Origin of the sequence: Paenibacillus macquariensis, assembly GCF_900156375.1 — a bacterium.
GTDB classification, from domain to species: Bacteria; Bacillota; Bacilli; order Paenibacillales; family Paenibacillaceae; genus Paenibacillus_AQ; species Paenibacillus_AQ macquariensis.
Genome location: NZ_FTNK01000003.1, coordinates 230,687 through 461,372, shown reverse-complemented (window position 1 = coordinate 461,372; position 230,686 = coordinate 230,687). Strand labels below are relative to the sequence as shown.

Here is a 230,686-nt window from a genome sequence, read left to right as displayed (position 1 = left end):
ACCGAGCGTTCTGCTAGAATATCAGATCGTACCGCCTGGGGACTCAACTGTTCGTAGCCTACCGATTGTTGTTCCAACTTTTCTGTTGTCACACTGCCATCGGCTAACTTAGACGTTGTTACAGACATTTCACTTAGTTTATCCGTGGATACACTTTCTGGAGATAACTTAAGCGATGTCACAATATGATCCCCTAAATGATGGGAAAGAACTGAGTTCGGTGAAATATGCTCATCTTTAACCGCTCCTGGGGCAATCTTAATGGATGTGATCGCTTGATTCTGAAGTAACGTTTGCCCAATACTCTTCTCTTGAACATGACGTGATGATACCGCGCCATCTGTCAGATGAAATGCCTGAATAGAGCCTTCTTGTAGTGCACGCCCACTAACACTGTCATCCGCTAGGTGTAATGCTTGTATTGCTCCTTGTGCAATGTTGTGGGAACGAACACCATCCCCCGCTATTTTCTCAGAAGTGACCGCAGCGTCTGCTAACTTGTCACTAGTGACACTACCTCGATCTAGCTTCCCTGTTGTGACACTCTTAGCACCCAAGGCTCGTTCTGACACGGCTTCATGCCCTAAATGAAATTCCTGAACTGAATCTGGCCTCATTTTGTCTGACGTCACTGCCGCAGCCTGAATATGTTGCTCCGTAATGGCGTGTTTTGCTATGTGCTCAGATAGTACCACATCAGAATTGAGATGGTTGGGCGTGATTGCATGAGGAGCAATCTGAGTACCCAGTATAGAGGACTTAGCAATATGACGTGTTTGAATCGCTTCATCAATGATTTTAGTTGAGATAATACTCTGATCAGCAATTTTGGAAGTTGTCACGGCCTGCTCGATGAGTTGCGTAGTTCCTATAGACTGATCCACTATTTTCTTCGAGCTTATACTATGATCAGCAATATGATAGGCGTCCACTACACCTTCAGCAATATGATTACTGCCAACAGCTTCTTTCTGTATATGCTTGCTTCGTATAGAATTTTGAGCTAACTGAAGTGATTCTACAGCACCTTCAGCAATGTGTCCTGATTGAACGGCTCCATGAGCCAATTGTTCGGAACCTACACTACGGCGTAGAAGCTGATCCCCCCCGATAGACTCTAATGCCAAATGATTCGCTGTAATCACGTTATCCTGTATATGCTTTCCTTCAATACTGGCATCCGCAATCTTGATTCCTGTAACTGCATTGTCACGAATTTTGGATGCAGTGATAGATAAATCAGCAATTTTAGAGTTATCAACGACATCATTTGCTAAATGTACGCTTTGAATTGCACTGTTCTGAACCTTATCTGCGGTTATAGAATGATCCTCTAACAATGCATTTGAAATAATCATATTGCTCAAGTGTCTACTTTGGATAGAAGCGTCTGCAATTTTGTGAGCATCTATGGTACGATCACTTAGCTTGTCGGAACTGATACTTCCATCCTTTAATTTCTCACCACTTATGGATTTATCGGAAATTTTATCAAATCCAATGGAGCCATCAACCACGTGTTCTGCATGGATCGAGCCCAAAGCAATTTTAGAAGAAATAACGGCTCCATCTGCGATATGGATACTCCCAACTGCATAATCCTGCAATTGCTCACTCTGTATGCTACCTTTTTTCATTTTAGATGCGTCAATAGCTCTAGGAGCGATTTTATCTGCTGTAACAGCACCATCTGTTAAATCATCCCCATAAATAAAAGCCACTTTTCGGTTGGGGTGTTGTTTGTCTATGAGCAGCTCTTCTACCACAATAACTGAAAGTACCTCTTCTTCTTCTTCTTCTTCTTGAGAGGTAGTTTCAATTTCAAGTTCCTCAACTTTATGATCTTCCAGAGATTGTTCTACCTCCGTCTGATCCTCTGAACTAACTTCAACTTCGATTTCAATTTTTGGAACTTCCTTAACCCTTTTAGCAATAATGGTTTCTAGCTCTTCAATACTCTGATCTCGAGCCGGAGCTGCTACAGCAAGAATGCTTACTTCCGTTTTGTTATGGGGCTGACTTAATTTGGGCTTGTCGAGAAAGCTTAGTTCCTGTTTATTCGGATCATCCACATAATAAAGTGGTGCCTTCTTACTTTTACTCGATTTATTCTTCGTGGGTTTATTCAAAGCAGTTCTCTCCTTCCTGCTGTCTTTCGTCATGGGCATCATATGCAAGAGAGTAGACCATTGTCACAGTAGCCTAAACTTTTACCTAATATTTGAAAAATAGGCCTTCACGTTCAGCATATTCGTCCATACCGTTTCCCTAAATAGAAAGTACACTGATGAGAACACATACTGGACCTGAACTGAACATCAGACAAGGAGGAACGGTCATGCAGCAATTAGTTGGTATCCTGCTTAATGCAAGCATGCACCGAGGCATACCTCGCTGCAAAACGGGTCAGGAATCACTAGCGAATTATGAAGAAGGAGCTCAGGTCTATGGCTTGATCCCTGTGTTTTTAAAGCTAGAAGACATCGATTTGGAGACGGGTAGATGTATTGCTTATATTAAGAATGATAACGATTATGTGTTAATCGATATCCCCATTCCGAAGGTCATTCATAATCGTGCGATTTACGTCAACAACAGTTCACATCTACGAATAAGTAGGTTACTCAATATAGGAATTATTGTCTTCAATGTCTGTAATCGTTATGGTAAAGATGAAATTCATCGTCGATTATCATCCAACCCATCGTTGAAGCCATTCCTTCCCAATACGGATACAGCTACACCTACAGTCATTCGTCGTATGATGAAGAAACATAACGATCTCATTCTGAAGCCTTGCCGTGGCAGTATTGGCCAAGGTATTATGCGGCTTCGTAAAGTCAATTCTAATTGGATGCTCACCTACTCAAACTCTCCTTCCATTGGAGGGTGGAAGACAATCACATTAAACAAAGAGCAACTGCCTCCCATTGTGCTGCGTAGAATATCTCGCCATCCCTTCCTCGTACAAGAGCGCATTCCACTCGCTGAATATCAAGGTAATGCATATGATATTCGCGTAACGATACAACGAGGGTTACAAGGACTATGGCAAATGACAGGTATGTATGCGAAGATCGCCCCATCTAACACCTTTGTAACTAACATTGCCCAAGGAGCGACTGCTGTCCCGGTTGAATCCATCCTTGCAACTAGTATTCCTTCCCAATCTCCCCTGTCCGTGATCCAATGCATTGAACAGGTCACCTTAGAAATGGCATGGAGTCTGAGCACACAACTACCATGGCTAGCAGACTTCGGTATGGATATTGGGATCACCTCCAAAGGTAAACCCTATTTCATAGAATGTAATGGTCGAGATCAACGTTATGGCTTCCGTAAAGCCAACATGACGTCCACTTGGAAAAAGACCTATGAGCATCCTATGGCTTACGCGCATCATTTGTTAGAGAGTGATGCATACCGTAGAAGCCTTCCTCCTTCATACCATTACTATTAAAACAATAAAGAATGAATAGTGACCTCAGACCCAACTCTGATTTCCTATCCATTCTTTATTCTATGTAGAGATAATAAACTTCCTTAGCACAAGCAGCTACTACCATTAGATATTGCTTCATTTTTGAGAAACCTTAATTTCTGGAATACAGTATAATAACAAGAAGGAATTGATTTAAAATCTAAACTATGTCAATATATTTCAGAGCGCTTACGTAACCTCTGAAGGGAGAAAAAACATGGCAAAAAAAATACTGCGATTGATGACCGAGCTCTCCTCAAGAAAATCGATTTCCCGAATAATGGGTCGTTTTTCTCACAGTAGTGTAAGCCGCTACGTCATCCCAACGTTTATACGAAACTATCAAATACCCGTATCTGAAGCGGAGAAAGATATACGTGAGTATCGTTCACTTAACGCGTTCTTTACACGAAGACTGAAACCAGGAATGAGACCTATCGATGCGTTTGAGCATTCGTTAACAAGCCCTGTTGACGCGCTCATTACAGCAATGGGTAAGATCTCAGCAGGAACTATTCTAAATGTAAAAGGTCAAGATTATTCGGTACAGGATCTCCTTCATCACTCTCCTCATCTAGAGCTCTATAAGAATGGTTATGTATTTGTACTTTACTTAAGTCCGACCGATTATCATCGCATCCATTCTCCTGTAACAGGAGTTCAGACGGAAAGTGAACATATCAAGGGTCGTGTTTATCCTGTAAATGATTTCGCAATGACTCATATGCGTTCTGTGCTATGCCGTAACGAAAGACTCATCACATATATTGCTCATTCATTTGGAGAAGTGGCCGTCGTAAAAGTTGGTGCGATGAATGTCAGCAGTATCCAATACACAGACGCCTCTGTGAACGAATGGACTAAAGGTGATGATCTTGCCTATTTCGAATTTGGATCGACCGTTGTTCTACTTATGGAGAACGATACCTTTACACCTCGAGAAGATATCAAAATCGGAGATGCTGTACGTATGGGGCAGCGTTTGGGTGATCTCCATGCTTCTTCACAAAGAACGAACCTTAACCCTTGCGATGTAACAGATTAAGAATGATGCGATGAAACCATCGATCTGGCAGCCATTGTTTGGCAAGCATCGTTACTGTGGTCCCACGAGGAAGAGCGTAACGAAATGCTGGAGAACGAACAGTAGCAATCTTTGCTATTAATTTAGCTACATCAAGTGGGTTACCGCTAGCTGCCGCACTTCGTTGAGAATACTGCAGGACGCGACCCAGTAAACCTTTATACGGAGAATGGGATGCTTGACTCATCTGAGAGAAACTCTTCCCCCAGATGGGTGTCCCATAGGCTCCTGGCTCAACGAGAACAACATCAATACCAAATGGCTTCACTTCCATGGCGAGACACTCACTGAAACCTTCTAATGCGAATTTAGAAGAAGCATAAGGTCCATACCCTGGAAACCCAACATTGCCACTAATACTACTCATCTGAATAATCAGTCCCCTTCCACCTTCTCTCATTAAAGGTAGAACAGCTTGCGTCACACACACCATCCCTAAGAAATTAATCTCCATTTGCTCCTTCCACATGGATAACGGAATTTCTTCAATCATCCCACCGACCGCTACACCCGCATTATTGATCAGAATATCTAGACGACCATAATTATTCTGAATCTGCATCACCACATCCTGTACTTGAACTTCATTTCGAACATCCATTTCTACCACTTGAATAGACGACTCCACACCCGCCATCTGTGCAGCTTTCATTAACGCTTCCTTGTCCTCTGGATTACGCATACCTGACACAACCATGAATCCCTCGCGCGCAAGCTCCACACTGGTAAGAAGACCAAAGCCGCTAGAACACCCTGTAATGAGTGCAATCTTACCCTTATTGTTCCGAATCATGACAATCGATCGCTCCCTTCCTTATCAAAACCTCATTTTATAATAAAAAAAGCAACTTCAGATCAATCACAGGCCCAAAGTTGCTTTTATTCCTATTCAAGTGTCTTTCAATGCATCTCAATCTAACGAATTTCTGACGGATTCTGACCTGTATATTGCTTAAATTGCCTACTGAAAAAAAAGATATCGCGGTACCCTAAAGTATCTGCTACTTCTGTGACATTCATGCCCGCATATAGCAGTAAATGTTGAGCTCTTTCAATACGCATCTTTATAATATAGGACTGAACAGGGGAACCTATTAAATCTTTGAATTTAATAGAGAAATAGCGTGGCGATAGTCCAGCACGTGCTGCCAAGTCTTCCACACGATGCTGGATTCCTGGATGTTGACGTATATAGTTGGCTATTTCATGTATGACCTCTGTCAATTGATTACTTACTATTTTGAGAACAGGCTGATGATTATCATGGTGATCCTCACGTAGCAAATGGATCATCAACTGCTTGAGAATGAGCTGACCTTCCTCTTTAGCAGCATAGGTGTTCACTAGAAATAACCGTACGTAACGAGCCAACATATATTCAAAATCAACTGTCTCTTGTATCTTTCGATAAGGAAGTGGTATCTCTGTTACGGGCTCTATCACATCAAAGTGAATATAACTCAGAACCAATGGTTTCTGTGGATTATGAACAGCACTTGTGTGATCTCCAGGTCGAAATAGAAAGCAGCTTCCTTTACCAATTTCATAAGATTCATCATTCCTTATGAGCGTACCCTCACCACTCCACACATAAAATAAATCATAATTTGGCAATGCCTTTTCTCTTTTTTGCCATTTCCAACTAGGTTCACACACAATTTTGGCTAATGAAGGTTTGATCTCAAAAGAGGACGGTGAAGCATGTAGCATATCGTAATCCCCCTCCTTTGTTATGTATTCTACTACAAGGTTTACGTTCATCTGCATCTAAATAATTGTTGCACATCCTGCCATGCTAGCGCAAGTCGGTTTACACCTTCAATAATCTGATCATCATGAAGGTGAGCAAATCCAAAACAAACGGCTTTTGGACCGGGTTTGATTCTATATGCTTGAGCATCCCTAAACTCCACACCTCTACGCTTTGAAGCCTCTTTAAAAGCTTCAAATTCCTCAGTAGATCGCTGCCATAGAGCATACACATGAAGTCCAGCATCCCCAGGAATAAACCGGAATATTTCACTAATATGAGCAGAGATCGAGGTGCAGAATCGATCGTGCCGCGTGCTGTATATTCGAGTCATTCGTCGTAGATGGCGCTTATAATGTCCATGGAACATGAAATGCGCTAACGCCCTTTGTTCTAATAATCCTGGTGATATTGGATCATAGAATGCTTTGGCTCGCTTCACTGGCTCAAGAAGTGAGTTCGGAATTAATGCATAACCTAATCGTAATCCAGCAAACATCGTTTTAGAGAATGAGCCTAGATAGATGACTCTACCGTCACGATCCAACGCCTTTAGAGGTTCAATCGGACGACCGCGAAATCTAAACTCACTATCATAATCATCTTCTATTATAATTCCCTCTCGCTCCTGTACCCACGCTAATATCCTCCTACGTCGTTCTAAGGAAAGTACCGCACCTGTAGGATAATGACGACTAGGCGTCACAAATAGTACCCTTGCATCCCAATCCCTAGGTATTAACCCTTCCTCATCTACGTCTCCTCTAACAATCGTGCCCCCACATGCTTGTACAGCTTTATGAATACCGAAATAACCTGGATCTTCCACGACGACACGTTCACCTTCGTTCACTAGAAGCTGTGAAAGAATCGCAATACCCTGCATAGATCCACTAAATAGAACGATGTTTGCGGCAGACACTGTGATTCCACGTGTAATCCGTAGATATCCTGCAATAGCCTCACGTAGCTGAATATCTCCCTCAGGAGGAGTAGGCAACTCTAAATCTCCTCCTCCTTTTCCACCTGCATAAGCTAACGCACTACGCCAGGCATCATAAGGGAAATATGCCATAGGTATCGATTCAGGTAAAAAGCTGATGACTCCCTCAAGTTTCAGATTACTGTAGGAAGTTCGCTGTTGACTCATCAGTCTTATTCCCCACGAAGAGAGCGTAATCTCAGCACTAGGTGTACTCTCTATAGAAGATACTGGAGATGGACCCGAATGAGTCACGAAAGTTCCCCTCCCGACCTCCATTTGTACGTACCCTTCCGCAAGTAGCATATCGTAACTCTGGGCAACTGAACCACGAGACATATCATAAAGATTCGCTAAATAACGAGTAGATGGAAGTTTGGAACCTCCTGCAAGTCTCCCATCTAGAATAGCGTCACGTAATGCATAATAAATGGCCAAATACTTGTAACGATATTCCTCTAAATAAGAGTCCAATGGCAAAGCGAGTTCCATACATACACCTTCTTCTATGTAAGATTATAAAGTGGACTATAAAATATAATCTTAATTGGATCTTTTTACTTGTCAATCAATATCATACGATAAATATATGTTTAGGAAGTGATTTAATCAATAGATTAGGAGACTGATGAGTGATGAGAAGACAAGAATTCAGCGTGGATGAAGAGATAGAACTGAACCAATTCTTATCAGAGATTACTTTTGGATTTCTGGGAACTGTCGATGATCAGGGTCGCCCACGAGTGACTCCGCTTAATTTTGTATATGATCAGGGATTCTTCTACTTTCATGGAAGTCGTGTTGGGGAAAAAATGAACCATATGCGTCTCAATGAACAGGTTAGTTTTACAGTAGCCGATGAATATGCATTGATTCCTTCCTACTTTAGTGATCCAGCATTAGCATGTCCTGCCACCTCCTATTTCAAGAGCGTCATGGTTAGCGGCACCGCTGAACTTGTTCTCGACCTATCCGAAAAAGGGAGAATATTCACATTGTTTATGCAAAAGCTACAGCCAGAAGGAGGATATGATCCCATTGACCCTGCTGATGCTCGTTATAATTCAAGATTACGGGGAGTTGCAGTCATGAAAATCATACCCGAACACCAATCTGCCAAATTTAAGTTCGGACAGAATTTATCTACAGTAGCCAGAGATAATGTTATAAGTGAGCTTGATCTTAGGGGAAGTAGCCGTGATCAAGAGACCATTGCACACATGAAAAAATACTGTCCTCATATGCCGTAGTAAAGTATTTGTCAGTGACGTTTCCAAGGCTAAGTGGTATAATATGATCCAGTTAAAGCGGTAATTTATAACCATTAAACAGACTTGGAAGGATGGAAAGCATGAACCCACTTGCTGGACAATTGAATGAGAGCATTAAAGCTGGAAATTCACACGTATATGACATGTTATCAACGCTTGGAAAAGAAATTTACTTCCCTAAAGAGGGCATTCTTAGCCAATCAGCAGAAGCTTCAGCCCATGCTAAGAAATACAATGCTACGATTGGAATAGCCACGGAAAATGGAATTCCTATGCATTTAAATGTGATTCAAGACAAGTTGTCAGCATTCCAACCCAAAGATCTGTACAGCTATGCTCCTCCTGCTGGTAAACCAGAACTTCGGACTGTGTGGAGAAGCAAAATGCTCCAAGAGAATCCATCTCTACAAGACAAGTCCTTTGGTAATCCGGTTGTAACAAATGCACTAACACATGGCCTTAGTATCATTGCAGATTTATTTGTAGATGAGGGCGATGCTGTTATTTATCCTGATAAGAATTGGGAGAATTATGAGCTTACATTTGGCATACGTCGCCATGGTAAGACCATTAACTATCCACTTTTCACGCAAGAGATGACTTTCAATAGCGCTGGGCTTAGAGAAGCTTTATTCGCGCAGCAAGATAAAGGTAAAGCCGTCGTTGTTCTTAATTTCCCTAACAATCCAACAGGATACACGCCAGGCCTTAAGGAAGGCGACGAAATTGTCGCAGTCATTAAAGAAGCGGCGGAAGCTGGAATTAATGTAGTTGTCGTATCAGATGATGCCTACTTTGGTCTTTTCTTTGAAGATTCACTTAAGGAATCCTTATTTGGGAAGCTAGCAGGACTTCATCCTCGTGTACTCGCAGTTAAAATAGATGGAGCTACCAAAGAAGAATTTGTATGGGGATTCCGCGTCGGATTCATTACCTTTGCTTCTGAGAATTCAGATGTACTTGCTGCTCTGGAAAATAAAGCAATCGGTATTATCCGTGCAACGGTTTCTAGCGGTGCACATCCTTCACAGACTTTTGTACTTGATGCGCTCAAAGCACCTGAGTTCACTGCTCAGAAAGAAGAGAAGTTCCAAATCATGAAGGGCCGTGCCAATGCTGTAAAAGCATTGCTAAACAATGATAAATACAATGAAGTATGGGATTACTATCCTTTCAACTCTGGGTATTTCATGTGTTTGAAATTGAAGACAGTAACGGCAGAAGCACTTCGTACTCATTTGATTCATCAATATGGTGTAGGAACGATAGCCTTAGGAGAAACTGATCTGAGAATCGCCTTCTCATGTATTGAAGAAGAACACCTTGAAGATTTGTTCAGTTTAATCTATCAGGGCATTCAGGATTTACATTCCATCTAACTATAATAACTTTAGGTAGGGCATTTTTACTGCTTATGGTTTAAGGCCCACGCACCTAGTCCACTCCATTCATACAATACGATGTAATAAAGAATACATCATGATTGTGAAAGGGGAATGAACATGAGTGGAGTAGTAGAAGAAGTTAGAGGCGGTTGTGGGTGTGGCGTTGGTGGCGGAATGTTTAATAACACCGGTGCGATCTTAGTCCTTTTCATCTTGTTGGTTATTATCACACGCGCTTTGTGGGTATAATGGATTATCGAGATTTCCTATAATCACTACAAAGAGGCCGGGGAGAACATCCCCGGCCTCTTTCATTATCATCTACTCGTCATCGTTATCTTCTTTATTTCCTTTACGTGAAAGTATGACACGAACAATACATGACATCACAATTCCAAGTGCAAGCGTACTGAATGTCAGACTGATATGTACCCATCCATCTCGAAGTAAAGGTAACCATAGAATCACAGCTACGATCAAGTGCACCTGAAATACAAAGGATGTAACATTACGCTGTCTGCTATTCGCAGGAATTGGATAAATACTCAGCCAGAAAGACTCCTTGTGGTACCGTTGAAGAGAAGATAGTTGTACACCTATTAAGAATAAAAAGAACAAATAAATGCCACTACCAAGCATAGTCCCACGTGTCCACCATACAAGTAAGAATCCTAATACCCCCGCACGTAACATAATCCCTAATATATCACTTCGCACAAAACTTTTCGTAAGAAGATACTTATAGGCGGCAATTGGTTTCCACACGATTCGATTCCCTGCCCTAGAGAATATTCGACGTGGATATACACGTTGCTGTTGCTCTGGGACATTAACAAACCATCCTAGCACCAACATGACTCGACCGACCTGAGATTCTTCTTTCGCAATCAATCGTTCCCAGGCTACTAAATGTTTCACGGGATAGGATAATGCGAACAAGTAGGTTGCAATCACAAGAAGTACATAAATTAGACTTTTCCCAACAGGCTCCCACAACCATGCACTTAGTGCTAGTGCCATAACTGCCCAGCGAAGCAAGTGATACCCCTTAGCAGCTCGAAGTGACACCATCGACAGCTCTTTCCAACCACCGTAGCTAGATATAATTTTCAGAATACAAAGTAGGAGGAGAAAGGTCCAGAATGACTTAGGTGCGGTATCACTTCGAACATACAGCGGCCATGCTGTCAGGAATACGAGTGCTAATCCTATGAATTTGTACAAGACACCGCTAACCCAACTACCTGACAAATACTCTTTCATTTTCGATTCCTGCGGTAGCAAGAATACAATATCAGGTGATCGTAGATAGGTTCGAACACTACTACGTACAATCAACGGTAACAGTAACACCAACATAATCCAACGAATAGGTAAGCCTTCAGGAATGTGTTGTACTAGAGATGTATACCAAGCTGAAAAAGCAATAAACATGAATAGGAGTAACACAGCCACGCCACTTTGCATGACATATCCTAAATAAGGGACAATTTCTCCCCAAAATTGACGACGACGTTGAATACGAAGACTCTTCAGGTCCATATTCAAATCCTACCCTGTACGAGCGTATAGAAAAGTTCCTCCAGCGGAGCACCCGGTTTACCTGCTTGTTCAGCAATCTGTTGAAGTGTACCATGAGCGATAATGATTCCCTGATGCATAACGATAAATCGATCGCAGTAATTCTCAATGGTCGATAAAATATGAGAGCTCAACAATATTGAGGCTCCTCCAGCTTTTAATTCCACCATGAAATCGAGCAGTGACCGAATCCCTAGAGGATCTAACCCTAGAAAAGGTTCATCAATAATATAAAGGGACGGTCGAGCCACAAAGGCGCACATAATCATGACCTTCTGTTTCATCCCTTTAGACAAATGTATCGACAAACTATCCATCTTATCTTCCATCCGGAATAATGCAGATAACTTTCCAGACCGTTCCTCAAAGTCTTCTTTAGATACTCCATATGCTCTTGCTGTAAATTCTAAATGCTCCCTAACGGTCATTTCCTCATAAAGTAACGGAGATTCTGGTACGAAAGCAAGAGCGCTGTGGTAAGTTTCTGAATCTTCTTCCCGCTTCTTACCTTTGACGCGAATATCTCCCTTTTGAGGTGTCATCAATCCCAAAATATGCTTCATTGTTGTACTTTTACCCGCACCATTCAGTCCAATGAGACCGATCATTTCCCCAGTACCGACTTGAAAGTTAACATCATGAAGTACAGGACGATTGAGACTATAACCCCCAGTAAGTCCTTGAATTTCTAATACAGGCGTATCGCTCATTATTTTCACCTCGATTTTGATAACTACCCTACTAACAACAGGTAAGTAGAAGCGGCCGCGCCATCTTATAAAAGAGTACGCGTGACGTATTCTACGAATGATACCTAATTTCAGAAACCTGTTACTCTTTTTGCTTATCTTTCAACCACTTCGGAGCACCTTTATTTTTACGTACACGTTCCCGCTCTCTTTTACTAGCTCCAGAAAGAGGTCTAGTTGATTTACGAGAAACTTCGGCTGTCTGACTAGGTGTATCGGAGGTTAGTTGCGTTGGTTGCGTCGGCTCCGCACGTCTAGCAATTACCGGACTATCAACGGACCGATTCCGTTCACTTGTGATTTCTTTACGTGGTATTACCTTGTCCCCATCAACTCGTTTACGACTCTCTTCACTTTTGCGGAAGGGAGCAGGAGTAGCTTCTTCTCTAGATGCGACAAAAGGCGCTCTAGTCGGTATAGGTTCTTCCCCTGGTTTAACGATCTTTCCTCCGAACATCGTCCGAAGACCAATTGGCGTTTTCAATTCTTGTGTAAACTTCTTCATGATAAACGTCTGTCTGTCTGTAACAATGGAGACTACTGTCCCACTTCGTCCCATTCTTCCAGTTCGACCTGCACGATGCACATAATGCTCAGAATCGATTGGGGGATCGTAGTTGACAACCATCGTTAAACCTTCAATATCCAGTCCGCGCGCGGCCAGATCACTAGCCACTAACACTTTGAATTTACCATTACGGAAACGTTCGAGAACACCACTACGTGCCATCTTGTCTGCATCTCCATAAAGTGCCTGCGTGCTAAGCCCTAAATGGTTCATCTTAGCTTCCACTTCTGCGATATCTTTAGTAGCGTTCACAAATACAATCACTTTGTTCGGATTGTAATGGCGAATAAGACGGCGAAGCGTATCCGGCTTATCACGTTCTTGAGATACGAAATAGAGATGTTCTAACCCTTTTGCGGTCATTTGCTCTGGTTCAATCCCTACCTCAATGGGGTGCCTCATTTCTTTCTTCACAAGTGCTGCTGTCGCTTTACTAACTGTAGCTGAGAGAAATACCAGTTGGCGATCGCGCGCCGCACTACGAATAATGCGTTCCACATCTCCTCCTGAACCAAGATCAAACACCTGATCTACCTCATCGACGACAATCGTTGTGACTGTATGCATCTTGATCTTACGCATTTCAACGAGTTCTTTTATTCGCCCTGGTGTACCAACAACTAATTGAGGATGAAGTTTTAGCTTCTCAACTTGACGTTTCATAGCTGCTCCACCAATGAGTCCTAACACACGAATTCCTTTATGTTCTCCATAACGCTCGCTTTCACGTACAATTTGCATAGCCAGCTCTTGTGTAGGTGCTAGAATCATCTTTTGTATCGTCTTAAGTTCAGGGTTAATCCCTTGCAACATTGGAAGCAAATAAGCAAGCGTCTTTCCCGTTCCAGTCTGTGAATGTGCAAGAATATCATTTCCTTGCAACGCAGCTGGAATCACCTCTGCTTGAACAGGTGAAGGTGCGATTATTTCAAATTCAGATAGCTTATTTACCAAATCAATTGTAATACCTAGTTCTTCAAAAGAAGTTAAATTCATGTATGTCCATCCTTTATGTTCAAATCATTCTTATTCATTATATGCTAAAACAGAATTCCCACCAAACTCTTGTCCAAATTATTATAGAAAGTTCTAATAACACATCGATTCCCACCAAAAAACCGACTCTCGTGAGCCGGTTCTCCCTTTATTTCTTATTCATCATTTTGTACGTTAGCTTGTCCGCAAATCGTGGAAATAATTGATAGAAGCGCATACCAATAGCAGCCAACCTTGGCAGGTTAATCTCCTCTTGTTTACGATCAATCAGTCTTAGCATCTTACGCGCAACAAGTTCAGGTTTCATCATAAACCAACCTATATTGGAGACATATGTCCCTGTTGGGTCGGCCAATTCAAAGAATGGGGTATCTATAGGCCCTGGATTGACCGTAGAAACCGTTATCCCGCTCCCCCTTAGTTCTTGCCGCAGACTATTACTAAATCCATACACAGCATGTTTAGTCGCCGTATATGATGTGGATCGAGCTGTACCTATCTTAGCCGCCATGGAGGCGACGTTCACGATATGCCCTTCCCCCCGTTCCAGCATAAAAGGAAGTACTGACTTCGTACATCGTACCGTTCCCATGTAATTCACATTCATCATTTCGCTGAATTCATCCTCAGACATTTCCAGGATCGATTCAAATTTACCATATCCCGCATTATTCAGAAGGACATCTATTCTACCGAATTCTTCAATCACTTGCTTCATTGCTTGATGCACTTGTTCCGTATTCGTCACGTCCATCACAATCAGCTTATGTGGACCGGAAATTCTTGCACCAATTGAATGAAGACGTTCAGCGGAACGGGCCATCAGTACTGGAATCGCACCCTGCTCAGCTAAAAAAATGGCGGCTAATGCACCAATTCCACTTGAGGCGCCGGTTATGACAACCACTTTGTCTTTCAACATTATTTCTTACATCTCCTAACTCCAACTTCGCTTGCAGCAAGATTTCTTACTACGAAGTTTGAACTCCTAAGAATGAGCTTATACTCTCTATTCTAAGAAATCATGACTTGAATATCCAGTTCACCAATTCCAGCCATCATTAACGGAATGCTAAGTGCCTTTTTAGAGAAGAACAGAGGATGCTCTTGAGGACTTACAATTTTGGGAGGTGTAATATCAACGTTCACTCCTTGATTGTAAAGAATCGTACTCGCATTACCACTGATCATATTACTAAGTTCAGATATAGCGCTTTTTCCCATTTCATCCATTTCGGTTATGACGAACCCCCCCATCATCGCCGAGACAATTTTTAAAGCAACCGTTTCTTTCAGCCCGAATACAACATTACCTGTTAACTGTCCGGTCATACCCACTTGGATCCATATATCGCCTTTAGCTATTTCAATGTTTTTAATCCCTAAATCACCAGTAGAAGGTGATATGCAAATAACTTGTTCAATAACGATCCTTGCGGACTCTAGAAAAGGATTAATTATTTCCGCTTTCATATCAAAATGCCCCTTTACACTAGTCTGTTGGTACTGCACCAAAAGTCCCGATTATCGTTAGAATAATTATACTTAAATCACAGCAATAATACATCAATTATTATACAAAATTTTACTTCAAGGTCCTAAGAACCAATTTCACATCATTTCATAGTTATCTTTTTTATTCATTTATACACTTTCACTTAGGAGAACAGAAATCTACTTCTTCTTTATCGGTCTCTAACTCCAGTTTTTGAATGGTATTGTACATATTATATAAAGAATATGTATTGACCTTCATTGCTCTAGCCAAGCGTATCATCTATAATTTTAAATAATAAGTATTTGAACGAGATCATAGAAATAGAAGAACTATCATGAGGAGGGATGGCGTGAACATCAGTCAGTTAGAAACACTTGTAACCATTTCAAAGACTATGAGTTTCCGAAAAGCAGGAGAATTACTCAATCTTACCCAGCCTGCTGTATCGGCTCAGATCAAAAGCCTCGAGGATGAGTTTAATACTGTGCTTGTGGACCGCAACCAGCCTGTGACGTTAACAGATCGTGGTGAAGTGTTCCTTGAACATTCTAAGCGTATGCTATCTATCGTAGAAGAACTAAAGCAACGCCTCTCAGATTTGAATCAAATACCTCAAGGTCATATCGTCCTTGGAACAACAACTTCTATAGCTATACAAATCTTACCTCGTGTATTATTTTATTTTCAAGATCAATTTCCACTCATCAAAACCACAATTCAATCTATGGCGTCCTCTCAGGTGTACAATAGCGTAGAAAATGGACAAATTGATGTAGGTATCGGATACCTCATTGAACGTAACCCCAACTTAATGACTTCCGTCCTTTACTATGACACTTTCGAACTCGTAGTTTCTCCTAAACACCCTTTAGCCCAAAATCCTGTCGCCTCTATGGACGCATTAAACGATCTACCACTTATTTTGCTCACACGTGATACAGTGGGCCGAAAGTTTGCTGATGAAATTTTCAAAAAGCATAAAATCACCCCGAACGTCGTTATGGAACTTTCAAGTAGTGAAGAAATAAAACGGATGGTAGAACTCAACCTCGGTGCTGCTATTATTTCTAAAATATCTGTCGGAAGAGAGCTTCGTCTGGGTACACTAAAAATAATTCCACTTTTCGAACTTGAAGTCACGCATCCCGTCGGTGTCATTTATAAATCAGGTAGATATCTAAACTCTGCCATGCAGCAATTTCTAAGTGATCTCAAAGGAATGCCCGAGACACAATTTATAAGTTCTGAATAATTGAATATAAGGAGTGCACTAACCATTGAAATTTGATATTCACACGCATCATTATCGTTGTGGACATGCTGATGGAAATATTCGTGATTACATCGAATCCGCCATTTCTGCCGGACTTCAAGTCATAGGCATCTCCGATCACATCCCGTACTTCGCTAGAGAAGAAAATCAGGCATTTCCTCTTATTTCAATGGGGAAATCTGAACTAGGGAGTTATGTAGAAGAGGTCCTTAAACTTCAGCAAGCATATGCAGGTACAATCGATGTATTGCTAGGTATAGAATCTGATTATTTTCCAAACCATGCTGAACTTTACAGACAGACGTTATCTAAGTACCCTTTTGACTACATTATTGGTTCTGTCCATCAAGTATATGACGTCAGCATTTTCAACAAGAATCGTTGGAAAGAACTACCCCCTGATCAACATATTTCCGTCAAAAAAGAATACTACCGTCTAATTCAGGCATCTGCTAAAAGTGGAGGTTTCCAAATTCTTGGGCATCTCGATGCCATGAAAGGCAATTATCCTGCCTTTTCTGATATTCCTGCGGTTGAAATCATTGATGAGACGATGCAGGTCATAGCTGAATGTGGGGTTGCAATCGAGATCAACACATCAGGTAAAACGAAGCTAAGTGGTGGATGGTATCCATCGGATAGTATGTTGGAAAGAGCACTCTATTATGGTGTGGATGTTACTTTTGGATCGGATGCCCATATTCCTAGTCGCGTAGGAGATGAATTATCCGAAGTAAGCACCAAACTCAGAGAAATCGGTTTTAAAGAATGGGTCTATTATAAACAGCAACAGAAAGTTATCGTTCCCTTAACCTGAGAATATCGGAAGACAAAAAAATGGACCCGTTATCAACGGGTCCTAATATATTATTCAAAAGGGGGGTTATAAAGTAAGTATACCCGCGCTCTGTTAGAGTTACGTAACGGCTATATTTCATTTGTGTAACAATAATTCTCACTTTGTATGATCTTGTCTATAGGACGTCTCGCTTAAACGGAATTCATTGATTTCACTAGCATTACCCACTGCTCCATACCTAGCTGGAAGCGTTCGTACCCATGTTAATCCATTGTTGGTCATGACTTTTTCTGAAGGAACATTATCCTTATAGCATCTTCCCTCGACTTGTTGTAACCCAAGCTCCTCAAAGCCGAATTTCAATAGAACCCTCAATGCCTCCGTCGCCAACCCCTGATTCCAGTACATACGATCAACCATGTATCCTAGTGTTGCCTTAGAATGAACTCTACTCCAATGTTGAAAAGATATTAATCCTATGAGTTCATTAACATTCCTTAACCAAATACCAAAATGAATAAAGTTCTCTAACTCACGACTAAGGATTTGGTTGAGCATCTTCTTAGAACCAAAATAAGAATGATCCATATCAAAATTCGCACAATTTATCGTTTGTAGATCAGAAAGAATAGCCCCTAAACGCTCTCCATCTATCTTCTCAATCTGTTTAAGTTGCACTCGCTCTCCTTCAAGTGTAGAAGAGTCCATAAACTCACGATTATCGAACATCCTTTTCCCTCATCACATACCCGACTTCTTGAACGTAAATACTGTAAGTTCTGGTCTACATAGGAATCTTATAGGTAGTTGTGTTACTCCGATACCTCGGTTCACATATAACTTCATGTCACTGGATTCTAGCTGATAGAGGCCCTGAATATATCGTTTAGATCCTATAGGCGTAGTAACCGCACCCAACAAGGGAAGCCGCACTTGCCCTCCATGGCTATGGCCGGATAGTTGAATATCAAAAGGATACAACGCCGCAGTATCTGCATAGTCTGGTTCATGCATCAGCAGTATGGAAAAGGTTCCTTCCGGAATCCCCTTTAATGCCTTGTCTGGATCTGGTGATCCTCTTAAAAGATCTTCCAATCCTACGATGGCAATCATACTTTCTTGTCTTCTCAAGATCACATTTGAATTCTGAAGCACGACAAACCCTGAAGCTTCCAGCATCCGAATCACTTCATCCGGTTGTCCCCAATGATCATGGTTCCCTAGGATCGCATACTTACCCATTGGCGCTTTAAGAGAAGTCAAATAGGGGACGGCTTGTGCCAGCGGCTCTACACTATTGTCTACGATATCCCCTGTGAGACAAATAACATCTGGTGATTGACTCATGATAGACTCCATAAGGTTCTTTAGATCTGACTCATAAGAATGAAATCCCAAATGAAGATCACTAAATTGGACAACCTTCAACCCATCAAAGACAGGTGGTAACCTCCTGAATTCAAGCTCAAGTGATTCAATCGAGAGGTGTCTGGGCTCCCATAGCCAGGCGTAACCACCTGAAATCAATCCTGCACCAATCACAGTTGACACACTAGAACGAAGAAATTGCCTTCTCGTCATCTTCAAATTTCCCCAAGACCCCCAGTATGATAAGATTTTAATTACCTTGACTGAATTCGAAAGGAATAATGTGTTTCTTCTGTATTATAATAAGCTTCCGTGATCCCCATCTTAACAATATCCATCTTGGGTACAATTCGACAGGTCAGTTCAACCGAGAATGCGCTATCAAAAGGAAACGGCGATAGTTCCACTGTCGTTGAATTCTTCCAATATGCTTGGATGATTTCACCCTCTGTACAATCGAAATTCTCAGACACGGTAAATCCATCACGCCACCATGGAAATTCATGTTCTTTATCAACTCCTGGTTCATTCAAACACAAATATAACGATAAATCATCACAGAACTTCAATACGTGAAGATCATAATTAAGTTCACTATTGTCTGTCAAATCGATTAAATCTAACTCTAGTTGTATTTGCTTTCTACGCTTCTGTTCCTGTTCCATATACTTCGTAAGTATTGGATGCTCGAAATTTGCTTGTACCAATAACCTTTCGAAGTGAAGGCTACATATGAGTGCGGCATAAGGACTATTTAACTGGATCTCGTCCAATCCTTTACTGTAGAAAGTCAGCTTAACTGCGACAGGGAAATCCATAAATGTATACGGTGTATCTTTCGTATCATTCCAGAATGGATTGTCATCCAAATAAATCCAACCCCTGTCATGGTCCTTCACTGCATACAAAGCTTCCTCAAAGCGCTTACTGCTCCGATACCTTTCCGAATGAAAAGCCTCCGCAAATTCCCCTGCTAGTAAACCATGTTTGTGCTGATCAAACATGACCCAGTCATCCTTACGTTCTCTGCATATCATATGTATTCCTCCTAAATATTAAGATAATCCACTTGCTCTATCTATTATAACTGCCCTATCAACGAACAACACCTCTACGAATCTCACACGTGTGATATTCGTAGAGGTGCCCATATTAATCGAATAATTAAAGTTATACGCCTAACCAACGCTTAAACATATGCTTGGTTGTGTCCTTATTCATTTCAGCAATAGAAGTTGTTAATGGTATTCCCTTTGGACAAGAACGGACACAGTTCTGTGAGTTACCACAGCCATCAATGCCACCGTCTTCCATTAACGCATCTAAACGTTCATCCGCATTCATTTCACCTGTAGGATGGGAATTAAAGAGCCTAACTTGAGAAATAGCTGCAGGACCTATGAAATCCGTCTTCTCATTCACGTTAGGACATGCTTCAAGGCATACACCACATGTCATACACTTCGACAATTCATATGCCCATTGACGTTTCTTCTCAGGCATACGAGGGCCAGGTCCCAAATCATACGTACCATCGATCGGAATCCATGCTTTCACCCGCTTAAGTGCTTTAAACATCCGAGTACGATCGATCACAAGATCACGTACTACAGGGAACGTACTCATCGGTTGTAATCGAATGGGTTGCTCTAAATTCTCAATCAGTGCTGCACAAGCCTGGCGAGGTTTGCCGTTGATAACCATCGAACAGGCACCACATACTTCTTCCAAGCAATTGGAATCCCAACATACGGGAGCAATATTCTTTCCATCACTAGTTACCGGATTACGTTGAATTTCCATAAGTGAGCTAATAACGTTCATATTAGGACGATATGGAATTTCAAACTCCTCTGTATAAGGCTTGGAATCCGGCGCATCCTGACGAGTAATAATAAACTTAACATTTTTCTTTGGTGCAGATGTTTCCGCCATATTTATTCCTCCCATAAGTTTTTGAGCACGCTTCATACACGATTAGATTACTTTTCTTTCGAATAGTCACGAATACGTGGCGGGATCAAACTTACATCAATCTCATCATATGAGATCTGTGGACCCTCAGGCGTCCACTTGGCTTTCGTTGTCTTCAGGAACCGTTCATCATTACGCTCTGGATAATCCGGTTTATAGTGTGCGCCGCGACTCTCGTCACGTAATAAAGCACCTACTGTCATTGCATGAGCTAGCTCCAACATGTTCCATAGTTGACGCGTAAACGCAATACTTGGATTGTTCCATCGAGATTTATCATTCATACTAATATTCTGGTAACGTTGCTTCAATTCTTTGATTTTCTCTATTGTCGCTTCAAGCTTGTCATTATAACGAACAACAGTCATATTATTCGTCATCCACTCACCCAACTCTTTATGAATAACATATGCATTTTCAGTTCCGTCCATAGCAAGAAGTTTCTCATATTTGTCTGTATGTTCTTTCTTATAACGATCAAATACAGATGTAGGAATATCCTCAGCCTTCTTCTTAAGAGCTTTGATATATTCGACCGCTTTAGGTCCAGAAATCATACCGCCATATATAGCAGATACGAGAGAGTTAGCGCCCAAACGGTTCGCGCCATGATATTGATATTCGCACTCACCAGCTGCAAATAGCCCCGGAATGTTCGTCATTTGATTGTAATCAACCCATATACCACCCATTGAATAGTGGACAGCCGGGAATATTTTCATTGGGATTTTCCGAGGATCATCACCCATGAACTTCTCATAAATCTCAATAATACCGCCTAACTTCACATCTAATTCTTTCGGATCCTTGTGAGAAAGGTCAAGATAGACCATGTTCTCTCCATTTACCCCGAGCCCCTGATTGACACACACATCGAATATTTCACGAGTAGCAATATCACGTGGCACTAGATTTCCATAAGCAGGATACTTCTCTTCGAGGAAATACCATGGCTTACCATCTTTATACGTCCAGATGCGTCCACCTTCCCCACGTGCAGATTCTGACATTAAGCGAAGCTTGTCATCCCCAGGGATTGCCGTTGGGTGAATTTGAATAAACTCACCATTCGCGTAAAAGGCACCTTGCTGATAAACTGCACTCGCCGCAGTACCTGTATTAATGACTGAGTTCGTTGTCTTCCCGAAGATAATACCTGGGCCCCCACTTGCTAATATAACTGCATCAGCTACAAAAGTGTGGATTTCCATGCTTTTAAGATCTTGTGCACAAATTCCCCGACATACACCTTCATCATCAATAATAGCGGATAGGAATTCCCAGTTCTCCCGCTTCGTTACTAATCCTTCAGCTTCATAACGTCGTACTTGCTCATCTAGTGCGTATAATAATTGTTGTCCTGTTGTCGCTCCAGCAAAAGCTGTTCTATGGTACTTTGTTCCACCAAAACGACGGAAATCAAGTAACCCTTCAGGTGTACGATTGAACATAACGCCCATCCGGTCCATCAAATGAATAATACCAGGTGCTGCATCACACATCGCTTTAACAGGTGGTTGATTCGCTAGGAAATCGCCACCATACACAGTGTCATCGAAATGCTCCCAAGGAGAATCGCCTTCGCCCTTCGTATTAACCGCTCCGTTAATTCCACCTTGTGCACATACGGAGTGAGATCTCTTTACTGGAACTAATGAGAATAAGTTAACATGCGTACCCGATTCCGCTGCTTTAATGGTCGCCATCAATCCAGCCAAACCGCCGCCTACAATAATAATATTTGTTGTCATTTAGGTCACCCCTTAGCTTAAGACTGTCTTTAATGAATCTATAGCGTTCAATGCTGTATCGAACTCAACACTACGGAAAGCAATAAGTGAAAGTACAAACAATACCGATACGATTGCGAATAATCCCATACACAAGACTGAAGATACACGTTGTGCACGAGGACCTACGGTAATTCCCCAGCTTACAAGGAAAGACCAGATACCATTGGAGAAATGATATGCCGTTGAAATAATACCTACTAAATATAATGTAAACGTTAGAGGGTTCATTACGACCGCATGTATAACGCCACCTAACTCTTCATGTGTTACATTTCCAAGGGCTACTTGTACGCGTGTCTCATAGACATGCCAAATAATGAACATGAATGTAATGACACCTGAAATACGCTGAAACAAGTACCTATAGTTGCGTTCATACTTGTATGAGCCCGCATTGGGTTGTGATTGATAGGCAATATACAGTCCAAACACACCATGATAAAGCAATGGTAACCAAATGAGTAACAACTCCATGAAGAAAACGAGTGGCAGGTTATTAAGAAATGCTACTCCTTCATTAAATTTGGCAAGCCCACCTTCAAATGCGCCAAAGTTCGTCACTAAATGCTCCAAAATAAAGAAGCTTAGTGGGATCACTCCAAGTAACGAGTGAATTTTTCTAGCATAATAACCCTTCATAAAATGACTATTCCCCTTTCCAATAACAGCGTTTTCAAGTTTTGTTGTAAATAAATCCTATTAGGAAGTGATAATTGCCGCAAAAATCGGCTAACTCATCCACATATTTCGACATTATGTGAACAACTTGTGGCACTTTCATGTTACTCCTTTTTATCTTATAATGGAATTGCAATATAATTATTATTTGTTATAACATAAACGCATATGTGGAATGATTTTAAAGAGAATAGCGAGGTGTACCATGTTTGAATCTTTAGATGTATTCGCAATCGTTGTGGAGCAATCAAGTCTTAATAAAGCTTCTAAACTGTTAAATCTTTCCCAACCTGCTTTATCACGAAAAATTGCCAAATTGGAGAGCGACTTAGGTGTTAGTCTATTCCATCGTCGTGGGAAGCGCTTAGAATTAACCTCCATCGGGCATTTAACATATACCTTTGCCTTGGAACAGAACAAACATCAGCAACAATTTCTACGGACGTTATCGCAACATAAGGATGGAAGTCAGATCTCAGTTACCTTGGGAGCGAGCCTTACTACACTACAAACAACCCTGCCTCCACTCATTAACACGTTCATGGAAAAACATCCTACTGCAGAAATCAAGCTTGTAACAGGCAGAACCCATGAGATCGTATCCGCACTCCGTGAGAAGAAGATTGATGTTGGAATCGTTGCTTCTTCTATCTATGAACGTGGCTTACACTGTATCCCATTATTTGAAGACCATTTGGAACTCGTGTTGCCTATACATCATCCACTTGCCGAATCCAAAGACGTCAATATGAAGCATTTGCATGGAATGCCGATGATTAGCTTCTCAAGTGGGACATGGTACCGCAAGCTAACGGATGAATTGTTTCAAAGCACGGGTATCATGCCTGACATTCGGATGGAAATTGACTCTTTCGAAGCCATTGTCCGCTTATTACCTACTTGTAAGGCTGTAACACTACTACCCAAATCTTATTTACATCAGCAACTCCTTGATGACAACGAACTAAAGGTTATCCATATTCCCGACCTCAAAGAAACGAGAAGAACGACTTCCTTAATCTACGGTGAATATACGGAGTTAAGCAAGGCTGCACGACAATGGATTGAAGAGACAGAAGCCTTATTCAACCGCTTAGATCTACAGTTATAATCCCCTACAAACCAGTATAGCCCAGAAAACCTACATTTAAGGTTTCCGGGCTATACTGGTCTGTTCTATATGCATTTAAATTATTAATTATCATGCATGACTTCATTCTCAAACTGTTCGATGTTCGCGTTAGAACCAATAATGACCATAATATCATCCGTTCGAACCTGATCCATCCCTGTAGGAGCTACTATAATTCCCTCTGCTCTGTGTAACGCTACGATACTACATCCAAATCTAGAACGCGTATTTATCTCTGTTAGCGTCTTGCCATTAAGACACATAGGCACTTTCAACTCTACTATGCTGTAGTCTTTAGAGAGCTCAATATAATCCAGAAGATTCGGCGTTACCAGTTGATGTGCAACTCGAATGCCCATATCTCTCTCAGGATACACCACCCGATCTACGCCTAGTTTCTCAAGTGCTCTTCCATGAAGAACAGAGATCGCCTTGGCAATGACTGTAGATACGCCTAAATCCTTTAGCAGTATAGCTGCAAGAATACTCGTCTGAATATCCTCTCCGATAGCCACAATGCCACAATCGAAATTACGAACACCAAGTGATTTCAACACTTCTTCATCTGAAGCATCTGCTACAACTGCATAGGTCAGCAAATCACTCATATCACTTACAATCTCTTCATTTCGATCAATACCCAGTACTTCATAATTCAGTGCCATGAGTTCTAGTGCTATCGACGATCCAAAACGCCCTAAGCCAATAACAACAAATTGCTGTTTCTTCATTCCTCTTCCAGTACTCCTTCATCTATCTCAATTTCCTTACTATCCTATAATAATTTTGCCTTCTGGATGTCGATATAACTCTTTACCTTTTTTCGGTCCAAGAGCATAAGCCATAGTTATTGGTCCGAGTCGACCCGCAAACATCGTAAGGCTGATGAGGATTTTACCTATAAGACTAAGCTTCGTCGTTAATCCCATAGTTAAACCTACCGTACCGAAAGCAGAAGTCGTCTCATATAATATCATTAAGAAAGGACTATCTTCTGTCGTCGACAAGACCATCGCTACACTTAATACGAGCAAGAGTGCAAGTAACGTAATCGTTAATGCTTTAAATATCCGTTCTTGCGCAAGACGATACCGGAATAATACGATATCTTCACGACCACGTAACATAGAGATAACGGCTCCAATAATTATTGTAAAGGTCGTCGTCTTAATACCACCACCGGTCGATCCTGGAGAAGCACCAATGAACATCAATATAATCATGAAGAATTGAGATGCCTGCCTCATACTTCCCAAATCGATCGTGTTCGCTCCAGCAGTCCTTGGTGTAACCGATTGGAATAAGGATCCCAGAATTTTCCCTCCCCAATTCAGTGACCCTAAAGTTCTTGGATTAGAATATTCGAATACAAATATAACAATCGCTCCGAACACGATCAGGAATGCCGTCATGGACAGTACCACTTTGGAGTGTAAGGATATTCTACGCGTTCTCTTGAAATCCACCAAATCAGACAGAACGATAAATCCTATCCCCCCTGATACAATCAAGAACATAACTACAAAATTCACTAGAGGATCATATACATAACCTGTGAGGCTACGGAAGTTACCGAATAGATCGAATCCAGCATTGTTGAACATTGATATCGCATGAAAAATACCAAAGTATAAAGCCTTTCCAAAAGGCATATCAACAGACCATCGTATGGTCAAAAGAATGGCTGCAGCACCTTCAATAATTAGTGAAAAAAGTAATACCTTTCGAATCAAACGCACGATGCCTTCCATGGTATTCTGGTTCATCGCTTCTTGAAGGAGTAACCGGTCACGAAGTGAAATTCTACGTTTCAGAATTAGAGCAAATAACGTAGCCATCGTCATAAAACCAAGTCCACCCACTTGAATGAGCATAATGATAACCACTTGTCCGAATGTAGTAAAGAATGTCCCCGTATCTTTTACGACCAAGCCTGTCACGCACGTTGCTGATGTCGCAGTAAATAATGCATCAATAAAGGCTAGAGGCTTACCCGTTGTATTAGAGATAGGTAACGTTAGTAATAGAGTTCCCAGCAATATAATGCTAGCAAACCCCATCACTAGAATCTGTGGAGGAGATAATTTGAACCAGCTAAACTTCCATTTCAATATGATCACCCCTTTTCAAAAATATACGAGCGTATGTCACTAACGCTTATATTTCAATGCTAAACGTCGCTTTGCCGCCAAAGGACGGCACATCCATTTAAATTTAGTCAACGAAAAAAGACACTGGAATTCCAATGCCTCTCGGGTTGGTTCCTGCTAGCATATCGCCTACGAGGTTAGCTGACGGATTCGGGTATGCACAGGTTACCCTATTCGTTGAATAAATAACGAAATTCACCCCATAAAAAATGGTTCCCCCATATTTCTTAATGAAAATTCGGCGCATTATTGAATTGCATTCCGATTATAATCTTTATACAGAAACAGTACAAAGTCATTTTTGGAACAAATGTGTCGATATCTATTGAAAAGTAGCTGAATAATGCTTATGAACAATGAATTCCTCTCTTTATATATTATTACCTTCATATTCATCTTGTTTTCGCGTTTTTCATTCCAGAATTGGTGGATTTAGCGTTGAAACCTATGTTATGTTAACTGTACTCAAGAAGAAAGACCATCTAAATCTAGGAGGGAATTCAATGAATGCTACAGGACAGCCTTTGAAACTCAAAACCAATTATAAGGTTCTAGGTTTACTCGGGGCTATCGGTCTTATTCTGTTTATGATTATCCAAGTGTTTCCTGGTACTGCATCGGATACATTGGAGCAGCAAAGTAACGAAATGATCAGTAAGGAACAAGCACGGGAAGTTGCAACGCAATATGCTGAGTCACAACTTCATATACATATTTTGAGTAATCCTGACACACTGGTTACGTATCAATCTCATTCCGATATCTACGGTTATTTGTCTAAAGAGAAACTAATGAAGAAATATAATACAACTTTTGAGAAGAAATATCCTTACGATGTATATCGTGTCCGTCTACAAGAGAGTGAACATGGACCTTTTCTCAATATTGATGTACATATGAATACAGGCGACATCGTAGCTTTCGCGCAAGAAAAAGAAAATAACTTTTCATTGACTGAACCTACGAACGAAGTCATGAGTACAACAAATAAGGAAAAGCTTGCTGAATTATGGCTTACGAAATTAGGCTATGATCCAAAGAAACTCACCATTGTGAAAAATGACAAGAACACTCTTACCTATTCAGATGACAACGCAACCATTGGTGAGGCGGTATTACAGCTTAAGTTCGCTTTTGGCTCTGAACGAATCGTGTCCTTTCAGCCTTCCTTTACAATTCCTGTAGAACATACTGCTTATGTTGAAAAAGAACACACCAAAGCAGTCTGGTTAACCCTGTTAGGATATGGCCTTCTAACTTTAGCACTTGGCGTTCTCGCTATTGTTTATAGTGCATTGACGAGACGATACACCTCTTTCTTGAGAGGTATATTCCTAAGTTCCTTTTACTTCATCGTATCTATGATAGGCACATTTAATATGTTACCTGCATTGGAAGCAGAAGGACTAAGCGGAACTCCCTTAATCATTGGAATGATCTTTCAAGGATTACTGACATTGGTCATGGCTGCGTTATTGTACTTCTCACTGATCGGTGGCGATGGCTTGTGGAGGAAGGAAGCTGGGCTTAATCCGTGGCCACGTGGCAAAGAATCTGGGTATGGATCGTATGTACTTCATAGTATGTTTGTCGGATATTTATGGGCACTTATATTGTTAGGAGCTCAATCGATTATCTATTTCATACTCGATCTAACGCTTCATAGTTGGTCTACAACCGATGCAAGTCAATCTCCAATTAACATGATATATCCATGGATGCTACCGCTATTAGCATGGGTTGCTGGAATATCAGAAGAAGCGGTTTATCGTTTATTCGGAATTAGAATGATGCAGAAGCTCGTCAAGAATACATTCCTAGCTTGCCTGATTCCGACCATCATTTGGGCTCTTGGTCATACGCTTTATCCTATATATCCCGTTATTTCACGGCCTATAGAACTTATCATCATCGGACTGCTATTCAGCTTCATCTTTCTACGTTATGGATTCATTGCTGCTATGTTCAGTCATGTTGTATTTGATAGCATTCTGATGGGATTCGGTTTATTCGTACTGAATGATCCTATTAACATTACAGCCGGAATCGTATCCATGATCATGCCGTTTATCGTAGCATCCCTAATATACCTGTTTTACGCTAGAAAAAAAGAGAAGCCGTATGTTACGACTCCTCCTGAAGTGCTGCAATAATTTGTGAGGCTAGTTTCTCACCAATAGAGAGAGGCCGGAAGTCTTCGACACTGGCCTCTCTTATTTTTTTGAGTGAACCGAAATGCTTCAGCATCAGCTTACGGCGTTTCTCTCCCACGCCAGGTATAGCATCGAGCTGGGATGTGACCATCGATTTACCACGCAGTTCACGATGGAAGGTGATTGCAAAGCGATGCACCTCGTCTTGAATACGTTGTAATAGATAGAACTCTTGACTATCCCGAGGTAGTGTTATGACCTCTGCTGGCTCACCGATCATTAGCTGTGACGTTTTATGTTTGATATCCTTAACGAGTCCACATACAGGAATAAACAACCCTAGCTCATTCTCCAGTACGTCCATCGCCGCAGCAATTTGTCCTTTCCCTCCATCAACTACAATCAGGTCTGGCATCTCCAAGTTTTCCTTCAATACTCGTTCATACCGTCTGCGAATGACTTCTCGCATCGTACTATAATCATCCGCTCCAACGACGGTTCGAATCTTGTACTTTCTATACTCTTTCTTATCCGGTTTACCATCTATAAATACAATCATTGCTGATACTGGATTAGTTCCTTGAATATTAGAATTATCAAAAGCCTCAATACGATGTAATGAATGAATACCTATGGCTTCACCTAAATTTGCAGCTGCTATGGATGTACGCTCTTCATCACGCTCAATTAGTCTGAACTTCTCATTAAGAGAAACGCTAGCATTCTCAGCAGCCATCCCTACCATCTGTTTCTTCAATCCTCGCTGCGGTACATATACTTTAATACCCAACCATTCCTGAAGTGCAGAAACAACGTTAACATCATCAGCACCAACTTCATCAACATTAACTTCTTCAACCGACAGCACAACTCCATCCTGCCCGTTGACGACGTTATCACCTTGTGATGTAACCTCAATTTCAGCCTCTGCCGTATTCAGTTCGGGTAATAAAATTTCTTGCGGTAGAGCTGGATTATCACTGTAATATTGCGTAACGAAAGTCATAAAGTCGCTATAGGCTTCCCCGTAAAATGGAAATACAGAAGCATGCCGCTGAACCATCTTCCCTTTACGCATATAGAGTATCTGAACACACATCCAGCCTTTATCGACTGCAAAGCCCAGAACATCCCGATCTCTTGTATCCGACGTCGTAATTTTCTGCTTCTCCATGATGGCATCAATGTTCATGATCTGATCACGAAGTTCTTTAGCTCGTTCGAAATAAAGTTCTTCGGAAGCCTCCAGCATCTTACGCTGAAGTTCCTTCTTTATGACCTCATGTCCTCCACTGAGAAAAGAGCTAATCTCTTGTATTATCTGATCGTAAGATTGTTGTACGACCTCTTTCTCACATGGAGCTAGACACTGTCCCATATGGAAATACAAGCATACTTCCTTCGGTAGTACACCACATTTACGTAATGGATACATGCGATCTAATAACTTCTTAGTCTGCTGCGCCGCATAAGCATTTGGATATGGACCGAAATATTTTGCCTTATCCTTCAGGACACGTCGTGTCACTTCTAGTCTTGGATGTAGCTCATTCGTAATTTTAATATAAGGGAATGTCTTATCGTCCTTCAGTAGAACATTGTATCGTGGTTGATGCCCTTTTATGAGATTGCACTCCAAAATAAGTGCCTCCATATTACTACCCGTTACAATATATTCGAAGTCTCGGATATCCGAGACGAGCATCTGGGTCTTACCATTATGACTCCCAGTGAAATAAGATCTAACCCGGTTCTTAAGAACTTTTGCCTTCCCAACATAAATAATGGTGCCTTCACCATTCTTCATCAAATAACAACCCGGGAGGTCTGGCAGAAGGGCTAGCTTATTGCGAATATGATCCTGTGCCTTCTCTTTCTCTTGTATATCCTTGGTCATATCATCCATTGTAATGTCATTACCTCCCCCAGTAAAATGACTATTTTATATATATAATTATCACATCATGTTATATTCGCACTTAACTTAGGGTATCCTTCATTCTAATAAAGCGCCCCCGAAAAACCGGAGGCGCTTAAAAATATTGCTCAATTCTTACTGGTGTTTAGAAAGCATGTTCTTCAGTGCATCTTTAGAGTTCAATCCAACTACTTTATCAACCGGTTGACCATCTTTAAAGACAATCAATGTTGGAATACTCATAACACCAAAGCGAGATGCTGTTTCAGGATTCTCATCCACATTCACTTTAGCGATCTTTACACTGTCACCTAGTTCGGAAGATAGTTCATCCAAGATAGGAGCGATCATCTTACAAGGACCACACCAAGGCGCCCAGAAATCAACCAAAACCGTTCCTTGTCCTTCCACTTCTGTGATAAAGGACTGATCGGATACATTAACAATTGCCATGATATTTCTCCTCCTTATTTAGGAAAGTTCCATGAATTTTAAACTGATACGTCTTTGTGGACAGTTATAAGTATAACACATTCTTATAAGCAATGGAAAATATCAAATCCAATATTATTCAGTAATTCTTTACAAGTTAATTTAGAATTGAGTATACTTGGGTTAACTCAGGTCTATTTGTATATGATTATTATCATGCGCAAAAATAAGATCTTTATGAGGAGGAATGAAGCATGGAAGCAAAAGTATACTTAAATGATCCTAGGGAACATGTAAACGAAGAACCCCGCGATGATTTTGGAGATTTAATGCTTGGATTTGGTGGAATGTTCTTATTCTTGGCCGTTCTATTCTTCGGAATGGTTATCATCAAGTTCATTGTCTCTGGTTAATCCTGGATCATTAATGGAACACCGAAAAGTCTGATCCCCTATTTACTAGGCGATCAGACTTTTTAAATTTGGATCATAGATTAGTGTTTACCGCGTTGATTTTCTCCGTGAAGGTTAACCACGTCCACAAATGGGGAGATTCGATCCATTAATCGTTGACCTTTATTTCCCTCTTCCCCATCCTTATTCGTGAAACTGAGATGCTTCTCAAGACCTTCAAGTGTGTAATTCGATGTATAAAATGTAGGTTTACGATTCATGCGATAATTCAAGATTGACCCCATAATATGATCACGTGCCCACGGATTTAAATTCTCTGCTCCAATATCGTCAAAAATAAGTAAATCACAATTCTTCATCATTTCTGTACTTTCCTTTAACTTCACACTGTCCATCATGAGTGATTTCAAATCCTCAACGAAGTCTGGCATGTAGACAATGACGCCAGTAAGCCCCGCGATCGCAAGCTCATGTAGCATATAACTCATAAGAAATGTCTTTCCCGTTCCGAAAGAACCATAAAGGTATAATCCACGCGTAGATAGCCCATTCTCTTTCGTCTCACGAATATAGCGAAACACTTGTTGGACTGCAGGAGCACGAAGACGGTCCTTACCCATAATTTCCACTTCTTTATATCCTTCATTCAAAGCACGTTCATCCACATAGAAGCTCCGAATACGCTTCTTCACCTGATCATCATGCTGTTTCGTCAAATGAAGAGAACAAGGTGCCTTCCGTTCGTAAAGTTCAGCATTTCCGTTCACGCTCTGCACACCTAGCTTACTGAAATGACCTTGAAAGTCATTAGGACAATTGGCAAGCCCAGGACAGTTATCACAATTACGCTTGTCCCCTACATACTGATATAAACGGCTTAAGTTGAGACGTAGCTTAGAATCATCCAATTCAGGATAAAGTGTACGTAACTCCTTAATCAGTGGATGGCTGAACAGTTCATCTTCTATCGCTTGTGACTGTCGCCGAAATGAAGGATTCTTCATCTGCTGAAGTAATTCTCCTAAAGATTCCACGTCTCATCCTCCTTTAAAAGATAATAAAGCGACTGTACATGCTTAACCTTGTTTCTTACTTGCTTGAATTTCAGCAGCCATCTTCATCATTTCTTCAAATTCTTCTTCAGATACCAAATCACCTTGACTGTTATCCTGAGCAATTGGAATTTCCGGCTTCGCTTTGGTCTGCTTGTTGCCGTAAGTTCGAGTACGTGCCCCGCTAGATGCGGCTGCCTGTTTCCCTTTTACCTTGGACTGATCTTTGATGTATTGTACTGCCTTCTCATAAGAATTAACCTGCTTCAATAGCATATTAGATGCAATAGCTTCCACAAAATTTCGGTTGATGCGTTGATCTCCACCCGAAGCCAAAAGCGACATCAAATAATGAATAAGTACATTGATGACTTCACCAGGCAATTTGTAGCTAAGATCAATCTTTTCAAATATATCAATTAAATTATCCGGTACAGCGCCCGGGAAAAAAGTTTTAAGTAATTTCGTATAAGGTTCGTTTCGAAGCATCATATTATACTGATGAACATCACATTTCGATTTAAACTGTATCGGTACCTCAACATAGTACTCCATTTGTACAGCGTGTTCCAATTGAAGGGATCCCTCTGGATTTTCTTCCCCTTGTCGAATGGATATTATTTTGCCAGCTAACACTTCACGTTGTTCCTGTCTTTTCTTTCCTTGACGGAAATGGAGGTTGGCCTGATGCTGTAATTCATCGAGAATGATATCTCCTTGCGGAGTAAATATACCATCTTCATCAAGCAGGCGACATAAGTCCTGAACATTCAGCTCATATTTATTGACAACATAATTCACAATGCCCATTTGTTCAAAATTAAACCGAAGCTTCTCGACGTATTCCCGATTGACAGATTCTCTTGGGAAACGAAGAATAATATCAGCGTAATTCAAGCCGTTACTTTCTTCCCCTGCTTGCAGCCCAGACTGTCTTGTTGTAGATACTTCTGAAAGGGCCTGCTCCAGCTCATAATCAATCACATGGGTGTTCAGTTCAAAAATTTCATAAAAAGGTACTGAAATATTCTCTTTGTTCTGCTTCGTACCTGACCATTCTTCAGGTTCCTTAATCCACAGTTCCTCTCGCAACGAGAGCACGGCAAATTTACCTATCTTATCTCGTAACAAGAGTGTTAAGTGCTGCGTATTAAAGAATTCCGTTGGAGATAAAGGTGCCGTTAATTCGTACTCGTACATATAATCGTCGTTCTCAGGTACATAGATACGACTTGTTTGTAAAAGACCCACCGCTTCAAGCTTGGAAGCTTGCTCGATTAGAAATTTCCGCCCAGTCTCACTAGGTTCCATACCAAGTGTTAAGAAAAGACGGCGTTGTTGTTCTATTCTTGAATAACCAATTTTCTCTATAGGAAGTTGTTGAAACAACAGATGATAGAAACTTATAGCGAATGCACCGACCATGGGTTGATAGATACTATGGAGCATTCTGTTATCAAGACTGCTTAAGCAGAACTCGCGATAAACACAGTATTGATGGTTCTCGGTATAATGTAGAAGACTCTTTATGCGCATCGTTTACCTCCCATCGTTTACATTGACTCCTTCTATTCTATCATAATTCTCACAGTTCGTTCGACGTATTTCGTGTTTATATCACATGAATTTATATCCAACCTACAAGGTTTAATCAAATATCACCACGAAACCTTGCACATTATATGAGGTCTTTGTAACAAACAACAAAGCAGCTCTTCCTAGGGAAGAGCTGCTCACAAATGGCTTTCATTAGAACATGGTGTACCCACCTTGACGCAATTTCTTAATCGCCCATCCACTAATAAAGGCACCAACTAATCCTGCTAAACCCGTAAGATAGTCAACGATATGAAACGAACCTAGATGCGTTCCAAGAGGCATACTATGATCCCACAAGGAATATATAACAATAGGTAAGATGACAATTACAAACAAATAACACGGAAACCACGTCGTTTTCATTAACATATTAAGAATAAAGCCAATGCCGAACATCATCACAAAAAACAGTACCATTAGTACAAGCACAGGGATAAATTGCATACGGGCTATTTCACCTCTTCTTCATATCGCGCCTATTCTATTATTCCAATAAAAAACGGCATTAATTAACATACGCTAGTAGATAGTTTACTAGAAAAATTGTCATGAAGCAACGAAGATTATGTAAAGATTGTGTCATCGTTTGCTCTTATACTTATTCATGGGATACAATGTTAGCATATCAATATGTAAGTTACCTATACTTAGGAGTGATTAAGCACATGAGTGAAGTCGCAACAACACTTGAAGGATGGTATTCTCTACACGATTTCCGTTCTATGAATTGGACCTCTTGGAAATCTGCTGATGATGAAGACCGTGCTATGGCACTGGATGAGCTTCAAGCATTTATGCAGGAATGGTCTACCGTCGAATCCACTCACCAAGGAAGTAGTACGGCGTATTCTATTGTTGGACAGAAAGCTGATTTTGTATTTATGCATCTACGGGAAACCTTAGAAGACCTTAATGCACTTGAAACAGCTTTTAACAAAACAATTTTTGCTCAATATACAACTAAAGAATATTCATATGTCAGTATTGTTGAACTTAGCAATTATATGGGTAGCGCAAATGGTGGAAATCCAATGGATAACCCCGAAGTTGTAGCACGTCTTAAGCCCATTCTTCCGAAGAATAGGTATATCTGTTTCTACCCAATGAATAAGAAACGTGAACTTTCGGATAATTGGTACATGCTTAGCATGGAAGAACGTCGGACTTTGATGCGTAGCCATGGCTTGATCGGTCGGAGTTATGCAGGTAAAGTAAAACAAATCATCACGGGTTCTGTTGGTCTAGATGATTGGGAATGGGGAGTAACTTTATTCTCTGAAGATGCACTTCAGTTCAAGAAGTTAGTATATGAAATGCGCTTTGATGAAGTTAGTGCCCGTTACGGCGAATTCGGTACATTTTATGTGGGTAGTTTACTCAGCGAACAAGCTTTCGAAGACATGCTTAAATTATAATTTTCCAACTTCAACATATATCTAATCAAAGGCCTTCTCCTAATCAACATTTGGAGACGGCCTTTATTAACGTAAAACAAAAAAAAGATTCATCACATTAGTCCTGTGACAAATCCTTTACGAACTTATGCTATTCTTCTTCTTCTTCTTCTGCTTGTTTCCTTGAATCAAGATACTCCGCCGTTGCAACATCCCGAGCACGGCCTTTTTCCTTCAACCTTTCAATCGCCGGAAGAATCAGTATATCTACTTCTTTCTGAATCGTATAAGCCAAATCATAAGCTTCTTGAGATTCTAAATGAGCTCCGACTTCCATTAGGGCATTGTAACGGTCTAATTCTTCTCTCGTCAGTAAACCACGAACTTGTACGCTACAGTGTCTCATATTATAGGAATCTTCCTTTTTTCAGTACGAGTGTGATGCCGCCAATCGTATACAGATACTTCATATCTACAACCTTTTTCAATTGCGCTGCACTCCAGCCCTTCATAAGCTTCTTACCTACAACCGCAATGCCTTCACCTTTACCAAGCGATGCAACGGTACCTTTATTGGAGTATTCGAATTTCCTAAGTTGTTGGTTACGGATACTAGCAACCACGTTCTGTGCACAACATACGCCTTGTTGCATAGCAATCTGCGCAGTTGGTGGATACGGGCGACCTTCTGGATTAAAGATAAGTGCATTGTCACCTATAATGAATACATTGTCATGACCTGGTACGTGTAGTTGATCATCTACTTTAACTCGGCCTCTCATCGTTTCAAAGCCGGCAGCTTCGATCATACGGTTCCCACGAATTCCACCAGTCCACACCACAGTAGCCGCTTTAATCTCTTCACCCGTTGCAAGAAGGACACCTTCAGTTGTACATTCTTTAATAGCAACACCCATTTTGAATGTAACACCTTTTCTAATAAGAACCTCCATTGCATATTCGACCAGTTCAGGTGCAAATCCAGGCAATGCCGTTGGCGCTGCTTCAATATTATAAATGTTAACAAGGTTAGGATCTACATCATATTCTTTGCAGAGTCTCGGAATACGATCAGCTAACTCAGCTACAAATTCAATACCACTGAATCCAGCTCCCCCAACCACGAAATTAATGCGCTCTTGAGCATTTCTTTCATTCTTATATTGAGCGAATTGATACTCGATATGTTTACGTATTAAGCGTACTGAGTTAATACTACGAATAGACATCGCATGTTCCGCAAGTCCAGGGATACCAAAGCTCTCAGGCTCTCCTCCTAAGGCAATGATAAGATAATCGTAAGACAGCGTACCATCTTCTAATATTATTTTTCTCTCTTGAGGTCGAATCTCTTGCACAGATGACTTCACCAAATCAATCTTGAATTCATCAATCAGATTTGAGATAGAAATACGAGTATTTTCTATACTATCTGTACCTGCAGCAGGCATGTGCAAATGAGTTGTCAGGTAATGATACTCATGACGATTTACTAATGTAACGTCTGCTTCATTATACTTTAATTCTTTTTGAAGCCGTTGTGCTGTTAGGATCCCTCCGTAACCCGCACCCAGTATTACTATTTTCGGAATATTACTCATAATCATTCCTACTCCTTCCAAATTCCTCTTTATATATAGTTTATATCCAATTTCCCTTATATTTGTGAAAATAAACACATCAATAAAAGGGATATTAACACCATATCCCACTCCTGAGACACCTATTACTCTCTACTTTAGTCGTTTTAATACTTATAATCAAACTCACCAAAAAGCAGTTATAAATTATATTACATACATCTGACATACTAGCTATAATAAGCATAAATATCAAGGTTTATTTCGAGGTAAAGTATGGCCATTTGACAGATTTATATGATAAAATTTCACATTCATACATTTTTCGCAATAAATCATATCTTTCAAACTTTTCATATCATAACGATCCGACTATAATGATTAAGATGTAATAAAAATCAATTCACTTTTTATATGGAGGTGCTTTACCTGATGACATCCCAACAACTTGGTGATGAAATGACTGACTTAATCATAATCGGGGGCGGCCCCGCTGGTATGTTTGCTGCATTTTATTGTGGAATGCGTCAAGCATCCGTAACTCTGATTGAGAGTATGCCGCAACTCGGTGGACAACTTGCTGCTCTTTACCCTGAGAAGTACATCTATGATGTTGCTGGATTCCCTAAAGTAACAGCACAAGAACTCGTAGATAACCTACTTGAACAATTGAAACTGTTCAATCCTAATGTTCGTCTTGAAGAAAAGGTAGTCTCTGTCGTAAAGATAGCTGAACGCCATTTCATCGTTAAGACGGATCAAAATGAATATCATTCCAAAGCAGTAATTATTACTGCTGGTGTAGGTGCATTCGAACCTCGCAGACTTGAGATTCCAGGAGCAGAACGTTTCGAGAAAGCCAACCTTCATTATTTCGTCAATGATCTAAATGCTTTTGCAGGTAAGAAAGTATTGATCAATGGTGGCGGGGATTCAGCAGTAGATTGGGCACTTATGTTAGAACCCATTGCTGAACAAGTCACGTTAATCCATCGTCGTGATAAATTCCGTGCACATGAACATAGTGTTGAGAATTTGATGAATTCGAAAGTAAATGTGGTCACTCCTACAGAAATTACTGAACTTCATGGGGATGATACCATTACAAAAGTAACACTTACAGATGTGAAATCAAAAGAAACACAAGAAATTGAAGTCGATGCTGTCATCGTTAACTTCGGATTCATATCTTCCCTAGGACCCATTGCAGAATGGGGTATCGCAATCGAAGGGAATTCAATTGTAGTCGACTCTCGTATGGAGACTAATATTCCAGGTCTATTTGCTGCAGGGGATATTACGACCTATCCTGGTAAGTTAAAACTTATCGCCGTAGGATTTGGTGAAGCGCCAACTGCTGTAAATAATGCTAAAGTATATATCGACCCGGAAGCACGTCTTTCCCCAGGTCACAGCAGTAACATGAAATTATAATTGTAATTTAAAAGGGTATCCATACTTGACGATTAATGTTTCAACGTCAACTGGATACCCTTTTTTAGTCTGTTATTCTCATGTATGTTAATGATGTACTCACACCTCCGGTAAATTGCGAACCACAATAATTCAACACCTGTCGACTCTATCATCACTATCTAACTTAATATGCGAGTTTCATTTGCTGAATTCCCAATTTACGTTTCTTTATTTCGGCTAATAGTAGCTTTATGAAATCACGTTCTAACTTTAACTCTACAGCCAGATGATAAGAATCTAGTAACATTTCATCTGATAATATAGCCATGAATCTCACATCCTTTCCTCTTTTTTCCTATAATCATCATATCAAACTATCAATACTAGAACAAGCGTTCCCGATATCCACAGGTAACTGTGGAGAACCTGTGCATATTTTGTTAGTAACTGTCATAAACCCTACTGAAACACAGGGGGTAATGTGGATAAATGTTATACACAGGGGAATTTCACTTTCATGTCTAAAAAATATATTTTTATTGAAAGCGAATTCATTGGAATTATTCTGGAAATCTATCCAATCACACCAAATTATTAGTACATTCTAATAGATTTCTCATCCCTATTACTGAGGACGAGTATTCACTTCAAAAATCCATATTCGCCCTTTCACATCTACTCCGTAATCGAATCCCAGTTGAGATATACCAGGGAATTTCCTTTCCATAATTGTTGTACATACTGTTGTTACTGTACTCATCTCTTTACGTTTTACATTTACTGATTGATAGGGTAACGACCGACGTAGTCCTTCCTTACAAGTAAGTTGTGTCCCTCCCCTACATAGGTTAGTGACAAATAACCCTGGCTTAGCAAGACGCCCTAACATAGAACGGAATATCCATCCCTTTCCTTCTTTAACTACTTTAACTCGGTAATCGATGGGACGACCATGAATCGTTGCAAGTTGAATCCCTTGTTGAATGAGATAAGTTCTTGGTTTTTTCATTTTAAGAAGCATACTGTACATTTCTGCAAACCTCGAATACCTAAAAGAACTTGAACCGTGTGTAATCTTATATCTTTCAGCGTTGTATTTAATTTGAATTACCCCGTGCCCTCCTGCTCCAACATCGGGCTTTACAACGACTACCCCATATTGACGGAGCATCGTCTGGAGATTAGTTATTGTTAAAGATTTAGTCTTTGGAATGTATCTTGCTACTCTCGGATCACTTAACAATACCTCTGTCTTTAGCCATTTACTCGCCAATTGTCGTCCTGCCATATCTGATCCTCTCCTATCTTGCCGGTATGCTAATAGCATACTCCCTGTCCATCACTCATTCTTGTATGATTGTCTCTGCTGGACACCTAATTATAATACTGTTAAATTTACACAATATTTGTCCTTCTAGATTATTGGCTTCCCTTAGAATATCGGATATACTCAATTGTAGTGATTTGTAAAAGGGGGTCTACGCGAGCGTGGCACAGGTATTTCAAATATTATATTGGATCGCAATTGTCGGTATGTCGGCAGTACTTGCTCTGACTACGTTAATGATCTTCGCTATTGGATTTAAATTTATTAAGAGTAAACGAAATGTGTTAGGCTTCAGTTGCATTGGCTTCTCCATTGCAATGGCTTCTATGATTATCTTCATGGTGAATTATACGTTTATATTACCTGCTTCGTAGAATTAGAATCGCTAAAAAGCCACTAGATTTAAGGAGATGTCTCTCCCTTAAATCCAGTGGCTTTTATTTTACAATCCTTGTGTTAATTTCAGATTAGGAATGATATCCTAACACTCGCCCTCAGGTGCTGGTTTCCCTGCATCCTTCGCTGTACGGAAACTCGCTCCACAACCACACGATGCCGATGCATTCGGATTATTGATCGTAAAGCCTCCAGACATACCTGATTCTTCGAAATCAATTTCCAATCCATCGAGGTAAGTCAGGCTTTCTTTATCAACCACAACTTTCATATCATGCACGTTCATATATATGTCATTCTCTGTTTCATCATCATCAAAACCCATCGCGTATGAAAAACCAGTGCATCCGCCGGGTTGTACACCAAGACGTAAGAACATATTCGGTGTCTCTTGTTCTGAAAGCATCTCTTTCAGCTTAACTGAAGCCGTATCGCTAATATTAATCATCGTTCAACCTCCTTATTGTGTCGTAGGTTAATTATACTCCAGAACCCTAGTACCCTCAAGTCAGTCAACCTATATCGGACAACCATTTCATTTTTTTAACTCATCGTCTTGTTGCGACCCAGTAATTGGAGGTCTATAATAAGAATGAATGTATAATATTTTTAATGGACAATCTGGAGGCTTTGCTACAAAAAATTATGCTTATGCTTCCGATGTAAGTTTTTTTACGATGAGTAAATTTGGAAGCTTGACTACAAAAAAATTTAGGAGGAACAATACTATATGTCAACACTCATTACCCCCAACATAGACAGTCAAATGGCTGCTATTATAGAAAAGGTGCAACTAGGAGAACGTTTAACCGTTGAAGATGGAACCTACCTTTATGAGAGTGATGATATATTGACAATGGGCCAATTGGCTAATCAAGTCAACTTACGCAAAAATGGAAAAAAAGTGTACTTCATTGAGAATATGAGTCTGTATTTCACCAATGTATGTGAATCTTATTGCGCCTTCTGTAACTTCCGTAAAGATCAAGGCGAAGAAGGATCTTATACGCTTTCTGGTGAAGAGATGGTCGAATATGTTAACCAACACATCCATCCAGGTATAAGAGAGTTTCATATCGTTGGAGGTCATAACGCTCATGTCCCCTTCCAATATTATGTTGACTCTTTACAAACATTAACAGATCATTATCCTGACGTGACATTAAAAGCTTATACTGCAGCTGAAATCGAATTTTTCACACGTATAAGTGGCCTTAGTACAACTGAAGTACTACAGAAATTACAACAAGCTGGATTGAAGTCATTAACAGGTGGTGGGGCTGAGATTCTATCCGATCAATATCGGGAAAAAATGAAGGTGGATAAAGCCAATGTCGAGCAATATTTAGACGTTCATCGTTCAGCTCATAAATTAGGGATGAAAACACATACTACGATGTTATACGGGTCCATTGAAAGTCATGAAGATCGTATACGTCACATGGTTCAGATTCGTGAACTTCAAGACGAAACACAAGGATTCATGGTATTCATACCTTTATCTATGCAACCAAAGAATAGAAACGCTGGTATTATGAGACGTAATTCAGCTTATGAAGATTTGAAAACCATTGCGATCAGTCGTTTAATGTTGGATAATATCGATCATATTAAGGCCTACTTCATTAATATCGGCGCTCAACTTACGCAAATGGCACTCAGCTTCGGAGCTTCTGACGTGCATGGTACGATTATCAAAGAACGCATCAGCCATGCAGCAGGTGCGCTTACGCCAGAAGGTTTAACACGCAAAGAATTAATATGGCTCATCAAGGGTGCTGGACGCATTCCAGTTGAACGGGATACCTTCTATAACGAGATCCAAATCTACGAGTAATACTATTTCTGAAGCGAAAGGAACCCATCCATGAGAAAACTAGTTATTCTCGGGGGCGGATACGGAGGGCTTGCAATTATTCAAGGCCTTCTGGATGACCACCTACCGGAAGATATTGAAATGGTATTAGTCGATCGTATGCCCTTCCAGGGTCTTAAAACGGAATATTACGCTTTAGCTGCAGGTACTGCAGCCGATTTAGAACTTCGTGTCGCGTTTCCCAAGCATCCTCAACTAACGATCAAGTACGGCGAAATTTCTTCAATCGATTTAGAAGGTAAAACGGTTCATATGGAGCTCGCTGAAGACATCAACTACGATTTTCTTATCATTGCTTTGGGTTGCACAGATAGTTATCACGGGATTGAAGGTGCTGAGCAATTCACAAGCAGTATTCAATCTTTCTCAAATACTCGTAAGACTTATCTACAACTTAATGATGCGAAACCTTATGGTCAAGTGAATATTATAGGTGGAGGACTCAGTGGCGTTGAGATGGCCGCGGAATTGAGAGAAAGCAGACCTGATCTGAATATCTCCATTCTCGATCGTCACAGCCGTGTACTCTCTTCCTTCCCATCCAAATTGTCCATTTATGTAGAACATTGGTTTCAATCTCATGACGTTAAGACTTGTGGTCATATATCGGTTGCACGAATAGAAGATGGGGCTATCTACAATGGACCTGAGATCATACAAAGTGACGTTACCGTATGGACTGCAGGTATTCAACCTGTCCGTGTCGTACAGGATCTTCAAGTTGCCAAAGACCAGGGTGGACGAATTATTCTAAATGCCTATTCCCAAATCGCTGAGCACCCAGATGTATATGTCATAGGAGATTGTGCCAGCCTTCCGCTCGCCCCAAGCGCACAAGCTGCTGGAGCCCAAGCGGAGCAAGTTGCAGAAGTCATACATTCCTTATGGCGTGGAGAGACGCCTAAGTTGCACCCCTTTCATCTAAAAGGAACACTAGGCGCTCTCGGTAAGAAAGCTGGATTTGGACTCATGGGCAAAACAGCTGTTATGGGTCGCGTTCCGCGCTTACTAAAAAGTGGTGTTCTTTGGATGTCTAGACGCCACTTGGGTTAATCTAGATCCAGATCATCCCATGCTTCTGCTTCCTTTATCTTGGCAATGATAACATCATATAATTCGTCTGCGCTCTCTGCGGTTACAATTTCACCATCAACCATGGCATATGGCATGAGGTAACATTGACCACAATTCGTCAGACATCCATATTCGACGACGTCGTAATCTGGGTTGGACTCTAACTTTTCCATCACGGTATCTGTATCAAAATGCATATTGTTCGTACAAAATTCTATGATTGGTCTCAATTCTAATGCACCTGCTTTACTTATCTATTTTATTTTTGTGTTCATTTGTAATATAATGATAATTAGGAAGGAGTTGAACACTTATGAGTGAAAACGTACAAAGCACCATGTATGATGAAGTATTAGACGTATTAGATAAACTTCGTCCATTCCTTCAACGCGATGGCGGTGACGTAGAATTGGTCGATGTCGAAGACGGTATCATAAAGTTAAGATTAATGGGTGCATGCGGCAGTTGCCCAAGCTCCACGATTACTTTGAAAGCCGGTATTGAACGTGCTCTTCTAGAAGAAGTTGAGGGCGTAGTAGAGGTTGTCCAAGTATTTTAATCTAAAACCTTAGAGAAATCTTCTTAATATTTTGAGAAAGTCTTGGACTTCGTGATTAACGACGCCAAGACTTTTTTTTATTATAAGAAAGTAAAAGTTTCACTTGATACTATATTCCTTATATTCCAACTGAAACGGGTGCCATCTTTGAAAAAGACGGTATTACCGTTGCTACTTTATAAGACTTATATCCATGGTCGAATGGGATCAAGTCCTCCCGTAATATCCATGATATTGCCCGTAATGAAATCTGAGTCTTCATGACACAAATATTGAATGACCCGTGCGATATCTTCTCCACTTCCTGGTCTTCCATTAGGTGTCTCTAGGTCTTCTATACCTTCAACTTCAGCGATGGACTTCTCCTTGTTCATTCCCCTAATATCTCCAGGGCACACCATATTAACCGTAATTCCATAAGGTGCTTCTTCTACGGCTAATGTCTTCGTGAAAGAAACAAGCCCTGTCTTCGCAGCTGCATACACTGCGCGATGCGGCCAAGCCCTCGCTTCTCCTGCATGTCCGAATCCGAAATGAATAATTCTTCCCCATTTCTTCTTCCTCATCGAAGGAATAACCAAGTGGTCAAGTAACATAGCGCCGATCAAATTCCCTTGCATAAGCGAGATGATCTCAGCATGTGTATATTCCGTAAACAAACGTCGTTCCCGTATAAAAGGCCCAGCATTATTCACGATAATATCTGTACCTCCAAATTGATCATTCACTTGATTTATTAACCCTTCAAGTTGTTGTGGATCAGAGATGTCAGCTTGAACAGCAATACATTGCACACCCTTAAGTTCAATCTTAGCTCGCAATTCCTCTGCCTCTATAGCACTATGGACATAGTTCAGAACGATATTACAACCTTGATCTGCCAATGTAAGTGCTGTTCTCTTGCCTAACCCCTTCGCACTTCCCGTAATCAGGGCTACTCTCCCATTCAAATCTTTTCCTCCTCCAATGAGTGGTCATACCTTAATTATAGAAGATTTAGTCTCCCTCTACAAATATAATCCCGCAAAACCAATAAGGCTTTTGCGGGATTATAGATAAGTTCATTCAGATAAGCTCATTCCAACATTGAGGTGAAAGTTCCCCCCCCTATTTAGAATGCTGGGATAACAGCGCCTTTATATTTATCCTCAATAAATTTCTTGACGTCAGCTGAAGTGAGTGCTTTTGCCAACTTTTGAATCGCTTCAGAATCTTTATTGTCTGGACGTGCAACTAGAATATTCGCATATGGGTTATCTTTACCCTCGATTAACAAAGCATCCTTAACCGGATCTAAACCAGAATCAAGAACAAAGTTGGTATTAATAATGGCCAAATCAACCTCATTCAATTGGCGAGGTAGAATCGCCGCATCATGTTCAGTAATCACAAAATTCTTAGGATTCTCTGTAATATCACTCAGTTTAGATTCCACTGCTTTCGGATCTTTAAGCTTGATTAAACCATTATTTGCTAGCAGACTAAGCGCACGTCCGCCATTTGTAGCGTCATTTGGAATAGCGATATGAGCACCATCTTGAAGATCATTTATCGATTTCAACTTGCTGGAATACGCGCCGAGTGGTTCAATATGAACTGCTACGACGGAGACAAGATCCATTTTACGTTTGCTATTTTCACTGTCAAGATACGGCTGATGTTGGAAGAAATTCGCATCCAATTGCTTCTCGAATAACTGTGTATTAGGTTGTACGTAATCACTGAACTCAATGATTTGGATCTTGACGCCTTCCTTTTCTAGTGCGGGCTGAATATGTTTCAGAATTTCAGCGTGAGGGACAGATGTTGCCCCAATTTTCAAGATGTCTGATGACGATTTACCACATGCGGATAGAACGACTACGAGTGAAAGACTTAGAAATGCGAGTGCCCATTTTTTCATTTTCCATTCCCCTTTTCTTCGATAAGAATAATGTGATATATATGCGACCGAATGTACTATTCGGGTACTACCATAATGGAAACATCTTTATTTTCTTGTGAAATGACGAACTAGTCGATCTCCTGCCATCTGAAGGAATTGTACCAATATAACTATTAACACAACCGCTATGATCATGACTTCCTTTTCATAACGGAAGTAACCATATCGAATCGCTAAGTCCCCAAGTCCCCCGCCACCTACTTGACCCGACATTGCAGTGTAGGATACGAGCGTAATAATCGTAATCGTCATGGCTGCAAATAGACCGGGTCTCGCTTCAGGAAGTAGAACGCGTAGAATGATTTGTTGTGTAGATGCGCCCATCCCTTCAGCCGCCTCGATAACACCCCGATCTACTTCACTAAGTGATGTCTCTACCAACCTTGCAAAGAAAGGTGCCGCTCCTACAACAAGCGGAGGAATCGTCCCCAGAACTCCAAATGATACGCCAACAATCTCTCTTGTTATTGGGATCATCGCCACAATAAGAATAATAAAAGGTACCGATCTTAATATGTTAACCATAAAAGAAAGGACAATGTATACAGAATTCACTCTACGAGAAGATGAACGGGATGCAAGATAAAGAATAATACCGAGTGGAAGGCCTAGGATAAAGGTGAATATAGCCGATGCGCCCAACATTTTTAGTGTATCTAATATGGCAGTCGCTATCTCTTTCCAATCAATTAACGAGAAATCTAATCCACCCATTAGCCCATCACCTCCACTTCAAGTCCTTGTTTAATAAGTCTATCTTTTGCTACTACAATATCCTCTGGATTACCCTCAAAACGGACAACCAATTGCCCATAAGGCGTATCTTTTATTGTGGAAATCGTTCCTTGTAATATCGCGAAATCGACCCCTGTCTCCCGGACAGTCTTTGAAAGAATCGATTCATAGGTCTTCCCACCCAAATACGTAATCTTCAGAACTTGTGAATTTAAAGGATCGGTCGCGTTCATAGCTTGCTTGAAAAGCTCACTATTGTCCGATTCCCCACGAATAAAGTCACGTGTAACGGTATGCCTCGGCTTGAGGAACACATCAGTTACTGCCCCTTGCTCTACAATGCCTCCTTGATGAATGACCGCAACCCGATCACAGATACTCTGGATGACATGCATTTCATGCGTAATGAGAACGATGGTTAAGTTAAATCGCTTATTAATGTCCAACAACAATTTCAGAATTGAGTCCGTTGTTTGTGGGTCTAAAGCGGAAGTAGCTTCATCGCACAATAATACTTCTGGTTCACTTGCCAATGCACGAGCAATACCTACGCGTTGCTTCTGGCCACCCGATAATTGAGCTGGATATTTATCACTATGATCTTGTAATCCCACAAGAGCCAATAGTTCATTCACCTTTTTCTCAATACTACTCTTAGATGTGTGAATAAGACGCAATGGGAAAGCAATATTATCATAGACTGTTGCAGAAGAGAGTAGATTGAAATGTTGAAAAATCATCCCTATTTTGCGCCGCTCCGCCTGCAATGACTTGGTGTTCAGTGAAGTTAAATTAACACCATCCACCCATACTTCACCTGATGTAGGCCGCTCTAATAAGTTAATACAACGGATGAGTGTACTCTTCCCTGCCCCAGAATGACCGATGACTCCAAATATTTCGCCCTTCTCGACTGACAAATCCAGTTCATTCAAAGCTGTAGTTATTTGTGTTCCTTTACCGTAGCTCTTTGTCAAACGCCTTAATTCAATCAAACCTAAGAACCTCCTCTATTAAAAATTACCCAAACAATATAAAAAGCCCATTTTTCGTCAATGAAAAAGGGCTCTCTTTGTGTAAAAGACAATGCCTTCTCATCTGCCAGAGTCGCTATTATACGCATCTGAAGGAATTAGCACCTTACATTGGAAGATGAGACTTTAAGTCTCGATTCTTCAAATATCGGTTGCCGGGCTTCATCGGGCCTATCCCTCCGCCTCTCTTGATAAGAAAAATACGATATGAAATTAAGTATTGTAAGTATAGAATGAATTATTACCTTTGTCAAAAAGAAATTATAACCAACCTTCAAGAGATCACGTCTGAATATCTTTGCGTATCCACCTTTCACTCGTATAAAGATATACCGTACTCAGTGTTCTACTCACCATATCGACTCCCAGCTTTAATTCAAGCAAATGCTTGTCGACATCTTCTAGTATGATTTTATCATGGAGTCCTTGATGACGTTGCCAAAGATCGTCTTCCATCTCCACGTTCATATAGTGAATTTCTGCATTTCGACGTTTCCTAATATCATTAATCGGCTGCCGATATTCTTCCCTAATGGCTTCAAGTTTGCGCCCAAGTGATTGATGTGTATGCTTATCTGAGAATTGACGTAACACTGTGAAATAGGAATATTGAGATTTAACTTTCGATGTTTCTAGATCATAGACTTCATTCAGGAAAGTTCCCAACTTGTCTAACACCGCAAATACACGGATAAATCCATTCTTATAAAAATACACATAACGGGCGTAGTCTAGCTGTTCTTTTGCAGACATATCATCCATAAATCCAGCAATCGTAATTGACTTTCTAAAAAATTCAGCCGCTGCATAGCTTTCATCAAGCTCCGTTAGTGAAGATACAAGGCCACGAGTCCAAATTTCCAGCTTACGCAGATCATGCGTCGGATCCTCATAACGATTCATTTCTTTCTGAAGTAACTGAATTGCCTGTCCCATCTCTTTAAAGGCGTTCTCCACTAAGGGATTATTATTCTCACGTGACAATTGTCCAAATAATTCACTTAACATGGCGTGGTCTCCCTGATCCATATTTAAAATTCGCACCTTCGTTACTTCTTCATAATAGTGTTCCCAGAAGTTGCTCTGCTACTATTAGACTTATTATATGGTCCAAATTCAAAATAAAAAGCCCGCGAATAAGTTCGTAAACTACTTATTCAGGACTTTTATCTAGATGTTTATTTATTTAACTGCCATACTCTCACACTAAGATAACATAGAACACCAAACAACGAAGATACGAGTATGTTATGAAGTAACGCGGCGAAAATATAAAGTTCCGGATTATTCAAAGTGGCAATAATTGCTGCACCACTGAGTACCTGCATAAGACAGAGGGTTACCGCAGTAATACCCAACATTTGCAATTCACGATTCCCACGGTTGCGTCGATAAGCAAAATGTGCAAGCGTCGCGATCATGATAAACAGTAAGAACGCAGCAACCCGGTGCATAAAGGCAATCCCAACACCACCCGACAGTTCCGGAATCCATTCCCCATTACAGAGCGGCCATCCTGAACATCCTCCCCGAGCGTCTGAATGACTGACATAAGCACCGATATAAACAACCACATAACAATAAATCGTTGTTATCCAAGTGAAATTCCTAAAAGAACGACTTACCCTTGGTGCACTAACAAATTTAAAGTCACCCTTCGCCTTATCAACCCTACGTATTCCCAGCGAGAGCATTAATGCACTTGCAAATGCGATCAAAGAAAATCCAAAATGTAAGGCTCTTACGTATGAAGACTGATCATAAATGACTGCAAGTGCCCCCATTGCTGCTTGAACCAAGACAAACACTAGCGTCATCACAGAGTACACTCTTAAATCACGACGTTTACTAAATAACCAAAAGGCAATAACAACAGCCAAAGAAGATAATCCCGCTAGTCCACTCACTAATCGATGTGAATATTCTATCAAAGATTCCACCGTATGGGCCGGAATAAACTTCCCGTTACATAGCGGAAATTCATGTCCACATCCTAGACCTGATCCCGTCTTAGATACAACGGTACCACCAAATGTGGCAAAAAACATGACGAAAAACGTTAAATAACTGAGCCATTTCAACTGCTTGGTACTCACAATATCTCACCTGCTGATCAAATTATATTTTCAATATTACCATTCCAATTATACCCGATAATTATTGCTCTTCCATACCCTTATGTGACAAATTATATAGAAAAATAAATCATCACCCCTATGTATATAGAAGTGATGTGACTTTTACTTATTAATCGAGTTGTATACATTTAACGCAGTGTTTAAAAAACCTTCAATTTCTTCACGAGACTTACGTAGTTTATTTACAAACCGAACAAGTTCTTTTCCATCAGTATAAGCCACGAAACTGGGTATCCCCAAAATGTTCTGCTCTTCACTCACTGTTCCAACTTGATCAACATCAACTTCCACGATTGTTAGTTGCTCCGAGAATTTCGCCTCTACTTCCGGCATAAACGGATCAATATATTTGCAATCAGAACACCAATCGGCTTTGAATACCGCTACGGTTAATTGGGATGATTGTATGGTCTTATCGAATTGCTCTTTTGAAGTTATCTTTTCCATCTAATTCAGTCCTCTCAGCTATTTTTATATAAGTGAACCAAAATAGGGAGTGGAAGTCAAATTTTTGAGACATACTGAGAATAGGACCCTATCCTTAGGAAGGACGTTGAAAATGTCTTACAAGCATTCGAATTCTCACTCTTTTGGCGATATGTTGCGTATTGTCAAGACTCTTCCGCTGCAAACTACTCAAGTGCTAAGAGGTAAGTATGCCTGTTGGAAGCTGTCCCGTCCATTTCATAAACATCGCAATCATTTGAGTTGGAATGAAACCGCTGCCCAAATAATTAGAGATCAAGTAGAAAGAACCGTGGATGACGCAAGTCGTTCCAAAGATATCAATATCTACAAAGAAGAAGTCAGTCAACCACCCTTAACGGAGATGGATGATTCCATATTGAAACAAATACAGATAGCTACCATATCTGCTAACAAAAGCAATATCACGCGTACCGAAGCCTACCTGCAATGCTATGAATCCTATCCCGAGCTTCACTGGGCCTTATTAGCCCATATGGTTTCTAGAAATGGAGGATGGAACATGAGTGATTTGAAAGGTGGATTGATGGCCGATCTAACGAACACCTCGCTTAAAGATGACATTTACCGAATGTTAGAGCGGTGCAATGCACTTATTTTTCAAGACGCCTATCCGCAACTTCAGCTTTACATACATAGTAAGCAACAAGGTTGTAGTTATTTCCACCTATTACCTAAACTTCATGTATCCTCATTCATGAGTTTCTTCTGGAATAACTTCTGGATTGATCGAAACAGTGCATTATTAGCTGTTGGATTAATTATTAACGAGCAGACCTATATTGAAGGCCGAGTCGTACAACATAGCTATTTCCAGAAAAATGTCTTTCAACAATCCGAATATAAACTCCATCATCTCGCACATATGAATCAAATCCTATTTCCGCTAGATAAGACATGCTCTACCGAAATTGATGACAATATACCTACACCCTCCCCGAGTTTAGTAGGCTTAGTCTTAGAAAACTTCGGAAATATTGAAGAGAGAATCAATCTTGAGAAATCTCTATACGGGCTTCTTTTCGGTTATCAGGACATTCTGGATCGTGTGGCTTCCTATGCAACAAATACGACATACCAGGGCTCAAGAAGTGAATACTGGCCCCATATATTCTCACCAGACAAAGAAACAGCGCTGAACTCTCCCTTAGAGAGTTCAGCGCTATTACAACACGAATGGTTACTACCCGGACAGAAGATTTACAGTCCTGTTCTTAATAACGTTTGGTTCGATATGCCATATGACCCTATTCCCCAATACGATTGGTTGAAGGACAAGAATGTTACTCAGTTCATATCTAAGCCCCCACGGCCTATATTAATAGAGATGAGTCATGACCATCGAGCTGCCATTCAAAAGACGCCGTTCGCTCACGATATCGTCCGGGGCTTCAAATAACACCTCCAACGATAAAAACTAACCTTTTTCATAGTTACGCAAGCGCTTTGGTTGTAGACTCATGAGTGGCTTAAATACTTTCTGTAGCATTCTTGGATAGCTGGCAAGTTCCTGTTCGCGCAGCACACCTAATACAATTAGCATGACCAAGTAAATAATGACAACGACAACTCCTACGATGAAACAAGTGATCAAATAAGCCAATCTTGCTGGCATAACATGTACAAGTTGGATACCTGCTTGGTTCAGACCATACCCCACGCCACCAGACACGATTACCGTGATTAGGAAGCTAATCCAACGTGTTCCCAGGATAGAGAATGGTACGATAACCTTAAGCAGTCTAACATTGAGCAGTGTAATGACCAAGAAACAAAGTCCAGTGGCTGCAATAATACCGTAGACTCCAAAGAATGGAGCTAATATGTAACTTGCAGCAAGTTTTACTAGAATCCCAACCATGACGTGAACCATCGATACCTTTGCCTTGCCCAGACCAAGCAAAATTGAATTTGATGTCATCATCGTTATTTGAAAGATCGTTCCTAGTGTAAGAAACATGATTATTCCGCTACCATCTAAGCTACTGAACAACAAACCATTTACAGAATAAGAAGCCGTGCAAAGCGCTATAACCATTGGCATACCTGTTAGAATGGCAATCCTCATAGCTAATGTGATTTGCTGCTTCAGATATACCTGATCACGTCTAGCAAAAGCTGCAGATATAATTGGAATAAGTGATGTACTGAGCGCGATAGCTAGAATAGGAGGAATACCCGCTACAGGCTGTGCTCTACTTCCCATAATACCTAGAACTTGTGTTGCATAGGCATCCCCCGATTGCCCAATTAACAACCCTTTTATTATGGTAGAGTCAATGAAGTTCACTGCTGGGACAGCCAATGAAGTTAATACAATCGGGATAGACAACGTGAAGATATCTTTATAAATTTGTAGCATCGGGAGTGGAGAACCTTGTCCCTCTTGAAGATAGTTCGCACGATCTTGCTTACGCATTTTAAGCGTGAAATACAACATAACCCCGAATGCACCAATACTACCGAGTACGCCGCCAAACGATGCTCCTGCTGCGATTGTACTATCATCAAAGCCCGTACGGAGTAATACGTAAGCCAGAACGATTGCCGTACCAACTCTCGCTATTTGTTCCACAATTTGCGAGATACCACCTGCCATCATATTGTTACGGCCTTGGAAATAACCACGCATCATTGCAATGGTAGGGAACAACAATAGTGCAGGTGCCAAAGTACGGATAGCAAACGCTGCTTCTGGTGTCTTCGTACTCCTAGCATAATACGGCGCCCATACGTAAAGTAATACCGTCATAATGACACCTATGACTGCCGAGAAGATTAAAGCAGCATGATATATCCTTTGTGCCTCATGAGGTTTCTCCAACGCATAACGTTCGGAGACCATCTTACTCAATGTACTTGGAATACCCGCGGTTGCTACTGTTAATAGCATCAGATAGATATTATTGGAAATCGTAAACGATGCATTCCCTACATCACCCAACATATGCTCCAAAGGTACCCGTTGAGCCAAACCCAACACACGTGCAATCAATGCTGCTGCTGCTAGAATAAGTGTGCCTTTGACAAACGATTCTTTCTTTACCAAAACCTTTTCCCTTCTTTCTCACGAAAAGACAGCGCTCATTTCCACCATTACGTAACATACATTTAATAGATGATGATCCATATAAAGAAAATCACAACCATAGCAATCTGCAGAATGATCTTCATAACCATACTGCTGAACAATCCCACTAGCGATCCAAAACCAACTTTTAATGATTTATTTACTGAAGAACCAGATAGCAATTCACCGATGACAGCGCCAAGGAATGGACCAATGATTAGACCAAAGGCTGGAATTACGAAGGGTCCAATAATAACACCTATAGTGCTATATATGACAGACTTACGAGAACCACCGAACTTCTTAGTGCCCCAAGCTCCCACGACGTAATCTGCTACAATCAGTACAACCACGATTAGTGTCTGGATAATCCAGAACATAACTCCAAACGAGTCAAAACTAAAGAACCAACCATATACAAAGAAGGCCAAATAAATCGCAAGTGCACCTGGAAGTATGGGATATACAGCCCCAGCAAGTCCCACTGCAAATAAAGCAATAATTAGAATCCATCCAAGTACGACCATTTAGTCAACTCCTTAAAAGTTTTTGAAGCGTTCCTTCATGTTACTACTACGTCAAAAACTTACTTCGAAAGCATATACTTAAAGTTTTTTTAGCGATTCTCCTTGATTAAGCATCGAAAAAACTTACTTCGAAAGCATATGCTTAGTTTTTGAAGCGTTACTTCTTAACCTATAACTCAAAAATGTACTTCTTAATTACTTCCACAATCCCATCATCATTGTTGCTTGCTACGACAATATCAGCGACATCTTGTACTTGCTGTTGCGCATTTCCCATTGCAACACCAAGTCCACACTGCTGAATAGCTGCAATATCATTCAAGCTGTCTCCTACTGCAATAACCTCCGACATCTCAATATGAAGCAACTTACATACCTCAGCAATACCAGTTGCCTTGTTACACCCTTGCGGATTAATCTCCAGATTAAATGGAGAGGAGTTTGTAATTTCAAGTCCGCCCATATCCTGTAGCTTCATCAAAATCTGATGCCGGATATCGTCATCCTCCGTATGGTAACCAAATTTCAACCATTCTTTGTCTTCTAACGGCTCATTAATCCAATTTTCTTTATTATAAACATCCTGAACTGAATAAGCCCAGAACCAAGTATCAAAAGATACAGCAATTTCATATAGCTCTTTGATCCGCTGTACATCAAATAAAGAACGACGATGAAGTTGATGGGGTGCCTTCCAAACTTCACTCCCATTCACCGTGACCATAGGTGTAGAAAGCCCTAATTGTTCGCCGAATGGCAATGCGCTTTCAAAAGAACGACCTGTAGAAAGGCATACATGCACCCCTCTATCGGTTGCGTTCTTAATCCATTTCATCGTTTCTGATGAAATCTGATGCTCATCATTTAGAAGCGTACCATCCATATCTAACGCTAAACACTTATATTTCATATTCACTGTAGCTTCCTTTCCAGTACATTCTCAACAACACACTTTGTACTTTGAGCAAAGATTTACTCCGTACTTCCTTCATCTGTAGTATCCTTATTGCCCTTAGGTATTCCATCCAGCCCATACACTTCATCATAAGCGTCAAAAATCTTACGTGCAATCGGAGCCGCACTTTGGGACCCAAAGCCACCTTCAGGAATCATAACAGCTACAGCCAATACAGGATTTTCCCGAGGGGCATAAGCAATAAATACACCGTTATCGACCAACTCCCTACCTACCTGCTGAGTTGAAGTTCCTGTCTTTCGAGCAAAATCATACGGGAAGTCTCCAAATGAAGATACCGCACTATTCATACCCTTCTTAATCACATTCCAATAGGATTTGTCGAAATTGACGACATTCAACACTTCTGGTTGGAACTGTTGAACCACATTACCTGCCTTATCAGTAATCTTACTCACAATCTGAGGCTTCATTCGTTTGCCTTCACTTGCAAGTGTAGCTGTATATTGTGCAAGTTGAAGTGTTGTATATTTCCCCTGCTGTCCGAATGATGCATACGCCATCCTAGACTGCACACTTTCATTGTCATTATTATACTCAGGTAATCCTTTCTGCTCTCCAGGTATACCACTTCCCGTAACAACACCGAGACCGAAATCTTTCATATAACCATCCCATATACCAATGGCTTCAGCTCCATATTTACTATTTAGGGGAATCCCTACTTTATCCACCATAAATGCATTGGATGAATGTTCAATCGCTGTAGCAGGATTCAAAGCACCATAGACATGTCCTCCCGAATTCTGAATTCGAGCCTGATGCCCTTCCTTACCAAAAAATGCCGCACCCTTGTCATAGTAAGTATAGTTTCTTGAGAAGAAGCCTTCCTTTAGTCCAATGAGAACACTAAGCGGTTTAATCGTTGATCCTAGAAGAACAACAGACTCTGGATGATATCCTTTTTTACCCGAATTAAAAGAACGAATGGTTCCATTCTGGTAAGTATACTCAATATTTTTCCAATTATCTGAAGATACGGCTCCCGATCCCCAAACATTGGTATCATAATCTGGCATACTAGCCATAGCTACGATCTTCCCCGTCTTCACTTCCATCGCAACCGCAAAGCCCGTAGTAGCATCCCGATGGAGTTTGCCAGACACAGGATTCTTATGTAACCAATCTAACTGGTCCATAATCGCTTGCTCTGTCTTCATTTGAACATCTTTGTTAATCGTTGACCACACATCATGTCCTTTTTCGGGAGGGATGATATTATCCACACCTTCAGGCATATTACGAGGGTCAACCGGTATTTCCATGTATCCGTTCTTTCCACGTAGTTCATCTTGGTACATCAATTCTAATCCATCAAACCCAACAAACTCGGATTCACTATACATTAGACCTGGATCTTTTTGAGTACCATTCTTCATTTCATCCGTAATTGTCTGATATTTATTTAATGTTTTAGACCTTTTGAAATCTTTAATATAACCAATGGTTTGAACAGCCACGGTGTCAGGATCATATTGTCTCTTATTTTCCTCAACAATCGTAATCCCTTGATATTCCGACTTATGTTCCATAAAGTAAGCTATCTCATTTTGCGTAAGATCCATCTTAATTCTTCTCGGTATATACCCAGAATACAATCTATAGTTCAAGTCCAACGCTTTCAAGATATCTTCTTTGGTTAAAATTTCACCTTTAGGATCACCATATTGTTTAAAAGCCGCTGCTAAATCCTCAGCCAACTTCTCCACTTCAGGATAGTTATCTCGCTTCTTACCACCTTCAAGTTCACTATAATTACTCTTCAAAGTAATATACATGGACTGTGTCGATGTAGAATACGCCAACTTTACACCCTTGTCATCATATATAATACCTCTTGCTGGGGAAATAGGTACGTTCTTAACATCTCTACTCGTTTCTTCCCCTTTTAGCATAGGGCCCTCTACAAACTGCAGTATAGCCAAACGTACGATAATAACACAAAATATAAGGAATGTACTGAAAAAAAACAGATTGATACGCAGATTAAAACTATCTTTATGTTTAGGTGATTCTTGCTGCGTTCGATCCGGCACGTAGTCGCTCACCGGTTGTCCTCCTTTAGATATAAAGCACTCTCGAAGTTCATTTTCATGAAAATGTCTTTCTCATTCTATCATAAAAAAACGGTACCTTCACCTTCACACATGATGGATCATATCTTATACGACACAAATATAAGAGGCTAAATTGTCATAGTTACAATTTAGCCTCTTATTCTCACTCATTGTTAAATAATTATTAGAAATCTAAATTGTTTTTATAACTTACAGCCATAACTTTTTCATAAGCGCTTTCAAATTCTTGGGGAAGGAGCGGCTTGATCTGTTCCATAATATTAGATAGTGAGGCAAAAGCATGCATCTCCTTCACCGTCCAGTCTAACGGATACAATGAGAAATCACCAATGAACTTATACCCCTTACCATATCCTTGGTGAAAGATAGGAATATGCATCGCGCTTAATACATCCATATCCCGATAGATGGTACGTTCAGTTGTTCCACATCGTTCAGCAAGCTCTCGAGCAAGAATTCCAGGCATGACTTGTACAAGAGTAATGATACGCATTAACCGAATTAATCTATCTGTCATAAATTCCCCTTGGATGTAGTTATTTGGACTCATATAAAATACTCTATAAGTAGTCCTTTCGACTATCGACCGGGAATATCCTTCTTTTACTCATTTAATCATGCAACTATTTTCCTAACCTATTTGTCAGTTAGTAACAAAAAAATCATTAAATCCAAAATAAGAGAAATAACAGTTATATATCTCCATATAGATCAATGACACGGTACATCTTTTCTGCCTCTTCCATCAAACTTAGATCGCCTGATTGAACAGCAGACAATAACAACTCATCCCCTTTCCTTCTTAATATAAATTCAGCATGTTCTACATCCCCTAATTTAAATATTTCAATCGCTTCTTTCATTATCGTAGACGTTTTAAACAGTTTTACCTGCTTCTCAACTTTAAAATTACCTGCTCTTCGAATGAGTCCCAAATTGTATGTGTAATTCATATAAATCTCCTCAACAGCTTGTTCTCTCATCCGTTCACTATTAGAACCCTTGTATCTCCATTGCGTAGATATCACTGGGCGTTTACAAGCTTCATGAGACTTGAAAGAACATTCAATAACTACACACTGCTTCATATCAGTATATAAATGCCCTAGTGGAACTATTAAAGACGATTGTTGTGATTCTATTTTCCCTTTACATCCGTATGTACGAACTACTTTGGTACCTGGCTCGAGCCATATCATTAATTCAACATCCCGAGCATAAAGTTTAGAAAGTGATTTCGTACTGCTTAAGTTTAGTTCTGAAGCATTCCACTCAATTAGTAGATATACGCTATCGGCTCCGGTAGCATATATGTATGAATGATTCCATGTATATGTAGCTTTAATATCTGCTGTATACACTCCACCACCTCCTGCTCTTACTAATATACCAATAGTAGGATGACATCATATTGTCAGGGAACGTATGTTCTCGTTAAGTAATTGGATTTTTTTAACGAATCTTTCTGTTAACAACCCAATTTAACAACTAATTACAAGGTATTCGAATAAAGTAAAATAAGGAATGCAACCTCATAATGAAGTGCGTCCCTTAGATAAGAAAGTGGAACCCCTTGTAACAAATGGTATGAGTCGAGGAAATACTTTGATATCCACACCCTATATTACAAAAAGATTAACTTACAATTTTCATAATAATTATTAAAGCAATCGTGTAAATCCCTACTGCACCTGCAGATATCTTCATTTGTTGACTAGCATTAGCATGATATAGTTGAAGCACTAATGTATTGGTACAGACTAGTGCTAGTAGGATAGCAATAACTAAAATGATGAAGGCAAGTTGCATTGAAATGAATGCTATGATGGCAGATAACATGAATACAACACCAAATATAAGGTGGAATGAACCTATTTTAGCCGTAAAATCTTTCACATCCAACTTCTTTTTAGTTACAAATTGAGCTACAAACCAATAAGAGGCCATAAGGGCTAGAATAGATAACAATCCTATCCATAAAGATCGAGCTCCAAGAGAAGCTTGAGCCATTAGTGCGCTTCCAAATCCGAACTCACCAAAGGAATTTGATATGATTCTATCAAGAGACAATGCAAACAAGAAGAACCCTAACACGCTTATTCCTATTCCGATAAGACCATAGATAAACCCGCCATTTGAGCTGTTAAGTTGGACACAATTCATTGGATCTCGTAGTATTCCTAGAATAACCTGAAAATCGACTTTTTTAAACGTAGCTCCCTCAGTTGACGAAGATGCACCCACAAACGCACATTCATGTACATTACCTTCTGTTAAAGATTGACCACAATCACTGCAAAATCCCATCGTATTTCGCTCCTTTCCTACATCAAATTTATTATTCTGACTTCTTTCGTTATGTAATTGTTACTAATCATATGTAGTATACTGAACTCACTTTTGAATTGATGTCGAATAATGTAATTACTAGAAATATTTATACACAAAATAATCAAGCCTCTCATCCAACGAGACTTGATTATTCATTTCTAATTATCATATCAGTCATCCTGATCCACCTTAGTTATCCGTTTTCTCAGTGATATTATGAGTTTCTCTTTCCGAATAAGATCCATTTAATATAGGTGCATAGGTAACCTTATCGATAAGAAGACCGTTACCAACGGGCTCTCCGTTAACAGTAACCAACATTTTTTTATAATTTTTTTCTTTATTTTGCATCCTTTTCGTGCTCCTTTAAGTATTGTATAGATATAATTACCCGAAACATGTCTAATCGAAACGATAATTACAAATTTCACAAGCCATCTCTTTGGTTATATAATATCAAATCACATTCCCGGGGGTGACCAAATGGTGATACCATCTTTCTTACTTAAATCCTGTATGACTAGCTTAATGATCTTGATTATTTGTATCTGTTTCTTTCAATCTACTAAAGCACATGCGAATTACTTCACAGATTTCTATAACGGATTAGAGCAATTCTCTGAACTTCCATCTGATATAAAGGAGTTAAAGAGCAGTTACGAACAGTCTCGTTCTGAGCTAAATGAAGCGAAAGAAAGTGTTCAAGCCTATGCAGAGCAAAACATTCAGCTCATGGAACAGAATCGTCAACTTACAGAGACCGTTCAATTTTTAAAAGAAGCAGAGACCTCTCGTCAAAATCGAGCACATCAAATAAAGAGTGTCGTCATTTGGGCGATAGCGCTAGCGCTGGGTTATTTTGTACTTACACGAACCATCCGATTCGTAATGAGACGCTCAAATAAGTGGTAGGTCCATATCACGTCTGTACTTGGAGGTTCTTTACATGAATATACAAATCAATAACGACAATAATGCCCCTATTGGACAAGCAGTCACCTTCTCTCTCATGAAAGGCGATCTCGTCCATATACTCCATCCTGAACAGATTGTTGCCTATCGCGGGCCTTCTAATGGACGGAACGATCGATTCATGAATATGAAACGGATGTATCGTAAGAGGAAGATGATTCAATCCGATATGTCTGGTCCTTCTCAATTCGTTGCTGCTCTGCCTCCTGGGTTTGCTATGAAATCAATAGACATTAATGACGGTAGTGATCTGCTTTACGATTTAAGAAGTCTATTCTATTTCAGCGATGGAATCTCGATGCAGACACGACTATTAAGTATGAAGAATATAATCGTGACTCACGATGTCATTAAAGTAAAGTTCTCAGGTACAGGGCAAATAGGTATCCTTACACAAGGACCGGTATGTCAAACTGAACTTCATCCTACAGAGCCCGTGTATATCGATGCTGGAAGTCTTATTGCCTATCCTGAGAATGCTACTCTAGAGTTGACCGTGTATGGAAATACCTTAGCCAGCCAGCGCATGAACTATCATTGGAAAATGACGGGAAAAGGTACCGTACTTTATCAAGCAGGCCGCCAGAATCGACAATTAGAGAAGGACATGGAGAATGATGGATTTATAAAACGAGTGCTCAGAGAGATCATTCCTTTTGGTAACATTTTTATTAAATGAGTAACCGATGACATCGTTATATTCGACATCATTAAACCACATTATTGAAATGTGATTATTTATGTTATAATAGTGCGGTTCCACGTTATCCGACTGGGACAATTGAAGATAATCCATGCGTTGCATGGAAGAGGTTCGCGAACTCCCTCTATAAAAAACTATTCACCTTATTTTGTTATGATAGAAATAAGGCTTGTTTTTGTGTTGGAATCAAGTTCATGAATCTCTTTTTCTTCTGTGAATCTAAAGAAGAATGAGAGGTTTTTTTGTAATGACTAACGACAAAGCGGTCGTCGTATTTAGCGGCGGTCAAGACAGCACGACCTGTTTATTTTGGGCTTTAAAAAATTTCAGTGAGGTTGAGACAATCACCTTCGACTACGGTCAGCGTCATAAATTAGAGATTGAATGTGCTGCTAGCATAGCATCTGATCTCGGTGTGAAGCAGACGATCCTCGATATGAGTCTTTTGAATCAGCTTGCCCCAAACGCACTTACCCGTCATGATGTTGACATTACTCACGATGAGGGGCAACTCCCTAATACCACTGTAGATGGACGTAACCTTTTATTCATGAGTTTTGCGGCCATTGTTGCCAAACAAGCAGGTGCTAGGCATTTAATTACAGGCGTATGTGAAACGGATTTCAGTGGATACCCTGATTGCCGAGATATATTCATTAAATCACTCAATGTCACACTCAATTTATCTATGGATTATGATTTTGTAATTCATACCCCCCTCATGTGGCTTAACAAGGCAGAAACATGGCACATGTCTGACGAATTAGGCGCATTCAACTATATCCAAGAACGCACACTTACGTGTTATAACGGGATCATCGGAGATGGATGTGGAGAATGCCCAGCATGTAAGCTTAGAAAAGCTGGTCTTGATCAGTATTTAGCTACCTCTATCCAAGGTGGTGCTTAAGCATGAATCATACACCTGGCGAATTCCGAATCATCGATAATCTTCAACGCTTTGGAGAAGATATTCAACGTGACGAGCTAAAGTATCACAACAAAAGGGTACTCGTCTGTAAAGAATTCACCTTCGACGCAGCTCACCATTTACATGCCTATGAAGGTAAATGCAAGAATCTTCATGGCCATACGTACAAAGCGGTCTTTGGAATCAGTGGTGTACCGAATGACATTGGAATCACCGTTGATTTCGGTGAAATAAAGGACATTTGGAAAGATCTTATCGAACCTTATCTCGATCACCGTTATCTTAACGAGACCTTACCTAAGATGAACACAACGGCAGAGAATATGGTTGCCTGGCTATTTGAACAAATGGAGCAAGCACTTCAAGGTTCTATTCACCTCAAACATGAGGATATTCCATGCTCGAATGATATCCGAACAGAGTTTGTAAGACTATATGAGACTCCTACCAGCTACGCTGAAGCTAGACGGGAGTGGATGTTAAGTGAGTAGTCAGAGTTATGATAAACGTAAGCCTGATGATCTTAAGCTTGGTCGTCCCCTCCCGGTTCTTGAAATATTTGGACCTACTGTCCAAGGTGAGGGAATGGTCATTGGGAGGAAGACAATGTTCGTTCGTACCGCTGGCTGTGACTATCATTGCTCTTGGTGTGATTCAAGCTTCACTTGGGATGGTAGTGGGAAAGATCTTATTAAGCTCCTGAGTCCTGAACAAATCTGTCATGAACTATATCAAGTAGGTGAAGATCGATTCTCACACGTAACGCTATCTGGAGGAAACCCAGCTTTACTTCCACAACTCGGTGAATTAATACAATTGTTACATGATCGGAACATCACCGTCGCAGTTGAGACCCAAGGATCTAGATGGCAAGATTGGCTTATAGCCGTCGACGAAGTGACCCTATCTCCTAAACCACCTAGTTCGGGTATGGAAACGGAGTGGAAGATGTTAGACATCATCGTAGATAAATTGAAGCAACGCCCTGCGAAGTATTCCCATAGCTTGAAAGTGGTTATTTTTGATGAAGCCGATCTAGACTATGCCGTTACAATCCATCTTCGTTATCCTGATACTCTACTATATCTACAGGTGGGGAACTCGGATGTCCACACGATGGATTCAACACAACTCACAATGACTTTATTACAGCGCTATGAATGGCTCATAGATAAGGTCATGGAATCCTCTACTTTAAATAATATTCGGGTATTGCCTCAGCTTCATACTTTAGTATGGGGTAATAAACGGGGCGTTTAATACGGAATAGCAATATAATAAATCGAACCAAAAAAAGGAGTATCATCATGCCTGGAAGACAACCTACTGAAATGGAAGACCTTACGCTACTAGGAAACCAAGGAACGAAATACCTTGTGGAATACGATCCATCCATTCTTGAAAGTTTTGATAACAAACATGCTTACCGCGATTATTTCGTCAAATTTAACTGCCCTGAATTCACAAGTCTTTGTCCTATCACTGGCCAACCTGATTTTGCCACAATCTATATTAGTTACATGCCAGATATTCGTATGGTAGAGAGTAAATCACTAAAGTTATACTTATTCAGCTTCCGTAATCATGGAGATTTCCACGAAGATTGCATGAACGTTATTATGAATGATCTCATTAAACTGATGGATCCCAAATACATTGAAGTCTGGGGTAAATTCACTCCACGCGGAGGAATCTCCATCGACCCATACTGTAATTATGGACGTCCAGACACAAAGTATGAAGAAATGGCACATCATCGCCTGATGAATCACGATATGTATCCCGAAACAATAGACAACAGATAATAGTAAATAAACGGGGGGATGTCCCTAACCATTTCATCAATGATTATTGGGCCATCCCCCCCAATATTTTTTTATATTTGTTTCAGGTCCTCGATCTTCCTTAGAATTCTTCGTTTCTTATACAACATTTTACCTGCCTCAGATACATCTTCAATCGTTGCCTTATTACTTATAGATCCGAAGACAATACCAGCAATCGGTACAAGTTGGAACAATTTCTTCCACCCGAAGCTATCCATGTAAGTCGTAACAACTTCTTGCCATCCTTTTAATTGAGAGAATACTTGTCCCTCGCGTTCTACATCATCAAATTGCGCTAATTCCTCAAGAATCGCCTTTTTCCCTACGACATCCGCAGAAGAGAACTGAAGGCACTTAACAATAAATATCCGTTCATGCTTGTCCGTAGGATCAAAACCATAACACAACGCTAGCTCTTGCAATACTTTGAGCGAAAGACCCAGAACAAGGGGAATATCCGCAGCGATGGTAAACACCCCACCAACACCTGTTGTCGCTCCTTGAGCAGCTGCAAATTTAACACGTCCGGATATCAAGTCATCTGCAACATGATCCAACAAAGCCAATGGTAAATTACCCACATCTTGAAGCGTCAGAGTCCCCTCTGCGGTATGATTAGTGCTAGTCTGTGATGCTTTTTCCAAACGTTTCATCATCGTTTTGTGGTGTACCAAATACTGCCCACCCGTCTGAATAAAACTTCCGATCTCATTGATCACTAATCCTAACTTTTCACGTATCGCTTTTGGTGTTATTTTATCTAAAAGTATAAATGGAATCCGTCCAATTTTCTCCCATATAAATACCTTCTTCTGTGTCTTCTCCCACTTTACAATGTTACGAAGTTCCTCCTGTAGCTGTTCCGATGTCTCTTGATCAACCAATGTTGCTAATCCCCCTTTACAAAATTACATCAATTAGGACTCTTCATTCATCATGATACGCAGCAGGAAAACGAATGATGGCCTCCGTTCCGACGCCCTTTTCGCTATTAAATATCACGTTCCCTTCCATTGCTTCAATGATGCGGAAAGTCACCATGAGTCCGAGTCCTGTACCTTTAGTCTTCTTTGAATAGTAAGGTTCCCCTAATCTCCTAATCTCTTCAGGATCCATTCCCTCTCCGTTATCACGGATATGAACGACAACCTGTCCCTCTTCTTGATAAGCCCAAATGCGAATATGCCCTTCTTGAACCAAAGCTTCTATACTATTCTTAATCATATTAATGAGTGCTTGTTTAAATTTCGAAGAATTACCATGAATCATCAGACCAGGGGGGATATTTGTATATACAGTCCCACCTTCAAAATTAGCTAACGGCAACAAAATCCCTTCTACATGCTTGAATTCCTCAGATATATCAAGTAATGTAATCTGTTCTAGTCCAGGTTTAGCAAATGTTAAAAAGTCGGTAATGATATTCGATGCTCTATCCAACTCCTCAAGGGCAAGTTGTAAATATCCCTTTTCTTTCTCTTGTGACTTCTCCTCTAATAATTGTAGAAACCCCCTTGTAACTTGTAGTGGATTTCTAACTTCATGAGCTACTGAAGCTGCTAACTCACTGATAATATCCATCTTCTCAGATCGTTGTAATTCATTATTAAAACGTTCGAGTTCCTTAGAATATTCAACAACTCGACGATGATTTAAGGCAAATTTCCTCCCAAGTAATACGATTAAGGCAATTACGAACCCTATCACTCCCCATTTCCATAGAAATATTTCATAATTGCCATGTTGTGAGTAGAACCATATGAATTCTGCTATAACTACCGATGAGAATATGGCAAATCCAGTAGCCATAATTATGGCATCTTTATTACCTTTGATTGCATAATAAGCAGCATGAACTAACAGGATAAACCCCTGGATAATAATCAATATACCTAAGATCGTTACCGAAACAACATAATAGACACTATATAGTGAGTTATTAAGAAGTATATTAATAACCATCACTGCAAGACAAAGAAGAGAGTACATCATTTGAAATTTACGGAACTTACTGATAAACCCACGATACCCGTTCCCAATCATAGTCTCAAAGATATAGGTCAACCCAGGAAAGAAAGTTAATAATGCGATATCAAATAATGTCGTATATACCTCCCCATATTCTCCATAATGAGTATATAAATAGGGCGAGTACGTTATGATTAATGTTCCAATCGATAGTAATACGATAGCCAGAGATAACCAATCTGACATCTGCTCTCTTCTCAAGAAAAATGTACAAATCAACATGACTACAGCAATAAATATGATTGAACTCCCGAAGATGATATCTATTAAGTTATCCTTGACGAACATGTTAAGTAGAGTGTGATAGTTCCCCACTATTATCTGCTCAGCCATCCCCATTCTGCCTCTCTCCGAATGCACTCTCATAACCAATTCTTTACCTGCATCCTGAGGTTTAACTGGCAGTAATATTCTATTCGCATCATACGTATGAGACCTATTATCCTCATAAATCTTCTCATTGTCTAAAAATATGGATATATCTTTCGCATAGATCTTATCGATGAGTATAGCTGAATCGGTGCTGTCTATAGGTGGTAATCTGAATTTAAGCCACACGGTGTCGGATTGATGATCAGTATCCTCTATCATTTGATTGGAGTCACACCAAGTCCACGTACCTAAAGGAGGAATCCCACTTATGTTCTTTGTTACCTCACCATGACTCTGATCCCACATAAATTGCCACCTTGTAATCTCGGTGGAATGATTTCTTTCCTCTATTGTATTAGATGCAAATACAATGTTAGTGGAAGCCATGAGGATTACGAAGAGTACGACAATCATTGTTCTAACCTTTCGATTCATAAACACACCTCAAAGAGTTACAATATAAGTTTACTTTCATAACTAAAATTCGACAAACTTCGTTACTTCCCTGCACTAAGAGTCATTAACTCCAAAAATAAATAAACACATACTTTAAAATTTTACAAATTATTGAATGCTTACATATGGGTATATATGTTAATATAATCAAAAAAAGGTGTGATTCCATGCAATGGTATAAAGACTTTGAGAACGAAATAGCACAAGTCTTTATTGAGTCACAACGAATAATAGCTACATTTCCACCGCCACTTAACCATAAAGGACTCTCCTACTTAAGTGCATTTGATGCCCACCAAGAAGAAAGCTCAAAGAATTATATTTGCTACCTCTTACCTTTCTGGTTGAAGGAATTGATTCCGCTAAAAGAAGAGGATTATGTCAAATTATCTGTAGGCAATGTATTTGCTATGTTATATTTCTTTATTCAAGATGACATCATGGATAGTAAATCTACGTTAGATCGAGATCAAATACCACTTGCCAATTTACTTCATATGCAGTTCCTCGAAATTTACAGATCATATTTCCCTTCCAATTCTTTATTCTGGGCTCACTTTAACCAATACATCATCGAATGGGCAGTCAGTGTATCCAATGAACATCAACAGGATTACTTTCAAACTAATTTAATCATGACGGCCCGTAAGGCCAGTCCTCTCAAACTCTCAAGCACAGGTGCTTTAGTCCTATCAGGTCAGTCTGACCTAATACCTATATTATCGGACTTTATCGATCATGTCCTCATTACATTACAAATGGCCGATGACTGGATTGATTGGCAGGATGACTGGGAGGATGGCAGTTATAACGGGTTATTATCTATGATTCAAGCAGAGAATGGTAGAGAAGGAGATCTCAGCTTAGACCACATTAAGAACGCTATTTTCATCCGAGGAGTTATGAAGCGTTATGCGGAGATTGCGAGTGCAAATCATACATATATTCAACAGTTAACTTTGAGCATTCCATACCTTGCCTCATTTCATGAAACACTTGTTGAGCACTTAATTAAAGATGCAAACCTTATCGAAGAAGATAAATTATTGCAAGAAAAAGGGGGACTCTATTATTGGTTGTCGAATAATACGATGTAATGATAGATTCACATAATAATACATGTTATTCTTAATAAGTAAATAATAACCATTTGAAAGGGTGATTCTATTGACGCATCAGGCTCTCCTTCAAACGCAAATCATTAATAAAGCATGGGAAGATCCAAGCTTCAAAGCACAACTCTTGGCTGATCCTAAAAAAGCTATCAAAGAAGCACTCGGGGTCATCATTCCCGAACACATTAAGCTCCAAATGGTAGAAGAAACAACCGATGTATTTTATTTAGTTCTCCCTTCTAACCCATCTGAGAATAACCCCAAAAACAATATAAGTAAGATAACCTGGTAGTTAGACCAATTATTAACTGCTTCAGTAATGACTACTAAAGAGGTTGGGACCAAGACAATAGCCGTCTTCGTCCCAACCCCTTTTCGCATTCCAAATCATTGTTTAGAATTAGCCACCGATACGTGACATTTCAATCTTAGTTCCGTCTTTAATATTCTTACCTCGATCTATAGAATATCGATCATTACGGTTATACCATATATCAACGAGATACGATGTAATCTCTTCATCAGAAACACCTGAGCGAAGTAATGGAAGTAATTCATACCCTTTTGTTGCAAATAGGCATGTATATAGTGTCCCCTCAGAGGACAATCTCGCTCTTGTACACGTAGAACAGAATGCATCACTTACGGATGAGATGATGCCAATCTCTCCTTTTCCATCAATAAAACGGAAGCGTGAAGCAACTTCTCCAGAATAATTAGGCTCTATCGGTTCTAATGGCCACTCTGAATGAATCCGTTCTAACATCTCTTTCTTACTCACCACTTGATTCCAATTCCAACCGTTTGTATTTCCAACATCCATATACTCAATCAAGCGCAGAATATGCCCTCGATCTCGGAAGTAACTTACCATAGGTAGAATGGATTCAACGTTCATACCTTTTTGTACTACCATGTTCACTTTGACCTTAAGCCCAGCTTCTGCGGCTGCCTCAATTCCATTTAGAACAGGTTGAACATGAGAACGACCACCATTCATATGCATAAAAATATGATCATCTAATGCATCCAAACTTACTGCCACTCTCATTAACCCGGAATTCTTCAATAATTGAGCATGTTTAGCCAAAAGACTACCATTGGTTGTAAGGGCAACATCCTCAATTTGTGAAATTTGAGACACTCGTTCAATAATTTCAGGCAAATCTTTACGAAGTAGTGGTTCTCCACCCGTAATACGTATTTTCTGTACACCAAGAGCCGTAAATAATTGAGCTAAGCGTATAATCTCGTCAACACTCATCATTTGTTCTTTGGGTAGAAAAGCATACTTACTATCAAATATCTCTTCTGGCATACAATATCTGCATCGAAAATTACAACGATCTGTTATTGAAATCCTTAAGTCTCTTAGGCTGCGATTGTATTGATCTTGTGTCTGCATGTCATCACTCCATTAAAGTCTTCTTCAATAGATCCAGCCTATCTATTTACATTATAAACGATTAATAGAGTAGTAAGGTCATCATGCTTCAATAAAATCTACACAAAAGAACAATCTCATTATTTCTATTCTGACAGAAAAAAATCCCAGAAGCTGTATATAAGCATCTGGAACTTCTTTGTTCTATATTTTATTTGTTCAATTCAGCTTCAATGGCAGGCTCTAAATCTAATGGATCGACAGGTGCCTCAAACCGACTAACCACTTCACCATCTCTATTAATCAAGAATTTGGTGAAATTCCATTTAATATCGTTACCTATTAATAACTCTGGAAGTCTATCATTCAACATGGCATTCAACATTTTGGCTGAAGAATTATTCAAAACAAATCCTTCAAATGGTGCCTGTTCAGTTAAATATGAGAATAATGGCGTCTTCTCTTCCCCACGTACATTCACTTTCTCAAACAATGGGAACGTAACGCCATAATTTAATTGACAGAAGGTATGTATTTCATCATTACTACCGGATTCTTGCTCAGCGAATTGGTTACATGGGAAGCCTAATACCACCAACCCTTGTTCCTGATATTTCTCATATAACTTCTGAATATCTGAGTATTGTGGAGTAAATCCGCATCCACTTGCCGTATTGACAATTAACACTACTTTCCCCTTGAATTGTTCAAGGCTCGTCTCGACCCCACGAATATTGTTAGCTGTAAATGAATAAATACTCATTATCTCATTCTCCTCTGTCGAACCCTTATGTTTCGTAGAAAGAATCTATCATTTCGAAAACTCAATGTCAAACCCAACTATCATTTCGGTATCACTATAAGCTTCTATGAAGAGAATACTGAACTCTTATTCTCATCCCTTGTGGTACTTCATTTGCTTTATTTCCTTTAAAATACCATAGTGAAGGCGTATCTTTCATACCCCTAACTTCAACATCAAAAGAAACTGTAGGCAAATGATTCTTCCGTGCCCATACACGATTCCCATCGAATTCAAGTCTCATATCCGTCACTATTTCTACCTCCGTCGTAGCTTCATTAGACCATGGATGAATGATAATAGTCACATTCGACTTAGGATCAATTCTTTTATTGAAAGATATCAGCAACTCCTCTTCTCCTGTACGTATGGCATACAATGGAATCGGCGGTTCCGCTGACATATAACCTCCCAAATGATATTCATATGCGCTCCACGTGTCATACCCCAAATCAAACACGGTATTCTGAAATTGGTTCAACCATCCTCTACTCCGAACCATTCCTGATAACGAGCCAATATCCGTCTGAATACCTAAGGGGAGGTTAGGGTATGCCGCTCTAATCTGTGCTGTAAAAACTTCATAACCCTTAACATAATCGGGTGTCAACAACCTTTGCACCCAGTCTGGCCAATGCGTTTGTAGGAAGTGAATATCTGGCTTCACAAGCCCTATCATAGATACCGCATCAACCCCTTGCCATTCCTTTACTTTCTCTAGCGCATTTGGTGCGTTCACAGAAAGAGACCAAGTGGCCACTAGAATATCTGGACGAACGGACCTTACGCCATCAACTCCATTGATCATCTCATCAACAAATTCATTTACCGCCCTTACTCGCAATGATATCCATTGTCTATATATTTCAAGAGTGTTCAGATAATAATTAGACGCTTGCTCATTTGTGAAATCTGGTATTTCCATACCACACTCATCATGGAAAGCTTCACTTGCGAAGTGCCCTACATCCCCATATATCCCTCTACGTATACCATCCCATTCAGGAAAATAAGGTTCTGCAATTTCAATTCCATCAAAAGGGTTCTCTTGCACCAGTTGAGATAATGCTGCTTTCTTCCAACCTATATAATCCGGAGCAAAAAGAGACAATCTCTCGAATCCATCCTTAGGATCTTTCAGCATACCCATACGCCAATCTTGCCAATGAATTGGTAAATGACGTGTATCGAATGTACCGTTCCCAATAACCATAGCCCATACTGAAATTCCGCGCTTATGAAAAGCATCAATTAAATCGCTTGCCACATTGTACTCATTCACAACAAAATAATGGACGATAAGATAACCCGCATTTTTAATTTCATCGGCTATACTCTCCGCTGTACGATTTAAGTAATAGGGAAACAAAGGATCAATCTGAATACTAGGTCCTTGCAATGTAGATTTTGTCGAATTCCCATTCATATTCTTATCAGCTCCTACATTACTGATCGTCGTTAGATGATCTTATTTTCTTGTGTAAAACCTTAGGGCACTAGTCTTGTAGTTATAATTACCTATAAAAATAACGAAAGACCAAGACCCTGGGCACGGGCTTTTTATGTCGAAATAATACTAAAATTATTCGACATAAATACCGATATTATATAGTAGGATTTTTTCAATTATCATCTATAGTTATCATTTTTATACGGATAACTAAATCATGAATCGATTTAAAGGGAGTTGTATTTTGTGGCCGATAACACTAATTCCACTACTAAAACCAGGGGATGGTTTAAAAATGTTCTAAGCGCTCGTACCGAGTCAGAAAGTAATCATATGATCATGCAAGAGAATGTTGAAATCGAACCTGTAGAGACAAGTAACGATTCTTCGAAACTCGACTATGAATTACTAAAACAGGATAAAACAGCTTTCGATTTAGTGGTTGCGGTTGAGAATTTATTAAATGACCGCCAATTGTTCCAATTTAAAAGTAAAGATACCGAAGATCAATTATTCAATGCAAATGAAAGTATTAATCGTCTTAAGATTGAGTTAAGTAAGAGGGATCATTTGATTCTTGAGAAGGAGAATGAATTCAGCCATCTTGAGGATAAATTGACCAGTAAACAAATGAGCTATGATCAACTCCTTGAGGATTATAAAGACTTTCAGAGCTCCTCCAATAGCGGAATCGAGAATTTGAAATATCAGCTTGAAAAAGAAAGAAATAAATATGTCCAGCTAAGCGAAGAGTTTACCAAACATCAATACGATAGTATGCAAAAGACTCAAGAACTAGAAGAGAAACTAAGAGATTCAGAAGCAGAGAACTTAAACATCTCAAGCCAACATCAAAAGATTCTGGAAGAAAAAGCTCAGCTATTACAGTCCGTCACAGATTTTACGACACGCATGTCTTTTTCATTCGCACCTCCAACTGAATGATAATCTTTGCTCACTTCTGAAAGGAGGGAAACCCTATCCACTCTTACACTGAGAAATGGCTGGAGCTTCTATCTGTGGATAAAGAAACCAACACCTATACCATTCATGTCAATTTTGCCTTCAAAGAAACTGTACTGCTTCAATGGGAACTTGATACTTATACGGCAGATCATATTATAGCTATTACCGATGTAACACAGCGGGTCAAATACAGACTATCTTTACAGTGTTTTTTCAATGCAACCCATAATCACCACTATAGCTACTTAACGAAATATGATCGTGGCGTTAGCGAAAAGATTATGTTTCCATGTTCTGAGTCCTATTCAACAAAGATCTCAACCTTGAGGGAAATTCAAAATCTGGATGCATGGAGTCTCGTATCCTTATATGCACCTCACCCCCTTGTTGAGGTAGGTCATCCGGAGCCCGTTGAGCCAAATCGAATTCCTTCTTTGAACTCAAGAAAATTGAAACCTGTATTATCCCGATTACTCGTATCCACCGTTATTATTGCGCTGTTATCCTTTCTCTACATTCCAGAGTATTCATATATAAGTGAGAAAGTATTTGCTAATGTCTTCACAGGATCTCCTAATGTACCAACGCGAGCTACACAAGCATCTGAGGAGAATCCTGAGAAATATGAATCCATTCCCACTGCTCCATTAGAGGAAAGAATCCTACCTGACGTAATAACGCCTTCGGAGGTTATCGAACCACCTACAACACCATCTAAGGTCACTTTGGTCAAGGAGGTCAGTTTCAATGTACCCTCTGGATCCGTCGCCTTAACCTTTGATGATGGTCCTTCCATTTACACGAAGGAAATCGTTAATACTCTGAATACATATAAGGTCGGGGGAACATTTTTTTTCGTTGGAACCCAAGTTCGTAAATTCCCTGAAGCTGTAAAGTACGTAGATGCTAACGGATATTCTATAGGAAATCATTCTTTGACTCATGCTAATATGTCTCAATTATCTGCTACCGATCAGCAATACGAACTACAACAAACCAATCAATTAATTCGGAATATCACATCCAACCCTGTTCTTCTGTTCAGACCTCCTTATGGTTCGCGAAATGACAATCTCAATTCACTTGTCGCAAACAACAACATGAGGATGGTATTGTGGAATAATGATCCTGAGGATTGGAATACACGTGATTCGCAGAAAATACTTCATTACATCATGAATAGTAAGTCAACTGGATCCATTATTCTCTTACATGAATCCAAAGAAACATTAAAAGCCCTCCCTTTAATTATTCAATTTCTACAAAAACAACAACTTGAAATTTCAAGTTTAATCTAAATTCATTTATTTCTACTAATCGTTTCGTTACATATCGTAAGACTGCTGATTGATAACAGCAGTCTTTTTGTTTATTCACACTTGTCTATCACATAACCCCTCACCCCGTGAATATACTTACTTAATAACAGACCACACTGTGCCGTATAAACCATTGGGAGGTGTCTACTATGTCATCGTCACCCCAGCCTTATTCGTTCATTGTTTCTCGCGAAGACTGGTCTCTTCACCGAAAAGGATACCAAGATCAAGTCCGCCATCAACAAAAAATACGTGATGTGATTAAGCAGAACTTACCAGACCTCATCACCGAAGAAAATATCATCATGTCTGATGGAAAACAGATTATAAAAGTGCCCATTCGAAGTCTGGACGAATATAGATTTGTTTATAATTTCCAGAAGCAGAAACATGTTGGGCAGGGCGATGGGGATAGCCAAGTTGGAGATGTTCTTGGTCGGGAACCCGCACAGAAACCGGGCAAAGGTGATAAGGCAGGCGATCAACCAGGCCAAGATACTGTAGATGCAGAAATCAGTATCGAAGAGTTAGAGAACATGCTTTTTGAAGAGTTGGAACTCCCCCACTTACAATCGAAAGACAAAGAACAGATCGAGACGCACAAGATCATCTTCAATGACGTTCGTAAAAAAGGGATGATGTCCAACCTAGATAAGAAAAGAACCATCCTAGAGAACTTACGTAGAAATGCTTCTGCTGGTAACCCAGGTATTCACGGCATCAATCCTGATGACCTAAGATACAAGACTTGGGATGACGTTGTGGTGCCCGATTCCAATGCTGTTATTATTGCAATGATGGATACTTCAGGCTCCATGGGTTCATTCGAGAAATATTGCGCACGTAGCTTCTTCTTCTGGATGAATCGTTTCTTACGCAAACAATACGAGAACGTTGATATTGTATTTATTGCCCATCATACCGAGGCTAAAGAAGTAACCGAGAATGAGTTCTTTACACGTGGGGAAAGTGGTGGCACCATCTGCTCATCTGCCTATCAGAAGGCACTTGAGATTATTGATCAACGTTATCCCCCTGCCAAATTCAATATTTATCCTTTCCACTTCTCCGATGGTGACAATTTAACATCAGACAATGAGCGTTGCGTGAAGCTGATTGGAGAATTACTCAAGGTCAGTAACATGTTCGGCTATGGAGAGATCAATCAATACAACCGGAGCAGCACCCTGATGTCTGCCTACCGCAACATTAAAATAGATCAATTCATGTATTACGTTATCAAAGAAAAAGGTGAAGTATATCAAGCACTGAAGACCTTTTTTCATAAGCGTGAAGGTGTACAGAGTTAAGTTGTATGGGTATCATTTCGCATTATGATACATGAACCAGGAAAAAAAACGCCCTTGCTACCTCCTCAATTTGGAAGGTAGCAAGGGCGTTTTTTCCACTCATACACGATCATTTAATTCCGTTCCAAGATACAAGAGCATCATGAACTTCGATTCACTTGAAGCAATGAGATCTTCTTAATCGTTATCGTATCTCTCACGGTTTCTTCTGAAATGACATTCAGCTTGATTAGACTAGCAATTTTGGTCGGATCGGCTTTTGAAATCAACTTCCACACACTCGGATCAGGTAAGGCATCATATAGTTTGTTATCGTCATATTCTTTTCTATCTTGAGACACAATCTTCACATGATAATGACCTGTCTGAAGTTCTGTTAGTTCTTCTTCAGAACAGTGGCTGATGATTTCATTGCGTAGATCGCCTAATTCCTGCTCTATTTCTTTTTGCTTCTTCTTTAGTTGAAAATAACGTTTCACTTTCGTCTCCATCATTTCACGCCTCTCCCTTTTTTAAATAGATATGCTGAGAGAGTCGCTTTTATACGAAGGTGACCTTGCGAGAAATCTTAAATATTAATCTAATTCATTATTACTCGGAGAATTGTTCTTGAAGATCCTTCCATACCTTTTTGTTACTATAATGTTTCTCTGCGCTTATATCTTTACCGAACCAATGTGGTGCTACGAAGGCATTCGCTTCCTCAAGGGAATCAAATTCGACCTCAACCACGATCAGCTCGACTTGGTCATAATAATCAATTTCAATAACCGTATCTTCCCATACTGCCGTAATTCGGTTCTTCGTTAAAGGAATGGCGTCAAATGCTTGCACAATTTGATCATATATCTCCTCTGAAATTGAATATTCAATTTCCTCGCGACTAAGTCCATTACCTTTCTTGAATGTATGGGTAAACGTCATTTCATTCGTATCTAAATCAATGATCCTCCGAACTCTCAATTCCTGATTACTATCCATGGCAAGGTACGTCTGTTCAATACGATGTTCCGTACGGAATTGTAGCTTGCCTTCTTCCTCTGCTGATAATACTGGCATTTCAGGTAAAAGAAACTTACGTTCAATTTCTAGAGGCATATATTATAGCTCCTTCTTCATGCGATAAATCGCTTTATTCTCTAATCCGCGGATGAATGGCGTCCATTCCTCTGTCTCTGGCGTCGTATCGAGCGCATCCTCAACCATCTGTAACTTCGCATCCATGGCATCAATGAAATGAAGAGCTACAGCCTCTGCCATTTGCGGTTGAACAGGACTACCCCACTCGCCCAAGTTATGATGAGATAGGACCATATGTTGTAAACAGATCACTTTTTCAGAATGAAGATCAATATCACATCTTATCGCAGCTTCCGTAATCCAATTCGATGCCATAGAAATATGCCCTAGGAGTTTACCTTGAACACTATATTCTTTAACGATTCCAAGCTCGGCTGTAAGTTCTTCCGTCTTAGCGATGTCATGAAGGATAATCCCTGCCTTAATAAGATCCGCATTTAAGAAAGGTCTCTGTTTGCAGATAAATTCACCAAGCTCCAACATGCGAACCATATGATAAGACAAGCCCGCGTAAAAAGCATGATGGTGCATTTTAGCAGCTGGATAATGCAGTAGCTTATCTTCTACTTTCGTAACACAGAAGTTAACGATCGTACGCATCTCTTCATCTTGAATACTGTCTAATGTCTGCTTAATGGTATACAACAGATCTATTGGTTTAACTGGCGCAGCACGAATAAAGTCTGTTATGTTCACACCATCTTCGTCTGTCACTTTACGCATCTTCGAAATCTTGACTTGTAGCCGTTCACGATAAGTATGTGCGATACCTTGCACCTTCACAAGATCCATAGGGAAAAATGTTTCCTTATCTGTTGCGCTTGCATCCCAGAACTTCGCTGAAAGTTGACCACTTGCATCCCCAAGGACAATATCAAAGTAATCCTTAGGTGGTGTCCCATTCGTCTGTTTCACTTCCAGCTCTTTCAATATATAAAAGCCAGTAAATTCATCTTGATTCGTTAACTTATTAATTAAAGTCATGTGTTTACCTCCAACATGAAATGAAAAACATTGTTTTTTTTATTTTGTTAATTCTACGCTTATCTTTATCATACAACATAACCCTAACATTAGGATACGCTAAGGAGATGAACGATCAATGTCGAATATCTCCGCACCTACTCACATATACATCATATGAACCTAAATTTTCTCCTTACAGAAAGGGGGAAGCTCATTAGCATGCATCAGGATGAAATAACCGCACTAGAGCGTTCCATAGCAGAAATTACCGAGATTGCCACGGGCTTCGGATTGGACTTTTACCCTATGCGATACGAAATATGTCCTGCGGACATTATCTACACCTTCGGAGCCTACGGTATGCCCATCCGATTCTCGCACTGGTCCTTCGGGAAGACTTTCCACAAAATGAAGACGCAGTATGATTTCGGGTTATCGAAAATTTATGAACTTGTTATCAATTCTAATCCCTGCTACGCTTTCTTGCTTGATGGAAATTCATTAATCCAGAACAAATTGATTGTGGCACACGTCCTTGCTCACTGCGACTTTTTTAAGAACAATGCCCGTTTCAGCAAAACAAATCCAAGCATGGTGGAGAGTATGTCCGCCACAGCAGAGCGAATCAGCCAGTACGAGATCAAGTATGGTCATAAACAAATCGAAGAATTCCTTGATGCGGTACTGGCGATCCAAGAACATGTCGATCCTGACCTCGTTAGTCCCTATCGTCGGAACCGATACGACCGCAATGGCGATGGAATAACTGACTCCGGCCATGAGAAATCAGACGCACCAGTCACAGGGTTCGAGGATTTATGGGCGTTAGATGGAGACAACAAGAATAATAATCGTAACATCAATCAACCTAAGAAGTTCCCTCCACATCCAGAGAAAGATCTCATTTGGTTCATCCAAGAATTCTCTCCTAATTTAGAACCTTGGCAACGTGACATCCTAACGATGCTAAGAGATGAGATGCTCTACTTTTGGCCGCAAATGGAGACTAAGATTATGAATGAGGGTTGGGCCAGCTATTGGCATCAACGCATCTTACGAGAGTTGGACCTTACTTCTGAAGAGACCATCGAATATGCCAAGCTTAACTCGGGGGTCGTACAGCCTTCAAAGAATAGCTTAAACCCATATTATCTTGGACTCAAAATATTTGAGGATATCGAGAAACGTTGGGATACTCCTACGGGTAATGATTCACTTATCACAGGATCTAAACCTGGATCAGGGAGGGCCAAAATATTTGAAGTGCGAGAATTAGACTCGGATACCTCTTTCATTCGTAATTATATGACGAAAAAGCTCGCGGATGACTTGGACTTATATGTTTTTGAGAAAAAAGGTCCCGAGTGGACCATAACCGATAAATCTTGGGAGAATATTCGGGATCAACTCGTCTACTCTCGCGTAAATGGCGGTTTCCCTTACTTGGTTGTGCAAGATGGTAACTATGATGATAATGGTGAGTTATTTTTAAAGCACATGTATGAAGGAACCGAGCTAGATCTCAAATATGTGGAGCGTACATTGCCTTACGTTCATAGGTTATGGGGTAGAACCATACATTTAGAAACGACGATGGAGAACAAAACGGTACTATTTACATTTGACGGAAAAAAGACCGCTAGAAAATTCATCTAATCTAGCAGCCAACAACGACGAAGATACTACTCATGGATACATAACAAAGGACACGCATATCTGTGTGTCCTTTGTTATGCGTCCATTTATTAGTTCAACTATTACAAATAAAAATAACCTTAGGTCCCCCACATTATGGAGTCGCCAGGTTATTTTTATATTCATCACTTTTCCATGACTATAGCTTAACGATTCAGTAAGCTTCCTACATATTTCAACAGCTCATTTGCACAGATTGGGCAGTATCCAATGTCTTCGATAAGACGTTTACTTACCTCATTAATGCGTTTCAGCTGATTCCCATCTGGTGTCTTCGTGGAAGTCGTGATCTTCACGATATCTTTCAGATCAACAAATAGCTTCTTCTCTATCGCTTCACGAAGTCGGTCATGATGATTGTATTCGAATTTCTTACCTTTTCTTGAATAGGCAGATATACGGATGAGAATTTCTTCACGGAACGCTTTCTTCGCATTCTCCGATACCCCGATCTGTTCTTCTATGGAACGCATCAGTCTTTCATCCGGATCCATTTCCTCATCCGTAAGCGGATCACGAATCTTGGACCAATTACAGAAAGCTTCTATGTTATCGAGATAATTCTCAAATAATGTTCTAGCTGATTCTTCAAAAGAATATACAAATGCCTTCTGAATTTCCTTCTTAGCAAGTTCATCATACTCTTTACGTGCGATAGCTACGAAATTAAGATACCGCTCACGTTCTTCTTTCGAAATGGACGCATGTTGATCCAACCCATCCTTGATAGCCCTTAGTACGTCGAGTGCATTGATACATTGGAGATCCTGCTTAATGAGCGCACTAGAAATTCGGTTAATGACATACCGTGGATCTACACCAGACATACCTTCATCTAGATATTCATTCTGCATTTCCTTCAGATCTGCCTCTTTATAACCCTCAACTTCCTCACCATCGTACATACGCATTTTCTTGACGAGGTCCATCCCTTGTTTCTTAGTCTCTTTAAGTCGAGTAAGAATCGAGAAGATGGCCGCGGCTTTGAGTGCATGTGGTGCAATATGAACATGCTTCATATCACTTTGCCCAATTAATTTGGCATAGATTTTCTCTTCCTCAGATACCTTCAAGTTGTATGGAATTGGCATGACGATCATACGTGATTGTAATGCTTCATTCTTCTTATTAGAGATAAAAGATTTATACTCGGTTTCATTCGTGTGGGCAATGATGAGTTCATCTGCTGAAATCAGCGCAAACCTTCCCGCTTTGAAATTCCCCTCCTGCGTCAAAGACAGTAGGTTCCATAGAAATTTCTCATCACATTTCAGCATTTCCTGAAATTCCATCAAACCACGATTCGCCTTATTTAATTCCCCATCAAAGCGATATGCGCGTGGATCCGATTCTGATCCAAATTCCGTAATCGTAGAGAAATCTATACTTCCTGTAAGGTCAGCAATATCTTGTGATTTCGGGTCCGACGGACTGAATGTTCCAATCCCTACACGTCCCTCTTCAGATATCAGCACCCGCTTCACATTCACTTTTTCAATATCTCCACCATATTCCGTCTTCAATCTCATTTGGCAAGAAGGACACAAGCTCCCTTCAATTCGAACACCCAGTTCTTTCTCCACTTCTGGACGCAGATCCATTGGAATTAAATGCAATGGTTCTTCATGCATCGGGCACCCATCAATCGCATATACCGCCCCTTTATCTGTCTTGGAGAATCTCTCCATTCCACGTTTCAACAGGGTTACGATCGTTGATTTCCCTCCACTAACAGGACCCATAAGCAGTAGTATCCGCTTACGAACATCCAGACGTCTTGCTGAGGAGTGAAAGTACTCTTCTACAAGCTTCTCAACAGAACGGTCCAATCCAAAGATATCCTGTTCAAAAAATTTATACCTCTTATGTCCATTGACCACTTCTGAGCCATATGAATCGATCATTTCGTACACACGAGCATGAGCAGTCATGGCGGGTGTGGGATCTTTTCGAAGTAATTCAATGTAGTCTTTAAATATGCCATTCCACTCCAACTGATTGCTCTCTGCACGATAAGCTGCTACGCGTTCGAAAATATCCATGATTGGTACCTCCTATGCTTATGTTTGGAACTGGCATCACCAAGTAAAAACAGTCTCGTCGTCCTTTTAGGGAGCATATGCTTTTCTTTGAAGCGTCACTTCGTATCGCTTTTAGGCTTATGATTCCGATGCAGGCGTTACTTCGTATCACTTTTAGCTTATGCTTCCGATGCGAGCGATACTTCGTATCGCTATTAGCTTATGCTTTCGATGCAAGCGATACTTCGTATCGCTATTAGGTCAACCCCTTATCGAATGAAAAAGTGTACTACATACCTATGCAAGAAAGTGGGTTTAGTTGACCTATTTTTATCAATATAGAGATTGTCTTTTTAGAAATGCTATAATTGATAACGAACAGCGCGTGGTTAAAGTCAATGAAGGAGATATCTACATGGCCATTCAACACGAAACCGAACTATATGAACCTTTAAAACATTTTTTTGAAGAACAAGGATATGTCATTAAGGGAGAAGTACGCCATTGTGACCTAGTAGGCATACAAGAGGAACACACTGAACCTTTAATTGTGGAAATGAAAAAGACGTTCAATCTCTCGCTGTTACTGCAAGGGATGGAACGCCTCAAAATGAGCTCAAACGTATATTTAGCAGTTGAACGTAGCCGCGCTAAACGAGGGGCTGTAAACCAACGTTGGGGCGAATTGTCAGCTCTTTGCCGACGGTTAGGCCTCGGGTTAATCACAATTACCTTTTACAAGACCAAGCGACCTTTTGTTGAGATCCTCACTCTGCCTACTGACACTTTGAAACCTCAGCCAAAGAATAAACGTCGTCAATCAAGGTTAGTGAATGAATTTCGTGAACGTAGTGGCGATTATAATATAGGTGGAAGCAATCGTGCGAAGCTGGTAACAGCTTACAAGGAAAAAGCACTTCGTATCGCCCTACCCCTTCACCATGCTGAATCTAGCGGCGTATCTCCAGCATCGCTACGCAACATAACCGGTATAGGAAATGCATCTTCCATACTACAGCATAATTATTATGGCTGGTTTGAGCGCGTATCTCGTGGCCGTTATATCCTTACCCCTGTAGGAGTTGCTGCCATAGAGCAGCATCGCAACGTCCTAGAGACGTCATCTTCGCTTCAGTTATTAGCCACCATCGAGGAATACCAAACAGGACAATCCGACTAACTCCTAGCTGTAAATTCACTTACAGCTTCCCCTATTAAATGCATACCTTGTATTAATTCATCTCTCCGGGGTTGGGTGAAATTAAGACGAATTCTGTCAGAACCTTCGCCCTTGTCCACACAACATAACCCTCCTGGACAGAAATCCACCCCTTTGCGAATGGAACATTTCAATAGAGCTTCGCTACGCAGACCTTCTGGCAGCTTGATCCATATAAACATTCCTCCTGAAGGAAGTTCATACCTAGCATCTCGCCATACAGGTTTCTTCAACATATTCTTCATTAGTTCCAGACGGATGTTATACTCATGTCTCACTAGAGCAATATGATTACGCCAATCAAAAGTCGTGGATACCAGTAATTGATACAACAGCCGTTGGTTCAAGGCATTTGATTGACAGTCTGCCATGGGCATCCCAGCACTCATCAATTCAATCAACTTACGATTTCCAACTACCCATCCCGTTCTGAGTTCAGGTGCCACCGTTTTATTGAATGATCCTAAATATAGCACTTGTCCACCCACTTCATGACCATCTAGTGTAAATAATGATGGATACCGCTTGCTAAATGACAACGGATCAGTGGCTTCGTCAAAATAAAGATCTCCATACGTATCATCTTCTACGATCAGAACGTGATGTCTCCGACATAGGTCAAGTACTTGTGCTCTTCGCTCAATACTCCAAATAACCCCTGTAGGATTCGTGAAATTAGGAGTAACAAATAGGAATTTCGGAGTTGTAGTCTTAATGGATTCTTCTAATGTATGAAGGAGTACCCCTTGTGCATCCCCATCAATTGGAATAATGGTTGCCCCTCGCATCCGTAATAGCTCCAGAATACTCGGTGACGTAGGATTCTCAACAAGCACAGTATCTCCCTGATCTACATAAACACGTGTTAGCCATTCCATCCCCTGCTCAGTTCCCGTTGTTAACAGAATCTGATTAACATCTACTTCTATTCCCTTATGTTGTTGCCACTCGGACTGAAGCCATGCTCGAAGTGGCATGTATCCTTGTGAATTCTCATTCTGAACCGCCAGGATATCGTCTGAGAGGTGTGTTGTATGTTCAGCTATTAACGGGAATAAATCTTGATCTGGGAGCTCCTCTGCTAGTGTTATCGATGAACCTTGCAAAGAATACGTCATAGACCGCCCTCCTCTATATGGCTACAAGCTAATATAATTATATGTATAAAGGGCGAATCGGAGACGAATATACGGCAAACTTTTCGATGGCTTGAGCTCGTGTGCTAACGCCCAACTTCACATATATTCTTTGTAAATAATTATCTATAGATCTTCGACTGAGTTCAATTTCTGTTGCTATTTTATCATATGTAATTCCTCGAACGACCCGCTGCATGATAAGTATTTCTGTCTCCGATAGCTGGAAGAAATCATGTGTATTCCGTGGGGAAGTCACCGGCCAAATCCCATTCTTCAACCATTCTAATGGAATAAAGGTATATCCTTCACGAAGACCCTCTATGAGAAGAAGCAATTGTGTTGGAGAAGCCTGTTGCGATAATATCCCGCTTGCTCCGAGATTAAGTAATGATTGGGCTCTGAGGAGCACTTCTTCATCCGATACAATAACAACATGGCTTTCTGGAGATTGCGACTTGATTTGCCCCAATACACCTTCCAATTTCCCTTGTGACCATAAATAATCAAGTAGAACTAAGTCCGGTTGCGTTTCTTTAACCATATGTATTCCTTCAGCAATACCTACTGCCATTCCTGTCACATTTAGATAAGCTTGTTCTTCTAGAATTAACTTCGTTCCTAACATACTCGTGGGCTGACCACCCAAGATAACGACGCGCCAAACTAACGACATGTATACGATCCTCCCAGTCATTGTAGACAGAATAACGAAATTGTATCTTACTAATTACAATAATCGGCATTTAATATCGATAATTGTGTGAATTTTTGTTTTTTTGCGAAATTGATAATGTAATGATAGAATGGGAACTTGTCAAAAATAATAGATTAAGATGAGGTGATGACTATGCCTACGTCAACGGATACTAACTATGAACGTTCCAAAACCAAACGTGGACCTTCTGTCAAAGCTTTCCTGCTACTATGGATAGTGCTAATTGGCAGCGGAATAACAGCCGCGTATATATATAGTAACGAGCTTAAACAGGACATGCTCCAACAACTACAAAAGGAAAACCAACAGCAGATGACTCTATTAAAAACGGAATACGAACTGAATCTCACAGAACTATCCGCTCAAGTCGAGGAACTGAATAGCAAGGTGCAATCATTTAATGAATTACTTACATTCACTAAGGATAATGCGACAACCAAAACCGATAACAGTAACAAATTGTACACACAACTAAGTGAGGTCAAGAAACAACTTGACACGCTACAGAAAAAAATGGACCTTCTCAAATGAGATTGCAAGTCAAACAGATCAATCGTTTTTTTCTACTAGCAACAGCACCTTTTATCGGGGTTTTATTCTGTCTCATATTCATCCATCCGTCAGTGAAATTAAATATGAATTCGAGTTCCTACCTACCTAGTGGTTCTATTCATGATACATCGAAAGACATTGTGCTCCAACTGAATGATGCAGAGGAAATTGTAAACAGTACCCTTTCAACGATACGTCATACATCAGAGTTATATCAAAAAACACTCGATACGACTAATAACATCGTAAAGATAACTATATCACAAGCACTTCAGCCTGAGTACATCTACAATAAGCGAATTACCTCTAAGCTTGGCACACCGTATCAAAAGGTAACGAGTGAACGTATCACGCTTGAACTCTTTAAAGTTAACCCAGGCGTCTATCAAGGTCACGCTATGAAGGTGAAACTTAAAGATCCCAAGGCTATGAAAATGAGTCTCGGTAGTGACGTTATCGGAGGGTCTGAGACGACTGCTGCTGCTGTACAACGTTATGGTGCTATTGCTGGCATCAATGCTGGAGGATTTGCTGATGGAAAAGGCAAACGTTATCCTCTAAGTACAACGATCATGAATGGACAATATCTGACGGGATTTGAATCGAGCTTTAAAGATCTCTTCTTTGTAGGCTTAGATAAATCAGGCAAACTTATTGGAGGCAAATTTCACAATAAGGAAGATCTCGATTATCTGAATCCTTCGTTTGGGGCAACCTTTGTACCCGTATTACTTCACAATGGTCAGAAAGTACCTATTCCAGTCCAATGGCAAACTTCGCCCACTCGAGCACCACGTACAGTTATAGGTAACTATAAAGATGACCAACTGTTGGTTATCGTTATTGATGGATATAATGAGAGTGGAGGATCAGGTGCGACTTTACTAGAACTTCAAGATAGATTACTTCAGCTAGGTGTACGTGACGCCTACAATCTAGATGGTGGTGGTTCGTCTTCCCTAATCTTTAACGGAAGAGTCATAAATAAGCCTTCAGATGGAAGTCTTCGTCCAGTACCCACTAATTTTTTGTTTTTTAAATAAAAATTAAATGGTATAATAAGTATAGCGAGGTAGTTTTACAGGAGGTGGCATGGTGTCTTTTTCATTAACTTTTTGGATTGTTGCATTGGTTCTAGCTCTATTCATGATCGGCATCCTCACATCATCTTACAATGATGATAAAACAAAAGGTCTCTAGGTTAAATCGCTATGCTGGCTTCCTCACGCTGAGGAAGCCTATTTTATTTGTTCATTCTATCTACATGAAGTAGAAAAAAAATCAAAAAAAAAAGCACCACGTTAAATCGCGATGCCCCTATTACATGCATTAGGCCCGAAGTAAATCCGACATCTCTGACTGACACTGTGCACAAATAAGACGTTCTTTGAATTCATTCACTTCTTCTACCGAACCACAGAACACACATTTGGGACGATATCTTTCCAAAATAATATGATCTCCCTGGACCAAAATCTCTACCGGGTCCCCTTCATTCATCTGATATCTTTTTCTCAATGATTTGGGTAAGACAATTCTCCCCAACTGATCCACCTTACGAACCACACCAGCAGGCTTCATAATGGTACTACACTCCCCTATCAAAAAATATACTAGTCCCACTACATCTAAAAATGGGTCTATCTTAATAGTTCGATATGATTATGTCGAATCCTGCTGTGTTCGACAATTTTTATCTTAAATCATTGAAATCTAATTGTCGCAATGCCTCATATACAACAATTGCCGCCGAATTGGAAAGATTTAATGATCTAACCTGTTCACCCATCGGTATCCGCATGCATGTTTCGGGGTTAGCTTCAAGTAATTCTAGTGGCAACCCCTTTGTCTCTTTACCAAATACAAAAAAGTCCCCATCCTGATATTCAAAGTCACTATACCTTAAATTAGCTTTTGTCGAAGCATAGAAAAACCGGCTGCCCGCATACTTCTCTTGCACCTCTGCAAAAGAATCATGATATTCAATATGAACGGCATGCCAATAGTCTAAGCCTGCTCTCTTTAATGTCTTGTCATCGGTAAGAAACCCAAGTGGGTGAACCAAATGTAAATGTACACCTGTCGCAGCGCATGTTCTTGAAATATTCCCTGTATTTGCCGGTATTTCCGGTTCCACAAGTACGATATGTAATGCCATGATGATATCCTCCATCTATCTATTTATAGTTAGTATAACCCCAATTGTTCCGAGGAACCTCAACAAAAACCCTCCACCAAAGGGTGGAAGGCTAAGAGTACTAGAAAGTGAATGACTAATCAACTTTCCTTACCCATGAGTCTTTTGAAAATGTGACATGAAATCAGCTAGTGCTTTACAACTCTCATAAGGAACCGCATTATAGATTGAGGCGCGTAAACCGCCTACACTACGATGGCCTTTGAGACCCACAAAGCCTTCCAATTCTGATTCTTTAATGAACTGATTCTCAAGTTCCTCAGAAGTCAGACGGAAAGTGATATTCATAATCGAACGGCTACCTGCTTCAACAGGTCCCCGATAAAAGCCACCACTGTTGTCTATTGTATCATAGATAAGCTGTGCTTTCTTGCGGTTAATCTTCTCAATTCCTTCAAGAGCACCTTGCTCTTCCACCCATTTCAATACTTCATTAACCATGTATACTGAAAAAGCAGGTGGTGTGTTATACAATGAATTGTTTGAAGAATGTGTATTATAACGTAACATCGTTGGGATATTCTTCGGTGAGTTATTAATTAACTCTTCCCGTGCAATAACAACTGTAACGCCAGAAGGACCTAGATTCTTCTGAGCACCTGCATAGATAAGTCCGAATTGATTCAGATCAAATTGACGGCTGAGAATATCACTCGACATATCGCCAATCAATGGAATATTGCCTGTATCAGGAAATTGTTGATATTGTGTACCTTCAATCGTTTCATTGGAAGTCACATGTAGATACGCTGTGTCATCAGACAATTGAATATTGCTAAGATCAGGTATAGACATAAACTTATTCGCTTCCGATGTAGCTACCACATTTGTTTGCCCAATCAGTTTGGCTTCTTTGATTGCTTTATCAGCCCAACTTCCCGAGTGAACATAGCTAGCAACTTTACCTTCTGATAGTAAGTTCATAGGAAGCATTGCAAATTGCGTACTTGCTCCGCCTTGTAAGAAAAGGACTTTATATCCCTTTCCGCCACCAAGCAATGACAGCAGACGACTTTCTGCTTCATTATGTACTTCTTCGTAAACTTTACCGCGATGAGACATCTCCATAATAGACATTCCTGAATTTCTGAAGTCCACAAATTCAGCTTGTGCACGTTCTAGAACTTGAAGCGGTAGTGCAGCAGGTCCTGCATTAAAATTATAGGCTCTCTTAGTCAAGTGTACTCCCCACCCTTTCTCTTTCTTCTTTTATGATACCGCAATGATAGCAGTATTCCTACCACCCATCAAGTACGATTTGCACTTTCGAACTTAAATCTAACATTAAAATTATTTATAGGTAAATACATTTTTATTTATCGGGTTAAAGCGACACAGTAGAAAGGCATTCTTCCTTATAATACATTCAACAAGGAAGATCCTTCGGGAAACCCGAAGGATCAAGATAAGTTATGATTTTATAATACCAATTCTAGCAATCGAAGTAGAGGCTATATTCATGTGGATGAACACGAACTGCTACTGCCTTAGCTTCATTACGCTTCATATTAATATAGTTATCGATGAAGGACTTCGTGAACACTTCACCTTCTGTTAAGAATTCAAAGTCTGCTTCCAAAGCATCCAACGCTTCATCCAAGGTACCTGGAACACTGCGGATTTTGAATTTATCTTCATCGGACATTTCATAGATATTCTTATCCATTGGACCATAACCCAATTCTTGAGGATCAATCTTTCTCTTAATACCATCAAGACCAGCCATCAACATTGCTGAGAACGCAAGATAAGGGTTAGCTGTGGAGTCTGGTGTACGGAACTCAATGCGACATCCTTTAGGCGTTACAGCGGCTACTGGAATACGTACGGCTGCGGAACGGTTACCTTTGGAGTACACAAGGTTTACTGGAGCTTCATAACCAGGAACCAGACGTTTGAATGAGTTCGTAGATGGGTTCGTCAATGCAATCAATGCTGGTGCATGATGCAGTATTCCACCGATGTAATGTAAAGCCATTTCACTCAGGTTAGCATATCCACCTTTTTCATAGAAAAGAGGCGTGTCGCCATTGAAAATGGATTGGTGGACGTGCATCCCGCTACCGTTATCACCGAAAATAGGTTTCGGCATAAATGTTGCAACTTTACCATATTGGCGTGCTGTATTGTGAACGATATATTTATAAACAAGCAAGTTATCTGCTGTTTTCTTCAAAGTATCAAAACGGAAGTTGATTTCAGCTTGACCTGCTGTTGCCACTTCATGGTGATGACGTTCTACGCGCAAGCCCGCTTCTGCAAGCAAACGGCACATTTCACTACGGATGTCTTGTTGCGTATCTACCGGTGCAACTGGAACATATCCACCTTTGACACCAATTTTAAAGCCCAGGTTACCGCCTTCTTCTTTACGATTCGTGTTCCATGCTGCTTCTTCCGAATCAACGAAGAACGAAGAACTATTCATGCCACTTTCGTAACGCACATCATCAAAGATGAAAAATTCTGATTCAGGTGCGAAGAATGCTGTCGTACCTACACCGCTCTTCTGCAAGAATTCTTCTGCTTTAGCAGCGATTCCGCGTGGGTCACGCTCGTAACGCTCGCCATCTGGCGTATGGATGTTACACATAATGTTCAAAGTAGGGTGTGCAGTGAAGGAGTCGATAAATACTGCTTCAGGGTCAGGCATCATAACCATATCTGATTCTTCTATGCCGCGAAAACCGGTAATTGAGGAACCATCAAACGCAACCCCGTTCACAAATGTTTCTGCGTCTACTTCTGAAGATGGTAATGAAATATGATGAGCACGTCCTTGTAGATCTACAAAACGAAAATCTATCCACTCAATATTATTATCCTCAATAATTTTCAATACGTTCTCAACTGACATTTCCTTTTCCCCCTAAATTCCGAACATTAACCATCCAATTGATTAAAAATGTTCATGATTTCTTTTATCTGATGTCGCAATTATAGAACGTATTTTTTTTAACGTCAATACGTATGTCAGGTATTTCTTTTTAATATGTCATATAATCTAACATAAGTGTAGAATTATCTAAATGACAAAAAAAACCACTTCCGATTTCATAACAAAGCCGGAAGTGGTTTGAATTTTTTAACGATTCATTTTGACAGGTATCATTATGCTCTTACACTCTAGAAAGAAATTTCTCTGCTGGAGCTTTCTCTGTATTGAAGGTTCTACCTACAATAGGAGCCAACTTCTCTAAATCTTTCAATAATTCTGCAAATTGATCCGGGAAGAGGGATTGTACACCATCACCCGTCATTGAATTATCAGGATCAGTATGCATTTCAACAATAAGACCGTTAGCACCCGCAGCTATAGAAGCTTTAGACATCGGAGCTACCAATTCACGGCGTCCTGTACCATGACTTGGATCAGATATCACTGGCAGGTGACTTAATTGTTGCAATACAGGGATTGCAGCTAAATCAAGCGTATTACGAGTATAGGACTCAAATGTTCTAATGCCTCGTTCACATAACATAACATTTGGATTTCCTCCAGCTAAAATGTACTCTGCAGCATTCAGTAACTCATCGTAGGTTGCACTGAACCCACGTTTAAGAAGAACTGGTTTGCCACAGGTTCCTAGTTTACGTAGTAAGTCGAAGTTCTGCATATTACGGGTTCCGATCTGTAAAATGTCCGCGTATTCAGCACAAATATCAACATATTCAGGGGTCATGACTTCAGTAATTGTTAACAATCCATGTTTCTTTCCTGCTTCTTGCATCATGATAAGTCCTTCTACACCAACACCTTGGAAGCTATAAGGCCCCGTCCGTGGTTTGAATGCCCCACCTCGCAACACCTGACCGCCCGCAGCTTTGACCAATGCAGCGATCTCATCAATCTGTTCTGCTGACTCTACAGCACAGGGTCCTCCCATAATAACAATCTCTTTCCCGCCTATCTTCACACCTTTAATATCAATAATCGTATCTTCCGGGTGGAAATCTCTGCTTGCAAGTTTATAAGATTTAGAGATCTTAACCACGTTCTCTACACCCTTCATTTGGCGTAAATGTTCGGATAACTTAGGATTCACACTACCAATCAAACCGATAACGGTTCGATCTGCTCCCCTAGATACATGAGCCTGTAACCCCTCCTTCTCAATCACTTTTACAATTTCCTCTATTTGTTCGTCCGGCGTTACATTCGAAGTTATTACGATCATAATTTATGTCATCCTTTCCTTATATTAATTTTACACTAACACACTTAGACGCTTGCACGCTTTTAAGCTTTTATGCTGTTATGCTTTTAATCACTAAAGTAAATATACCCGAAGTTATGTATCCCGTCAAGTCCAACAATATAGGTTGAACGCAAAAAAAGACTCGAAAGATGAGTACTCTTTTAAAAAAGAGTCTATCTTTCGAGTCGCATTTCTATCCATGATCATTAGCTAGTTCTTAGTTATACATGGGTTATATTATCGTATTACTTTTCACTTTAACAGATGGAAGTAACTTCTTCATATTAACCGTTCGTACCGTTTCCCACGTACCTGAATCATTAGGGTCATACTGTTCAAGATATCGTATAACTTCCTTCGTAATAGGTGTAGGAGTAGAGGCACCTGATGTAACGGCAACTTTAGAGATTCCTTCAAGCCACTCCCGCTTAATTTCAGTCACATCGCCGACCCGATAAGCTGTAACGTTAGCTATCTCCTCGGATACTTGTGCAAGACGATTCGAGTTATTACTCATTGGATCACCTACAACGATCACGAGGTCTGCTTGACCCGCTTGTTCTGCTACCGCTTCTTGACGTACTTGTGTTGCTAAGCAAATTTCATTATGCACTTCAGCAGAAGGGAATTTCTCTAATAATTTCTTCATAATATGCTTAATATCCCACTGACTCATCGTGGTTTGATTCGTAATAACAATCCGCGTGGAATCTAAATGAAGATCCTTTATTTCTTCTTCTTTTTCAATGAGATGAACATGCTCAGGTGCGATACCAATAGCCCCTTCAGGCTCTGGATGACCACCCTTACCAATGTAGATCACTTCATAACCATCGTTGACCTTTTCCTCAATCAGAACATGGGTCTTGGTTACATCTGGACAAGTCGCATCTACCGTGGTTAATCCTTTATCCCGAGCAATCTTACGCACTTCTGGAGAGACACCGTGAGCAGTAAATATAACAGTTCCACTCTCTACTTTATCTAGAATATCAAGACGGTTAGCACCATCCAATGTAATAATACCATCGTCTTCAAATGAATTCGTGACATGGCTATTATGGACAATCATACCCAATATATATATAGGCCGGGGAAGATCTAAATTCTGAGCCGCTTGGCGTGCAAGCACCATCGCATCAACGACTCCGTAACAATATCCCCGAGGAGAAATCTTAAGCACTTCCATGGTATCGACCTCTTTTCATAAGCTTAACTCTTATCCATTATACCTTATTCCAATGGGACAGGAAAGATCATTGGGAGCCAGATAATAAAGGTTGTCCCTTCGTCAACTCGTGTTACAACTTCTATAGAACCATCCATTTCTTCAATAATCCATTTCGCAATCGACAATCCTAAGCCAATACCTTCTGTGACCCCTCTTGACTGATCAGCACGATAGAAACGCTCGAAGATTAATGGGACATCCTCTTTTTCCATCCCAATGCCTGTATCCGCTATTCGTATCCCTATTTGATCTTGATATCTAAATGCATCTAGAGATACCTGACCTTCAGGTGTGTATTTGAACGCATTCTCAATAAATATAAACAGCATTTGTTGCAAATAATCCTTATTGCCGAACACATAGACACCATTTAGTGTGGATAAGTTACCTATGATCCATTCTGCTTGATGAGGCAGAAATTGAGCTCGACGAACAACTTCCTCAACCAAGGGCTCGAGTGGAACCGGTGATTTCATAAAAGTCTGTCCTGTATCTGCACGCGCCAACGAAAGCATGTCGCTTACAAGTTGACTCATTCGTTTGGCTTCATCGGAAATATCACCGAGTGCTTCTCTAGACACTATCTGCAATGTCTCCTCATCCATGTTAGGACGATCTCCCGATTCCTTATCCCACATTTTCTGTAGAAGATCAACATTCCCTCGAATCGTCGTAAGCGGCGTTCTCAGTTCATGGGAGGCATCTGACACGAATCTTCGCTGAGCTGCATAGGCGTCTTCTAATTCTTTGTAGAATCCATTCATCCGGCTAAGCATATTATTTACGGTTCCTATTAACTGACCAATTTCATCCTGAGGACCATTATACTCAATCCTTACGCTAAGATCAGCGCCCTTCTGTATTTGATTGGCTGCTTCAATCACTTTACCTATTGGTCGAATTGATTTATGTGCAAGGAATAATCCCAAGCTCGAAGCGATAATAATCATGATCGCCGAACCCAACACAAGAATATTTTGAAGTCCATCTAATAGATTTTGCTCTGATTTGGTATAGGCAGCAATTTGGAGAAGGCCTATGACAGGCCCTCCATCATAAGCAGTAAGGGGTGCTTGATATAAAAGAAACGGACTCCCATCAATTTGAATACGGCTGAGACTTGCCACCACTTTTTCAGGTGCAGTTGAGGGAATAGGGATCTCAATCAAGCTTAATCTTTTTAAATTCTGATCAGGTATATTTACACCTGTAGTATAATCGTGTATCTGTGCAATAATCTGTGTTTCCTCAAAGTTATTTAACGTTTTCGTAAATGTGAAACCCACTGTCCCTGTAAATCGATCAATAGTTATCAACGGATTAATTCGTTTTATCTGCTGATAAATTCGTTTCTCCACTTCATCATACGTATTATAATAAATAACGCCATATACAATCGAACCAAAGATAATCAATGTTACAGCTAGAATGGCTGAATACCATGCCGTTAATCGAAGTCGGATGGACATATTATGTATCCCCTCTTAGAATGTATCCTGCTCCACGGATCGTCTGAATGATTCGTTTCCCTCCATGCTCTTCCATCTTTTGACGCAACATCGCTATATATACTTCTAATACATTGGATTCTCCGCTATAGTCATAACCCCATATCTTGTCCATGATCAAATCGCGGGATAACACACGCTTTGGATTCTGCATAAATAAGTTCAGTAGTTCAAATTCTTTAGCCGTTAACTCTAATCGAACACCACCTCGCAGCACTTCTCTTGCATCCATATCGAGAATAATATCTTCGTAGCTGAGCTTTGGCTCTCCCGCCTCATTCAGGCCAGGTTTACGTCGAAGTAATGCACGTACACGAGCTAGCAACTCTTCAAGTGCAAAAGGTTTCACCAAATAATCGTCTGCTCCAATATCTAACCCTTTAACACGATGTTCAATCTCATCTTTGGCGGTTAGCATTAGAATAGGCACCATACTTCCGCCTTCTCGAAGTCTTCGGCACACTTCAAAGCCATCCACCTTAGGCATCATAATATCGAGTACAACCAGATCCGGCTCGCTATTAAGGATCATATTTAAACCCTCTGCACCATTTGCTGCTGTTGAAACATCGTATCCTTCAAAAGCAAGTCCTCTACGTAACATTGAAATAATCTTCTCATCATCATCAATCAGTAAGATCGTAGAACGCATACATCATAACCCCTTTAATAATAGCTATTTATAAACATGTTGAAGTTCCTTGTATCGTCTCTACTCTACGATAACATATAGCAATAGCGAAAGGAGAGAATCCCTTCCGCTATTACTTTTAAAAATTTCCGATTGTTGTTCTGTTATTACTTAGTCGTGATGTTAAAGTCATTCTTATTTCCAATCGTAACAGGAAGATTAACTTCTTTTCCATCCCGCACAATATTTAGAGTAATCTTGTCTCCCACTTGTTTCGACTGAATGAACACGATAAGATCCTGACTCGTAGGATACTTTGTATCATTAATCCCTACGATGATATCATACGGACGAACATCTGCAGCGTAAGCAGGAGATTTAAAGGTAACTTCAGAAACGACGGAACCTTCTTTCACCGTTGATCCCATTTGCTTGGCTACCTCATCGGTCATCGTTAACAAAGAAGCGCCAATGAATGGAACTGGTTTTTTGGGAATTTCTTGATTATTCTTAAGCTTATCCACAACTTCAGAGATTACATTCGTTGGGATAGCAAATCCAATGCCTTGTGCGTCAGCACTCACTGCAACATTCATTCCGATTACTTCACCTTTTAGGTTCAAGAGCGGTCCACCGGAGTTACCAGGATTAATAGAAGCATCCGTTTGTAATAAATGTTCGTACTTACGCGTACCACTACCGTCTTCTTCATTGATATCTATTGTTCGTTCCTTCGCACTAAGCACACCGGATGTAACCGTATGATCAAACCCTTGTGGATTACCAATTGCCACTACACCTTCACCTACCGATGTATTATCCGAATTACCAATCGGAACGATAGGGAAATTGTTGTCGCCTTCAATCTTAAGTACCGCTAAGTCAAGTTCTTTACTTGATCCAAGAAGCTTAGCTTCGTAAGGCTTATTATTACCTTCTATCGTCACTTGTATCACATCTGCACCATCAATGACATGATGGTTAGTCAGAATATAACCCGTTTTATCATAGATAAATCCAGATCCTATACCGTAGGGAACCAATTGTTGTGATTTAGAATCAGACGATGATCCATTATTCTCATTATTCTCACTATTACCGCTTTTCCCTTGATCGCCAAAGAAATAGCTAAAAGGGTCGTTAGAATATGGATTAGTCTGCTGCCCACTTCTAGTATTACCTGACTTAACCAACGTTGCAATCTTCACAACCGCAGGGCTTGCTTCCTTAAATACACTTGCCACATCTCCTGGCTTCGACAAAGGTAAAGATGTCGCAGTAGCAGAAGACGAACCTGACTTATTATCAGGTGTTGTTACGAGTGATCCATTTGACTCCACTGGAGCAATCGCCGCAAGCGATGTGTCCGGTGTGAACAAGTTCATACGATCCGCCGTAAACATGAGAGACGTAATGACCACCATCCCTGCTAAGAATGACACCAATATCGTTTTAACCGAGCTTTTCGGTTTTTTGCTATATTGCCAGTTACCATTCCCACCGTTTCCGCCATTTCCACCAGAATCATTTCCACCATAGTTGTTATTCCCTCCACCTTGGCCACCTTCTGAAGAACTGAATGCAGTTGCCACAGGTAAGTTCCGAAGAGGTCGAGGTGGCGTAACTTCCACTTTATCTCTATCATAAGAATTATCTTCATTCTGTATCACACTATCTTCACTTATCGATTTAAACGGTCCGTAGGAATAATAATAGGAAGAACCTGATTCTGAAGACTCTTTGCTTTTCGACATTTCTTGATCCAAATCTTCTTCCAATCGTCCAAACTTCTCATTTCGCTCATCCATCTTTAATTACCTCCTATACCCTTACCTCATTGTTGTAGGCGGGATATTATTTAACTGTTCTTATCATCGCCCATAAACCTTAATGGCACATTAAAAACAATTTAAAGAGAGATAAAACATCAAATAATAGATTCAGCTTATGTATCATTTATATCTATGCCCATCCTTTACGATGTGCAAAAATTGCGAGCTGAGTTCGATCATCTAATTCACATTTCATAAGCAAATTACTAACATGTGTTTTGACCGTTTTGATACTAATATGTAGCTCCTCACCAATATCCTTGTTACTTTTTCCTTCTGCAATAAGAAGGAGGACTTCCTTCTCACGTTCAGTAAGCCCAGATGCGTCCGCTTCGACCGTCCGTTGGCGAATGCCCCGCGTTAAAGCCTGAGAGACATCTCCAGTCATCACGGGCATACCCCTAAAAGCACCTTGAAGCGCATATATTAACTCTTCCGCCGATACCGTCTTAAGCACATAACTAACGGCTCCTGCTTCTATAGCATCTACTACTAGATTATCTTCAAGAAAACTAGTTAAGATAACAATTTTCATAAGGGGATGTTCCTTTAGAACTTCCTTAGTGGTCTCTGCACCATTCATGATTGGCATCATCAAATCCATGAGTATTAAATCCGGAGGACCTTCTGGAAATCCAAGTTTCAGCATATCCAATGCTTCTTGACCATGTCTTGCTTCCCCAATGACTTCGAACTTCGGTTCCAACATGAGATACGTTTTGAGCCCCATACGTACCATATCATGATCATCTACAAGTAAAATCTTTATATTACCTTCCATCGTTATACTTCCCCCTCTTGTGTAGAATTCAGAGAATCTTTCTCTCCTGGCGTAAATTTAGGAATATGCACTCGGATCGTCGTCCCTGCGCCTTCTTTACTAATGATTTCTACATGTCCGCCCAATTTCTCTGCTCTTTCTCTCATGGTAAGTAGTCCATACGATCCTTGTTTTTGTAATCCTTCATTAAAACCTTGACCATCATCACTCAAACTAAGAACCACCTGATGTTGCCCTTCTCGCAAAGACATACTCACCAAGCTCGCATGTGCATGCTTCACAATGTTAGCCATAGCCTCTTGAATAATAAGAAACAGTTGATGTTCTATCGCTTCAGCTAACTCTCCTTGCAACTCTAGTTCCTTCATCCCTTTAAGTCCATTTTGACGACAATAATCCGGAAACCATTTCTCTAGTGCCTCAGCCAAGCATGTACCTTCAAGTTCCACGGGTCGAAGCTGAGCAATGAGTGCACGCATTTGTTTCTGTGCTAGATGGGACATACTAATTAGCTGTTCCATGACCAGCTTCCCATGCTCCTCATTGTGTACCATCACCTTAGGAAGAGCCGATGCAGACATATGAATGGCAAAAAGCTGCTGACTGACTGTGTCATGCAGATCTCTTGCCATTCGTCGCCGTTCTTCAATTACTGCATTCTCCGCTGACTTCTCATGCTCCAATACTTCTTGGACGCCTAATCGTTGCAGTAACTTCATCTTTTTCTCTACCGTATCCATCATCGTATTGAACTCGTAGTATACACGTGCGAACGATTGATCTTCTGCTACAGGCATCCGAACAGATAGATTCCCTTTGGCTACCTGTAACATATTAAGATCTAGAACATCAATTCCACGCTGAATACGCTGACCTGCCATATAACCTATAACCACTGTGAATATGATAATACCTAGCGAGTAATACAACCACATCACATTGTCCTTCACTTCAATATAACCCATGTAAACGCCCATATATATAACGCCAGCCATAACGACTCCACTTAGTAGGAAATAAAACAGTAGCAACCATTTCGTATTTTTAAGAATTTTCACCATTCGCTTTAACCTACCGTATTGACTTTAATATCACCAATAAAGGCACTGACATTAATGACTATTTTCTTTTGAGATTCTCTGAAATAAGGCGTGGAAGTTTGAACAGAACTCATAAACCCACTTTTCGATTGAGATAATATGGACATATCACCAATAAAGGAACTTGAGTTCACCTTGATCCCCAAATCCATATCATCGGGAACATAGATCTTTATATCACCGATAAAAGCAGAAATATTAATCTTCGTTTTACCATAAGGAATTTGAGCTTTCGTTAGATCAAGAACTGTATCTCCAATAAATTGAGATATGTTGGTGGGCTTTAGTTCGAAATACTCTCGTCCCATATGAACGTCACCAATAAAAGCGGATTTATTTATTTTTTCCCTATTACCGGAGCTTTCGAAATTGTCGAATTCAACCTTGAATTTATGTTTTTTATGTCTTCTATCGTATTTGTGATGCGAATCTTCTTCCTCATACCCGTCGCTATCGTCAAATTCAAAATCGAATTTGTTGCGTTTCAATTCATTTTCTTTTCTATTGCCAAACGAAGTTCCGAACTTCTCTTCAAATTGCTTATCTAACGTCGACTGAGATCCTCCATCTAAATCAGACAAATTCGGTAATTCAGATGGTTCTGGTGGGAACCCAATAGGCTCAATCGGTGCCTTCATTTTCTTACTAGATGCAGGACGATTTGGCTTGAATATGACATGAAGTCCACATAAAATTAAAAATCCAGGCACTAAGTACTTAAAGAAATCACCAGGACTTATAATATCCCAATCTAATGCACGTGCTTGAAAATACCCTCCAATGGCAATAAGAATGAACGCACCTAAGAATGAACCACCTTGACCACGTGAGGTTAGCAAGTTTTTCAGACCAACATATATTAATATCAGCGGCCAGTATGTCGAAATAATAGAGCCTAAACTAATATCCACATACCCCATTTGTTGAAGCAAGAATATAACACCTACACCTATAAGCACAAATCCACCAAAGAAACGATCAGACCATCCTTTTCTCATGCTAAGCTCTCCTTATCCTCTTTCTTTATACTTAGTGTACAACAGACTTGTCATTTCGGAAACCGACCTCAGAATGATAAATACTCAGTCTAGAGGCGGAGACGTTAACAACATAAAGAATGCCCTCACCATATAGGTTAAGGGCATTCTTTGCTTGTCCGAAAGGTATGTTAGAGCTCACACTTGAATCACAAATTAGTCTTGAGATTCAAATTCTGAATTATACTTTTCATTTGGCGTTTTGTAATTTTCTTGCACTTTATTTGGTTTCTGAATTTGACCATTTTCCTCAGCAAATTCAGCGTTAAACTTTTCATCCGGAGTTTTAAAGTTATCTTGCACATTCTTTTGTCTTGAATTTTGATTCTGATTTTGATTATTTGCCATGAGATTTCCACCTCCTCTTAACTTGCATTTGCAAGCTTTAAGTAGGGCTACAACTCTTTTCCCCAGTCCATAGTATGTAACAAGGACAGAAATTTATGCAGCATGGGAAAAAATCAAATGTCTTCATAATCAAATCGATTTTTCAAGCACAAAACTTGGTAATGATTTATAGGTTTCGATCGCTTGACCTAGACTCCGTAACATCTTTTCTGTGCATTTCCCATTTCCTCGCCTAATCACTTGTACTTCCACACTTTTCTTGCCCCATTCTTTATACACTTGTTTTGTTGTAGCGAAATAGAGGTCTATCTTGCGTCCTTTGATGGCAGAACCAGTATCAGCGACAACACCGTATCCGTAGCCTGGAATATATAGAATGCTACCTAATGGAAATACTTTAGGGTCCGCAGCAATCGTCGATATCTTATTCTTATCACGTTTCACTTTAACTCCAGAATAGGTAACCCCATATTCCGGATGGCTTGGCTTTTTACCTGTAGATTCGTATCCGGCAGTATAACCTGTTGCGACAACTTTAACAGTTCGAATGACCTGTTCCTGATTTGGAGCTGAGACCGTAACGACCGGAGCCTTAACTTTACTTGTTGTTTGCGTTGTTACTTTATTCGCTGTTGGTTTCGTTACTTGCTTAGTCGGTTGCTTTACCGTCGATATCGTTGCAATATTCTTGGTATTAGTATTACGAGCATAATATTGCTGTTGTTGGTAACATATATTTGCTGGCATTCCAGCAAAGCTACACTCTGCATAACTCATGGAAGCAGCATAGGATTTATTATCCCCAATTACCACACCAATCAAGAAAACACATATCAAAATCCTTTGCCAAACACTAATTCTAATCATAAGAAAATCTCCCCCTTACTAGCGAGGGTTCCCATTACAACAGATATATATACATAAAGGATTGTCAGACCATGTATTCTTGGCCTGACAATCCTTCACTAAACAGATAACTATTATGAATCAAATATCGTTATAAATTATGAAATATGGTGATTTGAGATCTCGTCCTTCAGCATGGCAATGACCTCATCGAGAGGTTTAGCCCCGATATCTCCCTCGCCACGTTTACGGATCGCAACCGTACCACTATTCATTTCATTCTCACCTATTACGAACATGTAAGGTATTTTCTCAAGTTGACTTTCACGAATTTTGTAACCCAGCTTTTCATTACGTAAGTCAGCTTCAACTGAAATACCACTAAGTTTCAACTTGTCTACAACCTCGTTAGCGTAACTTTCAAAAGCACCCGATACTGGAATAACTTTAACTTGAACCGGAGACAACCACAGTGGAAGTGAACCTGCAAAGTTCTCAAGTAAGAATGCAGTCATACGTTCCATCGTTCCAAGAATACCTCGGTGGATAACAACAGGACGATGTTTCTGACCATCATCACCAACATATTCTAATTCAAATCTTTCAGGAAGCAGAACGTCAATTTGAGTTGTAGAAAGTGTCTCTTCCTTACCAAGTGCTGTCTTAACCTGAACGTCCAACTTAGGACCGTAGAATGCTGCTTCGCCTTCTGCTTCAAAGAATGGAAGCCCCATTTCTTCTACAACTTCACGAAGGATACGTTGTGTGGATTCCCACATTTCATCATCTGGCCAATACTTCTCAGTATCCAGAGGGTCTCTGTAAGACAATCTGAAGCGGTATTCCTTGATTCCAAAGTCTTCATACACTTTAGTAATCAGTGTAACAACACGTTTGAATTCTTCCTTGATCTGATCTGGACGGCAGAAGATATGCGCATCGTTCAGCGTCATTGCACGAACACGATGCAATCCTGTCAAAGCTCCTGACATTTCATAACGGTGCTGCATACCTAATTCCGCAATACGAATAGGTAGATCACGGTAACTGCGCATGTCACTCTTATACACCATCATATGGTGAGGACAGTTCATTGGACGTAACACGAGTTCCTCGTTATCAAGTTCCATTTTAGGGAACATATCTTCTTGGTAGTGCTCCCAGTGACCTGAAGTTTTGTAAAGTTCCACATTACCAAGCACTGGCGTATAAACATGTTGATACCCTAGATTTTCTTCCATATCTACGATATAACGTTCCAATGTACGACGTAATTTGGCACCTTTAGGCAACCACAACGGAAGACCTTGACCAACAAGTGGTGAGAAGGTGAACATCTTCAATTCTTTACCTAATTTACGATGATCGCGTTTCTTCGCTTCTTCTAAGAAATGCAAATGCTCGTCCAATTGTGCTTTTTTAGGGAAAACAGTTCCGTAAATACGTTGCAACATCTTGTTCTTACTGTCCCCGCGCCAGTACGCTCCCGCAACATTCATCAACTTAAACACTTTAATTTTTCCAGTTGAAGGTAGATGTGGTCCACGACAAAGATCGAAGAACTCACCCTGATCATATATCGAGATGATGCTATCTTCAGGAAGATTGTTAATTAATTCCATCTTATACGGATCTCCAAGATCACCGAATATTTGTAACGCTTCTTCACGACTAACTTCTTTACGAGTAATTGGCAAGTTCTCACCAATAATACGTTCCATTTCCTTCTCAATCTTCTGCAAATCCTCTGGGTTAAGGCCATGCTCAAGATCCATATCATAAAAGAACCCATCCTCAATCACAGGACCTATGCCAAGATGTACCTCTTTGTTCCCGAACAAACGCTTCACAGCTTGAGCCATAACATGAGCTGTACTATGACGCATCACCTCAATACCTTCAGGCGAATCCAGTGTCACAATTTCAATAAGTGCTCCTTCTTCTAATGTTGTGGATAGATCCACTACTGCTCCATTAAATTTACCTGCTACAGCACTCTTCTTCAGACCACTACTTATGGACGCTGCTACATCTTCAATACTGCTACCTTCTGCGTACTCACGAACGGAACCGTCCGGTAATTTAATACTAACTGCCACGTTAATTCCTCCTAATTATTTCTATTATTCAAAAAAAAGAAAACAAAAAAACACCCATCCCGGTCAAGGGACGAGTGTTATCACCCGTGGTTCCACCCTAATTTGACAATTGAATAACTACATTCCTTTAAACGTTGAATGCACAAACAATGTCCTTCATCAGCATTGTGTAACGGTAATGAACCGGCAATTCTTACTGTCCTCTAAGGTATATCCAATAGAAGAGTTCATAATTGCAACTACAAAGGGGTAAACCAACGTCGGTACTGAAGGGAATTACAGCCAATGTTCCCTCTCTCTAAACAGCCCTATTCTTCGTGGTCCATGTCTTCATCAATGCTTTTGGTCAATTTAACAGTTATTATAATTCTAGCTGACACTAAACGTCAAGTCATATCTTCTCTTTCTCCCTAAAGAAAACATCGCAGTTTGGGCAATAGTGGCATATTTCTACTCGTTTATCGAATATTTGTAACAACGTTTTGACCGCTGGCATTTGTGAATCACGTGTATGAAGTATTAATTTAGCTGGGGATACCGAAATAAGTGTACTAACAACGGCATCTTCCATCTCCATATCTTGTTGATCAATTCTTTCAACAAAAACACCTTCATTTAATTTGGTTTCCAATGGATTCATATTCTCATCAAATAATAACAGTTCCTGTCCGCCCTTATGAACGACATGAACTAATGGAATTTGTGGCTCCTGAAAATACACGAAGTACTTGAGTAGACCTACAAACTCTTCATACTGTCGATCAACTAAGAACTCGTCTACGGCGTATTCGATAATTTCCCGCAGTTCTATGCCATAATTTTGAAGTCGAAAAGAAATAAATCCATCTATATTTAACACAGAACTCTCCACTAAGCATTGTTGTAAGCTCTTAGAGAGCATCCGATAACGACGTTTCCATGGTTCGTTCGGAGTGCCTTTCCCTTTCTCTAACAAAGAGACGCAATGCTTAATAATTCGCTCAGACTCCTCTTTACCGGAGAAGTCAAACTCATCCCGAAGCAACGTTCTAATTATATGTTGTTCCTTTATTTCTAAGATGATTTCAGCTGCTGCCTCTGCAGCAAGCTCGTATAGAGCGGTCATTCCATCACCCAAGGAGATCTTTTGTTCATTCCCCATGCATTGCCATACTGAGGTGCCTTCACTTGAAATACATGAGAATTTCAATGTCTTGTATTTCTTATGTAGTTCTTTGTTTTTTCTCGAAACAATGTTTTCAAATGTTACTTTTTCTGCGGCCGCTGTCGTAGCTGATATGCTGAATAGTACCATGGAGAACACTCCTTTCATTATCCTTGTTAAGTATATGGTCCCTGAACAGAGGATATACGGAAGGGGTTAGTGGAAAACAAGCTAACATTTCTCAGTTACGTGTCCGTATGCTTTTTTCAAGTGAGAATCATACGATGAAACAAGTAGAAACGGCTGCGAAGTCCTTCTCAAAGGACGACACCGTTTCAGCGGAAATATAAAGAATAGAGTATTAATATAGATTGAACTAAAGACGAACCCTGAACTTGGGAGAGCAAACTTTAGTTCAATCTATCTAGTGAAACTTATACTTTCTTATATTTAAAAAAAGGGACTGATCCTAGAGGTCATATACAGACCTTTTAGGACAGCCCCTCAAATTGGGTAATATTTAATTTTGCATTACAAAATCACGATCAATCTTTGTTCCATCTTCAAACACTTTCAAGATATCATATTTGGTGTTTCGTTGAGCTGGAATTTTACCCGCATCACGGATCAATTGAACGATAGATTCTATATTCACCTTATGAACTGCTCCAGCAGAGGATACCACGTTTTCTTCCATCATCGTACTTCCGAAATCATTACATCCGTAGCTCAATGATAATTTACCAATTTCAGGTCCCATCGTTACCCATGAAGACTGTAAATGAGGCACATTATCAAGTAAGATACGACCAACAGCGACAGTCTTCAGATAAGCTTCCGGTGTCTCACGTTCACGTACAAAGTTCGTATTATCCGGTTGAAAAGTAAATGGGATGAATGCCAAGAACCCTTTGGAGTTATACTTATTCGTAATGCACTCATCTTGCGCGTCACGAATACGCAACATATGAAGTGCTCTCTCTTCCATTGTCTCGCCAAAACCAATAACCATCGTAGCACTAGTGTTCATGCCTTGCTTGTGCGCAATTTGCATAACGTCCATCCATTCGCGCCAAGTGCCTTTCAATCGGCTAATCTTTTTACGAATACGATCATCCAGAATTTCGGCGCCTCCGCCCGGAAGCGAATCAAGACCCGCTTCATGCAGCTCGCGAACGACTTCTTCTAGTGATAATCCTGAAACCTTATGCATCGTACGTATTTCAGCTGGTGAGAAGGAATGCATCGTAATGTTAGGGAAACGTTGTTTTATCCCTTTGAGCAGGTCCGTGTAATAATGAAATGGAAGATCAGGATTCGTTCCACCTTGCATCAAAATTTCGGTACCACCTACATCCTCCGTTTCTTTAATCTTCTGATAGATGGCTTCATTCGGTAACACATAACCTTCAGTTGAACCCGGTGCTCTGTAGAACGCACAGAAACGACAATATGTATCACAAATGTTAGTGTAGTTAACGTTGCGTCCAATAACGAAAGTCGTAATCGGCTCAGGGTGTATCCGTTTCATGAGAATATCTGCTGTATGTCCTAACTTCTCAATCTCGTTACTCTCCATAAGTCTAACGCCTTCTTCTAGATTAAGACGTTCTCCTCGAATTGCTTTTTCTAATATACGATCTACTGTATTCATAAAGGCAACCTCCCTTAATATGATAATAAATAATATGATAATAAGAATGACATTCCAACTATTCCATCTTAACATAATGGACTCACAAGAAAAACAGCACCGTATAAACGATGCTGTTTGTCATTCGTTCTTAGTCCTCTTGCAGTGCCTGATTGAGATCATTAATTAGATCCTCAATATCCTCTAAACCAACAGAGAAGCGAAGTAATCCGTCCGTAATACCTCGTTCAGCACGAACTTCGACTGGCATAGCAGCATGAGACATCATCGCAGGATAAGATAAAATACTCTCAACAGCCCCCAAGCTTACGGCAACCAAAGGGATCTGAACTTTATTGAGCACTTTCTTTGCACGTTCACCTGATCCAACATCGAAGGACACGACTGCGCCATACCCAGTGGACTGTTTCTCATGAATTTCTCTGCCCGGGTGGTCTTTCAATCCAGGATAGAACACAGAAGAAATATCTTTTCTTTCATTAAGCCAAGAAGCCAGCTTCCCAGCACTAATTTCACTTTGATTCATACGCACTTTCAGCGTCTTCATTCCACGAATAAGGAGCCACGAATCCTGCGGACCTAGAACGGTACCTAATCCATTCTGAAGCTGCTTTAACTGTTGTCCCAATGAAGCAGTGCGAGCTACAGTAAGTCCAGCTAGAACGTCACTGTGCCCTCCTAGAAATTTAGTCGCACTATGGATAACAATATCCACACCTTGTTCAATTGGACGTTGATAGTAAGGCGTCATAAACGTATTGTCCAACATGGTAATAAGATCATTCTCTTTAGCCCAGTTGGTGACAGCTGCTACGTCTGTAATTTTCAATGTAGGATTAGACGGTGTCTCCATATAAACAGCCTTTGTATTAGACTTAAGGGCTCCTTTTACCTGTTCTAAATCTGTCATGTCAACGAAGGTAGTCTCAATACCTAATCTGCTAAGGATACTTGTTAAGAGTCGATACGTTCCACCGTATACATCTTCCGTAACAATCACATGATCTCCTGAGGAAAACAACATAAATGTACTCGAGATTGCTGCCATTCCTGAAGCGAAGGCTAGCCCGCGCTCGCCACCTTCTAATAGAGCAATATAATCTTCTAACGCTTGACGCGTAGGATTTCCAGAACGGCTGTAATCATATTGAGGTGGATTAAATACATCTTCATGATGAAATGTTGATGCTTGATAGATTGGAACGCTAGATGCTCCAGTCGTACGGTCAATTTCCGATCCAAAATGGATTAGCTTCGTAGCAAAGTCTGCTTGAGAATGGTTTCCGGATTCTTGTTGATTACTCATCCTTGTTGTCCCCCTTCAATTTCTTCCCGAGCTGCATCTAGTGCCCCTCCAAGATCTGCGATTAAATCCTCCACATGTTCTATACCAACAGAGAAGCGAAGTAATCTATCGTCCACCCCAATCGCCTCACGAATCTCCAGAGGGATATCTGCATGGGTTTGAACTGCTGGATACGTCATCAATGATTCCACACCACCGAGACTTTCTGCAAAAGCAATCAATTTAATATGTCTAAGTAAGGGCTCTACGTAACGAGCATCTGTCACTTTAAAAGAGAAAATCCCCGTGTTACCACTACATTGCTTCTTCTGAATATCATGTCCTGGGTGATCCTTCAGTACGGGATGAAATACTTCCGCTACGGCAATATGCGTAGTTAAGAATTCAGCTAGCCGAATCGCATTACTCTCATGTCTCTCCATTCGCAGTGCCAATGTCTTCATTCCACGCATCAGTTGATAAGAATCTGTCGGTCCGAGTACAGATCCGATAGAATTATGAAGGAAGAACATCTCTTCTGATAATTCCTTACCTTTCGTTACAATGATTCCTGCCAATACATCGTTATGGCCACCCAGATACTTCGTTGCACTATGAACAACAATATCGGCTCCGAGTTCCAACGGACGCTGAAAGAACGGTGTCATTAATGTGTTATCTACAATCGTAAGCAATTGGTGTCTTTGTGCCCAAAGAGAGACTGCTTCAATATCCGTAATCATCATCAATGGATTCGTAGGTGTCTCAATAAAAACTGCCTTCGTGTTCGGGCGTCTGTTACTCTCTAATGCATCCAGATCATTCGTGTCCACGTAAGAGGCCGTTATTCCAAATCTGGAAAGAATTCGTTCGAATAGTCGATATGTACCACCGTATAAATCTAATGAGACAATGAGATGATCCCCTTGGCTGAACATCGCGAAGACAGTCTGTAATGCAGCCATTCCTGAGCTACATGCGAAGCCTGCATCGCCAGATTCTAGTTGAGCCGAAGCATCTTCTAACACTTTACGGGTTGGATTCTTCGTCCGTGAGTAATCGAATCCTGTACTTTTCCCTAGCTGAGGATGGCGAAAAGCTGTAGCTTGATAGATCGGGAAATTGATTGCTCCTGTCACTGGTTCCTCAATGGATCCAATCTGAGCCAACCTACTCTCTATTCGTAACCTTGTCTCCTTCATACTTCTTCTCCCCTTTTTTTGCCTTTATATTTGCGGCCATACTTCCAGCGTTTCTCCAATATCAAAAGGTGTCTCTTGGTATACATAATAATTCAGCCAATTTGCGAATAATAAACTTGCATGTGCACGCCATATTGCAGGAGGCATACGCGTAGGATCATTTTTAGGGTAATAATGTTTAGGTAAGTCTATTACTAAGCCTTTGGCTACATCACGTTCATATTCCCACTTCAACGAAAATGGATCATATTCGGAGTGACCCGTAACAAATATTTGCTTGCCATCTTTCGTAGCTACAATGTAAATACCTGCCTCTTCAGATTCTGACAAGATCTCAAGTTCAGGGATGCCTTCAATATCCTCACGACGAACTTCCGTATGACGGGAATGAGGCGCATGAAATACTTCATCAAACCCTCTCAATAACTTAACATTTGGTGAATTGACCGTATGTGGGAATACCCCAAATACTTTCTCGTCCAGTTCGTATTTCGGAACTCCAAAGTGATAGTAGAGCCCTGCTTGAGAAGCCCAACATATATGAAGTGTCGATGTTACATGGGTCTTACTCCATTCAAATATTTCTTGTAACTCATCCCAATAGTTAACATCTCTGAATTCCATTTGTTCCACAGGTGCTCCTGTAATAATCAGACCGTCAAACCGACTAAATTTTACTTCATCAAATGTTTTATAGAATGTTCTCAAATATTCCTCAGATGTATTCTTGGAAATATGTGAGCTTGGATGTAACAATACAATCTCTACCTGAAGGGGTGAGTTCCCAAGGAGACGGAGTAATTGTGTTTCCGTCGTTTCCTTCGTAGGCATTAAATTGAGAATCGCTATTCGCAGGGGACGTATATCTTGGTGATAAGCAAGACTTTCATCCATGACAAAAATGTTCTCCCCAGCAAGTATTTCCTTCGCGGGTAACGTATCTGGAATCTTAATCGGCATGCTGATTACACTCCTTTGGTTGACATCGGCGATAATCATGAGGAAAGGGTTCTATAAACAAAAACAACCTAAATCCATAGGAAATATCCATAGGAGAAAGGTCATCATCGTTAATCTATGCGCCTCTCTCATCTCTCAAGAAGGACTTGCCGACAATTCGACAAATCTTCCTGCAAGAATTAGCACCGTGCGTTATTAAACGCCGGTTGCCGGGTTTCATCGGGCCTGTCCCTCCACCTGCTCTTGATAAGATTTCGCTTTATTCATTTGTATTTTAATTAATTTTGGTAATATTTATACCTGAATTCACTTTAAATCATAACGTTACCTTCGTCAAGAAGCGAACTGCTTTTTTACAGAAATTTTTCAATCCGTTAACACCTAGATCACGAAATGATCATAAGCTATAGACTAGACGTAACAACCTTTTTTCTTCTTGAAAGGATGTTAGGAGGACGTTATACTAGACAAGTATTACATTCCTAAAACGAAGAAGAGGTGACATGGAAGATGGACGGCGACCCGAAACCCCAGCTGATGAATGATGTAACACAACCGCATAGGACTAGAACCAGCCTGTTGGAGGAAGGAGCTATTCAATTTCTCCGTGTGTAAGGATCATCTTACCTTACCTTTAACTTCACTCCAATAAAAAGACTGAGCTCTTTTCTATGCGCGTAACTTAGCGCTACCCATGGCAGATCATGGGGATGAAGGAGTGACTACTAATGAAAATTCGATTGGTTAATACAGGGGTATTTACCCCCATTGATGACATCCAAACTACACTAACACCACCTGAGGAAGGATTCTACTGGATCGACGCAGATGCAGAAGACCTCACTTTATTGCAACCTCTCTTCTCTTTACATGACTTAGCTGTTGAAGACTGTCTTAGTGAGGATGAACAACGTCCTAAGATTGAAATATATGAGAACCACTACTTCATCGTAGTAAACAGCATCCGGTTCGATGATGAAGAAATTTTCCTGCGCGCCCTCAGTGTATTCTTAGGGAGAAATTATATTATTACCGTTACGAATCAAAAAATAAATGAGCTCCGCTCATTGAAACCCATCCTTTGGGAGCAAGAGGTTAGTTCACCTGATCGATTCTTATATCTACTCATTGACTTAGTTGTCGATAACTATTTTACTGTTGGGGATCGAATCGAAGCCAAAATCGAGAAATTAGAAGAAGACATTCTAATGCATACTAAGAAATCTCATCTTATCGAAATTATTGGACTTCGAAGTGAAATATTATGGCTGAAGAAGGTACTCGGACCGCAAAAAGAAGTCATTAACATTCTCAATAAGAAAGATCTTCGACTAATCGACGACCAGCTTCAGAAATATTTCAGTGATATTTATGAAAATGCTGTAAAAATCACAGAAACATTCGAAACGTATCGTGATCTAATGGGTAACTTACGAGAAGCTTACCAGTCCAGTATCGCTAACCGAGCGAATGAAATTATGAGAGTATTTACAGCCATTACAACCATCTTCATTCCTTTAACACTGATTACCGGGATTTATGGAATGAACTTTGACAACATGCCTGAATTACACATGAAATACGGTTATTTCATGATCATCGGTATCATGGCTTCCTTAGGTTTCGGTATGTTCCTCATATTCAAGAAAAAGGATTGGCTCTAATCATAGCACAAGGACGAAAGACGCTCTGTCTACAGAGAATCTTTCGTCCTTGTGTCATATTTAACCGACGTTGCGTCTAGCTTCCTGATCCCGTCGAAACCGAATACGAATCATTCGTATACGTTCATATAATTGATCAATATTTCCTCTAGCCATCGAATCTTTACCTTCCCCATACACTTTCTGTAGTACTGGCTTCAAGAACATATCTCCGAGTTCTTCAAATGCCGACCATACAGCATCCTGCTCGACAATAGCCATTTCTTGCAGTTCAATCTGTATAAGATGCTCGGTGTCATAACCTTCTTTCTCCAGTTCCTCCAAAGCTTCAATGATTTCTTTCCGAGGCGAGTTACATGCCTGCTCTAACTGTTCAACGTTCTTACCTTCCGATATTCCCATCATAAGCGTACGACGCATCCTATACTGATCAAGTTCAAGCTTGTATTTCTGTTCCTTCTGCTTGAATACCCAAGTCATATACACCTCTTCGTTCAATTCAGTGTAAACCCAATTTAATGGGAAGATATGATTGCGTGTTACTTTAGCTGTGATCTCTAAAATATCAGTGCCATAGTCCCCCGCTTTGTGATCTCCCACTCCTGGCAGTTGCATTAGTTCATCCGCAGTGTGAGGGATAAAACTACTAATTAGTCTTAATAATTTATTACTTGCAATGAAATACGGAGCCTTACGTTCAGAGACAGCTCTCCTACGTCTCCATGCGCATAACTCGTTATATAATTCTTCTTCAGGATGAAATTCACTATAACAATATAATTTCTGCACACTTTGACCACGATAACGTTGTTCTTCCTCTTCATGAAATACGCCCTCTATGATAGGTCTGTAACCTTCTCCAAGCTTGATGGCGAGGCCGTGACGATAGATACACAGCAACTCATTCCATGAGACACCTTCGTACCATGAGGAATCAAGGTATTCTTCATTGATCTGGAAATCTCGCCATCCTAGATGCCAAATACCTTCCTCTTCACCAATCCATACTTGTGCTGCCGTTTCCTCATCACTTCTAGATCCTTTGACTAATCGATTCATGAAAACAATCTGCATATTACATCCCTCCCCCTCATTCAGTACAACACGCAAAAAAAGCCCCCCCCTTACAATAATGTAAGAGAGGTGCTTCCTCGGTCGAACCATGTTATACTGTTATCCCTATAATACCATATACTGTCATTTCGTCAACGAGAATTCATATCTACACGTATTCGAAATTAAGCTTCCTCAAGTGCTAACCGTGCAAGTGCTAATGCACCACATAGTCCTGCATTATCACCTAGTATTGGAGAGACAATATATTGCTCGATATCTTTATTAATCGATGAATGCTGTACATATCCATTCAGAAGAGTACGGAGCTCACGATGAATCAATGGAAATAGTTGACGCTGCTTCATAACGCCACCGCCCATAATGATCTTTTGCGGGGAGAGTATCAATATATAATTCATTAAAGCTTGTGCTAAATAGTACGCTTCCATCTCCCATGCCGGATGATCCACACCTAGTTCAACACCTTGTAATCCAGAACGCCCGCTAATTGCTGGACCTGCAGCTAATCCCTCTAAACAATCTGCATGATAAGGGCACGTTCCCTTATACGAATCTTCTGGATGGCGACGAACGATGATATGTCCCATTTCAGGATGAGATAATCCATGCAACATTTTCCCATTAACGACAGCTCCTGCTCCAATACCCGTACCCACTGTAATATACATACAGCTATCTAGACCTTGTCCAGCACCCCATAAATGTTCTCCAAGCGCTGCCCCATTCACATCTGTATCGAAACCTATCGGCATATCAAAATGTGATTTCATATGTCCAACGATATCATACTGGCTCCAATGAGGTTTTGGTGTGGTCGTAATATAACCATATGTATCGCTTTCTTTAATGGGATCAATGGGTCCGAAAGAACCAATACCGATTGCTTCGATGTCTTTTCCTTCAAAAAAAGCGACTACCTGAGCCATCGTCTCTTCTGGCGTTGTTGTTGGAAAACTAACTCTCTCTACAACTTCACCATCCTTCGTACCTATACCACAGACGAATTTAGTTCCGCCTGCTTCAATCGCTCCTAATAAACCCATGTGTCAACATTCCCTTCTGCTTAAGCTGAATTCCCCCTATTATATTATAGTATTCTTTTTGTAGATACAACGATAAGACACAATAAGTGACAACATCTTGATAATTACCAATGAATAACAAAACCACGCCTCATAAATAGGGCGTGGTCATGTTGATCATTTGTTATATTATTAATTCACGGATTTCTATTTAGGTTATTCCCAAATACTAACGTATTACTAAGTAGTCGTCCTGCTGAAGTCAGTACTTTCCCTCTACCATACAGCGCAGAGGACGCACCTCCATCCAAATTCATGGCTTGCTTTGCACCCAGTTTCTGCATTACTTCAGCCCACTGCTTCATCGTTGCGCCCGATATTGTTGCAATCATAACAGAGCCATCTGCCATGATCCCAATTCCACTACGTGCAGCAGCACTACTTAATATTTTCTGATCTTTAAATCCTTCAGCCGTAGGCGTTAATGCAACCTTACTGTCCTTCACAAGTCGCGGTCCAGCTCCAACTGCCGTAATGACTTCCTCCCAAGGAAGGGCTCGTCCCTGATCATCTTGATAAGTAACGTTCATCTCCACATCTGCTCCAAGTTCAAAGCGTTCAGCCATCGGCTTTTCTGTACCGTTACATACGAGAACATAACCATTCTTCGGAATCATAACATTATCATTCGGCACTTTCTTGGTAACTTTACCGTTCTCCATCACAACGGCAATTCCACCCTTAAATCCAACATTACTGCCACGCTTCTCTGTATATAAAATGCTAACATTAGCATTCGTCGAAGGTGTCCTGTTCACAAAGGTCGCATACCAACTCAAAGGGCTGCCTACAGTTCTAGATACTGTGCCCTTGAGACTTAATCTAAGTCTATCCATAAGTGCGGTTCCGTCAGCTTTAAAACCAATCGTCGTCCCATAGTGTCCCATATGCACAATCTTTCCGTCCACAATGAGATTGCCATAAGGATCAGGTGGGCCTCCATAAGCTTCGAAGAAAGCCCCATTTATCGCAGCTTCTCCGCGATATGCTTTTACGATAGCATTGAAGTCTTGCGTTAGCCCTACTTTCCCCTTTGCCAGCCCAACAGTAGTTGGGACTCCTTTAGGAATAGACATGGTCTGAACAGTAAAGCTTCGTCCACTAACTGTTACCTTTTTCACTTCATTTCTGATAGCAGAGGTGGAGGCTGCATAGGATGTATTCATATATCCAGGTAGTACAAAGGATAATGTCATAACTACAGATAGCATTCCAATACCTACTCTACTTATTCTCTTGGATTTGAACCATGATCTGCTCACCTAGACCGCTTCAACTCCAATCAATTGACATAGACTCTTCATTTCCAATTCTTCGAATTTCGACGATATCAGAACATCGTCTATTTCAAGCTGGCAACCATCCACGGCGCACTCTACGGGAACTTCACAATGAATTTCGGCGAGCCTACGTGATAAATGTAGCATATCTAGATCATTCTCAATCTTAGTACGTACACTCGAAGAGAGCTGATCAAGGTTCTCTAGAATCCCTTCAATAGAGTCATATTCCTGTATAAGTTTGATAGCCGTCTTTTCTCCTATCCCACGAACACCAGGGTAATTATCACTAGCATCCCCCATAAGTGCCTTCATATCAATGATTTGGCGAGGATGAAGTTGTCTTTCTTCATATAAAGATTCAGGTGTATATACTTTATAATTACCTTGACCTTTTTTCATAATAATGACACTCGTAGTTGGACTCACGAGTTGAAGTAAATCATGATCGCCCGTTAATATTGTGACATTCATTTCTTGACTGATTTGTGTTGCTAACGTACCAATGCAATCATCTGCCTCAAACCCTTGATAACTAACATTAGGAATTCCAAAACTCTCAATCACATCACGGATCAGCGAAAATTGAGGGATTAGATCTTCAGGTGCTTCCGAACGATTTCCTTTATAAGCTGAATATTCTTGCGCACGAAAAGTAGTCCCACCTAGATCCCAACAGCACACGACATGACTTGGCTCGAAGGTCTGTACAGCGTCCCAAAAATAACGTACAAATCCATAGATAGCATTGGTAGGAACGCCAGCCTTTGTACGACGAATATATCCACTAGAAGCCGATGCAAAATACGCTCTAAATAATAAAGCCATACCATCGACTAGCATTAACGATTGTTGTTTTTGACTTGTCACTCTTTTAACCGCTCCTTATATAACTCTTTCTTCCGCACAAAAGGCGGTGATAGGTATAGTATATCATACCTCTAACAGGGCATTGTCGAAATACTAGCTTCCCCAAATATTGGCATATTGCTCTTCTTTAAAGCCTAGCGTTACATGCTCCCCATTACTTACAATAGGTCGTTTGATTAACATTCCATTTGACGAGAGTAGCTCAATCTGCTCTTCGCGGGTCATGTTGCCAAGCTTATCCTTTAGACCTAAACTCTTATATACTTCACCACTCACATTGAAAAATTTCTTGAGTTCTAGCCCACTGTTATCAATTAATTCATTTAATTCAGAGACCGTTGGAGGCTCCTCAACGATATGACGAATTTCAAGGTCATGTCCATTAGAACGCAACCATTTCATAGCATTACGACATGTACTACACTTTGGATATTGAAAAATAACAAGGTTGCTCATATTTATTGTCCCTCCTGAATTGAATGGTCAAGTAATTGATTTCGTAGTGTTTCCATATCAGATGGAAGAGGTGCAGTAATGGTCATCCGTTCTTGCAGAATCGGATGAACAAAGGACAACTCCGATGCATGTAATGCTTGACGGAATATCAGTCGATCAATCCTAACCACTTCATTCTCATCCATCATTGTCTTTTGAGAGTCAGTGCTAGCGAGTTCATCTACTTGATCCATTTTCATTTCGGCATAAATAGGATGGCGATAATACGAGTCTCCTATCAAAGGACACCCTATTGACGTCATGTGTACACGGATCTGATGAGTTCTACCTGTCTCTAATTTTAGTTGTACCATACTCGTCTGATTGTATCGTTCAATAACCCAGTATCGTGTCAGTGAACTATACCCTGTTGGTGTCACAATTCTACGATGAGGATCCAATGGGTCTCTATCAATAGGACCATCTACCATTCCCTCAGTGGGACTCGGTAAGCCATGAACCAACGCGATATATTTCTTATCAACATCTCCATCAATCATCTGCTGCGAGATATGTTGATGGACATAGGGATTCTTCGCGATAACTAAGACACCTGTTGTCTCTTGATCAAGTCTGTGAACCGGTCGGAACCGATAAGATTTCCCTTGTTCAAGCCAATAATGAACGACTCCGTTTGCTAACGTATTGGTATAATGACCACTAGTAGGATGAACAATGATGCCAGCCTCTTTATTCACGATCAACAAATGGTCATCTTCAAATAAAATATCAAAAGGAATGGGCTGAGGTAAAATATCTTCAGAAGTCTCCTGCTCCATCCGTATTTCAACCCTATCTCCACTCCTTACATGAACGCTAATATACACTCTCTCGCCATTGAGCTTAATCCCTTCCTCGGTCTGTTTCAATCGTGTTAACAGTTTGCGAGAAATGTTCATTTTTTTATGCAAAATCGTCTTTAGTTTCCATCCCTCTTCTTCGTCGGAAACTACGTATGCTATCGGATTATAATATTGGCTCATTTCTCTGATTTAAACACCTTTTGACTACGTACATATTCGATGTCTGCTACTCCTTTACGTGCATTCACCGTTCTTGCAATCACGAAGAAATAATCAGACAGACGGTTTAAATATTTACGTACATCGGGATTGATATCCTTTTCCTTGCCTAAAGTAACGGTTCTACGCTCTGCTCTACGACACACTGTACGGCAAACATGAAGAGTCGAAGATATCATATCTCCACCAGGGAGAATAAATCGCTCGAGCGGTGGATTCTCTTTCTCACAGGTGTCTAGCCAAAGTTCCAATCGCTCTACCAATTCACTTGTCACTTTATATTTACTCTCACTAAGGTTAACAAACGCTAAATCAGAACCACAATCAAACAACTCATGTTGAATCATAAGCAACTGTTCCTTCAGATCAGCAAATAATTCTTCTTCCATAAGGCTAATGACTTGCCCTACGAAACAATTCAGTTCATCTATCGTTCCATAAGCTTCCACTTGATTATCATCTTTGATTACTCTACCTCCAATAACAGAGGTTTCACCCTTATCGCCTGTACGTGTGTATACTTTCATTGGAATCCTCCTAAAAGTTTTTGGAGAGCTAGGCTCCTCGATAATTCTACGTTCCAAAAACTCGCATCGGAAGCATGTTCTTAGTTTTTGGAGCGTTACTCCTTGATATTACTACGTCAAAAACTCGCTCCGGAAGCATATACTTAGTTCTTGGAGCGTTGCTTGTCCTATTATTCCCCAATCATAAGCTTCAACACTTTAACTGAATTCTCAACTGAATTAGAGGTGAATGGAATGGTAGCAAACAAACCTTCCGTTTTGAAGTTCATACCTTCAAATATTTTCATTTTTGAAAGAGGAATTGCAAAAAGATGCTTCTCAGTAACAATCTCATTTGTTGTTTCATCCGTTACGCCACCCTCAAACACGCCTTCGGGATATTTCTCAGCATCGAACTCCTCATCAAGAACCCTATGAGCCCCCTGCTGACTATATCGTTTCATAACATCTTCAGGCACAATCATAATCTCATGTTCCCCAGCCGCGTATTCTATCAATACTTTTTGCTCAACGTATAATGCCGCTGCCGAGATGCTCACCTTAAGATCTTCTCCAAGTTTCTCTTGTAATTTCTGTTCTAACGGCTCCCTAATGTCAGAAACATTTTGTGAAATATCTGTCATAAAAATAGAAACATCTGCATCATCTTTCCCACAACCTGCCAACATCAAGATACTCACACAAATCAGAAGCCATTGTCCAATACGTTTCAATGTCTGTTCCCCCAATCAATAATAAGACCAATATAGCATAAATAGTGAACAGATAAAAAGAAGGCTCATCGTTTCGAGCCTCCTTGTAATCTACATATTATTTTTTAGGGAGAAAGTTTTTCATATATTCATTTATCTTTAAGTCTAGTAAACTACTAATTTCAATAACGATATCAGAAGTAAATGACTGCTCTTGGACAAATATTTGTTCCATTTTGCTGCGGAGCATTCGAATCTCATCTTCCAACGTAAATTCTCTATTCGAAGATTCAATCGTTTTGCTTGGCCATTTACCAATCTTCCCTTCGGAGATATAACCCCCCCGATATTTGGGCATATCATAATCAGCACAAAACAAATCGATCCCTCCATTAGATAGTTTCTGCTCTTAAAGACAAATTATAACATAAAATACTAATAATAAAAGTGTACATATTGTTAATTTGAAAAAATATTCCGCTAGACTCAGCCTTTTTTCAGTTTTTCTACAAATCCGCCTATTCGCTCAAGTGCCTCAGTCAGTTGAGCAACCGAGGTCGCATATGAACAACGGAGGAAACCATCACCGCCGAGTCCAAAAACGTTACCTGGAACAGCTGCCACTCGAGCTTCCACAAGCAGTCTTTGCGCAAAATCATCGGATGATAACCCCGTACTTTGAATGCTCGGGAATGCGTAAAATGCCCCCTGAGGTTCATGACAATCAAGCCCGATATCACGCAACCCCTGAACAATCAATCGTCTACGCTGGTTATAGGATTCCATCATCCGATCTTTTTCCTCTAGGCCATTGGATGTTAGTGCCTCTAATGCAGCAACTTGGCCCATCACTGGAGCACACATTACCGTATACTGATGGATCTTTAACATCGCTGCAATGAGATCTTCATGTGCACATGCATAGCCCATACGCCATCCTGTCATAGCAAATGCTTTAGAGAATCCACTGACTAACACGGTTCGATCCATCATCCCAGGAATAGAGGCAAAGCTAACATGCTTCTCACCGTAAGTAAGTTCAGCATAAATTTCATCAGAAATAACAATGAGATCATGTTTCTCTATCACTTTAGCAATAGGTAGCCAATCCTCATATGTCATAATTGCCCCTGTGGGATTGCTTGGATAAGATAATATCACTACTTTGGATCTAGGTGTAATCTTTGCTTCCAAAGCCTCCGCAGTTAATTTAAAACCATTCGCAGACGTTGTTTCAATACCCACTGGTATGCCTCCACCAATAGCAGTAATCGGCGAATACGACACATAACATGGTTCAGGAATAAGGATTTCATCACCCGGAACGATCAATGCACGTAGTGCTAAATCGATCGCTTCGCTCCCCCCTACGGTAACCAGAATCTGCTTCGCAGGATCATATGTAATTTGGAAGTTCGTATCCAAATATTGACCAATAGCCTCACGAAGTTCAGGCATTCCTGCATTAGAGGTATATCCTGTACGTCCTCGTTCTAAAGAGTATACACACGCTTCACGTACGTGCCATGGTGTAACAAAATCTGGCTCACCTACACCAAGTGTAATAATATCTTTATTAGCAGATACTAGATCAAAAAATTTACGAATACCCGAAGGAGCGATCTCCCTGACGAGCGGTGCTAAATAGGATTCCATTGATTTTTTGTGCTCTGTTGCACGCCCTTCATTTAAGATCATCACATTTCCTCCTTCTTCATGGAGAGATCAAGAGTCGAGTATCTTCTACGTGATCCTCGAGAATAATCCCATCTTGTTTATATTTCTTCAGAATAAAATTGGTCTTCGTTGAAAGTACAGAATCGATTGGTGATAATTTCTCAGACACAAAGTTCGCTACTTCTCTTAAGTTTTGTCCTTCTACTTCTACAAGTAAATCATATGCACCTGACATCAGATATACGGATTTCACTTGAGGATATAAATAAATGCGTTCTGCAATCCCCTCAAATCCACGCCCACGTTCCGGTGTAATCTGAACCTCTATTAGGGCTGTTACTTTCTCATCTTCAATCTTGCTCCAATTCACCACGGCAGAGTATTTCACAATTACATGGTCACTTTCAAGTTCAGCTATGGCCGTTGTAACTTCATCTTCGCTAACACCAAGAAGAGTAGACAGTAAAGCCGGTGTCCTTCTGGCATCCTCTTTCAAAAGGTCCAATACCTTCATTTTAAGATCGTTTAGTTCCTTCATAAGTTATCCTCCAGTGCTTGCTTTTCGTGGGCACTGATAATAATAAATGTCATACCCGCGTAAAAGAGATTAATACATATACTACAATATTTTGAGGTCTATGCATAGAAAAAAACCGTCTCACTTGGCTCGAAGCCTCATGAGACAGTTAATTCATATAAAATATACGTATTCCAATCGATTACATATATTGTGTGCTTCCCGACTGCGATTGTTGCTGTTCCGTTTTAGGAATATATCCATTTTGTATATCATCTCCTGTTTTTTCACTCACGAATTGACGAGATTCTTGTTGCGTCTTTTTAGACGCTTGGACATGCTTGTCTAATTCCGATCGTGGTGCTTGGCTAGGTAGCGAATACTGAGTTTGCTGCTGCATCAAGGTAAACACTTCTCCCTGTAATCGCAACGTATCATTCGTCAAATCCGTAAACATCTGGCGTACAGACGAACAATTGGATTCTGTCGCTGCTGTCAAATATTCTCTAGAGGTTCTTTTCAAATCGGCCACAATCGTATATAACAGATCCTTCTCCGGCATAAATGAGGAATCATTCTGGGTTGTCACGTTAGCATCCTCCTCTATAATTGCTACATTCTTTCTATTGAATTTGTGCTGGTGCTAATTGTTGGTGCGCTTCTAAAGATTGTACAAGTTGGTCAAGATGACTATCCAAGCTTCGAATATAGGATAAACATGCTTGTTGAATGATCGTATTCTGTGTCGTTGCCGCCGTCGCTGCACATTGCTTGATCAATAAATTTTCATTGGTAATAGAATCAGAGATGTAGGCAAGCTCTTTGGTCGTTAAAGGTTGCATATGCGTGGATTGCATATCTTCTATCCCTCCTGGGTAAGGTTATTTTGACAATCATAGTATCTCCACACCGTTTATTTCTATGTGACAATCACTCATTGTTCTTATGACTGACAACATTCGTAGTACTTCTGTCTATCAAAATAAAAATACCCATACCCTTAGGCATTTCGCCAAAGGATATGGGTATTAGCTAGCTATTAACAATTAGTTCAAGTGCTAAGATTCTATATCGTAATCAATTATTTACTCAATCCTTGCACAAGTCTTAAACGATCTTCCTCAGAAAGTGTTGTCTGAACGTGGAAGCACCCTGTGCAAATGTACACATCCACTGTGAATGGCGTACTTAGAATTGGGGACTGTAGCGCTTTAACTACAGTAGGTTGGAACCCAGTATCGGTTACTTGTTGTCCTGCTAACAACATGTATTCATGACAATGAGGACATTCAGGAACTTCTTCCTGTTCATCCAATACTTTCTCAACCATTACTTCGTAATTCATCAAATCATGACTTGTTTCATACTTATCAAGCGCTCGAATGGTTGGAGTGGCACGAGTAACGTCCCTTTCCCAGAATGGAGTAATCGATAACTCATCTTCTTCATGAGATGTAATGACTTCAGGTTCAAGTTCTTCCTCGTCTTCCTCGAGCCCAATGTTGAGTGTACGATATTCATTTAGCTCATTCTGACAATGCGGGCATTCTTCTTCAGGACCTAGTTCTTCATCCCATACAATTTCTGTCTGACACCATGGGCATACTGTTGTTTCCATGAAACCTTCCTCCTAGCTATTCTTCAAATAAACAATCCCTGCCACTATAAACATAACTGCAGCAACAAATAATATACGTATCAAGTTTTTCATAGGGATGACACTCCTTACAACTGAACTTAAACGAACTTATACATACTTAATGCAATTCAGCGACGGTAACACCATTTCCACCTTCGCCATAATTACCCAACCGATAACTTTTAACATGTCTGTGCTTACGAAGGTACTCCTGCATTCCCGTTCGAAGAATCCCAGTTCCCTTACCGTGGATAATACTTACCTGACCTAAATTGCTCAAGAATGCTTCATCAATGAATCGATCAACTTCCATCAACGCTTCTTCGAGGTTCGCACCACGCAGATCTAGTTCACGACGAATATTGTCATCTCGCGTTCGTTTAACCATTGTAACACTCTTCGTCTTTTGAGGTTTATCTGATTGGTTCGCATTTAAGAGTTCCAAATCATCTAAGCTAACCTTCATTTTCATAATACCTAACTGTACCATCGCTTCTTTATTACCTGTAAGTTCTACAACATGACCTTTTTGGTTCAGACTGTATAATCTTACCTCATCGCCAGGTTCAATCGTACGAACTTTAACTTGATTCTTGGTCGGGGTTTTCTTACGTTGCTTCGGCTCAGCTTCTTCAAGTTGTTTACGTGCCGCAATTAACTTGTGTTCTTTCACCGATGCGCCTTCAGTCATTGCAAGATCGCGTAGTTCAGAAATAATTCGTTCTGCTTCAGCGCGAGCTTTGTTGATCACTTCTTGTGCGTTGAGCTCTGCTTTTTCCAAAAGCTTGTCACGTTGTTCATCCAACTTCTCTAACTCTCGTTGATGCTGAGTTCGTAGTGCCTCCATCTCCATACGGAGCTGTTCAGCTTGTTTACGCTCACTCTCAGCACGGAGGCGATTGTCCTCAAGAGAAGCTATCATATGCTCTACGCGCATATCTTCCTCTTTCACTTCACCACGAGCAAAATCTAATATACTTTTCTGTAATCCTAATCGCTCTCCGATAGCAAACGCATTACTTCTTCCCGGAACACCGATCAATAGACGATACGTAGGACTCAAAGTGTTCACATCAAATTCCATACTCGCATTTATAATACCTTGACGTTCATATGCATAAGCTTTTAACTCACTATAATGTGTCGTTGCCACCATGCGGCAGTTCGTACGGTGAATGTGCTCCAGAATAGATATCGCTAATGCAGACCCTTCCGCAGGATCTGTACCAGCCCCTACTTCATCCAGAAGGATAAGACTTTTAGGCGTCATTTGCTTTAATATTCGTATAATATTCGTCATATGACTCGAGAAAGTACTGAGGTTTTGTTCAATACTTTGTTCATCCCCGATATCCGCAAATATGGCGTCAAACACACTTAGTTCGCTACCCTCTTCAGCCGGAACGAAGAATCCTGACATCGCCATGAGACAAAGAAGTCCTATCGTCTTCAGCGTAACCGTCTTACCTCCCGTATTCGGACCAGTTACGATAATGGAAGTATGCGACTTGCCCAACTCCACATCAATGGGAACAACCTGTTCCAATGGAATTAGCGGATGCCGTCCTTTCTTCAGCTTTAGAAATCCAACATCATTTATTTGTGGCATTGATGCTTTCATCACATGTGCTAATCGCGCTTTCGCAAATATGAAATCAAGATCGCCGACCACACCAACATCTATAAGCAACATTTCTGCTTCATCACCAACAAGAGCCGTTAATTTCTGTAAAATAACTTCAATTTCACGTTCTTCTCTCATCCGTAATTCCCGCAATTTATTATTCATCGTTACGATGACCTCTGGTTCAATAAACAGTGTTGCACCAGAACCGGATTGATCATGAACGATACCACCGAAATAAGAACGATGTTCTGCCTTCACCGGGATAACGAAACGATCTCCACGAATAGTAACCAATTGATCCTGAAGCATCTTAGAGACGGTAGAAGAGCGAATCATTGAATCCAGCTTTTCGCGAATACGAACTTCCCCAGTTCTAAGTTCTCTGCGAACCTGTGCAAGTTCTGAACTTGCCGAATCCATAACCTCAGCAGTTTCATCTATACAAGATTTAATCGCATCCTCGAGAACCTTCTGTTCAGAAATCCCTTCACTTAACGTGAATAGAATCTTAACTTCTTCATCCTCATGAATGTTAGCAATGAATCGTTTGATGCGTCTAGATCCATAAATAGTATTACTTATAGCCAGCAATTCATGTGGATTTAATGTCCCACCGATCTGTGCTCTCTTTGTAGCTGCAGAGATATCTGTTATTCCTCCAAAAGGAGGCGTCCCCTTTAATCGATCTACTGTATAAGCCTCATTTGTAACATTCAATAGTTGTTTGACGGACTCTAAATCCGTAACCGGTTTAAGTTGTTCTGCTGCCTGTTTCCCCATACTTGTCTGGGTATAGCCGGAACATTTATTTAAAATCTTGCGATATTCTAAAGTATGCAAAATTTTGTCGTCCAAGATAATTCACTACTCCTTTCAACCTTGACTTTATTATAACGAAACCAACCCAAATTCGCTATTTTGAACTTCCATACATAGTTTCCTGATAATTGAATACAATAACTCTTGCATAACACATTATTCATGTGTAAAGGAGGCCAATTGCATGCACTTCCTGGGTCATGTCGTTAGATTCATTGTAGCAGCACTGGTGTTAATGGTTGTTGGTTGGATCGTGCCACAGTTTTCCGTCGGTGGATTCTGGAGCGCTCTTATACTCGCTCTAGTCATTGCCTTGATTAGTTGGGTTGTTGAGGGCATATTCGGTAAACGAATAAATCCTTTCGGTCGAGGCATTGTCGGCTTTTTAGTGAGCGCATTAGTGATTTACATTGCCCAGTTCATTGTCAGTGGGGTCAGCGTAACTATGCTTGGCGCTCTGCTAGCAGCACTGGTCATTGGAATTATTGACCTCTTCATACCGGTGGCAACACCCTATGATGCAGCTCGTGAACATCGTTAAATCGAGCTTGGACAGTAACACTTAGTACCCACTTCACAGACAAGCCCCTGTTCCATGGAACAGGGGCTTTCCTGTGGCCAATATTCATTGGAATTAGCGATTTATTTTACCTTAAACAAATCATATTTTGTTCACGAATATTTCAAATCATCATGTGCAAACACATTTTCTATAAGGTATGATATTACTATATTTGTCACATTATCATGCCAACGGGAGAGTGAAATATGAAAAAAGTACTTGTATTAATCATAAGTTGCATGCTAATAATGACCTTATCTGCATGTGGAGGAGACAATTCCTCAGCGAATTCTTCCAATAGTGGGGTTTCAGATACCGGAGTAGCTCCAAGCGAGGAAATCGTCATTAAAGCCTCAAACTATACGTTTGACCAAAAGGAGTACCACATTAAAAAAGGTGAAACCGTTAAGATTGTATTTGAGAATGTATCAGGCAATCACGGTGTTCTGATCCCTGGACTAGAGATTCAACTGGATAAGAAACATCCTTCCAAAGTCATTACGGCAGACAAACCGGGTGAATACGAAATCATGTGTTCTGTATTCTGTGGCGCTGGCCACTCGGGTATGATCTCCAAGATAATTGTAGAATAAAACACTTTGATCGCCTCACTTCCATAGAAGTGGGGCGATCATTCTTATGTTTAACCTTTATCTTGTTCGATTAGTTCAATCCACTCATTATATTCACTTTGTAACTTTCCGTATTCCTCGCTGAGCTTCCGATGTTCTTCCTTAAGTTCCTTCGTCTGTTCCAATTGCATGTCATGTTCCACCTGTAGAAGACGATATTGATGTGCTACAAGTTCGAAGGACTCTCCAATCTCAAGTAACTCTCGAGAGACAGTCTCCTTTTCACCACGTAACTCTTCACGTTGCTGTTCTGTCACCGCAATCTCCTGTTGCCAAATATCTAACTCTGCCTGAAGTTTCTGTTCCTCAATTCCCCATGAAGATTGCTTACTCTCAAGTTCATTATACCGCTCGGTCCATTCCTTCAATGAGTGTTCAAGAGTCTCTAGCAAGACCTGATTTTCGGATTCACGAGATGCCACTTCTACTAACTTATCTTGTAACTCGTTCAAGAGTCGTTCATTCTCTTCTTTCTCTTCTAGCAACAACAGATTCTCTACTCTTGCATCCTCATCACGTCTCACCGTTTCACGATAAACCACTTGTACCTCTTCGTACTGTTGCTGGATATTGAGTAAATCACTCTCAAGACTCTGGCGTATATTCATTTCCAGCTCAGCTTGCTCCTTCAGTACGCTTAGTTCATCATGAGTAGCTTCTAATAAGACCTGATTCTCGGATTCACGAGAAGAAATCTCTATTATCTTATCTTGTAACTCTTTCAATAATCGTTCATTCTCTTCTTTCTCTTCTAGCAACAATAGATTCTCTATTCTTGCATCCTCATCACGTCTCACCGTTTCACGATAAACCACTTGTACCTCTTCGTACTGTTTTTTTCTCTTCCAGCTCAGCTTGCTCCTTCAGTACGCTTAGTTCATCATGAAGAGACTTCATGCCAGATTCGAGTGTCTCATTCTGTTCAGTTCCTTCTAATATGGTTCGTTCCAAATCAGAAATTTCTTCCATTCTCTTGTCAGCAAGCATCTTCCAAGACTTCGTTTCTGCCAATAGCTTGTTCACTTCACCTTCAAGTTTGCGGGCAGTAGCATCGCTCTCTTCAAGAGACTTCTGTAACAATTGACGGGCCGTCTCGGACTTAGCTAGACTATCCTTGATTTGGTTCGATTCATTCTGTAATTTCGTAACCTGTGTGTGAAGAGATTGCAGTTCAGCCTTAGCCGTCTGTTCTCTTTGTACCGACTGCTTATATTGTTCATTCAATTGTGTGTGAGCTTCTTGTGCAGTCTTTAATTCCTTCTCAATTCCACGCAATTTCATCTGCCCTTGATTGTTACTATTTCGCAGATCAACAAGTTGTTTATCTAACTCTAGAACAGACTGTTTATGCTTCTGCTCTTGATCAGCTTGATTCTGCGTTACTTGCTTATTCTTGACAATTTCCTTATCAAGCAAAGATTGATTATTCTCTAATTGTTGTTGTAATTCAGCTTGTACTCGATGAAGTTCCGCTTGCAGTTCTTCTTTCTCTTTAACAACAACTGCAGATTCCTCTTGTTGCTTCAACAACTTCTCCGTCTGTTCCGTACGGTTGTCTATCAGCTTCAAGATCTCAGCTTTCAGTTCGCTACGTTCCCCGGTAAGCATCTTTAGTTCATTACGAACTTCCTGAGTCTGAATAGCTTCCTCAGCCATATGGACAGCAGCGAGAACCGCGATCTTGGGTGTATCGAGCCTAGTATGATTCTTAGATACGGCATTCATTCGTTCATCAACGTATTGAGCAATTTTTTTCATATAGTCAGAACTGCTTCCGACAAGTTTATAAGAAGTCCCGTAGATTTCCACGGTGACGCGATTACGATCGGGTATATTCACTGTTGTTCCCTCCTTCATATGTGTTAGCTCTTAGTTGTCTGATTCACAATCATCATATCCATAATTTAGATGTTGCTTATTCCTAAAAAGGTCACATCGAATCATTAAGTCTATGGATTCGATGTGACTATGTTCAATTCCTGCTATTTTCTTAATTCCGCTTCAAAAGTTTGTTCCAATGCCGTTACAACAGTTCCATGCACCGTCGTTATCTCTTCATCCGTTAATGTTCGTTCCTGATGACGGTATAAAAGTGATATAGCTACGCTCTTCTTATTGTCACCTAGTTTACTTCCCGTGTACACATCAAATACCTGTACGGTCTGTAACAATTCGCCCGCAACTTCACTAATCTTAGCAAGTAATGCTCCGGCTTCTGTGCTCTGGTCTACCACAACTGCAATATCACGTTCAACAGCTGGATAACGTGGTAAATCACGATATTTCAACTCATAATCCGTGTTATCAAATAATGGTTGTAGCAATAATTCCGCAACATAGACATCTTCCAGATCTCGATCAATTTGCAATTGAGGATGAACTTGACCAAGTGTACCCAATAACACTTTAATGCCTGATCCATTGTCTAAGTAAATAGAAGCCGAACGACCAGGATGGTATCCTTCTGGTTGATTCGCAACATAGGTTACTGAATCCTGTAAGCCAAGGTGATTGAACAATGACTCAAGCGTCCCTTTGAGATCAAAGAAATCAACTTGCACCGGAGTAACGTTCCACTGTTTCTGTCCCTTATTACCACTAAGCAATAATGACAAGACCGGTATTTCCTTCGGTTGTACAGTCAATTGTTCTTCTTCCGTAAAGAAGACATGACCTACTTCAAACAATGCTAGGTCAGGATGTTTGCGGTTCACGTTGTACGTTGCCGCATCCAACATCTGAGGAATAATACTGGTACGCAGTACACTACGTTCCTCACTCATTGGCATGGATAGCTTAACTGGCTTACTACCCATTGTTAATGATGGAAACACTGCTGCTTGATCGGGATGTGTAAATGAATAACTAATTAACTCCTGCCATCCTCCGTGAGTTAACAATCTCCGTAATTCACGACGTAAGGCTTGAGGTTTCGTATATGCCCCAGGAGTCGTTGGTCCTTCAATCGGAGTCGTTGGAATGTTATCGTACCCATATAGGCGAGCAATTTCTTCCATAAGATCAACGTCCGTTGTAATATCACCGCGACGCGTTGGAACTCTTACTTCGATAATTCCCTGAGCCGTATCCGCACAATCGAAATTCAAGCGAGCAAATATTGTTTTCACTTCAAGCATAGAGAGGTCCGTACCCAAGACACCATTCAACTTCTCAAGGCGCAATGCAATCGTTACCTCTTTAGCAGGTGCAACGATGGATTCAACAATACCATGATGTACACTGCCCTCTGCATGACTAGCGATCAAAGAAGCGGCTCTGTTCAATGCAGGAATAACTGCACCACGATCGACTTCTTTCTCAAATCGTAGACTCGCTTCAGAACGAAGACCTAACTGGCGAGACGTTTTACGTACAATTGCCCCGTCAAAATGAGCCGATTCCAATAGAATATTCACTGTTTGCTCTGTTACTTCTGAGTTAGCTCCACCCATCACACCAGCAAGGGCTACAGGTTTCACTCCGTCCGTAATAAGTAGCATATGAGGCTCCAGCTTACGCTCTTGCCCATCCAAAGTAATCAATGTCTCTCCATCTTTAGCAAAACGAACATCAATAGCACCCTTGTTCAGCTTATCCGCATCAAAAGCATGAAGAGGCTGACCATATTCCAACATCACATAGTTCGTGATATCTACGATGTTGTTGATCGGACGTACACCCGCTGCCATCAAGCGATTCTGCATCCATTGCGGAGACGATGTGATCGTAACTCCAGTAATATAACGAGCAGCATAATGGCTACAGTATTCCGGTGTACTAATCTGAACCGAAATATGTTCTGCAGCAGTATCACTTACTTCAATAAGTTGGTCTAGTGGATCTGGTATGTTCACTTCACGACCTAGGATTGCGCCAACTTCATATGCCGCACCGCGCATACTAAGACAATCGGAACGATTAGGTGTCAAATCGAAATCAAGCACTTTATCATTTAAACCAAGTACATGACTAATAGGTGTACCAATCTCTACGGATTCCGGAAGGACAAAGATACCTTCTTGTTGCGCTTTAGGAAGTAATTTCTCATTCAATCCTAGTTCTTTAGCAGAACAGATCATACCCTGAGATAATACGCCACGAAGTTTCGCTTTCTTAATCTGCATACCATCAGGCATTGTAGCACCAATAAGCGCTACTGGAACTTTCTGACCAGCATCCACATTCTTCGCTCCACAGACGATCTGCAATTCTTCTTCTAATCCTGCATTTACGATACAGATATTCAATTTGTCAGCGTCCGGGTGCTTCTCTTTACTGACAACATAACCAACAACGATCTTATCCACGCCTTTATTGCGGTTCTCAACCTCATCTATTTCAATACCTGCACGTGTAATTTGCTCCGCTAAATCCTCAGCAACTACGTTCTCTAATGTAACGTAATCCTTCAGCCATTCTGTTGATACCTTCATGACGATCCCCTTCCTCTTTTTCGAAATTTAAATCCGTGAGAACTGCTTCAAGAAAGCCATATCACTATTGTAGAAATGACGAATATCGTCAATACCATATTTAAGAATCGCAATACGTTCTACGCCCATACCAAATGCGAATCCTGTGAATTTCTCCGAATCATAACCGCCCGCTTCCAATACCTTCGGATGAACCATTCCGCAGCCTAGAATCTCTAGCCATCCCGTTTGTTTACACATACGGCACCCACTGCCTCCACACTTCACACACGTAACATCTACTTCTGCACTAGGCTCTGTGAACGGGAAGAAACTTGGGCGAAGACGAATTTGTGTATTGGCTCCGAACATTTCTTGAACGAACTGCTGTAACGTTCCCTTAAGATCGCTCATACGAATGTTCTCACCGATCACAAGACCTTCGATCTGATTGAACTGGAAGGAATGCGTCGCATCATCATCATCACGGCGGTATACTTTACCTGGGCAGATTATTTTGACAGGAGATTCACCATCCATGCTCTGCATCGTACGCATTTGCACGGGTGACGTCTGTGTGCGCATTAACAATTCTTCTGTAATATAAAAGGTATCCTGCATATCGCGAGCTGGATGATCCTTAGGTAAATTAAGTGCCTCAAAGTTATAATAATCCGTCTCCACTTCAGGACCTTCCGAGATGTTATATCCCATACCAATGAATACTTCTTCAATATCTTGAATGACCTTGTTTAAGGGATGAACGCCCCCTTGTGACATCGGACGTCCAGGCAATGTAACATCCACTTTCTCAGCTTGTAGACGTTTCTCAGTCTCTGCTTTTTGAAAAGCATTTTGTTTCACTTCGATCACACTCTCGATCGCTGCACGCACTTCATTTCCCACTTGACCTATGACTGGTCTTTCCTCAGCGCTCAATGAACCCATGCCACGTAGAATCTCAGTCAATGCGCCCTTCTTACCCAAATACTTCACACGTAGATCATTCAGCGTCTCCGGACTGTCCACCTCTTGCAACTGAGCCAGAGCCTCATTCTTCAATGCTTCCAATCTCTCTTTCATAGCCATTCAAGCCCCCTTAATCCATAAATGTACGTTAGATTTTAAACAAAAAAGGCCCTTCCTCCCGAAAAAAGGGACGAAAAGACCGTGGTACCACCCTTGTTAGAAATTATGTCACTTGAACACAACATTCTCACTTTAAACGATGTAACGGATCGTGAACCGGTACCCTCTACTGTCATCGCTATACATCCAGACTAGATCAGGATACGACAAGTTCAAGGAACTGCTCCGGAGGGAACTTCAACAGCCTATTTCTGTAGAAACGCTCTCAATCAAACATACGTTTCCTCCCTGTAAAGAGGCACTGCTTACTCTACTCCATCATGGCATTTCATTCATAACACTCTATACACCAATTATAGCATAATTGTGCCTACTGGCAAGAAGAGACGGATACACCATCCATCTAGAACAGGTATTCATCCCTTCGTAATATAAGAAGTAACGTATCAAGTGAAACTTATGGATTCTTATATTTGAAGTTACTGCCGCGCTAAGTAACAACAATTACGCTGAGTAATTTATCTTAACTTATTTAAAGACTCTTTAATTGCTTTTTGAAGCATTCGAATTTCTTGTAGACGTTCTATTTCCTCCATCTCCGTTCCGCCTTCATCACTAAGCAATCTTGTAAGTGTCCATTCTAACGCCATTCTTTGATTATCTTGTGATGAATCACCGCTTGTTCCCACTCTTTCCCGCCTCTGGATATACTCTTCTTCCTCCTCTACTGTTCCTTCGAACAGCCGAGGTTTATGCGCCTCTGAGAAGGTTAGCAAACGATTGGCCAACTTACGTACTAACATCCGATCATGTGAGACGACGACAAATGCACCGGAGTAAGACTGAAGTGCTTCTTCAATGACTTCCTGAGTAGCAATATCAAGATAATTGGTCGGTTCATCCAGAACAAGTAGATTGGCTCCGCTGAAATAGAGCTGTAGGAAAGCGGCTCTACATCTTTCTCCCATGCTCAGATCCCCAATTCTTTTGAATACATTCTCACGAGAAAACAGAAAACATCCAAGGATAGTTCGTGCGTAGGTCTCCGTCATATCAGGCAAACAAAGGAGGCTATCTAACAAGGTCTGCTCCATGTTCAGCCCTTCCAGCTCTTGAGAGAAATAACCAATCTTCAATCTTGGATGCGCTCGTACCTCACCCGCTTGAGGGATAAGCTTGTTCATCATCAGTTGTAACAACGTGGATTTCCCCATACCATTCGGTCCGCGAACCGCAAGGCGATCACCTCGTGAAATAACAAGGTCCAACTTATCAAATAAAGGCTTCTGTTCCGTAAACCCAAAAGTGACTTTCTTCAATTCCACCAGATTACGCGCTGCAAAACCCTCTGCCTCCAACTGCATTTTTACACCCGGTGCATTACGGGGCTTCTGTACACTCTGTGCATCCAATCTTTCCATTTCCTTTTGCTTCGCATGATAACGGGATATATTCTTCTTGGCCTTCGATTTATAGAAGCTCGTGGCACTTGGCATATCTTGCTTGGAAGCTGCTTGATCTGCTTTATTGAACCATTCCTGGTATCTGCGTATCGACTCTTCTAGCGCTTTCCTAGCCAGCTGTTGTTGCTTATACAACGACTCTTGTTCACGGATCTCTCGGTCTTTCTCCCGACGATAGTCAAGATAACCGCCGTTATATTTCTTCAGCCCTTGATTCGTAAGCTCGCACACCCCCGTAGCTACGTGATCTAGGAAGGTTCTATCATGAGAAACAAATAATACGGTCCCCTCATAGTGGGTCAACCAATTCTCTAACCATAATATACTGGACTCATCCAAATGATTAGTCGGTTCATCCAGTACTAGAAATTTAGGACGATGAACAAGTAAGGATGCGAGACGTACTCTTGTTTTCTGCCCACCACTTAATTGAGAGAATGGAATTCCCCATAACTCAGCACCAATGTGAAGTACATTTAGAATCTTCTCCACATCCACTTCCCATTTGAACCCATCCATTTGTTCATAACGTTCCAACCAATCGCCATACTCTTCTAACAAAGATTGATTAGAATCCATTCTATTCGCACGGTGACCAAGTTCCTCTTCTAATCGCTTCATATGACACTTGATCTGATATAACTCGGTGCTATCATACTGCGCCGCTTCCAGCGTAGTCATTCTTAATAAGCCCTCCGAGGTTTGTTTCATAAAACCCCATTGCGATCGAGGGAGTCCACGTTCAATTGTCCCTTCCGTGGGTTCTTCCTCACCTGCTAATATTTCAAGAAGTGTTGTTTTGCCAACACCGTTGCTCCCAAATAGCGCTAGTCGTTCTCCTTCATATATGTCAATGTCCACTTGTTCAAAACAGACTTTCCCCTGCCATTCTTTAGCCAAATTTCTACCACGTACGATATTCATCGTCTACCATCATCCTTTCTAAATGTACAAAAAAACCGCAGGCATAGGCCTACGGTGAAAGGTTATCGATAAGATGACTTAAACAGAGAGAAACCGTCAAAGAGGCCACTTAGCCCATTTGTAACGATACACCCTAATTTGGACACACCTATCCTCACCCCTACACACCGTAGAGACTGCCTGTTTCAGTTACATGCAGTTTATTGAGAGAAATAGATGGTTTACTTCATGGGCGTCGTGGTTACCTCATCATTCGTATTTGTGAATTACTGGTTACAGTATATCAGAAGTAATTTGGAAATGGAACTCGTAGTTATGTAAGATGCTGTAAACGCAAAAAAAGACCCCCTTGCCGATGCACGGGGGCTGAATAAAGACGCTCGTTGCTTATTTACTTCGATACAAATCGATTACTTCTTATCATTAGTCTTATTGTCTTTGCTATTATCTGAATTCACTATCGTATTACCAGTTCGTTTATTAAATGCTAACTCGAATAATCCTGTAGCTGATAACCCTGCCAGCCCTCCGCCCCACAACCTTTCTACTGTCTGCAAATCCGTAAATGGGTAAAAAGCTAATCCCAACAGTAAGCCAATGAGCACCCCAACTAAAGGAACAATATTCTTAGGTAGATTTATCGTGATTTTGACCAGTTGAACAACCGCCATTACAAATACGGATAACAGCGTAGCAAAAGATAAGACATCATTTAGATTCTGATTCACCATAAGTTATCACTACTCCTTTTCAAATCAGCAGAATGAAGTGATTTACAATACCTTTGAGGGCTTCATAACTTGCTTAACGGTCAAGACCCCCTTGAGAATAAATATGTTGCAATTGTGATAATAGTCCACGATAGGACAAATTGATTGCGTTGTTAATTTCCTATCCATTCTGTTTCATTTGTCCTGAAGCCACCCGTAATTCATCAGCCAGTCTACCAATCTCCTGTTTATCTGCTGGTGTCTTGGCATTCCCCCAAGCTGGCTTAAGATATTTATCAATGATGGCATTGGCGTCTTTTTTATTTAGGTTTGATATCTCCTCATTGGAATAAAAGTCTTGCAAGTATTTCGTAGGCTCAACCACACCAATTTCCGTCTCCGTATAACCATATGAGGGGGAGTAAGCTTTACGAATCTCATAATGAAGATGTGCACCTGTGGACACTCCTGTACTCCCTTGAAGACCCACCTTTTGTCCTCTTTTCACCATATCCCCTACCTTTACCAAAACAGCAGACAAATGAGCATAACAATGAAGATAACCTTTGTTATCCTTGATTGCGACCACGATACCGTAACCTCCGAATCCTGAACCTTTCATTCCCTCTTTCGCATGAATAACTTCACCAGCTACAAATGCATTGATCGGAGCCATAGAGGGTGTCCTTACAAGATCAACGCCTTTGTGGAACTTTAGAATTTGATATACAGGATGCATACGCATACCGAATGGACTTGTTAGTCTGTAAGATTCAAATGGATTCATGATTGATCGCCACCCTTTTGTTTGAGAATAGAAATAATATCTTTAATCTTATTCGGTAGGGGCAGTCCCATCCTTCCATAATTCTCAGTCACTGAAATCAGTTCATTCGTCAAATAAAAATAAATCGAACCCACCATAATGACATCGGTCCCAAATAACTCGTCTAATCGGTGTGCCAGAATCACAACAAGAATCATGAGGCCCTTTTTAGCCAATCCCCAAAACCCAACGTTGCTGCTAAGGCCGTTACCGACTTTCAGCGAAGCAACTATCCCTGTTAAATAATCGATTACAATCGCAAGTAGAAAAAATGAAATCAGTTCAGACCATTCTCCTACCAGGTAAGTGGCTGCTGATCCTAAAAGGGCGATGCCCCACTTTAACAGCAAATCTACTCTATCCATGTCCCATCTCCTCCTATTTTGATATAAAAAAATAGCCCCCGAGGGTTCGGGGGCAAAAAAAATACGCCTGTGTGGCGTTGTGATAGTGCACAATTGCGTAGTTTCGTCCTACTATTCAGCATCGATTAAAAATTCCAATCCACTATCTATTAGAACTTCACGAACTCCTGTTTGAAGTGAAGAAGGAATTTCACTAAATTTCGTTTTCCCTAGAATCACACGTTGTGCAAAAAAATTCGCCATCATAACATTACCTCCTCTTCACTTCGACATGACCCCAATTAATTTGTTGATTATCACCTATATACCATCATAGCCATTTCAGCTATAACCTCATCTATAAAATCAGCTCTTTCAGAAATGGCTTGATTTTGTGCTGTTAAAAGTGTATTCTCTTGTTCCAACAATTCTATTCTCAGTTGATCCTCCGTCTTAGGAATCGGCTCGGGTTCGACGTACTCCCCTGCGATTTCTTCCGGTGTTTTCTCTCGAATAGCTTCGCCGTCGAATTTATATAGATATGAGTTGCTAGAATATAACTGCCATTCTTCGATAGTAATAGGTAATGCTGCTTCGGGTATATTCTCACCATGAATAGTGTTGACGTAAAACCCTGTTATGTTTCCCGACTCGTTAAAATCTGCATAATATTGCGTGACTGGCGGCGTATATAGTGGTGGTTCTATCGGTGTCATTTTCACTTCGTCTTTTTCTGGCATGTTCTCCATTCCTCCCTTATGTTCCAATTGCTATCCATCTAACATTCAAAGCATTTCCACCGTTATGTTTCACTTGGAAATCGCTAATGATTGGATTAAAAACCGAGACGGATACAACGTCTTGACTTTCCACTGTGGCCGTGATAACACTGACCCCTGTCGCCCATGCAATCGGATATATCGACCTAGTTAGTGTGTTAGCTGGAACACCAAATATCACACCCCACTGAATAAGAAGGCCATTTGCTAATTTTTGGTATCCGCTAGTCCCTATGCTGGCAGGGCTATTTCTGTTATGCCACATCTCATGCCCATTAAATGTTATCTTTTCCCCTTCTTGCGTCCCGAACATTATGTCTCCAATGTCATTAGCGAGAGTTAACCTTTTGTCACCCGATCCGCCGAAACCGAGCCACATTCCGCGCTTGTCTGGATCTGCTGATCTCGGATACATTGACAAGTAAACATGATCCTCCACCGTTAATTGCCCTGCGCCTGCTTTTAAGGCGAAACTATTACCCCCATTGGTTATAATTTGAGACTTCGTAAATACATTTACCTGATCTGTGTTAGCTAATCGACTATCTATAAATGGCTCGATAGCCTTCTCTAAATCGGCAATTACCGTGTACATAGAATCTGCATATGTTAGGACACCCGGTATCATAGGAACTTTTGTAGATGACGCGATTACGTAGTTATCCCCCGGCTCTAGTACGATTGCACCGCTTGTCTGTACCTTCTCAACCACCTGATTTGCTAGTTGATATAATAGATTATAAGGAGTCCACGCATAGGGATTATTGGATGTAGGTAAAACACTTGCGCCCGAACCATTAACAAATTCGCCTACTTGCGAGGCTAATGGTGCTGGAGTTCCTACACCTATATAGCGCCGTACCCACCCCTTAGATCCGACCATACTATAAGGCTCCGGAGTAGTGTTCCAAGTTTCTTGACGCACCATAACCCATCCCATGAAGTACGCTTTTATTTCATCGGCTGTCGGTATATATAAGTCACCCCAACCACTATCCCGACTAGAGATATCCAAGTATACATGTGGAATTTTATCTATCTGATTGTCAGTAGACCACATAGTAATAGTGTTTGGGATTTTAGGTACGGTATCATAAGTTGTTCCTGTAACCATCAGTTCTCCACTATAATCAGTCGCCCACGTTTTTCCTTCTGTGAATGGTATACCCGGATATGGGATAGGAGCTCCGACTCGTGTGATACCCTTAGCAGAGTTGTTGTATCTCCATGCTAGAGAGGCATCTAATACAACACTCCCAAAACTCAGCGTCTTCTGCGGCCTACCACTCACATACTCCAAGGTGTCTTTTACGCTTCCATCAGGATTACTAAATAGTTTGGTGTAGGCGGTTAGAGATGTTCTGCTCTGAGGCTTGAACGGTAAGGGTGTGTCTCCTTCCATAAGTGTAGGATTAGTAAGTGTTTGGCTGTCTTTTCTGGCATCTACGGTAAAGAACACCTGAGCATAAAATGCGCCTTCTGGTGCTACGTGCGTACCTTTAAATTTACGCATTCCTTGGGTCTCTGTTGAGAAACGTACACTGTTACTATCAGCCCAATACATGAACAGACTATCCGGCACTCCTGCGGCTTTGTCGATAGTTCCACCTAATGTATAAGACTTTCCGGGAATTATTGGAATCGATATACCCGCCTGTGCATAATTGGATTCACCAAATGATATTACTTTTGCAGTATACGGGGAAATAATGTCCATTTTAGAATTACCTGCAATACTTATTTGCCAACCCCCAAAAGCTGGGAGCAAGTTGCCCTGTACACTTATGAACGTCGGATTCGTTACTCCGTGGATCCCCGCTCCGACGTATGGGTATTTCATCCCAAGTTGCTCACCAGTCATTCCGTCGAGTAGCTTATATTCTGCTTCTGTTACCTCATACACACGCATACCATCAACAAAGAAATACTCACCTACCTTTCCGGATCCAACAACTTCAGCGGAGCCTGCAAGGTCGACTGCTGTGGTAAACTTAGTAGCCGCCGTTTGGAAAGTTGTTGTATTGGAGTTGTTCCCAAAATTTAGCGCTACCATATCTGAAATATCAACTGATTGAATGGCTATACCCTGCGTACCACTTAAAGTGCCATTCTTGACATCGGCTAAAATTATATAGAATTTTCCCTTCGAGTACTTTATTGGTCGAAAACCAGTAGAACCCATTCCTGCGCTACTTATCATCGTAATTTTAAGACTGTTATTTCCATATTTCTTAATAGCTGAATCCAAGTTAACATCAACTAGATATCTCACTAAGGAACCATCAATTCTTTCAAACCCTCCCCTATTTCCTATCAGGTTAATCAGAGTTCGTCCTTCGACCTTCGGAAAAGCAATCGCCGGAGCCTTTCCACCTTGTATAACTTGTGTTCCGGCGTTGATCGTTGCTGTGCGTTCTGCGGATGTGGTGTTCTGCTCATATTCCACCAAATGCGCAGCAACAGTATCATTTACACTCTTAACCGCCTTCGGCGTAGCCGCCTGCGTCTCTGACGTACTATCTACTGCACTATTCAGTTGTGTGATACCTTTTACCGTTAACGATGCATCAGGAATATCTAAGTCAATCCCCGCAATCGCTTCAGCTATTTTCCCCTCCACATATGTCTTCTCTGCTGCCTTACTTTGCAACTCCTGAAGTGACTCAGCTGTCAAATTCATGAACCAGTTCAGCCACGCCGCAGGCGGGCGATCTTCTACTTCCCATCCTATATTCCTTTTGGACTCGGGAGGCTCAATTCCAATTGCTCCCCATTCTGGTGCTTGTTTATTAAATGCCACGATAACCCCTCCTATATCGGTAATTCGTAATCATTGCCTGGTACATATACTTCTCCGAGCGTGCCACCAACGGTCATATCTGGATCAGATAATCCAAAGATATCCTGTTGTAATCCATCATAAATGGATGACAACCGAAATGTACCTGCCAATTCAATTTGAGCAACATTAACGCCAGCGGCTACTGTCTTCTGAATGATCTTCGCAAATTGCAATGGTGACATTCCCACCTCATTCAGTCTTTTCATGGGCATTCGTATTAATGATAGAGATGCCGGTTCCGGATCATGCAGATCACTGAACTTTTCTTGAATCTGAATATCTTTATAATCACAATCCAAAGCCAAGGCAAGTACTCGTATAATCGTGTTAATGTCTGTTTTCGATAGATTTCTAGCGATCTTAGACTTTAACAGCACTCTGTACACTTCATCTGTCGCAGCACCACGTGGTTGAATAACATTCTGCCCGATACGATCCAATGTCGACCCTTGAGCTTTATCAATGTCCCGCCACTCACGAACCCTCTCAAGAGAAGTATTTAACTCATCCATCTGACCGTACAGAATACCGATTAATTTGCCGATATTACTGTTCGGGTTCTTGTTGAACACATCCGCGAACCGCGACATCATGTCCTTCACACTAAACATGACGATTCACCACAATGTCCTTGGCGTTAATCTGCGCGACTTGATACCGTTCTAAAGTAACGTTAGCCTCTTCCAGAACATCGTTTTTACCCACTTTTAACGTAAAATCCTCTATACCTTCAATCTGATCTACTGCACTGACCAACTTGTTGTATACAGCAGGTGCGCCCATCGATAGTCCATTGTAGTAACTACCGCCATCTTCTCCACCGATGTAACGAACAATAGCTGAACGGATCCGCTCATCCCCATCTGCGGGGTACTGTTCATTGGTCGTAAGAGTGACAACAACCTGTAAGACCACTTCTTGCGCTCGACTGAATTTCACCTCATGACCATACCCACCAATATCTAAGACCGTCTTCATAACATCTCCGTAAGACTCGATGCCACCCGCTCCGGTTGAAAATATAACTTGTGCAATCTCGTCATCATCTCCACCAAGCACATAACATTGATAGGTATGAGGAGGACGCCCCGCAGTGTCCAATTCATTAGTGAAATTCTGAATAACCGTTGCTGCTCTAACTGTACTAATTCTGAGTAAAGCACCAATTAGGGCGTCAATCGAAGCCGCACCTCCACCCGCAACCGACTGAGTAAATAAATCTCGAAATTCCGAGTCTGTCATTTTCTCTCGTCCACCTGTGGTTGGTACTGCATTGGTCACTCCCGTAACATCTGGGGTTGGATTCACAATGACGATAATCGAACCAACAGATACATTACCACCCTGACCTGGTTCTACAGCTTCAATAGGAACTGTTGCTATGCCGTTGCTATCAAGCGTTATATCTTGCGTTGTATCGAAGTAGACTTTCGCTTCTGTTGCGACACGAAATCCTTGTACCAACGTGTGACCCGCTGCTCCCATCAATTGAACAGAACCTCTAGCATATTGATCTAAGACCCGAGTGATGCCCACATGAGGTCCCAATCGATCCAAGCTACTGCCTTCTGCACTATTGATATAACTACTGTTGTATACATCCTCTGCTGTGACCCATAACTTTGAGAGAAACCATGCAAAGATACGTAGAATAATGCCTAACGGTGATCTTTCGGAAGTATTCACTTTATCCCCAAATGTCTCTTTAGCCTTATCATTCATTTCTGCAAAAAGGTCCTCGAACCGTCTGCGCTTAAACCCTGTTCTATCCAGCACCAATACTCACCTCTTTCGCTTGTATCCGTTCTCCCTCTGTACTTGTAGCATCAAACGTTACCAGTAGCGTCCTGGAGTTCTTCTCGACTGTGAAGTTGATTAAATCCACAGACTGAATTCGTTCTTCCTGCATCAGTCCCTGTGTTAGTTCTTCACGCATCTCTTCCTCATTTATCTGTTTGCCCAGAAATTTAGAGAATGTAATCCCCATGTCCGGGTTCAGAAACCATTCGGCCTTATTCGTTCCAATTCCAATGTGACAGCACTGAGAGATCTCCTCTGTACCTTCCACCATCAGTAAATTACCCGAGGTACTCATTAGAATATCTCCGGTCTCACTCAACTTTAAAGACTGCATGCAAACACCCCCACAATAACAGCGTCATTCACGTCATGTCTTCTTTCTGTATCTACGGATGCGACCTGCCCATTCAGAGCATTCTTGATTTCCCGATCAGCACACACAACATATACCGTATCTCCTGATTTAAGAGATGGTCTGTAGACCTGTTCTATCTCATTCACTTTGAATCTATGCCCAAGTGTTGGAACACTCTGAATCATCGCAGGTTCACTTTCTGCTGTTCGGACCAACGGCTGCACATCAGCCTTACATGTGACTTCATCAAATGAAATGACACGACATGGGAAGCCCACATGAACTGCACTCAATTGATGAACCATCATCTGAGCTATTACTTGGGACAATGTTGAAGCAGGATCATTTTTCACATGATCGCCTCCATTTCCGTAGTGAAGTCCCCAGTGCGACTCATATGATGCTTACCACTCCGAACATGTAAGCGGCCTTCAAATTGTGGAGTAACTAGCTCAATAACCGAAGCGGTTGTAATACGGTGCTGTAATTGTGATTTGAGATTATATCCTTTGAATCCACCCTCTTCAAATCGTTCTGGCTTCCCAATTAAGCCCGTCCCTTTGGATAATCGGAATACTTTGTCCCCTGCACGACGCAAACTTCGCACGTAGAGTTTTCCTTTGTTAATAAAAGCCGATGTGCCACAATCTTTCGCCACCTTAGCAAGGATCTCAATGACAATCCCCTTGGCTGTGTAACCCTCTTTATACTGGTAGTCCACATTCAACTCCATTTGAGCTATTGGTAGCTTAATAATTTCTGCCAATTGCTTGATGATATAGCTAGCCGATGTATTCTTAGCAAATGCCGTCTCGTTCATTTCTTTCTTAGCGTAATTCTTATCCTCACTGTCTAACACAAAGATAGATGTCACCTTATCCACACCATCCCATTGTGTCTCTACCTTTGAGATGTAGCCCTGAAGCATAAGACCTACGTCTCCACGATAACCACCATTCATTTGCAACAGGGCATCACACTTGATGTTGTTCAGCGTCTTATCCGATAAGTTCCAAATCTTAATCTCACTCTCATTGGGCAAACTATCATTATCAAAAGGAATGGTAGCTTCCATTGCAAAATCATCCATGCTGAATTTACGATTGGCGACAATCATTTCAGTCACTCGCCCAAAGTTAACCATCCTCTTCCTCCCCATTTTCAATGACATATAAAAAAACACTCTCAGAGAGTGTTTCCCATGTCACATCTATACTGTTCTCAGATTCATCGTATGGGATGATCGAGACTTTAGGGAAACGATGATCCATGACGTCATAAAAGAGGGACATCGCATAGATCAGCTTCTCTCCTACAATTAATATTTCCCCATCTCGTTCTAAATCGACTGTAAAGAAATCATAATCCTCGTTGTAATTCACTTCAAAGGAAAACACCTCGTCTGCAAGTGAAACATCAAACCGATATGGAATAAGATTCTTTTCAATATCAATATAATTCATACATCCTCACCCTCCCCTACATCGGCATTTCCCACTGAGTTCCCCTCTTATGTGTGGATTTCGGCACCTTTGGCTTTATCGTCTTCTTCGAAGGCGTCTTTACCGTATTCGAGTTACTATTACTCCCCTTAGTCGTACTATTCTTTTTGCTAAGAGGTTGCTTAACTCCAGCGTTCGCAGCCTTGGCGACTTGTGCTTTAATGGGTGCAGGAAGAGGAACCTTAACATAAGATGAACCGGCAATCCGAACTTCCTTCATGCTCAAAGTAAACGCGAAACCATTCATTATTGTATGATCATGCTTAGGAGAGAATCCTGAGATTAATCCTCTAAAAGTGGTTCGACCCGAAAACTGAACTATCTCACCTTGATCCTGAGCCTTCACAATCATCGCCCTTATACTGACCGCATTATCACCAACAATAACGCCGCTAATCGAAAGTGTCCTGGCTTTACGCTGAACATGGTCGCTAAGATCGATATCCCTATCCACGGGTTGATCCGTGATTTCTACTTCATAACTCGGGCTCTCATCTTCTACTAGAATGTAATGACCGTTGAGTAATGCCATTATCCCATCGCCCCCAATCCGTTACGACGTAGTACACTTTCCAATATTTTTTGAACTTCTTGGGCAACAACAACGCCCATATTCTGTGCACTTGGCAGCGTACCTGAGCCACCTTCTACGGTGACTGGGACAGTAACATTAATGGATACTCCACCATTACTTGATGCTACTCTAGCAGGAAAGTTTCTTGCTGGATCTGAGGATGAATAAGCTTTGTTCTCCGCAGCAGTCATGACTCTTTCACCCTTATGGAGTTCAGCAATATAACCATCAAAAGGGACGTTAGCTAAACCTAGAGCATGTCTACCATCAACAGCAGGACCACCAACTCCTCCTGTAATAGCACCTGTAGAAGCCGACCCTTTAGGAATAGTAGGAATTGTAGGGATGTTGATATTAAGAGGTCCTCCCAACCAATCCGGAAGATCAATACTCAGCGCACTATTGATTTTTTCAATCATGCTGTTTATTTTCCCAATAATCCAATTGATTCCTGTTACAAAACCTCCCTTTATCCCTTCCCACATCCCAACAATTCCTTCAGAAATATTAGTCCATAAATTAGATGATATGGTCGAAATTTGATCCCATATACCGGAAATAGTGTTAAAGATATTAGTTACAAACGTCGTCACACTGGTGACAATAGTAGTCCAAATTGTTGTTATTGTTGTCCAAATTGCCGTAAACACTACAGTTGTAGACAACCAGATCTGATTCCAATAGGTAGATACCAGTGTTACAATCCAACTAATTGAACCTGTGATCGCCCCCCATATTGCTAATCCCCACGTTACAAAAAAAGTAATAATCGAACTGAATATGGACATGGTGAACGCTACAAATGTCGTCCAAATTGCAGACAGCCAAGGTCCAATAGTTCCCCAATTTTTAAAAATCAGGATAACACCAGCCATTGCAGCACCTATGAGTAATGCTAATCCTATAATAGGAAGGAGTGGAGCTATCATTGCCCACCCAGCTACCGCTGAAGCCCACATAGCTGGAGCCATGGCCACCATAAGCACTAGTGCGACAGCGCCAAGAGCGGGTACCAGAACATCAAGATGATCAATAAAGAATCCCACAACTTCAGAAGCAAATTCTAACAGGGGTACAAGTAGCAATCCCAGAGGGATAAGAAACCCTGTCTCAATCTGCCTCCCTATCGTTTCGAGTGCTTCTCCGGGTGAATCAAAATTCGTATTATTCATCTTCTCCATCGTGTCCTTCGTCATATCAAACTGACTTCGAGCTGTCCCCATCGCAGCAATAATAGGTGCATCTAGGCTTTTGAATTGATCCCCCATCAGAGCCACACCTATTGAATTCCGTTTCACAGGATCTTCAATCTTTGAAAGCATCTGCATAATTCCTGAGAATGATTCCTTAGCCTTAGGCCCACCAGCAGTAAAAGTACTGATCATTTGATCTGCATTCAGACCGAGAGATTCGAATGCCTTTCTCGTTGCATCAGATCCATTCGTAGAAAGAGTACTGAATTGTCCAATAGCGGCACCCACCGTATCTAGACTAAGTGCACCATTATTCGACCCAGCGGCTAAAGTATCGAACATTTCATTAGCAGTGAATCCCAATTCCTGAAACGGCTTAGAGTATTGATTAGCCGTCTCCACAAGCTTGCCTGATCGATCCAGTCCACTTTGCGCTCCTTGTGCTAAAAGTCCCATGGATTGTTCTGAAGTAACGCCGAAAGTTTGCATCATCGTATCTGCTGTTTTAACAGATTCTGTGACACTATAACCAAAAGCGTCCTTTAATAACAAAGCATTCTTTGTTGTATTCTGTAAGTCGATCCCGGTCTGCTTCGTGATCTGCATCGTTGTTGATATAGCACTCCCTAGATCTTCCCACGACTTCCCAAAATTATCTTTGTACAAATTATTAGCAACAACCTCGGTGGCCTTCATCTGTTCGTTTGTAGCACCAGTTGCTTGTTGAATCGTCGTCATCGCATTCGAATATTCATCCGCTGCGGCTATTGCTTTCTTTCCTATGGATATAGCATTACCAACAACGTTTAGTTTTTTGACTAGATCCGTTAACTTCATCGTCTCTTTTTCAGCAGCTTCGATTCCAATATTAATAACTTTGATGTCTATCACATACGTACGATTACCGATGATTCCTTCACTCAAATAAACCACCTCACATGAAAGAAAGAGCACCCAAATTGGGCACTCATTTCTTATTCATTTCCTTTTTTTGATGCTCCATATAAATATCCAAGGCTGCATTGGCTTCTGCAAGATCGTCATTGTCCATCTTATCCAGATCACTGTACGAAATCTTCATGTCAGATAACATGAGCCGCCACATGAACCAATTTTCTTTAGCTTTCCTGCGAGCTTCCGCCTTGCTGATGGTCATCCGATTCACCATCCTCGTCTTGTCCGGAGATGAATGCATAGGCCGCATTGATGACTTCGGTGTATTCTTTATAGTTCGAGAAATCATCAATTTTCAATTTAGGATTAACAACGACATGCTTTAGCACTTCTTCGGCTAGACGTTCCTCCAGAACGACGCCGTGTTTGTTCATCGCTGCATCCTTGATTTTGGATACGGTACGCACTCCCGGATGCTGGAACATATATTCTTTCTCCAAAGCTTTGGATGTATAATTTTTTTGTTTAAACATGAATGATCGTCTCCTTTAATTTACTCGACCACATGGTCAAGACATTGAATTTCATACTGGCGGTCTTCTGCTTCATTACCATAGGTACGTGTTGCCGGCTTTTTAACAAACGCTTGCGTAACTGTGATGGTCTCTTTAGGTTCACCATTGAAAATAATGGAGATAGGCACAAGAGTACCCGTCCGTGCTAACTTGTCTAGGTATGCCACCTGCGGACTTGTTGGAAATAATGTCAAAGTGAGTGTCCCTAATGGGTTATTCACTTTCGTCATAACTACATCACCCTGAGACCCTACCTTAGCCGTCTGCGCATCTTCATCCTTCTCAAATTCCACCATATCTTCTGAGAATCCAGTAATATATATCCCACCAATGGTCACCGTCAGGTCCATCGGATCATAAGTTGTTGCCATATCTATCTCTCCTTACAGCTTAATTACGCCGCTTATTTTAGTTTTGTGAATAGCTCCTGCCAATTCGAATGAGAATGAACCGTCATTGTATTCCCGCTTCTCACGATCCGCTGGATCGACTTGAGAACGTGATTTGAAAGTAGTGCTATAGAGTGGTAAACCATCCTCATCTCGAGCAATCATGCCATTCATATCCGCACGCTTCAGAACCGTCTTCACTTCGCCCTCAATCTGAGAAATCCCTGTGTTGTCATAGCGAACCTTATCTTGTCGATTGAATAGCTTCTGTACAGCAAGTTCAATGCTCTGCGTGATATAGTCTTGGGAATGCATAATATCGATAAACTCCCCACTAACGGTCTTCCCTTCACTTGTAACGTCATCACCTGCTTTAGTGACATAGGTATTTGCACCAAGATCGTGAATACTCAGTAATTCCGTTGTATCCATATCTACAGGTATAATGCCTCGCAAAGTCAGGTTTTTCCACGTCAGACTCCCTGGAGCTGTTGATGCTGCTCTACCTACCCATGCAGCCTCAGGATAATTAGATACATCTTCATGATAGAACAGGGCCGTACGTGTGAATTTCTTCGCCTTCAATGTAGCAAGGTTCGCTTTATCACTACTATGAGCAATAAACATCCGTGTACCATTCTGCTCCACTGCTTCAGCAATGGTTGTAATGTCCGCAATCGCTGTAGATGTAGACAGAAGGAAATACCAATCCTTCGTAAATACCTTACCTACCAAATCCTCTAGTGTTTCTCCAACCGTCTTATGAAGCATGATGGCAATTTCAGCGGGAGAGTTATCTCCTTGATTCAAGAGCGCATAGGCCGCCTTGTACACTTCGGTATTCTCAGGAAAATCTTTCTTAACCGCTTCTAAATCTGCATACGTTGTATACTCCAACCCACTTACGCTTGCACCAATAATCATTGGTTTACCAAAACCAAGCTTAGGTGTCGGACGTTGAATATCAATCGTTACTGTTACATCACTTCTTACTGACACATTCCTCAACTCCTCTGAATTTTTGTTTGTTCAATCCATTCCAAATCTGACTCCAAGATATCTAGGGTTCGGAACTCTACGTCAAATCCATGTCGACGCTCCCATACCGTACCGTTCTGAATATCTCGATTCGTTACCGATCCTACTTTTGCTACCACCACATTAACCTTTTCTTTCAGATCTGCATGTCCCCTTGACTTAAACCAATCACGAGCTGTCCAAGCATTCTGTAATCGGACGACCGCATCGTCATCGAAAGATAGATAAGTCATTGTGAAATGTACCGTCTCACTCTTAACAAGCTTATCTCCTAATTGCATGACGACTGGAAATCCCCGACTACTATGGAACACATCTGAGAATTCGCAGGTGATCAATGCACCTTCTGGGTTGTCACCCGTTCCATTCGTTACAACAACTTCCTGACCGACATGTGCAGATAACCCCGCAATAATAATGGTACGAATATCCTCCAGTGCAAGCATAGGAACCTCCTTTCTTTGATGAATAAATCATAGAGTGGTCTTACCTCCGCTCCCCCGCACCGCACCCTTGACGATTCACGTCTAAGGTCAATGAACTGACCCACAGCACAGCCGAGTTCTGCAACGATAAGGGGTAGCAGATACACCCGAGAGTGTGTTCCTCTCTATGAACCTACTATATCGCGCAACCCCCGCCAGAACCCTGCCACGTTGCCGCCACTTTACCGTCACTGTTGTCAAATCACTCCCCAGAGCTTCAAGCTTTCGGTAATCATGCTTACACCCTTCTCGATCCTACGGTCTACGGTTCGCTCACTCATGATGCTGCGAAATTGTATAGATGTAAGTACATAACTACGCGACTTGAAGTATCGGTGTTCGATGATACGTTTCACTTCGTCATCTAATATAAGAGAGTGTGCTAGAAGTACGTGTTCAACCAAGTGCTTATAGGATGTATTCACTTGTTGCTCTTGTATGGTTAGATCTTGTTTATGCGATAAACCCATAACCATCTGGCACATCTTAGGATAATCTCTCAAAAGTGCTTTCGTAGCTTGTTTATCATGTTTAGTGACTGCGGATAATACAACGTTCATGATGTAGCCCCCTCAATCCATATGGTATAAATGCTCTGATTCAATAAACTAATAGTAAATCCCAATACTTACCTCATATAAATAATGTAAGGTAATCACGACAATTTGTAAAAGTTCATATTCCGTTAAATTTGCCCATTATGAATTGAAAACGTCCTATTTGTCGTTAATTCACGTCTCAAACCTCATCATTACGTGTATTTACGTCATTATTAAGTATTGTATGACCGTCTTTAAGGGGTTATAATAATATACACATGTCGGCAATACCGACAAAGGATGAGGGAGTGGACAAGGTGAATATCGGGGATCGAATCAAAGAACAACGCAAATCAAACAAACTTACACAAGCTGAGTTAGCAGAACAAGCGAACTTGTCCCGCTCATATCTAGCAGATATCGAACGAAATCGTTATAATCCAAGTGTAGATACTTTAAAATCAATAGCGAACGCACTTCATATTAATCTCTCTCTATTAATTGAAGAACAACCAGATGACAAAACCATAATACCCGAATGGGCAACCTCTAAGGACAAAAGAGACTTCAAGAAAATTCTTGAGGATGATGGAGAATTGATGTTTGATGGGATACCACTGAATGAGGAAGACAAACGCAAAATTAAAGATGTGCTCACGGGATTGTTCTGGGAGGCCAAACATATGAACAAAGAAGCACGCAGATTGGGTCAAGAACAGCGACAAAATAATAAAGACTAACGATAGGGTGAATGCTATGGATGAACTTGTTAACAAACTTATTCGTAAACACAAAACCAATGACCCTTTCGCTATTGCTCATAACATAAACATTTCCATTCGTTATGCTGATCTAGGCAATCATACGCGGGGCATTTATCATAGAACCCTGCGTCGCAGATTCATCATCTTACATAATCAGCTATCACCCGAATGGCAACGTTTTATCTGTGCACATGAACTAGGTCATGATCGCCTTCACAAAGGGATTAATCGATTCTTCATCGATGAGCATTCTTTCTTTCAAGCAGGGAAATATGAGCGACAAGCCAATCGATTTGCCGTACATCTGTTAACTGCATCTGATTCCCTAGATCCCAACGAATGCGTACAGCAGTTTTTACAACGAAACCACATTCCTGAAGAAGTGTATCCTTTTTATTATTAATATCTTTCGCACGCCTCAAAAACGAACATAAGTTCTCATTTAAATCTTCTTCATCTAAAAAAAGACAAATAAAAAAGCCCTTGATGACCAAGGGCTTTACATTTAAAACAATGAAGCGGGTGATGGGAATCGAACCCACGCTATCAGCTTGGAAGGCTGATATTTGTGTATTTCAAATACTATCACCATCATTCAAACTTAAGCTTTAAAAGAAATTAGAGATTTAACAACTATCAGAAGTAGTCAGAAACTATCAAAATATTTTTATTGTCTGCCCCATTTTTGCCCCATTGGATGATTATTAACAGTGTTTCATATTCGCTAGTTATTTTGCTTTAAGTAAGAGCCTCGGATTTTTCGGGGCTTTTCGTTCATTCTCATTGGTAACCAAATAATTCATTTGATAAACTAAGATCAATCAGCATATAATTACGAATGTATGTTCTCAATTTTAACTTTGGAGGAATAACAATGGCTCTGCCAAAAATGATTGTTGATGCTGATCTAGAACTTATAAAGTTTTACATCATACTTCCTCTTATTTTAACAACATTCGAGAGGGATCATAAGATTATTAAAGACTTTGACATATTGAAGACTCCTGACCCCTATTTAGAGGTAATAGAACGGGCTATGGATTCAGTTACGAAAGATTTGGCGGTGATTAGAAAGGGTTTTAAGGATCGTGGAATAAAGGTTTATGATGAACACCAGATGTCCAACGGTGTTCACGCAGAGTATCTGTGCAGGGGATATCACGGTAAGATGCATCTACAATGGGGTTTAATCAAAGCTGAGGTATTTGTTCTAATGAGAAAGCACTTAGGACTTGATGTGAGCAAATATAAAGATAATGGAGATATGCGAAGTAATTTCGGTGAAAAATGACCGCTGAGGTGAATACCTTGGCGGTTCTTTCTCATTACCCATAATCACTAATCAAGTTTGAAAAACCATCCATTTTCTATTGCAATGCGCATTGATGCGTGTTATAATATTATTAGGAGGTGAGGGGAACCAAATGAAGAGTTATTCTTCAAGAGAGGTATTACGGATACTGAAAGAAAACGGATGGTACAAAGTACACACCGTAGGCGATCACTTCCAATACAAACACCCGACCATTAAAGGAAAAGTTACTATAACTCATCCGGTCAAAGATGTTGCAATACATATCCTAAAGGATATTGAAAAGAAAACTGGGCTGAAATTTTAGCCCTTCCCTTTCTTTTTTTATATAAAGAATTGTTGAAAACGATGGAATTTATTCCAAAAAGAGAAAGGTCTGATCATATTGAAGAAAAACTATTCTTATCCAGCCATATTAAACTTCACTGATAAGCATATTGAAATATCGTTCCCTGATTTGGAAGAAGCCCTGTCCCAAGCAGATAACATTGAGGAAGCAGTACGACGTGCGAACGAGGTTTTAAAACTCACTATATTAAGCCGCATTGAGGACAAAGAAATAATACCAGCGGCAACGCCATTGAACGCTCTAAAGCTAGAAGAGAACCAACGGACTATCATTGCCTCTACAACCTTAGTTGAGAAGATCAATTATGTGAAGAAAAACCTCACAATTCCCGATGATCTCAATGAAGCTGCTGAGATAGCAGGATTGAACTTTTCACAGGTGCTTCAAAAGGCTTTAAGAGAAGAATTAAATCTAAAGTAAATAGTTAAATCAGATATCACCATGTTACCAGTCTATGCTATAGTCTGACTAACTGGACTACCTGAAATTCACCCGCCTGATGAGTCCGTAACAGTGAAGGACGAAACCTACCGACTTATGTCGGGATGGTCGCGGATAACCACTAATAGATAGCAGTGAAATTAAAGGAGTTGAAATCCATATGAAATTCGGAATGCGTAAGCCTAGCCTAAAGAAACGTATAGCAGCACGTACAAGCATTAAGAGGCAAATCGTCCATCGTGCTGGGCTAAAGATGCCAAGGGGCTATGGATGGCTGAGAAGTCCCAAGAAGGCTGTATATAACAAGGTATACAACAAAACCACGTTTGATATCTTCAAGGTGATCAAGAAACTATTCAAGTAGATTTGTGGATATATTTACCTAGTGCTGATAGAATGGTAAAGTCATTTATTATCAGATATTGGGGGAATTTAAGTTGAAAAAATCATTTAAACTTGCGATACTTGCTATCGCTGCTATTACCATGTTAGCTGGATGTAGTTCAGAAAAGACTGCAATTAAAAATGAAAACCCGGTCCAAGCTAAAGTAGAAGATCAAACTGCTACACCAGAGGCGGGAAAGGTGTCTGAAAAAGAACCGGTAGTGCCTGAGGAAAAGGTCGAGGACATTTGGACTTACTACAATGATACAACTTGGTCAGATGATTTTAATGGGATAATATCTACGATAGAAAAAGTCGTTGTTTCGGATAAAGTACCTAAGGATGGAAATAAAGATGATCCAACAGCCTCAGCAGTCGGCGTAGTAATGAAGATCGAAAATACGACAGAAAATATATATACTACCTATCCCGATCAAGCTGAACTCGTTACCTCTACTGGCGAGCAGATCAGTGCCGATATGTTTTATTCAGATCATCTTGGCGGCGAGTTGGAAGAAGGTGTAATTAAACAAGGAAACGTAATATTTTCCTTACAACGCGGTCATGCGGCAGATATCAAATGGATCAAAATGAAATGGTACGTCACAGAAGGTGATGGTATGCAGATGGATGCAAAACGGAAGGAATATTCAGTAAAGCTCGAACTTAAATAGAAACAAAAAAAGGCACCTCTTAGAAGCTATCGGATGACCATTGGGTCAAGAGACGAACTTCTAGAGGTGCCTTTTTCTATCTATCCAACAAGGCTTGTTATTCAAATTCCCAAGCGCTTACGAATTTGATTATCCGTTTTGTTTTGACTGTCCTGAAGCTATACGTAGCTCATCAGCCAACCGCCCAACATCTTTACGTTCCGCCGGTGTCTTAGCCACGGCATATGCGGGCTTTAGGTAAGTGTCAATAATTTTATTTGCATCTACTTTTTTCATCTTTGGTTCTTCCTTTCCTAATCCATCTAATTCAGCTTTGATCATGGGTAGAAAACTATTCTTAGCGGAAGCGATTGTATTTCCATCTCCCCAGAAGTTTGTACCTGGACATGATTTGCTTGATTTGCCATGTGTGTAATCATTAAGCCTTAACCCTTTACTTGTATACCAAGCGTGATAAACGATATGGTCCGTGTCGATGGGCATCTTAAACCTCTCAACTAAACATGCGTATAAGTGGATAACAGCTTGTTTCTGTGCCGCTGTAATCTTGTCCCCACCTTTATCAAAGTTGCCTATGATCTCAACACACAACATCCCTGTATTAGCTCCAGCCATACCAGCTGGAACCTTACTCAAGTCTCGATCCAAACTAATTGCAATCTTTCCGTCTTCAAATACTGTGATATTCTGACCGGTGGCAGACCACCCGTTAGTATTAATATGAAAGTCTCTCATGCCTTCCAAGCACTTAAAGTGATCCTGTTGAGCAATACCCATCACCATTTTTCTCGTAGTATAATTTGGACTGGCCGTATGATGGACTTGAAGCTTATTGATGGTTCTCGTGATTCTTTGATCGCTTAACCAATTACGAAATTCACCACACTCAAGTAATAGATAGTTACCTTTTTTGATCATTTCTGTTCGCCACCTTTTTGCTTAAAGATAGCTATAATCTCCCTGATCCAGTTAGGCATAGGTAATCCAAGCCGTCCATAATTCTCTGTTACAGATATAAGCTCATTAGCAAGATAAAAATAAATGGATCCTATCATGATCACATTAGTACCCATCAAGACATCTAGCCTGTGTGCCAATATCACAACTAGTAGCATAAGCCCCTTTTTAGCAATCCCCCAAAATCCAACATTGCTACTAAGGCCCTTACCTTCTTTTAATGAAGCAAAAATTCCGGTCACATAATCGATCACAATCGCAAAAAGAAAAAATGATATCAATTCAGACCACCCACCTAATAGATAAGTTCCTGCAGATCCTACAAGTGCTATTCCCCACTTTAAAAACAAATCCAATCTCTCCATTTCATTTCCCCCTGTTCAAAATAAATAGCCCCCATATAGTTATGAGGGCAAAATAAAAACACCTTGATGGGTGCTGTTGATGTTGCGTATAATCATCCGTTTGCTCATTAAGTGGTTAGAATTTCAATAACAGTTACTCGCAAATTGCCTACGTTTGGAACTTCATCAATTGTATATTTCTCCGCAAGAATTAATAGTGCGTATGATTTAACAATTGAACTATTTACTGTGAATGTCATTTTTAAAAACTCCTTTGTTTGTAGTATGAATAGCTTAATCAGTGAGAACATTTGAAACGACCTCACGCAAGTTTTGGAAGTTTGGCACATCGTTAATCGTTTTCAAACCATTTTGAATAAGCAACGCATAATCCTTTACTAACTTGCTATTTTCGGTAAACATTATGCCACACCTCCCGTCAATAACAGCACCATTTCAAATAGTTCGGCGTTACCTTGGGCGGTTTCAAGTCGCAATTGTTCAATCTCAGTCAGTGGCACATCCTCAAAGATTGGGACATTGGGTGTGACCGAAACATCTACCGACACAAGTCTTTTCTTTTCGGGCACCTCAATCCATAAAAAAGGTAGTCCAATCGGTTCTCTGACATCACCATTCATTTGAGAAATTATATAGCCTGTACCATCATATATCACTAACGTATGCATTTATAAAACCTCCTCATTTAAATTACTCAAATGCGTACCAATTAAAAGCCCCATTAAGACCACTTCTAATCGGTAATGTGAATCCTGTTGCATTGACATAAGAGCTATATGATACTCGCCATGCGCTACTCCCTGATACTGATACCTTACTATTATCCGCTGGATCGATAAAAGACTCATGATATGCACCGTGATAAGCGTATTGGGACTCTCTAGATGGTATAAAGAATATAAGACTAGGTTTAAAAGTAAGCCCGGAAACCATAATATATGACTCCGATTGCAGATCACCTAATCCTGCCCGATAAAAATATTTTGTGTCTGCCGATGAATTAACAACCCCTGATGCAAATTTTTTACCTGAAGGCGCATTTCCTCCCGAATAATACCCTGCGGGTACACTTGCGCCTAACGCTAAATTAAACAACCCTCTATCGGGCATAGTCCCTGTTACAATTCCATTTTCTGTGCCAATAGTATGAGGTGATAACACTTGAGAAGCTATCGCTGTTCCATATTCACCCCCTTCACCCAATAACTGAAAAGACGTTCCATCCCAAAAAACCGTATATACCCCTACTTTAAGAGTCGCGTCCGTACCACCTGGTTTCTTGATCCCCTTTGCACTACCTATGGATGATACGTTGAGTGTTGCGACACCAGTAGATGCTGCGTTGACCTTTACTGTAAACTTTTGATTAGCGGCTATGGTTTCCGTGGTTGTAACGCTATAGGCATTACCTAAATTTGTAGTAGTACCTAAGTGAGGTACTTGCTTTGCATTGTCCGCCTTATGCGACACAACGATTTCTTGCAGAGTTTCGAATTCGCTACGCGAAACAACCTTTACCCATGCTCCTTTCCAAGCGTTGTTTGCTTGAGAACTACGCTCATAAACAGCTCTGATTCCTGTTCCACCATTGTCAAACGTGATTCGTTGCACAATAAGATAATCACTCGATATCTTTACCGTTTGTACTAATGCGGTATCTGTGCCAACGTGGCCCGTAGCTATTTTCCAAGGATCGGCCAATGTAATAGATAAACTAAATGCGGTAATGCCGATTGGATAGGTCCCTGGAGTATCGATTACAAGTTTAGGAGTTATTGTATTTACTTTTTCTGTTGTAACCCCAATGTCGCTAATAGCTTCGCGTATCTGTTCATCCACATAAGTCTTCTCTGCTGCCTTTGTCTGCAATTCATGCAGAGATTCAGCCGTTAAATTCATAAACCAATTCAACCATGCTGCAGGTGGTCTGTCTTCAACTTCCCAGCCTGTCTCACGCTTGGATTGTGGTGGTTCAATCCCTTTTGCTTTCCAATCAGGTGCTATTTTTTCATATGACAATTTATTCGCCTCCTATATCGGTAATCCATAATCGTCGCCTGCAACATATACTTCACCCAAAGTACCACCCAGTGTCATTTCTATATTTCCGAGACCAACGGAATCATTTCTAAGCTGTTCATAAACAGGGGATAACCTGAATGTCCCCGCTAATTCGATCTGAGCAACTTTCACTCCGGCTGCCACTGTCTTTTGAATGATCTGTGCAAACTGTCTAGGTGACATGCCAACCTCATTCAACCTTTTAATTGGCACTCTGATTAAAGAGAGTGCCGCTGGTTCTGGATCTATAACAGCACTGAATTTCTCTTGAATGCGAATATCCGCAAAATCACAATTCAGAGCTAAAGCAAGTACGCGGATGATCGTGTTAATATCTGTTTTTGATAAGTTACGAGCAATTTTTGATTTTAAAAGCACTCTGTATACCTCATCTGTCGCCGCCCCTCGTGGTTGTATTACATTCTGTCCGATGCGGTCCAACGTCGTTCCTTGGGCTATGTCAATGCTTCGCCAATCACGAACCTTTACTAAGGCGCTGTCTAAGTCATTCATTTGCCCATGCAAAATACCTATTAATTTACCAATATTGCTGTATGGATTTTTATTAAAGGCATCCGTAAACCGAGACAACATATCTTTTAAACTAAACATGACTATTTACCTCAATATCCACTGTTCGGGTCTGAGCGACTTGATAACGTTCTAATGTGATATTGCCTTCAACTAGGATATTATTCTTGCCTATCTTTAAGGTAAAATCTTCAATTCCATCAATTTTACTCACGGCACCAATTATTTTCTTATAGACTACAGGCGACCCCATAGACAATCCATTGTAGTAACTCCCGCCATCTTCCCCACCAATATAAAGGACTATCGCGGAACGAATCAGATCGTCCCCATTCGCTGGATACTGTTCATTTTTAGTAATATCTACCGACACCTTAAGAGCAACTTCCTCCGCACGACTAAATTTCACCTCATGATCGAAACCACCTATGTCCTTAACTGATTTTACGATATCACCATACGACTCAATTCCACCTGCACCTGTTGAGAATATGGCTTGAGCAACATCCTCATCTCTACCTCCTAGTACATAAGCTTGGTAACTATGTGGAGGACGACCCGAAGCGTCTGTAATGGATGAAAAATTCTGTATGACTGTTGCCGATCTAACCGAGTCAACACTTAATAATGCACCTATAATTGCATCGATCGTTGCCGCACCACCACCAGCAACCGACTGAGTAAATAAATCTCGAAATTCGGCATCCGTCATTTTCTCGCGTCCAGATGTCGTTGGCTGTAGATTTGTAACTCCTGTAACATCAGGATTAGGATTCACTATAACCGAAATAGCCCCACTCGCTACATTACTGGATTGTCCCGACTCAATAGCCTCGATTGGGACAGATACCTTGCCCATACTATCAAATATTGCATCTTCTAAAGTCTCAAAGTAAATTTGTGTTTCTGTCACCACCTGAAACCCTTCTAGTATAGAAGCGCCGGGCGTACCCGTTAATAGAATCGTTCCTACTGAATATTGGTCGAGTACTCGTGTAATACCTACATGTGGTCCTAAGCGGTCTAAGCTGTTACCTTCTGCGCTATTTATATAGCTGCTGTTATAGACATCTTCTGCTGTTCCCCACAGATTAGAAAGAAACCATGCGAATATTCGCAAAATGATCCCAAGGGGTGAACGTTCTGAGGTGTTTATTTTATCTCCAAAAGTCTCTTTGGACTTGTCCTCCATTTCTCCAAACAAATCATCAAATCGTTTACGTTTAAACCCTGTCTTATCCAGCACCTATATTCACCTCTTCTACTTGTATCAAATCGCCCTTTGTACTTGTAGCAACAAATGATACCAACATGGTTCTTTCCCTCGCATGGATTAAGAAATCAACGCTATCCACAGACTGAATACGTTCATCTTGCAATATACCTTCAATCAGTTCAGAACGCATTTCTTCCTCATTTACCTTTTTGCCTAGAAATAAAGAAAATGTGATCCCCATGCTTGGATTCAGGAACCATTCACCTTTGTTTGTGCCGATCCCAATTTGACAACATTGGGCTACTTCTTCAGTTCCTTCAACTAGCACCAACCCTCCTGTAGCATCGAACATTAGATCGCCCGTTCCATCTAACTTTAAAGACTGCAAGGTAACACCCCCACGATGACCGCGTCATTCACATCATGGGTGCGGCTTGTATCTGCTGACGCAACGGACCCCGTTAATGCATTCTTAATTTCGTTGTCTGCACATACGACAAATACTGTGTCACCCACCTTTAGAAAGGGAGTACACACAGATTCAGACCCGTTTATTTTATATCTATGTCCTAATGCGGGAACATTCTGAATCATTGCTGGATTAGTATCTGATGATTTGATAAGGGGTTGTAAATCAGCTCTACAGGTTGACTCATTGAAGCTAATCACACGACAAGGAAACCCAACATGGATACCACCTGCATATTGTAGTACCATCGAGCTAATGACTTGAGATAATGTGGACGCTGGATCATTTTTCACATAACCGCCTCCATTTCTGTGGTGAAATCCCCAGTCCGAGTAATCCTATGACTACCACTGCGCACATGTACACGTCCAGTGAATGCCACACTCGTTAGATCAACAACGGATGCCGTTGTAATACGGTACTGTAGCTGTGACTTTAAGTTATATCCTTTCACGTTGCTATCCTCAAACCTTTCAGGCGCTCCGATCAACCCTGTTGACTTCGATAAGCTAAATACACTATCGCCGCCACGCCGTAAATTTCGAACATACAGTTTATTTTTATTTATATAAACAGACGTACCACAATCTTTAGATACCTTTGCAATGATCTCAGTTACCGCACCACTTGCGGTATAACCATCTTGATAGCGGTAATCTTGATAGAGTTCCATTTGTGCAATCGGTAATCCTATATAGGTTGCCATTTGCTTAATGATATAACTGGCTAACGTATTTTTAGCATATGCAATCTCTTTTACGACACGCTTAGATAAATCTTCACTATCCATTACAAATACAGAGGTGATTTTATCCATGCCCTCCCACTTTGTCTGTACTTTAGATATGTAGCCATGTAGGATCAAGCCTACATCCCCAACATATCCAGCATTCATCATTAGCACTTTTCCGCGCTTGATGTTGTTTATGGTTGTATCCGCTAGGTTCCATATTTTTATTTCACTTTCATTGGGTAAGGTGTCATTATCAAAAGGTACTGTAGCTTCAATGTTATACCGATCCATAGAAAATTTAAGATTTGAAGTCATCACTTCCGCGACTCTACCAAAGTTACGTATCATCGTCATCATCCTCTGCAACAACATATAAAAAAACACTCTCCGAGAGTGTTTCCCAAGTCACCGCTATACTATTTTCTGACTCATCATAGGGTACAATTGACACCTTTGGAAATCGATTATCCATGACATCAAAAAAGAGTGGCACAGAGTATACGATCTTTTCCCCAACAACTAATATTTCCCCATCCCGTTCCAGATCCACGGTAAAAAAATCGCGTTCTTCATTAAAATGAACTTCTAACGTGAACATCTCATCTGCTAATGAAATATCAAACCGATAAGGGATCAGGTTCTTTTCGATATCGATATACTTCATATGCCCTCCTTCTAACTACATAGCCCAAGGGCTACCCTTTTTGAACTTAACCTTCTGAATTGTTTTATCTTTGCCTTTTCCTTTGCCTTTTCCTTTGTCTTTACCCTTGCCTTTACCTTTACCTTTACCTTTACCTTTGTCTTTAGTCTGCTTTACACCTGAATTCACAATTTTAGCGACCTGAGCTTTGATAGGAATTGGTAGACTCTTAACAAAGGAAGACGTTGCAATACGAACTTCCTTCATGGTCAATGAAAATGAAAGACCATTCGCAATTTCATTCGTATGATTAGAAGAAAATCCTGATAACAAACCAGTGAAAGTTGTTCTCCCACTGTATTTAACTATTTCCCCTTTGTCTTGCAACTTAATAATCATTTCCTTTGTCTTCGCTGCACTGTCACCAACAATTACACCACTAAGAGAAAGTGTCCGTGCCTTTCGTTGAACGTGATCGCTCAAATTAACATCCTTCTCAACGGGTTGATCTGTAATATCCACTTCAAAACTAGGGCTTTCATCCTCAACTAAGATATACACACCGTTAAGGGTTGCCATTAGCTTGTTGCCTCCAATCCATTGCGGCGTAATACACTCTCTAAAATCTTTTGCACTTCCTGAGCCACGAGCAAACCAAGGTTCTGCGCGTCTTGCTGTGTATTTTGAGATCCTCCACCTTGAATCGTTACAGGTACAGTTAATGTAATGTTTATGCCTCCACCCTGATTAGCTCTTGCAGGTGCAAGAGTTGCAGGGGATGGTGAAGTAACATTTTGATTATTTGTGACCTCATCGGCTAATCCTGCGGATGTTTGACCCACACGATCTTGAGTACCTTCGATACCTAACGCCAATCCTTCACCTGTATACATCCCAAGCTCCATCATCACGCGGGATGGTGAATGAATGCCTAAAATACCTTTTATCTTATCCGTGATTCCATTTCCTATGGCTTTGACCTTATCCACTACAGCATTTGCCATCGATCCAATACCGTTGATCATACCCTCGATGATGTTCTTACCGATGTCAAAAAGGTTGATCCCTTTAAGAAATCCAGTTATCTTGTCCCAAATCCCTTTTATCTTATTCCAAATATTCGTTACGGAACTGGTTACGCTAGTTAAAATATTTTTCCATATATTAGTTAGAAAAGTCCAAATCCCTGTAAAGATCGATGAAGTTGTCGATCTGACCTGATTCCATACCCCCGTGATCTTGTTCCATATTCCTGACACGGCACCGGATATACTGCTTGTGATACTTGTCCAAATCCCTACTAGCCAACTCCATATACCTGTAAAAACAGCGACTGTAAAGGATTTGATTTGATCCCAATACTTAATAATGAGAGCTACCACCCATACAATCGGTCCCCCAAGAACAACAAGGATCGTCAACCCCCACGTTTTGAAGAAATTAACAATACCATTAAAGATCGCTGGAACTGTTACCTTAAAGAAATCCATTGTAGCTGCAAAGGCTGTTTTAACCGCACCCCATGCCTTGTTAACGATATTCCTAAATGTTTCTGACTTTTTATAAGCAATCACTAGTGCTACACCGAGACCTATAATAGCAGCAATTACAATACCAATAGGGTTAAGACTCATCACGATATTCCATGCTTTCGTTGCAAGAGCCGCACGATTTGACCACATGGTTTGTATCTTTGTTGCTAAAGTAAGAGCCTTGGTTTTGAGAACAGATAGCCCTACAATCGTCTTATATGCTCCAAATGCCGTAGCCAATCCAGCCACAAGAGGTATGAACCCCTCCCATGAAACGAATGCACTAGTCACTTCACCAACATAAGTACCAATACTTTGAATCTGTGGCCATAAATCACGTGCTGCTGCAAGTAGCTGCTCACCGATTAATACAGCAACAGGCTCTATCGCCGCCCAGAGATCTTTGACAACAACCACAGCCTGGTCAAACACAATTTTGGCTTGTGTTCCAAATTCCTTAAGGTATGGGATAGCTTTCTGAATCCACCCACTTACGATCTCAATACCCGCACCCAAGGTGTTGCCTATTGTATCGCCCACCGCTTTAATCTGTGGTTGGTGATCAGATAGCCATTGTCCAAATCCGTTTAGTGCCGGAAGTAATTTTTGCCCCACGGGGTTTAGCAAGCCAGTCTCGATCTGTCGCCCAAACATTTTGAACGCTTCCATGGGTTTGTTAAACTTGATTTTTTCAAGCTCTCCCATGGTATTTTTAGTACTATCAAATTGGCTTTTGACTGTCCCTAAGGCGCCAATCACATCACTTTCCAAATCCTCAAATTGCGAACCCATCAAGGCAACACCAACTGTATTCCTAGCTACAGGATCTTCAATATCGGATATCATTTGCATGACTTTCGTAAATGATTTTTGAGCTGTTGGTCCACCGGCCGCAAATGTACTAAACATCTTATCCGCATCTAAGCCCAACATTTGAAAAGCTTCGGTAGATGTTTTGGAACCATCCTTTGACCTTATGTTGAATTCTTTTACTGCATCCCCTACTTTATCAACTGAAAATGCTCCGTTTTGTGATCCTGCTGCCAATGTATCGAACATACCATCTACAGTGAAGCCTAGTGATTTAAAGTGATTGGAGTATTCATTCGCTGTATCTAAGAGATCCCCCGATTTATCTAGCCCGTTTTGCGTACCTTGTGCCAATAGGTTCATAGATTGTTCGGATGTGGCACCAAAGGTTTTCATCATCGTATCTGCGGTCTTAACAGATTCCGCAATTTCATACCCATAAGCTTCTTTTAAGAGTAAGGCGTTCTTTGTTGTCTTCTCTAATTCATCACCTGTTTGCTTTGTAATCTGATTGGTTGTCGCAATCGCACTCCCAAGATCATCCCAATCATCCCCAAAGTTTTTACTATACAAAGACTCGGCTACTGATCGAGTTGCTTCCATTTGTTCTGCCGTTTGTCCTGTGGCACCCTGCACCTTACCCATTGCACTCTCAAAATTAGCCGCTGAGTTCATTGTTGCTATAGCGAAAGTTCCCATTGCCGCAAGCCCAGCAGCGCCAAATGCAAGGACCCCTTTCTTTAATCCTGATACTTGTTTATCTGCACTTTTTAACGCATCTGTTCCTACTTTAAACCCTACAGCAAACATTAAATTACCAATTACGCCCACATGTTCACCTCCTACATAACAACAAAAAAAGCGCCAATAAAGGCGCCTACTTCTTGTTCATTTCTTTATTCTGAGCATCAAGGTGTATGTCTAATGCCGCGTTTGCTTCTGCAAGATCGTCGTTATCCATCTTGTCCAGGTCACTATAAGAAACCTTCATATCGGATAATAGCAACCGCCACATGGACCAGTTACTTCTAGCTCTCTTCTTTGCTTCCGCTTTGTTGATTGTCATCCCCTGCACCATCCTCATCATCGTCTTGCCCTGAGATGAACGCATAAGCCGCATTAATGACTTCGGTATATTCTTTATAATCATCAAAGTCATCAATCTTCATTTTCGGACTCACAATAACGTGTTTCAGGACTTCTTCAGCTAATCGTTCTTCAAGAACAACACCGTGTTTGTTCATTGCTGCATCTTTGATTTTTGAAACCGTACGTACTCCTGGATGCTGAAATGTATATTCAGCCTCTTTAGTTTTGGATGTGAATTTCTTTTGTTTAAAGTTTCCCATGATTTAATTATCCCCTTTAGTTTGGTTTAGTTTACTTCTGCGTCTAAGCATTGAAATTCATATTCTCGATCCTCTGCTTCATTCCCGTAAGTACGAGCTGCGGGCTTTTTGATAAATGCCTCTGTTATGGTAATGGACTCTTTAGGAGAACCATTGTAAATAAGTGAGACAGAAACCAACTGGCCTGTGTTTGCTAACTTATCCAAGTGTGCAACCTGTGGACTTGTTGGTAATAGGGTTACTTTCAGTGTTGCGAGTGGGTTGTTAACTTTTGAGCGCACCACATCTCCTTGTCCTCCCACCTTTACCTCCCAGTTATCTTCGTCTTTTTCAAACTCTGCCATATCCTCTGAAAATCCTGTTAGATAGACACCTCCGACTGTGACCGTAAGGTCCATCGGATCATACGTTGTTCCACCAGCCATGATTACTCCTCCTTATAGCTTAATAACACCGCTAATTTTAGTTTTATGAATCGCTCCTGCTAACTCAAAGGAGAATTTTCCGTCATTGTATTCTCGCTTCTCCCGATCCGCTGGATCTACTTGGGAACGAGGTTTAAAAGTTGTACTATAGATCGGTAGTCCGTCGTCATCATGAGCGATCATTCTGTTCAGATCTGCACGTCTAAGGATCGTTTTGACTTCCCCCTCAATTTGAGCGATTCCGTTATTATCATAACTAACCTTATCAGACCGATTAAAAAGCTTCTGAACGGCGAATTCAATAGATTGAGTAATGTAGTCTTGCGAATGAATGAGGTCAATGTATTCACCACTAACCGTCATCCCTTCACTTGTCTGATCGTCACCAGCTTTAGTCACATAAGTGTTTGCTCCAAGCTCATGGATAGCTTTCATTTCTGTTGTATCGATATCCATTGGTTTGATTCCTTGAAGTGTTTTGAATTTCCAAGTTACTCCGCCTGGCTGAATAGTTCCAACTCTACTGATCCATGCTGCTTCTGGGTAGTTATCCGTAGTTGTATGATAGATAACTGCTGTCCTCTTATATTTCTTAGCTTTGATCGTTGCCAAATTCGCTTTATTACTTGAACTAGCGAAGAACATTCTTGTTCCGTTCAGCTCTATAGCATCAGCTATAGTTGTAATATTGGCTATAGTGCTGCTCGTAGAGATCAGGAAATACCAATCCTTCAAAAAAATCTTTCCTATCAAATCCTCAAGTGTTTCACCTGTCGTTTTATATAGCATGACGGCAATCTCAGCAGGAGAATTGTCTCCTTGACTCAAGAGTGCGCGTGCAGCTAAATATATCTCTGTACTCTCAGCAAAGTCTGCCTTCACAGCATCCAAATCAGAATATGATTTGTAATCCATACCACTCGCACTTGATCCAATAATTAACGGTTTACCAAAGCCAAGTTTAGGGGTTGGACGCTGTATATCAATCGTTACTGTAACGTCGTTTTGTACTGACAATATCCTCAACTCCTTTAAATATTAATTTTATCGATCCATTCCAAGTCAAACTCAACAATATCCAGTGTACGTAGTTCAACATCAAACCCTTGCCTACGTTCCGACTCATTACCTATTTTTACATCACGATTTGTAACAGCACCCAATTCAACCAAAACGACATTCATGTTTTTTAGTGGTAGTCGACCATTACCTTTGAACCAATCCCTTGCTAACATGGCATTCTTCACACTGTCTGACACAAAGGGGGCATAAGACAAAAAAGAGACCGTGAAATGCACAGTCTCCGTAGATATTTGTTTATCTCCGACTTGAGTCACTACAGGAAATCCCCTATCTCCTTCAAGAAGACTTGGGAAGTCATATGTGAGGAAAGGACCTTGGGGCATATCCCCACCAGAGTTTAGATTTATGACCGGATTCCCTGTATGTTTAGCAAGCCCACTCGCAATCAGCAATCGGATATCATCATACGGGATCATGGATGATCACCTTCTTTAACATATAATTATTAATATCAGAGTAATCACGCTGTTCAGCTGTATCCACGGTGTACTGTTTACCCATGTACTCGATCAAATCACCTGTATGATGACTGTAAGTGGCGTATAAGGTACGATCCTCTTCATCATACCTTCCACCCTCTGCTTGTTGCATCTTGATGCTTACAGGCTGTATATGACCTTGTAATGTGACTCGATCCGGTTCTTCTGATTGCCAGTCACCACGTTCATCGTGATGTCCTTTAGCCTTTCTAACTAATACATAAGGTCGATTGTATTTTCTCATCATCCCCGCGAATTTAATGTTCATCATTTCGGCACCACCACATGTGTAACGGAATCCCGAAGCTCTGCATCATCAATGAGAATTTTATTTCCTTCTTTGAAATGCAAATAATTAATAGACAATGCTGGTGTTGTAATACGGTTAAAGCTTTTTCTAACTTTATCCTGTCCAACAACGCCAATCTGTTCAAATAATGCTTCAGCCGTTCCTTCTCCACGGGCTACTTGATTAACTCCCACTCTTGCCACCTTAGAAATTGCGGCACTAGCTCTCTTTTTACCAATCCTAAACGGGGAACGAGCTGGAATCTTCATTTTTGCAGATCCAAATTCATGCACTGCTGCAACCATGGCTAACTCAGCATTACCCTGCATACCAATATGAACCTCATTTTTACTCAATCCCCTTATACGTTCTAAAAGGTCTGGTAGAAAATCAGATTCAGTAATCGTTACATTCGCTTTCCTACTTCGAGTTCTAGCCATTTATACCCACCGCCCAACATAGGGAGAAATCAGAGAAGCTACTGCAGGTGGTAAGCTATCACTATCATCCGAATAGCCAACGGATATATCACCCACTCGCTCGGACTTAATACCTGGAGTACGCATGAGTGATTGAACATATAACAGACAAGCCAACTCCAACGGTTCTGGCAAGGTCCTTGGCTTGTCAACTGTTCCATCAGTGGGTAGTATATACCCTCCCACATAGGTGACTTTAATGTTGTGATCTCCTTGTGGCCAACCATGGGAATGATAAATACGACCTTCATCAAGTATTTCATACCCCTCTACATTCATCTCTGAAATGCTATCAATGGGGTAATTACGAAGATTGATATACTTTGAATTATGATATCCACTGACACGTTCAGAATAGCTCTGCTTCTTGAATGACCGCTTGCAATGTTGCTCAATCCTAGACGATGCTGCTGATATCTGGAGCATGATCATATCGTCCGTGCTACCATCATCATACGGTTGTATGCTTTTAAATCGCTCGATGGTCGTTAGCATTATTCACCAGTCCTTTAGAAGGGGAACTACTCCCCTTTTTTTACTAAACGATTGTTAATTCACCGTATACAACCGCTTCATCATCAAACTTCTGTACGTCTTCACGTTGGATTGCCCGAACATCAGTAGAATTTCTACCAAATGATTTGCCTCCGACATTTGTTGATGCAATAGAATATTGTTGACGATCAAAGAGTACGATCGCTTCTTTTAAGTCTCCAACGATAATAGGTGCTTTCTTCGTTGCAGACCCTGTTGTAGGCAACCAACGATTTGAAATGACAACAACAGGCTTCCCAAATAAAAGCTTTTGAGTTGGTTGTGTAGGATCCGGTTGCATAAGAGCGCGACCATCCAAGTCTTTTTGTTGGTCAAGGAAGTTATATCCATCCTGATTTGTAAGAATGATTGCACTGAGCGAAATGGATGGATCCAGATCAACATTCAATACTTTCTTTATAGCATCCAAGTCTGCAATTGCCTTTTTAGGTAGCGTAGCAAGCAAAGTCAAAATCAGTTTGTTACGTGTAATAACTGACTTCTTCGCAATCCATTTTGAAATGTATTCCATAAGGTTCTGGTCGGTATCTTGAAGTAACGAATTCGACATAGGTAAAATCCCTCCACGATCCTTAACAGCATATGAAATTGATGCAAATTTAGGATTATCCATATCATCGAGATCTGTCAGCTCTGTGATCTCCGTAAACGCTATGATGTCTGCATTCTTTTCAATCACACGCGTACCCGAGCGAGTTGATACTGGTTCGACTGTGACGTAATTTTCCAATGACACAAATTGACGTTTCTTTTCATGAATCATTGTTTGAATATCTTGCGGAACGGTTAAACCACCATCTTCACCGACCCCACCTTGCATACCCGCGCGAACCTCAGCTTCTGCCTCCTCAATGAGTGTGCGCTCCACTGCATTAAGAGGCTTATTACGAAGTTCCTTCAGAAAAGCACTTCTGTACTGATTGTCTTTATCTGAATTAACTTCACGCTTCTCAGGTTCCGCTGGCGTAGTCTCTCCTGGTGTATCCAACTCACGCATTTCTACCATTAAGTCGATTTGACTACGTAAAGCCTGCGCTGCATCCTTCGCTGACCGTGCTTCCTCTAATTTACCATCACCTGCGAGACTCCGTGCTTCCTCTAACTTTGCTGCCAACTTCTGGCGTAACTCGCGTTCTTTTTCGTCCATGGTATAGCCTCCAATAATATATTTTTTAGATACAAAAAAATCGATATACTAGCCGATGGCTAACAGATCGATTTCGAATAACAATATTTCTTTACCTAGCTTGCGTTGCTCTTTAGTTGTGATACCTAATTGATCAATACTACGCTGATTAACCTCACTATCAGCATAGGCAGGAAACGGTGTTGGTGAAACTTCAAATAAGTTCACTTCCAATAGCGTTCGTTCATAAACATCTTCTTCTTTTAAATACTGCCATGCATCCTGACGAACATTAAAGCCGAAGCTTACACCGTCTACATCTCCTCGTTGGATCGATTCAAAAGCGTCCCTCCCCCAACTATTATTAGGTAGGTCCAATTCAAATCGTAGTCCTACTTCATCTTCTTGAAGTCGTAGAGTGCTGTTTTTGGTTGATCCAAGGACAAAGTCTGTTCGATGGTTCCAAAGGGCTTTAATCGTATTCTCTTGCAAGCTACGAGCAAAGGCTCCTTTAGCTACACGTTCGTAAAACTCGCCCCATATGAGCTGACTACGCTGATTGAATTTAACTACGTATCCATCAATCCCTAATACTTCACCTTCTTGTGTGCCACTTCGAACTTCCATTTTATCAGCATGTAAATAACGAACTTCCTTAGCTAAACTCACTACTATCACCCCCCTTCTGGTGAATCCTTGCTAATCCCAGCTTTAAGCATTTGGTATTGGTCCATCTTATCTAGACTCACATAGTTCAAACTGACAAAGTGCTTGTCCCCCATATCCCCAATGTTGTCCCGTTCTTCAAGTTCTCGTACTTCGTTGATCGTATAAGCACCCATCGCAATCATTTCCTTGTAGTAAGCAGCTCGGCTGGTACTATCACCTCTAAGCTCACCGGATACATTGTATTTGGTATAATATATTTTTCTCTCCAACTCAGTGAATAACTTATAGTCGCATTCCTGCTCCCAGTTGGTGAAAATGGGCTGTAGTGTGCTTTTAACATACTCAAGTGATTGATTCTCCATGTTACTGAATTTCACATCTGTAAGCCCTAATTTGTAACCTGGCACTTTATATATTTTCCCAACTTCCATAATACCGAACTTACTAGTCTCAATGAACTGTGCGTCATTCAGAGGCATCCCAAGATTCTGATACTCCATGCCAGCATCCAAAATTGCAATACGATGAGCATTGTTCAGACCGGAATTAGCTTTTTGCCATTCGTCCCGTGCTTTATCCTTGGCTGGTTTGTCGAGCGTACCATTTGGAATCTTTAAGATCCCTCTTGTTGCGGTTCCATTCGAATAGAACGATCCTAGAAACTTACGTTGCGATTGCTGTACTCCTAGCTCTTCACGTATAACTGATATTGGTGTGATCCCTTTGAGCCCACTTTTACTAATCCCCTTAAAATGGAGCACGTCACAGTGCTTGAGCTTTCGCATTTCTCCGTTTGGAAGTGTTGTAACATACCATATCTGACCTGTTAGCGTATCAATATGAACGTCTGTCTTCGAAGGATCAAGAGGCCATAGGGCTTTAGGCTTACCATTGTTGGACCCGCTTGTTTCCCATTCGATGTTTGCATACCCGTTTCCCCATACCGTGACATGGACTTGCATGAGCTCCTTAAACGTATAGGCGCTCATATAAGGATTAGATCGTGTTCCGAGCAATTTAGATACTGGATGACTACTATCGCGCTCTATGCCCCCGCCACGCTTCTTAAAAACCTGTATTGGAAGTTTACCTACATCGCCACCAAGGATAGATGCGCAAGTATAAACGTTGCTGTTCATAAGTGCGCTATCAGCAGTTACAATTTCACCACTTGCTGTATTAGACACGCCAAAAAGATCGAGCAACCACTGTGGGGGAGATAATAAGCTTCCCTCCGATGATCGTCGATCCCACCAACGCTGAACCATATTCCTTCTTTTCATAATTCACCTCCTCACTAAAAGGAAAAGTCATCGCTCATGATGTGTTCGTTTAAATTAATTCTTGAATCTCCAACCATTGCTCGAACCATCGCATTCATTATGGCAGCAATTAAGTCAATTCTTTGACTGTCATCTTTATTTTTCTTAGATAACTTAATATTATCGTTGTTGTCTTTCACCTCGACCGCATTTGATAAGCACCATGTAAGCAGTGGGCTTCCATCATGAACAATCAACCCTTTCAGAACAAGCTCTCTAAAGAACTTCGTCGGCTCTGACAACGTTTGAACACCCTGTCTTATCTCGACACGCTCATACCCTTCTGCTTCAAGTTGCTGGGTAAAGTGTGTCGCGTTATACGGATCGTAACAAATTTCCTGAATGAACCAAGATTCATCTGTTTCCATTTGTTGAATGTTCGATTTGATATAGTTATAGTCCACAACAGCACCTGGTGTAATCGTGCACCATCCATCATCAGCCCATTGACGATAAGGCACCCTATCGCTATGTTCATGCTTTGTCGCTGTTTCCTCAGGCATAAAACCATGAGCAGTTACCGCATAGCGGCCATCAGGCAAGCGGAACACAAAACCCGAGCCGGTTAAGTCCGTTGTCTTTGATAAATCCAGACCATTCCACGTTACATATCCCCGTACCAAATCTAAAAAAGCGTCCCGCGATATAGCGAGCGCCTTCCATTTGTCCATAATTCCAGACATATATTTATTTTCCGAATCAGCCTGCCATCGATTCATGCGCTTGGTGAGAAATTCCCTTATCTTTGATGGGTCTCCAGAATTGTAGGCGTCATCATGCTCGGCTCGCATCTGTTTCCTTAACTCTTCCGAATACTCATTTTCATCTTGTAGTATCGGGCTGCCCTTAACCCAAATCGTTTCATCATGAGGATCGTCTTCCTGTTCGATCTCGCGAATCATGACAAAATAGGAATCCTGCATGTCAGTTTCGCCCTTCATCATTTTACAGAGCGAGTCATATTCTTTCTTACATGGGCTGTTCTCCGAATCCTTCCCTGCCGTACTTATAATTTGCATGAGTGATTGCAGACGTTTACCGAAGCCTGAATACGATACATCCACAATTTCAGAAGTTTGGTGGGCATGATACTCATCGATGATAACCAAACATGGGGCTCCTGAGTCTTTGTTCTTTGTATCCTTGGATAATGGGCGTAGCCATCCTCCACGTTTTGCATGCTCGATGTATGTCCGCTTGATTCTCAATCGCTTTGATATATCCGGGCTATTTTCGCCCATCTTCATGGCATCCAACCAAACCCGTTTAGCTTGTCCTTTATCCACTGCGGCACACTCAACCTCAGGACTATCCTCATACCTTTTGAGATCAGGGCGACCAGGAGGATATACACAATCACCACACATGCCATACAGAGCAAGCCCAGACATTTCTGTGCTCTTTACATTACCACGAGCTCTCATATGAAACGCTTTTCTAAACCTTCGCTTTCCCGAATCCAAGTGTACCCATCCAAAGACGGCTCCAAGGTCGAACTTTTGAAAAGGTACTAACTCAATAAGTTCTCCTGAAAATGGTCCTCTAACATGACGGCAACAACGTTCGAACCATTCGAAGATTCGATCAGCCCGTGATTCATCGAAAACATAAGGAAAACCTTCTGTTGCTTGACGCTTCAAATCATCAAGATGTCGTTGACATGCCAAGCGTTCCATCTCACAACTAGGACGCATACCCATAACAATCTCAGCAGCATAACGATTTGTTGGATGTACGTCTTGCCAATCAATCGAAGAGTTCTTCATTAGGATCTTCATCTCCTTCAGACATCTTCTTAGCTAGCCTTGCTCTGGCTTCTGCATTAAGACCTAGCTTATTGGAGTACGCCAAGATGATCCGAGAATAACTTTGTGCAAGTTTGACATAAGCACTCACAACACTATTACCTTGTGCGTTGATTTCCGTATAGCCATGCTGATCAATAAGATTATTGGCTTCCTGATATTTGGCGACCGCATCACAGTATGTTCCAAGTACATCCTCATCGACTTTGTCGAGCACATCAAACTCTTCCATATCCTTAATTGTCTTCCGCCAAACCTTGCGTGCTTCATCCGTAAGCCAATCAGGAACTTTCATTTTTCTTTTTTTCTTACGAACAAACTTTTTAGCAGCCGCTTCACGTTCTTTCACTTCTTGTTCAGTCCAGTGTTTGCCTCCGCCTTTTTGTCCCACTCTCATATGATCAAAACTTACAATTTCGCCCACATCATCACCTCGTTTCATCGTAAACTCTCACTGGGGACATTTTTTCGCATTAGAGGGGGACGAGGTCTACAGCGACCCGGTTTATTTTTTCAAACCCCCGGGGGGTACTCCTTACGTATTCCTAAATCCACGTCAATTGACTCACATACTTTAACAATACTATCGAATATAATATCTTTATATTCGTCTGTTAGGTTTTGAGACTCAACGACTTGTTGGAGCTTGTTTAAATAATTTATTTTCAAGTTGAGTTGTTGTTTATCCATCCCCGAACCCTCCATCTTTTAACGATTTAAGTTCTGTTGCATCGTAGGTAGTAACAGACATTGAGTCTATGCTTACATGTAATAGCTGTTCCAATATAGATTGTGATTCATCTATGATCACCTTACCTATGTCCCTTCTGTTGTTTAACAATTGGTTTACACTCACAATTCTAATGTTCTCATATCCTGTCTGCCTTGCTTCCAATAGAATAAAACTACCCATTGCATCATTTGCTGCTAATATAGGATATCCGGTTTCTGCGGCTCTCTTGATTAGTTGTGTTGTCTTACCACTCCTGCGATTACCTAGAAATAATTTTGGGTATCTATCATTAATATTCATATCCTAAACCATCACTCCATTCCCCTGTTAGATAGTCATGACTGGTCCGCTACACATCGGGCATTTAATGCCATCTACGTTATACCCAATGAATGTATGCTTACATTTCATACACTTGCAATTGCCCTCTGTCCATATGTCCACCTCACATTCATCAGCAGCCATACCAATGACGCGATCAATTATAGTCACCCGTTCATCTGGTGTAGCATCACTAACTCTAACCAAGGTTTCCTTCTCATAGTCTCCAATACTCTCCGTTATCCTTATCGTTAGCATTCCCAAACCCTCCATCCTCTGTAGCAGTCTTAATGCCGTGACACTTCTGACATAACGGCTGCCAGTTATTCCGATCCCAGAACAGTTCCTTGTCGCCCTTGTGTGGCTTAATGTGATCGACTACAGTAGCTTCAGTCAACCTATCACCATTCAAACAATGTACGCACAACGGATGCTTACGTAAGAATCCTACCCTAGCCTTACGCCATACACCATCATAGCCACGCTGTGCGGCTGTACCACGGAATCTATCATATTGATGCCTGTCCTTAGCGTGTGCTTCACAGTAACCATCAGTGGTTAGGTTAGGGCATCCCATATTCTTACATGGTTGCTTTGGTTTACTAGGCATCTGAACTCAAATCAAGACTAACAAAATTAGATAGATGACGAGACAACACTTCTTGAATTTTTGTTTTTACCTCTTCAAGGCTTGAAGGGTCAGAGTTGAATGTAAGGTTGACATGCATATCACCGACTGACCAACTTTTATTATCAGAAGCTTCCGGATCTACCTCCTCTACAATCCATGAATACGGGTAATCTCCCCGTCTTACGTCTGCCTCTTTATCTGTCACCTTGACTATCGTATAATCCTTTTCAATAACATCTAATGCATCCAATACTTTGTTGAGTTCCATTCTACTATTCACTGTCTTTTTGTACATAAATCTCACAATCCTCTCTCATGATTTACTGGTAAAATTTATGCAATAGAGTTACACATATCTTATATTGTGTTAAACTCGTACACACTCTGAAATCCCTTGTCCTGTAAGGCTCATATAACCGTCTAAGAAATGAGTTTCACCCATCCTTGATATGAGTAACTGATTACACTTTGTGTCGTTTTAAAGCCATGTCCATGCTGTCCTGTTCCATGCCAATATACCGAAGCGTGATCTTCGGTGAAGCATGATTAAAGAAGTCCATGAGCATCCCTATATCCTTATCCGTTGTATAGTTATAAAAGATATATCCAAAAGTCTTTCTGAGAGTATGGCAACCTAATTCTGATAGCGCAAATTCATCTCCAAGCTCCCGAATGATCTTATAAGCCATCTCGCGGGTAATAGATCGATTCATGCCTTCTCGACTTTTTATTAGGAATTCATTCGGCGGCTTTCCTTCAATATAAGATTGAAGCTCTCTTTTTAACTCAGCAACTATAAAAATACGTTTTTGCTTTTTCGTTTTCTTTTCTCTAATAGAAATGTGCGAACCTGTGACATCTCTTACTCTTAATCTCAAAATATCACTAATCCGAAGTCCTGTATTAACGCCAAGTAGAAACATGATGAAATTTCTAAGATTAGCACCTTTTAGATAATCCTTCATATCCTGAATAGTTTCTTGATCTCGGATGGGTTGAACAAAGTTCATTTCTTAACACCACCATCTTGTTTAACACAAAACCCTTCTGGCTTTGAGCAAAACTGAGCGGAACCCTCCCACTTGCCCCATACACAACCTTTACACAACAATGGTTGTCTCACTGGTGGTTTATTGATTTTTCCCACTCAGCTCACTCCTTTCAAAAATAATAAAAAAGTCACTGATATGATCAGTGACTTGTGATTTAAAAAATGTGCCGCACATAATGAACGGCTATATAAGGAGGATTACTATGAATTAACGACCTTGACAGGAATCGAACCTATCAGTACCATGAAGGTCATAATAAAATTTAGAGCGCTCTTAGCTCCATCCCCCGCACAGCACCCTTGACGATCCACGTCTAAGGTCGAATGACCCACAGCACAGCCGAGTTCTGCCACGATAAGGGGTAGCAGATACACCCGAGAGGTTCGCTCTCTATGTATCTACTTTATCCCTGATCTACTAGCAAAAGCCGACGTGAAACGGACGTACTACAGACGCATTACAGACGCATTACAGACGTAAATTTCACTTAATAGCACCTATCAATTTCAATGTTCCTGCTATAGATTCGATACCCTCAACAATCTTCCTATCAAGTGATCGATCCGTGAACCTATCCCATCTCGTTACGGTTGCCCACCGTTGATTCTTTTCTATGAATCTAAAATGTATGATCCCACGGATCTCTTGATCCAAAATGCATTGTACAGCCATTTCAATTTGATTCTTTTTTACTGAATACTCCTGATACACTTGTTGTTCATATATAGTTAACTCTGTTTTGTTATCCAATACTTTCAGAGTGTGACACATAGAAGGATACTTTTTTAACAACTCACGTACATCTTCAATTTCAATCTTTGAAGGACTTGGGAAAAGTTCCATCTGCTCGATCACCGTCCTATCCCCTTTATAAGTCTAATGTTATTTGCCCTACCACTATGAACTCAGAAGAATCTTGTATATATCCCTCATCCAAATACCTTTTTGGTGCTGATTTATTAATATGTGACCACACTTTGTTACCAGCTCGTGAATACGGATCTAGCTCTTTTCCCTTTTCGGTCCACACCCAATGTGTACGTGCTATCACTGACTCACTTTTAGATTCATCCTTTTGATCTCCCATGCTCTATTCACCATCCTTTAAGACTATTTCAATATTCTTGTTATTTTTAATCAAATGGCTTTTTAATGATCTGAAAGATAACCAGCAAGGTTCATAGTAATAATATTTTTTAGCTATCCTGTTTGCATATTCTTTTTTCGATATTTTTTTCCATACAGATAATTCTTTTTTGGAATACAGATTCTTTGTTCTAGGGCAAAAAAATCTACGTCTTTCCTCACAATCTGCCATATACCACTTTCCTTCTATTGCTCCATTCACGTATATTCTAATAACGTTTTTAAACTGATCTCTTCTCTCCAAAACAATTGAAAGCTCATACCCATCACAGATTAGGATTGCTCGGTTATAAAGTCCCATCAGCTTTTGTTCAATATCCTTCCAATCCTGAGAAGTCACACTACTTGTAGTTGGCTTGTCCATTGTTTCATTCACTTGGGTTCACACTCCTTCATACCTGGTACACCGTAAATAATCAGCCATGCACTATTAATTATGTCTTCAATTTCTTGATACTCCATTTTTGGTACTCCTGATGCATAAGCAGCAATGGATTCTACCATCCCTTGGAACTCACTTTCACGCTCTTGAGCTTCTTTTAACTCTCGCTTTAATTTGGCTAACTCAATTGTTTGCATCTGGTATCTATTTGCGTCCGTATACATTTGTATTATTTTGCGAGCTTTTTCTTCTTTGAGTTGTTTATCCATTACTCTCTAGCCTCCAACCTCTACGTATTTTCGATCAAATTTTTGGCTTCCGTCTGGATACCCAAGCAAATCCTCCGCCAACTCTACCAGCATCTTCGATCACATATGCCAATCCTGCGGGTACATATCCGTTTGGATTTACCCGCAAGCTACCATATGCAGTATCAATTGTTTGGTGTTGTGCCGCCTCGGAATGAGGACAAACATTCATTTGTAGACGTTCGATTTTACATCCTGTATTAATCAAGGGCTTAATAGCACGATTTATCATTAATACAACCCGTGGATCAATTGTGGAAACTGCACTCACCGTACTCATAACTCTCCTAGCATCTTGCCCAACAGCCTAGATACTGCGCTTTTATATTTCTCATGAAGCTCAGAGTCTGACTTTTCTAAAACTTCAAGCGAGGATAATACATTAGAAAACCCATCGGTAAAACCTTTGAAATGAGCTTTAAAGAGGGCCGCATCTTCCCCAGTATTTTCAGCTACTTTCTTCCGCAACTCTTCAAGTTCCTTTTCAATCTCATGAGGAATCTTTTCAACTTCTACAGTTGCTTGAACTTCGATAGGCTTGGCTTTTAGCTCTGCTTCTAATTTCTTGATCTTGGCTTGTGATAAAGAAAGGTCTTCTTTTGATTTATCAAGTGATTCCTGTAGTTCAATGGTGGCTTGATCATCAACATCTGAAGGGTCAGCATAAGCGGCTTCCTGTGCCTGCTTGATTTGTTCATTCAACTTCCGCACAATATCCTCATGTTCCTTCTGTTGTTTCTCCAAATTTTCTCGGGTCTTCCGTTCTTTCTCTTCACGTTTTTCAGCAGCTTCTTTATCTTTATTTGCCTGTTGAAGATCTTTAATGGCTGCCTTCAACTCTCGTGTTGATATTTCTTCTACTTTGTTATCAACTACAAATTGTTCCCGTTCTCCTTCTGGAACACCAAGCAAAGCAACTGCTTGGGTGTAGCTCAAATTCGCAAGCGCTTGGGAATTTGAATTATCCCCGAATAGACTTAGTTGATCTGATCCGTAAGTTTCAAATATTTTCATCAGGTTACCCGCCGTGCTTTGTGAGTAATCCACCGAATCAGCAAGCCAGTTTCCCCATTCACCATGCGGGAGCATAGCCTTAGCTTCTGACAATCTCCGCCCTATCTCTATGCTGTTAAACAAAAGAATACGTTGTGTCTGTTCTCTTATACTGTTAATCTCGATTGCGATAACCTCTGTCGTGCGAAGTGATAATTGGCTCATATTGCTACCCCCTGCGGTTGATTAGATTTGGTTTTGATCTTATTTGATTTTCCAGTTAGCTTTTCAGATTTAAATGAAGAAACAAAGCTTTCCACCTCTTCGGTCATAGCGCGGTTTGTTTTCCCGCCCTGACATTGAATAACCTGTTCACCCTTGAATTCCAGCGTGTAAAATGGCTTTTTTGGTTCAAATGTACGCCTGATCAAAAAGATGTTGGTCTCTCCTTTTGCATAAGATTCTGTATATCTACCTCCCACACAATGCTCAAGAGCTGAACCTTCCTCAAAAAGTTCGTGACTAGATAACGCAGGACGTATGAAATAATCGCCTTCTTCAAAACAGAAATCATCTAACTCTTTCAATCGAGCTGTTATAAGGTTATTCAAGGCTTCGCTAGCCTTAGTCTCAACTTTCTTCATCGTCTTTTGATGAGAACGATAAATATTATTGGGAAAGAGAATATGCTCTTTGTTTAAATCCATCCCTAATTCTTTGCACTCCTTGGTGTAATCCCTCCATGCCAATAATAACTTCACTCCGGTGGGGTAGATCGTCCGTACTTCTTCTTTACCAAATTGCTTTACTAAGTAACGTTTTATAATATCCATCGATGACAGAACGCTCATTTCCTCTAATTCTCTTCGGTAATATCCATTCTCTAAATCTTTCATCGCATGCGCCTCAGCTATGGTGTAATTAAGTTCTTGCTTCTTGGATTGATGATATACATTGAGCGTTTCCGGAGTGATAGGGACCCCTGACGAGACCATATTTTTGATTTCCTGTTTGGTCATCCGTAATACCTTTTCAGGCGTCTTCCCATTCCAGTTAATTACTCCATGTGTTGGACCAGCACCAAGTTTAGCTTCTACGACTTTTTGTAAACCAATCTTTGTAAGAAACTCAATGCACGGATATTTTGATGCTAGATCAAAGACTTTTACATAGTCTTGATGTTGATACTTTTCCCACATACTGTACTGAAATGGAGTCCCCTTGACTGCTTTCTCAATACTGTGAATTGCATGGTAACACCGCTTGCACTGCATGCTGTTTACTGCTTCGGAACATATATTTTTTCTTTCAAAGAATTTGTTCTCGGTTTTGGTCCAATATTCTCTTCGATACATTTTGGTGTGACCCGTTTCAAAGAGATACATGGCTATTACCTTAAGCTTGGTTTCCGTTTTATGATAATCTTCGCGATAATCGCGAGTAAGGTAGTAACCCTGAGCAATGATAGCGTTAGGATTGCTCTCGGATTTCATGTAGTAAAGTAAATATGCTTCGTCAAAGAGCTTCTTCCGACCACGTCCACTAGCTTTAACCTCACATACTGATCCGCATTTTTCACATTCTGCAACATCATTATGTTTCAGATTTTCATTAGTCATATGTTCTTTTTTGCAATGTGTACAGAAACCGAACTGTATCCCATTAACTCTTCGTGTAAAAAGATATCTGCTCCAAGTAAGAACCGCATTGGTAGCATAATCTGCAACCTCTGCACTGATAGTCTTGGGGAAATGAGCGCTAAATGCTTCGAACTCAATATCTCTCTTATCCATAACACAGCACTCCTTTACAAGAGTTCATCCAGTGATATATCAAAGCGACTGGATGATTTCTGAGTATTGTTTGTACTAGGTAACGGAGCTACTGTAGCAGTGGGAATTATAGCTTGTCCTTCAATGTCAAAATACTTAAGTACAACAGCAAAACCTTCTGCATCGGTTAATATCGCCATACCATCCTGTTGCTTTTCCTTTGCTTCAGCTTTCATTGATTCAAGACTGTGTAAGATCGTCTTATCGTCCACTAGAATCTTTTCAGCATCTTGCGGATTAGCTTCGACATGTGCCTTCAAAAATTCACCAATTACTTTCACATATGGATTATTACTGCTATCAATTTCAGCATTCATTTTTATGATTGCATTTTGCATGATTGGCTCCTTCATTGATTTGATTTTTATCTATTTTCATTTTGCTTGTTTGCCTGAATTTCCTTAGCAAATTTCATATACTCTTCAAATTCTTCTTCAGAAGGTGTATGTGACCCCACTGATTCAGTAACAATTGGAATTTTTGGTTTGTTGCTGGTGCCAGTGTTCGGTTTGAAGGCTTTGGCACCACGGTACTCTTCTTCATCCATTCTTTTAACGACCCAATTTAAAATAGCCATGTAATCACTTTTATAGGCCTTACCACTGGCTCCCTTGTAATTGTTCAAGATGTCTATCATTTTTTTCGCCTTCTCTTCTCCGTATGAAGAAATGAGTTTGTCATATTCAATTTGAGAGAGGGAGACGAATTCAGCGAATTTGATCTTTGGTATAATCTCTTTTTTATTTCCTTTACTTTCATTTACTTTCCTTTCCTTTACTTTCCTTTCCTTTCCTTGCATTGCATTTGCATTGCTAGGAGTATGCATTTGCATACTATTTGCATCAATAGGATCTCCATCGACCCCTTTTTCCTTATCCCATCTAACTTTTGCCGCGGCTGAGCGTTTCGCTTTTACTTCTTCACGCTTATCCATTCGGCGTAACAATGAATTGCTCCAAAAAGAATCCCCGTCACTCTCAAATAGTTTGAATTCTTGGATACAGTCATTCACAAACTCTTCAATTCGCTTGCAATCTGATTGCAATTGCAATGCAAATGCATTAAATGTGTATTTGCCTTGGATGTCTAATTTGTAGTCGGATGAATCTCGCATCATCTCAATCAGCATCCAGTACCATCCGTAGCCCTCAGCCCCGTACACACCGCGCATTGCTGATATCTTAGGATCGTGACGAGCGTTGCTATCATGCGAAAAATAATAGGCATCTTTCATGTGCCTTCTTCACCTCTATCTTGGCAGTAGCGATTTTATATGATAAAATAGACCTAATTATATTTTCCAAGCCGATCACGTTTGCAGACGTGGTCTTTTTTTTTGTAATATCGAACCATTCATTCTATCACCTCCGTTCTTCGCAACTCAGTTTCTAACTCCGCGATTAAATTATCCAACCAGTCTGATCCGGCATCCATCAAGCAAGCCTCACCCTTCATCCGAAGACATTCATTCAGCCGCAATCGAGCAGCACAACGTTGTTCTAACCGTTTAATGGTCATACTCACATCCCCCTCTTTCAAGCACCATTTTTTATAAGAATCCTAGAAATATGAGAGTTAATATCAATTTGCCTAAAGTACACATTCCCACGTTGCTTAAAGAATGGTATTTCATTATTTTTCACCATTCTCCGAAGAGTTGAAGAGGATACTTTTAAGTACCTCCAAGCCTCTTCGAAATCAAATATATTAGCATGAAGCATACGCTCAATTTCAGGCTGAAGTTCTGCAAGAATCTCTTCACGTAGACTGGTTTTTATATCGAAGCGTAGTGCTTCAATGAATGATGTTGTTTCCAAGTCGCGACCTCCTAAGTCAAGAAATTTATACTGTGTGTTGATCACTTGAAGAGAATAGATATTCAATCTCGCAATCCGGAAAAAATATTTTTTTTATACCTGACGCTTCATCATAGTAAAATCTCGATTTTCCATTGATCTTATCGCTGACTGTTGCGCGTCTCGTACCCAGTGCAGTTGCTAAATCTGAAATCAATACTTTTTTTCTTTTCATCTCTGCGCGAAGGTTTTCGTACAATACCGCCACCCCCTTTTCTGCTTATGAACGCATCTGCGTTTGTCTTGAATCAAACTATAAACGTTATTGCGTACATAGTCAATCATTATTTCAGCAATATGTACGACATAGAGTATAAATTGGCTTTACAAGGGGTAATCTATCATGTAATATGTACTAGTGTACGGAATAGCGTATATTGAGTTGAGAATTGAAAGGTGGATATTAAAGTGGAAAAAGCCAAAATATTGTCTGATTTGATAGAAAAAAAAGGAATAAGTAGACGTGCGTTTGCTGAGGCTGCTGGAATACCTGCTACAACATTACAATCAATGCTAACCCGTGGTGTTGGGCGCGCATCTATAGATAGTGTCATCAAAGTATGTAAAGGGCTCGGAATTACTATAGATCAGTTAGAGAAAATGGCAGCTGGAGAAACTGAAGAATTTGAAACTATCGCTGCGCATAAGGAAGGCGAAGAATGGACAGTAGAGGAACTAGAAACTATTAAAAAGTTTAAAGAATTTGTAAGGTCACAACGGGAGCAAGACAAAAATCATCAGGGGTGATTACATAGTGTATGATGTTCTTTTACAACAAGCTGATCCAGTTAAAGTTTTTGAGATGACTATGCCTACTTCAGTTAAAGGATTATATACAGACGGGATAATTTGGATAAACAAAAACCTCTCTACACTAGCAGCAAAAAGGTGTGTACTAGCGGAAGAATTAGGACACCACCACACATCCTATGGAGATATATTGGATCAGGATAATGTCAGTAGTGTAAAGCAAGAAAAGAGGGCACGTGAATGGGCATATGTCGAGTTAGTCCCTATCAAAGCATTCGTTGAAGCGCATAAATTAGGAATAAGAAACAAGTATGAACTAGCTGATCACATAGATGTCACAGAGGAATTTTTGGATGAATCTATTGAATTCTATCAACGGAAATTCGGTAATTGTACGACATATAATAAAAAGTACATAATCTATCTGGAACCACTTGGCGTATTAGAATTATTCGAATAACTTTCGTGCTTTCCAGCCGTGAGGTTGTTTATTATATAGCAAAAAGAACATACATTCTATTTAAGGGGGTGAAAAGGAAAATGGTTACTAATCCAACCAAAACAGGAAGTAAAATTATACGTATGGGTTCTGAAGGAAACATGGTCAAGATACCTGTATTTAAACGCGTATACATCGATAAAAACAAGAAATTAATCGGGGAACAAGAAGGAACAGGGTATCTCTTCCTTATAGCGGATTATGGGAAGGAGAAATAACCAATGGCATACACAGAGCACCTTGGAGGAAATAAGTACAAGTTAGTAGTCCGTGATCCTTCAAAGGTAACAAAGCCCCGCAAAAATTTGAGCGTTGAAGTCCCGGCAGCGATAGCGAAGTCGGAACGCAAAACACAACAATGGCTTACTCTTGAGCTTGCCAAATTTGCGGAGCTAGTAGAATCAGGTAACTTTATAAAAGCAGATAAAATAAGTTTTGCTAATTTCATACCAAAATGGAAACAAGGTTACGCTGATCAAAGCATGGGAGAGTATACACGAAAGAATACCATGGCAATAGTCAACAGTTACCTAATTAAAGAGTTTGGGGAAACCCGTCTGGATCAGATAAAGACTCTGCATCTAGTTACTTTTTTTTCTGAACTGGTAAGAAAAGATGGGAAGCCAATGGCTACAAATACAAAGCTCAATATTTACAAAGCAACCAAAAGTATATTTGATGCTGCCCATGAGTGGAACTTAATAAAAGAAAATCCCATTGTTGGAGTAAAACGCCCTAGTGTAAGTAAAAAGGAAAAAAAAGAAATGCGGGGTAAAAAACAGTCATACAATTGGGCTGAGGTAGAGAAGCTTCTTGTTGCTCTCTACGTGCTCCCGAGAGGTTGGAGGTTGTATTTCACTGGTGTCATGCTTGGAGGTTTCAGACGCGGTGAGTTACTAGCCATAGAGTGGTCTAATAGTTTGGACTACGCTTCTAATAGTATTTATATCGAGAACCAAATAACATTTGATGAACTTGGCAAAAAAATTGAAGGAGAAGTAAAAACAGCGGAATCTGAGGGATGGGTAGCCATGCCAAAGTGGTATATGGATGAATTAAAACTGTTTCATCGAGAATGGAAAAAGGAAAAGATGCAATGTAAGCAATGGCTAGGTGAAGAAAAGCAATATATATTCCATGGAGGAAATGGAATGATGTACTACCCAACTACCCCAACAATGACTTGGAGGCGGTTTCTCAACAAAAATGATCTTGCACATGTGAAGCTCCATGGACTAAGACATACTGCTGGGATGTTACTCCGAGAAAGCGGTGCAGACCTCAAGACGATCCAAGAACGGCTAAGGCATACAAAACTAGGAACAACAGCAGATATCTATACCCATAAGTCTGAGTTAATCAGTCGTACTGCTGCGGACCAGTTAGAGGGGTTGAATCCAAACCGTGTACAAATTGCCCCATGATCTGCCCCATGAATGGGGAAGAGTCAACTACTTGTCGAATTTTGGGCAAAGAAAAAACCCTTTCGCGAGAAGGGTTTCCAGTGCTTTTTGGATAAAAGCGGGTGATGGGAATCGAACCCACGCTATCAGCTTGGAAGGCTGAAGTTCTACCATTGAACTACACCCGCATTAATAAAAGAATCGGGACGACACGATTTGAACATGCGACCCCCTGGACCCAAACCAGGTGCTCTACCAAGCTGAGCTACGTCCCGACATGTCTAATGACTCAATAAATCTTTAAGAGTACGAGAAATAATATACCACATATAGACCTCAACAGCAACTATATTTTATATCGTTCTCATTAATTAATCATCGAACTTGCGCTCTTCATTGTGTTGCGTCTTCTTTATTCTCTCTCGTTATATATATGATCTATACATCACAATATTCATCGTTTAGCTTATGTGTTCATACAAATATAGCCCATTATTATTTCCATCTTAATCACCACATATAAAAAGGCGTATCCAATGATCTTCTCATTAGATACGCCTTTATGAAATCCTATGTAGCACAGAGCAATAAATCAATCAAAAAGCTCTTATTTCTTTTCAAATGTCACTTCAGGAGTCATCAATTTATCATAGAAATCTACAGATTTATCTTTATTCTCTGATGCTCTTAACGCCATTGCGGATCGTGGATGCTCATCAAGCGTTCCTGTAATCATGTATGGAATGATATATCCCCACTCTTCCTTCTCACGTAAAGGAATCATCAACTGTTCGATCACATCAAGTACAGGACGAAGCTTGTACTGCGTGTTCTTCAACTGCGATACAAGTAGCTCTGTAGGACAGTTACCTGCTGCACGACCCATTCCATATACAGAAGCGTCTAACAATTCAACGCCCTTCTCTGAAGCAATCAATGTGTTAGAGAAAGCAAGTTGTAGGTTGTTATGTGCGTGAATACCAAGACGTTTATTTGGTAAATGAGTCTGGAACTTCTCTACCAAGAACGTAATATCCTTATGATCCAGACTTCCGTAAGAATCCACGATATAGACGATATCAACAACACTTTCTTTAATCATCTCAAATGCTTCAACAAGTTCATTCTCCATAACATTAGACAGAGCCATGATATTTAGTGTTGTCTCATATCCACGATCATGGAATGTTTGAATTAATTGGAGAGCCTTGTCCACATCTTTGATATAACAAGCTACACGGATAAGGTCAATCATGCTCTCTGAGCGATTCGGAATGTCATTCTCATCTACACGTCCAATATCAACTAGAGCAGAAAGCTTCGTGAATCCCTTTTGAGGAATAACTTTTCTAAGAAATTCATCATCTAAGAATCTCCAAGGTCCCGCGTCCTCTGCACCCTTAAGTAATTTAGGAGAATTCTTATATCCAATTTCCATATAGTCAACGCCAGCTTCATTTAAACCAGCGTATAATTTCTGGACAAATTCAATACTGAAATCCCAATTATTAACTAGACCTCCATCACGAATGGTACAGTCTACAATTTTACTTTGATTTAATTTCATCGAACTAATCTCCTCTCACCTTTACAATATTACTTCATCATACTTGAATCAAGAACACGATGTAAAGGGTATTAAACATACGAATCGAACATTTCCACCCTAACTTTTCAGTAATCCATTTTTATTACGTATCACGATGTGGACAGGAACAATTCGTAGTCTCTTGTAATGAACAACCCGAGCAGGTTGTTTCTCCCTTCTGAAGGCGTCTTACATTCTTCACAACGATAACGATAACCAGAGAAAAGATTAATCCCCCCAGAATCCAATTAATCAATAGTATCGCCTCTCTCTCAATATAAATATACGTTTGACGATCAACCAAGACCAAGCAACTTCCCACCCTGATAGACGATAAAAGAGACAATCCACGCCGTAGCCGTCTGGTATCCTACCGTAAATAACGTCCACTTCCATGAATTCATTTCTCTCTTAATCGCAGCAAACGCAGCAATACAAGGCATATATAATAGCGTGAATGTCATAAATGCGTAAGCCTTCAGCGGCGTGAAATAAGTCTGAAGCGAAGCCATAAGTTCCACGGAACCTTCTCCTACTTCACCTAGATTGTTTAGGATCCCCATAGTAGCTACGACTGCTTCTTTTGCAACAAAGCCGGTTAGAAGAGCAACGGATGATCTCCAATCTCCGAAACCAAGCGGAGCAAAGAATGGCGCTATAAAGGTCCCTACAGCTCCAAAAATACTACTACTGACCTCATCCACCATATGGAGTGAGAAATCAAACGTTTGACCGAACCAAATAATGACCGATGCCGCAAAAATAACCGTTCCAGCCTTCTTAATAAACCCTTTGCCACGATCCCACATATGAATCATCAGACCTTTAAATGTAGGAATACGATAAGGAGGAAGCTCCATAACGAAGGCTTCTGCTTCACCTTTAAAGAGCGTCTTTCGGAGTAAAACACCTGATAATATGGCAATAACCATCCCTAATAAATAAAGAGAGAATATGACCAAGCTCTGAGCATTCGTAAAGAATGCAGCTGCAAATAGTGCATACACAGGAAGACGTGCTCCACAGGACATGAAGGGAGTCAATATAATCGTCAACCGTCTATCTTTCTCATTCTCCAAAGTCCTTGTAGCCATAATGGCTGGAACACTACATCCAATCCCCATAATCATAGGGATGAATGATTTACCGCTCAGTCCTATTTTTCTTAATAATCTGTCCATCATGAAAGCCGCTCTAGACATATATCCACTGTCTTCTAGTATCGCTAGAAAGAAGAATAGAATCATAATCTGAGGTACGAACACAAGAATACTCCCAAGACCTGCGATGATCCCACCTACAATGAGAGAGTCCAACCATTCTGCTACTCCTGCACCGTGAAGTAATGTAGTCACTGCATCTGCTAACGTCACGTTAATGAGATGATCAATATAATCAATGGTGAACGTGCCAATAAATCCAAAGGTGATCGTGAATACCACATACATGATAAGTAGAAACAAAGGAATAGCAAAAATACGATGCGTTAAAATTTTGTCCATTTTATCAGAGACGGTTAGTCCACCAACACTTAGTTTCTTTTTAACTGATTTACTAACGACTTTGGAGATGAACTGATACCGTTGGTCCGCTACGATCGTCTCCATGTCACTGTCATATTCTTGTTCCAACTGACTACGTATTTCGCAGATCGCATCTATTAACTCACGATTCGGCTTAATGTTAGCTGTAACGATTTCATCACCTTCAAGTAACTTTACGGTTGCAAACCGTGATGGATACATCTGTCCAAGCATAGGAGTAATGAGCTCGCTTAACTCTTCCAAGCTCTTTTCAATTTTCTCTTCGAATAACGCTATCGATCCGGCCAATTGCCCTGATTCTACACTTTGAGCCACTTGAAGTGACTTTTCAATCAACTCTTTAGTACCCTGAGCTTTGTTAGCTGAAGTTGGAATGACAGGTACACCTAGCTGTTTCTCTAACCGAGGAATATCAATTTGGTCACCTCTGGCTTCAAGAGCGTCCATCATATTAAGTGCGACAACAACCGGTATCCCAAGCTCAATCAGCTGGGTTGTTAAATACAAATTCCGCTCAATATTAGTCGCATCCACGATATTGATGACCACATCCGGTCTTTCTTCCAATATGTAATTTCTAGAAATGATTTCTTCTAATGAATACGGTGATAACGAGTATATTCCTGGAAGATCTATGACCTTAATATCTTCTTTGAATCTTCTAGCTCTGCCCTCTTTCTTCTCTACCGTTACGCCTGGCCAGTTACCCACATGCTGTGTGCTCCCAGTGACCTCATTAAACATTGTTGTTTTACCACAGTTCGGGTTTCCCACAAGCGCAAATCTGAACGCCATTCCTCTGACCCCCTACAAGATCACTGAGAATAATTCTCAATATTTGATATGTTTTAAAAGCTACCGATGGTGAGCAGCTTTTAGCTCTCAAGCTTTTTGATCATAATATTGCTTGCATCTGCTTTTCGAAACGTTAATTCATAACCTCTAATATTCACCTCAATGGGATCCCCCATCGGAGCTACCTTTCGAACTAGAATCTCCGCACCACGGGTAACACCCATGTCCATTAAGCGTCTTTTCACCGGTCCTTCTCCGCACACACGGACAATAACTACTTTATCTCCAGGTCTACATTCCTTCAAAGATATCTCCATCTCTATTCCCCTTTCAAGCTACACCCGAACTAACAATTGCTGTGCAATCCCTTTACTAAGAGCCAGTCTTGAATCCTTCACGTTCACAATTAGATTTCCACCATTCTCTGAAATGACCGTAACTAAGGCGCCCGGAACCATTCCTAATCCTTCTAGAAATTTTCTAGTTGATTCTTTAGCTCTACAAACATTAATAATGGCTGATTTACCTAGAGGCAACATTGTTAAAGGCATTCCTCAATCCCCTCTCTTATTCAACTATTTCGTATTCCAATTCAGTAGAGTAATATTACTAACAATACTTACTCCGTTTCTCCCTGTGAGATTGATAACCAGTATCAATATTAATGTCCTAAACATACTGATTTTCTCTAAAGATTGTCTGTGACAAAACTCATACCTATGACGTTCTAACAACTACGGAATTAAAAAAAATTGCCAAGCCCTTTTTAACATTGGCTTAGCAATTAGCAATCCTTCATTAACATATCATTGAATATGAACTTTATTTACTGTCTTTCAAGTGATCAATCGCACCTTTCCATTGATGGTCTTCAATCGTCTTGTTCCCATAACGTACATCATTATAAAGTGAGGTAATATTGTTCACTGCAGAAGTAGATAGCACCGATTCTCCATTCTTATTCCCTTCCAACAGAAATGCGATTTCATTGGGAGTCTGAGAAGTTGAGTATTCTAACCCCTCTCGAATAGCTCTTTGAACCATACTTTTATAGTAGTAACGAACTTTTCCGTGAGGATTATCTGGTAATATATTTCTCTTACGTCTAAATGAAAATGATCGACGATTTTTTTCAATCTTCTCAATCTTATCCCTATAAGTGAAAATGTCCTTTACTTGAGTGCGGGAGTCACCTCTTTTGGAATAAAGCTTTGCTATGAATTGCCCTATTTTCACGGTGATGAACCGTACTATTCTGAATAAAATATATAGAACGACTAACGCAATAATAACTTTTACCGTCCAATATATTAAGTCCATCCATATCGTGGGCCCTGCTTCCTTCGCAGCGCCTTCTTCTATTGGAAACAGTTCAGGAATGGGTGCAGATTCGGGATTAATAGGTTTAGATCTTTGATTCATCATGTCAATAATTCTACTTAACCAATGAGCAAATTGATTCCATAACCAATACAATCCTTGACTTAATTGTGTAAACGCTCCAAAGATCACCATACCAAGGATAACCAAAATACTCCATCCACGATTTACTCGTACAAATCCTCTGAACGCGCCTTGTTGAGTAGAATGATTACTTAATGTTTCCCTACGAACCTGTTGTGAGTTGAGTTGAAGTATCCATGAACAAAGAGAGATTAACCCTGCCACATATAAAGAACCGGCATCTATGGCCGTTAGAGACAGGTTATAAGAAAATATAGAAAGAACTAACGTACATCCGATGCCTTGTAATTGATACATCGGCGTGAAGGTAACTTTCCAACCTTGTTCAGTAAGTCTATTTCCTCTAAATGCTACTCCTATCAGAACCACACATAATACCCAACCTCGTATTCCTGTATTGAACTGACCTGTACCTGCAAAGATCACCCCTCCTGCAAGCAATATACAAACCCAGTTCATCCATCGCTGTCTCGTTCTTAAGAGAAGTGGAATTAAAATTCCGCAGGCCCCAGCAATCCACATCATTGAAGCAATGTACAAGGATGATGACAGTAGTACATAATGACTTATGACTACAATAATGGCATAGTATGCAGCTAATTCAAAAAACACAGTCATCGAAAGCGTGCTGAATGCTGTTATTCTTTTGCCAATATTCATGAAATAACCTCCTGCATCCTCTCACCCGTGGACACTACGTCAACGACTGGAAGAACCATAACACTATTGCCTCTTGAGCGAAGACGCCATATCAGTTCTTCTATGGCTTCGGAAACATGACCCGTAATCATGAGATAGTCCCATGTCTCCCCATCAACTCTCATATCTAGCTCATCTTTGAGAAATTGCTCAAAGGAATGCAGACACTTCATTTCAACTTGAGCCATCGCCTTCAATATGTCATCTAAATGGGATTTCCCATATCCCGGGGCTATACGTATCGCTTGCATCGATTGACTCCCATGGATCGCATTATGTCCAAATCCTACTTTCATTCCCTGTTGAATAAGGTAGGAAGCAGCCGTCGCTGCGTATGATAAAGCCTGCTCTATCATTTCTGGATTACTTACCGCATTCCACATTTGCTCATTAACTTGAACATTTACATACACGATGACTTCAGGGTTTGCGGTATACCCTTGTTTAAAGACTTGCAATTGTTCCGCCCGTGCACTTGCTTTCCAATGAATACGGTTCATAGGATCATTTCCCGTATACTCTCTTGTACCTAATATAAGAAACGGATCCTCTACTACCCAGCGAGACACTTCTAGATCTCCTTGCCAAGTCCGATAGGATGCTGGCATATTATCAATAGATAATAATGTTGGATACACATATAATGATACATTCACAGGTACTAATTGTGTTGAAGAGAATAATCCTATGAGATCGCCACCAGACATCGACACTGTCTCTAAAGAATATAGACCTCGATTTAATGCTATGAATGGATGTTCCCTTGTAATTTTGTTATAGGGTTTCAACGTAAATACGCTTCGATGATTCTGATATATGTTACCTTTGCTAATCTGTATGACTTCCTTAGATAGAAATGAAAAAGATGCAGGCAACATGGCTTCCAACCTCAACCAGATGATGGGTATCCATTTTTCATTTGAGATGACTTCAATCATTTCTAATGAATCACCGGCATAACAATGATCCTTAGTCAAATGACGAGAGTAAGAAATGTCTCTTAACACAGGGATACCGAATATAATACCTTGGATGAGAAGGACAAGAAGGCAAGCACAACATAACCATACAAAGGTCATAGATTACCTCACACTGCTTTCGATTTGATCCTCGCTCGGAACTGGAACATGATGTAGTATTTCCTGTAGTAGCTGTTCTGCTCGTCCTTCCTGTTGTTGAAGACGATTTCTAAAAACCAATCGATGCGACAATACCGAAGGAACCATATGTTTAATATCATCTGGCAGAACATAATCCCGGCCTCTCACAGCTGCAAATGCCTGCACAGCTCGAAGTAAAGCTTGTGTCCCGCGAGGACTTACCCCAAGTGATACATCTGTATGATTTCTAGTAGCTTCTGCGATCTGAATAATATACCGTAAGAGATCATCCTGTATTTGTACTGACAAATAGAATTCTTGCGCTTCAACAATATCTTCCTGTGAGACGACAGCCATTATTTTTTGGCTTACCTCTAACGTAGTAGTACGCTTTAATATTTCAATTCCTTCGTTCATAGAAGGGTATCCTAATTTCATCTTAAGCATGAATCGATCCATTTGTGCTTCTGGAAGAGGGAATGTCCCTTGATTATCTATCGGATTCTGAGTAGCTAGAACTATAAATGGTCGTCCAAGGATATGAGTTTCTCCATCGACACTAATCTGGCGTTCCTCCATACATTCCAACAGACTCGCTTGTGTTCGAGGAGTAGCACGGTTAATCTCATCGGCGAGCACCATATTGGCGAACAGTGGTCCGGGACGAAATTTGAAATCGCCCTCTTTTTGATTATAGAAGTTAATTCCCGTCAGATCAGATGGTAGTAAGTCAGGGGTAAATTGAATTCGTTGAAAAGAACATTCCATCGACGCAGATAATGTTTTGGCTAATAACGTCTTACCCGTTCCCGGTACATCCTCGAGGAGTACATGTCCCGAAGCAATGATAGCTGTTAACAGCAGTTCCACTGCTTCATCCTTGCCAACAATGATACGACTAACATTGTTCTTCAATTTATTAGATAATTCTTGAATATGTTGTACTTTCATCAAGGCCATCTCCTTAGGAAACCGTTTACATTTCATTCTCCCATTTCTAGCTAAATCCTCTTTCATTATAGCATTTAGCCATCCTCGATATATTAAATAACTTAAAAAAAAAGCACCTCCATTAACAATCAGAGATACCGCTTAAACGTTCTATTTATATATGTGGAAGTGTTATCTTGAAATGTGTCCCTTCCCCCAAATCACTATCCACGGAAATAAATCCTCCATGATTTTTTATAATCCGATAACTCACAGAAAGACCTAATCCTGTCCCACTTTCCTTCGTCGTAAAAAAGGGATCAAACAGGCGAGACAATGTATCATAATCCATGCCTTTCCCATTATCACAGATGTGAATCTCTACATTTTTGTAAACTTGTTCAATATGAATTTGAATCATTCCATTATGTTCATGGCCCAAATCTTCAATGGCATCCATTGCATTTTTAATAATATTTAATATAACTTGTTTAATCTGTTTCGTATCAACCGATATATATAAAGGAAGTTCCCTATCTTGCAGAGTGATTTGACAGCCATTCATCAACGCTTCACTTTCGGTAAGAAGGACTACGTCCTTCAATAAAGATGACACATCAATAACGGACATTTGTGGTGCTGATGGCTTTGAGGAATTTAAAAATTCACTAATAATATCATTAGCTCTATCAATCTCCGTCAAAATAATTCTTGCGTATTCATCTTTACCTATCTGCAGTAAGTGAGGTCGTAACAATTGAATAAACCCGCGAATCGCTGTTAATGGGTTTCGAATTTCATGTGCGATAGATGCTGAAATTTTACCTAACATCGCTAGTTTATCATTCTGATATGCTGTTTGCTCGATTTGCTTATAATCCGATACATCCTTAGCGCTCAGTAAGAAATCTCCATTCATTTGATCTCCATACGTCACCGTAAGGAGCCAATGACCTCCCCGATCATCGGAAAATTCATGATGTTTTTTGCGTTGAAAAATAGTCTCACGATATATCCTAAGTAATCTCCGTTTGTTCAACCGGCTTAATTGGGGGTGTCGTAAGATCTCCGTTAGCGTGCACCCGATGAGGGCAGAACGGGGTATTTCGAGTAGTTTGGCCATTTGTACATTAACAAACGTTAGCATCCCATGACTGTCAAAGAGAATAATTCCACTATCAAGGTGTTCAAGTATGTTCTCATATTTATCCTTAACAAGTTGTGTTGATTGAAATGTCTGAAGTGATTTTAATAATGTTTCTTGGATTTCACTCAACTCGACTTCCCCCCTTTTATCAGGAATGATACATAATCATGCCACAGACGACTTTTTCCATATTTTTCATACATCAATCATAGCCAGAGTCGAGGAAAAACGTCAATCAGAGATACTGTCGAAAAAGATAAGATAAAGGACTACACTATAAACTATTCAATTTTCAACATAATAAAGAGCCTTCGCAAAGGCGAAGGCTCTAAGGAAAACGTATTTTTCAATACGAGATTATGCTTTATTTTGAAGGCGCAGTCTTCGTTGACTCATCACAGCAAGCCTTGTTTTAAGTTCTCTCTCCCACTTCTCATCTTCCAGTGTCTTAGCAACTGCAAGTAAATCCAAAGCCATATCGATTTGATTCTGAATCATATTTTTTGGATCCTCAGTTTCGCGGTTTACTACATTCTCAAAAATAGCCTCTTCATCTTCCGTCACATAATCTTGAAAGTCCACCTCAAAGGCGCCATCTCCATGTGCATATTCTGCAAGGATCTCATACTCATTCTCTACTTTGTAATGAACCTCTACCCGATGACATACTGGACAAAAAAGTAGGGGAACATTATGGACTTGGGTGCGGTAATGCTTCAAAGTTCCTTTGGTTCCAACCATACTCGCTCCACAGCAAAAACTCATTATAGTTCACCCTCCTCAGATTTCATCTTTCATGCTATAAGTTATTCTTTGAAAAGGCTCACAATACCTCTTTTTTTTCTTATATATATTTTATATATATTCAACACTATTTTAAAGTTTCAAACAAATTCTTTCTTTCGATAAAAACACCCCTTAACCGCCATTTAATAGCAGGTAAGGGGGTGTTTGTTAGTATGAGGATATCAATAATTAGATTAAATATTATTACTTACAGGTTCTTGTCACCAGGTTTCCAATTCATTGCACATAGTCCGCCGGATTGTAGAGCTTGAAGAACACGAATTGTTTCTTCTACGCTACGACCTACATCGTTATGATTAACGACTTGGTATTTCAATTCGCCTTCTGGATCAATGATGAACAAACCACGAAGCGCGATACCTTCTTCTTCAATAAGGATACCATAGTCACTAGCAACCTTTTTAGTAATGTCAGAAGCCAATGGGAAGTTAATGTTACCCAATCCGTTGGAATCTTTAGGTGTAGTCAACCAAGCTTTATGACTGTGAATGGAGTCCGTGCTTGCGCCCAATACTTCTGCGTCTAAAACTTTGAATTGACCATAAGCATCACTTAATGCTGTGATCTCAGTTGGACATACGAATGTGAAATCCAAAGGATAGAAGAACAATACAAGCCATTTACCACGATAATCGGACAAGCTCACTTTTCCGAAATCTTTACCATCTCCAGTAACCATCTCCATTGCAAAATCTGGAGCTGCCTTACCAACTAAACGTTCTGCCATGATTCAAATTCCTCCTTAAAATATGTAAGAGAAAATATGCTATTCTCTTGTTTATTGTGTCAAAAAACTACAATATAAATGTTATCATTCAGAGAAATCAAAGTCAAGATTAAAGCTATTATTTATTTATAATTATTATAAATAACTTATTTTTTCATTGCTGCAAGGATTAAATCACCCATTTGGCTTGTTCCAATTGCTTTACTCTTATCTACTGCAATATCGCTAGTACGATGACCTGCATTCAATACTTCAGCTACAGCTTCTTCTATAGAGTTAGCAGCATCTTCATATCCGAATGTTATGCGGAACATCAATGCGAGTGAGAGGATCGTTGCAATTGGATTTGCCAATTCTTGTCCAGCGATATCTGGTGCAGAACCGTGTACCGGCTCATACAATCCGTAACTTCCTTCACCCATAGATGCGGAGGATAACATTCCGATTGATCCAGTTAACATTGCCGCTTCATCGCTTAGAATATCTCCGAACATATTCTCTGTTACGATAACATCGAAGCTAGAAGGACGACGTAGAAGTTGCATCGCACAGTTATCAACAAGGATATGCTCTAGTTCAACATCTGGATATTCCGGTGCAAGACGGTTTGCAACTTCACGCCATAAGCGGGACGTTTCAAGCACATTCGCTTTATCAACAGAAGCTAACTTCTTACGTCTTTTCTGTGCGATCTCGAAACCTTGGCGGATAATACGCTCTATTTCGGTTACATTATAAACACATGTATCAACCGCTTCTTCACCTTGATCACCTTGACGTCTGAATTTCTCTCCGAAATAAATACCACCCGTTAACTCACGAACAACCATTAAGTCTGTACCTTCTAGTACTTCCGGCTTCAACGTTGATGCATCTTTCAAGCAATCAAAGACAACGGCAGGACGTAGATTTGAGAAAAGTCCTAATTCTTTACGAATAGCAAGTAATCCAGTCTCTGGGCGAAGCTCTTTTGGATTGTTATCCCATTGAGGTCCTCCAACCGCTCCAAGAAGGACTGCATCCGCATTCTTACAAATATCTAATGTCTCTTGTGGAAGAGGCGTACCCTTCTGATCAATTGCGATTCCACCAAATAATGCATGCTCTGTTTCGAAGCTATATCCAAAAAGCTCTTCCGTACGTTTCAATACTTTCAATGCTTCTGCAACAACTTCTGGTCCAATTCCATCTCCGGAAATGACCGCTATTTTCTTAACTTCTGACATCATAATCGCTCCTCTTTATATAAAATACACTGTTTTATTTCACCTATATACTGTTGTATCATACTTTCTATTGATTTGACAAAGATATAGAATCTATGAGATTGATAGTTTTCACCTATAAGCAATACTAAACGTGCTAATAAATTCTGAATACAAAAATGCAGGTCCAACTCATGAGAATCCATGGTAGGCCTGCATTTCTGTATGTAGTGACCGTATGATGATTACAGATTAACATTCTCACGATTACTGAAAGTAACACGCTTTTCTATCAGTCGATTCAATGCATCAACATAAGCACGTGCGCTAGCTTCTAGTATGTCCGTACTCAGTCCACGTCCCTGTGCAGATACACCATTCTGAGTAAGCACGACATGTACTTCCCCAAGTGCATCTTTCCCATGGGAAACTGATTTAATAGAATAATCATCAAGTGCGACTTCTTCTAACGTAGCTTTGTCAATCGCATTATAGATCGCATCTACCGATCCGTTACCTTCTGCTTCCTCGACCAACACTTCATTCGCTTCTTTAACAATACGAACTTTAGCCGTTGGTACCGAAGTATTTCCATAAGTAACATAAATCGTTTCGAGCTTAAATACTTCAACAGTATCTATAAGTTTCTCTTCAATCAGTGCAAGAAGATCATCATCGGATACTTCTTTCTTCTTATCGGCAAGGTCTTTGAATTTAGCGAAAGCTTCATTCACCTGAAGATCATCCAGCTCATAACCTAAATCAATGAGCTTTTCACGGAATGCATGTCGTCCAGAATGTTTGCCTAGAACAAGCTTACTTTCTTTCAGACCAATCGATTCAGGTGTCATAATCTCATACGTTGTTTTCTCTTTCAACATACCATCTTGATGAATGCCTGACTCATGTGCGAAGGCATTAGCACCAACAATAGCCTTGTTACCAGGAACAACCATCCCAGTTAACTTACTAACTAGGCGACTGGTACGAGCAATCTCTGACAATTGAAGTGAAGTTGTAGCATTAAAGAATGATTGGCGTGTCGCCAAAGCCATCGCTACTTCCTCAATCGCTGTATTTCCAGCACGTTCACCAATCCCATTTATTGTACCTTCAATTTGGTCCGCACCATTCTGAATAGCCGCTAATGTATTGGCTGTTGCCATACCCAGATCGTTGTGACAATGTGCGCTCAATTGAATTTTTTCAACATCAGGTACATTTTCTTTAACAAATTTGAAGATTGCTCCATATTCAGATGGATTCAAATAGCCCACGGTATCTGGAATGTTTACTACAGATGCACCCTCTTTGATGGCCATGCCAACCATTTGAGCTATGAAATCATATTCCGTACGCCCAGCATCCTCCAAAGAGAACTCAATCTTCGAGAAGTACTTACGAGCATAACGGAGCGCAGATTGCGCTGTTTCTAACACTTGTTCCTTGTCCATCCGTAGTTTGTGCTTACGGTGAATCGGTGAAGTTGCTAGAAAAATGTGAATACATGGATCTTGAGCTCCTATTAGAGCTTCACGAACAGCATCAATATCTTGCTCACGAGATCGTGAAAGACCGATGACTGTCACGTCCTTAACCGCTCTTGCAACAGCATTTACAGCTGCAAGATCTCCTGGAGAAGCTGCTGGAAATCCAGCCTCCATACGATCAACACCCAACTTTTCTAATTGGTGTGCAATCTCTACTTTCTCACGCGTATTCAGGTTCACACCTGGAGATTGTTCCCCATCTCTTAACGTAGTGTCAAAAATGTAAATTTTCCGCATGACAGACACCTCCATAACATATATGATTTCCTATTAAAATATCCAATGCAGCTCACGCATGTAAATGTGCACGGCCGCATTGGAATACCCTTTAAACGATATACTTTATCCCTCCAACGTCTTAAAGTACAGATGTGTCAGAGGAGATAGAGTAACTATTTACCAACATTGGTATGATTGAAATTATGATTGAATTATTTCTTGCTCCAATGCATCATTTCACGTAGTTGTGCTCCAACCACTTCAATTGGATGATTTGCTTCGTTACGGCGAGTAGCGTTCATGAAAGCATTGTTAGATTGGTTTTCAAGGATAAAGTCACGAGCAAATTTACCTTGTTGAATATCTGTCAATACAGCTTTCATAGCTTTCTTCGTTTCGTCAGTAATAACGCGTGGACCTGTAACATAGTCACCATATTCAGCTGTGTTCGAGATAGAATCACGCATACTTGCCATTCCACCTTCATAAATCATGTCCACGATCAATTTCATTTCGTGTAGACATTCGAAGTAAGCCATTTCAGGAGCATAACCAGCTTCAGTCAATGTTTCAAATCCTGCTTTAATTAATGCAGTAACTCCGCCACATAGAACCGCTTGCTCACCGAACAAATCAGTTTCTGTTTCTTCACGGAAAGAAGTTTCGATTACTCCTGCACGTGTACAACCAATACCTTTAGCATAAGCTAATCCGATTTCTTTCGCTTTACCTGTTGCATCTTGCTCGATTGCGATCAAACCAGGAACGCCAAATCCTTCTTCATACGTACGACGTACCATATGACCAGGTGATTTAGGTGCTACTAGAAGTACATCATTTCCAGCTGGAGCAACAATTTGTCCAAAATGAACGTTGAAACCATGGGAGAACATCAACGTTGCATCTGATTTAAGATTTGGTGCGATTTCGTTGTTGTATACAGAAGCTTGAGTTTCATCAGGCATAAGGATTTGAATAACATCTGAACGACGAGTTGCTTCCGCTACAGAAAGAACCTCAAAACCATCATTTTTTGCTTTGTTGAATGATTTACCTTCACGAAGTCCGATAACTACGTTCACACCACTATCACGCAAGTTCTGCGCTTGTGCATGTCCTTGGCTACCATAACCAATAACTGCCACCGTTTTTCCTTTCAATACGTTCAAATCTGCGTCTTTTTCATAATAAGTTGTAACTGCCATTTTATAAGTCCTCCTTTAATTTTAAAAGAACCCTCCATGATGATCGAAATTGTTAGAATGCAATTTAGAATTCATCTTCAGTTGATTTCGAAATTGTCATTAATCAATTTTGAATTCATCTTTAAAGAACGGGTGTTTCAAAGATCCACTAAAGATATTGTAGTCATGCGAATCTTTCAAACGCCCGCTCTTTAAGAGAGGGCATTTATCTCATATCATTACATCACATTGTTACATACATTACTTTGTTACATTACTTTGTTACATTACTTTGTGTCATTTCCACGAGTCATTGCCGTAACACCCGTCCGAGATATCTCACGGATACCGTAAGGTTTAAGTAATTCAATCATAGCATCAATTTTGATTGTATCTCCGACAACTTGAACCATCAGGCTATGCGTACCAATATCGACAACCGATGCACGAAACGTCTCCACGATACCCATAATTTCTGGACGTTCACTTGTTTCGGAATTCACCTTAATAAGAGCTAATTCACGATCTACCATAGGTTTGGAACCCAAATCAATAACTTTTATAACATCAATCAGTTTATACAACTGCTTTTCGATCTGTTCTAATGTTTTTTCGTCTCCAATCGTTACTACAACCATCCGAGATAATCCTACTTCTTCAGACTGTCCAACCGTGATACTTTCAATATTGAACCCACGTCTACCAAAAAGTCCTGAAACCCGTTGAAGTACACCTGGTTGATCATTCACAAGTATCGAAATCGTATGTCTCATACTCATATTACTCATCCCCCATCAACATTTGATCAATGGTCGAACCCTGAGTAACCATCGGATATACATTTTCGTGCTTGTTAACAACGAAATCCAATAGTACTGGACCTGGTGTATCAAGCGCTTCTTGCCATGCAAGACGTGCTTCCTCTTTCGTCGTTGCCCGAAGTCCCTTAACACCATAAGCTTCCGCTAATTTAACAAAATCAGGACTACCTGCAAGATCAATATGACTATACCGATTCTCATAGATAAGCTCTTGCCACTGGCGTACCATTCCTAATACTTGATTATTGATTATAACGATCTTAACAGGAATATTATTAATAGCACAAATTGCTAATTCCTGTGAACACATCTGAATGCCTCCATCTCCATTGATGGAGATAACCAAACGTTCTGGTTGAGCCATCTGTGCACCAATCGCCGATGGTAAACCAAATCCCATCGTTCCAAGTCCACCTGACGTAATCCAAGATCTTGGATGATTGAACTTATAGTATTGTGCTGCCCACATTTGATGTTGTCCTACATCCGTTGTAACAATGGCTTCACCTTTTGTCGTTTCATTTAACATTTCGATAACCCACTGAGGTTTCAATACGTCATCTGAGTCTGTATATCTGAAAGGATATTCTTGCTTCCACTGTTGAAGTTGCGTTCTCCAAGCATCCGCTTTGTCGGTATGACTCACTAACGGGTTAATCATCTCAAGAACTGTCTTCACGTCACCCACAATAGGAATATCTACCGCTACATTCTTACCGATCTCTGCTGGATCAATATCAATGTGTACAATTTTGGCATGAGGTGCAAATCCATTTAATTTCCCCGTTACACGGTCATCAAATCGAGCTCCAATATTAATCAGAAGATCACATTGTTGAATCGCGTTGTTCGATGTATAGGTACCATGCATTCCCGGCATTCCCGTCCATAACTCATGTCCGCTTGGGAATGCACCAAGTCCAAGGAGTGTTGTTGTAATTGGAATGCCCGTACGTGTTGCAAATTCGAATAGCTCTTCATGTGCCCCAGAGTAGATCACGCCTCCGCCTGCAAGAATAAAAGGACGTTTCGCTTCACTAATGGCTTGTGCTAACTTATCTAATTGCAATTTATTAGGTACCGTACGTGGATTGTAGCCTCTAACATTAACATCTTCAACGGGTTTAAACAGCGTCATTGCCGCAGAAACATCCTTCGGAATATCAATTAGTACCGGACCTTTACGTCCTGTATTAGCAATGTGGAATGCTTCATGAATCACTCTAGGTAAGTCTTCAACATCTCTTACCAAGTAGCTATGCTTCGTAATTGGCATTGTAATTCCAGTAATATCCGCTTCTTGGAACGCATCCGTTCCAATCAAAGTTGTAGCCACATTTCCTGTGATGACAACCATTGGCACAGAATCCATATATGCTGTAGCAATTCCTGTAACTAGGTTTGTTGCTCCAGGTCCAGAAGTTGCAATACAGACACCCACTTTACCGCTAGCTCTTGCATATCCATCTGCTGCATGTATTGCTCCCTGTTCATGACGCGTTAATAGGTGCTTGAAATCATCGAAGCCATACATCGCATCATAAATATACAGTACAGCTCCACCAGGATAACCAAACACACAATCTACACCCTCCAATAAAAGGCTGCGTAGCAATACTTCCGAGCCAGTAATGACTTCCGGTTTCATCCATTTCTCTCGTAATTGCTCTGTTGACGTCTGCTTTGGAATTTGCTCGTTCATCAGTCATCCCCCTCTCAAGATTACACCTAGTTTAATATTTTGGTACAAAAAAAACCTTCGTCCTTCACAACAGACTTATCTCTGTGTGAGGGACGAAAGTTTATAACTTCCGTGGTACCACCCAAGTTTGCTTTAAGTTTCGCAACAAAAAGCCTTATCAAGTATAATTTCTTATACCTGTGGTCTATAACGTGGACCAATCGATTTTCCCTAATAGGCATTCATGCTTTTCAGGAAAACAGCTCAGAGGTGAGCTCGTATAAAAGGGATTTTGGTGGAGGTTGCAGCAAATCCTCTCACTCTCTGTACTAAGAGCCCTTAAAACTTCGTCCTCTTCATTGCCGATGACATAATTTAGTCGTTAAAATGTTACATGTATTATATGATCCATCCACCACTATAGTCAATACCCATATTTTAAATTTATTTATGAATGGATTTTTCTTCATAGTATTTTGTTTCCAAATTGTAGCACACAGTCTCCCCCATAACACATATGATGCAATAAATTTACTGACTAGTGAGGGGAGGAATTACCTGCATGATCCGTTACAGAAGACCCAAACAGGATGATTCCACTATTATGCAATTAATTGAAACTGAACTTGTACCATTATCAAGTATGGATGAAAAACAAATCTTAGATATAAAAAAAGACCTACCGAAACGCTTAACAACTGGCGTTACTCTTGTGGCTTCACCTTACTATGAGGGGGATGCCGTAGGATTTGTCCATTTCATGTTGCACGGTGACTTATTATATATCGATATGTTGGCCGTTGCACCCGCTGCACAGCGCAAGCGCTGGGGAAACTTGTTAATGGTTCAAGCAGAGCGATTTGCGCTGTCTCGCGGATGCAAACGATCCAAAGTCATGGTAGATACCATCAATACAATCGGACTTACCTTTTATAAAAAATTAGGATATACTCCTACCCGTATACATCCATCCAGTAAAATTTATGAACTGGAAAAGCAACTACAGAGCTAATCCGAATTTAGAAGAACCCACCATAAGGTGGATATCCTCCGCCATACGGGTTACCATAGTTTCCGTAAGGATTGTGAACGGTATTAGGGACGACATTAGGGACAACTTTCGGTCCGCCAAAACCACCATATCCGAAACCACCTGTCACATAGGGTGCTGTTCCAATAGCCAACAAATCAAATAACACCAATGGGATAATGGCTTTAGTCTGTACTTTATTCCTTGAGTTTCGTTGCATGATGAGACGATTCCCAGAAATTCTCAACAATTTACCGGATACAAGCGTACCGTCCTTTTTAGTTGCAACAATATTTTTCCCGATCCATCTACGTGCTTGTGCCTTCGTAACCGAGTGCTTCATGTTCTCCCTCCTCCTTATCGTTTCAAATACATTGTATTCTAGGGATTGACCTATCGCTTGTTCATTAGCCCTATTCAATGCCCAAGTAACAGATGATAGGTACAGGGATGCAAGAAATACGCTACAAAAAGTACAGATCTATATGTCTTCCTCTTCTGTATAATTAAAAAAACACCACATCCCTTCAAAAAAGGAGTGTGGTGTTTTGCATTTCAACTTCTTCTAGCTTTTAACGTTTACCTGGATCGTAAGGTTCACCTAACGCCGAAGGTGCAGATGACCTTCCAACTGCAGCTACTAGTACAAGAATCGTTAATACATATGGGAGCATGTAAATGAAATCTTGAGGGATATTACTTGCCCAATCAAATAACTGAAAATAACTACCCATAGCTTGGAATAGACCGAATAACACAGCAGCTCCAAGCGCCCCAATTGGATTCCATTTCCCAAAAATCATCGCAGCGATAGCGATAAATCCTTGTCCTGAAATTGTATTATGAGCAAACATACTCGTCGTCGTTAGTGCAATGGTTGCACCACCAAGAGCTGCCAAAGCACCACTCATCATAACTCCAATATAACGCATACGACTCACTTTAATACCCATCGTATCCGCAGCACTAGGATGCTCCCCTACTGCACGTAAACGCATGCCAAACGTTGTCTTGAAAAGAACGTAATACGATACAAATACCAAAATAACAGCTAAATATGTCGTTGGGTAATGATGAAAAAACACTTCCCCAATAAAAGGAATATCAGACAATCCGGAAATATTAGTTTTCCGGAACACTTCTTGTAACAGCGGTGTTTCTCCCTCACCGTTAAAGAGAAGTCTAACTAAATACAATGTACTTCCTGCAGCTAAAAAGTTAATAACGATACCACTGATCGTTTGATCTGCTTTAAAAGTTATCGAGGCTACGGCATGAATTAGAGAAGCAATCACACCCATTACAACCGCTGCCAATAATCCAATATATGGTGATGCAGCACCCATGCCTGCACCCTCAGCATAATAAGTTCCTACGGCAGCAGCAAAAGCTCCAAAGACCATAAGCCCTTCAAGACCAATATTAACTACGCCGGAACGTTCCGAGAAAATACCTCCCATAGAAGCAAAGATAAGTGCTGTAGAAAACACCAGCGTTGTGTTGATAAGTTGGCCAATCGTTGTTATCCAGTCCATTTACAACACCTTCTCTTTCTTACGTTTGAGGTATAAAGGCTTAAGTACCCAGCGTACAATTCCTTGTGCAGCAATAAAGAATATAATGGAACCAATCACAATTCGAATGATTTCCGGAGGAACTCCCGCACCGAAACTCATACCCGATGAACCGGATGTCAATGTTCCAAAGAGCGCAGCACCAAGAATCGTTCCGAACGGATGATTCATACCAATCAAAGCTACCGCAATTCCATCAAACCCAATACCAGGTGACCCTGTGAATATGTCTTGATAATGGAAGACACCGAGTACCTGAAAAGCACCACCAAGGCCAGCAAAAACACCACTGATGAACATCGCCTTCACAATATTGCGTTTCACATTCATACCTGCGTACTCCGCTGCATTTGGATTATGTCCTACGGCTCTAAGCTCATAACCCTGTTTACTCTTCCACATATATACATAGAAGAACACAGCAGCTAATACTGCTAACAAGGTACCCATATGCATACGTGCATTATCCATCAACATGGACAATCCTTGTAGGGATATGGATGCTGTCGGTTGAATGTCTACTGATTTCTGTTGACCTTCCTGAAGCAAAAAGGTTCTCACAATATAATTACTGAAATACAAAGCCGTCCAATTCAGCATTATCGAGACGATAACTTCATTTACGCCACGTTTCGCTTTTAGATAACCAACAATACCTGCCCACAGACCACCACACAACCCTCCAGCAATGATCGCTAGCGGAGCATGAATCAAGGCTGGTAAACCTGTAATCTTAATACCAATAATGGATGCAGCCGTCATTCCAATGAGAAACTGTCCTTCAGCACCAATATTGAATAGACCTGCACGAAAGGCAAAAGCAACAGCCAAACCTGTCATGATAAGAGGTGTGATCTCACGAATCGTCTCACCAAAACCATACGCATCCCCAAATACAGATGTAAAGAGTGAACTGTATGCAAGTATCGGATCATATCCACCTGCAAGCATAATCACCGCACCCACAATAAGTCCAAATATCACTGCAACCACAGGAATAATGAGACTATCAAGCGTAAATATTTTCAGCAATTTATTCATGTTGCTTACCTCCCGATGTACTACCAGACATCATTAAACCCAACTCTTGATCATTTGTCTGTTCAGGCAGTACTTCTCCGACAATTCGACCTTCATAGATCACGACAATTCTGTCTGCTACATTCATAATTTCATCTAATTCAAAAGATATAAGCATGACAGCTTTCCCTTGATCTCGTTGAGAGATAAGTTGTTGTTGTACGAACTCAATCGCACCTACATCTAATCCACGGGTAGGTTGGGCTGCAATTAGAAGTTCAGGCTTTTTATCTATTTCCCGGGCTATAATCGCCTTTTGTTGATTACCACCAGATAGCGATCTTGCTTTCGTCTCTATACTCGGTGTTCGCACATCGAATGCTTCGATTAATTTCTTTGCTTGTTTATCAATTTCTTGCTGATTCAAGAAACCGCCTTTATTAAATGGAGCCTTGTAATATGTTTCTAGAACCATATTCTCACTCATCGAGAAATCAAGCACTAGCCCATGCTTATGACGATCTTCTGGGATATGAGATACGCCTTGTTCTGACACAAATCGCGGGGTACGATTCGCAAGTTCCATCCCCTTCATTGTCACTGAGCCACTGTCCACTTTGCGTAAACCCGTTAAAGCCTCAATAAGTTCACTTTGTCCGTTCCCATCAACGCCCGCAACACCAAGTATTTCACCTGCTCTTACATCCAGGGACAATCCATCGAGAACAGAGACACCCTCTTTATTCTTCAACATGAGATCCCGAACTTCTAGAATTGATTCTCCTGGGGTAGCAGCTTTTTTATCAATTTTGAAAGAAACATTTCGACCGACCATTTTTTCTGCTAACGTATTGGGATCTGTTTCTGATGTCTTCAATGTATCTACAACTTTACCACGCCGTATAATCGTTACTGCATCAGAAATGTGCATAATCTCTTTAAGCTTATGCGTGATCAGAATAATAGATTTACCTTCGTCTACCAGACGTCTCATAATAGACATAAGGTCAGTGATTTCCTGTGGTGTTAACACCGCAGTTGGTTCATCAAATATAAGAATATCTGCACCACGATAAAGGGTTTTTAGTATTTCAACTCTTTGTTGCATACCTACCGAAATTTCAGAAACTTTAGAATTAGGATCTACTTTCAAACCATATTGATCAGATAGACTTTTGATCTTCGCTGTTGCTGTCTTGTAATCAAGATGGAATCCTAATTTCTTGGGCTCCATACCTAAAATAATGTTCTCTGTTACTGTAAAGGGTTGTACAAGCTTAAAATGCTGATGCACCATGCCAATGCCCAGTTCAATTGCCTTATTCGGATTATCGATACTGACAGGTTTACCTTTTATTTCAATGCTTCCTTCATCAGGTTGGTATAATCCGAATAAAATATTCATTAGTGTGGATTTCCCCGCACCATTCTCCCCCAACAGCGCAAGGATTTCTCCCTTATGCAACTTCAGACTAATAGAATCGTTGGCAACAATGCCGGAAAATCGCTTTGTAATTTGCTTTAGCTCCACGACTGGGTTTGCTGCATCCATGTTATCACCCTTATACTTTATTTATAGTCTCGTCCAAACGAAAGGCTTACACGTAAGAACAAGGCCAGTCATAATAACTAGCCTTGTCATTTGTAGCCTTCATTTTTTGTTTGTAGTCGTTAAAGATTGCGACTATTTCTTTGCAACTTCTTGCGGAACTTTAATTTCACCGCTAATAATCTTAGCTTTATAATCTTCTACTAACGCTAATACATCAGCAGGAACATTCTTATCAGATGTTTTAGCAATACCTACGCCATCATCTTTTAGACCAAGTTCAATTGTTCCACCTTTGAATGTACCATCAATAACTTCTTTGGATACTCTTTGAACAGCTGCATCAACACCCTTAACCATCGATGTCAAAGTAACTTCATCCCCAAATTCCAATGATTGGTCTTTATCTACACCGATAACCCAGACCTTCTCACCGTTCTTAACACGTGCAGTTGCTTCGTTAAATACGCCTGTTCCCGTTGCACCAGCCGCGTGGAAAACGATATCTACGCCAGAATTATACATGTTGGATGCGATGACTTTACCTTGGTCCGGCTTATCAAATGCACCAGCATAAACATTATCCACTTTAATTTTAGGATCCACAGCAGCTACGCCAGCATTAAATCCAGCTTGGAAGCGTGTAATAACTGGAATTGGTGCTCCACCTACGAAGCCAACTTTACCTGTTTTTGTCATTTTAGCTGCAACAACACCAACCAAAAATGCACCTTCGTGCTCAGAGAAAGTAACCGATTGCACATTCGGTGAATCTACTACAGCATCAATAATAGCAAGCTTAGCATCTGGGTTCTGATCAGCTACAGTTTTCATATCTGCACCAAGATCAAATCCAATTCCCCACGTTAGAGCGTATCCACCTTTAACATACTTGTTAAGGTTAGGTGTGTAATCTGCTTTACTCTTACTTTGTAGGTATGTTGCTTTTGCACCTGTATCCTTTTCGATAGTCTTAAGTGCTTCCCACGCAGATTGGTTAAAGGACTTATCATTAACTCCACCGACGTCAGTAACCATACCGATTTTCATATCCGATTTAGCGCCACCAGTAGCTGCCTCACCTGCTGGCTTTTCCTCATTTTTACCACAACCAGCTAAAACTACAGATAAAGACAATGCCAATACAAGTGATGCGTTAAGTATTTTCTTCATTTTTCCTTTTCCCCCTTAAGAATGTATCCCTAACAATTGAAGGGACCTTCAATGAACAAATTATACAATCAAAATGTGATAAAATCCAGTAAATTACTCACTCTATGTCAACTTATTTAAATAAATGAAGATAAGAAAGCGCTTTATCGGTTTAAAACATACAAGCGTTACCGAAGAGGTGTTATATTATGTAACATGAAATCACTTGTTTCGTTAGCTTTAATTCCATTAAAAAATCGACGTTTGATCCCATTTTACTCATACTATTTCCATTTCCCCAAGAAAAAAACCGCCATAAGCTAGCGGTTTTTATTATTACAAGATCTTAAGCATTAATTTTTTCTTTAGCAACAGCTGCGATCGAATTAAATGCGTTGATATCATGAACAGCCAAATCAGCAAGCATCTTACGGTTAATATCAACACCAGCTAATTTCAAGCCGTGCATTAATTTGTTGTAAGACAATCCATTCATACGTGCTGCAGCATTAATACGTACGATCCATAGTCTACGGAAATTACGTTTAGTCTGACGACGGTCACGGTATGCATAAACCAATGATTTCATTACTTGTTCTTTTGCTGTTTTAAAAATACGGTGTTTGGAACCAAAATAACCTTTAGCGAGTTTCAATACTTTCTTATGTCTACGACGAACGACAAATCCGCCTTTTACTCTTGCCATATTAGTAAACCTCCCAATAATTGTTGTTAACTATCTCAAGTTAGATAAGCCTTGTTTTAGACGTTTAACGTCTCCTGGTGCCATCGTCGGGTTCGTGCCAAGTACACGTTTTTGACGTTTGGATTTATGTGACAAAAGATGGTTTTTGAACGCTTTATAGCGCATTACTTTACCTGTTCCGGTAATTTTAAAGCGGCCTTTAAGACTGCTATGTGTTTTCATTTTAGGCATTGTAGTTCCTCCTCGGATTATTGAGCTTTAGGAGCCAATATCATAATCATACTGCGACCTTCAAGCTTCGGGAAACGCTCAACACTGGAGTGTTCAGCTACTTCTTCTTTCACACGTTCCAGAATCTTCTGTCCAATGCTTGCATGTGCAATTTCACGTCCACGGAAACGTACAGAGCATTTAACCTTGTCGCCTTCTTTTAAGAATTTAACGACGTTACGAAGTTTAGTCTGGTAATCATGTTCGTCAATGTTTGCTCTGAACCATACTTCTTTGGTATCAACGATTTTCTGGTTCTTGCGAGCTTCTTTGTCTTTCTTCTGCTGCTCATAGCGGAACTTGCCGTAATCCATGATGCGGCACACCGGCGGTTTAGCCTGAGGCGCTACATTTACCAAATCGAGATTAAGATCCGTTGCCATCTGCAGCGCTTCACGAATCGGAGTAATACCGATTTGCTCTCCTTCTGCACCCACCAACCGGACCTCTTTGGCCCGAATTTCGTCATTGATCATATGTTCCTTACTGATAACCGTCCACCTCCAAATTGATTCATTGCTCAATCCGTAAAACAAATAAAGGGATGCTGGTTCAATCTACCAGCATCCCTATTGATCAATTCTTCATGAAATATTCCATTCATAAATCACTGGATCAAATACCAGCCAACTAATCTTTCATTGGTCAGGTGAGAAGCCGGTGCTTCTGCTTAAATCCAAATATTCATTTAACATGCTTGAATAATATATCATATCAGCCATAGCGATGTCAACTATAACCGTTATACTTGTTTACTCTGTACAACTTCTTCCATTCTAACCACACGAGTATGCTCTGTATGGCTCCACGTTTTATTGTTCTGTGTAAAGAATGCATAGACTGTTATCGGGTACCACGAAAGCAGGTAGATCGGAAACAGAATCAGATACTGATAAACCTTTTTATACGTTACTTTCTCCAAGGCCATAGCAACGAAGAAAGTTGAAATATTAGCAAAAATCGCTACAAAACTTAACCAAAATGGTAAGTACCCATATATATTAACAATGTTAGGTCCACCAAAGAAAGCCATATCTACCCACATTGTCGCCGTCATAAGAAACGTCAGGAGGACGATATATACGTTCACTCCATACAAAGCTAAATCAAATTTAACTAAGCTGCGTTCCTTAATACTTTGCCATAGTAGTGGGAAAAAGTATCTACGCGCTACTGTAAAGTGTCCTTGCATCCAACGAAGACGTTGTCTTGATGAAGCTTTGAAAGTGAGTGGTTTCTCATCAAATACTTTGGCATCATAATTGAATTTAGGATATACGTTATTTTGAACACTACGCATCGTAAATTCAAGATCCTCAACCAAACTTGTAGCTCCCCAACCCATTTCTTTCAGCAATTTCGTCTCGAAACACATTCCGGTACCACCTAAGAAGTTAGCCATATTCAAATTGTGACGAGATAACTGCCACAAGCGATTGATGTACCAATATGAAATTCCATAAGCGGCTGTAATCCATGAATCTTCTGGATTCTTGGTATCAATGTATCCCTGGATAACACGTGCGCCCCCAGATAGATCATCATTCATTTCGCTGAGGAAATTCGGTGCTGCCAAATTATCTGCGTCAAACATAACAATGGCGTCATATTCACGTGGCATATTCCATAGTTCCTTCAACATCCACTCAATCGCGTACCCTTTACCCCGAAGGTTAGGATTCGTGCGTTCACAAGCATTCATGCCATGTGCACGAACGATATCTGCTGTACTGTCAGTACAGTTGTCACAAATAACAAACACATCATACAGTTCTTGCGGATAATCAAGCTTTTTCAAATTCTCCATAAGAGCACCAACGACCTGCTCTTCATTATGTGCCGCAACTAACACGGCGAATGATTTGGTTGTTGGAAAATGTTCTTTCTTCTTTTTCCTATACAGACCAAATAAAGAGAATGTAAATTGGTACACACCTATCACGGCCAAAACAAGCTGGAGCGCGACGAAAATAGCGTCTATCATAATTCTCTTAACCCCCCTTTTTTACCCTTCAATACTTCTCTTTTTCTCTTGTTCTCTTTTTCTCTGTCTCTTTTATGACCCTTTTTGAACATGTCGTTTTTATTACCCTAATAATAATGTATGTTTTTGAATACTTTGTCAAAAGGCCTTAGACCCTTCCTGATCCAAAAATAAGATAAGAGCCGTTATTTAACGGTGCTGTAGTATTCAAGTCTCATCATACTGATGATTAGTTCTTATTTTCATCCATTTGCTAATAATTTATTTCTCTTCCCTCCTTTTTTTATATTCCATTTCCTATATGAAATGATTGTTCCTATATAAACAGACGTAATAAGCACCGAAAAAGTTGACCTACTGATTTAATTTGTTTAACCAATTTGTTTGCATCCTGAATCATTGTACGTTCTAAATAGGGTGAAAGTCAAAAAGCACTGATCCTATTTATACGTTTTGCTTGAAAATTTAAGCAATTAAAAATATGATGAAATGAATAGATTAAGATATGGAAATGATACTAAAGGCTCACTGCCGAACGCCAAGGCCTAAGGCCATAGGAGAGGAATAACATGAGACAACTCATCTTTAGACTTCAGAAATTGGATCAGCGTTTATTCCAATGGATTAACGGTCGGCTACATAATCATCTCCTAAATTTCTTCCTATATTATCTAACCCATTTGGGAGGGGCTACATTCACCATAAGTGCAAGTTTATTAGCATGGGCATTCGGTTCACCTTCATGGAGTACCGCTGGGGCACAAGCAGCTGTTGCGCTTGCTATAAGCCATATTCCTGTTGCTATAGCTAAGAAGCTATACCCACGAATTAGACCTTATCTAGCTTTGCCAGATACGAATACATTCCGTAATCCATTAAGCGATCATTCATTTCCATCGGGCCATACGACTGCAGCATTCGCCACTTCGGTTCCTTTTATAGCTGCAATTCCTGAATTGTTACCACTATTTCTTAGTCTCAGTATCATCGTTGGTTTTTCTAGAATTTATCTTGGACTTCATTATCCGTCAGATGTTCTGGCAGGCGTTGTTATTGGTACATCCGTAGCCACAATGACAGTTGCAATATGGACCTAAAGTGGATATGGTTATAATATGGAAAACCTTGCAGGAATAGGTGATTGTAAAGTGATTAAAAAAAGAGTGTTATTGTTATCCGAAGGCTTTGGTGCAGGGCATACTCAAGCAGCTTATGCACTCGCCAGCAGTATTCGTAAACTGTCACCAGATATTCAGACAAAGGTGCTTGAGCTCGGTAGCTTCTTGAATCCTAGAGTTGCTCCATTGATCATTACAGCTTACAAAAAAACGATCACTTCCCAACCTCGTTTGGTTGGTTTGATGTATAAACATCAATATAAGAAACCCCTCAATCGTCTTACGACTTTAGCACTACATCGTATCTTTTATACGCATACTCGAAATGTCGTAAATCAGCTTCGCCCAGATGTTATTGTATGTACCCACCCTATTCCAAATGCCGTCATTTCTCGGCTAAAACGTTTAGGCGTAAATGTTCCTTTGTGTACTGTTATTACGGATTACGATGCCCACGGTACGTGGATCAGCTCCGAAGTGGATCGATTTCTAGTCTCTACGCCTGAGGTCAAATACAAGCTTATGCGACGTGGTGTTCCATTATCTCACATTCTTGTTACAGGAATACCTGTGCACCCCAACTTTTGGGAGCACCCTAGTAAGGAAACCATTCGTGAAAAATTCCATTTCAAGGATATGCCAACGGTATTAGTCATGGCAGGTGGTTGGGGTATTACTAGCGATGACATTGTGAATGACTATCTTTCAAATTGGAGCGATCGTATTCAGATCATATTTTGTCTTGGGAATAATGACAAATCGCGTCTCAAAATGGAAAGTGATCCTAAATATAATCATCCTAACATTCATTTATTCGGTTTCGTCAAAGAAATCGACCAATTCATGGAGGTTTCTGATGTACTCATCACAAAACCTGGAGGAATGACTTGTTCTGAAGGGTTATCCAAAGGAATTCCGATGCTATTCCATCACCCTCTTCCGGGTCAAGAGGAAGAGAATTGCCAATACTTCACAGCTCAAGGCTTAGGCGAGCCCATTACTTCGATCGCTGTTATTGAGAAATGGATGAACAAGTTGATCTATGAATATATAAAAATTAGCAATCGTAGACAGAAACATCTCGATAACATCGCAAAATATCATCCAATGCAAAGTGCCAAGAGTATTATTGATATGTTTGAACTAAACAAGGTGCCCTCATAAGAGGGCACCTTGTTTAGTCTAATTTAGGTTTAATAACTCACACTTCTGACGGCTTATTCTCTTGAAGTCGATACTTCTTCAACCGCTCATCCATATATCGCTGTAATGCCTGTTCACCAACGATGACTTCACAGCGGTTAATATACATTCCTTTACCTACGAACTTAGATTCATACTCCGTCATGACGTTCCATTCAGGAAGACCTTCACGGTGTAGATCTAAAGAAATGTTATTCATGTGTAATCCATAATCAGCAAATGAGTTCAATGAGAATTCAAACAAGGTCTGCGAATCGGTCTTAAGGTGAATTTCTCCATTTGAATTCAGAAGCGACACATACTTCTCTAAGAAACGTGGATGTGTCAGACGACGTCTACCATGCTTAGCTTTCGGCCATGGATCACTGAAATTAAGATATACACGCTCTAATTCATCTACTTCAAATATCTCATCTGCATACTCTACGTTAGCAAATGCCAATCGTACATTTGGTGGAAGCGTGAACTCACTTTCAGACCATACATTCATGGCTTTCTCGGCAGCGCGCCGAATCAACTCATCATACATATCGATACCAATGAAATTTATGTTCGGATTGTTAAAGCTCATTTGGCTAATGAATTGTCCTTTGCCCATTCCAAACTCAACATGGATAGGATTATCGTTCCCAAACAAGGATGCCCATTTTCCTTTATACTCTTTAGGGTCTAGAATAACGAGTTCCTTCTGTTCCTCTAGACTTTCTCTTATGCCTTTTCTACCACGTAAACGCATGTTTTCCCTCCGCTTTCATTTCTATATGGATTCAAATCAAGAGATCATTCCCGAAAGTCATCACTATTGCAATATTGTGCCGAAGTTCTAAGCAAATGTAAAGAGCCAAAGAAAAAAGAATTCTGTTCCCTCAGAAAAATAGGGGAGGTACAGAATTCCTTATCCATTATATTTGAAATTTGGTCCAACAAAATCACAAATCTTAAACTGTTGGATCGTCTTTTTGAATATTGAATGTCTTCTCAAATGCATTACGAATCTTTCTTTGAGCCGCTGCTTTCACTTCATGATTTCCGTTAAATTCTACACCTGTTAATGAAAGAGCTTCATCCGGAGTCAAATCTACTGCAATCGTATTGTTTCCATCAAGCTGAGCTATTGAATTCATACAAATCACCTCACGGATTATTATGTTTCATAACGTCATAAACTATGAATTCTAGTATTCAAATCCTGATTATTAGTGTCTGACGCTATATATAATATTAACATATTATGTAAGGTTTTTCAATGATATTCCTCTCTATTATTCGCCTGTTTTCAATTGAATCACATTACTTTTCCCCTTCTTTTTGTTATAATGGTTGCTGCATGTCTTATACAAAGGATTTCACAAAAGGAGCACCTCATGAATGAATCATTCACCTATTGCTAACCCATTACTGTGGGGAGATAAAAGATTTCATACATGGAATTACGAGATGCATCAACAGTTTAACGATAAAGTATTCAAAGTTATGCTTGATGCTGGATTTACTTGCCCAAACCGTGATGGTTCTATAGCTAAAGGAGGATGTACCTTCTGCAGTGCACGGGGATCTGGAGACTTTGCAGGAAGTAGACGTGAAGATCTTGTCACTCAATTCAATACGATTCGGGACAAACAACATCTGAAGTGGCCTAATGCACAATACATTGGCTATTTCCAAGCTTATACAAACACTTACGCACCTGTTGAGGAGCTAAGAGAATACTTTGAAGTTATTTTAAAGCAACCTGGTGTAGTTGGCCTATCTATTGCTACTCGTCCAGATTGTCTACCCGATGACGTGATTGAATATTTGGCAGAACTGAATGAACGTACGTATCTCTGGGTCGAAATGGGACTACAGACGATCCATGACTCCACTTCTGAACTTATTAACCGTGCTCATGATACAGCCTGTTATGAAGAAGCTGTCGCTAAATTACGTAAGCACAATATCCGTGTGTGCACTCACATCATTTACGGTCTTCCTCAAGAAAGTCACGAGATGATGTTAGAGACAGGCAGAGCAGTTGCCAATATGGATGTCCAAGGCATCAAAATTCATTTACTTCATCTCATGCGTAAAACACCCATGGTGAAGCAATATGAAGCAGGTTTATTACGATTCTTAGAAAAAGACGAATATATCAAACTCATCGTTGACACGCTTGAGATGTTACCGCCCGAAATGATCGTTCATCGGCTAACAGGTGACGCCCCAAGAGATCTGCTAATCGGACCAATGTGGAGCCTTAATAAATGGGAAGTTCTCAATGGTTTCGACGCTGAACTTAAAGCGCGTGATACTTGGCAAGGTAAGTATTGGAGGGAACATTAATATGGGCTTTCTCTCCGTTCTCAGCTTTGCACACAAATTAGTATCCGAGCGACTTAAACTTGGAGATATAGCCATTGATGCAACCATAGGTACGGGTACAGATACCCTATTTTTAGCAAAATCCGTAGGACCTAAAGGACAGGTCTATGGGTTCGATATTCAAGAGGAAGCTCTTATCCTCACCCAGCAAAGACTTGATCAACATGTGCTGTCTTCCATATCACCTGTAACTCTACTACTTCAGAGCCACGTCGATATGTTGAAGAGCATTCCACAAGTTCATCACGGCAAGCTAACTGCCATCATGTTCAACCTTGGATACTTGCCATCAAGCGCATCTAATAAAGATATAATAACGATGACCGACAGCACCTTAACCGCACTTCAGGCTAGCCTTGAGCTCCTTCGACCAGGAGGCGTTATAACCATTGTGTTATATCCTGGACATCCAGGAGGAGACACAGAATCAGCAGTTGTACAAGAATGGGCTGCTAACATTCCGCAATCGGTTGCACAATCCATCATTTATCGTCAGCTACAGCGCTTTGATGCGCCTTTTACTATAGGTATAGAAAAGAAATAAGCTGTTAATTAACACAACTCGAGAGGATGACTAATTATGATTAAGCCTTATCCATTGCAATTTCAACCTGAATTCAAAGAACGTGTATGGGGAGGTAGAGCTCTAGAACAATTCGGACTCAATTTGCCTGAAGGCCATATTGGAGAAGGTTGGATGATAGCCGATCACCCGAATGGTACAACTAACGTCATGAATGGTGAACTTGCAGGACTTGGATTAGATCAAATTCGTGAGCAATTAGGTAAGGAATGGTTCGGAAGCAAGGGATTCTCAGAAGTCAATGGGCGTTTCCCTCTTCTCATTAAGCTACTCGACTGTAATGATGACTTATCTATACAAGTTCACCCTAAAGATGATTATGTTGGATTACCAAAAGGCGAATTGGGTAAAACTGAAATGTGGTACGTGCTCGATGCGAAACCAGGTTCCAAAATTATCTACGGATTAAACGATGGTGTTACTAGAGAAAGTCTACAACTAGCCTTAGAGAATGGAACAGTTACTGACAGTTTGAGAGAAGTACCTGTAGAAGCAGGTGATACGTTCTATATCCCTTCAGGTACGGTTCATGCACTTTGTGCAGGCGTTGTTGTTGCAGAGATTCAACAGAACTCGGACACGACTTACCGTCTGTACGACTACAACCGCCCAGGACTAGATGGTCAACCGAGAGATTTACATATTGAAGATTCATTGAACGTTATTGCTTATAAGGGCTCTGGTGCCACAACCATGAAGACAGATGCGGTAGTACCGGGAGAGTGGCTGACCCTAGCGAGCTCTCCGTACTTTATCGTTGAGAAAGGTATTGTTTCTGGAAACTGGGCACTAACAACTACACCTGATAGCTTTGCGATTCTTGTCATTTGTGAAGGACAAGGCGTATTGAAATGGACCGACGGATCATTAGATATTGCAGCAGGACAATGTATTCTATTACCAGCAAATTTACTGCATTATGAACTTGAAGGTAATGCTACTGTTCTACGTACTTATCTTCCTTAATATCATAGTGAATTAATCAGTATTGATTTGATTGTCATTGTAAGGGGGGCGTTTTTTTGGAAAAGCGTTCATTTTCATTAATTAATCAACAAGGGATGTCTCTTCACGTTTACGAGTGGCTTCCTGAGGACGCAGTCCCGCTAAAGGGTATCGTTCAAATTGTTCATGGCATGGCTGAGACGGCAGACCGATATTCAAGGGTAGCCTCACCTCTTTGCGAATTGGGTTATGTTGTTTATGCTCATGATCAGCGTGGGCATGGAAAGACCGCCAAGAGTATTGAATCACTTGGAGATTGCGGTGATGATTGTTTTAACGGCATGGTCAATGACATTCTAGAACTAGGTGATTTGCTAAAAAGTAAGTATGGAGGATTACCTCATTACTTATTCGGTCATAGTATGGGGTCATTTCTAACGCAACGAATCATGGAGCATCATGGTGAACCATATTCAGGGTTTATCCTATCTGGGACAAATGGTCCCCGGTCTAACCTTGGCTTAGCCAGGAGCATAGCTCTGATGCAAATAAAACTCCAAGGCGCCCCCCATCACAGTCTTATGCTGAATGCGTTGGTATTTGGACGATATAATCATAGAATATCACCTACACGTACCACATTCGACTGGTTATCTAGAGATGAAGATGAAGTCGACAAATATATACAAGATCCCTATTGCGGTGAGGTTTGTACAGCTGGATTCTTCCGTGATTTTTTCGGATTATTACGGGACATTCAAAAACCAAGTAGTTATCGTACAATCAATAAGAATAAACCCATCTATATATTTGCCGGTGATGACGATCCCGTTGGATCTTACGGAAAAGGCGTGACTCACCTTCATCAAATATACCTTAAGTTAGGAATACGCGATGTAGAGTGTCGACTGTATCCTGGTGGAAGACATGAGATGCTGAACGAGACCAATCGTGATGAAGTAACTGCTGATCTACTCGACTGGTTAGCACGACACAATAATTGATAACAAACTAAAAGGCTATCTAGTCCATTGCGGACTAGATAGCCTTTTGATTATTCTTATAAAGAAGATTACAGCAATGCCGCTAATTCTAGCTTCCACGTAAACCAACGAGGACGCTGTGTCTCATCTTGCTGATACAGAACAATCAACAACGTCTGCTGATCTGTTCGATTTGACACCTTGCCTTCTTCGTTCAATAAGGCATCCAAATCGAATGGGAGTATATCCATCACAGCATGTTTCTGTAATCCACGCTCATCCAATTGAAGCGCTGCAAACTCTGCAGATACTTGCTCTGGATGTGCTGCAAGAGATTTCATATATACCGACCATTTATCTTTGGTTAATCGTTCATCCCACCAAATGGTACGGGGTTTATATTTGTGATTCATGAAATAATCCAGCTTCATCAGACCTAAGATAACGTCCATCCGTTGTACACCACGGAATTCAAGGAAACTATGAAGACGGAGGAATAGATCCTCCAATTGATGTCCTATCTTCTGCCAGCCTTGTCCTTCCCAGTAATCCCCGAAGTCCTGGAAGAAATCAAATGGAGAGTCAAATTCATTCTTCATAAGATACTTCAATGTGTGGTCCATACGATGCGCATTCCAGTACTTCTCAAGTACGTCTTCAAGGCGCTTCAAGTGGATAATATCTGCGAACGAAAGCTTGTTACTACTTAATATTTCATACGGTGCGTATTCCATATACTTATATTCATACTTGTCCGCATCAATTCGAAGTCCCGTACCTCGCAACATCTTGAGGAAACCTAATTGTAATTCTTCGGGTTCCATTGCAAATACATCATTGAACGTCGTCCGGAATGTGTCATAGTCTTCATCTGGTAATCCAGCAATTAGATCAAGATGTTGATCGATGTTTCCAGAGGCTTTGATTGTGTTAACGGTACGAGATAACTTCGTGAAATTCTGGCGACGTTTAACAAGTTCGTTCGTTACGTCGTTCGTAGATTGCACACCAATCTCGAAGCGGAATATCCCCGGAGGGGCATTCGCAGCTAAATATTCTAGCACCTCAGGACGCATGATATCGGCAGTAATCTCGAATTGAAACACGCACCCGCGGTTATTTTCAATAATAAATTCAAACATTTCCATCGCATAGTTACGATTAATATTAAATGTTCGATCAAGAAATTTGATAATCTTTGCCCCGTGATCGATCAAATACGTAATATCCGACTTCACACGTTCAATATCGTAATACCGTACACCCACTTCAATACTGGATAGGCAGAATTGACAGTTGAATGGGCAACCCCTACTCGTCTCAAAATAAACAATACGTTTGCCCAAATCTGGGATATCCTCTGGGAAACGGTAAGGTGACGGTAGCGTATTTAAATCAATTTTGGGACGTCCCGGATTGATCACAATCTCGTCGCCTTTACGGTAGGTTGCACCATATACGAAATGGAACTTTCGGTCACCCTCAATTGTCTTTAACAAATGATGTAATGTCTCTTCTCCGTCACCCATCACGATGTGATCGACATTCTTAATTCGCTCCATCCAATGTTGTGTATCATAAGACACTTCAGGTCCACCTAGTACAATCGTTACCTCAGGCATCACTTGTTTAACAATATCAACAACCTTGATTGTCTCTTCAATATTCCAAATGTAACAAGAGAACCCAATGACATCCGGCTTCCTTTGATATAGATCAGATACAATATTCATCACGGGGTCTTTGATCGTATATTCAGCAAGTTCAATGTCGAACTCTTTCTCGCTATAGGCTTTTAATAACCGGATCGCTAGCGACGTATGAATATATTTAGCATTTAATGTAGATAAAACGACTTTCATCATTCACACAACTTTCTTTTATTCATAATCATCTGTGTATCCGTCATGATTCTGGTTTTGGAAAAAGTCCAAAAATGGCTTCCCGTATTTACGGAATTTTACTTCTCCAACGCCTTTGATCTTCAGAATTTGTGACTCTGTCTGTGGACATACGACACTCATTTCACGCAATGTCGCATCGTTAAAAATAATGTAGGACGGCACATGTTCCTTACCTGCAAGCTCACGTCGAACGAGGCGTAATTGTTCAAATATCGTCTCATTCACTGCGGATGGCGAAATATCTCGACCTCTAGTCTTACTATAACCTCCTGCAACTGCTCCACTTGTCCGTGTTGGACGAGCAACTCGTTGCATGACCTGTCGTTGCCCTTTAAGCACATCAGCAGCTAAGGGTTGAAGTTTTAACACCGGATATTGTCCTTCCGAGAGAGATAAATACCCATCTGACGCCATCACGTTAATCACTTCGGAGATTTCCTTTTCCGTCCGATTGGACATCGCCCCATAAGTCGATAGACTTCCGAAACCGTACTGTAATACTTTCTTGTTCCGAGATCCTTTGAGCACCGAAGCAACCATCGATACACCGTACCGTTCACGCATACGATGAATGCAGGAGAATATCTTCTGAGCATCAATGGTCATATCGATAAGTTCCCTTTCATCTGTACAAGAACTACATGTTCCACATCGCTTACCTTCATGAACTTCCCCAAAATAATCTAACATAGCATTACGTAAGCAGCGATTGGTATAACAATAGTCTAACATCTGCTGTAGCTTTCGGTAATCGTTATGTTTTCGTTCATCATCGAGTTGATTCTGCTCAATTAGAAACTTTTGAGTCATGATATCCTGCCCACTGAACAGTAGGATACATTGACTCGGTTCGCCATCACGACCAGCGCGACCGGCCTCCTGTACGTAGGCTTCCATATTCTTCGGCATACTGTAGTGGATAACATAACGCACGTTAGATTTATCAATACCCATTCCAAATGCATTGGTAGCTACGATCACCCGGATATCATCATATAGGAATCCTTCCTGACTCGCTGCTCGTTCAATATCACTCATCCCCGCATGATAACGACCTACAGAAATGCCAGCACTCTGAAGACGCTCATATAGTAGATCCACGTCTTTACGTGTCGCAGCATAGATGATTCCTGTCTCATGAGCATGCTCAGCTGTATAGGTCATAACAAACTCTCGCTTGTTCTCCCCCCGCAGTACGGACATCGCCAGATTATCACGTCCTAGACCTGTAACGAATACCTGTGGCTCTTGAAGACGCAACAGCTTCACAATATCGTCCATCACTTCTGGTGTAGCCGTTGCGGTGAATGCAGCTACAATAGGCCGTTGAGAAAGACCTTCTACAAAAGGAGCAACAGCTAGGTAACTTGTCCGGAAATCATGTCCCCATTGAGATACGCAGTGTGCTTCATCTACGGCAATACAAGAAATCGGGAGATAAGACATTTGTTCGCGGAACCAATCCAATTCCAGCCGTTCAGGTGCCACATACAGTAATTTCAGATCGCCTTGTGCTGCAGCTCGGATTCGGTCATTGACTTCCTTCCCACTAAGCGTGCTGTTAATGAAAGCTGCAGAGATTCCCGCTGTAGTAAGCGCATCTACTTGGTCCTTCATTAAAGAAATCAATGGAGACACGACGAGTGTAAGTCCAGGCAGCATCAATGCAGGAATTTGATAACAGATGGACTTCCCTCCACCCGTAGGCATAATTCCTAAGGTATCTCTGCTATCTAGTAAGCTTGATACAATATTTCTTTGACCTTCACGGAAATCCGGATAGCCATAATATTTCTGCAGATATGTCTGTGCTCGATCCAAGGTCATAGATTCCATTATCATCATTTATACTCCTTAATACACCAATAACAAATATTCTTATAATATAAGTTTACTGGGCTTTGATCGAATGAGCAACCCAAGTAGAATCACTCAAGTTTCTATATCGTAGCATTGCACCATCACTCATGGTATTATTGGACAGGAAACCACATGAGGATGGAGAATTCATGATATGAAGAATAAACAGCGTTCTGGCCAAGGCCAACAACAATCTTTTAATAAAAGCAAAAATAAATCTAACCCAACACATCGTAATAATACATCAAGTAACAAACAATATACGGTGAAAGAAAATGCAGAACTATTGGCATTCTTATTGAGCACGCTATCAAATATCGGACGTAACTCGGTTAAATCCATGTTAGCTCGCGGACAAATTTATGTGAATGGCAAAGCTGTTACTGCATACAATTTCCCACTTGAGCCCGGAAATACAGTAACCGTCTCTAAAGATAAGATTATAGAAGAAGTCCCACTTGTAGGACTCCGCATTCTGCATGAAGATGATGATATTATCGTTGTATATAAAGAAGCTGGTCTACTGTCTGTCGCTGCTTCGCAGGAAGACGAACTTACAGCTTATCGTCAACTAACAGCACATGTACGGGAGAAAAATCAAAGCAGTCGCATATTTGTAGTACATCGTCTTGACCGCGATACGTCAGGTGTGATGATGTTCGCGAAGAAAGAAGAAGTAAAGCAGAAGCTTCAAGAGTCTTGGCAAGAGATGGTCAAAGAGCGTACTTATATCGCATTGGTTGAAGGTAAAGTAAAGAGATCCGAGGGAACGATTAAATCGTGGCTCAAGGAAAGTAGCACATTAAAGATGTATTCCAGCCCGCATCCCACTAATGCCCAATTAGCGATAACACATTATAAAACCCTACAAACCAATAGCTATTTCTCACTGCTAGCAGTTAATCTCGAAACTGGACGTAAGAACCAAATTCGAGTTCACATGGAGGATCTTGGTCATCCTATCGCAAGTGATAAGAAGTATGGTGCAAAGACTAGAAGCTTAGGAAGACTTGGCCTTCACGCGCAAATATTAGCTTTTGAACACCCAACAACAGGTGAAGTCATGACCTTCAAAACAGAAATTCCAAAGACATTCCTAAATCCTTTCAAAGATGCCCCTACTAAATAAAGAAACCCGATCTATATTCATCCTACTTGGATAAGTATAGGCCGGGTTCTTTATTTATATAGATCAATAGCAAAATACTTTGACTGAAACAATATGGGATAGGAAACTTCATCGAGTTAATATTCATCAAAAGATTCGTTCAATAAATATCTAACATCAACAAAATACATACGCAAACTACGTAGATGGATAGCCATTATCTCAATCTCATTTGAGAAACATTATCAATTAGAGGGCAGATATGGTACAATAATGTTCGAATCCACTTTGACGAAAAGGAGTCGAACAGATGAAGACAGTAACGGCACAACAAGCCGCTTTGCACATTGATGACTATTTAGACCTACTAAATTTGGCTAAAAAAGTAGAAGATCTTAAATGGCAGAAAGAAATTATCCGTAAACTTAAAAGAATGAACGATTCCAATTCATCCTCTAAACCCTATTATAATGAGTCTAATCCCATAAAACATCTATAGATACTTATCGCACTTTTAAATATGTCACCTAAAAATTTCACATTAGAAGGGGCTACCGAATGATTCGGTAGCCCCTTCTAATGTTCTATCTAAGCATACTTACTTACCGAATACGACTGGACCTTCCCATGCTAACATACCACCCGACATATTTATCACTTTGTAACCTTGTTCGGTAAGGTACTCGCAAGCTCTGGCACTACGACCACCACTACGACATACCATGATCGTTACCTGATTAGGATCAAGCTCTTGATGACGTTCTGTTAACGTCCCAAGTGGAATATGCTTCGCTTGGGAGATGTGTCCTGATTCCCACTCATCGTCTTCACGAACATCAATAATATCAATCTTCTCACCTTTAGCTATCATTTCCTGAACTTCTTCAACATCTAATTCATTTACCGGTGTATTACTCATTTATGCCACTCCCTTTAATCCTTCATTCATATAGGCTACTTTCTCTTTCTCATGGTAACATAAGTAGTTCTCTTAATAAAACAAGCAGACCACGTATGGCCTGCTTGTTATCATCAATATAATTGCTGTTATCCTTCAAGTAGTAATGATTCAGGATCCTCAAGCATTTCCTTCACTGCAACTAAGAAACGTACAGCTTCACTACCATCCACAATACGATGATCATAGGAAAGTGCGATATACATCATCGGACGATTTTCCATTCTCTCCTGATCAATTGCAATCGGACGTAGTTGAATCTTATGCATACCTAGAATACCTACCTGAGGTGTGTTAAGAATCGGTGTAGATAACAAGGATCCGAATACCCCTCCGTTAGTAATGGTAAAGGTACCACCTTGAAGTTCCGAGATGTTCAGTGTGTTCGTACGCGCTTTTCCTGCTAACTCACCGATTGTTCGCTCTATTTCCGCAAACCCGAGACGTTCAGCATCACGTACAACAGGTACTACCAATCCCTCTTTGGCTGAAACAGCAATTCCAATATCGTAGTATTTCTTAATAACAATATCTTCTCCATCAATTTCGGCATTAAGAAGCGGGAACTTTTTCAACGCACCTACAACAGCCTTAGTAAAGAACGACATGAACCCAAGACCTACATCATGTTTCTCTTGGAAAGCTTGCTTACGTCTCTTACGAATATCAAGGATTGCAGTCATATCTACTTCATTAAATGTCGTAAGCATAGCTGCCGTTCTTTGTGCTTCTACTAGACGCTTCGCAATCGTTGCACGACGTCGGGACATCCGCTCGCGTACTGTTGGTTTGGAGTTCTCAGCGAACTCTGGCTTCGCTGCAACCACTGCTGGCGGGCTTAACTTAGCCTTATCTTGTCCATTTGAAGAAGAGCTCAGCTGGTCACTAGAAGATTCGGAGTGATTACGTACATTTTCTTGATAGATACGACCCTTCGTATCGCGATCTTGTACTTGTTCTAGATCAATTCCGCGCTCACGTGCTAATTTCCGTGCAGAAGGTGACGCTGCTAAGAAAGATGCACTATCAGCAGATGCTGAAGGTTGTTCAGATCGTGTCATCGTAGCAACCGCAGTAGCCTTCTGCTGAGCAGCTGGCTGTTTCTTATCTTCAATGTGAGCAGGCTCTTTAGTAGAAGATTCTCCAACACTCGCTGCTTCCCCACCTGATTGGATTCGACCAATGACTTCACCAATCTGGACCGTATCGCCTTCTTGTCTAAGAATCTTCTCTAGCACCCCATCTTGCTCGGCACTAATCTCTAAGTTGACTTTATCTGTCTCAAGTTCAAGAAGTATATCCCCAAGGTTAACGGAATCTCCTTCTTTCACATGCCATTTGTATATTGTTCCTTCTGTAATGGATTCTCCCATTGCGGGCACAGTTATATTATTCAAGTCTTCTACCTCCTCATGGACATATTAGTTTTATTTCGTCTTAATCGTTTCCTGTTGCAAGCGAAGTGCCAATGAAATAATCTGTTGTTGTTCAAAAATATGAACCTTCTGATAACCACTAGCCGTACTTGAGCGCTCAGGACGACCATTGTAAGAAACGGATACTCCAGCAGGCGATATCGCACGAATACGTGGTTCAATATAACGCCACGCCCCCATATTTTGAGGTTCTTCTTGTACCCACACGATCTCTTTAAGATTCGTTAAACGACCCAGTATTTCCTTCAATTCACTCTCAGGGAACGGATAAAGTTGTTCTACACGTGCAATATGCAACCAGTCAGGACGTTTAACCTCTTCATTGTCTAAGGCCTCTTCTATTTCAACGGCAATTTTACCAGAGCATAGAAGTAAACGTTCTACACTTTCAGGTTTCCCTCCTAAACCAAGCTGTTCCAATACCCGTTTGAACGATCCTTCACTGAACTCAGAACTAGAAGAACCTACTCTTGGATTACGGATCAAGCTCTTCGGAGACATGATGATAAGTGGTCTTGCCTCTTCCGTCTCGGTAAGTGCTGCCTGACGACGTAACAAATGGAAATACTGTGCAGCGCTAGTTAGGTTCGCAACGGTCATGTTATCGTCTCCTGATAATTGGAGAAAACGTTCAAGCCGCGCACTGGAGTGTTCAGGTCCCTGTCCCTCATATCCATGAGGTAATAGCATAATCAGACTTGAATTCTGCGTCCATTTGGAACGTCCCGCTGAAATGAACTGATCCATAATCACTTGAGCACAGTTAGAGAAATCGCCATATTGCGCTTCCCAGATGACCATCGTCTCTGGTGAGAATACGTTGTATCCATATTCAAATCCTAGTACAGATGCTTCAGATAGTGGACTGTTATGGATAGCGAAGGATGCCTTCGCTTGCGGCAATTCATGCAACGGACAATACGTACCACCAGACTCAGGATCATGTAACACTAAATTACGATGTGCAAAAGTCGCGCGTTCCGCGTCTTGCCCACTGATACGAATAGGTTTGCCGTCCGAAAGAATCGTTGCGAAAGCCAATGTCTCTGCAAGTCCCCAATCTACCTTTTCTCCTTCATTCAAGGAACTGTTACGGCGTTCAAGAATACGCTGCAACTTCGGATAGACTGTAAAGCCTTGAGGGCGTTTCAGAAGATCTTTATTAATCTGTTGAAGTTTATCCAATGGTACTTTGGTGGATACAGGTTGTGGCACTTCAGGTACCAGGACAGCAATACTCTGCTGAGCCGCATTCTGTACATCATTTCGTTTCATTAGATCATAAGCATCCTTCATGCGATTAATGACACCTTGCTTGAGTTGCTCAGACTGTTCTTCCGAAATCCGTCCTTCATTGGATAACTTAGCAGCATATATATTACTTACGCGTTCGTGATTTCTAACTTTTTGATATATCAATGGTTGCGTCGTATCTGGATCATCCGTTTCATTATGTCCATAGCGACGATACCCCACAAGGTCAATCAAGAAGTCTTTCTTAAAGCGATTACGATATTCACTAGCCATACGCATAGCCGCAATACAAGCTTCAGGATCATCTGCATTCACGTGAACGATCGGAATTTCATATCCTTTTGCTAAATCACTAGCATAATGAGTGGAACGAGAGTCTTTACTCTCTGTCGTAAATCCTAGATTGTTGTTCACAATAATATGAATGGTTCCACCGTTCTGGTAACCTGGTAATTTGGTGAAGTTCAATGTTTCTGCAACAATTCCTTCTCCTGGAAAAGCAGCATCACCGTGAATGAGAACCGTTGCTGCCTTGTTCACATCTTGTTTAGGATATCCAGGTTGTCCCCGATCTTCCTGAGCTGCACGCGCATACCCTTCTACAACCGGATTAACGAACTCAAGGTGACTTGGATTGTTCGCTAAGGTAATTCTAGCTTCAAGCTCGTTGCCATCTTTTAATAGACGGTTCGCTCCTAAGTGGTATTTAACATCACCAGTCCAACCATAGTTGATACCCGTTGATCCCTCTGAAGGAATCAACTTTTTGTTAGGTGAATTATGGAACTCTGAGAAAATATTCTGATATGGCTTACCAAGTACATGCGCCAATACGTTCAATCTTCCCCGATGCGCCATCCCCATCAAGATATGCTTCGCACCACTACCTATCATTTGGCGTAACATTTCATCAAGCATTGGAACAAGAACATCATTTCCCTCAATAGAGAAACGTTTCTGTCCAACGAATGTCCGATGGAGAAACTCTTCAAATTGCTCTACTTGATGTAATCGTTCTAGTAGTGTTCTACGTTCCTCTAAAGTTAGCCCCGGCGAAGGAGATTCGGCTTGACTGTTTAACCAGTTCCGTTCTTCCTCCTCGTGCACATGACTAAATTCATAAGCTATAGTACCTGTATATAATTCATGAAGTCGCACAATAGCGTCCCATCCTGTAGTGACATCCTCAGGCGCGTTATGCCAAATTAAGGAAGATGGAAACGCTTTTAAATCTTCTTGCGACAAATGATATCGTTCTGGTTGGAGCAGCCTTGTGTCAGATGCAGGACGAAGTCCTAGTGGATCTATATCTGCCTGTAAATGACCATAGGCACGAATATTCCATACAAGCTTCCCAGCGTCTACACCTTTTTTCAACAAATTTCTGTCCCATGAAATACGATCACTTGGTGCTTTCGGAGCCGAATCTTCATCAGTTATTGAAGTTGGTGCTCCCCACAAACCAAATAAATGTTGGAATGTTTCATCCACAGAAGTTGGATTGTTCAGATACCGATCATATTGTTCATGTACATAACCAAGATTGGGGCCGTAATAAGTTTGCCACGGATCGCTAGTCTGTTGCTTATTCGTTATCATTGTCGGATATACCTCCGTCTTGAGCTATAATAGTTACTTTTGGAATAACTTTCTAAAATCTCATTCTTTGATCTCTTCTATTATAGTCCTTTGTAGACAATAGCTGAAATAACCATTTCATATAGTTATGATCTAATAAACAGATCAATCGCATATCTTATCTAAGATTTCATACAGAAAAGATGCGTTTTATTGAAACCCTCACTGAATCATCCATAATTTTGGTAATATATTAGTAATACCCTTAATTGCCTATGTCCAATACGATCCATGAAAGGAGAATTTCAATGCCATCTTCTTTTTTTGACTATCAAAGTCCGGATGTTTTCCACGCCTACTCCACAGCTCATCTCATTCAAATTTCCATTCTAATGATCCTATCCTTATTAATGTTCACACTGAGGTTCGCTATTAAAAGAAAGGCTTCAGTGAAAAGAACGATTCGTTATCTGATTGTTGCCATGTTGATATTGTCAGAAGTCACGCTCAATATTTGGTATGTCTCACAAGGAATATGGCGTGCCCAAACATCATTGCCCCTTGAATTATGTAGTGTAACTTTGTTACTAGCCATTATTATGCTTCTAACTAGAAGCCGTTTATTGTATTCGATTGTTTTTTTCGCAGGAATAACAGGTGCGCTTCAAGCTGTACTCACACCAAGCTTAGACTATACATATCCACATTTCCGATTTCTACAATTCTTTATCGCTCATTTCGGTATCATTCTTTCAGCGTTATATATGACATGGATTGAAGATTACAGACCAACTTGGAAATCGATCGGAGTCGCCTTAATTTTCTTAAATGTTCTTGCCATTATCGTCGGATTCATCAATTACATCATAGGTTCTAACTACATGTTCTTGATGCATAAACCACTTACGCCATCCATTCTTGATTGGTTAGGTCCACATCCCTATTATTTATTGTCCGAACAAGGTATTGCACTTCTCTTCTTCACCCTACTGCACTTGTTATTCTTCGTATTACCTAGTTCGTGGAAGCAACATTCTCTAAAAAACAATTCAAAAGCAAAATCTTATCTATAGGCAAGTAAAATTAGCGCGATAAAAAAATGATGAATGAAAAAATGGTTGAGTAGGAGAATACCCTACTCAACCATTTTGTTCCTAACCATGCTAATGACTATTACATATACCTCATCTTACACTGAACTAAGGACGCTCTATAAGGATAGCTTTACTATCGTTATCCCAATCTACAGTAGAACCTAAAGCCCCAGCTATAAAATGAAGTGGCACATAATAAGTTCCTTCAATGTTCATCAGCGGCTGGGCAAGTTTCACCTTTTTCCCATCCACAATTGCTTGATTAGAGCCATTCTTAAGAACGATTGTCGAACCTGTTATATCATCAATAATTGTAATTTGTTTCAATGCACTGTCCCACTTAATATCTGCATCAAGCTCTTGAGCAAAATACCGAATGGGTACCATCTTCGTTTTGTTCACATCGATAGGAAGAGCGTAATCGTAGTACCAATCGTATTCCTCATCTACCAAGGTATTCATGTAGAAGTATTTCTGACTAATATTCATATCCTCTTTAATAAACTGATATGCATCGGATTGATTATCGAAATTACGCAAGATTTTTCCTGGTGTAACTTGATTCGCATTGAGAACATCTACTGGAAGAGAACCTTTAGAAATATCAATTTTATTAGCACTAACTGCTTTGTTAACGTTCCAGATTTCACTAGTAGAATGAACCTTGATCTGCTTAATTGGCAATTCTAGTGTTGTTGGAATCTGAACGGTAAGATTAATATTTTGCTTACGTACATGTAAATTCTTATCGAACATGAAATCCATCGCTAACACCGTATCTTTGCCGAATAATTCATTCAATTCTGGTGTTTCAGTGAACATCTCTTTAACATTCTTATCATAATCTACAAGCAACTCATTCAATGACTTTTGTAATTGATTAGTCAAGTAAATTACCGTAGCTTCTTTATCATCGATAACGCTATTCAATGAACCTAAGCCTAAAGGAAGTTCCACCTCATCTAAATATTCCTCACTATTTGATATGCCTAATTCCGATTTGAATATAGGATAGTATACATCATATAACGTACCTATTAATTCTTTGACCCCTTCCTTATCCTTGGACACACTCGTTAGGAAGGATTTAGCAAGACCCACCAATTCATCTCCACGAACATCTATATGAAGCTTCTGAAGACTCATAGCCTCACCATATACACTCTCTGTTACGGAAGACACAGATACAGATTCTGGATTAGATGCGTTCTTAAATAAGAACTTACCTACATTGGACATTAATTCAAGTGATTGTTCTGATGTTTGCAGATCAGCAATATCTACACCAGAACCCGCGTTCAATGAGTCGAGAGATACAGAGATCGGTAGTTTGGCTCCTTCTACCCACAGTATAAGATTATTCTTATCTATCGATAGATGGAACGGTAGTTTTTTACCAAATAAACTTAACGCTCCCTCCACGGAACCTGTTGACGCATCTTGAATCATAGCGTGATCAATACTTAATGAAAATGAGTTTATAAGATCAATCATTTCTTTTTCTTCTGTACTCATCTCTATCCCTGAAGGAACAATTTCAAGTGACAGCGTTTGTTTGGATTCTGAGGATTTGACCGTAAGGTTATCTGTGAGAGACTTGCTAATATCCAACCCTCCAACAGATTGACAACCAGATAATATCACAAGCATAGATACTAAACATACTGCCAACAAAACTTTCATTCTTTTCATTATTTACTCCCCTTTTCGATATTTAAATTGGAATTTATTTCATTAGTATGCCAGTGAGGCGTGGATCTGTAAAGATAAATATATGAGATCGAACTACACTTTTAGCCCCACAATAACTAAGTCACGTTCTACATTATCTAATATAGCAACACCTGGGAGGTAACCCCATTGTTTAAACCCATATTTTGATAGCAAATGTAAACTCCCATCATTATGTCCAAATACAAAACCAACCAAGTTACGTATCCCAAGCCTTGGACATTCTGCAATGCCTTTCTCCACGAGAATACTTCCCACTCCGGCGCCACGGTAATCTTCTGATACATAAATACTAATCTCCGCGGTACCATCATAAGCTGCCCTGCCATAAAAAGATTGGAAACTCATCCAAGCCACAACGCTTCCTCCAGATCTCATAACCCACAATGGTCGATGATTATCGTTGTGTTCATGGAACCATGCTAGTCTACTATCTACGCTTACAGGTTCTAGATCTGCTGTAACTACTCTTCCTGCAACGGTTGAATTATAAATTGATATAATAGCTGGCAAATCACCTATTTGGGCTGGTTCAATATTATACTGTTGTAATCTCATCACTATTCCTCCACAATCTAATCGTTATAGTCATCTAAAGTCCAACTTGTTCTTCACTCCATTGCCATAGCCACTGTGCATCGTTCATATTATTTGCACGTGGTGAAAGTTTCTGAATTTGTTGACGATAGAAATACTCCCCGCTCACTTCAGAAATTTCAGGTGCTGTTGCCAGATATATGGCTGATTGAGATCCTTGCTCAGCAGATAGAAAGAATGGACGAAGTAGCAAATATACACGTTTGCCGAATCCTGTCTTACGATCAACACCCAAGTTCGTTAGTACTGCTCCGGGATGTAAGCAGTTCACGGTTACGCGGGATCCCTTCAACTTAACGGCCAGCTGTTTGGTGAATAGGATATTTGCAAGCTTCGATTGCGCATACCCTTTAGCCACATTATATCCCTTCTTTAATGAAGGATCGTCAACGTGTATTTTGCCAACCTTATATGCACCTGAGGATACATTCACTATTCTCCCTTGATCTGCTACCATCAGTCTATCTAATAGCAGATTCGTAAGTAGGAAATGCCCAAGATGGTTAATCCCTATATTCATTTCAAAACCATCCGACGTTAATTGTCGCTTCAAAGAGACGACACCTGCATTATTAATAAGTACATCTAGCACTTGATATCTGGACTTATATTCAACGGCAAATCGGCGTATACTGTCTAGATCTCCTAGATCTGCGATCATAAGTTCAATATTCTGTGTTCCGCTCTCTTTCATAGCTGTTATACGAGCTACTTCACCACGTTCTGCACTTCTACAGACCATAATAACGTAAGCACCTCTTCGTGCGAGTTCTATCGTTGTCGCAAGACCCATCCCAGAATTAGCACCCGTTACCATAACTATCTTATCTTGCATACTTTCTTCCCCCCCTTATATGTAGATCTGTGACTTCACTTTCTCATTCGCAACTAGAAGTCTATAATATATCTTAGTTCACAACTCAACATGATAATACCAACTTAGCATCTGGAAAGGATTGAATATATCCATGAATGAACGATTAAACCGATTAGATACCTCTATGCAGGAAATGGGCATGGATGCCCTTATTATCACGGACCCTAAGCATGTGTACTATTTAACCGGTTTCGCAAGCGACCCACATGAACGTTTCTTAGGATTAGCGCTTAGACGAGGTGAGGAACCTGTACTCATCGTACCTGCACTTGATGCCGAAGCTGCCCATACCGCATCCTCTGTCCAGAACATCATAACCCACTCCGATACAGATCACCCTTACAACTTGTTAAAAGAGCAATTAAAGGGAACGATCAGCTCTCTTGGTATTGAGAAAGGTCAACTCACAGTCTCACGCTTTGAGCTCCTTCAAGAATCACTAGGGGCCCACACATATCAAGATATTGGTCCTATTCTCCAAAGCTTAAGAGTACAGAAAACACCAGAAGAAGTGGTTCGAATGAAAAATGCTGTTCACTTAATTGAAGAGGTACTTCGTCAGGGGTTAATCCAAGTTAAAGTGGGCGTGACTGAAGTAGAGTTGGTGGCAG

General features: G+C 40.6%; 250 protein-coding genes, 2 tRNA genes, 1 pseudogene, 4 riboswitches and 1 other annotated feature (2 of these 258 cut by a window edge). Of the genes and pseudogenes, 57 read left to right on the top strand and 196 right to left on the bottom strand.

Annotated elements, in window-relative coordinates:
* Positions 1 to 2,129: the start of a WIAG-tail domain gene (locus BW961_RS08065; RefSeq protein WP_076576726.1), read on the bottom strand. The gene continues 2,554 nt to the left of window position 1, outside the view; the window shows 2,129 of its 4,683 coding nt (coding positions 1-2,129); it begins with the start codon at positions 2,127 to 2,129; its stop codon lies off the left edge, out of view.
* Between the two features lie 209 nt (positions 2,130 to 2,338).
* Here BW961_RS08065 and BW961_RS08060 point away from each other — a divergent pair, with 209 nt between their 5' ends.
* The gene (locus BW961_RS08060) at positions 2,339 to 3,460 is read left to right on the top strand and encodes a YheC/YheD family endospore coat-associated protein (protein WP_068583214.1); all 1,122 of its coding nucleotides are present in this window, start codon (positions 2,339 to 2,341) and stop codon (positions 3,458 to 3,460) included.
* Between the two features lie 238 nt (positions 3,461 to 3,698).
* Entirely contained in the window at positions 3,699 to 4,526 is an 828-nt protein-coding gene (asd, locus tag BW961_RS08055; protein ID WP_068583212.1) for an archaetidylserine decarboxylase, read from the top strand.
* Here the strand turns inward: asd and BW961_RS08050 are convergent.
* The 3 genes from BW961_RS08050 to pdxR all read right to left on the bottom strand — a co-directional run bounded on the left by BW961_RS08050 (position 4,501) and on the right by pdxR (position 7,789).
* Positions 4,501 to 5,358, bottom strand: a complete 858-nt coding sequence (locus tag BW961_RS08050) for an SDR family oxidoreductase (RefSeq protein WP_068583209.1) — start codon at positions 5,356 to 5,358, stop codon at positions 4,501 to 4,503. The genes asd and BW961_RS08050 overlap by 26 nt on opposite strands.
* A 122-nt stretch (positions 5,359 to 5,480) precedes the next feature.
* Positions 5,481 to 6,275 (bottom strand): helix-turn-helix domain-containing protein, encoded by a 795-nt coding sequence (locus tag BW961_RS08045; RefSeq protein ID WP_068583207.1) that lies wholly within the window; start codon positions 6,273 to 6,275, stop codon positions 5,481 to 5,483.
* A gap of 47 nt (positions 6,276 to 6,322) precedes the next feature.
* Positions 6,323 to 7,789 (bottom strand): MocR-like pyridoxine biosynthesis transcription factor PdxR, encoded by a 1,467-nt coding sequence (gene pdxR, locus BW961_RS08040; protein ID WP_068583204.1) that lies wholly within the window; start codon positions 7,787 to 7,789, stop codon positions 6,323 to 6,325.
* 143 nt (positions 7,790 to 7,932) lie between these two features.
* Between pdxR and BW961_RS08035 the strand changes: the two genes are divergently transcribed.
* The 3 genes from BW961_RS08035 (at position 7,933) to BW961_RS31550 (ending at position 10,202) form a co-directional block, all read left to right on the top strand.
* Positions 7,933 to 8,547, top strand: a complete 615-nt coding sequence (locus tag BW961_RS08035) for a pyridoxamine 5'-phosphate oxidase family protein (RefSeq protein ID WP_068583201.1) — start codon at positions 7,933 to 7,935, stop codon at positions 8,545 to 8,547.
* A 101-nt stretch (positions 8,548 to 8,648) separates the two neighbouring features.
* On the top strand, positions 8,649 to 9,947 hold the full coding sequence (locus BW961_RS08030) for an aminotransferase class I/II-fold pyridoxal phosphate-dependent enzyme (protein WP_068583198.1): 1,299 nt from the start codon (positions 8,649 to 8,651) through the stop codon (positions 9,945 to 9,947).
* 123 nt (positions 9,948 to 10,070) lie between these two features.
* Positions 10,071 to 10,202 (top strand): hypothetical protein, encoded by a 132-nt coding sequence (locus tag BW961_RS31550; protein WP_280175188.1) that lies wholly within the window; start codon positions 10,071 to 10,073, stop codon positions 10,200 to 10,202.
* A gap of 72 nt (positions 10,203 to 10,274) precedes the next feature.
* On the opposite strand, the gene BW961_RS08025 is transcribed toward BW961_RS31550, so the two are convergent.
* The 5 genes from BW961_RS08025 to BW961_RS08005 form a co-directional block, all read right to left on the bottom strand.
* Positions 10,275 to 11,495 (bottom strand): ABC transporter permease, encoded by a 1,221-nt coding sequence (locus BW961_RS08025; RefSeq protein ID WP_068583488.1) that lies wholly within the window; start codon positions 11,493 to 11,495, stop codon positions 10,275 to 10,277.
* Positions 11,496 to 11,497: 2 nt separating this feature from the next.
* Positions 11,498 to 12,244 carry an ABC transporter ATP-binding protein gene (locus BW961_RS08020; RefSeq protein WP_068583195.1) on the bottom strand — a complete coding sequence of 249 codons (747 nt, stop codon included), beginning with the start codon at positions 12,242 to 12,244 and terminating at the stop codon, positions 11,498 to 11,500.
* Positions 12,245 to 12,365: 121 nt separating this feature from the next.
* Positions 12,366 to 13,847 (bottom strand): DEAD/DEAH box helicase, encoded by a 1,482-nt coding sequence (locus tag BW961_RS08015; protein WP_068583190.1) that lies wholly within the window; start codon positions 13,845 to 13,847, stop codon positions 12,366 to 12,368.
* Positions 13,848 to 13,995: 148 nt separating this feature from the next.
* Positions 13,996 to 14,769: an SDR family NAD(P)-dependent oxidoreductase gene (locus BW961_RS08010; RefSeq protein ID WP_068583189.1), complete on the bottom strand. Its 774-nt coding sequence runs from the start codon at positions 14,767 to 14,769 to the stop codon at positions 13,996 to 13,998.
* Between the two features lie 92 nt (positions 14,770 to 14,861).
* On the bottom strand, positions 14,862 to 15,320 hold the full coding sequence (locus tag BW961_RS08005) for a chemotaxis protein CheX (RefSeq protein ID WP_068583185.1): 459 nt from the start codon (positions 15,318 to 15,320) through the stop codon (positions 14,862 to 14,864).
* Between the two features lie 374 nt (positions 15,321 to 15,694).
* Between BW961_RS08005 and BW961_RS08000 the strand changes: the two genes are divergently transcribed.
* Both BW961_RS08000 and BW961_RS07995 read left to right on the top strand, forming a co-directional pair.
* Complete coding sequence (locus tag BW961_RS08000) at positions 15,695 to 16,597, top strand: LysR family transcriptional regulator (protein WP_068583183.1); 903 nt, start codon at positions 15,695 to 15,697, stop codon at positions 16,595 to 16,597.
* Between the two features lie 25 nt (positions 16,598 to 16,622).
* A complete protein-coding gene (locus BW961_RS07995) occupies positions 16,623 to 17,435 on the top strand; it encodes a histidinol-phosphatase (protein WP_068583180.1) in 813 nt (270 codons plus the stop codon).
* Positions 17,436 to 17,573: 138 nt separating this feature from the next.
* Here the strand turns inward: BW961_RS07995 and BW961_RS07990 are convergent, their stop codons facing one another.
* From BW961_RS07990 to BW961_RS07965, 6 genes are all read right to left on the bottom strand, one after another.
* A complete protein-coding gene (locus BW961_RS07990) occupies positions 17,574 to 18,146 on the bottom strand; it encodes a GNAT family N-acetyltransferase (RefSeq protein ID WP_068583177.1) in 573 nt (190 codons plus the stop codon).
* Positions 18,147 to 18,158: 12 nt separating this feature from the next.
* Positions 18,159 to 18,998 carry a metallophosphoesterase gene (locus BW961_RS07985; protein WP_076576723.1) on the bottom strand — a complete coding sequence of 280 codons (840 nt, stop codon included), beginning with the start codon at positions 18,996 to 18,998 and terminating at the stop codon, positions 18,159 to 18,161.
* Positions 18,999 to 19,039: 41 nt separating this feature from the next.
* On the bottom strand, positions 19,040 to 19,822 hold the full coding sequence (locus BW961_RS07980; protein ID WP_068583175.1) for a DUF3891 family protein: 783 nt from the start codon (positions 19,820 to 19,822) through the stop codon (positions 19,040 to 19,042).
* A gap of 133 nt (positions 19,823 to 19,955) precedes the next feature.
* Positions 19,956 to 20,720 (bottom strand): succinate dehydrogenase iron-sulfur subunit, encoded by a 765-nt coding sequence (sdhB, locus tag BW961_RS07975; RefSeq protein ID WP_068583171.1) that lies wholly within the window; start codon positions 20,718 to 20,720, stop codon positions 19,956 to 19,958.
* A 47-nt stretch (positions 20,721 to 20,767) separates the two neighbouring features.
* Complete coding sequence (gene sdhA / locus BW961_RS07970; RefSeq protein WP_068583167.1) at positions 20,768 to 22,510, bottom strand: succinate dehydrogenase flavoprotein subunit; 1,743 nt, start codon at positions 22,508 to 22,510, stop codon at positions 20,768 to 20,770.
* Positions 22,511 to 22,522: 12 nt separating this feature from the next.
* Positions 22,523 to 23,191, bottom strand: coding sequence for a succinate dehydrogenase cytochrome b558 subunit (locus tag BW961_RS07965; RefSeq protein WP_068583164.1), 669 nt, complete (start codon positions 23,189 to 23,191; stop codon positions 22,523 to 22,525).
* A gap of 244 nt (positions 23,192 to 23,435) precedes the next feature.
* Between BW961_RS07965 and BW961_RS07960 the strand changes: the two genes are divergently transcribed.
* Positions 23,436 to 24,341, top strand: a complete 906-nt coding sequence (locus BW961_RS07960; protein WP_068583161.1) for a LysR family transcriptional regulator — start codon at positions 23,436 to 23,438, stop codon at positions 24,339 to 24,341.
* A gap of 83 nt (positions 24,342 to 24,424) precedes the next feature.
* Here the strand turns inward: BW961_RS07960 and BW961_RS07955 are convergent, their stop codons facing one another.
* Both BW961_RS07955 and BW961_RS07950 read right to left on the bottom strand, forming a co-directional pair.
* Positions 24,425 to 25,093, bottom strand: coding sequence for a potassium channel family protein (locus BW961_RS07955; RefSeq protein WP_068583159.1), 669 nt, complete (start codon positions 25,091 to 25,093; stop codon positions 24,425 to 24,427).
* Between the two features lie 39 nt (positions 25,094 to 25,132).
* Positions 25,133 to 26,422 (bottom strand): TrkH family potassium uptake protein, encoded by a 1,290-nt coding sequence (locus BW961_RS07950; RefSeq protein WP_068583480.1) that lies wholly within the window; start codon positions 26,420 to 26,422, stop codon positions 25,133 to 25,135.
* A gap of 202 nt (positions 26,423 to 26,624) precedes the next feature.
* A riboswitch (cyclic di-AMP (ydaO/yuaA leader) is annotated at positions 26,625 to 26,766 on the bottom strand.
* A 249-nt stretch (positions 26,767 to 27,015) separates the two neighbouring features.
* Between BW961_RS07950 and BW961_RS07945 the strand changes: the two genes are divergently transcribed.
* A complete protein-coding gene (locus BW961_RS07945; RefSeq protein ID WP_068583156.1) occupies positions 27,016 to 28,665 on the top strand; it encodes a CPBP family intramembrane glutamic endopeptidase in 1,650 nt (549 codons plus the stop codon).
* Here BW961_RS07945 and uvrC read toward each other — a convergent pair.
* Positions 28,637 to 30,571, bottom strand: coding sequence for an excinuclease ABC subunit UvrC (gene uvrC / locus BW961_RS07940; RefSeq protein WP_068583154.1), 1,935 nt, complete (start codon positions 30,569 to 30,571; stop codon positions 28,637 to 28,639). The two genes, BW961_RS07945 and uvrC, sit on opposite strands and share 29 nt — an antisense overlap.
* A 147-nt stretch (positions 30,572 to 30,718) precedes the next feature.
* Positions 30,719 to 31,036, bottom strand: coding sequence for a thioredoxin (trxA, locus tag BW961_RS07935; protein ID WP_068583151.1), 318 nt, complete (start codon positions 31,034 to 31,036; stop codon positions 30,719 to 30,721).
* Between the two features lie 233 nt (positions 31,037 to 31,269).
* Here trxA and BW961_RS29815 point away from each other — a divergent pair, with 233 nt between their 5' ends.
* Positions 31,270 to 31,428 (top strand): YqzM family protein, encoded by a 159-nt coding sequence (locus BW961_RS29815; RefSeq protein WP_139331559.1) that lies wholly within the window; start codon positions 31,270 to 31,272, stop codon positions 31,426 to 31,428.
* A gap of 80 nt (positions 31,429 to 31,508) precedes the next feature.
* On the opposite strand, the gene zapE is transcribed toward BW961_RS29815, so the two are convergent.
* From zapE to BW961_RS07920, 3 genes are all read right to left on the bottom strand, one after another.
* Positions 31,509 to 32,462 carry an AFG1/ZapE family ATPase gene (gene zapE / locus BW961_RS07930; RefSeq protein ID WP_068583150.1) on the bottom strand — a complete coding sequence of 318 codons (954 nt, stop codon included), beginning with the start codon at positions 32,460 to 32,462 and terminating at the stop codon, positions 31,509 to 31,511.
* Positions 32,463 to 32,504: 42 nt separating this feature from the next.
* Positions 32,505 to 34,016: a replication initiation and membrane attachment family protein gene (locus BW961_RS07925; RefSeq protein ID WP_068583147.1), complete on the bottom strand. Its 1,512-nt coding sequence runs from the start codon at positions 34,014 to 34,016 to the stop codon at positions 32,505 to 32,507.
* A 213-nt stretch (positions 34,017 to 34,229) separates the two neighbouring features.
* Positions 34,230 to 34,523 (bottom strand): YuiB family protein, encoded by a 294-nt coding sequence (locus BW961_RS07920; protein ID WP_068583144.1) that lies wholly within the window; start codon positions 34,521 to 34,523, stop codon positions 34,230 to 34,232.
* Positions 34,524 to 34,744: 221 nt separating this feature from the next.
* Between BW961_RS07920 and hemQ the strand changes: the two genes are divergently transcribed.
* A complete protein-coding gene (gene hemQ / locus BW961_RS07915; RefSeq protein WP_068583142.1) occupies positions 34,745 to 35,494 on the top strand; it encodes a hydrogen peroxide-dependent heme synthase in 750 nt (249 codons plus the stop codon).
* 130 nt (positions 35,495 to 35,624) lie between these two features.
* Here the strand turns inward: hemQ and BW961_RS07910 are convergent, their stop codons facing one another.
* A complete protein-coding gene (locus tag BW961_RS07910; RefSeq protein WP_068583139.1) occupies positions 35,625 to 35,879 on the bottom strand; it encodes a hypothetical protein in 255 nt (84 codons plus the stop codon).
* A 1-nt stretch (position 35,880) separates the two neighbouring features.
* On the bottom strand, positions 35,881 to 37,074 hold the full coding sequence (locus tag BW961_RS07905) for an NAD(P)/FAD-dependent oxidoreductase (RefSeq protein ID WP_068583477.1): 1,194 nt from the start codon (positions 37,072 to 37,074) through the stop codon (positions 35,881 to 35,883).
* Positions 37,075 to 37,485: 411 nt separating this feature from the next.
* Between BW961_RS07905 and BW961_RS07900 the strand changes: the two genes are divergently transcribed.
* Positions 37,486 to 38,487 (top strand): NAD(P)/FAD-dependent oxidoreductase, encoded by a 1,002-nt coding sequence (locus BW961_RS07900; protein ID WP_068583136.1) that lies wholly within the window; start codon positions 37,486 to 37,488, stop codon positions 38,485 to 38,487.
* Between the two features lie 166 nt (positions 38,488 to 38,653).
* Here the strand turns inward: BW961_RS07900 and sda are convergent, their stop codons facing one another.
* A complete protein-coding gene (gene sda / locus BW961_RS07895) occupies positions 38,654 to 38,797 on the bottom strand; it encodes a sporulation histidine kinase inhibitor Sda (protein ID WP_139331558.1) in 144 nt (47 codons plus the stop codon).
* A gap of 297 nt (positions 38,798 to 39,094) precedes the next feature.
* Positions 39,095 to 39,757, bottom strand: a complete 663-nt coding sequence (locus tag BW961_RS07890) for a YheC/YheD family protein (RefSeq protein WP_068583135.1) — start codon at positions 39,755 to 39,757, stop codon at positions 39,095 to 39,097.
* Positions 39,758 to 39,957: 200 nt separating this feature from the next.
* Here BW961_RS07890 and BW961_RS07885 point away from each other — a divergent pair, with 200 nt between their 5' ends.
* Positions 39,958 to 40,170 (top strand): hypothetical protein, encoded by a 213-nt coding sequence (locus tag BW961_RS07885; protein ID WP_068583131.1) that lies wholly within the window; start codon positions 39,958 to 39,960, stop codon positions 40,168 to 40,170.
* Between the two features lie 107 nt (positions 40,171 to 40,277).
* Here the strand turns inward: BW961_RS07885 and BW961_RS07880 are convergent, their stop codons facing one another.
* Positions 40,278 to 40,640, bottom strand: coding sequence for a HesB/IscA family protein (locus BW961_RS07880; protein WP_068583128.1), 363 nt, complete (start codon positions 40,638 to 40,640; stop codon positions 40,278 to 40,280).
* Positions 40,641 to 40,922: 282 nt separating this feature from the next.
* Here BW961_RS07880 and mqnE point away from each other — a divergent pair, with 282 nt between their 5' ends.
* Both mqnE and BW961_RS07870 read left to right on the top strand, forming a co-directional pair.
* Entirely contained in the window at positions 40,923 to 42,029 is a 1,107-nt protein-coding gene (mqnE, locus tag BW961_RS07875; RefSeq protein ID WP_068583125.1) for an aminofutalosine synthase MqnE, read from the top strand.
* A gap of 30 nt (positions 42,030 to 42,059) precedes the next feature.
* Complete coding sequence (locus BW961_RS07870) at positions 42,060 to 43,121, top strand: NAD(P)/FAD-dependent oxidoreductase (protein WP_068583122.1); 1,062 nt, start codon at positions 42,060 to 42,062, stop codon at positions 43,119 to 43,121.
* On the opposite strand, the gene BW961_RS07865 is transcribed toward BW961_RS07870, so the two are convergent.
* Positions 43,118 to 43,372 (bottom strand): YuzB family protein, encoded by a 255-nt coding sequence (locus tag BW961_RS07865; protein ID WP_068583119.1) that lies wholly within the window; start codon positions 43,370 to 43,372, stop codon positions 43,118 to 43,120. The two genes, BW961_RS07870 and BW961_RS07865, sit on opposite strands and share 4 nt — an antisense overlap.
* Positions 43,373 to 43,455: 83 nt before the next feature.
* Here BW961_RS07865 and BW961_RS07860 point away from each other — a divergent pair, with 83 nt between their 5' ends.
* Positions 43,456 to 43,701 carry a NifU family protein gene (locus tag BW961_RS07860; RefSeq protein ID WP_068527273.1) on the top strand — a complete coding sequence of 82 codons (246 nt, stop codon included), beginning with the start codon at positions 43,456 to 43,458 and terminating at the stop codon, positions 43,699 to 43,701.
* Positions 43,702 to 43,886: 185 nt separating this feature from the next.
* On the opposite strand, the gene BW961_RS07855 is transcribed toward BW961_RS07860, so the two are convergent.
* The 7 genes from BW961_RS07855 to BW961_RS07825 all read right to left on the bottom strand — a co-directional run bounded on the left by BW961_RS07855 (position 43,887) and on the right by BW961_RS07825 (position 50,000).
* A complete protein-coding gene (locus tag BW961_RS07855; protein WP_068583116.1) occupies positions 43,887 to 44,651 on the bottom strand; it encodes an SDR family oxidoreductase in 765 nt (254 codons plus the stop codon).
* Between the two features lie 161 nt (positions 44,652 to 44,812).
* Complete coding sequence (locus BW961_RS07850; RefSeq protein ID WP_068583112.1) at positions 44,813 to 45,604, bottom strand: MetQ/NlpA family ABC transporter substrate-binding protein; 792 nt, start codon at positions 45,602 to 45,604, stop codon at positions 44,813 to 44,815.
* Positions 45,605 to 45,691: 87 nt separating this feature from the next.
* Positions 45,692 to 46,360 (bottom strand): methionine ABC transporter permease, encoded by a 669-nt coding sequence (locus BW961_RS07845; RefSeq protein ID WP_068583109.1) that lies wholly within the window; start codon positions 46,358 to 46,360, stop codon positions 45,692 to 45,694.
* Positions 46,360 to 47,376 (bottom strand): methionine ABC transporter ATP-binding protein, encoded by a 1,017-nt coding sequence (locus tag BW961_RS07840; RefSeq protein WP_068583105.1) that lies wholly within the window; start codon positions 47,374 to 47,376, stop codon positions 46,360 to 46,362. Before BW961_RS07840 ends, BW961_RS07845 begins: the two co-directional genes overlap by 1 nt.
* Before the next feature lie 96 nt (positions 47,377 to 47,472).
* A riboswitch (SAM riboswitch) is annotated at positions 47,473 to 47,613 on the bottom strand.
* A gap of 84 nt (positions 47,614 to 47,697) precedes the next feature.
* The gene (locus BW961_RS07835; protein ID WP_068583102.1) at positions 47,698 to 48,423 is read right to left on the bottom strand and encodes a Cthe_2314 family HEPN domain-containing protein; all 726 of its coding nucleotides are present in this window, start codon (positions 48,421 to 48,423) and stop codon (positions 47,698 to 47,700) included.
* 170 nt (positions 48,424 to 48,593) lie between these two features.
* Positions 48,594 to 49,511 carry a COX15/CtaA family protein gene (locus BW961_RS07830; RefSeq protein WP_068583100.1) on the bottom strand — a complete coding sequence of 306 codons (918 nt, stop codon included), beginning with the start codon at positions 49,509 to 49,511 and terminating at the stop codon, positions 48,594 to 48,596.
* Between the two features lie 144 nt (positions 49,512 to 49,655).
* Entirely contained in the window at positions 49,656 to 50,000 is a 345-nt protein-coding gene (locus BW961_RS07825; protein WP_068583096.1) for a thioredoxin family protein, read from the bottom strand.
* Positions 50,001 to 50,112: 112 nt separating this feature from the next.
* Between BW961_RS07825 and BW961_RS07820 the strand changes: the two genes are divergently transcribed.
* Complete coding sequence (locus BW961_RS07820) at positions 50,113 to 51,438, top strand: DUF2515 family protein (RefSeq protein ID WP_068583093.1); 1,326 nt, start codon at positions 50,113 to 50,115, stop codon at positions 51,436 to 51,438.
* Between the two features lie 18 nt (positions 51,439 to 51,456).
* Here the strand turns inward: BW961_RS07820 and BW961_RS07815 are convergent, their stop codons facing one another.
* The 8 genes from BW961_RS07815 to BW961_RS30370 form a co-directional block, all read right to left on the bottom strand.
* Positions 51,457 to 53,088 carry a putative polysaccharide biosynthesis protein gene (locus BW961_RS07815; protein ID WP_068583091.1) on the bottom strand — a complete coding sequence of 544 codons (1,632 nt, stop codon included), beginning with the start codon at positions 53,086 to 53,088 and terminating at the stop codon, positions 51,457 to 51,459.
* Positions 53,089 to 53,150: 62 nt separating this feature from the next.
* Positions 53,151 to 53,636 (bottom strand): DUF456 domain-containing protein, encoded by a 486-nt coding sequence (locus BW961_RS07810; protein WP_068583088.1) that lies wholly within the window; start codon positions 53,634 to 53,636, stop codon positions 53,151 to 53,153.
* 169 nt (positions 53,637 to 53,805) lie between these two features.
* The gene (locus tag BW961_RS07805) at positions 53,806 to 54,546 is read right to left on the bottom strand and encodes a Cof-type HAD-IIB family hydrolase (protein WP_068583085.1); all 741 of its coding nucleotides are present in this window, start codon (positions 54,544 to 54,546) and stop codon (positions 53,806 to 53,808) included.
* Positions 54,547 to 54,608: 62 nt separating this feature from the next.
* Complete coding sequence (locus BW961_RS07800; protein ID WP_068583082.1) at positions 54,609 to 56,660, bottom strand: peptidoglycan D,D-transpeptidase FtsI family protein; 2,052 nt, start codon at positions 56,658 to 56,660, stop codon at positions 54,609 to 54,611.
* 193 nt (positions 56,661 to 56,853) lie between these two features.
* Positions 56,854 to 57,207, bottom strand: a complete 354-nt coding sequence (locus tag BW961_RS07795; RefSeq protein WP_068583079.1) for a helix-turn-helix transcriptional regulator — start codon at positions 57,205 to 57,207, stop codon at positions 56,854 to 56,856.
* Positions 57,208 to 57,382: 175 nt separating this feature from the next.
* Positions 57,383 to 58,051 carry a hypothetical protein gene (locus BW961_RS07790; protein ID WP_068583076.1) on the bottom strand — a complete coding sequence of 223 codons (669 nt, stop codon included), beginning with the start codon at positions 58,049 to 58,051 and terminating at the stop codon, positions 57,383 to 57,385.
* 274 nt (positions 58,052 to 58,325) lie between these two features.
* Positions 58,326 to 58,997, bottom strand: a complete 672-nt coding sequence (locus BW961_RS07785; RefSeq protein ID WP_068583073.1) for a hypothetical protein — start codon at positions 58,995 to 58,997, stop codon at positions 58,326 to 58,328.
* A gap of 213 nt (positions 58,998 to 59,210) precedes the next feature.
* The gene (locus BW961_RS30370) at positions 59,211 to 59,372 is read right to left on the bottom strand and encodes a hypothetical protein (protein ID WP_169810266.1); all 162 of its coding nucleotides are present in this window, start codon (positions 59,370 to 59,372) and stop codon (positions 59,211 to 59,213) included.
* A gap of 132 nt (positions 59,373 to 59,504) precedes the next feature.
* On the opposite strand from BW961_RS30370, the gene BW961_RS07780 reads away from it, so the two are divergent.
* The 6 genes from BW961_RS07780 (at position 59,505) to queF (ending at position 63,432) form a co-directional block, all read left to right on the top strand.
* Complete coding sequence (locus tag BW961_RS07780) at positions 59,505 to 59,933, top strand: hypothetical protein (RefSeq protein WP_068583069.1); 429 nt, start codon at positions 59,505 to 59,507, stop codon at positions 59,931 to 59,933.
* A 34-nt stretch (positions 59,934 to 59,967) separates the two neighbouring features.
* Complete coding sequence (locus tag BW961_RS07775; protein WP_068583066.1) at positions 59,968 to 60,672, top strand: AIM24 family protein; 705 nt, start codon at positions 59,968 to 59,970, stop codon at positions 60,670 to 60,672.
* 124 nt (positions 60,673 to 60,796) lie between these two features.
* A riboswitch (PreQ1 riboswitch) is annotated at positions 60,797 to 60,840 on the top strand.
* A gap of 103 nt (positions 60,841 to 60,943) precedes the next feature.
* Positions 60,944 to 61,606, top strand: coding sequence for a 7-cyano-7-deazaguanine synthase QueC (queC, locus tag BW961_RS07770; RefSeq protein ID WP_068583063.1), 663 nt, complete (start codon positions 60,944 to 60,946; stop codon positions 61,604 to 61,606).
* A gap of 2 nt (positions 61,607 to 61,608) precedes the next feature.
* The gene (queD, locus tag BW961_RS07765; protein WP_068583061.1) at positions 61,609 to 62,118 is read left to right on the top strand and encodes a 6-carboxytetrahydropterin synthase QueD; all 510 of its coding nucleotides are present in this window, start codon (positions 61,609 to 61,611) and stop codon (positions 62,116 to 62,118) included.
* Positions 62,111 to 62,887, top strand: a complete 777-nt coding sequence (gene queE, locus BW961_RS07760) for a 7-carboxy-7-deazaguanine synthase QueE (protein ID WP_068583058.1) — start codon at positions 62,111 to 62,113, stop codon at positions 62,885 to 62,887. The genes queD and queE overlap by 8 nt, the downstream gene beginning before the upstream one ends.
* Positions 62,888 to 62,934: 47 nt before the next feature.
* Complete coding sequence (gene queF / locus BW961_RS07755) at positions 62,935 to 63,432, top strand: preQ(1) synthase (protein ID WP_068583056.1); 498 nt, start codon at positions 62,935 to 62,937, stop codon at positions 63,430 to 63,432.
* A 71-nt stretch (positions 63,433 to 63,503) separates the two neighbouring features.
* On the opposite strand, the gene BW961_RS07750 is transcribed toward queF, so the two are convergent.
* Entirely contained in the window at positions 63,504 to 64,337 is an 834-nt protein-coding gene (locus BW961_RS07750; protein ID WP_068583052.1) for an EcsC family protein, read from the bottom strand.
* A gap of 43 nt (positions 64,338 to 64,380) precedes the next feature.
* Positions 64,381 to 66,288: a sensor histidine kinase gene (locus tag BW961_RS07745; protein ID WP_068583049.1), complete on the bottom strand. Its 1,908-nt coding sequence runs from the start codon at positions 66,286 to 66,288 to the stop codon at positions 64,381 to 64,383.
* Between the two features lie 188 nt (positions 66,289 to 66,476).
* Here BW961_RS07745 and BW961_RS07740 point away from each other — a divergent pair, with 188 nt between their 5' ends.
* Together BW961_RS07740 and BW961_RS07735 are read left to right on the top strand one after the other, a co-directional pair.
* Positions 66,477 to 67,406, top strand: coding sequence for a hypothetical protein (locus tag BW961_RS07740; protein ID WP_068583047.1), 930 nt, complete (start codon positions 66,477 to 66,479; stop codon positions 67,404 to 67,406).
* Between the two features lie 70 nt (positions 67,407 to 67,476).
* On the top strand, positions 67,477 to 67,716 hold the full coding sequence (locus BW961_RS07735; RefSeq protein WP_068583044.1) for an NHLP leader peptide family RiPP precursor: 240 nt from the start codon (positions 67,477 to 67,479) through the stop codon (positions 67,714 to 67,716).
* Positions 67,717 to 67,824: 108 nt separating this feature from the next.
* Here the strand turns inward: BW961_RS07735 and moaA are convergent, their stop codons facing one another.
* From moaA to BW961_RS07720, 3 genes are all read right to left on the bottom strand, one after another.
* A complete protein-coding gene (gene moaA / locus BW961_RS07730) occupies positions 67,825 to 68,829 on the bottom strand; it encodes a GTP 3',8-cyclase MoaA (protein ID WP_068583042.1) in 1,005 nt (334 codons plus the stop codon).
* 190 nt (positions 68,830 to 69,019) lie between these two features.
* Positions 69,020 to 69,571 (bottom strand): glutathione peroxidase, encoded by a 552-nt coding sequence (locus tag BW961_RS07725; protein WP_068583040.1) that lies wholly within the window; start codon positions 69,569 to 69,571, stop codon positions 69,020 to 69,022.
* Between the two features lie 94 nt (positions 69,572 to 69,665).
* Positions 69,666 to 71,036, bottom strand: a complete 1,371-nt coding sequence (locus BW961_RS07720; RefSeq protein WP_068583036.1) for an N-acyl-D-glucosamine 2-epimerase — start codon at positions 71,034 to 71,036, stop codon at positions 69,666 to 69,668.
* A gap of 270 nt (positions 71,037 to 71,306) precedes the next feature.
* On the opposite strand from BW961_RS07720, the gene BW961_RS07715 reads away from it, so the two are divergent.
* From BW961_RS07715 to yhbH, 3 genes are all read left to right on the top strand, one after another.
* The gene (locus BW961_RS07715) at positions 71,307 to 72,005 is read left to right on the top strand and encodes a hypothetical protein (protein ID WP_068583034.1); all 699 of its coding nucleotides are present in this window, start codon (positions 71,307 to 71,309) and stop codon (positions 72,003 to 72,005) included.
* A 74-nt stretch (positions 72,006 to 72,079) separates the two neighbouring features.
* Positions 72,080 to 73,324: a polysaccharide deacetylase family protein gene (locus BW961_RS07710; protein ID WP_068583031.1), complete on the top strand. Its 1,245-nt coding sequence runs from the start codon at positions 72,080 to 72,082 to the stop codon at positions 73,322 to 73,324.
* 170 nt (positions 73,325 to 73,494) lie between these two features.
* The gene (yhbH, locus tag BW961_RS07705; protein ID WP_068583030.1) at positions 73,495 to 74,655 is read left to right on the top strand and encodes a sporulation protein YhbH; all 1,161 of its coding nucleotides are present in this window, start codon (positions 73,495 to 73,497) and stop codon (positions 74,653 to 74,655) included.
* 140 nt (positions 74,656 to 74,795) lie between these two features.
* Here the strand turns inward: yhbH and BW961_RS07700 are convergent, their stop codons facing one another.
* The 3 genes from BW961_RS07700 to BW961_RS07690 form a co-directional block, all read right to left on the bottom strand.
* On the bottom strand, positions 74,796 to 75,146 hold the full coding sequence (locus tag BW961_RS07700; protein WP_068583472.1) for a hypothetical protein: 351 nt from the start codon (positions 75,144 to 75,146) through the stop codon (positions 74,796 to 74,798).
* Between the two features lie 100 nt (positions 75,147 to 75,246).
* A complete protein-coding gene (locus BW961_RS07695; RefSeq protein ID WP_068583027.1) occupies positions 75,247 to 75,753 on the bottom strand; it encodes a CYTH domain-containing protein in 507 nt (168 codons plus the stop codon).
* 3 nt (positions 75,754 to 75,756) lie between these two features.
* Entirely contained in the window at positions 75,757 to 76,719 is a 963-nt protein-coding gene (locus BW961_RS07690; protein WP_068583025.1) for a 3'-5' exoribonuclease YhaM family protein, read from the bottom strand.
* Between the two features lie 201 nt (positions 76,720 to 76,920).
* On the opposite strand from BW961_RS07690, the gene BW961_RS07685 reads away from it, so the two are divergent.
* Positions 76,921 to 78,357 (top strand): SpoVR family protein, encoded by a 1,437-nt coding sequence (locus tag BW961_RS07685; protein ID WP_068583024.1) that lies wholly within the window; start codon positions 76,921 to 76,923, stop codon positions 78,355 to 78,357.
* A gap of 185 nt (positions 78,358 to 78,542) precedes the next feature.
* Here the strand turns inward: BW961_RS07685 and BW961_RS07680 are convergent, their stop codons facing one another.
* Positions 78,543 to 80,438, bottom strand: a complete 1,896-nt coding sequence (locus BW961_RS07680; RefSeq protein ID WP_068583022.1) for a PrkA family serine protein kinase — start codon at positions 80,436 to 80,438, stop codon at positions 78,543 to 78,545.
* 394 nt (positions 80,439 to 80,832) lie between these two features.
* Between BW961_RS07680 and BW961_RS07675 the strand changes: the two genes are divergently transcribed.
* Positions 80,833 to 81,597, top strand: a complete 765-nt coding sequence (locus tag BW961_RS07675; protein WP_068583019.1) for a DUF2161 domain-containing phosphodiesterase — start codon at positions 80,833 to 80,835, stop codon at positions 81,595 to 81,597.
* On the opposite strand, the gene BW961_RS07670 is transcribed toward BW961_RS07675, so the two are convergent.
* Both BW961_RS07670 and BW961_RS07665 read right to left on the bottom strand, forming a co-directional pair.
* The gene (locus tag BW961_RS07670; RefSeq protein ID WP_082867397.1) at positions 81,594 to 82,754 is read right to left on the bottom strand and encodes an aminotransferase-like domain-containing protein; all 1,161 of its coding nucleotides are present in this window, start codon (positions 82,752 to 82,754) and stop codon (positions 81,594 to 81,596) included. The two genes, BW961_RS07675 and BW961_RS07670, sit on opposite strands and share 4 nt — an antisense overlap.
* 37 nt (positions 82,755 to 82,791) lie before the next feature.
* Positions 82,792 to 83,448 (bottom strand): response regulator transcription factor, encoded by a 657-nt coding sequence (locus BW961_RS07665; protein ID WP_068583016.1) that lies wholly within the window; start codon positions 83,446 to 83,448, stop codon positions 82,792 to 82,794.
* 165 nt (positions 83,449 to 83,613) lie between these two features.
* Here BW961_RS07665 and BW961_RS07660 point away from each other — a divergent pair, with 165 nt between their 5' ends.
* Positions 83,614 to 84,021 carry a hypothetical protein gene (locus BW961_RS07660; protein ID WP_394327606.1) on the top strand — a complete coding sequence of 136 codons (408 nt, stop codon included), beginning with the start codon at positions 83,614 to 83,616 and terminating at the stop codon, positions 84,019 to 84,021.
* Positions 84,018 to 85,085 carry a phosphodiester glycosidase family protein gene (locus tag BW961_RS07655; RefSeq protein ID WP_068583011.1) on the top strand — a complete coding sequence of 356 codons (1,068 nt, stop codon included), beginning with the start codon at positions 84,018 to 84,020 and terminating at the stop codon, positions 85,083 to 85,085. The genes BW961_RS07660 and BW961_RS07655 overlap by 4 nt, the downstream gene beginning before the upstream one ends.
* Before the next feature lie 286 nt (positions 85,086 to 85,371).
* On the opposite strand, the gene BW961_RS07650 is transcribed toward BW961_RS07655, so the two are convergent.
* The 20 genes from BW961_RS07650 to metA form a co-directional block, all read right to left on the bottom strand.
* Complete coding sequence (locus BW961_RS07650; protein ID WP_068583008.1) at positions 85,372 to 85,623, bottom strand: AbrB/MazE/SpoVT family DNA-binding domain-containing protein; 252 nt, start codon at positions 85,621 to 85,623, stop codon at positions 85,372 to 85,374.
* 112 nt (positions 85,624 to 85,735) lie between these two features.
* The gene (trmL, locus tag BW961_RS07645) at positions 85,736 to 86,200 is read right to left on the bottom strand and encodes a tRNA (uridine(34)/cytosine(34)/5-carboxymethylaminomethyluridine(34)-2'-O)-methyltransferase TrmL (protein WP_068583005.1); all 465 of its coding nucleotides are present in this window, start codon (positions 86,198 to 86,200) and stop codon (positions 85,736 to 85,738) included.
* A gap of 129 nt (positions 86,201 to 86,329) precedes the next feature.
* The gene (gene serC / locus BW961_RS07640; RefSeq protein ID WP_068583004.1) at positions 86,330 to 87,418 is read right to left on the bottom strand and encodes a 3-phosphoserine/phosphohydroxythreonine transaminase; all 1,089 of its coding nucleotides are present in this window, start codon (positions 87,416 to 87,418) and stop codon (positions 86,330 to 86,332) included.
* Positions 87,419 to 87,671: 253 nt separating this feature from the next.
* Positions 87,672 to 89,096: a type I glutamate--ammonia ligase gene (gene glnA / locus BW961_RS07635; RefSeq protein ID WP_068583001.1), complete on the bottom strand. Its 1,425-nt coding sequence runs from the start codon at positions 89,094 to 89,096 to the stop codon at positions 87,672 to 87,674.
* 262 nt (positions 89,097 to 89,358) lie between these two features.
* Positions 89,359 to 90,417 carry a 3-deoxy-7-phosphoheptulonate synthase gene (aroF, locus tag BW961_RS07630; RefSeq protein ID WP_068582999.1) on the bottom strand — a complete coding sequence of 353 codons (1,059 nt, stop codon included), beginning with the start codon at positions 90,415 to 90,417 and terminating at the stop codon, positions 89,359 to 89,361.
* A 253-nt stretch (positions 90,418 to 90,670) separates the two neighbouring features.
* Positions 90,671 to 91,627, bottom strand: coding sequence for a 4-hydroxy-3-methylbut-2-enyl diphosphate reductase (locus BW961_RS07625; protein ID WP_068582996.1), 957 nt, complete (start codon positions 91,625 to 91,627; stop codon positions 90,671 to 90,673).
* Between the two features lie 44 nt (positions 91,628 to 91,671).
* Positions 91,672 to 93,138: a sensor histidine kinase gene (locus BW961_RS07620; RefSeq protein WP_068582993.1), complete on the bottom strand. Its 1,467-nt coding sequence runs from the start codon at positions 93,136 to 93,138 to the stop codon at positions 91,672 to 91,674.
* Between the two features lies 1 nt (position 93,139).
* Positions 93,140 to 93,829, bottom strand: a complete 690-nt coding sequence (locus BW961_RS07615; RefSeq protein WP_068582991.1) for a response regulator transcription factor — start codon at positions 93,827 to 93,829, stop codon at positions 93,140 to 93,142.
* Between the two features lie 146 nt (positions 93,830 to 93,975).
* On the bottom strand, positions 93,976 to 95,616 hold the full coding sequence (locus tag BW961_RS07610) for a S1C family serine protease (protein ID WP_068582988.1): 1,641 nt from the start codon (positions 95,614 to 95,616) through the stop codon (positions 93,976 to 93,978).
* A gap of 154 nt (positions 95,617 to 95,770) precedes the next feature.
* Positions 95,771 to 96,421, bottom strand: coding sequence for a response regulator (locus BW961_RS07605; RefSeq protein WP_068582985.1), 651 nt, complete (start codon positions 96,419 to 96,421; stop codon positions 95,771 to 95,773).
* Positions 96,422 to 96,423: 2 nt separating this feature from the next.
* Entirely contained in the window at positions 96,424 to 97,482 is a 1,059-nt protein-coding gene (locus BW961_RS07600) for a sensor histidine kinase (protein WP_068582982.1), read from the bottom strand.
* A 5-nt stretch (positions 97,483 to 97,487) separates the two neighbouring features.
* Positions 97,488 to 98,519, bottom strand: coding sequence for a cell wall-active antibiotics response protein LiaF (gene liaF / locus BW961_RS07595; RefSeq protein ID WP_068582979.1), 1,032 nt, complete (start codon positions 98,517 to 98,519; stop codon positions 97,488 to 97,490).
* Positions 98,520 to 98,714: 195 nt separating this feature from the next.
* Positions 98,715 to 98,906 carry a hypothetical protein gene (locus BW961_RS07590; RefSeq protein WP_068582976.1) on the bottom strand — a complete coding sequence of 64 codons (192 nt, stop codon included), beginning with the start codon at positions 98,904 to 98,906 and terminating at the stop codon, positions 98,715 to 98,717.
* A 129-nt stretch (positions 98,907 to 99,035) separates the two neighbouring features.
* The gene (locus tag BW961_RS07585) at positions 99,036 to 99,653 is read right to left on the bottom strand and encodes a 3D domain-containing protein (protein WP_394327607.1); all 618 of its coding nucleotides are present in this window, start codon (positions 99,651 to 99,653) and stop codon (positions 99,036 to 99,038) included.
* A 257-nt stretch (positions 99,654 to 99,910) separates the two neighbouring features.
* Entirely contained in the window at positions 99,911 to 101,851 is a 1,941-nt protein-coding gene (gene thrS, locus BW961_RS07580) for a threonine--tRNA ligase (protein ID WP_068582972.1), read from the bottom strand.
* 391 nt (positions 101,852 to 102,242) lie between these two features.
* Positions 102,243 to 103,145 carry a putative sporulation protein YtxC gene (locus tag BW961_RS07575; RefSeq protein WP_068582969.1) on the bottom strand — a complete coding sequence of 301 codons (903 nt, stop codon included), beginning with the start codon at positions 103,143 to 103,145 and terminating at the stop codon, positions 102,243 to 102,245.
* A gap of 370 nt (positions 103,146 to 103,515) precedes the next feature.
* Positions 103,516 to 104,649: a cyclic dehypoxanthinyl futalosine synthase gene (gene mqnC / locus BW961_RS07570; protein WP_068582966.1), complete on the bottom strand. Its 1,134-nt coding sequence runs from the start codon at positions 104,647 to 104,649 to the stop codon at positions 103,516 to 103,518.
* Between the two features lie 130 nt (positions 104,650 to 104,779).
* Positions 104,780 to 105,955, bottom strand: coding sequence for a trans-sulfuration enzyme family protein (locus tag BW961_RS07565; RefSeq protein ID WP_068582965.1), 1,176 nt, complete (start codon positions 105,953 to 105,955; stop codon positions 104,780 to 104,782).
* Entirely contained in the window at positions 105,952 to 107,136 is a 1,185-nt protein-coding gene (locus BW961_RS07560) for an aminotransferase class I/II-fold pyridoxal phosphate-dependent enzyme (protein WP_068582962.1), read from the bottom strand. The genes BW961_RS07565 and BW961_RS07560 overlap by 4 nt, the downstream gene beginning before the upstream one ends.
* A 24-nt stretch (positions 107,137 to 107,160) precedes the next feature.
* On the bottom strand, positions 107,161 to 108,096 hold the full coding sequence (metA, locus tag BW961_RS07555; protein ID WP_068582960.1) for a homoserine O-acetyltransferase MetA: 936 nt from the start codon (positions 108,094 to 108,096) through the stop codon (positions 107,161 to 107,163).
* A gap of 125 nt (positions 108,097 to 108,221) precedes the next feature.
* Positions 108,222 to 108,349, bottom strand: a riboswitch (SAM riboswitch).
* Positions 108,350 to 108,824: 475 nt separating this feature from the next.
* On the opposite strand from metA, the gene corA reads away from it, so the two are divergent.
* Complete coding sequence (gene corA / locus BW961_RS07550) at positions 108,825 to 109,760, top strand: magnesium/cobalt transporter CorA (RefSeq protein ID WP_068582958.1); 936 nt, start codon at positions 108,825 to 108,827, stop codon at positions 109,758 to 109,760.
* A 60-nt stretch (positions 109,761 to 109,820) separates the two neighbouring features.
* On the opposite strand, the gene BW961_RS07545 is transcribed toward corA, so the two are convergent.
* The 15 genes from BW961_RS07545 to BW961_RS07475 form a co-directional block, all read right to left on the bottom strand.
* A complete protein-coding gene (locus tag BW961_RS07545) occupies positions 109,821 to 110,834 on the bottom strand; it encodes an HRDC domain-containing protein (protein WP_068583469.1) in 1,014 nt (337 codons plus the stop codon).
* A 164-nt stretch (positions 110,835 to 110,998) separates the two neighbouring features.
* Entirely contained in the window at positions 110,999 to 111,880 is an 882-nt protein-coding gene (locus BW961_RS07540; protein ID WP_068582955.1) for an ROK family protein, read from the bottom strand.
* A 176-nt stretch (positions 111,881 to 112,056) separates the two neighbouring features.
* Complete coding sequence (locus BW961_RS07535; RefSeq protein WP_244555894.1) at positions 112,057 to 113,181, bottom strand: phosphodiester glycosidase family protein; 1,125 nt, start codon at positions 113,179 to 113,181, stop codon at positions 112,057 to 112,059.
* Positions 113,182 to 114,042: a 5'-3' exonuclease gene (locus tag BW961_RS07530; protein WP_068583462.1), complete on the bottom strand. Its 861-nt coding sequence runs from the start codon at positions 114,040 to 114,042 to the stop codon at positions 113,182 to 113,184.
* A 120-nt stretch (positions 114,043 to 114,162) separates the two neighbouring features.
* Positions 114,163 to 114,525, bottom strand: a complete 363-nt coding sequence (locus tag BW961_RS07525; RefSeq protein ID WP_068582952.1) for an arsenate reductase family protein — start codon at positions 114,523 to 114,525, stop codon at positions 114,163 to 114,165.
* A gap of 2 nt (positions 114,526 to 114,527) precedes the next feature.
* The gene (locus BW961_RS07520) at positions 114,528 to 115,547 is read right to left on the bottom strand and encodes an RluA family pseudouridine synthase (protein WP_068582948.1); all 1,020 of its coding nucleotides are present in this window, start codon (positions 115,545 to 115,547) and stop codon (positions 114,528 to 114,530) included.
* Positions 115,544 to 116,113, bottom strand: coding sequence for a cob(I)yrinic acid a,c-diamide adenosyltransferase (locus BW961_RS07515; protein ID WP_068582945.1), 570 nt, complete (start codon positions 116,111 to 116,113; stop codon positions 115,544 to 115,546). The genes BW961_RS07520 and BW961_RS07515 overlap by 4 nt, the downstream gene beginning before the upstream one ends.
* Positions 116,114 to 116,283: 170 nt before the next feature.
* Positions 116,284 to 116,826, bottom strand: a complete 543-nt coding sequence (locus tag BW961_RS07510) for a hypothetical protein (protein ID WP_082867395.1) — start codon at positions 116,824 to 116,826, stop codon at positions 116,284 to 116,286.
* Between the two features lie 97 nt (positions 116,827 to 116,923).
* Positions 116,924 to 117,184, bottom strand: coding sequence for an aspartyl-phosphate phosphatase Spo0E family protein (locus tag BW961_RS07505; protein WP_068582940.1), 261 nt, complete (start codon positions 117,182 to 117,184; stop codon positions 116,924 to 116,926).
* 107 nt (positions 117,185 to 117,291) lie between these two features.
* Positions 117,292 to 118,503: an aminotransferase class I/II-fold pyridoxal phosphate-dependent enzyme gene (locus BW961_RS07500; RefSeq protein ID WP_068582936.1), complete on the bottom strand. Its 1,212-nt coding sequence runs from the start codon at positions 118,501 to 118,503 to the stop codon at positions 117,292 to 117,294.
* A gap of 16 nt (positions 118,504 to 118,519) precedes the next feature.
* A complete protein-coding gene (locus BW961_RS07495) occupies positions 118,520 to 119,020 on the bottom strand; it encodes an Lrp/AsnC family transcriptional regulator (protein ID WP_068582930.1) in 501 nt (166 codons plus the stop codon).
* Positions 119,021 to 119,201: 181 nt separating this feature from the next.
* Positions 119,202 to 119,588 carry a spore coat protein gene (locus BW961_RS07490; RefSeq protein WP_068582927.1) on the bottom strand — a complete coding sequence of 129 codons (387 nt, stop codon included), beginning with the start codon at positions 119,586 to 119,588 and terminating at the stop codon, positions 119,202 to 119,204.
* Between the two features lie 34 nt (positions 119,589 to 119,622).
* A complete protein-coding gene (locus BW961_RS07485) occupies positions 119,623 to 119,856 on the bottom strand; it encodes a hypothetical protein (RefSeq protein ID WP_068582924.1) in 234 nt (77 codons plus the stop codon).
* 224 nt (positions 119,857 to 120,080) lie between these two features.
* On the bottom strand, positions 120,081 to 120,617 hold the full coding sequence (locus BW961_RS07480) for a hypothetical protein (RefSeq protein ID WP_068582923.1): 537 nt from the start codon (positions 120,615 to 120,617) through the stop codon (positions 120,081 to 120,083).
* A 139-nt stretch (positions 120,618 to 120,756) separates the two neighbouring features.
* Complete coding sequence (locus BW961_RS07475; protein ID WP_068582921.1) at positions 120,757 to 123,120, bottom strand: endonuclease MutS2; 2,364 nt, start codon at positions 123,118 to 123,120, stop codon at positions 120,757 to 120,759.
* A gap of 148 nt (positions 123,121 to 123,268) precedes the next feature.
* Between BW961_RS07475 and BW961_RS07470 the strand changes: the two genes are divergently transcribed.
* Positions 123,269 to 123,625, top strand: coding sequence for a phage holin family protein (locus BW961_RS07470; RefSeq protein WP_068582919.1), 357 nt, complete (start codon positions 123,269 to 123,271; stop codon positions 123,623 to 123,625).
* A 227-nt stretch (positions 123,626 to 123,852) separates the two neighbouring features.
* The gene (locus BW961_RS07465; protein WP_068582917.1) at positions 123,853 to 124,239 is read left to right on the top strand and encodes a cupredoxin domain-containing protein; all 387 of its coding nucleotides are present in this window, start codon (positions 123,853 to 123,855) and stop codon (positions 124,237 to 124,239) included.
* A 50-nt stretch (positions 124,240 to 124,289) separates the two neighbouring features.
* Here the strand turns inward: BW961_RS07465 and BW961_RS07460 are convergent, their stop codons facing one another.
* The 25 genes from BW961_RS07460 to BW961_RS07350 all read right to left on the bottom strand — a co-directional run bounded on the left by BW961_RS07460 (position 124,290) and on the right by BW961_RS07350 (position 147,032).
* The gene (locus BW961_RS07460) at positions 124,290 to 125,093 is read right to left on the bottom strand and encodes a hypothetical protein (protein ID WP_076576720.1); all 804 of its coding nucleotides are present in this window, start codon (positions 125,091 to 125,093) and stop codon (positions 124,290 to 124,292) included.
* A complete protein-coding gene (locus tag BW961_RS07455; protein ID WP_076576714.1) occupies positions 125,080 to 126,117 on the bottom strand; it encodes a cell division protein ZapA in 1,038 nt (345 codons plus the stop codon). The genes BW961_RS07460 and BW961_RS07455 overlap by 14 nt, the downstream gene beginning before the upstream one ends.
* Before the next feature lie 143 nt (positions 126,118 to 126,260).
* On the bottom strand, positions 126,261 to 128,711 hold the full coding sequence (gene pheT / locus BW961_RS07450) for a phenylalanine--tRNA ligase subunit beta (protein ID WP_068582911.1): 2,451 nt from the start codon (positions 128,709 to 128,711) through the stop codon (positions 126,261 to 126,263).
* A 27-nt stretch (positions 128,712 to 128,738) separates the two neighbouring features.
* Positions 128,739 to 129,773: a phenylalanine--tRNA ligase subunit alpha gene (gene pheS / locus BW961_RS07445; protein WP_068583456.1), complete on the bottom strand. Its 1,035-nt coding sequence runs from the start codon at positions 129,771 to 129,773 to the stop codon at positions 128,739 to 128,741.
* Between the two features lie 69 nt (positions 129,774 to 129,842).
* Positions 129,843 to 130,110 (bottom strand) — a binding site (T-box leader).
* 187 nt (positions 130,111 to 130,297) lie between these two features.
* Positions 130,298 to 132,166: a ribosomal protection-like ABC-F family protein gene (gene abc-f / locus BW961_RS07440; RefSeq protein ID WP_068582908.1), complete on the bottom strand. Its 1,869-nt coding sequence runs from the start codon at positions 132,164 to 132,166 to the stop codon at positions 130,298 to 130,300.
* A gap of 410 nt (positions 132,167 to 132,576) precedes the next feature.
* A complete protein-coding gene (locus BW961_RS07435) occupies positions 132,577 to 132,897 on the bottom strand; it encodes a holin (RefSeq protein WP_068582905.1) in 321 nt (106 codons plus the stop codon).
* Between the two features lie 160 nt (positions 132,898 to 133,057).
* Entirely contained in the window at positions 133,058 to 133,663 is a 606-nt protein-coding gene (locus tag BW961_RS31545) for a M23 family metallopeptidase (RefSeq protein ID WP_068582903.1), read from the bottom strand.
* On the bottom strand, positions 133,660 to 134,067 hold the full coding sequence (locus BW961_RS07425; protein WP_068582899.1) for a phage holin family protein: 408 nt from the start codon (positions 134,065 to 134,067) through the stop codon (positions 133,660 to 133,662). The genes BW961_RS31545 and BW961_RS07425 overlap by 4 nt, the downstream gene beginning before the upstream one ends.
* Before the next feature lie 111 nt (positions 134,068 to 134,178).
* Complete coding sequence (locus BW961_RS31540) at positions 134,179 to 134,313, bottom strand: hypothetical protein (RefSeq protein ID WP_280175187.1); 135 nt, start codon at positions 134,311 to 134,313, stop codon at positions 134,179 to 134,181.
* A gap of 50 nt (positions 134,314 to 134,363) precedes the next feature.
* A complete protein-coding gene (locus BW961_RS07420) occupies positions 134,364 to 134,786 on the bottom strand; it encodes a hypothetical protein (RefSeq protein WP_068582896.1) in 423 nt (140 codons plus the stop codon).
* Between the two features lie 16 nt (positions 134,787 to 134,802).
* A complete protein-coding gene (locus tag BW961_RS07415) occupies positions 134,803 to 137,625 on the bottom strand; it encodes a tail fiber protein (RefSeq protein ID WP_068582892.1) in 2,823 nt (940 codons plus the stop codon).
* A gap of 11 nt (positions 137,626 to 137,636) precedes the next feature.
* Positions 137,637 to 138,278, bottom strand: coding sequence for a hypothetical protein (locus BW961_RS07410; protein WP_068582889.1), 642 nt, complete (start codon positions 138,276 to 138,278; stop codon positions 137,637 to 137,639).
* On the bottom strand, positions 138,271 to 139,443 hold the full coding sequence (locus tag BW961_RS07405; protein ID WP_068582886.1) for a baseplate J/gp47 family protein: 1,173 nt from the start codon (positions 139,441 to 139,443) through the stop codon (positions 138,271 to 138,273). Before BW961_RS07405 ends, BW961_RS07410 begins: the two co-directional genes overlap by 8 nt.
* A complete protein-coding gene (locus BW961_RS07400) occupies positions 139,433 to 139,801 on the bottom strand; it encodes a DUF2634 domain-containing protein (protein WP_068582883.1) in 369 nt (122 codons plus the stop codon). Before BW961_RS07400 ends, BW961_RS07405 begins: the two co-directional genes overlap by 11 nt.
* On the bottom strand, positions 139,789 to 140,175 hold the full coding sequence (locus BW961_RS07395) for a Gp138 family membrane-puncturing spike protein (RefSeq protein ID WP_068582882.1): 387 nt from the start codon (positions 140,173 to 140,175) through the stop codon (positions 139,789 to 139,791). Before BW961_RS07395 ends, BW961_RS07400 begins: the two co-directional genes overlap by 13 nt.
* Positions 140,172 to 140,966, bottom strand: a complete 795-nt coding sequence (locus tag BW961_RS07390) for a phage protein (RefSeq protein WP_068582879.1) — start codon at positions 140,964 to 140,966, stop codon at positions 140,172 to 140,174. Before BW961_RS07390 ends, BW961_RS07395 begins: the two co-directional genes overlap by 4 nt.
* Entirely contained in the window at positions 140,959 to 141,285 is a 327-nt protein-coding gene (locus tag BW961_RS07385; protein WP_068582876.1) for a phage baseplate plug family protein, read from the bottom strand. Before BW961_RS07385 ends, BW961_RS07390 begins: the two co-directional genes overlap by 8 nt.
* A 16-nt stretch (positions 141,286 to 141,301) precedes the next feature.
* Positions 141,302 to 141,856, bottom strand: a complete 555-nt coding sequence (locus BW961_RS07380; RefSeq protein ID WP_068582873.1) for a phage baseplate protein — start codon at positions 141,854 to 141,856, stop codon at positions 141,302 to 141,304.
* Positions 141,856 to 144,015 carry a phage tail tape measure protein gene (locus BW961_RS07375; RefSeq protein ID WP_068582870.1) on the bottom strand — a complete coding sequence of 720 codons (2,160 nt, stop codon included), beginning with the start codon at positions 144,013 to 144,015 and terminating at the stop codon, positions 141,856 to 141,858. Before BW961_RS07375 ends, BW961_RS07380 begins: the two co-directional genes overlap by 1 nt.
* Before the next feature lie 43 nt (positions 144,016 to 144,058).
* Positions 144,059 to 144,247 (bottom strand): hypothetical protein, encoded by a 189-nt coding sequence (locus tag BW961_RS29810; RefSeq protein ID WP_139331556.1) that lies wholly within the window; start codon positions 144,245 to 144,247, stop codon positions 144,059 to 144,061.
* Positions 144,210 to 144,518 carry a hypothetical protein gene (locus BW961_RS07370; protein WP_068582867.1) on the bottom strand — a complete coding sequence of 103 codons (309 nt, stop codon included), beginning with the start codon at positions 144,516 to 144,518 and terminating at the stop codon, positions 144,210 to 144,212. The genes BW961_RS29810 and BW961_RS07370 overlap by 38 nt, the downstream gene beginning before the upstream one ends.
* Positions 144,519 to 144,538: 20 nt before the next feature.
* Entirely contained in the window at positions 144,539 to 144,931 is a 393-nt protein-coding gene (locus tag BW961_RS07365; RefSeq protein ID WP_068527560.1) for a phage structural protein, read from the bottom strand.
* A gap of 12 nt (positions 144,932 to 144,943) precedes the next feature.
* On the bottom strand, positions 144,944 to 145,948 hold the full coding sequence (locus BW961_RS07360; RefSeq protein WP_068582863.1) for a DUF3383 family protein: 1,005 nt from the start codon (positions 145,946 to 145,948) through the stop codon (positions 144,944 to 144,946).
* Positions 145,949 to 145,953: 5 nt separating this feature from the next.
* Positions 145,954 to 146,433, bottom strand: a complete 480-nt coding sequence (locus BW961_RS07355; RefSeq protein ID WP_068582859.1) for a phage neck terminator protein — start codon at positions 146,431 to 146,433, stop codon at positions 145,954 to 145,956.
* A gap of 236 nt (positions 146,434 to 146,669) precedes the next feature.
* Positions 146,670 to 147,032 (bottom strand): hypothetical protein, encoded by a 363-nt coding sequence (locus BW961_RS07350; RefSeq protein ID WP_068582855.1) that lies wholly within the window; start codon positions 147,030 to 147,032, stop codon positions 146,670 to 146,672.
* A 287-nt stretch (positions 147,033 to 147,319) separates the two neighbouring features.
* Between BW961_RS07350 and BW961_RS07345 the strand changes: the two genes are divergently transcribed.
* The 7 genes from BW961_RS07345 to BW961_RS07315 all read left to right on the top strand — a co-directional run bounded on the left by BW961_RS07345 (position 147,320) and on the right by BW961_RS07315 (position 150,935).
* A complete protein-coding gene (locus BW961_RS07345; protein ID WP_068583451.1) occupies positions 147,320 to 147,751 on the top strand; it encodes a helix-turn-helix domain-containing protein in 432 nt (143 codons plus the stop codon).
* Between the two features lie 16 nt (positions 147,752 to 147,767).
* The gene (locus BW961_RS07340) at positions 147,768 to 148,178 is read left to right on the top strand and encodes an ImmA/IrrE family metallo-endopeptidase (RefSeq protein ID WP_068582852.1); all 411 of its coding nucleotides are present in this window, start codon (positions 147,768 to 147,770) and stop codon (positions 148,176 to 148,178) included.
* Between the two features lie 471 nt (positions 148,179 to 148,649).
* A complete protein-coding gene (locus BW961_RS07335; protein ID WP_068582849.1) occupies positions 148,650 to 149,066 on the top strand; it encodes a YhjD family protein in 417 nt (138 codons plus the stop codon).
* A 133-nt stretch (positions 149,067 to 149,199) separates the two neighbouring features.
* Positions 149,200 to 149,394, top strand: a complete 195-nt coding sequence (locus BW961_RS07330; protein WP_068582846.1) for a type II toxin-antitoxin system HicA family toxin — start codon at positions 149,200 to 149,202, stop codon at positions 149,392 to 149,394.
* A gap of 78 nt (positions 149,395 to 149,472) precedes the next feature.
* A complete protein-coding gene (locus tag BW961_RS07325; RefSeq protein ID WP_068582844.1) occupies positions 149,473 to 149,856 on the top strand; it encodes a type II toxin-antitoxin system HicB family antitoxin in 384 nt (127 codons plus the stop codon).
* A gap of 181 nt (positions 149,857 to 150,037) precedes the next feature.
* On the top strand, positions 150,038 to 150,241 hold the full coding sequence (locus tag BW961_RS07320) for a hypothetical protein (RefSeq protein ID WP_068582840.1): 204 nt from the start codon (positions 150,038 to 150,040) through the stop codon (positions 150,239 to 150,241).
* A gap of 73 nt (positions 150,242 to 150,314) precedes the next feature.
* Positions 150,315 to 150,935 carry a hypothetical protein gene (locus BW961_RS07315; RefSeq protein WP_068582836.1) on the top strand — a complete coding sequence of 207 codons (621 nt, stop codon included), beginning with the start codon at positions 150,315 to 150,317 and terminating at the stop codon, positions 150,933 to 150,935.
* Positions 150,936 to 151,064: 129 nt separating this feature from the next.
* Here the strand turns inward: BW961_RS07315 and BW961_RS07310 are convergent, their stop codons facing one another.
* The 45 genes from BW961_RS07310 to BW961_RS07115 all read right to left on the bottom strand — a co-directional run bounded on the left by BW961_RS07310 (position 151,065) and on the right by BW961_RS07115 (position 179,286).
* The gene (locus BW961_RS07310) at positions 151,065 to 151,853 is read right to left on the bottom strand and encodes a peptidoglycan recognition protein family protein (RefSeq protein WP_068582834.1); all 789 of its coding nucleotides are present in this window, start codon (positions 151,851 to 151,853) and stop codon (positions 151,065 to 151,067) included.
* Positions 151,850 to 152,257: a phage holin family protein gene (locus tag BW961_RS07305; protein ID WP_068582832.1), complete on the bottom strand. Its 408-nt coding sequence runs from the start codon at positions 152,255 to 152,257 to the stop codon at positions 151,850 to 151,852. Before BW961_RS07305 ends, BW961_RS07310 begins: the two co-directional genes overlap by 4 nt.
* A gap of 107 nt (positions 152,258 to 152,364) precedes the next feature.
* Positions 152,365 to 152,496: a CD1375 family protein gene (locus BW961_RS31535; protein ID WP_280175186.1), complete on the bottom strand. Its 132-nt coding sequence runs from the start codon at positions 152,494 to 152,496 to the stop codon at positions 152,365 to 152,367.
* A gap of 34 nt (positions 152,497 to 152,530) precedes the next feature.
* A complete protein-coding gene (locus tag BW961_RS31530; protein WP_280175185.1) occupies positions 152,531 to 152,659 on the bottom strand; it encodes a hypothetical protein in 129 nt (42 codons plus the stop codon).
* Complete coding sequence (locus tag BW961_RS07300) at positions 152,659 to 152,925, bottom strand: hypothetical protein (protein ID WP_068582829.1); 267 nt, start codon at positions 152,923 to 152,925, stop codon at positions 152,659 to 152,661. Before BW961_RS07300 ends, BW961_RS31530 begins: the two co-directional genes overlap by 1 nt.
* A gap of 22 nt (positions 152,926 to 152,947) precedes the next feature.
* The gene (locus tag BW961_RS07295) at positions 152,948 to 154,276 is read right to left on the bottom strand and encodes a hypothetical protein (protein ID WP_068582825.1); all 1,329 of its coding nucleotides are present in this window, start codon (positions 154,274 to 154,276) and stop codon (positions 152,948 to 152,950) included.
* Between the two features lie 12 nt (positions 154,277 to 154,288).
* Positions 154,289 to 154,930, bottom strand: coding sequence for a hypothetical protein (locus BW961_RS07290; protein WP_068582823.1), 642 nt, complete (start codon positions 154,928 to 154,930; stop codon positions 154,289 to 154,291).
* Positions 154,923 to 156,095, bottom strand: a complete 1,173-nt coding sequence (locus BW961_RS07285) for a baseplate J/gp47 family protein (protein WP_068582821.1) — start codon at positions 156,093 to 156,095, stop codon at positions 154,923 to 154,925. The genes BW961_RS07290 and BW961_RS07285 overlap by 8 nt, the downstream gene beginning before the upstream one ends.
* A complete protein-coding gene (locus BW961_RS07280) occupies positions 156,085 to 156,453 on the bottom strand; it encodes a DUF2634 domain-containing protein (RefSeq protein WP_068582817.1) in 369 nt (122 codons plus the stop codon). The genes BW961_RS07285 and BW961_RS07280 overlap by 11 nt, the downstream gene beginning before the upstream one ends.
* On the bottom strand, positions 156,441 to 156,827 hold the full coding sequence (locus tag BW961_RS07275) for a Gp138 family membrane-puncturing spike protein (protein WP_068582811.1): 387 nt from the start codon (positions 156,825 to 156,827) through the stop codon (positions 156,441 to 156,443). The genes BW961_RS07280 and BW961_RS07275 overlap by 13 nt, the downstream gene beginning before the upstream one ends.
* The gene (locus tag BW961_RS07270) at positions 156,824 to 157,615 is read right to left on the bottom strand and encodes a phage protein (protein ID WP_068582809.1); all 792 of its coding nucleotides are present in this window, start codon (positions 157,613 to 157,615) and stop codon (positions 156,824 to 156,826) included. The genes BW961_RS07275 and BW961_RS07270 overlap by 4 nt, the downstream gene beginning before the upstream one ends.
* Positions 157,605 to 157,931, bottom strand: coding sequence for a phage baseplate plug family protein (locus BW961_RS07265; RefSeq protein WP_068582807.1), 327 nt, complete (start codon positions 157,929 to 157,931; stop codon positions 157,605 to 157,607). Before BW961_RS07265 ends, BW961_RS07270 begins: the two co-directional genes overlap by 11 nt.
* A 15-nt stretch (positions 157,932 to 157,946) precedes the next feature.
* The gene (locus BW961_RS07260; RefSeq protein WP_068582803.1) at positions 157,947 to 158,489 is read right to left on the bottom strand and encodes a phage baseplate protein; all 543 of its coding nucleotides are present in this window, start codon (positions 158,487 to 158,489) and stop codon (positions 157,947 to 157,949) included.
* Positions 158,489 to 161,083, bottom strand: a complete 2,595-nt coding sequence (locus tag BW961_RS07255) for a phage tail tape measure protein (protein WP_068582800.1) — start codon at positions 161,081 to 161,083, stop codon at positions 158,489 to 158,491. Before BW961_RS07255 ends, BW961_RS07260 begins: the two co-directional genes overlap by 1 nt.
* A 46-nt stretch (positions 161,084 to 161,129) precedes the next feature.
* Positions 161,130 to 161,318, bottom strand: a complete 189-nt coding sequence (locus BW961_RS29805; protein ID WP_139331553.1) for a hypothetical protein — start codon at positions 161,316 to 161,318, stop codon at positions 161,130 to 161,132.
* Positions 161,281 to 161,601, bottom strand: coding sequence for a hypothetical protein (locus BW961_RS07250; RefSeq protein WP_068582796.1), 321 nt, complete (start codon positions 161,599 to 161,601; stop codon positions 161,281 to 161,283). Before BW961_RS07250 ends, BW961_RS29805 begins: the two co-directional genes overlap by 38 nt.
* A gap of 26 nt (positions 161,602 to 161,627) precedes the next feature.
* Positions 161,628 to 162,026, bottom strand: coding sequence for a phage structural protein (locus BW961_RS07245; protein ID WP_068582793.1), 399 nt, complete (start codon positions 162,024 to 162,026; stop codon positions 161,628 to 161,630).
* Positions 162,027 to 162,038: 12 nt separating this feature from the next.
* Positions 162,039 to 163,043: a DUF3383 family protein gene (locus BW961_RS07240; protein ID WP_068582790.1), complete on the bottom strand. Its 1,005-nt coding sequence runs from the start codon at positions 163,041 to 163,043 to the stop codon at positions 162,039 to 162,041.
* Between the two features lie 14 nt (positions 163,044 to 163,057).
* Positions 163,058 to 163,525 (bottom strand): phage neck terminator protein, encoded by a 468-nt coding sequence (locus BW961_RS07235; protein WP_068582787.1) that lies wholly within the window; start codon positions 163,523 to 163,525, stop codon positions 163,058 to 163,060.
* Positions 163,512 to 163,859, bottom strand: a complete 348-nt coding sequence (locus BW961_RS07230; protein WP_068582783.1) for a hypothetical protein — start codon at positions 163,857 to 163,859, stop codon at positions 163,512 to 163,514. Before BW961_RS07230 ends, BW961_RS07235 begins: the two co-directional genes overlap by 14 nt.
* The gene (locus BW961_RS07225; protein ID WP_068582780.1) at positions 163,856 to 164,317 is read right to left on the bottom strand and encodes a phage virion morphogenesis protein; all 462 of its coding nucleotides are present in this window, start codon (positions 164,315 to 164,317) and stop codon (positions 163,856 to 163,858) included. Before BW961_RS07225 ends, BW961_RS07230 begins: the two co-directional genes overlap by 4 nt.
* The gene (locus BW961_RS07220) at positions 164,318 to 164,851 is read right to left on the bottom strand and encodes a head-tail connector protein (RefSeq protein ID WP_068582777.1); all 534 of its coding nucleotides are present in this window, start codon (positions 164,849 to 164,851) and stop codon (positions 164,318 to 164,320) included.
* A 43-nt stretch (positions 164,852 to 164,894) separates the two neighbouring features.
* Positions 164,895 to 166,058 carry a phage major capsid protein gene (locus BW961_RS07215; protein ID WP_068582774.1) on the bottom strand — a complete coding sequence of 388 codons (1,164 nt, stop codon included), beginning with the start codon at positions 166,056 to 166,058 and terminating at the stop codon, positions 164,895 to 164,897.
* Positions 166,059 to 166,106: 48 nt separating this feature from the next.
* Complete coding sequence (locus BW961_RS07210) at positions 166,107 to 166,706, bottom strand: HK97 family phage prohead protease (RefSeq protein WP_244555893.1); 600 nt, start codon at positions 166,704 to 166,706, stop codon at positions 166,107 to 166,109.
* A 5-nt stretch (positions 166,707 to 166,711) separates the two neighbouring features.
* On the bottom strand, positions 166,712 to 167,989 hold the full coding sequence (locus tag BW961_RS07205; protein WP_082867393.1) for a phage portal protein: 1,278 nt from the start codon (positions 167,987 to 167,989) through the stop codon (positions 166,712 to 166,714).
* Between the two features lie 14 nt (positions 167,990 to 168,003).
* The gene (locus BW961_RS07200; protein WP_068582771.1) at positions 168,004 to 169,794 is read right to left on the bottom strand and encodes a terminase large subunit; all 1,791 of its coding nucleotides are present in this window, start codon (positions 169,792 to 169,794) and stop codon (positions 168,004 to 168,006) included.
* Entirely contained in the window at positions 169,775 to 170,275 is a 501-nt protein-coding gene (locus BW961_RS07195; RefSeq protein ID WP_244555892.1) for a phage terminase small subunit P27 family, read from the bottom strand. Before BW961_RS07195 ends, BW961_RS07200 begins: the two co-directional genes overlap by 20 nt.
* A 71-nt stretch (positions 170,276 to 170,346) precedes the next feature.
* On the bottom strand, positions 170,347 to 170,523 hold the full coding sequence (locus BW961_RS30365) for a hypothetical protein (RefSeq protein ID WP_156510108.1): 177 nt from the start codon (positions 170,521 to 170,523) through the stop codon (positions 170,347 to 170,349).
* Complete coding sequence (locus BW961_RS07190) at positions 170,516 to 170,866, bottom strand: hypothetical protein (RefSeq protein ID WP_068582768.1); 351 nt, start codon at positions 170,864 to 170,866, stop codon at positions 170,516 to 170,518. Before BW961_RS07190 ends, BW961_RS30365 begins: the two co-directional genes overlap by 8 nt.
* A gap of 27 nt (positions 170,867 to 170,893) precedes the next feature.
* Entirely contained in the window at positions 170,894 to 171,145 is a 252-nt protein-coding gene (locus tag BW961_RS07185; RefSeq protein WP_068582765.1) for a hypothetical protein, read from the bottom strand.
* Positions 171,105 to 171,497 (bottom strand): HNH endonuclease signature motif containing protein, encoded by a 393-nt coding sequence (locus BW961_RS07180; RefSeq protein ID WP_068582762.1) that lies wholly within the window; start codon positions 171,495 to 171,497, stop codon positions 171,105 to 171,107. Before BW961_RS07180 ends, BW961_RS07185 begins: the two co-directional genes overlap by 41 nt.
* Complete coding sequence (locus tag BW961_RS07175; protein ID WP_068582759.1) at positions 171,490 to 171,813, bottom strand: hypothetical protein; 324 nt, start codon at positions 171,811 to 171,813, stop codon at positions 171,490 to 171,492. The genes BW961_RS07180 and BW961_RS07175 overlap by 8 nt, the downstream gene beginning before the upstream one ends.
* Before the next feature lie 166 nt (positions 171,814 to 171,979).
* Complete coding sequence (locus tag BW961_RS07170; RefSeq protein ID WP_068582756.1) at positions 171,980 to 172,528, bottom strand: site-specific integrase; 549 nt, start codon at positions 172,526 to 172,528, stop codon at positions 171,980 to 171,982.
* Positions 172,529 to 173,053: 525 nt separating this feature from the next.
* Positions 173,054 to 173,425: a hypothetical protein gene (locus BW961_RS07165; RefSeq protein ID WP_068582753.1), complete on the bottom strand. Its 372-nt coding sequence runs from the start codon at positions 173,423 to 173,425 to the stop codon at positions 173,054 to 173,056.
* Between the two features lie 13 nt (positions 173,426 to 173,438).
* The gene (locus BW961_RS07160; protein ID WP_068582750.1) at positions 173,439 to 173,657 is read right to left on the bottom strand and encodes a hypothetical protein; all 219 of its coding nucleotides are present in this window, start codon (positions 173,655 to 173,657) and stop codon (positions 173,439 to 173,441) included.
* A gap of 3 nt (positions 173,658 to 173,660) precedes the next feature.
* Positions 173,661 to 174,092, bottom strand: coding sequence for a hypothetical protein (locus BW961_RS07155; RefSeq protein ID WP_244555891.1), 432 nt, complete (start codon positions 174,090 to 174,092; stop codon positions 173,661 to 173,663).
* A complete protein-coding gene (locus BW961_RS07150) occupies positions 174,089 to 174,367 on the bottom strand; it encodes a hypothetical protein (protein ID WP_068582747.1) in 279 nt (92 codons plus the stop codon). The genes BW961_RS07155 and BW961_RS07150 overlap by 4 nt, the downstream gene beginning before the upstream one ends.
* 34 nt (positions 174,368 to 174,401) lie before the next feature.
* Positions 174,402 to 174,686: a hypothetical protein gene (locus BW961_RS07145; RefSeq protein WP_068582744.1), complete on the bottom strand. Its 285-nt coding sequence runs from the start codon at positions 174,684 to 174,686 to the stop codon at positions 174,402 to 174,404.
* The gene (locus BW961_RS07140; RefSeq protein ID WP_068582741.1) at positions 174,683 to 175,624 is read right to left on the bottom strand and encodes a DUF3102 domain-containing protein; all 942 of its coding nucleotides are present in this window, start codon (positions 175,622 to 175,624) and stop codon (positions 174,683 to 174,685) included. The genes BW961_RS07145 and BW961_RS07140 overlap by 4 nt, the downstream gene beginning before the upstream one ends.
* A complete protein-coding gene (locus tag BW961_RS07135) occupies positions 175,621 to 177,192 on the bottom strand; it encodes a PcfJ domain-containing protein (RefSeq protein ID WP_068582738.1) in 1,572 nt (523 codons plus the stop codon). Before BW961_RS07135 ends, BW961_RS07140 begins: the two co-directional genes overlap by 4 nt.
* 14 nt (positions 177,193 to 177,206) lie before the next feature.
* Positions 177,207 to 177,569 (bottom strand): hypothetical protein, encoded by a 363-nt coding sequence (locus BW961_RS07130; protein WP_068582735.1) that lies wholly within the window; start codon positions 177,567 to 177,569, stop codon positions 177,207 to 177,209.
* Between the two features lie 26 nt (positions 177,570 to 177,595).
* Positions 177,596 to 178,465 carry a DUF4373 domain-containing protein gene (locus tag BW961_RS07125; protein ID WP_068582733.1) on the bottom strand — a complete coding sequence of 290 codons (870 nt, stop codon included), beginning with the start codon at positions 178,463 to 178,465 and terminating at the stop codon, positions 177,596 to 177,598.
* Between the two features lie 119 nt (positions 178,466 to 178,584).
* A complete protein-coding gene (locus BW961_RS30355; RefSeq protein ID WP_156510107.1) occupies positions 178,585 to 178,749 on the bottom strand; it encodes a hypothetical protein in 165 nt (54 codons plus the stop codon).
* A gap of 17 nt (positions 178,750 to 178,766) precedes the next feature.
* A complete protein-coding gene (locus tag BW961_RS07120) occupies positions 178,767 to 179,048 on the bottom strand; it encodes a helix-turn-helix domain-containing protein (protein ID WP_068582729.1) in 282 nt (93 codons plus the stop codon).
* Positions 179,049 to 179,073: 25 nt separating this feature from the next.
* Positions 179,074 to 179,286: a helix-turn-helix domain-containing protein gene (locus BW961_RS07115; RefSeq protein WP_068582724.1), complete on the bottom strand. Its 213-nt coding sequence runs from the start codon at positions 179,284 to 179,286 to the stop codon at positions 179,074 to 179,076.
* Between the two features lie 209 nt (positions 179,287 to 179,495).
* On the opposite strand from BW961_RS07115, the pseudogene BW961_RS31870 reads away from it, so the two are divergent.
* From BW961_RS31870 to BW961_RS07100, 4 genes and pseudogenes are all read left to right on the top strand, one after another.
* A pseudogene (locus BW961_RS31870) lies at positions 179,496 to 179,702 on the top strand (helix-turn-helix domain-containing protein); the annotation flags it as partial.
* Between the two features lie 139 nt (positions 179,703 to 179,841).
* A complete protein-coding gene (locus tag BW961_RS07105; protein WP_326112169.1) occupies positions 179,842 to 180,297 on the top strand; it encodes an ImmA/IrrE family metallo-endopeptidase in 456 nt (151 codons plus the stop codon).
* A gap of 80 nt (positions 180,298 to 180,377) precedes the next feature.
* Positions 180,378 to 180,554: a hypothetical protein gene (locus tag BW961_RS30350; RefSeq protein ID WP_156510106.1), complete on the top strand. Its 177-nt coding sequence runs from the start codon at positions 180,378 to 180,380 to the stop codon at positions 180,552 to 180,554.
* 3 nt (positions 180,555 to 180,557) lie between these two features.
* Complete coding sequence (locus BW961_RS07100; protein WP_068582715.1) at positions 180,558 to 181,760, top strand: tyrosine-type recombinase/integrase; 1,203 nt, start codon at positions 180,558 to 180,560, stop codon at positions 181,758 to 181,760.
* Between the two features lie 96 nt (positions 181,761 to 181,856).
* On the opposite strand, the gene BW961_RS07095 is transcribed toward BW961_RS07100, so the two are convergent.
* The 18 genes from BW961_RS07095 to ilvB form a co-directional block, all read right to left on the bottom strand.
* Positions 181,857 to 181,927: transfer RNA gene (locus BW961_RS07095), tRNA-Gly, on the bottom strand.
* Between the two features lie 13 nt (positions 181,928 to 181,940).
* Positions 181,941 to 182,014 (bottom strand) — tRNA-Pro (locus BW961_RS07090).
* Positions 182,015 to 182,346: 332 nt separating this feature from the next.
* Positions 182,347 to 183,306, bottom strand: coding sequence for an aldolase catalytic domain-containing protein (locus BW961_RS07085; protein ID WP_068582710.1), 960 nt, complete (start codon positions 183,304 to 183,306; stop codon positions 182,347 to 182,349).
* A 124-nt stretch (positions 183,307 to 183,430) separates the two neighbouring features.
* Positions 183,431 to 183,649 (bottom strand): hypothetical protein, encoded by a 219-nt coding sequence (locus tag BW961_RS32120; RefSeq protein WP_483189019.1) that lies wholly within the window; start codon positions 183,647 to 183,649, stop codon positions 183,431 to 183,433.
* Positions 183,624 to 185,666 (bottom strand): ferrous iron transport protein B, encoded by a 2,043-nt coding sequence (feoB, locus tag BW961_RS07075; protein WP_068582705.1) that lies wholly within the window; start codon positions 185,664 to 185,666, stop codon positions 183,624 to 183,626. The genes BW961_RS32120 and feoB overlap by 26 nt, the downstream gene beginning before the upstream one ends.
* A gap of 80 nt (positions 185,667 to 185,746) precedes the next feature.
* Positions 185,747 to 185,983, bottom strand: coding sequence for a FeoA family protein (locus BW961_RS07070; RefSeq protein ID WP_068582702.1), 237 nt, complete (start codon positions 185,981 to 185,983; stop codon positions 185,747 to 185,749).
* A gap of 18 nt (positions 185,984 to 186,001) precedes the next feature.
* Positions 186,002 to 186,217: a FeoA family protein gene (locus BW961_RS07065; RefSeq protein ID WP_068582699.1), complete on the bottom strand. Its 216-nt coding sequence runs from the start codon at positions 186,215 to 186,217 to the stop codon at positions 186,002 to 186,004.
* Between the two features lie 271 nt (positions 186,218 to 186,488).
* Positions 186,489 to 187,790, bottom strand: a complete 1,302-nt coding sequence (locus BW961_RS07060; RefSeq protein ID WP_068582696.1) for a DUF4129 domain-containing protein — start codon at positions 187,788 to 187,790, stop codon at positions 186,489 to 186,491.
* The gene (locus BW961_RS07055; protein WP_068582692.1) at positions 187,787 to 188,908 is read right to left on the bottom strand and encodes a DUF58 domain-containing protein; all 1,122 of its coding nucleotides are present in this window, start codon (positions 188,906 to 188,908) and stop codon (positions 187,787 to 187,789) included. Before BW961_RS07055 ends, BW961_RS07060 begins: the two co-directional genes overlap by 4 nt.
* A gap of 3 nt (positions 188,909 to 188,911) precedes the next feature.
* On the bottom strand, positions 188,912 to 189,880 hold the full coding sequence (locus BW961_RS07050; RefSeq protein ID WP_068582689.1) for an AAA family ATPase: 969 nt from the start codon (positions 189,878 to 189,880) through the stop codon (positions 188,912 to 188,914).
* Positions 189,881 to 190,034: 154 nt separating this feature from the next.
* Positions 190,035 to 191,135, bottom strand: coding sequence for an ATP-binding protein (locus BW961_RS07045; RefSeq protein WP_068582687.1), 1,101 nt, complete (start codon positions 191,133 to 191,135; stop codon positions 190,035 to 190,037).
* Positions 191,136 to 191,363: 228 nt separating this feature from the next.
* A complete protein-coding gene (locus tag BW961_RS07040) occupies positions 191,364 to 191,771 on the bottom strand; it encodes a hypothetical protein (protein ID WP_068582684.1) in 408 nt (135 codons plus the stop codon).
* 229 nt (positions 191,772 to 192,000) lie between these two features.
* Positions 192,001 to 192,540 carry a peroxiredoxin gene (locus tag BW961_RS07035; RefSeq protein ID WP_068582681.1) on the bottom strand — a complete coding sequence of 180 codons (540 nt, stop codon included), beginning with the start codon at positions 192,538 to 192,540 and terminating at the stop codon, positions 192,001 to 192,003.
* Between the two features lie 146 nt (positions 192,541 to 192,686).
* Positions 192,687 to 193,766 (bottom strand): 3-isopropylmalate dehydrogenase, encoded by a 1,080-nt coding sequence (gene leuB / locus BW961_RS07030; protein WP_068583437.1) that lies wholly within the window; start codon positions 193,764 to 193,766, stop codon positions 192,687 to 192,689.
* Between the two features lie 224 nt (positions 193,767 to 193,990).
* On the bottom strand, positions 193,991 to 195,532 hold the full coding sequence (locus BW961_RS07025) for a 2-isopropylmalate synthase (RefSeq protein ID WP_068582678.1): 1,542 nt from the start codon (positions 195,530 to 195,532) through the stop codon (positions 193,991 to 193,993).
* 194 nt (positions 195,533 to 195,726) lie between these two features.
* Positions 195,727 to 196,719: a ketol-acid reductoisomerase gene (ilvC, locus tag BW961_RS07020; protein ID WP_068582675.1), complete on the bottom strand. Its 993-nt coding sequence runs from the start codon at positions 196,717 to 196,719 to the stop codon at positions 195,727 to 195,729.
* Between the two features lie 266 nt (positions 196,720 to 196,985).
* A complete protein-coding gene (ilvN, locus tag BW961_RS07015; RefSeq protein WP_068582673.1) occupies positions 196,986 to 197,477 on the bottom strand; it encodes an acetolactate synthase small subunit in 492 nt (163 codons plus the stop codon).
* Between the two features lies 1 nt (position 197,478).
* Positions 197,479 to 199,221, bottom strand: a complete 1,743-nt coding sequence (ilvB, locus tag BW961_RS07010; protein ID WP_068582670.1) for a biosynthetic-type acetolactate synthase large subunit — start codon at positions 199,219 to 199,221, stop codon at positions 197,479 to 197,481.
* A 541-nt stretch (positions 199,222 to 199,762) separates the two neighbouring features.
* Between ilvB and BW961_RS07005 the strand changes: the two genes are divergently transcribed.
* Positions 199,763 to 200,212 (top strand): GNAT family N-acetyltransferase, encoded by a 450-nt coding sequence (locus BW961_RS07005; protein ID WP_068582667.1) that lies wholly within the window; start codon positions 199,763 to 199,765, stop codon positions 200,210 to 200,212.
* 7 nt (positions 200,213 to 200,219) lie between these two features.
* On the opposite strand, the gene BW961_RS07000 is transcribed toward BW961_RS07005, so the two are convergent.
* From BW961_RS07000 to BW961_RS06960, 9 genes are all read right to left on the bottom strand, one after another.
* Positions 200,220 to 200,573 carry a hypothetical protein gene (locus tag BW961_RS07000; RefSeq protein ID WP_068582664.1) on the bottom strand — a complete coding sequence of 118 codons (354 nt, stop codon included), beginning with the start codon at positions 200,571 to 200,573 and terminating at the stop codon, positions 200,220 to 200,222.
* Positions 200,574 to 200,802: 229 nt separating this feature from the next.
* Positions 200,803 to 201,765, bottom strand: a complete 963-nt coding sequence (locus BW961_RS06995) for an ABC transporter permease (RefSeq protein WP_068582662.1) — start codon at positions 201,763 to 201,765, stop codon at positions 200,803 to 200,805.
* Positions 201,766 to 202,845 (bottom strand): ABC transporter permease, encoded by a 1,080-nt coding sequence (locus BW961_RS06990; RefSeq protein ID WP_068582659.1) that lies wholly within the window; start codon positions 202,843 to 202,845, stop codon positions 201,766 to 201,768.
* Positions 202,838 to 204,376: an ABC transporter ATP-binding protein gene (locus BW961_RS06985; RefSeq protein ID WP_068582656.1), complete on the bottom strand. Its 1,539-nt coding sequence runs from the start codon at positions 204,374 to 204,376 to the stop codon at positions 202,838 to 202,840. Before BW961_RS06985 ends, BW961_RS06990 begins: the two co-directional genes overlap by 8 nt.
* A gap of 132 nt (positions 204,377 to 204,508) precedes the next feature.
* Positions 204,509 to 205,546 (bottom strand): BMP family lipoprotein, encoded by a 1,038-nt coding sequence (locus BW961_RS06980; RefSeq protein ID WP_068582654.1) that lies wholly within the window; start codon positions 205,544 to 205,546, stop codon positions 204,509 to 204,511.
* Positions 205,547 to 205,871: 325 nt separating this feature from the next.
* Positions 205,872 to 206,231, bottom strand: a complete 360-nt coding sequence (gene rplT, locus BW961_RS06975) for a 50S ribosomal protein L20 (protein WP_068582652.1) — start codon at positions 206,229 to 206,231, stop codon at positions 205,872 to 205,874.
* Positions 206,232 to 206,261: 30 nt separating this feature from the next.
* On the bottom strand, positions 206,262 to 206,462 hold the full coding sequence (gene rpmI / locus BW961_RS06970) for a 50S ribosomal protein L35 (RefSeq protein WP_068582648.1): 201 nt from the start codon (positions 206,460 to 206,462) through the stop codon (positions 206,262 to 206,264).
* Positions 206,463 to 206,479: 17 nt separating this feature from the next.
* Complete coding sequence (gene infC, locus BW961_RS06965) at positions 206,480 to 206,977, bottom strand: translation initiation factor IF-3 (RefSeq protein ID WP_068582645.1); 498 nt, start codon at positions 206,975 to 206,977, stop codon at positions 206,480 to 206,482.
* Between the two features lie 266 nt (positions 206,978 to 207,243).
* A complete protein-coding gene (locus BW961_RS06960; RefSeq protein ID WP_068582642.1) occupies positions 207,244 to 208,485 on the bottom strand; it encodes a glycosyltransferase family 2 protein in 1,242 nt (413 codons plus the stop codon).
* Between the two features lie 569 nt (positions 208,486 to 209,054).
* On the opposite strand from BW961_RS06960, the gene BW961_RS06955 reads away from it, so the two are divergent.
* Positions 209,055 to 209,582, top strand: coding sequence for a phosphatase PAP2 family protein (locus tag BW961_RS06955; protein WP_068582640.1), 528 nt, complete (start codon positions 209,055 to 209,057; stop codon positions 209,580 to 209,582).
* A 51-nt stretch (positions 209,583 to 209,633) separates the two neighbouring features.
* On the top strand, positions 209,634 to 210,767 hold the full coding sequence (locus tag BW961_RS06950) for an MGDG synthase family glycosyltransferase (RefSeq protein WP_068583434.1): 1,134 nt from the start codon (positions 209,634 to 209,636) through the stop codon (positions 210,765 to 210,767).
* A gap of 37 nt (positions 210,768 to 210,804) precedes the next feature.
* Here the strand turns inward: BW961_RS06950 and trmB are convergent, their stop codons facing one another.
* Positions 210,805 to 211,542, bottom strand: a complete 738-nt coding sequence (gene trmB, locus BW961_RS06945; protein ID WP_068582637.1) for a tRNA (guanosine(46)-N7)-methyltransferase TrmB — start codon at positions 211,540 to 211,542, stop codon at positions 210,805 to 210,807.
* A gap of 202 nt (positions 211,543 to 211,744) precedes the next feature.
* On the bottom strand, positions 211,745 to 211,930 hold the full coding sequence (locus BW961_RS06940; RefSeq protein ID WP_068582634.1) for a hypothetical protein: 186 nt from the start codon (positions 211,928 to 211,930) through the stop codon (positions 211,745 to 211,747).
* A 244-nt stretch (positions 211,931 to 212,174) separates the two neighbouring features.
* Between BW961_RS06940 and mnmL the strand changes: the two genes are divergently transcribed.
* Genes mnmL through BW961_RS06920 form a run of 4 tightly spaced genes read left to right on the top strand, consistent with a single transcriptional unit; the run spans position 212,175 to position 215,699 of the window.
* Complete coding sequence (mnmL, locus tag BW961_RS06935; protein ID WP_068582631.1) at positions 212,175 to 213,128, top strand: tRNA modification radical SAM protein MnmL/YtqA; 954 nt, start codon at positions 212,175 to 212,177, stop codon at positions 213,126 to 213,128.
* 1 nt (position 213,129) lies between these two features.
* The gene (gene mnmM, locus BW961_RS06930; protein ID WP_068582628.1) at positions 213,130 to 213,711 is read left to right on the top strand and encodes a tRNA 5-(aminomethyl)-2-thiouridylate-methyltransferase MnmM; all 582 of its coding nucleotides are present in this window, start codon (positions 213,130 to 213,132) and stop codon (positions 213,709 to 213,711) included.
* Positions 213,712 to 213,747: 36 nt separating this feature from the next.
* Positions 213,748 to 214,716 carry a type I phosphomannose isomerase catalytic subunit gene (locus BW961_RS06925; protein WP_068582624.1) on the top strand — a complete coding sequence of 323 codons (969 nt, stop codon included), beginning with the start codon at positions 213,748 to 213,750 and terminating at the stop codon, positions 214,714 to 214,716.
* A 56-nt stretch (positions 214,717 to 214,772) separates the two neighbouring features.
* A complete protein-coding gene (locus tag BW961_RS06920) occupies positions 214,773 to 215,699 on the top strand; it encodes an alpha/beta fold hydrolase (protein WP_244555890.1) in 927 nt (308 codons plus the stop codon).
* 68 nt (positions 215,700 to 215,767) lie between these two features.
* Here the strand turns inward: BW961_RS06920 and BW961_RS06915 are convergent, their stop codons facing one another.
* Together BW961_RS06915 and recQ are read right to left on the bottom strand one after the other, a co-directional pair.
* Positions 215,768 to 217,540, bottom strand: a complete 1,773-nt coding sequence (locus BW961_RS06915; RefSeq protein WP_068583430.1) for a B12-binding domain-containing radical SAM protein — start codon at positions 217,538 to 217,540, stop codon at positions 215,768 to 215,770.
* An 18-nt stretch (positions 217,541 to 217,558) separates the two neighbouring features.
* Positions 217,559 to 219,424 carry a DNA helicase RecQ gene (gene recQ, locus BW961_RS06910; protein WP_068582621.1) on the bottom strand — a complete coding sequence of 622 codons (1,866 nt, stop codon included), beginning with the start codon at positions 219,422 to 219,424 and terminating at the stop codon, positions 217,559 to 217,561.
* A 172-nt stretch (positions 219,425 to 219,596) separates the two neighbouring features.
* Between recQ and BW961_RS06905 the strand changes: the two genes are divergently transcribed.
* Positions 219,597 to 220,571 carry an RluA family pseudouridine synthase gene (locus BW961_RS06905; RefSeq protein WP_068582618.1) on the top strand — a complete coding sequence of 325 codons (975 nt, stop codon included), beginning with the start codon at positions 219,597 to 219,599 and terminating at the stop codon, positions 220,569 to 220,571.
* A 289-nt stretch (positions 220,572 to 220,860) separates the two neighbouring features.
* Positions 220,861 to 221,049, top strand: a complete 189-nt coding sequence (locus BW961_RS06900; RefSeq protein ID WP_068582616.1) for a hypothetical protein — start codon at positions 220,861 to 220,863, stop codon at positions 221,047 to 221,049.
* A 99-nt stretch (positions 221,050 to 221,148) separates the two neighbouring features.
* On the opposite strand, the gene BW961_RS06895 is transcribed toward BW961_RS06900, so the two are convergent.
* The 3 genes from BW961_RS06895 to BW961_RS06885 form a co-directional block, all read right to left on the bottom strand.
* The gene (locus BW961_RS06895; RefSeq protein WP_068582613.1) at positions 221,149 to 221,469 is read right to left on the bottom strand and encodes a rhodanese-like domain-containing protein; all 321 of its coding nucleotides are present in this window, start codon (positions 221,467 to 221,469) and stop codon (positions 221,149 to 221,151) included.
* A 128-nt stretch (positions 221,470 to 221,597) separates the two neighbouring features.
* Complete coding sequence (gene odhB / locus BW961_RS06890; RefSeq protein ID WP_068582610.1) at positions 221,598 to 222,905, bottom strand: 2-oxoglutarate dehydrogenase complex dihydrolipoyllysine-residue succinyltransferase; 1,308 nt, start codon at positions 222,903 to 222,905, stop codon at positions 221,598 to 221,600.
* Positions 222,906 to 222,935: 30 nt separating this feature from the next.
* Entirely contained in the window at positions 222,936 to 225,797 is a 2,862-nt protein-coding gene (locus BW961_RS06885) for a 2-oxoglutarate dehydrogenase E1 component (RefSeq protein ID WP_068582607.1), read from the bottom strand.
* Positions 225,798 to 226,084: 287 nt separating this feature from the next.
* On the opposite strand from BW961_RS06885, the gene BW961_RS06880 reads away from it, so the two are divergent.
* Complete coding sequence (locus BW961_RS06880) at positions 226,085 to 226,849, top strand: YwaF family protein (protein ID WP_068582604.1); 765 nt, start codon at positions 226,085 to 226,087, stop codon at positions 226,847 to 226,849.
* Positions 226,850 to 226,975: 126 nt separating this feature from the next.
* Here the strand turns inward: BW961_RS06880 and BW961_RS06875 are convergent, their stop codons facing one another.
* The 3 genes from BW961_RS06875 to BW961_RS06865 form a co-directional block, all read right to left on the bottom strand.
* Positions 226,976 to 228,562 carry a copper amine oxidase N-terminal domain-containing protein gene (locus BW961_RS06875; protein ID WP_068582601.1) on the bottom strand — a complete coding sequence of 529 codons (1,587 nt, stop codon included), beginning with the start codon at positions 228,560 to 228,562 and terminating at the stop codon, positions 226,976 to 226,978.
* A 93-nt stretch (positions 228,563 to 228,655) separates the two neighbouring features.
* A complete protein-coding gene (locus BW961_RS06870; RefSeq protein WP_068582598.1) occupies positions 228,656 to 229,159 on the bottom strand; it encodes a GNAT family N-acetyltransferase in 504 nt (167 codons plus the stop codon).
* Between the two features lie 34 nt (positions 229,160 to 229,193).
* Positions 229,194 to 230,033 (bottom strand): SDR family oxidoreductase, encoded by an 840-nt coding sequence (locus BW961_RS06865; RefSeq protein ID WP_068582595.1) that lies wholly within the window; start codon positions 230,031 to 230,033, stop codon positions 229,194 to 229,196.
* A 133-nt stretch (positions 230,034 to 230,166) separates the two neighbouring features.
* Between BW961_RS06865 and BW961_RS06860 the strand changes: the two genes are divergently transcribed.
* Positions 230,167 to 230,686: the start of a M24 family metallopeptidase gene (locus BW961_RS06860; protein ID WP_068582592.1), read on the top strand. The gene runs 569 nt beyond the window's last position; the window shows 520 of its 1,089 coding nt (coding positions 1-520); it begins with the start codon at positions 230,167 to 230,169; its stop codon lies off the right edge, out of view.

What these genes read in the sequence shown, in the direction of transcription:
- BW961_RS08060 (WP_068583214.1), top strand. Translation starts at nt 2,339, where the DNA reads ATGCAGCAATTAGTTGGTATCCTGCTTAATGCAAGCATGCACCGAGGC.
- asd (WP_068583212.1), top strand. Translation starts at nt 3,699, where the DNA reads ATGGCAAAAAAAATACTGCGATTGATGACCGAGCTCTCCTCAAGAAAA.
- BW961_RS08050 (WP_068583209.1), bottom strand. Translation starts at nt 5,358, where the DNA reads ATGATTCGGAACAATAAGGGTAAGATTGCACTCATTACAGGGTGTTCT.
- BW961_RS08045 (WP_068583207.1), bottom strand. Translation starts at nt 6,275, where the DNA reads ATGCTACATGCTTCACCGTCCTCTTTTGAGATCAAACCTTCATTAGCC.
- pdxR (WP_068583204.1), bottom strand. Translation starts at nt 7,789, where the DNA reads ATGGAACTCGCTTTGCCATTGGACTCTTATTTAGAGGAATATCGTTAC.
- BW961_RS08035 (WP_068583201.1), top strand. Translation starts at nt 7,933, where the DNA reads ATGAGAAGACAAGAATTCAGCGTGGATGAAGAGATAGAACTGAACCAA.
- BW961_RS08030 (WP_068583198.1), top strand. Translation starts at nt 8,649, where the DNA reads ATGAACCCACTTGCTGGACAATTGAATGAGAGCATTAAAGCTGGAAAT.
- BW961_RS31550 (WP_280175188.1), top strand. Translation starts at nt 10,071, where the DNA reads ATGAGTGGAGTAGTAGAAGAAGTTAGAGGCGGTTGTGGGTGTGGCGTT.
- BW961_RS08025 (WP_068583488.1), bottom strand. Translation starts at nt 11,495, where the DNA reads ATGGACCTGAAGAGTCTTCGTATTCAACGTCGTCGTCAATTTTGGGGA.
- BW961_RS08020 (WP_068583195.1), bottom strand. Translation starts at nt 12,244, where the DNA reads ATGAGCGATACGCCTGTATTAGAAATTCAAGGACTTACTGGGGGTTAT.
- BW961_RS08015 (WP_068583190.1), bottom strand. Translation starts at nt 13,847, where the DNA reads ATGAATTTAACTTCTTTTGAAGAACTAGGTATTACAATTGATTTGGTA.
- BW961_RS08010 (WP_068583189.1), bottom strand. Translation starts at nt 14,769, where the DNA reads ATGTTGAAAGACAAAGTGGTTGTCATAACCGGCGCCTCAAGTGGAATT.
- BW961_RS08005 (WP_068583185.1), bottom strand. Translation starts at nt 15,320, where the DNA reads ATGAAAGCGGAAATAATTAATCCTTTTCTAGAGTCCGCAAGGATCGTT.
- BW961_RS07990 (WP_068583177.1), bottom strand. Translation starts at nt 18,146, where the DNA reads ATGTTCGATAATCGTGAGTTTATGGACTCTTCTACACTTGAAGGAGAG.
- BW961_RS07985 (WP_076576723.1), bottom strand. Translation starts at nt 18,998, where the DNA reads ATGACGAGAAGGCAATTTCTTCGTTCTAGTGTGTCAACTGTGATTGGT.
- BW961_RS07980 (WP_068583175.1), bottom strand. Translation starts at nt 19,822, where the DNA reads ATGATATGCAGAGAACGTAAGGATGACTGGGTCATGTTTGATCAGCAC.
- sdhB (WP_068583171.1), bottom strand. Translation starts at nt 20,720, where the DNA reads ATGGCGGAAACATCTGCACCAAAGAAAAATGTTAAGTTTATTATTACT.
- sdhA (WP_068583167.1), bottom strand. Translation starts at nt 22,510, where the DNA reads ATGACAACAAATATTATTATTGTAGGCGGCGGTTTGGCTGGATTGATG.
- BW961_RS07965 (WP_068583164.1), bottom strand. Translation starts at nt 23,191, where the DNA reads ATGAAGGGTTATTATGCTAGAAAAATTCACTCGTTACTTGGAGTGATC.
- BW961_RS07960 (WP_068583161.1), top strand. Translation starts at nt 23,436, where the DNA reads ATGTTTGAATCTTTAGATGTATTCGCAATCGTTGTGGAGCAATCAAGT.
- BW961_RS07955 (WP_068583159.1), bottom strand. Translation starts at nt 25,093, where the DNA reads ATGAAGAAACAGCAATTTGTTGTTATTGGCTTAGGGCGTTTTGGATCG.
- BW961_RS07950 (WP_068583480.1), bottom strand. Translation starts at nt 26,422, where the DNA reads ATGGGGTTTGCTAGCATTATATTGCTGGGAACTCTATTACTAACGTTA.
- BW961_RS07945 (WP_068583156.1), top strand. Translation starts at nt 27,016, where the DNA reads ATGAATGCTACAGGACAGCCTTTGAAACTCAAAACCAATTATAAGGTT.
- uvrC (WP_068583154.1), bottom strand. Translation starts at nt 30,571, where the DNA reads ATGGATGATATGACCAAGGATATACAAGAGAAAGAGAAGGCACAGGAT.
- trxA (WP_068583151.1), bottom strand. Translation starts at nt 31,036, where the DNA reads ATGGCAATTGTTAATGTATCCGATCAGTCCTTTATCACAGAAGTGGAA.
- BW961_RS29815 (WP_139331559.1), top strand. Translation starts at nt 31,270, where the DNA reads ATGGAAGCAAAAGTATACTTAAATGATCCTAGGGAACATGTAAACGAA.
- BW961_RS07925 (WP_068583147.1), bottom strand. Translation starts at nt 34,016, where the DNA reads ATGCGCATAAAGAGTCTTCTACATTATACCGAGAACCATCAATACTGT.
- BW961_RS07920 (WP_068583144.1), bottom strand. Translation starts at nt 34,523, where the DNA reads ATGCAATTTATCCCTGTGCTTGTACTAATGGTACTGTTTTTTGTGATG.
- hemQ (WP_068583142.1), top strand. Translation starts at nt 34,745, where the DNA reads ATGAGTGAAGTCGCAACAACACTTGAAGGATGGTATTCTCTACACGAT.
- BW961_RS07910 (WP_068583139.1), bottom strand. Translation starts at nt 35,879, where the DNA reads ATGAGACACTGTAGCGTACAAGTTCGTGGTTTACTGACGAGAGAAGAA.
- BW961_RS07905 (WP_068583477.1), bottom strand. Translation starts at nt 37,074, where the DNA reads ATGAGTAATATTCCGAAAATAGTAATACTGGGTGCGGGTTACGGAGGG.
- BW961_RS07900 (WP_068583136.1), top strand. Translation starts at nt 37,486, where the DNA reads ATGACATCCCAACAACTTGGTGATGAAATGACTGACTTAATCATAATC.
- sda (WP_139331558.1), bottom strand. Translation starts at nt 38,797, where the DNA reads ATGGCTATATTATCAGATGAAATGTTACTAGATTCTTATCATCTGGCT.
- BW961_RS07890 (WP_068583135.1), bottom strand. Translation starts at nt 39,757, where the DNA reads ATGGCAGGACGACAATTGGCGAGTAAATGGCTAAAGACAGAGGTATTG.
- BW961_RS07880 (WP_068583128.1), bottom strand. Translation starts at nt 40,640, where the DNA reads ATGATTAATATTAGCGATACGGCTTCAGTTAAGCTGAAAGAGATGCTT.
- mqnE (WP_068583125.1), top strand. Translation starts at nt 40,923, where the DNA reads ATGTCAACACTCATTACCCCCAACATAGACAGTCAAATGGCTGCTATT.
- BW961_RS07870 (WP_068583122.1), top strand. Translation starts at nt 42,060, where the DNA reads ATGAGAAAACTAGTTATTCTCGGGGGCGGATACGGAGGGCTTGCAATT.
- BW961_RS07860 (WP_068527273.1), top strand. Translation starts at nt 43,456, where the DNA reads ATGAGTGAAAACGTACAAAGCACCATGTATGATGAAGTATTAGACGTA.
- BW961_RS07850 (WP_068583112.1), bottom strand. Translation starts at nt 45,604, where the DNA reads ATGAAAAAATGGGCACTCGCATTTCTAAGTCTTTCACTCGTAGTCGTT.
- BW961_RS07845 (WP_068583109.1), bottom strand. Translation starts at nt 46,360, where the DNA reads ATGGGTGGATTAGATTTCTCGTTAATTGATTGGAAAGAGATAGCGACT.
- BW961_RS07835 (WP_068583102.1), bottom strand. Translation starts at nt 48,423, where the DNA reads ATGTTAAGTGAATTATTTGGACAATTGTCACGTGAGAATAATAATCCC.
- BW961_RS07825 (WP_068583096.1), bottom strand. Translation starts at nt 50,000, where the DNA reads ATGGAAAAGATAACTTCAAAAGAGCAATTCGATAAGACCATACAATCA.
- BW961_RS07820 (WP_068583093.1), top strand. Translation starts at nt 50,113, where the DNA reads ATGTCTTACAAGCATTCGAATTCTCACTCTTTTGGCGATATGTTGCGT.
- BW961_RS07810 (WP_068583088.1), bottom strand. Translation starts at nt 53,636, where the DNA reads ATGGTCGTACTTGGATGGATTCTAATTATTGCTTTATTTGCAGTGGGA.
- BW961_RS07805 (WP_068583085.1), bottom strand. Translation starts at nt 54,546, where the DNA reads ATGAAATATAAGTGTTTAGCGTTAGATATGGATGGTACGCTTCTAAAT.
- BW961_RS07795 (WP_068583079.1), bottom strand. Translation starts at nt 57,207, where the DNA reads ATGACAGATAGATTAATTCGGTTAATGCGTATCATTACTCTTGTACAA.
- BW961_RS07785 (WP_068583073.1), bottom strand. Translation starts at nt 58,997, where the DNA reads ATGGGATTTTGCAGTGATTGTGGTCAATCTTTAACAGAAGGTAATGTA.
- BW961_RS30370 (WP_169810266.1), bottom strand. Translation starts at nt 59,372, where the DNA reads ATGCAAAATAAAGAAAAAAATTATAAAAAAATGTTGGTTACTGTTAAC.
- BW961_RS07780 (WP_068583069.1), top strand. Translation starts at nt 59,505, where the DNA reads ATGGTGATACCATCTTTCTTACTTAAATCCTGTATGACTAGCTTAATG.
- BW961_RS07775 (WP_068583066.1), top strand. Translation starts at nt 59,968, where the DNA reads ATGAATATACAAATCAATAACGACAATAATGCCCCTATTGGACAAGCA.
- queC (WP_068583063.1), top strand. Translation starts at nt 60,944, where the DNA reads ATGACTAACGACAAAGCGGTCGTCGTATTTAGCGGCGGTCAAGACAGC.
- queD (WP_068583061.1), top strand. Translation starts at nt 61,609, where the DNA reads ATGAATCATACACCTGGCGAATTCCGAATCATCGATAATCTTCAACGC.
- queF (WP_068583056.1), top strand. Translation starts at nt 62,935, where the DNA reads ATGCCTGGAAGACAACCTACTGAAATGGAAGACCTTACGCTACTAGGA.
- BW961_RS07745 (WP_068583049.1), bottom strand. Translation starts at nt 66,288, where the DNA reads ATGAATCGAAAGGTTAGAACAATGATTGTCGTACTCTTCGTAATCCTC.
- BW961_RS07740 (WP_068583047.1), top strand. Translation starts at nt 66,477, where the DNA reads ATGCAATGGTATAAAGACTTTGAGAACGAAATAGCACAAGTCTTTATT.
- moaA (WP_068583042.1), bottom strand. Translation starts at nt 68,829, where the DNA reads ATGCAGACACAAGATCAATACAATCGCAGCCTAAGAGACTTAAGGATT.
- BW961_RS07725 (WP_068583040.1), bottom strand. Translation starts at nt 69,571, where the DNA reads ATGAGTATTTATTCATTTACAGCTAACAATATTCGTGGGGTCGAGACG.
- BW961_RS07720 (WP_068583036.1), bottom strand. Translation starts at nt 71,036, where the DNA reads ATGAATGGGAATTCGACAAAATCTACATTGCAAGGACCTAGTATTCAG.
- yhbH (WP_068583030.1), top strand. Translation starts at nt 73,495, where the DNA reads ATGTCATCGTCACCCCAGCCTTATTCGTTCATTGTTTCTCGCGAAGAC.
- BW961_RS07700 (WP_068583472.1), bottom strand. Translation starts at nt 75,146, where the DNA reads ATGGAGACGAAAGTGAAACGTTATTTTCAACTAAAGAAGAAGCAAAAA.
- BW961_RS07695 (WP_068583027.1), bottom strand. Translation starts at nt 75,753, where the DNA reads ATGCCTCTAGAAATTGAACGTAAGTTTCTTTTACCTGAAATGCCAGTA.
- BW961_RS07690 (WP_068583025.1), bottom strand. Translation starts at nt 76,719, where the DNA reads ATGACTTTAATTAATAAGTTAACGAATCAAGATGAATTTACTGGCTTT.
- BW961_RS07685 (WP_068583024.1), top strand. Translation starts at nt 76,921, where the DNA reads ATGCATCAGGATGAAATAACCGCACTAGAGCGTTCCATAGCAGAAATT.
- BW961_RS07680 (WP_068583022.1), bottom strand. Translation starts at nt 80,438, where the DNA reads ATGGATATTTTCGAACGCGTAGCAGCTTATCGTGCAGAGAGCAATCAG.
- BW961_RS07675 (WP_068583019.1), top strand. Translation starts at nt 80,833, where the DNA reads ATGGCCATTCAACACGAAACCGAACTATATGAACCTTTAAAACATTTT.
- BW961_RS07670 (WP_082867397.1), bottom strand. Translation starts at nt 82,754, where the DNA reads ATGACGTATTCTTTGCAAGGTTCATCGATAACACTAGCAGAGGAGCTC.
- BW961_RS07665 (WP_068583016.1), bottom strand. Translation starts at nt 83,448, where the DNA reads ATGTCGTTAGTTTGGCGCGTCGTTATCTTGGGTGGTCAGCCCACGAGT.
- BW961_RS07655 (WP_068583011.1), top strand. Translation starts at nt 84,018, where the DNA reads ATGAGATTGCAAGTCAAACAGATCAATCGTTTTTTTCTACTAGCAACA.
- BW961_RS07650 (WP_068583008.1), bottom strand. Translation starts at nt 85,623, where the DNA reads ATGAAGCCTGCTGGTGTGGTTCGTAAGGTGGATCAGTTGGGGAGAATT.
- trmL (WP_068583005.1), bottom strand. Translation starts at nt 86,200, where the DNA reads ATGGCATTACATATCGTACTTGTGGAACCGGAAATACCGGCAAATACA.
- glnA (WP_068583001.1), bottom strand. Translation starts at nt 89,096, where the DNA reads ATGTCAGTTGAGAACGTATTGAAAATTATTGAGGATAATAATATTGAG.
- aroF (WP_068582999.1), bottom strand. Translation starts at nt 90,417, where the DNA reads ATGATCGTAATAACTTCGAATGTAACGCCGGACGAACAAATAGAGGAA.
- BW961_RS07625 (WP_068582996.1), bottom strand. Translation starts at nt 91,627, where the DNA reads ATGGAAGTGCTTAAGATTTCTCCTCGGGGATATTGTTACGGAGTCGTT.
- BW961_RS07620 (WP_068582993.1), bottom strand. Translation starts at nt 93,138, where the DNA reads ATGTCCATCCGACTTCGATTAACGGCATGGTATTCAGCCATTCTAGCT.
- BW961_RS07615 (WP_068582991.1), bottom strand. Translation starts at nt 93,829, where the DNA reads ATGCGTTCTACGATCTTACTGATTGATGATGATGAGAAGATTATTTCA.
- BW961_RS07610 (WP_068582988.1), bottom strand. Translation starts at nt 95,616, where the DNA reads ATGGATGAGCGAAATGAGAAGTTTGGACGATTGGAAGAAGATTTGGAT.
- BW961_RS07605 (WP_068582985.1), bottom strand. Translation starts at nt 96,421, where the DNA reads ATGGAAGGTAATATAAAGATTTTACTTGTAGATGATCATGATATGGTA.
- BW961_RS07600 (WP_068582982.1), bottom strand. Translation starts at nt 97,482, where the DNA reads ATGGTGAAAATTCTTAAAAATACGAAATGGTTGCTACTGTTTTATTTC.
- liaF (WP_068582979.1), bottom strand. Translation starts at nt 98,519, where the DNA reads ATGAGAAAAGGATGGTCTGATCGTTTCTTTGGTGGATTTGTGCTTATA.
- BW961_RS07590 (WP_068582976.1), bottom strand. Translation starts at nt 98,906, where the DNA reads ATGGCAAATAATCAAAATCAGAATCAAAATTCAAGACAAAAGAATGTG.
- BW961_RS07585 (WP_394327607.1), bottom strand. Translation starts at nt 99,653, where the DNA reads ATGCCAGCAAATATATGTTACCAACAACAGCAATATTATGCTCGTAAT.
- BW961_RS07575 (WP_068582969.1), bottom strand. Translation starts at nt 103,145, where the DNA reads ATGGTACTATTCAGCATATCAGCTACGACAGCGGCCGCAGAAAAAGTA.
- mqnC (WP_068582966.1), bottom strand. Translation starts at nt 104,649, where the DNA reads ATGAATACAGTAGATCGTATATTAGAAAAAGCAATTCGAGGAGAACGT.
- BW961_RS07565 (WP_068582965.1), bottom strand. Translation starts at nt 105,955, where the DNA reads ATGAGTAATCAACAAGAATCCGGAAACCATTCTCAAGCAGACTTTGCT.
- BW961_RS07560 (WP_068582962.1), bottom strand. Translation starts at nt 107,136, where the DNA reads ATGAAGGAGACAAGGTTACGAATAGAGAGTAGGTTGGCTCAGATTGGA.
- metA (WP_068582960.1), bottom strand. Translation starts at nt 108,096, where the DNA reads ATGCCGATTAAGATTCCAGATACGTTACCCGCGAAGGAAATACTTGCT.
- corA (WP_068582958.1), top strand. Translation starts at nt 108,825, where the DNA reads ATGAAAATTCGATTGGTTAATACAGGGGTATTTACCCCCATTGATGAC.
- BW961_RS07545 (WP_068583469.1), bottom strand. Translation starts at nt 110,834, where the DNA reads ATGCAGATTGTTTTCATGAATCGATTAGTCAAAGGATCTAGAAGTGAT.
- BW961_RS07540 (WP_068582955.1), bottom strand. Translation starts at nt 111,880, where the DNA reads ATGGGTTTATTAGGAGCGATTGAAGCAGGCGGAACTAAATTCGTCTGT.
- BW961_RS07530 (WP_068583462.1), bottom strand. Translation starts at nt 114,042, where the DNA reads ATGCTAGTCGATGGTATGGCTTTATTATTTAGAGCGTATTTTGCATCG.
- BW961_RS07525 (WP_068582952.1), bottom strand. Translation starts at nt 114,525, where the DNA reads ATGAGCAACCTTGTTATTTTTCAATATCCAAAGTGTAGTACATGTCGT.
- BW961_RS07520 (WP_068582948.1), bottom strand. Translation starts at nt 115,547, where the DNA reads ATGAGCCAATATTATAATCCGATAGCATACGTAGTTTCCGACGAAGAA.
- BW961_RS07515 (WP_068582945.1), bottom strand. Translation starts at nt 116,113, where the DNA reads ATGAAAGTATACACACGTACAGGCGATAAGGGTGAAACCTCTGTTATT.
- BW961_RS07500 (WP_068582936.1), bottom strand. Translation starts at nt 118,503, where the DNA reads ATGATCTTAAATGAAGGGCGTGCAACAGAGCACAAAAAATCAATGGAA.
- BW961_RS07495 (WP_068582930.1), bottom strand. Translation starts at nt 119,020, where the DNA reads ATGAAGGAACTAAACGATCTTAAAATGAAGGTATTGGACCTTTTGAAA.
- BW961_RS07485 (WP_068582924.1), bottom strand. Translation starts at nt 119,856, where the DNA reads ATGCAATCCACGCATATGCAACCTTTAACGACCAAAGAGCTTGCCTAC.
- BW961_RS07480 (WP_068582923.1), bottom strand. Translation starts at nt 120,617, where the DNA reads ATGGAAACAACAGTATGCCCATGGTGTCAGACAGAAATTGTATGGGAT.
- BW961_RS07470 (WP_068582919.1), top strand. Translation starts at nt 123,269, where the DNA reads ATGCACTTCCTGGGTCATGTCGTTAGATTCATTGTAGCAGCACTGGTG.
- BW961_RS07465 (WP_068582917.1), top strand. Translation starts at nt 123,853, where the DNA reads ATGAAAAAAGTACTTGTATTAATCATAAGTTGCATGCTAATAATGACC.
- pheT (WP_068582911.1), bottom strand. Translation starts at nt 128,711, where the DNA reads ATGAAGGTATCAACAGAATGGCTGAAGGATTACGTTACATTAGAGAAC.
- pheS (WP_068583456.1), bottom strand. Translation starts at nt 129,773, where the DNA reads ATGAAAGAGAGATTGGAAGCATTGAAGAATGAGGCTCTGGCTCAGTTG.
- abc-f (WP_068582908.1), bottom strand. Translation starts at nt 132,166, where the DNA reads ATGAATATCGTACGTGGTAGAAATTTGGCTAAAGAATGGCAGGGGAAA.
- BW961_RS07435 (WP_068582905.1), bottom strand. Translation starts at nt 132,897, where the DNA reads ATGGTGAATCAGAATCTAAATGATGTCTTATCTTTTGCTACGCTGTTA.
- BW961_RS31545 (WP_068582903.1), bottom strand. Translation starts at nt 133,663, where the DNA reads ATGAATCCATTTGAATCTTACAGACTAACAAGTCCATTCGGTATGCGT.
- BW961_RS07425 (WP_068582899.1), bottom strand. Translation starts at nt 134,067, where the DNA reads ATGGATAGAGTAGATTTGCTGTTAAAGTGGGGCATCGCCCTTTTAGGA.
- BW961_RS31540 (WP_280175187.1), bottom strand. Translation starts at nt 134,313, where the DNA reads ATGATGGCGAATTTTTTTGCACAACGTGTGATTCTAGGGAAAACGAAA.
- BW961_RS07420 (WP_068582896.1), bottom strand. Translation starts at nt 134,786, where the DNA reads ATGCCAGAAAAAGACGAAGTGAAAATGACACCGATAGAACCACCACTA.
- BW961_RS07410 (WP_068582889.1), bottom strand. Translation starts at nt 138,278, where the DNA reads ATGTTTAGTGTGAAGGACATGATGTCGCGGTTCGCGGATGTGTTCAAC.
- BW961_RS07400 (WP_068582883.1), bottom strand. Translation starts at nt 139,801, where the DNA reads ATGCAGTCTTTAAAGTTGAGTGAGACCGGAGATATTCTAATGAGTACC.
- BW961_RS07390 (WP_068582879.1), bottom strand. Translation starts at nt 140,966, where the DNA reads ATGGTTAACTTTGGGCGAGTGACTGAAATGATTGTCGCCAATCGTAAA.
- BW961_RS07385 (WP_068582876.1), bottom strand. Translation starts at nt 141,285, where the DNA reads ATGAATTATATTGATATTGAAAAGAATCTTATTCCATATCGGTTTGAT.
- BW961_RS07380 (WP_068582873.1), bottom strand. Translation starts at nt 141,856, where the DNA reads ATGGCATTACTCAACGGTCATTACATTCTAGTAGAAGATGAGAGCCCG.
- BW961_RS29810 (WP_139331556.1), bottom strand. Translation starts at nt 144,247, where the DNA reads ATGACCATCAGCAAGGCGGAAGCTCGCAGGAAAGCTAAAGAAAATTGG.
- BW961_RS07370 (WP_068582867.1), bottom strand. Translation starts at nt 144,518, where the DNA reads ATGTTTAAACAAAAAAATTATACATCCAAAGCTTTGGAGAAAGAATAT.
- BW961_RS07365 (WP_068527560.1), bottom strand. Translation starts at nt 144,931, where the DNA reads ATGGCAACAACTTATGATCCGATGGACCTGACGGTGACCATTGGTGGG.
- BW961_RS07355 (WP_068582859.1), bottom strand. Translation starts at nt 146,433, where the DNA reads ATGCTTGCACTGGAGGATATTCGTACCATTATTATTGCGGGGTTATCT.
- BW961_RS07350 (WP_068582855.1), bottom strand. Translation starts at nt 147,032, where the DNA reads ATGAACGTTGTATTATCCGCAGTCACTAAACATGATAAACAAGCTACG.
- BW961_RS07340 (WP_068582852.1), top strand. Translation starts at nt 147,768, where the DNA reads ATGGATGAACTTGTTAACAAACTTATTCGTAAACACAAAACCAATGAC.
- BW961_RS07335 (WP_068582849.1), top strand. Translation starts at nt 148,650, where the DNA reads ATGGCTCTGCCAAAAATGATTGTTGATGCTGATCTAGAACTTATAAAG.
- BW961_RS07330 (WP_068582846.1), top strand. Translation starts at nt 149,200, where the DNA reads ATGAAGAGTTATTCTTCAAGAGAGGTATTACGGATACTGAAAGAAAAC.
- BW961_RS07320 (WP_068582840.1), top strand. Translation starts at nt 150,038, where the DNA reads ATGAAATTCGGAATGCGTAAGCCTAGCCTAAAGAAACGTATAGCAGCA.
- BW961_RS07310 (WP_068582834.1), bottom strand. Translation starts at nt 151,853, where the DNA reads ATGATCAAAAAAGGTAACTATCTATTACTTGAGTGTGGTGAATTTCGT.
- BW961_RS07305 (WP_068582832.1), bottom strand. Translation starts at nt 152,257, where the DNA reads ATGGAGAGATTGGATTTGTTTTTAAAGTGGGGAATAGCACTTGTAGGA.
- BW961_RS31535 (WP_280175186.1), bottom strand. Translation starts at nt 152,496, where the DNA reads ATGACATTCACAGTAAATAGTTCAATTGTTAAATCATACGCACTATTA.
- BW961_RS31530 (WP_280175185.1), bottom strand. Translation starts at nt 152,659, where the DNA reads ATGTTTACCGAAAATAGCAAGTTAGTAAAGGATTATGCGTTGCTTATT.
- BW961_RS07300 (WP_068582829.1), bottom strand. Translation starts at nt 152,925, where the DNA reads ATGCATACGTTAGTGATATATGATGGTACAGGCTATATAATTTCTCAA.
- BW961_RS07290 (WP_068582823.1), bottom strand. Translation starts at nt 154,930, where the DNA reads ATGTTTAGTTTAAAAGATATGTTGTCTCGGTTTACGGATGCCTTTAAT.
- BW961_RS07270 (WP_068582809.1), bottom strand. Translation starts at nt 157,615, where the DNA reads ATGATACGTAACTTTGGTAGAGTCGCGGAAGTGATGACTTCAAATCTT.
- BW961_RS07265 (WP_068582807.1), bottom strand. Translation starts at nt 157,931, where the DNA reads ATGAAGTATATCGATATCGAAAAGAACCTGATCCCTTATCGGTTTGAT.
- BW961_RS07260 (WP_068582803.1), bottom strand. Translation starts at nt 158,489, where the DNA reads ATGGCAACCCTTAACGGTGTGTATATCTTAGTTGAGGATGAAAGCCCT.
- BW961_RS29805 (WP_139331553.1), bottom strand. Translation starts at nt 161,318, where the DNA reads ATGACAATCAACAAAGCGGAAGCAAAGAAGAGAGCTAGAAGTAACTGG.
- BW961_RS07250 (WP_068582796.1), bottom strand. Translation starts at nt 161,601, where the DNA reads ATGGGAAACTTTAAACAAAAGAAATTCACATCCAAAACTAAAGAGGCT.
- BW961_RS07245 (WP_068582793.1), bottom strand. Translation starts at nt 162,026, where the DNA reads ATGGCTGGTGGAACAACGTATGATCCGATGGACCTTACGGTCACAGTC.
- BW961_RS07235 (WP_068582787.1), bottom strand. Translation starts at nt 163,525, where the DNA reads ATGATCCCGTATGATGATATCCGATTGCTGATTGCGAGTGGGCTTGCT.
- BW961_RS07230 (WP_068582783.1), bottom strand. Translation starts at nt 163,859, where the DNA reads ATGATGAACATTAAATTCGCGGGGATGATGAGAAAATACAATCGACCT.
- BW961_RS07225 (WP_068582780.1), bottom strand. Translation starts at nt 164,317, where the DNA reads ATGGCTAGAACTCGAAGTAGGAAAGCGAATGTAACGATTACTGAATCT.
- BW961_RS07220 (WP_068582777.1), bottom strand. Translation starts at nt 164,851, where the DNA reads ATGCTAACGACCATCGAGCGATTTAAAAGCATACAACCGTATGATGAT.
- BW961_RS07215 (WP_068582774.1), bottom strand. Translation starts at nt 166,058, where the DNA reads ATGGACGAAAAAGAACGCGAGTTACGCCAGAAGTTGGCAGCAAAGTTA.
- BW961_RS07205 (WP_082867393.1), bottom strand. Translation starts at nt 167,989, where the DNA reads ATGAAAAGAAGGAATATGGTTCAGCGTTGGTGGGATCGACGATCATCG.
- BW961_RS07200 (WP_068582771.1), bottom strand. Translation starts at nt 169,794, where the DNA reads ATGAAGAACTCTTCGATTGATTGGCAAGACGTACATCCAACAAATCGT.
- BW961_RS07195 (WP_244555892.1), bottom strand. Translation starts at nt 170,275, where the DNA reads ATGAAACGAGGTGATGATGTGGGCGAAATTGTAAGTTTTGATCATATG.
- BW961_RS30365 (WP_156510108.1), bottom strand. Translation starts at nt 170,523, where the DNA reads ATGGATAAACAACAACTCAACTTGAAAATAAATTATTTAAACAAGCTC.
- BW961_RS07190 (WP_068582768.1), bottom strand. Translation starts at nt 170,866, where the DNA reads ATGAATATTAATGATAGATACCCAAAATTATTTCTAGGTAATCGCAGG.
- BW961_RS07185 (WP_068582765.1), bottom strand. Translation starts at nt 171,145, where the DNA reads ATGCTAACGATAAGGATAACGGAGAGTATTGGAGACTATGAGAAGGAA.
- BW961_RS07180 (WP_068582762.1), bottom strand. Translation starts at nt 171,497, where the DNA reads ATGCCTAGTAAACCAAAGCAACCATGTAAGAATATGGGATGCCCTAAC.
- BW961_RS07175 (WP_068582759.1), bottom strand. Translation starts at nt 171,813, where the DNA reads ATGTACAAAAAGACAGTGAATAGTAGAATGGAACTCAACAAAGTATTG.
- BW961_RS07170 (WP_068582756.1), bottom strand. Translation starts at nt 172,528, where the DNA reads ATGAACTTTGTTCAACCCATCCGAGATCAAGAAACTATTCAGGATATG.
- BW961_RS07160 (WP_068582750.1), bottom strand. Translation starts at nt 173,657, where the DNA reads ATGGGAGATCAAAAGGATGAATCTAAAAGTGAGTCAGTGATAGCACGT.
- BW961_RS07150 (WP_068582747.1), bottom strand. Translation starts at nt 174,367, where the DNA reads ATGGATAAACAACTCAAAGAAGAAAAAGCTCGCAAAATAATACAAATG.
- BW961_RS07145 (WP_068582744.1), bottom strand. Translation starts at nt 174,686, where the DNA reads ATGAGTACGGTGAGTGCAGTTTCCACAATTGATCCACGGGTTGTATTA.
- BW961_RS07140 (WP_068582741.1), bottom strand. Translation starts at nt 175,624, where the DNA reads ATGAGCCAATTATCACTTCGCACGACAGAGGTTATCGCAATCGAGATT.
- BW961_RS07135 (WP_068582738.1), bottom strand. Translation starts at nt 177,192, where the DNA reads ATGGATAAGAGAGATATTGAGTTCGAAGCATTTAGCGCTCATTTCCCC.
- BW961_RS07130 (WP_068582735.1), bottom strand. Translation starts at nt 177,569, where the DNA reads ATGCAAAATGCAATCATAAAAATGAATGCTGAAATTGATAGCAGTAAT.
- BW961_RS07125 (WP_068582733.1), bottom strand. Translation starts at nt 178,465, where the DNA reads ATGAAAGATGCCTATTATTTTTCGCATGATAGCAACGCTCGTCACGAT.
- BW961_RS30355 (WP_156510107.1), bottom strand. Translation starts at nt 178,749, where the DNA reads ATGACCATTAAACGGTTAGAACAACGTTGTGCTGCTCGATTGCGGCTG.
- BW961_RS30350 (WP_156510106.1), top strand. Translation starts at nt 180,378, where the DNA reads ATGGTTACTAATCCAACCAAAACAGGAAGTAAAATTATACGTATGGGT.
- BW961_RS07100 (WP_068582715.1), top strand. Translation starts at nt 180,558, where the DNA reads ATGGCATACACAGAGCACCTTGGAGGAAATAAGTACAAGTTAGTAGTC.
- BW961_RS07085 (WP_068582710.1), bottom strand. Translation starts at nt 183,306, where the DNA reads ATGAAATTAAATCAAAGTAAAATTGTAGACTGTACCATTCGTGATGGA.
- feoB (WP_068582705.1), bottom strand. Translation starts at nt 185,666, where the DNA reads ATGGCGTTCAGATTTGCGCTTGTGGGAAACCCGAACTGTGGTAAAACA.
- BW961_RS07070 (WP_068582702.1), bottom strand. Translation starts at nt 185,983, where the DNA reads ATGGAGATATCTTTGAAGGAATGTAGACCTGGAGATAAAGTAGTTATT.
- BW961_RS07065 (WP_068582699.1), bottom strand. Translation starts at nt 186,217, where the DNA reads ATGCCTTTAACAATGTTGCCTCTAGGTAAATCAGCCATTATTAATGTT.
- BW961_RS07060 (WP_068582696.1), bottom strand. Translation starts at nt 187,790, where the DNA reads ATGAATATTGGCAAAAGAATAACAGCATTCAGCACGCTTTCGATGACT.
- BW961_RS07055 (WP_068582692.1), bottom strand. Translation starts at nt 188,908, where the DNA reads ATGACCTTTGTATGGTTATGTTGTGCTTGCCTTCTTGTCCTTCTCATC.
- BW961_RS07050 (WP_068582689.1), bottom strand. Translation starts at nt 189,880, where the DNA reads ATGAAAGTACAACATATTCAAGAATTATCTAATAAATTGAAGAACAAT.
- BW961_RS07040 (WP_068582684.1), bottom strand. Translation starts at nt 191,771, where the DNA reads ATGAGTTTTTGCTGTGGAGCGAGTATGGTTGGAACCAAAGGAACTTTG.
- BW961_RS07035 (WP_068582681.1), bottom strand. Translation starts at nt 192,540, where the DNA reads ATGGCAGAACGTTTAGTTGGTAAGGCAGCTCCAGATTTTGCAATGGAG.
- leuB (WP_068583437.1), bottom strand. Translation starts at nt 193,766, where the DNA reads ATGTCAGAAGTTAAGAAAATAGCGGTCATTTCCGGAGATGGAATTGGA.
- BW961_RS07025 (WP_068582678.1), bottom strand. Translation starts at nt 195,532, where the DNA reads ATGCGGAAAATTTACATTTTTGACACTACGTTAAGAGATGGGGAACAA.
- ilvC (WP_068582675.1), bottom strand. Translation starts at nt 196,719, where the DNA reads ATGGCAGTTACAACTTATTATGAAAAAGACGCAGATTTGAACGTATTG.
- ilvN (WP_068582673.1), bottom strand. Translation starts at nt 197,477, where the DNA reads ATGAGTATGAGACATACGATTTCGATACTTGTGAATGATCAACCAGGT.
- ilvB (WP_068582670.1), bottom strand. Translation starts at nt 199,221, where the DNA reads ATGAACGAGCAAATTCCAAAGCAGACGTCAACAGAGCAATTACGAGAG.
- BW961_RS07005 (WP_068582667.1), top strand. Translation starts at nt 199,763, where the DNA reads ATGATCCGTTACAGAAGACCCAAACAGGATGATTCCACTATTATGCAA.
- BW961_RS07000 (WP_068582664.1), bottom strand. Translation starts at nt 200,573, where the DNA reads ATGAAGCACTCGGTTACGAAGGCACAAGCACGTAGATGGATCGGGAAA.
- BW961_RS06995 (WP_068582662.1), bottom strand. Translation starts at nt 201,765, where the DNA reads ATGGACTGGATAACAACGATTGGCCAACTTATCAACACAACGCTGGTG.
- BW961_RS06990 (WP_068582659.1), bottom strand. Translation starts at nt 202,845, where the DNA reads ATGAATAAATTGCTGAAAATATTTACGCTTGATAGTCTCATTATTCCT.
- BW961_RS06985 (WP_068582656.1), bottom strand. Translation starts at nt 204,376, where the DNA reads ATGGATGCAGCAAACCCAGTCGTGGAGCTAAAGCAAATTACAAAGCGA.
- BW961_RS06980 (WP_068582654.1), bottom strand. Translation starts at nt 205,546, where the DNA reads ATGAAGAAAATACTTAACGCATCACTTGTATTGGCATTGTCTTTATCT.
- rplT (WP_068582652.1), bottom strand. Translation starts at nt 206,231, where the DNA reads ATGGCAAGAGTAAAAGGCGGATTTGTCGTTCGTCGTAGACATAAGAAA.
- rpmI (WP_068582648.1), bottom strand. Translation starts at nt 206,462, where the DNA reads ATGCCTAAAATGAAAACACATAGCAGTCTTAAAGGCCGCTTTAAAATT.
- infC (WP_068582645.1), bottom strand. Translation starts at nt 206,977, where the DNA reads ATGATCAATGACGAAATTCGGGCCAAAGAGGTCCGGTTGGTGGGTGCA.
- BW961_RS06960 (WP_068582642.1), bottom strand. Translation starts at nt 208,485, where the DNA reads ATGATAGACGCTATTTTCGTCGCGCTCCAGCTTGTTTTGGCCGTGATA.
- BW961_RS06955 (WP_068582640.1), top strand. Translation starts at nt 209,055, where the DNA reads ATGAGACAACTCATCTTTAGACTTCAGAAATTGGATCAGCGTTTATTC.
- trmB (WP_068582637.1), bottom strand. Translation starts at nt 211,542, where the DNA reads ATGCGTTTACGTGGTAGAAAAGGCATAAGAGAAAGTCTAGAGGAACAG.
- BW961_RS06940 (WP_068582634.1), bottom strand. Translation starts at nt 211,930, where the DNA reads ATGAATTCAATAGCTCAGCTTGATGGAAACAATACGATTGCAGTAGAT.
- mnmL (WP_068582631.1), top strand. Translation starts at nt 212,175, where the DNA reads ATGAATCATTCACCTATTGCTAACCCATTACTGTGGGGAGATAAAAGA.
- mnmM (WP_068582628.1), top strand. Translation starts at nt 213,130, where the DNA reads ATGGGCTTTCTCTCCGTTCTCAGCTTTGCACACAAATTAGTATCCGAG.
- BW961_RS06925 (WP_068582624.1), top strand. Translation starts at nt 213,748, where the DNA reads ATGATTAAGCCTTATCCATTGCAATTTCAACCTGAATTCAAAGAACGT.
- BW961_RS06915 (WP_068583430.1), bottom strand. Translation starts at nt 217,540, where the DNA reads ATGAAAGTCGTTTTATCTACATTAAATGCTAAATATATTCATACGTCG.
- recQ (WP_068582621.1), bottom strand. Translation starts at nt 219,424, where the DNA reads ATGATAATGGAATCTATGACCTTGGATCGAGCACAGACATATCTGCAG.
- BW961_RS06905 (WP_068582618.1), top strand. Translation starts at nt 219,597, where the DNA reads ATGAAGAATAAACAGCGTTCTGGCCAAGGCCAACAACAATCTTTTAAT.
- BW961_RS06900 (WP_068582616.1), top strand. Translation starts at nt 220,861, where the DNA reads ATGAAGACAGTAACGGCACAACAAGCCGCTTTGCACATTGATGACTAT.
- BW961_RS06895 (WP_068582613.1), bottom strand. Translation starts at nt 221,469, where the DNA reads ATGAGTAATACACCGGTAAATGAATTAGATGTTGAAGAAGTTCAGGAA.
- BW961_RS06885 (WP_068582607.1), bottom strand. Translation starts at nt 225,797, where the DNA reads ATGATAACGAATAAGCAACAGACTAGCGATCCGTGGCAAACTTATTAC.
- BW961_RS06880 (WP_068582604.1), top strand. Translation starts at nt 226,085, where the DNA reads ATGCCATCTTCTTTTTTTGACTATCAAAGTCCGGATGTTTTCCACGCC.
- BW961_RS06875 (WP_068582601.1), bottom strand. Translation starts at nt 228,562, where the DNA reads ATGAAAAGAATGAAAGTTTTGTTGGCAGTATGTTTAGTATCTATGCTT.
- BW961_RS06870 (WP_068582598.1), bottom strand. Translation starts at nt 229,159, where the DNA reads ATGAGATTACAACAGTATAATATTGAACCAGCCCAAATAGGTGATTTG.
- BW961_RS06865 (WP_068582595.1), bottom strand. Translation starts at nt 230,033, where the DNA reads ATGCAAGATAAGATAGTTATGGTAACGGGTGCTAATTCTGGGATGGGT.